This is a genomic window from Pseudomonas serbica (assembly GCF_028823535.1).
In the GTDB taxonomy this organism is placed as follows: Bacteria; Pseudomonadota; Gammaproteobacteria; order Pseudomonadales; family Pseudomonadaceae; genus Aquipseudomonas; species Aquipseudomonas serbica.
The window spans coordinates 815,176-1,031,101 of the sequence record NZ_JAQIYM010000090.1; the positions used below are offsets into that span (position 1 = coordinate 815,176).

A 215,926-nucleotide genomic window follows, 5' to 3' on the forward strand; every position below is an offset into this window, starting at 1 on the left:
GATCTACGGCGGCACCCGCTACGTCACCGACGCCCCTGTTGGCACCTTGTGGCATCGCCTGTCGCCTCTGCCGGGTTGATGACAGCGTAGCCAGACGCTTCGCGCTGGAGTGGCGACTTCTCTCTAGCCTTATCGTCTGGCGTGCCTCCATATGGCTGGATTGAAATCCACCATGCCATTACAATGCCAGCCATCACAGAAAGGTAGTCGTCATGAGTTTGTTGAATCGATTGAAAGACCTGTTTTACTGGGGAACCGTACCGGTGGAGCCAGCCAAAACACCTGCCGGGGCCTATGAGCCCTATGCAACGATCATTGAGTCGTCTCTTCGCGGCATCAAGGCCGACGACTTGCGCCATGATCCTGTCTACAAGGCGCCACATTACGTGGTTCGTATGTGCAATACGCTGGTCGAAAAGATCCATGAGGCCGGCAATTCGACCGTGACCCTGGAGTCGTTGGTGCGAGTTGAGCGCAGCGCCGCAGGCCATACCGATTACCATCGCCGGTTTTCGCTGTATTGCTCCGAACTGGCTGAGCAAGGCGCCGCTGAATCAGGTGCGGGCACGCTCGTCGCCCGGTAACCGCTGTACGACTGAGACCTACCAGCCGCTATTTGGCCCAGAGATAAAACCCCGTTAATTCGGGGTTTCTTCGTTTTAACGCTTGTAATTAATCTCTAGAGTGATACTATCTAACCCATAGAACTGACAGGGATCACCTCAGATGAGTGTCACAACCCAGATGCTGATCGACGCTGGCTTCGAAGTCATCGCCGGCGCCGATACAACCCTTCGCAAGCGTATGCAAGCGTGCGAAATGCCCTATTTCAACGAGCACGTAGTCGATGAGGTCAATATCGGGCCTCAGGATCTCGCGGTGCTGACGGTCAGCGCTGATCGCATGGTGGAGTTCTCGGTGTTCCAGAGTGGCAGCGACCATACCTCCAGCACCTCTGGGGTGCTGTATCACGAACCTCCTGTGTCCATCGATTCGGAGGAAGGCCTGGGCATGCTGGGCGACGCCGGCGTGCAGATCGGCCAAGTGCTTGAGGCCTTGGTTGATGGCTTTAATCTCGTTCAACTGCCAGATTTGGTTGACCGTTTTGAGGCTCCTGTCGATGTAAGTCGCTTGCCGGTATTCGGCGCCGTTCAACCATTTGGACTGAATCCTCATGAAAAAATCTGAAATCAAAAAAGGTGGCTTCTACAGCGATGGAAAGCTCGGCGTTCGCGAGGTGCTGGATGAAGGCGCCCAGTACAAGCTGTACGACGCTGTCACCGACACCGATTGCCTGCGCTATCGCGTCTTGAGCGGCCAAGCTGGTTCCCCCAATGAGCAGCATGGCAACATGACTCGTACGTCATTTGCGACCTGGGCCAAGGCTGAGATCCCCGCTGAGCAGGTGGAACGCTTCCTGATCGACCTGCAGGCTACAAAAATCCTGGGCAAGCTCACCGAGCCGCAGCGGGTCTTCCTGAAGGGTTTTGACTCGGATCTGACAACCACTGAATCAAGTGAGTGCGGGCGCTCAGAATTCCGAGCGGCGGTTGCCTGCCGTGACAAGGGACTCATCGCTGAGATGCCGGCCAGTTTGGCGCCAAATGAAAAGTACTTCGACGTCGTCTTCACTGAGCTTGGTCTGGCTGTGTTGGCCGGCGTGTTGAAGCCGGTGGCGGTGGAGTAGGTCTGATGGGACTGCCAGACTGGGTCAGGGCGGAGTGCCGCAAAGAAATAAGCAAGCCAACGCCGTCAATGAAAGACCGCGTTGATCGGGTGCACGCGGCGGCTCTCCGTTGTGGATACCTGCATGATCATGTAACGCGTTCATACGTCTGGGTCGGGGAAGGCCCTGAGCCATGGGAAGATCCCCGCCGTCGGAGTGGCACAAATGCTCAGTGCTAAGAAACAAATGGAAATTTCGCTGGTCTGCCACGCCACTGTCGGTAATTGGATGGCTTCCATGTGCAATCCAAAAAACCGTGGTTCCGCGTTCACCTGGGAAAAGTTTCCAGAAATGATGGAAAAGCAGTGTAGAGGTCAGGTTTCCTTGCAAGTCCCTATGTCCGACCTGATCCGAGAGCGGTGCCTGGGGCATGCCGAGCAGACAGGTCGGAAAATCGCCGAGAACTGGGTCAAGGAAATGACCGAATAAGCACCCAGACCGTGATAATGGCTCGCGGTAACCATACCAATCTGTGAAGGAACTACGATGACCGACGAAAAGCCAGAGAGCTTGCCAAGGCTTCCCCCGATATCGAAGGATGAAATCCACAAGCTCCTGAACGACCTTAAAACCTCGCAAGGTCAGTTCGCAAAAGATAGACCCCCTGTCGTGTTGGTGGGGAATTATGAAAGCACCCAGCAGGCGATCAAGCTTGCCGAGATGGCTGATCCATGGTTGAAAGACTCAATCTTGCGAGGGCCGGCTTTGCAGGCGGCAGCGTCACGTTACCGGAAGGTCTTCTATGAGGCGGGTGGCCCTAATTCATCCGTTGAGAAGGGCGAGGTAGCTATGGCCGCAGCCATTGGCCTTTACGTCACGCTGGTAGCTGATCTGCAATACCGTGATGACCAGGAGAATTCGAGAAAGCAGCCTTCACCAGCCGCCGAGGCTTCAAAGGGTCTACGGGTTGCTGCGGCGTACCATCGCCACCAGGCGCAGACGTTTTTGGAAGAAGAGGGGCGCCTTCTCCGGATTTATGAGTCGCATGGCGACATGGAAAGTCGCGAAATGGCGAAAGACGCCAGCGATAAGGCAAAGATGCATTTGGACGCTGGCGTCGACATGCTGCTGATGGCCATCGGTAATGCTCCAGAATGCCTCGATGATGCCTTCGGCGCATTTGAGAAAGCCAGGGCAAAAATCCTGGGTTGAGCCTTGTTAACCGTGAGGATTACATGGAAATGACTTCCAGCCTGATTGCGTACCACGGGACGAACTTCGAATTTGACCGGTTTGACAGCAAAATGCTCGGTGTGAGCTGCGACAACCCGACGACGCAGATGGGTTTCTTCTTCACTGATGTGGTTGCCGGTGCCTGGCGCTGGGCGAGCAACGGCTACGAAGCGGGCCGTGCTCCGAACACACCATCGGTTGTTGCCGCTGACCTCGGCGGCCTCAAGCTCAAGACCATCGCACCCAAGAAGTTTTTGTACTACCTGCGAACAGCGCGTGGGGAGACCATTTGGCGGCACCTGTGCAAGTGGAAGTCGACAGGTTACGACGGTTTGCGCATCAAGCTTGAAGACGAGGAGTGGTTCTGCGTGTTTGAGGCCAGCAAGATCAAGATTGTGGGCCGGGAACGTACACCGCCAGCCAAACCCGAAACAGTGCCCCTGAAGGATCTTCCACCACCGAAGATGCTGAACATCCCGCCAATGCCAAAGGCTGTTCAAGCTCAAGGTTAAGGCGCCATACGAGTTGTGCAGGCGGTGCTTGCACTTTTGAGTGCCTGGGGAGGGCGTGGTAAGGAGAGAATCGTCGTTTCCAGGCGCAGGAAATGATAAACCCACCATGATTTACGGTGGGTTTATCATTGTCGCCTGGCTCCAAACGTTTGCATCGTCGTCTGGAAAGAGGAGCTCCACTCGATCCAGCACTCTGGCAATGCAGCAGCCCTTGGAAATCACCAGATAGAACCTGGTGCCGCAGTAGCCCATCAAGGCCAGCACGTGGCCGGTCTTGATGCCGTACTTTGATGTTACTCGAAGCGGCGCCGAGGTACCAACAGCTGCGTCATAAGTTTCACCACCGGCGCGGCCCAGGTAGTCTGGCGCCACCCCAACACAACATTGCGAGGAAATTGTCATGAAGCGAGACACATTCGAAATCTGGTACCACATGCACGGCTCCGCCTGGGATGCTGAGGTGCACACCTGTGACAAGACCGAAATCACAGGTGATGACATGGAAAGCGTGCGCAAAAAGTTCCTGGATGAGAATCCGGGTGCGACGATCTACTCCATCGACGTTGTGTGAAGCCTATTTCACGCGTTTTCTGGAAAAATCGTAACGGCTACCGCAGGCCATCGAGCTTTACTTCATCATCGAAAAGCCTTGACGTGGCGAAAATTCACGCGGCAAAAACGACAATCAATTTGGTTGAATTTCTACAATTCAACCAAATTGAATACATCCTTCTTATTCGAGGTGGCCAATGAGCACCGCAGACTGCAAAGAACTCCTGGTCGAAGCCTATCCGGACACCAAGGCCAAAGAATGGAAGCGCACGGCGAAATACTTGAACGGCTTTGATGTCGAGATCCGCGTGTTCGCGCACCCCGTTGTCGGTACGGTGTTCGTCGACGAAGAGGAAGGGGAGGTCATCACTGATCCAACCTACTTCGAAACGCGTCAGAAGTCGGCGCTGAAGCCTTCGGACTTCTACTTTTCCATCGACAGCAGCCATGACTGTGACGACCAGCTTCAGGTCTACCTGGTGCTGAAGGACTTCTACGACAAGTACGGGCATGTCGAGTCGACGCACCTCCACAACGCAGTCAAAGGCTTCTTCCCGAAAGGCCTGGAGTGCGACGAGGAGATGGAGGCCTGCTTCGCCATTTACTCGATCACCGATCCTGAAGAGCTCAAGCAGATGTTCCTGGACAGTGGCTTCGCATATGCCACATTCATGGAATCCGAAAGCGCATGAGCACCGTCGACCTTGGAGCCATTGCGGTCGAACACTTGTAAGCCTATAGGCTTACAAAATCTGGCTTTCTGTACGCCTGTAGGCATACAGCAGAGCCGGCACGAGCCAGGTCGCTGGCTCGAGAGGATCCCGATCAGAAAAAGAAAAGGCGCCATGGGGGCGCCTTTTTTTGCTCGTGCTCGCACTCAAGCTGGAGGCAAATCTGCCTCTACATCAGCGATGGTGTAGACGATGACGTCGTCTTCGTTGGTCGGCGAATTTTCAACAGCAACCAAGATGTCATCCACCGTCAGCTCACCAATATGCTGGGCGAACTCGGCTTCTTGAATCCCACGCAGGCGCAAGGTGTAGTAGATCGCCTTCAGTTCATCAGCGTGCAAGATGATGTCGATGCTCTGGCGCTCTATCACAGCCTTACTTGCGACATCTGGCTTGCTCAGCAGCGAAGTGTTGGCCAGAGCTAACGCGGCAGTCAGACGCTCACGGGTGGTTTCAATGCGGAACGGTTCTACTTTGTGCATGAGGGGTTCCAATTCGGGGGAAAAAGGTCGCGGCAGTTATTCGCAAATATTGCCAATACTTCAGGTCAGTAAAGCACATCGGGATAGTTTCAGAAACCAAAAACTGGCCAAATTCGGTTGCACCGCGAGACAAAATTAATGATGGCAAATGTTGCATGTATTTGTGATTGAATGTTGCCATCGGGTGCCTATAGACTGATTGAAGAAACGGAATTATTGGAGCTGCAAATGACAACGCCAACACCAACGAACAATACGGCTCAGGTTTATGAAGGTCTGGACGTAACCCGTGATCACCCGGACGTCTTTGGTGACCCTGTTTTTGGTGTTTATCGCCGCCAACAATTAGAAACTCCATTCAAATTGATGGATCTGGACGGCTATTTCGACCGCTATCCGCGTGAACGGTTTGTGATAACCGGGACTTACAAGGATGTCCCCCACAATCCTCGCGCAAATGCTGATCCGGAACTGATCTTCAAGGGCACCATTCACAGACATCAGCTTGTCGAAATGCATGACGGCATCCTCAACCATGCTACTGGTTCTGCGGCTCCAGCCGGCATTGCGGCAATCATGAAATCGGAAACGGCTTTCAGCGAGGTTTCCAAAAAGGAATTCTCGGAGAGCTTTTTAAAAGCAATTCAGACTCCACAGGCCGTCCCATTTCTTGCGATACATGCATTGTCTCACGCCGTAAAGGCCGGGGAGTCGAGGTCGTCGGTATTGAGCATGGAGCAAGGATTTCTGGCAGATATGTTGTGGGATCTTGTGAATCATAATAGGGGCAGACACTTTCTCCTCTCGGGGAAGGAATTCACCACCGGTACTTGGGCATCTAGTCCATTGACGCCCGATGAACTGAAAGCTCTCCCGTATGTCGCCGGCCTGTATCGGGAGGTGTACGACGAGATGGGACAAAACCACGCAGCGCATGCTGCGCACGCTAAATCGCTGGTCGCGAAGGTGGCGGCAGCGGGATACCCAACAGCAGCTGCAAGCATCGCTGAGTTGAACGGCCTTGAATTTCCGACCAAGAAGCCGGCTCGCCGGGTCGATCTGGACGATGGGCCGAGCATGTAACCTCACTACTAATGAAAAAGGCGCCCCGGTGGCGCTTTTTTGTTCCTGATCGTAATCATGCTGGGCGAAGTTGGCGATTCTGGCCATTTCGGTTCCGCCGAAAGACAGACATTTGATGATGGCATATTGATGATGTACTTGTGGTTTTTCGAGTTGTATCTTGTCAGCAGCTGACTTTACACTGGATGAAGAAACTGAATTTTTGGAGCTGTAAATGACAACGCCAACAAACACTCTGACCACGATGTATGGAAACCTGGACGTTACCCGTGATCATCCGGACGTTTTCGGCGACCCTGTATTTGGCGTTTATCGTAAAAAGGATCTGGCTTCTCCTTTCAGATTTCACGAACTTGACGGGTTTTTCAATCGGTACCCTGTCGAGCCAGTCGCGTTCCGGGCCGACGGTACACAGCGGTTTTACGATGTGCCGTTCAACAAGAATAGGGGCGATACGGCAGAGGTCGTTTTCAAAGGCGAGTTAAAATTCGAGCAGCTTGATGAAATGCGCGAGGCGATCCTCAACCATACAGGGGGATCTACGGCCCCTTATGACGTTAAGGCAGTCATGAACTCCGAAACGGCGTTCAAAGAGGTTTCCAAAAAGCAATTTGCGGAATGCTTTATTGGTGCTATTCAGTCACCTCAGGCTGTGCCATTTCTGGCATTACTAGCGTTGTCGCATGCTGTGAAATCCACAAACGATGACGAAACATTGGGGCGGGAACAGGCCTCGCTAGGCGCCATGTTTTGGGCTGGTTATGGGGATCATCCACGGCGCTCTGAATTTCTGTTTTCTGGCAAGGAATTCACTGTCGGGAATTGGGCCTATAAACCACTGACTGCGGATGAATTGAGGGCTCTCCCGTATGTTGCCGGTGTGTTTCGCGAGGTGTATGACGAGGTCGGCCAAAACCACGCTTCCCACGCCAAGTCACTGGTTGCGAAGGTGGCGGCAGCAGGATACCCAACAGCTGCTCGTGTGCTGGCTGAGTTGAACGAGATCGAACTTCCGGCCAAGAAGCCGGCTCGTCAGGTTGACCTTGACGACGGCCCAAGCATGTAACCTCAGCACAATTGAAAAAGGCGCCCTGGTGGCGCCTTTTCTTTGTGTGTGCTTAAGCGTCCTGGCTCGGCCAACGGGCTTCAAGCTGCTTGACCAGGGGAATCCCCGACTTGATCGACAAAACGTCGCTATCGGCGTCTGCAGCCCTGTACAGGTCGGCCCATTCAGGCGGAACACGCTTTAACCGAGACGGTGACATCCTTGGCAGGATTTTTCGAGCCTGGCCTTTGTACAAGAGCATCTTCAAGGGATCGAAAATGGTCTTATGAAAGGTCTGCCCCTCGGGGAGAGGCTCGTTCCACAGCACCTCGCGGACGGCGTTGGCCAGTTCCCTGTGTGAGTCCTTCAGGCCGGTGTACTCAGCACCATGGTCGCGGAGAAGCTTTGCAGCTTCTTCCTCCGTGGCTACCCTGATTGCTTTGCCTTCAACCAACCACACCCACCAGGCGGACTGGATGCTGATTATTTCTCGTTTCGCCAAAGTGTGTTCCTCGAATTGGCCAGCCTTGCGCTGTGAATGGGCTGGGGAGCAGCTTACTGACCTCGTCAGCCACATCGCTTGGCGTCTTGCCATTGAGCAATTGGTAAAACGCGGCCTTTGAATCCTCGAGCGATTCGCCTTTGTACACCCGCTGCTGGAAGTGTTCATTGAGCCGGTCGATGTCTTGGCGGAGCTTTTCGCTCTCATTCGGCGGCAGGGTCTCGTAGAGCGTGTTCAGTGATGCCGTCAGGGCCTCATCAGAACTGGCATCGATTTTTGGTTGGGAGCAAGCGGCCAGAAGAGCGAAAACAGACAGCAGAAGTGCTTTACGCAGCGGATACATGAATCACCGGAATGAATGTGTTTTTGTTATCCTTGTCAATATATACGCAATATCAGCTTCAAAACAGAACCCGCTCAGTTTATTCGGAGAATTTAATGGCAACACTTAAAAGATCCACGCTGGTTTCGACGGTAGTCGTCCTTCTTGGCGTGTCTGCGGCTTGGTATGTAAGCAACAGTAACGTCTTGAAGGCCCCTGCTGCCCCACAAAAGGTCGAATCGCGCCATGACGACAAGATCATGGCCACGCTGAAGATCCTTCAGAATGACGTGAGTGTCACGTCGATCCAGAAGTCGGATATTGCCGGCCTGTACTCCGTAGAACTGGCCAGCGGTCGCCCGCTGTATGCCACCGAGGATGGGGCTTATATCTTCGCAGGAAACCTCTTCAAGAATGTCGACGGCGCCATCGTCAACGTCACCGATGAGGCCCAGAAGAAGGTTGCAGTGCAAAAGCTGAAAGGCCTGAAAGAGTCGGACATGGTGATCTACCCGGCTGCCAACCGCAAAGCCACCATCACGGTATTCACGGATGTTGATTGCCCGTATTGCGCGAAACTGCACGACGACGTGCCGGCGCTGAACGCTCAGGGCATTGAAGTCCGATACCTGGCGTTCCCGCGTATGGGGCTGGAGAGCGAGACCTACCAGAAGATGGTCAGCGTCTGGTGTGCGCCAGATGCCCGCAAGGCTATGGATGATGCCACTGGCGAGACCCCAATTGCGAAACTGACATGCGATAACCAAGTGGCGGCGCAGTATGAACTCGGCAAGTTGCTGGGTGTGCGCGGTACGCCGACCATTTACCTGGAGAGCGGTGAGATGATGGGTGGCTACAGCCCACCGGATCGTTTGGTTCCAAAAGCGCTGGCTGGCAAAGCACAGTAATCACCTCGAGGCTGCAGGATTTAGGGCCTGCAGCCGTTTGCCGCTCGCTTGAGGGTTTCCAATGTTGCTCGACTTTATAATGTCTGCCGGCGCTGTACTTTTCGCATTATTGGCCTGCGCAATTTTCTTCCCCAAGGTCTTTATCGGCATTGTGATGTTTTTTGCCGTGTCTATGGCCGTTGTTCACATCGGTGAGCGAATGGATAAGGACAAGGCAAAAAAGGTGCGCAAAGCTGTTAACAAGCGGTATCCAGAGGCTTCTGGAAAGCACCTGGAGGCAATAGCTGACAGGGTGATGTCCGGCGCAGACATAGATAGTTTTGCCGTGGAGAATGATGTTCTTTGGTCTGTTAAAGATCGAAAACGAAGCTACTGGCGGGCATCAGGCAACTGGAAAGATGAGTCGATGAGCACTGAGGCCGCGAAGCTGTACGAAGCAGAAAGGCTCGAAATTCAACAGCGTTACCCGGACTTCGGATTTACTGCTGCGGAAGTGCATGATCTCAGCATCCAGTTGTACTTCAACTGGCAGATTACCAATGTGGAAATGAAGGAAAAAAGCGTAGTTGTGGAGTTTCGGCGCCGAGGGGATCACCGGCGCGTGGTGTACGGTCGCTAGGGTTTACCGAACGATGCCTAATTTATGAAAAAAGCCCCGACGATCACTCGCCGGGGCTTTTGCGTTTCTGGCATCAACCGGAGTCGGCGGAACCCTTATCTGTGAGCGTAATGTCGGCTTAACCGACTCTTGAGTTCATCCGTCGAGCAATGTTTGCCTTGAGCGTACTGGCCTGAACTGGACGCTAGTATTTTCACCAGGGCGATTGTCTCTTCGCGGCGCTTGCGATCCGCGTAGGACTCGACCACATAGGCAGGAATGCCATTTTGCGTAATCACCAACGGCTCATCCAGGGGCAGCTTGGATGCGTGTTTTTTCAAAAAACTGACTGTCTCAATTCGCATGGGCAAACATTCTCGTGATGTTGGTCGGGTCAACTATAAGACTATCACGGTAGGCGGCGGTGCCGTAGCCGCTTCGCGGAGAAGTCGACTTGCTTCCTGCTTGCAGGACTGCCCTAGTTCGCCTGTAGTGGCAATTGACAACCATTGTTTGGTCGGTATAATTCGAGAACTTCACTGACACCGCCAACAAGGCTCTGGTTCAGTGCTTTCGGCCCAGGCTACCGACAGCTGGTGCTGGTCATGGATGCAACGGACTGGAACATTTCATGCAAATTGCGACGAAGGTTGTAACCCAGATTGTCATCACCGAAGCCAAGGGTAAAAAGTACGGTTTCAGCACCATCACTGTGATGTTGGAGGACACCGCGCACCACGCCGGCAAGATCTCCATCACTCATGACGGCAAGACCTGGAATGGCTACTGGGGCAGCATGGGGTCGACCATTGTGCCGTTTTTCATCGGCTGCGATTCCACCTACCTGGGCGGCAACCTCGGGGCCCCAGCCTCTAGTGAATACGACTTCAAAGCCACCGAGCGGGAAGCCAAGCGCTACCTCAAAGAGCGCCGCCGCGATAAGGAAATCGATCTAGAGGCATACCAGGAACTGCTTTCCAAGATTCCTGGCGGCATGCGTGACCCCCATCACGACGGCTCGCTTCTATCTGCGGTGTTCGGGCCTGACTGGCCGCACTGTCTGAAGTCCAAGACCACCGAACAGTATCTGCACTTCATCGAGATGGTTGAAGTTGTGCAGCAGGCCTTGCGTCAGATGACGAACACGCCGACAGAGCAGGGCGCTCAGGCGGCATAAACCACGTTCAACGATAATTCGCGGCAGCCGCACAATGGTGCCGCCTACAGGAAAACCTTGATGCACATCATCATGATTACCGGTGGCGCTGGCGCCGGCAAAACGCACTTGCTCCAGACAATCAAAGCCATAGGAAACGTGTTCCTGGTCGATCCTCTGTCGGTTGACGTGTTAAGCGCCAAGACCTGGCGCCAGCCCCCCAATGACACGGTCATTGTCGCCTTCGACCACATCAGCAAGCTGAAAAACGCGCCGGCGCAGATCAAGGAAGCGATTGATTGGTGCAGCGAGAACCACATCGCGCTATGCCTGTGTGACCAGAAGCGAGCGGACATCGAAGCTCTGGTAATCGACACAGCCCGCTCGACGGTTGAACTCAACCTCGACTCCGCCTACACCATGAAAGTGAATGGAAATTGCACGGAGCTGGGTGATCAGATGCTGGCGGCCAGCTGTGTGATCGACCTCGCTGCCAAAGGAATCTCCCAATGAGCCGCCTTGAGCTGTCGAGCGAAGGCTATCATCGGCTGCACATAGTCGCCGGCATGGTCTTCATGTCCAGCCTGTTTCTGACGGTGTATCTGGTGATCTTCAAGCTAGCTCCGGCGTTCTCTTGGAGCATGGGCACGCCTTCGGGTACCTGTCAGCATTACGGCATGATTGATGCGATCTTCGCCCTCAACGTCCTGGCGTCCTTTGTCAGCTATGTGCTGATGTCGATGGCGATGCACCGGAGCAACGAAAAGCGGTTCGAGGAGAATGCGCGGGCCTTGTGCAAAGAGAAAGTGAAAAAATAGGCTTGCAGGTATAACGCTAGGGGTTTATTATTCTCACAGTCAGAGAGGTTATCTGCCGCTAAGCAGCCAAAGGAATTCGAATGCGAACCGTACTGAGCACAACTTTCTTGCCCTCTCTGCTGGCTGACGTCAAATCAGGCCGGATGATGCCTGCAGCGATGCAGCGCCCCTATCAGTGGGACAGGAGCGACGTTGAGGCCTTGTGCGATTCGATTCTGTCAGGCTTCCCGGTGGGCGGCATGCTGATGTGGCAGCCAGAAGACAAGGCAGATCTGTCCAAGATCGCCAAAACCCGGTTGGGGCCAATTTCTCTGTCCAACGATGGCGAGAAATGGAAAACGGTGGCGCTGTTGCTCGATGGTCAGCACCGTCTGGCTACCTTGGCCTGGCTGATGCTGGAAGGGCCGGCGCCAGCGCTGGACTACTCTCCCTCGGAACATATGTTTCTAGGCAATCAGTGCCTGGTGCTGGATCTGGCTTCGCAGTCCATGAAGTTTGTCAGTCATAAGGTCGCAAAAAAGACGATGTGCCTGCCGGCCTGGACGGTCATGAGCAGCGTCTCTACGGAGATTTATCAGCGGGCCATGAAGCTGCTGCGGGAGATGGATGCTCAGGAAAGAGAAGGTGTCGAAGAGATGGCCGATCTTTTTGGCCGGGCCTCCGAGGCTTTCGGCAACGCCCGTGTCACTTTGACCGTGATTGTCGATGCGACCCCAGAGGAAGCCAAGCACGCCTTCCTGAGGATCTGCCGAACCGGTGTGCCGATGAGCGAAACTGACTTTGACCGGGCGATGGCCTGGGCAGCCGCTTAAATTCAAGAATAAAATGGAGCTGTTCGATGCCAACCATCAAATCCCTGCATACCTGGAAATTCACTGATTCCACGCGATTCGCCTGGCGTGAAGGCACCGACTGCGATCAGTTCGCCGGTGATTTCGTCAGGGAATACCCGTTCTTCCAGGCCAAAGACGTCAAACGCGGCTTCCTGCGCGAGCAGCCGGTGTATTCCCCGTACCGCAAGACTTACGTCAATTCGACGGTGATCAATGCCGAAGGCCCAGGCACCCCGGTGGTGTACGCCCGGATGAACATCAAGGCCACTGTCCCTCGGCAGGTGGCATAGGATGGTTAGCGATAAAGCACGCAAGAAGATCACTCGCTTGATGCACGCACACCAGGAATGGTTGAGCAAATGGCACAAGCGAAGCGGATTGTTCATGGAGTACACAAGCCCTAGGGGCAAGTCGATGACATTCTCGGCGTATTGCTTCGAGGTCAACAAGCACATGGACAAGACCATCGACAAAATCGCCAAAATTGTAAAAGAGGACAGCGGTATCCTCACCGAGCCTGCTGGCAAGGCGAAAGCTTGATCCTCGTCAAAACGTGTAGGGAGTAGCAATGGGAAGCAGGGGAACCTACTGCGAAATGCAGGGCGAACATGTGCCGCTGATGTATCGAGATCAGCGGAACCACATTTGCATCAACAAAGACCAGCGCAAGCATTTTCGTGGTGCGACAGCCGTACTGAAAATTGAAGCCTGCGTTGAGCTTTTTGGGACGTTCCGCGATGGGGGGACGTACGCTTCTTATCCGTCCCCCTATGATCTGGCAATGAAGTTCCAGGGTCGGGTAAACGCCTGGCTCAAAGACAGACTTACCCGAGAAGGTGAGCGGGTAAGGATCGTCTATAAGTACGAGCTTCATGTCGAGGAAGAAGAGCTTCAAGGCGATTTCTGCGGCGTTTACAAGAACAGTTCGGGTTGCAAGTCAGCGGTGATCCGCCGTATCCAACGGATGGTTGGCCCAGCCTTGATCATTGAGGACAACACCATCCGGAGCCGAAGAAAGCTCATCCGGAATTGGAAACGAGAGCAGTTCAAGGCTGCCTGGGCCTATTACCAGGAGCGGGTACGTGAATTCGAAGAGAAACAAAAGCAGCAAGAGCAGCCGGCGAGCCAATCGTAAGGCCTGTATCCAAGCGGCCTAGATGTTTCATAAGCAGTGCACTGAAGGATTAGGAGCGATCAAATGCCAAGAAAATTTGCCAACTCGGCGCCAGTGAAGGCCGCAGCCCGTACTGCTATGGATCAGCTTAAAGCCATGCCTGCAAGCGAACTGCTGGATTTCGGGGCGCAAACCACTGTCCCTGATGACGAGGCCACGCTTAGCCCGCAAGACGCTGAGTGCCTGGCGGCCTACGACCAGATGCACCGTGAAATGGCGGAGCAGCGTGAGCAGGAAAATGCGGTGCTGGAACAGGTTAAGGCGATGGTCTCGCCCAAGGTCTTCGACCAGATCAAGGACACGCTCAGTGATTCGAGCTATACGCACAGCTACCTGATCGCGGCGGCGCCTCTTGGCCAACCTCAGGACGAATCCTTTGACCTGGGGGATGTGTACGTTGATCAGACCACCAATGGCGGGATGTCTGGCGATGACTATGCCGGCACGATGAGCATGCCGTTGCCCGATGGTCGGTACTTTCAGTTCTGTTACGCCTGTTAAACGCTGAGCCCATTTGGCTTGTTGCGCACAAACCCTATTTTGAATGTGAGGCTCAGATGAGCAGTAAAATCGAAGCAATCAAGGCCGCTGTAGATCGTCTGGATACTACTGAATGTCGCGGCATCGTCGTGAACAAACAGGCCTTGGCTGAGCTGCGCTTCCTGGTTGCCGGCGCCGTGGCCGATGGTCAAGGCCATGTAGCTGCTGAGATCGTTGATTACATCGTGCCGAATCCCCATCAGCGCCTTTGGTACGGCCCGGAACTGGCCCGCTTGCCAGTCGGAACGCAGCTCTACCTGAATCCAGGGGAGCAGCCTGACGTGGTGGCCTTGCGAAAAGATTTGGCCAATACCGATCAGTTGCTGCAATCCGCCGAACGTTCTATCAAGAACCATCGTTCGGCGCTTGGCGCCGTACAGGAAAGTGATGCGGAAAAAACAAAGTTGTTGAATGCGCTGATCCGCCGCTTGGGCATCGACGGCGTGTCAGCGATCACCGGCTGCAGCTACACCCACCCGTCAAACGATCTTGAAGAAATGATCCGTAATGGGTTCTTGCTGCAAGAGCTGGCTGAGGAATTTGATATCACGCTCAAGCCTGCAGAAGCGGCGGTCGCGGAATGAGGAACCATCAGTTTCTAGCCCGTTGGCCGTCGGGCCGTGGGACTGGCTTCATAGGACTTTCGCGCAGCCTTAAAATGGCCCTTCACAGTACTGGCCCTCTAGCCCTTGCGGATCATAAGTTTGAGGCGGTTCCGGTCACAGTGGCGAACACCACCTCTCTGCGGGATGGATCTCTGGAAGCCTGGTCGACCTCCGGCAGCCTTATCGGGCCTATGTTTTTGCACGTCAGCCAGGTGTTCGACACCGAGGCTGAGGTAGAGGCGGACATCAACGCCGCGATTCAATGCGTAATCAACTCCAAGTTAAACGCAATCGACGCGCTAAAGCGCGAGATCGAAATTCTAGAAGCTAACAAAATTCAACTGGTGCAGCCATGACTCGTAAAATCGAATTCACGCCGGAGATGGTGGAGCGGATCCTGAGCGAGCTGGCCCAGCACCACAGCTCAGATGAGAGCGGAACTACGCGGCTCGATGACGAGATACGTGCGATTCTCGAAGCTCCTGTCGAAGTGCGCGAGCTGACCTGGGTCGAACTTGTCAATGCGGTTAGCGAAGTGCGCGGCAGTGAATTTACGCCAGATCCAGACTTTTTCATTGGCCATCAAATGACGGAAATCAACTTCAATTCGCTCAGGCGCATTGTCGAGAAATTTCGTGGTCAGACCGAGCAGTCAATCGCTGAGGTTCTGAAAAACAGCAAGCGCCTGGCCGAATTGGACGATTCGACCATTGCGAAACTGGGTGATCAGTTGAAAGCCTCCGTGCAGCTGAACACGGAACTGGTCGAGTTGCTGCGTGAGGTAAGCGGCAAGCTCCCACTGCTTTCAGACAAAGCGCTCTGGGCACGGATTGCAACAGTCGTTAATCCAGCGGTGAAGCCAGCTGGCCTGGCCGTCGAGCTTGAATCTCTTGTGATTCGTGATGAAATTGTGGGCGTTCCTCGCCGTCTTCTGGAAGCCATCAACAGCTACGAATGGCGCGGAGAGCTCGCTTCTTCAAATGCCATGTTCTTGAGGGGCATTCTTGAAGGGCGCATAACAGGGTACGAGATACAGCCAGCTGCTCCGGTACAAGGTGCAGCACCCGAACTCGCCGAATTTCAAGCCACCATCGCCCAGCAGAAAGACGATCAGGATTCTCTGCAGGAGGTGATCGACCTTACTGCCAAAGCAGTAGGGGACAATACTGGGCTCATGTGGATGAAAATCCAAACAGCGTTTTTGCGTGATATGCCAGAGATGCGAAAACGAATCGCCCAGCTGACGACGGAAAACGAGGGGCTGAAGTTTGGTCGGGGTGAGCCGGTGGCATGGGAATACAAGCGCAAAAATCAAAGCCACTTTGGTGAGCCTGATACCCATATCTCCTTTGCGAGCAAAACACTCAATGAATGTCGAGTCGGTTTAATCAGCGGCGAATACACACTCCTGTTTCCACGGGAGGACTATTTCGATTGGAAGCCACTATTTTACGGCTCGATGCCCTCGCCGGTGGCGATAGAAGCTGACGCCAAGATCAATGACTCGGGGACAAGCCAATGAACGCAAGCATTGAAATATCGAAGGAGCTGGCGCCGTGTCCGTTTTGTCAGTCGAGCAACGTGCATCTGACTCGCGACATGTACGACACAGAAGAGGGTCGCCGGGAAAGGGCACAGATCCGCTGCTGGGGCTGCCAATTGCTTACTAAAACCTTCAAGTCGAATTCTGAGGCTGTCGCGTACTGGAACACTCGCGCCGCCCCAGTCGTCGAGCGCCAAGAGCCTCTGCCAGGTGATTGTGAGCCTTTCCAGAAATGGGTGATGGCGACGAAACACCCTGTCTTCGGGTTTCTCGACGACCGATCTCTTGCTCGCAGCGATGACCTTCAAGGCTATGCTGATGAGTATGTCCAGGGTCTGTGGGTTGCGTACAAAGAGTTCGCCCTGCGGCCCGAGCCGGTATCGGTGGTTACCGAAAAGCTCAAGCAAGCCGTGCATGACAGTGCGCATGCTGAAACAGAAGAACAGCGAGTGACCGCCCTGGCGTATTGGCTTGATCAACAAGTTTTCGAAAGCGGGATGTTGAGCTGCGCCGCCGCAACACTTCTATCCTATCTCGACAGGTTCAAGGAGTTGCCTTGTCCAGTGCCGGTGGTGAAGCAAACCACTTGGGCGGACGTCCAGCCTTGGTATGAAGCGAACGAACAGATGCTGCGTGATGTGTGCCGCTTCGAGGGACTTAAAGGTGCAGCGCTTGAGGTATGGCGAGCAGCTGTAAGCCAGCCAGCGCCGCTTGCAGCGGGCCAAAACAAAACAGGGAATACCCATGAACAATAAGATCGAACTGGGGCGTGAAGTGCTGCAGCGCTGGGCCTATGATATGCGCCTCGTATCTCCCATCGGGCCTGAGTTGCGTGCGATCCTCGCTGCCCATCCAAACGCCTGGCCTTGCTGGAGCTGCAAGGTTCCAGTGACGATGGCGGGCAGGGCGGACGCGGACGGTGACTGCCCTCACTGCAAAGCGGAGTTGGACATTGAGCTTTGGCCTTTCCCGGAGAAGCCAGCCCAAGTCGTGGAGCGCCAGGGGCCGGTGGTATTTCAAATCGTTGGTCGGGAGTGCACACCTTCTGCGGAAATGGCAGCGGTCAAGGCTTACCGTAAAGTGCCTTGGGTAGATGACAAGATCCAGGAGCAGCCGAGCACCCCTGGCTTCTACAGCATCGAGCCCCTGATCCGGCTTAAGGATGCTCAGTCCGAGATAACAACGCTTCTGGAACAGCGCGACACTACTCAACAGTGTCTCGAGTTATCCATTGATCGTGAGGACGCGCTGCAGCAGCGTCTGGCCGCCGTCGAGCGGAGCAACGCGGCTCTTGCCAAATTGCTCGATGAAGCTCAAGTCATCGCAGGGCACTCTTTCTCAGAAGCATTCATAGCTGAAATTGAAGCGGCCCTGAAGTTCAACGAATCAGGATCAAGTGAATGAAATACGTAGTGACCCAAGATGAAGATGGAAAAGAAGAGATCTTCATCTTCCCGAAGCGCTACCACCATGACGATTTCGCCGACACCATAAATGGTCTCAAAACCTTCAAGAACGGCAACCCGGACGACTGGGAGCGGCAGTACAAGACGCCAATCGCGGCGGGCTTCACCGATGGCAAACACTGCAGCGGTCGCAGCGAAACCCTGAATCTCGATTCTCGTGGTCGCCTTGACGAGCTACTGATCGAGTAGAACCCTCAACCCTCAACCCTCAAGAATCTGGAGTAACGCATGAGCGAATCCATGGTGTCCGGCAAGACTTTGCAACGTGGCGACAAATTGTTTCATGTTGCCAATGAAAAAAACTGTGGCCGTGGCTGGGTTGAGTACCTGAATGACCAGGCGCCTGGATTTGTTCAAGTTCGCCATGCAAACGGCGCGGTGCCTACTGTTCGCATCCTCGATCTGCAATGGCAGGAGATGACGGACGAGCAGCAACTCCTGGAGTTTTACGCAGAGTTGGCGAACGGTAACAAGCTGGCGCAGCGAGCGTTGTGCCACATAAGAGCGCTTACGGCGGAAATCCACAAGCTGAAAGGTGTGGCACATCCATGACAGACAAACTCGAAGTCACACGGGTAATTGCGGAGTACGCGCTGAACAAAATGGAATGGGATGCCAGTCCAAAGTGGCGCGATATGGCCAAAGACCTGCGCAAGCTTCTTGCTGAACCTCCTGCCGTCAAGGCGGAGCCGCCTGAAATGGCAGCGTTGCGTGCAGAGCTGGAGCGTATCCGTGGCCTGAACCATTTTCAGATTCTCGCTGAGGCCGCTGGGCGTCACTTGGTGGACTCCGGCGCCGAAAACTACGTTGGCCATGTTTTCACCATTTCGCTCGATGATGGAACCGCGCAATTCGAGGTGGTCGTGACCACCCAGAAAGTCGGAGCGAAAAGCCCGCATGATCGGCTAGTAGCCTGTGAGCAGCGGAATGCGGAGCTGATCGAGGTACTCAAAGGCTTGCCTGAAGGATTCAAAGATCTGTCTGGCGGTGAACACTCTGCCGGCGTTACGGCGTGCATTGAGTACACCGAGCAATGTATTTTTAAAGCGCTCAAAACCTCTGAGCCTGAAGAAAATAACGAGTGCAGCAACTGTAACGGGTCGCAAGTGGCGACTACCTTTGACGGCGACGGTGTACCTCGCGATGGGGAATGCCTGGAGTGTAAAAATGACCATTAAGATCGAAATCACGCCTGAGCTTTTGAGCAGGGCTGCTCGTTTGCTTGAAATCCATGACGCTGGCGGTGGATCGAGTGAAGGTTTTACCGCTGAGGAGCTTCGGGCTCTCCTCGTCGCCCCGGTGGCCGAGCCCCAAGGTGAGTCGGTATGGGTCTTCACTGACGAAGACGGCCAGCTGGCGATCACTGACCGTTGGGACGTGGCCAAGCACCTTCCGTTTGAAACGACCCGGTATACGCGTGATCAGCCTGATCTGACTGCATTGCAGGAAGAAAACCGGATCCTGCGCGAAGGCATGAAGGGGGACTACGACCTCGATGCTTGGCTGGAATGGGCGGCGACGAGTGAAGCGTTGCGCAAAGACCTAGCCGAGTCCAAACAGGATTACCGCGAGCTGTCGTTGGAGAATGACCGCCTGCTGGATCGCGCCTCCGCGTTTGAACAGCGCCATACGGAATTGGTTGGGTTGCTGAACACCTGCTCTCGGGACTTCTCCGGTATTGCGCAGGCCCTGGGCAAGTTTCACGATCAAAACCGTGAGCAGTGGTGCGGTTACCTTGATGACAGCTTGGGGATCTGCCGTTTCCGCAAAGGTGAACTCGATGCTGCCATCGAGGCCGCCGAGGTGGAAGAGGGCGAAACCGGCAAAAAGTACGTTTTCGAGACTGAAGCATACGGCGTGGCGCTGAGCCAGGAACAGTGGTCGGCAGTTCACGGGGTTTTCGCCCGCCACAACGAGTCTGATTGCAAAGACGATGAGTTCAAGATCAGCGAAAGCGACATCAATGGGCTGGTCAGCGAAATTCTAGTCGAGCTTGATCTTGCCCGTGGCGAATAACGAGGGCGCTACCATCGAAATCCCCTTGGATCTGGCGAAGCGATTGGCAAGCGGCGCCGGTGTGGACAGCGTCCTGGCCTTGATGGAGCTGCGTGAGAGGCTTGCCGCCCCGGTCGCCGAGCGAGTCCCGGAGGCCTACCTGATCGTAGGGTTTCAGCACTCGTCTGATGCGTGCATGGGGTATGTGAACCGCAAGATCGTCGATGCCCACGCGGAAACAACGAGACCCCGCCACAAGGCCTACGAGATCATCACGATGGAGGATCGTCTGAAATGCAACCAGTTCGAAGCTGATCACGTTTGGCATGAAGCGACACTCTCCCCGTTGTTTAGATAGTTGCTCGCACCGGCGCCAACGTAGAGGGGGTGAGGGCCTTGAAGAGAGAAGTCGTGCCTCCGGCGCTCGCCGGCTGGATTTTTCAAGATCGTCTGTGAGAGCCTACGCGCCGTTTTGTCGACGAATCAGGACGCTGACCAACATGACACACTCTAAATCGCTGGGAGCGGCTTGCGGTCTGCTTCTTGGAACCTTTATGTGCTCGCTGGCCCACGCTGAGTACGACTTTGGGATCGTGACCACGCAGGCCGAGGCGGCTGGCGAGAAATGCGCGACTCGCCCGTACCTGTACGAAATCTCATCAAGAAAACTGACCGGAAACGGTGTTCAGGTGCAGAAGCAAAACTTCCTGGTGTGCACTGATCGTGAGTTGACGCTGGCGGACGCCGAATGGATGTCCAGCTTCAGGGGGCCGAACTCCCTGGGCTTGGAATACCACCTGTTGAGAAAGCCCGGTGATCAATGACTTTAAAAGTGGCAATACATAGCTAAAAAGTGATATTTACTGCCGAGTGAATATCAAAAATTGACGGAATTAAAATCGAATGAAAAAGGCAGCAATGGCGTTGGCGCTCCTGGCGCAACTTTCGACGCAGTCCCAGGCACTCGAATTACCGGCGACGGTGGTGTCTGGTCGACAGATGATCAAGTTGGACTTCAAGCTGACCTCAGCCGGTGAAACCATGGCCACCATGTCGGCCAGCGTGCCGGACGGCGGGGCGCTGTCCACTGAGTTGCTCGATTCATCGACGCCGTACCTGGCGAGCGCCGAGTACGGGCAGGGCAAGCCCAAAGAGGTGTACAAGCACCTGGATTTTGGGGACAACCTGATCCTATCACCGGCGTTCGACGAGCAGGGCAAGATCAAGGTGATGGTGAATTTCAACCGGTCGGCCCCATTGGGTAACGATGAGGTTGCGAGCGGGGGTGTGGCTGTCTCGCTGGTGGGTTCACAAAACAAGTACTTCATGCAAAAGCTGGTGCTCGACAGCGGAAAAAGCACTTCGGTCGCCGTGGCCAAGGGGAATGACGGCACCGACGCGGTCGTTCTTGAACTTACGGCCACCGCTTCGGAGCATGGCTGATGGGCATCGCCGAAGACTTTCCTCAGATTGTCTGTGTGATGCCTGAGGAAGAAAACAGGCGCTTCCCGGCCCAGGGTCGCAGTGGCGAAGCGTTGTTGCGTAAGCGCCAGCAGCAGGCCCATCGCCGGCGCCTGGCGTACCACTCCGATATTTCTGATCTAGGCCGATCCTGGTCAGCCAGTTGAATTAGAAGGATCTCCCCATGTTCGACAAGCCTGCGTGCAATCAGCCGGACATTGTCCTCGATGAGGATGGTGCCGCCGTTGTGAAGCGTCTGGTCAAGGAAGCCCAAGAGGCCTTGGCGACTCTTATCTTTTTCATGGACAGCCCTGAGCCGCTTGAGCACGAATCTGCCCGTAGCGTGTTGAGTGTGGCCGAGTACCGGATGGCCGACATCGGCAAGAAGCTTGGAGTCGAGACGATGAGCGGGGATGAGGTCGAGCGGCGGCATCTGGCTTTGCGTACCGCCAACGGGCGTGTGCGTGAGCTCGAAGCCCAACTTGGTAATGCTCAGTCGCCGCAGCTGATCCAGTTGGGTGTTCGCACCCTGGAAGAACGGATCAACGCCTGGTGGCGGCATGAAGGTTTCGGGCTTGTTTCCGAGATCACGTTCGGGCCGTACATCTGTAAGGTGAAGCTGTCTTGTGGTCTGTATGGCGATTACAGTTCGACCTTATCCGACACTCCGATATCGGACAAAGAACGCAAGCGGCTATGGCTTCAGAGCCTGCGCGAGCAGGGCTATGTGCTGTCCGATGAGAAACACGAAGTAGGGGTGCTGGACTGCGACGCCAGCCGAGAGACGCTGTGTGCGTTCATTAGCTCGCGGCTGCCGACAGCTCGGGTCGTTTCTTTCGAGAACCACGTTCGGAGGCAGGGCGGTTATGTGCTCCGTGGCGCCGAAGTGGTCATTCGCGATTGGGAAGAAATCATGTCCCTGCCGGTGGGTCAGCCGGAACAACCAGAATCAGAGGTTTCAATGAGCATTACAGAGTGTGGCGCCAAGGCGCTGGATAACAAGCAAGTCATCGACTTGTTCGAAGGGGTAATTGGAACTGATCCAGAGGCCTACCTAGAGAACTCAATCGTGTACCAGGTGACGCAGGACGAGCTGCTGAAGTTCGCTGCGGTGTTGGCAGAAAAGCAGGTCGAAGTCGTTTCTCAGCAGCGGCCAAAGGACAACGGCCTGGTGTCCGAAGAAGAGTTCTTGTTTGGCTGGCTGACGGAAATGTCTGAGTTGTTTACCGACGTAGAGGTCGAGGTCGAGGCTCTGGACAGAACCGACCTGGTGGCATTGCGAGCCGCTACAAGGAATGTTGTGAAAATGCTCGACGAGCACGAAAGGCTTCAATAAACACGGTACTCAACCGTGGGTGGTGCAGTAGCGGTTGGCTCCAGAAGGTTGGTTTTTACTCGATACTTCATACTCGACGCAGGACAAGCCCATAAATTGATGCCAAATGGCCTTTTCATACCTGAACAATTGATATAAATTGCACGCAGTCCACGGCTAAGCCGTGCTTTACCCACCTTCCTGCAATCAGGAGTACGGATCATGGAAACAACTCAACCGAGCATTGTGCTCGTTATGGAAAAACCTTCTCAAGCTCGCGCAGTGGCCCCCTTTGTGGCCGGGCGTTGGCCGGGCCGTCAAGTACTCGCTGTGTTCACGCTGTACCTGGGCCTCTACGAGTTTCGTTACCCTCGCGGTTTGGCCTATGGAGACTTTCCATACGTGGGTGAACCCGCCTGGAAAGTTCGTGACTTTGGCGATTCTGGTGACCCAGGCCCGCGACCATTGAGCTTTGCGTTTGATCTGACCGATGGGCAAATTAATCACACCAAACTCAGTCCCTTTGAGGTTGTTGCCAATGCTGGCGAGCTCTGGTTCGCCTGCGATCCGGATCATTCGGGTGCTAATGCCTTCGACGTGCTACTTGCCAAGTGTCTTGGGGCTGAGGCAACTGCCAAGGAGTACCCATCGCTGATCCTGCACGCTCTTGATGGCGGGAGTGTTGTCCGGGCGATGGAGACACCGTCGACGACTGCCGATCTGGCCTACCGTGAGTGGTCGAACCGTGGTTGGGCAAAGCGGTTTTTTGACTACAACTACAACGTCAACTCGCTGGGCTTGTTCGGCGACTGCCTGCGTAAAGTCGGGGTCGATACCTCAGATTTTGGTATGAGCAAGTACGGCTTGCAGCTCCTGTACTGGATGCGGGGCCAGGAACCACTCTCCGAGGGTCGCATCATGAAGTCGATGGATGATTGGACTGGTACGGGCCGCTACGAACCCTTTGGAATCGGCTCGCCAGCGTCCAGAGCCTCCATCATCACCCAATTGCGAAGGGCAGGATTAACGGCTTATCAAGACAAGCTGACCGTCATTACCGAGCGTGGGAATGACTTCCTGAACTTGCTGCACCCGGACTGTGAAGATCCTGACCTGTCGGCCCGGCTGGACGCCTGGCAATCTGATTGGCCGAACTCCAAGGCGCCAATGACCCGCTACCTGCGGACGTTCTTCGGCAAGCAGGCCCGGTTCAAGTCGGCTGCGCGATAACCAAACCACCTGGATTGAGGGAAAAACGATGAATGCGCGTGAATTGAAACAACTGCTGACAGCCGGCCCTTTGGTCATTGAGTTTGGCCCGAAGGTTGAGACCCTTGAGACCTACCCGGATGCCAAAATGCGGGCACACCTGGTGGCGGTGCATCTGAAGCACGATGATGTTGCCGTCTTGAGCGTCGATTACACCGCCTTTGACGAGCACAACAAAGCGCTCGAACAGTCGAACTACTACGACAAGCACGGCCAGCCGACGCTCACCGCCCGTGAGGCTGGGCAGTACAAGCCGCAAGAAGACTTGTACGTTACGGCTGACGATGATCTCGAGGCGGGGATTCTGAGCCTGGTTCCTTCCAGCTCGCTGGCGCTGTACAAGGAATTCCAAGGCTGTGGCCAGGCCTCCTATGTGGGTTGGCTGGAACAGCAGTTGCTGGCGGCCCGCGCACCGGCCTGATCGCCGAAATACCCAGCTTTACCGCCTCGAGGTTAAGTGATGAACCTGACGTTTGACGTTACCGCCGATAAGTGCGACGCCTGTGGCAATTTGACCTTGGGTCTCAGTGGCCACGGCAAATGGTGCACTTATTGCGGCGCCAAACTGACTGGTGATATCGCGATAGGGCGTGTTACCAGCACTACCTATTTGCCTTCGCGGTGTGAGGAGCGTAACGCCACCGGGCTGCTGACCAACTACGCCGTGGGCTGGAATGACTGCCTCGAAGCACACGCCAACAAACCTACAAATTGAACAAGGAAGGCCACATGCACCGCGATTGGGTTGGTATCAAAGTCCGCCACAGGCATGGTTATGAAGGTGTCGTCACCGAGTGCACCGTGAGGGCAGGTGTGACCGCGTTGAAGCTCCGTACTACGCGGGGTCATGAGGAAGTGGTAATGTTCAGCACGGTTCGCCAGGATATTGGTACCGACGGCTGGGAGTGGTTTAACCCGGACTTGCCGGCCCGCCCGTGGCAGTTGCTTGGAAGCCAGAATGACCTTGGCAGCGAGCACATTAAGCTCAGCCCAAGGGAAGAGACGCTGCTGGTGCAGATCGCCACGGCGCCCCGTAGAGAGTTGTCGAAAAACATCCATGATCCGTGCCCGCGTACCATCAACTCCTTGGTGCGCAAAGGCCTTGTTTCCCCGATGATGGGCGGCCTGATGTGGTGCATCACACCGTCCGGCGATGTCCGCGTTCGCTCGATTTACTGACCAACTATTTTGCGTAGGAGCCCGACGTGGCCGACGACACCGTGAACGTGCAACAAGAAGAATGCGCCGTGGTACATCTGGAGCGTCTGGCTCAGGCCGCTACCCAGGGTGAGTGGGTGCGGGACAAGCGTCGGTATGGCGGTGTTATTTACGGTGGCCCCATCCAGCACTGGGTGAATGGCAGCGGGCAAAGCCAGATAGCCATGACCACCGGCGCCGAGTGGATGCGGGCCGGCGAACATGAGGCCAATGCTGATTTTATCGCTGCCGCGAACCCTGCCGCGATCCTTGGCCTGATCGCCCGCGCCAGGCAATCCGAGCAGGACTTCAAGGATGTGGTCGGCACCATTGAGCTGCGAGACATCGAGATCCGCAGGCTCCAGGCCGAGAACGACCGGCTTTCTGAAATCGAGATGGAATATAACGGTTGCATGAACATTAAGGCTGAATTGGCTGAGATGTTCGATTGCGTCGATGAGCCGCGTTGGAAGTGGATCATGCTCGGTATCGGAAGTCTGAAGCGAGAGCACGACAAGCTGCAGGGCGAGGTCAAGGAACTACGCGCTGAGAACGTAAAACTTCGCGGCCCTGAGGAAACTGTAGTCGTCTGCGAGAAAGGAAAGCCATTCACCTTCATGTCCAAAGACCCGTGCCGGTATAGCCTGTGCGAGGTGACCTATGCGGTACCGGTTCGGGTTTTGATTGAAGAGCGCGACCAACTCAAGGTTGAAGTCGAGGCGCTGCGCGCAGTGGCGACTCTCTCGAAACTGCTCCCTGAGCTGGACGATGCCCTCGAGGATCTCGAGATCCACGGTCAACACAGTGACCAGGGGTATCGGAAGTTGAAGGACTGGTACCGCAAGGTGGGTCTGGCGTGCAAAGTGGCCCAGGCACCGATGTTCAGTGCGGAGCATGGCGAGCTTGTCTCTCAGAACGAGTGGCTGCGCCGGCAGATCGAGAGCATTGCCGGCCAGCACGCACCGCTTATGCCAATTCCGGACAAAGAAGGGTGGTCTTGCAGGCTGCCGGGTTACGACTTGGTCTCATTACTAAGGGATGCTGAGCGGTTCCGATGGCTCAACGACCAACGTGCCTCTGTGTGGCACATTCTGGCGGACATGCCGTTGAATCACACCGGGCCATACATCGACGACGCCAGGCGCCAGCTTGTGCTTGAAGTTCAACCCCGCCATGAACAAGAGGCACACTGATGTCCACCCCTAACACACTGCAAAAGCTCGTCGAAGCTCTGAATCTTGCCGTTGAACAGGCTGAACACAAACCGGGCGAGTGGGCCGGTACAGGGCAGAGCATGGGCGGCATCTGCTCCCCAATTGAGCCATTCCAGATCGGCCAGCCGTTTGTCCAGGAAGCCCCGTGGGCGCACTTCAGCTACAAGCGTGACTCCTGGCTGGCGGTGGCTGCCGTCAACGCACTCCCGCAGCTGCTGGCGCTGGTCGCGGAGAACGAGAAGCTGCGATCTGTGTCCACCATCCAGGAAGCGGTGGCCTGCGTGTTCGACATGCTCAAGTTTGCTGCCTGCAACACCAGTGGCGAGGAGTGGTCGGAGGAGCTAGAAGATCTTGCTGAAGAGGTGATCGAGTACTCACCGCAGTACAAGCGGCAATGGCTGGACATCTGCACCTTGACTACCGAACGCAACAGGCTCAAGGCCGAGGTCGATGCGCTGCGCAAGCTCCCGCTGGTGGTGGCGAACGAATACAGCCAGCTGTTGCTCACACCCGACCTGTCCAAAGCCAAGGCTGAGAAATTTCAGCAGCGCATGAATGCGGCAATGGAAGTGGATCGCCGGATGGCTGATGTTCCGGTGGCCGTGACCACAAAGTGATTGCAGGCCTGATTGATCTGCAGCCCATAATTTTTAAACATGAGCGACAACGCATGAAAAAAGCACTGAAACTGCTGGCTCTCGCATTCCCCCTGTTCACCGCCACTTCAGTAGTCGCTTACCCGGTTGATGGCGGGCCCGAGAAAGGGTTTTTCCTGGTAGAAATGCATTCCAGCGCACCTCTGCTGGTCAAGACAACTGGGTGGCACGGGGAGCTTCTTACGCCTCAAGAGTTCGTGGACAAACAATGTCCTGGCGCCAAGGTTAGCGACATCGCCATAGCCGGTGTGCCGACCTACCTGCATGAGAGCACCATGATTCAGATCGTTTTCCCGATGCCGATCAATGGATGTGTTCCCAAGTAGGGGGCACCTCACCAATCCAAGCCGGCCCGAGTCGGTTTTGTACGAAAATTCGAAAAAGTGAGCTATAAAATGGAAAAAAGTAACCAGGAACACGTAATGGCTGCCAGGGCTCAGCTAGAAAGTGAGCTTGCGACGATTTGTGGTGAGATCCGAGGCGAAAATTGCATTGAAGACTTGCACGTATATGGGCTTTACCACGTCATCACGTACACGCAGCTCGCCAGGATTGAGAAGTTGGTAGATTCGCACCAGAACAAAAGCAATGAATTGTCAGAGCAAATGTTCTCCACTGATCCTGGTATCATTCTCGCCGCCATCCGTACCGCGATTCCCGCCTATGAAGAGGGTGGAAAGGTACAACTTGGTTATGCAGTCCGCGACTCTATCCTCAAAGCGCTCAGTGACCTGTCGTACAAAGAGGTGCCCAAGAGAGAAGTCGAACCTTCGCTGCCTGCAGCGGCTGATCCTGCGGTGAAAGCTGAATTCGAGCAGTGGTACCGCGAAGAAATCAGCACAGATCCGTCTGATCTGGAGAAATGGAACAACGCTCTGTATTTGAGCGCATCAACGGATCAATATTTTACGGGCTTCATCGGCGGCCTTGGTCGTCGTACAGCCTTCGCTGAGGCCGCCCTCGCTGAGCAAGCTCAAAACGTCCAACCGCGCCTTGATGCGCTCATCAGCCAGGTGACTGCACAGCTGGAACGATCAAAGACCAACCTAGCCTCAAGGGGGTGAAACGGATGATGATTTTCAATGCCGCTGGGGCTGTAATCAATCAGCCAGGTGTCGAGCTGTATTTGACGGCAAACTCAGCCATCAAGGTGACAGAGGTACTGAACGACTATCCTGGTCTGAAGGATGAGTTGTTTAAGCGTCTTGACCCAACGCGGCCTGGTGGATCGTTGGTGCTGATCTCGGGCGGGGCCGGTAACGGTAAAACCACGACTGCAATGGCGATCATAGAGGATGTGGCGAGCCGGGTCGCCAGCAGTGATAATCCGCTGCGGTTGGCCCACATCGGCCTTGTGGAGCATCTGTATTCGCGGTCGATTTCCATCCTGACTGGCGATGGGGAAAGCTGCCTGGTGGGTGAAGCCGTTACCGCACCGGTGATTTTTTACGACCAATTTTATGGAAGGTCGGGGAAAATGGCCTTCGAGGCTCTATCCATGGCCATGGCTGGCAGAAAGGTCATCGGCGTTATTCATGGCAACTCTCCGCAGGATGGCTTTGATCGATTGCGTCAGCTCTTGGTTGGTTTCGGCGCGGGAGAATCATTCCTGAATGACCTGATTAATTCTGGCCGAGTATTTTCGGTCTACCAGACCCTGAAAATCGCTGATGCGCCACAAGTCCTTGTGGGCAACGAATCCAACACAACCACACGATGAGAAGGGAAGACGTAATGAAAGGCTTTAAATTGACGCTGGGCGCTTTGGCGGCCCTGGCCCTGGCTCTGTCCTCCGGTTGTCAGACTCAGACGCCTCAGGTTTCCAAGGCATCTGACAAGGCTGAACAGCCGGCTGATCGCCTGGATGCGCGTTATTACCGGGTTCAGTTGGCTGACCTGGATGCAAAGGACGTCAATTGGGCGCTCTTCAGAAAAGAACTTGGCGAGCAAGCGATCAAACCAGCCAAGGTTTCCGCTGGATTCGACGACCCTTATTCGTACAGCGTGATGTCGCCGGGTGGAAAACTCCGTGTTACCGGACTGTCGGAGTCGAAAACCATGTTCCAGCAATCTGGTGTTCTAGAATCCGAGGTGACCCCTGAAGCTTTCCTGGCTGCGCTGTCGAAGCAGGGGAAGGTTGAGAAAATCGAGGGCGGTCAATCCAACAACGTCTTGAAACCGACGGATGTGGATGGCCGGATTCACCAGCGAGCGCAGCAGCTGCGTGGCTTCCTGCCGCAAGTTCAATGCTCGCCAGAAGACTCTATTGTCGACCTTTCAGACGTTACCAGCTTTGGCGCAGGGTACTGGCTGACGGCGTTTAACGTGGACTTCACCCCCATGCAAAAGGCCAATGATCGAATCCGTTTTGACGTTCGCTGGACTGTTGTCTCTGAAGGGAAAGTCCCAGATTGTGATTACCTGACGGCGGAAAAAATGACCACTGAGCCAGGGAAGTCGAGCCGAACCTACGGTCATACTGCGGATTTCAAGCTGGGGCAGAGCTACTTCATGTCCGGCATGCGGGAACTTGGTATCGACCGCTCGCTGGAGTATGTAGATCCAAGGACGCAATCTGCTGGAGCTGAGAAGAAGCTCAACGAAGTGTTGGTTCTGGTGCTGACACCATCGATGCAATAACTGTCGATCCGTCGCAATTAAAAAACCCCAGGGAGATCCTCTGGGGTTTTTCTTTTTCGGTGACTGGTGAGGTGTTGTTGACAATGAGGCAACGTTGCCACATTATGATTTCAATGATTCAGGACTCCAGGATTAGACGATGACCCAACCCACTACCATGACCAGTCGCGAGTTCAACTCCGACACTGCTGGCGCTAAGCGAGCCGCGCTACAAGGCCCGGTCTTCATTACTGACCGTGGGCTGCCGGCGCACGTACTGCTGTGCATGGCCGACTACCAGCGCCTGGTAGGGGAGCAGACTATCGTCGAAATGCTCAGCATGCCTGAGGCTGCCGATATCGAGCTCGATCTTGATCGCGCTTTCAATCCTCTTGGGAGTAACTGAGCATGTACCTACTGGACACTCAAGTGGTTGAAGAAATGCGCCGCTTTGGGGGCAAATCCGCAGATCCAGTGCTGGAGGCTTGGGCTCGCGGCGTACCTGCAAGTCAGCTATTCATTTCGACGGTGACCATGATCGAGTTTGACTGCGCGGTGAACCAGCTGAAGTTGGAAGCCCTGCGGCTGGCGGACACGTACCCGCTGCTGTCTGAGACTAAGAGCGAGGAGGCTGAAATCTTGCGGACGTGGCTCTTGGAAAAACTGTCTCCGAGCTTCCAGAAACGCATTCTCTCGATTGATGAACAGGTGTCTCACCGGATGGCCGGGCTGAAGCGCTCTGTGGATGACATAGGCGCGTACACCGTGATCGCAGCAACCGCGCTGGTGCATCGGATCCCCGTGGTTACCCGACATCCTGAGCGTTATGCCTTTGCCGGCGTTAGCATCGTCAATCCATGGGCGTCGGTGGATAAGGGTCGAAGTGCTGATGAATCCGAATTCATGCAGCAGGAATCCACGATCTGAACGCCTTTCGGGAATAGCGCCGCCGTTTTGGCTAACCAGCATAGGTGGCGTAAGGTGTATGGAGAGATTCATTTCGAGATTGGACAAAGGACTGAAGCCAGATGGCTGACAATGAAGCACACCCGCTGACCCTGGCCGATGAAGTGGAGGCTTGCAGCAAGTTCGCCAAACACCTTCTCGCGACGCTGCCGATGATCTACCTGCATGTGCAATGGCACCTGAAGGCTGACACGCTGGCAGAGTTGGCGGCAGATCTGCGTTTTCGTTTCGAACACGGAGAAGGGCTTCGCTCCGAAGAGGAAGAGCGGGCGCATAGCAATGGCTGCACGTTGCTTGAAGAGACGATCCTGATCGCCGACCACGTGAAAAAGCTCTATGAAGAGGCCATTGAGTTGCCACCTGCGGTGAATCAGTACCTGCGAGACGTCCGCATGCTCATGCAGAGCGCTTCCATCGAGCTACATGCGATGATCTTCACCGGCAAGCCGACCAGTCGTTATGTTCGTCCGTATGCGGCCTGCGATAGCCCGTGGGCGTATCCACCAGAAGCTTATGACGCCGTTCCGCTGACGCCGGCGCCTTCCGTCCACGCAGGATGTGAGAAGTACCTGAATGCGTTTCCTGACTACCCAGAAGGGCAGGAGTACCTCCGTGGGTTCGATTGCGGAGAGAAGTCAGTCATCCAGCGCCAGCGGCTAGAATTGTTGTTCCGCAAGGAAGAGGTTCTGGCACGCCTTGAGCGTGAGTTAAGTAGTTTCTCTAAAGCTACCAAAGAGTCAGACTTGTACGGCTTCCTTGGGCAGCTGAGCGGCCTTGTAGAGGGTGGTCTCCTGGACAGGGGCAAGGCCGATGAGCTGAACCACCTGGCCAAAATGCAAGTTCTGGAATGGGGTAAAAAATGAGTATTCCTGTCGCAAACCGCTGGATCACGCCAAAAGGTGGCGACCTTAAGGTTGGTATCTGCTATCGCTGCGGCAAGCCGGTGAAGCTTGAAAAAGCGACGGTAATGGAGGAGGACTTGAGCGTCGCCCAATTCCACGACCTCGGTGTTCCGGAGGAAAACATCAATGCGCTCGTGGTGGTTGGTCTGGACTGCGCCAGGACACTTCGCCGCCTGGCGGTCGAGGAAGGCACCCCAAACACGCCTGAGCGCCGTCTGGAGGTGCTGGAGAGGGCGTTGGTGTTCAACGAGAAGCAACGGCAGGAAATGCTATCCTTGCAGCCTGGTGACGGCTTTTACACCGTAAGGGATGGGGTAGTCGCGTATTGTGACTTCATCGAACAGGTTGGCAAAGAGCAGCTGCGGCAAGCCGCGGTGAAGCGAAGCAAGTCGTGATTTCCCGGCAGGGACTGCCGTATTCATAAACGAGACGCCCAGGAGGGCAGTTGGATGGCAACAATACTCCGAAGGGATCACCCGAAAGGGAAGCCACTGCTGAAGAAGGTCGAAGGCCGCTGGGAAATGTTTGCGCAATACTTCACGCATCCCGAGTTGCAGGCGCAGGCCTACAACTGGTGCGCTGAAATGCACCACCCGGCCAGAGCGCTCTTCCGCCAGCCGCTGGCGAGCAACCCGGCATGAAGAAGTCCAAACTTGAGCTTGCGATTGAGGCGCACGTCCTGACGGGTGTGCGTGCCTCTTTTTGGTTCCGCACGGCGCCAGAAGACGTTCAAGGGACGTTGAAAATCCTGAGCACCGGTGTCGACACGCACGTTCGATCCTCTATCTACGGCGGCGATTCCGATGATTTGCCGGTGCTGGTCGCCGAAGTGGAGTGCGGGGAGGAAACGCGCAAGTTCGCTTTCTCTCTCGGCAATGCCAGGGATATGGGCTAAGGTTTGACCGCAAAGCTGCACGCTTTCCATTCACCGTGAACAAGGACGCCATAATCATGAGCTTGACCGTCAGCAACGAAGCTTTGACACACGAACTTGAACGGATCCGCGCCAAGACTGAACATCTGCGCAATGAGTCGCCAAGTGAGCGTCGCAATACGATTCGCACGCTCGTGGCCGTGATCTACTCGCTGAAACGCCTTGGCCTGATAAGCCAGGAATCCGCATCGGAACTGCACAATGCCGCACAGGCGGTTGATAGTGAGCTAACGTGCTCAGTTGCGAAGCCCGACTAGGGGCGCGACACCATTGACCAATAAAGGGGCGGAGCATGATTCCTGAGAACCTGAAGCATATTGATATAGCCGAGATCCTCAGTCGGCATACCATCAACTTTACGCCCCGTCAGGCCTTGATCGACCAGGTGGTAGCGCGTGCTGTTGAGCTCGGTCTTGCGCCAGAGGATCTGGCCGAAAAGCTGGTCGAGTACGGGGTTAGAACCTTCGACCGCATAATTGACACGCGTAACCCATCCGATGTCATTGCAGAGTGGGCAGGGAAGGCTGATGCGTATGCTGGCGCTCTGGTGCCGTGGTCGTATGTCTGCCAGCGTCGCCACATCAGCAAAGTCCGCCTCACGGCGGGAGAGTTTGAGGTCTCTACATCCGCGTTCACGAGCCTTCTGCTGGCTGAAGGTCTTGAGCAGCTGAATCGGGACAAAGAGCTTGGTGTGAACCCACAGACTGTCATTAACCACGTATTGTTCATCGGTGGTATGAAGCTGGGCTGGGGTATTCATCCTGATACGTTGTGCGTTTCAAAGGCGCGGGCATGGGCCAGGGGTGACTGCAAGGAAGAGGGGACGCTGGTGTTCATGCGTGCTTTCCGCGCTAGATATGCCTGGACGACCACAAATGATGGGATGCGCGGCGGGCCCGAATATCTGGCCATGCTGGACAAAGGCATCGCTGATTGGGAAGAGACGGGCCAGGCGCCCAAGGATCTGTTCCTACCTGGCTGGTTGTAGGTTATCGCTGGCTAGGGTGCTGCAGCCGGTTTGTCCTCAGAATCACGACTTCTGACATAAAAGCCGACTGCGGCAGCCAGGATTGCGCCAAAGAGGGGAGGAAACAGTGCCAATGTTGCGTAAAAAGGATCTGGAAGGTCTACAAAGATTTCAACAATGATGAGCGACGGTATCACTCCGAACCCCCATGTTATCCCAAAGGATGTGAACCAATACCAAATCTTCTTATGCCACTTTTCAGGAATGCTACCATCGATAACATCCTGTGCAATGGTGTGCAGAAACAGGATATAGAAGGGTGTAAAAATTAAAAAAGGGAGGGTGTTGTCGCCCATTTATTGGCCTATTCTTTTTTTAAAATTGTCTCTTTGAACCGATGTTACTACAACGGAGAAATCATATGAATCCAGACAGCGGCACCACCACGGAAGCTGATGTACCTGCCCAAGCCAGCAAGACCACCGACACAGACCCGGTCTACATCGTCAACGGTCGTGAACAGTCCGAGCGTCCTGTTTGTGTTATCCGAGACTGTGAGCGGTTTGCTGATTCCCCCTGGACAACCTGTCAGGAGCATTGGCGTTGAGTGACCGAGTGGATATCGACGTGCCCCACTTGCTCGCGAGCAATGCCGAGCTGGCCGAAGAGTGGCGCACCATCGTTGCTAAGATGCCACGCCTCGTGGAATGTGATGCTTGCCCTACAAGCGGTGGTTGCGTTGAAACATGCATGAAGGCCCCGGTCGAAAAGCCGCTGAGTCAGCGGTCGCATGGCAGGGGCGAGCAAATGGGTCTGAGGTATTGCTGATAACTGTTTTAAGCAGGTGCAGGGTCTTGGCCTGTCCCTGGCTGGAACTCAGAGAATCGTTCCATTAAGTATTTCGTTTTTTCTGTGGTGGTACTCATCGAAGTTCATGCTCCGACGATTCAGCGCTTCAAGCGCCAGCTCCTTGGTCTCTTCAGGCGTGTAGGGTCTTGCTTCCGGGGCGTGTGGGCTGGCGCAGCCGGCAAGAATCGACAAAAAAAGTGGTAGGAAAGGGAAAAATTTCATCCTGGTGTCCGGAACGGGGTTCATTCAATCCCTTTAGGCTACGGGGTGCGGTGCCCAGAAAGAAATTGATCTTTTCGATGATCGCCATCAAAGTTCTCAGTGCAAGTGAGAAACTGACAACTGCATCCATCCCCGGAATTCAAGAAAGCCACCGTTTCTGTCCGGGATTAGATCTTTCCGGCATTGTCAGTACGGAGGCAGCAGGCGTCGAAGGATGTGCCCCATGTCGATGAACACGACAACGATGTTCCTGAGCAGTTGAGGAATGTAGGCCGGTTCCTGGAGATCATTTGGATGGCGAAGACTCAGGGCCTTGGCGTGCGCTTGTAGGTAGGCGGGAGACACCGGCCAATCCAGAATGCGTGCCATAGGAACTTGAGAGCAGGGTAGGCCTGCCGCTGAGGCTATGGCCGCCGCGATGGCAGCGGTGCTGTCTGTATCACCGCCCACTGCCACAGCAAAGTGAATAGCCTCGTCGACGCTTGTTGAATGGCTGGCGATGTAGGCCGCCGCCAGGCCACTTCGGTAACAGTACCCATCGATGCCTTTACTGCCGCCGATGCCTTCCAGCGCGGTTAAGATCTGGAGGTTGTTGGCGTGGGCCTCATCCAGTGCTTCCAGCAGGCGAGAGAGCTCATCAAGGTGCGCGGCGTCACCCATTGTGGCGTGGTGGTTAGCGGCCACGCGAAACAGGCGACTCATCGCCGGCCAATCCAGTGGATCTTCAACCAAATGCGCGACGATGTCGGCAATCCCCGAAGCGATGAACAGCGCTCGAGGGTCACGGTGGGTCATGCGAGTGGATCGCGCCACAAACTCATTCCGGGTGACCTCATTGCTGGCGTGGTAGAAGCCAATGATCGGCGCACGCATCAGTGGGCCATTGCCTGCCGACCGATAACCAGCCTTCGCCGGCGCCACGAACCACATCTTCATGATGGAGAAGAGGGTGGCCTTGCCAACGCCTGGCGGAAAGGTTTGCAGCCAGCGCTTTAAGCGTCTGGACAATCCACGCTCAAAGATCTCGGCGTCATTGCCGGCGTTCAACAGCGCTCGTGCTGTGATCAGCGCATGCTCGGTGTCATCACTGATAACCCCATACCGCCCGAGTATAAACCGCTGGCGCAGTCCATCGCGGGTCAGGCGGCGCACGCGCTTACCGGCCATGTTTTCGTAAGGGAGCCCCAGGCTATCGCCCAGGGCAGTGGCTGAGAGCAGGTCGAGGTATCGCCGGCTATCGATCTGGCAAGGCATGTTCAGGCGCTCCGCAAGCGTCAGATGGACTGGACTTCTGACCACTCTTCGTCGGTCAGCATCCGGCTCAAGTCAACCAGGATCAGCAGCTTGCCGTTCTTGTTGCTAACGCCATGGATGAATGAGGTCGACTCTTCGTTGCCGACTTTCGGCGGCGACTCGATTTCAGATGCTCGCAGGTAGACCACTTCGGCCACGGCGTCGACCAGGATGCCGATCACCTGGCCATCAGCTTCGATGATCACGATGCGGGAGTCTTCGTTGACGTCAGCGGGTTTCAAGCCGAAACGCTGGCGAGTGTCCATGACGGTGACCACTTTGCCGCGCAGATTGATGATGCCGAGGACGTAGCTTGGAGCGCCGGGCACGCGGGCGATCTCGGTGTAGCGCAGGACTTCCTGAACGCCCATCACGTTGACGCCGTAGGTTTCGTTGTCGAGACAGAAGGTGACCCACTGAAGAACGGGATCTTCGGAGCCTTGAGCGGAGGACTTGATCATTGCGTAAACCTCTGACTGCTTCGCCGCACTTTGTGTGCGATCTCGTTATTATTTTTGGGCGCAAACAAAAAAGCCGCCCTTGGGCGGCTTTCTGGTGTTTCAGCGCGTACTGGCATCCAACTTCGCGGGTTGGAGGTGCGAGTGCATGTGTGACCCAGCCGCTTACGATTGCATTGTATTGACACGTTGATCAGATTGTCAAACTGTGCTTCTCGCTAGCGGCGCCGGCCCGACCAAGTGTTGTTAGATGCTCCAATCCAGGCTCTTCCAGAAGTTCAGAACTGAGTCCCAAATGCTTTTCAGATGACCTTTCGGCGTCAGATATGTTTTCTTCAGCCATTTCCGGTAACGGTCGCGGCTTTCGATCCAGAGACCTACAGGTGGTAGGCACAACAAGATCAAAAATCGAGTAGGTTTGCGCTGTTGAATTAGCCCGATGAGACCATCGAGCCAAAATATGAACACGCAAGCTGCAGCGAAAGCCACGAGCACAAAAAGAACGATTACTAAAGGGGTCAATAAATCATTCATAGGGTTTTAGCGCTTACTTTCGCGTAACGATGTTCATTCAGCAATTGAATGACGCCGACAATCATGCCGTACGGAGGAAATACAAAGCCGACAATGGCTTTCAAAGGCGAGCCATTAGAGATGAGGGAAATGCATCCAAGAAACCAGACTGCGACCAGCATAGCAACCAGCAACAGGGCGCCGAGGAGTCCAGTCATGGCTCCTACAAAATTGAACGCAGATTGCGCAAGATTCATCATTTTAATGTCGTCTTCTCGTAAGTTAGGTGGGTACTCTGCTTTATCTCTCCACCGCTTACAGATCAGATGAGCATCCAGGCCACCGGTAATCGGCTCGGACGGATATAGGGCAGGGGAGTGCCTGGATTATTAGGAAATTGGGACATCTTGTCAATTTAAGCAAGATGTTGTTGGCGCTAGACCCCAAAAACCACCGGCCTGGTGGTGAACACGATATGCAAACAGTTCTTTTCGAAACCACTGGTAAGGTGGTGGACGTGTGCAGTACTTACGGGCGCTTTTTTACTTCAAAACCGCCTGACAGCGGTGTACTCAAAGGTGTGCCGGCGACCTCTATCATGATCTTCAAAACCACCTACTGGGTGGTCAACAAAGGGTCAGGGGGCTCTTACCATTTTCGAAACCACTAAAGGGTGGAGAACTGCTGGGTGACCCTAGCATTCGTGCTGTTCATTTTCTAAACCACCAGAAAGGTGGCAACAGGGTTCTCGACTGATCCTGCTCGGCCTTTTCCCAAACCACCAGGGGTGGTTAACGATGCCGGTAGCCGTGAAGAGCTCCCCTTGATCTTTCAAAACCACCTACACAGTGGTTAACCCATCTGATACGCATTTCACTTCCAAAAACCACCTGCTCGGTGGTGCACTAATCACCGCGTGATCTTCCTCTTTACAAACCACCTGCGGGTGGAGGGCGACAACAGCGAATCACCAAAAGGCAGAAATTTCCAAACCACCAACGCGGTGGTGAACACCCCACTTGTTGCACCTGAATGCTATGTAGATTTGCAAACCACCTTTCGGTGGTGACCAGGCCGGCTTAAGGGGTTGATGGGATCGATTTTCAAAACCACCATCGGGTGGCGAACCCTTGTCGGGCACTATCGAGATCTGTCTGGCGTTTCCAAACCACCTCGCGGTGGCGAATTCAAAACCACCCTTAGGGTGGTTAATTTCCTGAAAAAACAGTAGTTCCAAAACCACCAGGGTGGTGAACAGCGCGATGACTGATGATCTCATTTTCATCAATTTCCAAACCACCTGTAAGGTGGGGAAGAAGACTCGGAATTTCGCGACCTGTGCTTCAGATTTCAAAACCACCCTCAGGGTGTGGAACAGCCATTCGCGGGATGGGGCGGCCTTGCTATCTTCAAAACCACCAGCATGGTGGTGAAGCATCGGCATCATCTGGCACTCGCGATTGCTTTCTCCAAACCACCCACAGGATGGTGAACGCATCTCGAACGCAATTTGCGCGTTCATTTTCTTTCGAAACCAACTATCTGATGGTGAACACTACACGTGAGGGAGAAGATCGCAGGCTCTTTTTCCAAACCACCTGCTCGGTGGCGAACTATCGGGGTGTCATTGGGGTGGTCTCGCCAGTTTTCAAAACCACCCGTAGGGTGGTGAAGCATCGCTATCATCTTGGCGCTTTCGATTGCTTTTTCCAAACCACCCTCAGGATGGTTAACGGTTACTGAGCCTGGAGCAGCAGAGCCACCTGTTTCAAAACCACCGGAGGGTGGTGAACATCTGGTTCGATCTTGCATTACCTGAACACATTTTCAAAACCACCAGCAGGGTGGTAAACCATAGCGTCCAGGGCGAAGCCAGCGCTGTGAATTTCAAAACCACATACACGATGGTGAACGGAGCTGCTCAACGTTCCGATCCAAAAGTACATTTTCAAACCACCCGCAGGGCGGTGAACATCCTGGTTGGCACCTGTAGTCGAGATCCCGATTTCAAAACCACCCGCAGGGTGGTGAACGTCGGTGGCGAGCGGTCGCTGTACTCTTGCCATTACGACTAGCATTTTAAAAACCACCCGCTTGGTAGTGAAGCGTCGTCAACGCGATCCTGTAGGCGATGCTTTTTTCAAAACCACCTACTCGGTGGTGAATACAAGCCAACCATGCTGGCTTTCAGATCTAAACTTCCAAACCACCCGCAGGGTGGTGTACCTGTTTTTGCTGAGGCTGCGTCGTGCGTCAGTTTCCAAACCACCTACTCGGTGGTGAACAGAATCCAATGACGTTCAACGGTGCCCGTCGTGTCTCGTTCGACTTTTAAAAACCACACGTGAGGTGGAGAACAGGCCGGAAGATTTTGCGCAAAACCTCCTCTTTTCAAAACCACCCATTGGGTGGTGCACGCACCGCTTAGCGGTGTTCGGTTCCGCTCCACTTACCAAACCACCCATGGGGTGGTGAACACAGCCAAAAAGGAACGCGCAAACGGCGTTCGTTTCAAAACCACCTGCTCGGTGGTGAACACCGGCCCCTTGCATAGAGGATACCCCATCGATTTAAAAACCACCTCTCGGTGGAATCGCTGATGTAGCGTTCGCTGAAGCGACCACTTTCTCCAAACCACCTAAATGGTGGTGACTAGGGAGCTACGATCCCGATGACGATACGTCGCTTCAAAACCACCCGCAGGATGGCGAACAAGGGGAATCACAAAATCAAGGAAAGTTTGGTCTTCGAAACCACCTACCGGGTGGTGAACAAAGCCGTGCAGCGCTCAAGAGCGGAGTATTCATTTTCAAAACCACCTGCTCGGTGGCGAACACCCCCAGCATCGCCGCTTTTGTGTTCAACATTTTCCAAACCACCTGCTCGGTGGTGTAACCAACGCATTGCGCGACTAAGTGCAACCCCGAATTTCCAAACCACCCATAAGGTGGGGAACAAAGCCGTGCAGCGCTCAAGAGCGGAGTATTCATTTTCCAAACCACCCTGAGGGTGGTGAAGCGTCCTGAAGTCGCTGGGCGTGATCAGATGCTTTTCAAAACCACCCAATGGGTGGTGAAGCGTCCTGAAGTCGCTGGGCGTGATCAGATGCTTTTCAAAACCACCCAATGGGTGGTGAAGCGTCCTGAAGTCGCTGGGCGTGATCAGTTGCCTTTCAAAACCACCCATAAGGTGGTGAACAAAGCCGTGCAGCGCTTAAGAGCGGAGTATTCATTTTCTAAACCACCTGCAAGGTGGTGAACTATCCAATTTCCACGCAACAACCCGAAATCGCTGGGCATTCGTGCTTTTGGCCACAAAAGCCTTCGCTCACAGGGGGCGCGCAGAAAAGCCTGATTTTTAAGGAGCAGAGGGGCGCCGGGAGACGGAGGTTCTGTGTTTCATGGCCGCGCCCAAGTATTTTCGACCAGGGATTATCCAGAACGTGTGACATTTAGTCAATTTATATGAATTGTCTGTAGATGCATCGATTCAGCCTGATTTCACGGGGAAAATCCGCGTCATTTCCTTGACATTAAAATGCCAATGTTTACCATATGGTTAATCGTGCCTAGGGGAATCCCCTATAGCAGGGTAGCCCATCCTTTTCAGCCGCCTTTCTGGTGGCTGATTGCATTGGGCCTGAAGTCTTAGCCAATCCACCCGGAGTCGACATCATCAACGTGTGCACCGAATCTGATCTTGCTTCTAACCGTGGCGATGCGAGAGCAACGCAGGTTGAGCAGTTGGCGCACAGAATCCTGTTGGCAAGCACCGAGGTCGAGCGGCTCACTCAGGTGAACCGTGACCTTCTGGCGAGCATCGAGCTTGGTCGGGCGGATGTGAAGACTTTGCGTCGAAAAAATGTAGCTCTAAATCAACAACTTGAGCTGTTGTCCTCAGTCCTTGAGGACTCGGTGGCGCAGCTTAACGTGGACACTTGCCGTGGTGAGTTGAGGATGCTGGCATGAGCATCGTTACTGCCAACTTGTTGGCCTGCCTGGGTCGTCTGACCCGAGTAGTCACCGCGCTAAATATCTTTCCAGCAAGCGTCCAGAACCAACAAATCAACTTTCATATCCACTTGCCAATTTTTAGGCTTCGTCATGCCATCGACCATCAAGAAACTTTCGTTTGTCATTACGCTTTTTGTCGCCCTTGGCGGTTGCCAAGGCGTTTACCTGCAGTCCCCTGACTCCAGGCCGGTTCAAAAGCCGAAGATTGATCCGGACGATCTCCCGGCGCTGATCGAAGACGCCTCTTACTTGGGTAAAGAGTGCGATAGCGACGAGCCGAGCAGGGTGGTTCAGCCGAAGGTCTGGTACGCCTCCTGCCAGATGGGTCTCTGGACGATGGTCGACAAGGCAGTACTGGAAAGCCGTGTTATCCAATATCGGACGCCTCGTGCGACGCTGTTGTCGATCTCGCCCTTGCCCCAGGGTAAAGAGGCTACAGACGGAAAATGCATTTACACGATTGAATACGCGACCGAATACATGGAGCGCGAGTTCATCGATAGCACCGTCAAAGTCGATTACACCTTTGAGTTGCATCTAACGGTCAACCAGGATAAGCCGGCGACCACAGCGTCGGACTGCAAGATTCAGGATGGCGATTCTGCTTATGCTGCCATCCAACAAAACTGGAATATTGACGAGACAACACATAAGATCCTGGGGGAAAAGCGCCCGGCTATTGGAGTCATGACTCCGCCACCCGCGCCACCACAGGCGACACCGCCTAAAGAGCAGGTGACTCATGCAAAAACCAACGTCAGCAGATCTGCCAGGCCTAGTCCTAGCAAACCTGATTTGGAGCGAGAAAGGCTCAAAAACAGCGCTCCCGGAATTTAACCAGGAGTTGGCCAACGCGTTGGCGCTGGCTCATGCAGCTATGGAGCGGGAGACACGTACCACCGCTCCGGTGGACTACCTAGCCGAAGAACCGGTGGTAGTGCCTTCCGAGCCGGATGACGTTCCAAAAGATTACGTGGTGGATCCGGCCATGCAAAAGTGGCTGGATTCGCGCTGGTCGTTGCCGTTCAAGTACTTCAAGAAATTCTGCGAGACCGATTTCGTCAAAGGCTTGATGAAAATCTACCCGGACTATCCTCCGCCCCTGCGCATCCTGTTGATTCTGGCTCAATTCGGTCTTGTTGGTATGGCCTTCTGGGCACTCTGCACCACGGGCTCATCCCACTGACGGTTGTTCGCAGTGGATTTTTTGTCGACAAAAGGAAGTCTCATGTTCAACCGATTAGGCTTTGTAGGTGTTGTACTCTTGGCCATGTCCGGGTGCGCTACCAAGCCAGAGCGAGTACAAACACGGGTGTACACCATGCACCTGAGCGAGCCTGCAGGCGCGAATGACTGCATTCATGTGCAAGAAATGGTCATGTTCACTGAGTATGGTTCTGACGATGGGGGTCACGCGCTAATACCGACGATCCGTCGAACCATGAAATCAGCCCCTTGCGGGGAGGGGGCGATCCCTCTTAATCCTGCTGTGATCAAAGGCTCTGTGTTTGAACTGGCGAAGGTGCTCAATGGGCGATCTTGAACCCCAAAATTCAAAAGTTACGCCTGCTGGTGCTTCAAATGCAGGGTGTCGCTGGTGTCCGGTGATGCTCTCCAACTTGTGGCAGAACACCAAACCAAAAATGCCCACTGCGATAAGGGTCATGTTCCTGCTCTTCCAAGTCTTATTGGTAGTTGTGGCGTGGTTTGCTGGAATGGATATTTACAGGCTTGAGGATCCATGGTCTGCGCCGCTCTTAAATTTTGCTTGCGTCGCCTTTGGGATTTCCGAGCTGATGAGTTTGCTTTTTGCGCTGCGCAAGCCGCCAGCAGACGTTTGATCCTGACTTGGATCTGCTGCGGTCAAAAGGCTTCAGCGGTTGTTCCGGTTATCATCTGGCGCTCACCATAAAAAGGTCTTTTGAATGACTCCTATGCCGAGCAAACAGGACGGTACTCTGTCCCGGTGCATCCCCTCAGCTCTCCGGAACATTTGGGCCAACACGAAGCCGGAAATGGAAACCTCTGATCGTGCGCGGGCCCTGGCGTTTAAATGCCTGGCGGTGTTCCTCGGCGTTGTCACCGTCAAGTTCACCTGCGAATTAGGCGACCCCTGGTCGGCACCGCTTCTAAACTACGCCATCATGGTCTGTGGCATCACCGAGCTGACCAGCTTGATCATGGCCATGCGCAAGCCTTCGGCAGGCGTGGAGTAGGGCGCCCAAGGTGCCTGTCGGGAAGTGTTAAGGCTGAGGCCTACCTCGGCGCCTCATTCCGCACGAAACCCTTCAAACGGCGTAGGCGAAGGCTCTGTTATCACTCGTGCAGGCACGAAGCTCGTTAATGTAGGCGTTCAGGTGATATTCCAACGTGAACCCTTCAGGAGGCTCGACACTCCACTGCGTGGCCTCGGCCTTGTCCAGGTTCCTGAAACCTTCCCGCAAGCTCTCGAAAGCGTCCGCGATTTCATTGCAGCGGGGTGCCGGCACCGGTTGTCCCTGGATGACCTGCAGGTGAAAGAATTCAACCGGATCGGCAGGATTCAGGACTTTCCCGATCCACAGGTTATGGGCCGCGAAAAGCTCCATCACTTCGTACCATTCTTTGCTCAGCACAGCAGGCTTCGCTTCCCATCCCTGGAAGATAAACCGTCCCTTGCCGGATAGGGCGATTGTCGCCCGCTCAAAGTCTGCGCACCGGGAAAGTTTGGTTCGGCCAACGTACGTGCTCATGAGTCGGTCTCAAGTTCTTCGAGTGGCGGATAGTCGATCAGCGCCTTCTGCTCGCATTTCGAGCACATCTTCATCGTCGGCGGCACGACAGCGTCCAGCCTCCAGAACATCCACTTTCCGCGCTGGCGCATGATATGGGCGGTGTTCTTGGGCTTGTGGCCGCACAGCGAGGTGTTGGTGGCCGGGATCACGATGTGTACCAGGTGACCGCCGTTGGCGTGCGCCAGCCGAGGCTGGGTCTCGGTGCTGATCGAGCCTGGAGCGGGGGTGACTGGTGCCGGGGGTGCGAGGGAAGGCGTCGTCTGAGCGGATGGCGGGCAGTGGCAATCCCAGTGTGCGCCGGTGGGGCCGTGCAGACCATCTTCAGGATTGGCCTTTTGGTCGCAAATGTAGCAAAGCCCAGCGTCGATGCACTGATCGATTTTGGCGTTTCGAGCATCGCGTTCTGCGATTTGTTCAGGTGTTCTACGACGTCCGGTCGTCAACATGGGGGATCCGTCTCTTCTGTAAGGATGATTTTCAGCGTAGCTACTACGGCGCCGGGCGCAGGCCCAGTTGAATTGTACAAAACGGGCAGTGCCAGCCGGTGCGGGTTTTGAGCCATCCGGCCTCTTTTGCGTCATCGGCCAGGCGACGGAGTGTCACCAGCACGTCACTCTGATTGTCGTCGGAGAGGGACGAGGGATTTTTGTTCTCCCATGACCAGCAGCTTCCTTGAGCCGTTCCGGACAGCTTGTAAGCCGAGTCTTGATGTTGGTTTTCGCAGCGCAACTCGAGCCAGGTGGCCATCGTGGTTGTCCTTATCGCTTCGCTTGTGCCGGCGCCGGGCTGGCCGAGTCAGCGACTAGGCAGAATTCAACCATGTCCGATTCGAATTTGCTGGCGTTCATTTGACCAAAGCAGATGCCCAGTTTGGTCTTGGGCGGTATCACCAACGGGCCGCCCTCTGGTGAGCTATCGGCGAAGCTGTGCTTGCGGCTGATCTTTGCACCGTCCGGCAGCCATACGGTCACCATGTGCTTGCCTACCAACGCGGGGCAGCTGACGATTTCATCGTTCACGGGATCCCAGACCAAACTGGAGGGATTGCGTGAAAACCATTGGCACTGGGCCGTCATCGAGACGCTTTTCAATTCCTGTCCTCGGATCGAACAAACATTTCCGTTAATTGCTATGCCTACCGGCTCCACGGTGCCGCTTGATGCCTTTAAAACAGCTTTATAGGGAATTATAGAGCGATTATAGAGTGATTATAGGACGGCCTGGGAATGTTCCAACAGCCGTCTTGATCCCAGGCGTTAATCGGTGATCGCGAATACGTTGTCGCGCTGAACAACGATGAAGTCTCCGGCAGCCAGGTTGTGCTTGGCCGTGTGTTTGAGCTGGTTCACGATCACGCCTAGCATCTGAATCTGCAAAGGACTGATGGCAACCAGCTCGACCCAGAATGCTTCACTGCCATTGCCGTGCTCGCCAACGCCGACCTTCACACACTGGCCCACTTCCAGCGCGTCCAATGCTGCGTCGTTTGGCAAAGATGAGGGATAGGGGGCGTTGCGCAATTCGAATTTTGCGTCGTGCAGATCAGCGGGTTTGATGTCAGCGGGATCGAAACTCATGGGGCTTTACTCGGGCAGCGTTGGCGGATGCGTTATGGGCGTCCTTCTACTGGCGCAGCCCCGCACAATGGCGAGGCTTTGTGGGCACCAGGGGACGCCTGAGGTCAGTGCATCAGCATGCTGGAGCGGTACAAGGATTCCCATGCTAGCAGGGTCGCACTCGGATGCTCCAGTGCGGCAAGAACCATTTCATCGGCAGTCTGCCCCGTAACGTCGTGCACCGATTGGCCAAGCTTCAACAGTTTCATAGGCACGCCGGCCTTGCTGGCTTTGGTGGCGAACTCATATTCCTGGGCTTGGCCGTAGACGACCGAGCCACCGAATTGCTCGCACAGCATGGCGATTGTTGCGGTCTCGGTTTCCGGCAGGAGGATGGTGTCGCCGTCGAAAAATGTCTTTCGAACACCGTCGTCCACAGCGGCAAGAGCGGCCATGTAACGCGAACCATCAATTGCCACCACGGCAGACGGCCAGACCGGGTAATCATTTCCGCAGGATTTGGGGAGGACGGTCTGGGCGCTCATGTTGTCGGGGAGCGGCTGAACGTGTTCTTCCTGGCAGGACTGGCAGAAATATGTGAAGCATTGTGGCTTGGAGCTCATCGGACTTCCCAGTTACAAGGACGGAGTGGTGGCAGGCGCCGGTGCATCGCGGTCAATCACTGAAAACAGCTCATAGCCTTCCGGCGTGTGCTCGCGAGCAGCCGCCAGTTTTTTTACAACTTCCAGGTCGTCAGTGCCCAGTACTTCGGAACTGATGGAGAAGATCCTTTTCCTGAACTTTGGATCCCGGTGCAAGGCGTCGGCGATTGTATAGCCGATGGCTCGGTATTCCATGATGAAAAATGCCATGTGCTTCTCCGATCAGTTTTGGCTGTGAGCGGTTGGCGGGTTTAGCTGGCCAACCGCGTCGCTGCGAATCACTTGACGATTTTGCCCTTCAGTCCTTTCAGGAAGGTGGCCAAGGCTTCTTCGTGCTCTTTTGGCAACTGGACAACCAGCGTTGCGTGGGTGAGCTTCTTTTGCCATTTTTTCATCACGCCGGCGAAATCTCGGTCGGTGTCGTTGAGCGGGTTGACGATAGCGCCCTCAACTACGACGACATCCTTGTCATCCAGTTTATCAACGTCCACATCGTCTTGTTCGACGCCATTCACCTGCCACCACATGCCGTCGACGTGGGAATCGCCTGGCCAAAACTCAGGATCTTCGTTGGCCCAGAATTGCTTCATTTCGGCGCCGGTGGTTTTGATGCGAGCCATGATGTGTCTCCGTGATCTTTGAATTTATTGGCTGAGTATCTGTTCATTTCGTCGCCCTGGGCAAGCCGCTCAGGGCGCTGTGTTCATTGTTTCGGTTCACGCCAATGCGTGGACTGCAGCCGACCGTGGAACGCGCCACAGGTGCAACGCTTGCCGTTGGGCAGCGACCAGACGAAAGCCTGAATAACCTCGTAACAGAAGGGGCACTCCAGGCCAATGCTGGTTTTCCCGTTCACCGAGTGGCGCCACTTTTCATACCAGCGGCGCGATTCGACCTGACGGGCCTCCGGATTTTGGGCCGCGAGACTGACGTCCTTGCCGGTCGGGCCACGCTCGGGCAGGCGAGGGGCTGGCCGATTAGGATCGGGCAACACTTCCGCATTCGTTGGCGCAGGTTTATCGACCACCCGAAAGAGCGGCTCAGGACGCTCGATAGTCACTATAGGGGAGCAATCCCAGTGAGAGCCCTTTAGGCCGTTGAAGGCCTGCCCAGGGAGCATCGGCCCGTCGCAGACGGTGCAGAGCCGGTGGTCTTGCTCAAGCATCTTGTTTTACCTCTGGAAGTACCTTCAGGCAATTGGGACAGGTGATCGGCGGCACAGGAGAGGCGGGCGCCAGGGTCATCCAGTCGCTCCAGCCGAGGCGTCCGCTTGGCGTATCGCCGCAAATTGCAGGCTGCTTCAAGCCAAAAACCGAGCACTCGCTGTCGACCGCATGAACGACAAGGCCCCCACCACGTTCGTTGTTATTGGCCGGCTGGCCCGCTTTAGTGACGTGTCGCATGGTCAATCTCCTGATTACTCAGCCCGTCGAACGATGTCGTTGAGCGTTTCGGAGGTAGCACGAATGCGACCGGTCTTGTGCCAGCGTTCAGCCGTCCCGCAATCCACGTAGGAACCAAAGCAGTTGAAGTCGTGGTGACTCGATACCTTGTCGATAACGACGCGCTCACCCCTGCGAGTGAGGTATTCGCCGGGCGCAGTAATGATGTCCCGGAGGGTAACCAGCGAGGCGAAATATCCACTGCTCATGAGGGCGTCCTGTTCAAGATGAAAGTGTCTCTGTGGGGTTTAGTGTATCACCCTAGGGGTTAATAGCAAGTAAATTGACAACAAAAAGCCCCGATTTCTCGGGGCTCATGATGCAAACGCTGATGGTGCGTTAAACCGAGAACGTCGCCACAATCGTGTTCAGATTGACGGCCAAGCGGGACAGCTCCTGGCTCGACGCGCTGGTCTGGTTTGCGCCCGCCGAGGTTTGTACCGCCAGGTCTCGGATATTGGTGAGGTTGCGATCCACTTCCCGTGCGACCTGAGCTTGTTCTTCAGACGCCGTGGCGATCACGATGTTACGTTCGGTGATCCGGCTCATGGCCTGGGCGATTTCTTCCAGGGCAAGACCGGCTGATCTGGCCACTTCGAGGGTGGTCGAGGCCTTGGCGTTACTCAGCTTCATCGAATCCACCGCTTCGTTGGTGCCTTGGTGGATGCCGGTGATCATTTGCTCGATTTCTTTCGTCGATTCCTGGGTGCGGTGGGCGAGGGCGCGAACCTCGTCGGCCACTACGGCGAATCCACGGCCAGCTTCGCCGGCGCGGGCGGCCTCGATGGCGGCGTTCAGCGCCAGCAGGTTGGTTTGCCCGGCGATGGCCCGGATGACTTCCAGTACCTTGCCGATGCCATTGATGCGTTTGGCCAGTTCACCCAGACGCTCGGCATTGAGGGTGACATCCCCGGACAGCGATTCAATCGACGCCACCGTTTTAACTACTTGCTCGCGGCCCTGCTGGGCGATGACGTCAGACTCTCTGGAGGCTTCTGAGGTGGCCACGGCATTGCGGGCAACTTCCTCAACTGCGCTCGTCATCTCATTCACCGCTGTGGCGGCCTGTTCGATTTCGGCGCCTTGTTGGATCAGGCCACGCGTGGCGTCGTTGGTCACCGAGCTGAGTTCTTCAGAAGCGGAGGCCAGCAAGCTGGAAGAGTCGGCGATACTGCGGATAGTTTCCCGCAGCTTCTGTTGCATGTCCTTCAGAGCGGCCTGCAACTGCGTGAGCTCATCGTTCCCGCTCACCTTGATCTCTTGGGTTAGATCACCGGAGGAAACGACCTGAGCGATGGACAGGGACTCTCTGAGGGGGCGAACGATACTGCGGGTGATCAGAACTGCGAGTAGCAGGGTGAGCAGCCCGGCGATCACCATTACGCCGATAACCAAGTGCTGGGAGCTTTGAAAAACATGCTCGGCATCAGCGGTAGCGCGTTCTGCACCGTCTTGATTGAACTTAGTCATTTCGGTCAGGGTGCTTGCAGCCTCGTCAGCCAGGGTACGCATTTCCTCGTTGGCAATCTTGGTTGCTTCAACGAGGTTGCCTTGTTGGGCGTGGGTGATCACCTGCGACTGATATTGTAGATATTCCTGCTGCTTTTTAGAGAATACCTTAAACAAATCCCGTTCTTTATCCAGCGTGATCATTTTGCTGTAGGCGTCCTGGGATTGGCTCAGGTGGGCCTTAAGTGATTGGATCTTGTCGATGACCTGCTGCAAAGAACGCGAATCCTGGGGGAGCAACAAGCGTATGTTCTGGGTGCGCAGCCTTAACATGTCCTGACTGGTTTCATTCAGCGCCACGATGCTCGGCAACCAGTTGCGATCCACCTCATTGGACGAGGCTCGCATAAGGGACATTTGCCACAGAGAAAAAAAGCCGAGGGCGAAAACCATCACTGCCAGCAAGCCGAACCCCACTGAAGCTCGGGTTGCAATACTCACGTTCCGAATATTCATAAAACTACCTCAATACGGGTTTGAATGGATTGCTCGTGTGCGTTGCGGAAGAAGGTCAAACCCTGTTTTGGGGCGGTGTCGTCAATATTCTTTATTTGTTGCCATCCGCCTGGATATAAAACCGCTGCACTTGCCTATCGTACCGCGCTACCGCTTCCAGCGCATCGGTTCCCCATCGGAATGGACTTTCTGACCCGGAAAGTGGCCTAAGTCGCCGCTTGTCGAAATATAACAATGTAAGTATATTGCCAGCCGATATTTGAATATTCGCCTGCAATAGCAGGGCGTTTCAGAACAATTGAACCAAGGAAACCCGCTGATGGAACTCGAACTGAATGATGTGACCCAAAAGGCCCCTGAACTGGTGCCGTTGATTGCCTCCAGCCGCCTGACGCTGAAGAAGCACAAGCTGGAAGATCACACTGCTCGCGTGGTGCTGGTACTGGACATCTCCGAATCGATGCGCCCGCTGTACGCCAACCGCCAGGTGCACGACCTCGTGGCCAAGACCATGGCCCTGGGCTTTCAGTTTGATGACAATGGCGAGATCGATGTGGTCGCTTTTGGTACCAAGGCCCACTACATCGGTGAGTACGGCATCAGCAACTACAAGCGTTGCGTCGATGACATCCTGAAGAGCCATACGCTCGAGTTCGGCACTCATTACGAGAAGCCGCTGGAAATGTTGCTGGAGAAGTACGGCGACAGCGATCTGCCCGTCTATGTCCAGTTCGTGACTGATGGTGACACCCAGCACCGTGAGGCCTCCGAGGCCATGCTGCGCAAGATGTCCAGCGCCCCAATTTTCGTGCAGTTCATGGGTTTGGGCCAGGCAATCATGCCTGCCGGCTTTGATAAAGCTGATGTTGCCGAGCCAACTCCTGCGGCTCAGCCGGCTGCCAAGCGTGGCCTTCTCAGCAGCTTGCTGGGCGCCGTGGGTATCGGTAAACCTGATCCAGTGGCACCGGCAAAGCCTGTAAAGAAATCCCGTCTGCCCGAGGGCTTCGAATTCCTGGTCAACCTGGACAACATGGAAGGGCGCAAGGTGGACAACGCGAATTTCTTTGCGATCAAAGACCCCGCTGCCTTTCCTGACGACAAGCTGTATTCCCTGTTGATGAACGAATACCCGCAGTGGCTGGTGGCGGCGCGTGAAGCCCGCATCCTGTAATATCGCAGTCATCAGTTGCTGAATCGAAGGCCAGAGGGGAAACGTTCGTGAAAAGTAAAACCAGTACCCTCGCGAGGCAGGCTACCAACAAAGTCTCCTTTCCAGCATGGTGGAAAACCCTGCTGGTCATGTTGGTGGCTGGTTCCACCTGCTGGGCGGCGATCTACTTCGAAAAAGCTGTTGGCGTTGCCCTGGTGATCGTGCCCTTCATCAGCTTCACCTACTGGTGTGATGAGGCCAACATCAATTGGAAAAACACACCGCTGCTGAAATCCGTGCTATTCCTCTTGATGGTGGCGCTCACTGTCACCTACGTGGTCGGCGCTTCAGAAGTGAGTCGCGTGATCCACCATAAAACACCGCTCTTCAATTCTGGCTGGATCTATGACCTGGCCTCGAAGGTCAACCGCCTCACAAGTTAAGTCCCGCTTGGGGATTCCCAAGCTGCAGATCGACAACAACTGGCTTGGAGCCAAGCGACATGCAAACCAAAGAAACCATCGTTGTGACTGTTTTCTACTGCGACGTCTGTGGTGCGAAATGTGGGAATGGTATGACCACCTACGAGCAAGATGGCAAAGAGGATCAACACGCTTGTGCTGGCGCGGACGAAAATCTGGTTCGCTGCAAGGATGTGCTCGAAAAGCGCATTGTCGCCGAGTGCCGCAAAAATCGGCAGGCAGACAAAGCGCTAAAGCAGTAAAGGGGTACAACGAATGGCTGGGGGAGGGGGAGTCGATTCCTCCGCCCTGGCGGCTCTCTTGGCTTGCTCGAAAATTTCTGGCACTACACCAAAACGACTTAACCTAATGGCTTGGAGTCGCCCGGCATGAAATCGCAACAAATGCGCAAAGCCGTTTTCTACTGCGATGTTTGCGGTGAACAATGCGGAACTGGCATGACCACGTTCGAGCGGCCAGACAAGGATTACCACGCCTGTAGGGGCTACCATGGTTCGGTGCCGTGTCGCGCCTTTCTCCTGCTCAAGCTGGAAGAGAAGCATGGTCAACAATCGAAATTAACCAAGAGCCGAGCACGATGAAGACAATCACTACAGACATGGCAACTGCCCTGAAGCATCTGGTCGACACCATCGATCTAAACGCCGAGCAGATTAAAGACGAGAACTGGATAGGTGCGGTCTGCGATGCTCGTGATGCCTTGCCTGAGAACACTGTTGAGGCCCTGACAAATCAGGGTAAGGGGAGGGTCGATGCCTTCGCCCTCGCTGCTGACAGTGCTTCGATCCTGGAACTGGCCGCCGATTGTGTGGAGCGCGGCTTGATGAACGAGGCGCTTCTTCACCTGGGCATGCTCAGCGTCAAGCTCCATGACCTGGCAGCCAAGGTCAAACCTAGCGGCCCGAAAAACTAACCTCGCCTACGATACGGATTGGAGATGACTATGCCCGGCACCGATCAACCTAAGTTGAACGTCGTTGATCAGTTGGTCAAGCAGGCCCTCCTGAGAGGCCCCTCAATGTACGGCAGCCGGCTTTCCGTGCTGAGTTCTGTCTTCTTTACGGGTGGTAATGGGTATTTCTGGAACAATGACGGTACCCTGGGTTCGCGCTACCCGGCGCCAACCTGCACCGAAATGAAATTCTCCGATCTGGACAGCCCTCCGGCGCCAGCTTCCGCACTGGATGTGGAGAGCGAGAAGTTCATTACGCCTTTTGAATTGGTTAAGCAGGCCAGGCATAAGCGCCTACGTGCCATCCGTACACTCATCGCCGAAGACATTGATTTGTATGCCCGGTATAACCTCATGGGCGACACGCTCGACGTCGAGTCATTAAGAAACTATTTCAGTATTTTTGAGCTTGATCGCGGCCTGATCGCGACGGCGCCCTATGAGGTGCTTGACCATGACTGGGCCAGGGCCATGATGGAGCTCTTGAATGAAGCGATACATACGTTGGGCGACGCTCTGCGCGTGAGAGATTCATCGTTCTCCCGAGAAACTGCTAACCCTCAGTTGCTGGGTTATTACGACAAGATTGAGGAATTGATTGGTAAGGTGGCCAAAGTGCCAGGACTGTACAACAAGTCAGCCATTCAAGGCATTATCGACCTTCTGGAGAAGGCCAAGGCCAAACGCGATTCAAATCCCAGCGCTGAAACTGGTCATTTAAACACCGACAATTGAACGAGAAAAACTCATGAAGACGTCGGCCACGCTCAAACATGTGAATGCGTACTATTCCTACGGGGAAAGGCGTGAATAAGATCGTATTTCTTGGCTTATCTCTTTGCGCGGTGGCCTTTCTGCTGTCTGGCTGCGCCACGCAAGATCCGTCCACCGTTGTCCCCCTAGGGCCAGGCTTTTTCGCCGGTGTGTGGCACGGGATGATCGCGCCCCTGGCCTTCATCGGCCACCTTTTCGATCAATCTATCGCTGTGTACGCGGTTCCTAACAATGGCGGCTGGTACACCTTTGGGTTTCTGCTCGGCCTGGGTGGTCTTTCCTCAGGCCCTATCGTGAAGATCGTCATCCGGAAACGGTGATGACGCGTCCTGGTAATCAACAATGAAGATTAATTGCCATAGCCCATATGGAATTCAGATAACCGGACGATGAAGCTTCCGATTCCGGCAGAAATCGCTGACCAGCTTAGCGTTCCAGGACTGCGTGCCGCGTCCTCTCCCTACACCGGCTTGCCAAAGGCCGAAGATAGCCTGCCCAACTACTTCAAAGCCGTCCTGGCGATTGCGCGACGTGAACAGTCAGTGCTGGCCAGTGAATCCATCGACGGAGAGATCTACCAACAGCGGTTGACCAGCCTCATCGATGACATGTTTGGTCATGTATTTTCGTTCGGATGGCTGTCGTCGAAAAATGATCACTTTGCTGGTTCAGCGCCCAACCTCAGGTTTGTGCGCCAGTTTCTGGCTGATTTGTTTTTACAGGGCGGGCCATTTCATGGCGGCGTGGCCAGCAAAATCCGATTTCGCCCCAATGAAATCCTCTGGGCGCCACTGGCCCACCTGATCTTGTCCAATCCTGAAGACACCCTGAACCTGAACGAAGCCATCTGGTTTCGCTTGGCCAGAGGCTATTTGGGCTGCACCGAGGACATGGGTACGGTTGGCCAGCAACGCTTCGAGCGTGACTTGAATTTGCTGTGCAACCGCATAGGCTTCGTTGAGCACCGTCCGTGGGTTCACGAAATCATGCAAAGTTTGCCTGGCCGAATGCATGGCTACGGCGAATTTAGCGAATTGTTGGAGTTGGGCGGGCTGGCCGGCCTGTTGCGGTGGGGCATCGACCTGGATGCCACCCTAAGGAGTGCGATGGAGGACATGGCTCAGTGCAGACTCGAGTTCTCCGGCTATGGCCGTCTGGTGGCAGGTGTCCTGAGTTTGGTCGAGCATTTGGAGAGGCAGGGAAGCATTGATGCGCCTATCGCTCAGCAACGCCGTGGAGTGCTTCTCCAAGCAGGCTTGGAGGCATGGCGGACGGCTGACAAGCGGCAGGAAGACAACTGGCTGCCTTCTCTTAATCGTGTCTTTGGGTGCGTGAATGCCGATATGACGCTAGCACAGTGGTTGGCATACAAGCATTTTGCGAATACGCAACTCGAGCGCTCACTGGCCCTTAAAGCCCTGAGAGCAGCCAAACCTGAGTTGGTCGTTGAAGCAATCTACGGTGCCGGCACTGCAGTTCAACAAGTGGGTCTGATTCGGGAAATTGGCGTGCAGCACGTGATACCTGAAAATGAGTGGTTGAGTCTGCTAGGATCAGCTTTCAGTACTGACCTTGGCCTATAGCCTTCATGGAGCATTAACGGTGAAAGTGTACTTGGATGATGAGCGCACCACGCCTGAAGGGTGGGTGAGGGTCTATTGGCCTGATGAGGCCATCCAGCTGCTTGAGGCTGGCGGTGTCGACGAGATCAGCCTCGATCACGACCTGGGTGACGATGATCGTGGTACCGGCTATGACGTGGTGCTCTGGATCGAAGAGGCGGTGGCTCTGCGGGATTTCACGCCGCCACAAATGTCTGTGCACTCGGCCAACAGTTCCGCCCGGCTCAAGATGGAATCGGGTATCCAGCAGATCCGGCGTTTGCACGAAGGGAAGCGGGCGGCACGTTGAGCCTGGTGACGCTCCTGTCGGATACTGGAGTATCGAAGAGTATTGAGGCGTGAGTGTCATGTCAGTTAACGATTTAGAGAACGCGCCTGATCGCTGGGTAGGCGTGAAGGCCTTCTATTCCGATCATCTCAGGAAGTCGCGAGAGCACCTGGCGGCGATTTCGAAGAGCAATCTGACAGCCGAACAGTTCGACACCTCTCTTACAGCAAAGGCTGTGACGGTAGTTAAGGATGCGCTGGCCGGTAAAGATGATGCAAAGACGCTCAGACCAGGGTTGCCCCTCGTACACAAACTGCTCAGCGACCTTTTTCTACCCGGTGGCCCTTTTCACGGGGTGCAAGTCGACACATTCGGCTTCATGCCCAACAATTCCCTGTGGGCTCCTTTGCTCCAGTTGTACCTGGAGCATCCTGGCGAGCTGCAAGGCCTGCAGGAGCCCCTGTTTAATTACCTGGCCTGGCTTCATATTGAGAGCCGAGAGGGCGTCCCAGCTAAGGATCGGTTGAGTTTTGTAGAGGACATGAGCTACTTGGCTGGACAGCTCGGCCCGGTTCATTACTGGCCGCTGGTGGCTGACGTGATGAGAAATTTCGGTAAGTTCGTTAGGAACTACACGGTACTCGATACGCTTCATGACGCGGGCGGCCTTGATACCCTGCTGAAATGGGACGCGGACATCCTGACGGTATGCGACAGAGGCCTCATCGACCTACCAACCTGTATGGCGCGTCCCCCGATGTACGCCAAGCTCGTGAGGATCATGTTTCAATTGACCGACCACCTTGAGGAGCAAGGAATTCTCTCTATTGAGGAGGTTGGCCGTCGTCGTGGAGTCTTGCTCCAAGCCGGGTTGGAAGCCAGCGGTAGGCTGAAAAGTAAGAATGAAGACGAGTGGAGGCCGCTGCTTGACCGCGTGGTTGGGTACAAAAATCTGCCCCTCACGCCGCGTCAGCTTTTGAGCTTCGTGAAGATTTATGAGGGCCGGGCCGGGTACGACGAGGCATTGGCCGAGCTAAAGGCCTTCGGATCGAAGGAAGTCGTGAAGGCAATTAAGACCGATTATGTGTCCGTCGAGCGTTCCGAGCGTATTCGCACGCTGGGCGTAGCGGATGGGATCAATCAAAACAAGCTGCTGCGGCTGACGGGCGAGGCTTTTTCCAGAGATCTTGGTCTCTAAAATCGCTCTAACGCGTAGGTGTGTGGTCGTTACCGGCATGGCCGCTCAGCAGTGAGCGGCCATTTCATTGAGCATAGGGTTCAGTCATGCTCTTCGAGGAAGATACGCCACATGCCGTGGTAGCTATCTTCTTTCCAGCTACCTTCGAGCATGCGCCCATCAGAAATGTGAAGGGTTCCCGTTGCTTGAAATCCTTTCCCAGTGATCAGGTAGTGACCTTTTCCATCGGCCACACCGACGTACTCCACTAGTTTGCCGTCCTGCATGTACTTGACTACCAGGGCTTCACCCGAGATTTCCACAATGCAATCTTCTTGAAGCCTTGTTTTGTCTTTTGGGTCTGGGTAGAACGAATCCATCTTGGATTTGCTATAGCGTTTCATAGTAACGGCAACCTTGTGTTTAGGGTTCGCAAAACGCTCGTCACACGGCCACAGTGGGCGGTTACGAGGGGGACATTGTTGCGCATCGGCAGGGCGGCGACTACCCAAAAACCATCTAAATTTCAAAACGTGAAGATGCAATGCTGCGCCTGCCCATGAGATCATGACTTAATGTGATTCAAACCAAAGATTTTAGGGACGGTCAACATGAGCAGCGAATGGCACTCGGCGTATAAAGACGCTTTTGGCGCACATTACTGGGCCGATCAAGATATTCCTACTCAGGACGGCTTCCATGAAGTCGTGCTTGACGCTGCAAATCGAATAAGCAATTCGATTAAGGAGCAGCCAAATTCAAACGAAGAAGCTCGACTGGAAAAACTGACAGAAGTTACACAAGAACTGTTAAAGCAGTTGACCGGAACACTGCATGGAGAACTCAATAAGTTCCATGAAGTTGAGAGTTTGGTAAAAGATCTGACATTATTGCGTAAGATTTTTTCTGAAGGCGGGCCATTCTCTGGCGTTCCTATTCTGATGCCGCCTGATTACCAGCCGTTCATTTTCCGAATCACACCTATTATTCACTTGTTGATTAAGGAGCCTGAAACGTTTGTTATATCGGGTTCTGGTGGCCTACCGCAGTTCCTGGCTGACCTCGAGCTTCTGCGTCCAGGTGAAATCGAAAAAGTCGGCAAGCTCCTTGGTGTGATCCAAGGGGTTGAACCGACCCTGAGCTTTGATGAGTTGATGGCGGATGTCCGATCCAACATACACGACCTCATTAGCAGTAATTCACGATTGGCGTCCGTTCAACGTCGCGGCGGTATTGAATACTTGCTGAAACACGATGCCGACGTGTCAGAGATCATTAAGAAATGCGATCACTCAATAGGTAATCATCTTTACATTGGAGAATCTATCGAACCGTTTACTCAGATTCACAGACTTACGGTTGACTGCTTGAACCATCTTGAAATAAAGAGTTTGATTACGCCCAGAAAAGCTGAAGCAATCCGGCAGCAACTACTATCAACAACTTTAACCAATGCAGCTCTCGCGACCGATAGACACGACTTTGATTGGGCCCCGATGATTAAGGCGGCTTACACCGAGGGTGCCGAAAAGAATCTGGAAGGCATCCTGTTTCTCACCTACATCCAATACACCCCGGCCAATGAACTGAATATGGCGATCATCAAAGAAAAAGTGGCTGACAAGGCGAATTATCTCAAGAGCGAACTCGAGGAGTTTTGCGATAAACGTGTTCGCAATGAGCTGGTTGGGAAGCTTGGCATCGAGCATTTGTACACCAGCAATGAACTGCTGATCATGCGGGGTGACCAATTCGCCGGAGATCTGGGTTTGTAGGCAAAGCCTGGCGAGCTAAGAGGGCGGGGCCCCTGATCTGCTCAGGAGCCCGCCAGCCATTACTTCACGGGCACCAGCTGCGCCCGAGCTTCTGGCGACAGCGAGTCAATCATCACCACCGGGAGGTCTTTCGAGGTTGGTGGCTGAGCGATGGGCGAGCCCATGTCCGCCGACACACCTTCAGGAAGCTTGTACATTGCGCCGGTCAGTGGATCCACGACCAACATGCCGATCACGCCGCCGAACAGAAGATTGCCCCAGTACCAGCCGCTGAGGCTCGAATTCAGGGTCACAACCTTGTCCGGGTAGCCCTCTTTCTTGAAGCGCAGGTTGTAGGTTTCACCTTTGAAGTAACCATGCCCAGATTTCAGGGTGATCGTACTTGGCGTGTTGCCCGAATGAACAACTTTTCCTTCCTTGTCGGTGATCTCGAAGGAGGCGCCGGTCGGGGCGCTGGATACCTGTACTGGGTATTTGCTGTCGCCGACAATGCTGGCGCAGCCAGAGGTCAGGATCGCTGCCATAGCGATAGCGGCGCCAAGCGTTTTACGAATGAACATGAACATATTCCTTTGTTGTAGGGCACTGCCGATGGGGCAGCTTTGCATGGGTCAATCTTCATCAGCGTATATGAAGTCCATAACGGAGCAAAAGCACGTGACGATAAACAAATACTGTATATTGCCAAACAGATGGCATGTCAAATTAGTGGCCCCTTTCATCGACAATGGCGCAGGAAATGAAGACACCTTTGAAATTCTTGGTAGCTGCGTTGGCCATGGCCACGGTTGCTACCGCTAATGCTTACCAAGTGGAAGATCAGCCGGAGAAAGGCTATTACCTGGTTTAGGTTAAGACGACAGCGCCACTCAGAGTGGCCGATAACTTTTGGGGCAACGAACTCGTGACCCCTCAACAGGTTCTTGATCGAAAATGTCCAGGCGCGAAGGTCTCTGAGATTAACGTCGCCACCTGGGAAAGATGTCACTGTGCGCAAATCGTCTTCGTCATGCCGCCCAATGGGTGCAAAGATGCCGGCGAATAAGCGTTGGCTGTACCGTGCGGGCAGTGGGCAAGAATGCCGGAGGCAGGTCGGTTGACCTGCCTGTCCGGTGGTGACGTTAGGCGTGCAGTGCAGCCCAGGCTTGTGAGGCTGCCATCGTCTTCGCATCCTTCTTGGTCGAAGCCCTGGCGCTGTGGGCAAATGCCCGACCGTTGACCTTGAAGGCCATCAGGCACTCAAAGATCGGTGGCGTCTCGCTGTGGCTGACGAAGTTGTAGTCCGGCATGGGCAGCGCCAGCTTCTGCATGAACTCCTGCACGGCGCCGACCGGGTTGGTTGTGGCCACGGTCGGAATGCTTTTCTTGGCCATGCTGACGGCCATGGTCAACTGTTCCAGGAGCAGGTGGGAGGCTTTTGCTTCGGCAGCCTTACGGGTGTCGCAGGGGCCGCTGCTCACTTTCATGGCCCTGCCATCAAATGCCATGCTGGCGCTGCACACGAAGGTTGGTTTGTGCGCTGGGCCCATGGTGGACACGGCAAAGGTCGGTGTTTTCAGGCGATGCTTAGTGCAGAACTCCAGCAGGGCACCCTTACTGTTCACGGGCACCGAAGTCAGTGTTTGAGCCGCTTGTGTGGCTGGCGTTGGGTCAGTGTCGACCTCAGTGGCAACCTCGGTGTGGCCGCCGTGGGGAAGGTTACAGGCCTTGGCGATCAGGATGGCGGTCGCGATCTGCTCCGCTTCCTTTTTGCGAGCCCCTTTGCCCTGGCTGGTGATGCGCTGATTGTTGGCCATCACCAACGACGCCTTGGCCCGAAAGCGGCCATTCACGGTGGTGCATTCGACGCTGTACTCACTGAACAGGTTAAGACTCGTGCCAAACAGGACGAGGTGCATGGCTTTGGTGGTGTATTTGAACAGCCACTCTGACATCGCCTGGGCGAGGTTGTCCGGGATCAGGGCCCTGTCTGTCTCCATGAACAGGCGGTCAATGACCCCGTCAGCGATGGCGCCGGTCTTGAGTCGACGGCAAATCTCGCCAGCCAGCGCGTCTCCAAAGAGATTGGACAAGCGAACGTTCCGCACGGCCATGCCCAACATGCTGTCGTCCATCTGCCGCAGCTTGCCGGCCTGCTCCATGACTTCAGCTTTGCGGGCAGCGGTTTCTTTGAACGACTCGCGGCGGGCTTCATGGCGCTCACGCAGGGTGTCGTTAATTTGGCTGGTGATGGCCCACAGCTCGTCCTGGGTGTACACGAAGTCGGTGCCGCTCAAGTGAGCCTTGAGCTGGCGCAGGTTGATCAGGTCAGGGTAGCGGCGTAGCGGCGAGGTGCCGTGGGTGTAGACCGGCAGGCTCAGCCCGTAGTGCCCTGCGGCAACCGGTTCGTACTTCGCTCGGCCCAGGAGGGTGTGCAGGCGGTCGCTGGCCACGGCCTTGTCTGCGTTGTTCGCAAACAGCAGGCTTTCGATGCTGGCCATCAATTCGCCGACTGGCGGTGCCGCCAGGGTGGCCTCGTGGTTGCGATACACCGCAGGAATGTTGTGTTTGACCAGGTAATCACCGAACAGGCGGTTACACAGGATCATCATTTCCTGCACCAGCACGTTGCCGACCGTGTCTTCCCGCGAGGTCAATTGTTGCAGATTGCCTTCCTCGTCAGTCATGAGGAACTGCTTGAGATCGTACAGGGCCAGTGCGCCGCGTTTGCGCCGGGTGGCCATCAGTGCCTGGGCCATGCGTACCGCGCAGGCAATCTGCTCGTGCAGCGGGTGTTCAGCGTCAGCGGCGATGCCTGGGATGTCTTCGTAGTGCAGTCGGTGCGCAACAGTGATGGTTTGCAAGGACGGGGTGAAGTCCAGCACCTGCAGCTCGCTGTCCAGGCGCATGGTGAACACGAAGGCGCTACGCGGCTTGCCGGCAGTCAGGCTGCACTTCTTTTCGCTGATGACGCTGGGCAGCATGCTGTCCCTGGCGTGATCGCGAACGTAGACAGTTGCGGCTTTCTCGCGAGCCTTGAGGTCGATAGGGGAGTTGGGTAAGACCAGGTCGGTCGGATCGGCAATGGCCACCACGACCTCGAAACCGTCATCGGTCTGTGAGATCTTGATGGCGTCATCCACGTCCTTCGTGGACGAAGAGTCGATGGTCACAAACACGGCTGTATCTTTCCCCATAATCGAATTAACTCCATTTCATTTCTGTGTGGTGCGAATTTTGTTGTGCAAACTATACCATTAAATTGACACCATGTAGCTACAAAAATCGACGCTCTTTACGCCGTATGTGCGCCGCCGACATACTGGAACAATAAGCTGGCGCTGTTGACGGGCTTCATTCACCACTGGGTGATGAGCGTGTCTGGCCTGGCGATCAGATACGTTGGAGTTTCACCTATGCGGCGCAATTACACTGATGAGCGGTTCCAGGAATCGTATAACGTGATGACGCCCGTTTTATCGACGGATGCGTACTACAAGCGATTGCTGGATATCGCCACTGAGGGCAAGGAAAAGCTCTTCGCCAGTGAGCCTGAGGGCGAGACAAGAACGGAACTGCACACGAAGGCTTTCAAGAACCTCTTTGGGCAGTACCTGGACGACAACCATACCGAAATTCAACAGGGCGAACCCGCCACCATCGTCAAGGGCCTTCAGTTCTTGCGCCGGCTGTTGTCGCCAGGTGGGCCTTACGCAGATCTGCCGCTCACGGGCGGTTACAGCTGTCTCGATTTTGATGAAATCCCCAGATATGCGCAGCTTGCTCACTTGGTCATCAAGGAGCCGGCAACCTTTGGGCATCTACGCGAAACTGTGTTCAAAGACCTGATTCACCATCAGTTGCAGTACCCAGGGCGCTTCCAATCCATGGTCAAGGCGATGGATAAGCTGAGCCAAATTGAGCCGACATTGTCGATCCATGAAGCGATTGCCGACATGGAAACCAACATTCACGACAATTTCCGCTCGTACGTGACGATGGCGGCCTTTCAAGAGAAGGGCGGTCTGGCTCGCCTGCTGGAGCGTGGTGCGGACATACCAAAAACCCTGCAGGCATGCTTGGAGATCGTGGAAGGGACGGAGGCGAACAACAAATCGTTCGCCAGCATGTTCCGCCTGACCTTGGATTGCATCCAACACCTGGAAGCGAAAGAGGGCATCTCCCTAGAGGACGCCCGTGCCAGCCGCAGTCAGCTGCTCCGAAACGCCCTGGAGGTGTCCGGGCGCCAAAAGAACAAAGACGCAAAGGTTTGGTCACCGATCATCCGCGAGCTGGCCGGCGCGGTCGACAGCTCGCTGCAACCCCGGCATCTACTCAGCTACCTGCACTACCTGACACTGGATGAGATCGATCCGAGCGCCCTCAAGCTCATCGCTGAAGTCGATCCGAAGTTGTTCAAGAAGTCCCTGAAGCGTGATTACCTGGAGCCTGTTCGCTTCGGGGTGATCCATAAGGCTGGATTCAAGCACCTTTTCTCCGAAAACGAACTGTTGGTCATGTGCGGGCACCAGTTCGCAGCTGACCTGGGGCTTTGAGATGACAGAACTTAAAGTGGCGAACAAGTACTACACAACATTATTGGAACGGGTCATCGATCAGAAGCAAAAAGTAGATCTGATTGAAACCGATCCTGCCAAAAGACTGGTGTTGCACAAAGGAGTCCTCCGTCAGTTCATTGAAGCATTTCTGCGTGCCAGTGAGAATGCTACGAATTCAACTCCGGTAAAGGCGAAAGGGCTGGCTTTCCTGCGCCAGATCTTTGCGCCGGAAGGGCCCTATCATGGTGTGACTATGGGGTCTTTCACCTTTCTTCAACCAGCTGAATGCCCAAAATTCGCCATGTTGGCGCATCTGGTTATCAGGGAGCCGGAAACCTTCGGGCATCTTCGCCAAGACGTGTTTTCTGACCTTGTGCACCACCAGTTGGTGTACCCGGCACGGTTTAGGGACATCAAAAAGTCGCTAAATGAGCTGGGATGGTTTGAGAACAACCTGCCCCTGGATGTGGTGATGGCCGATGCGGTGTCCCACCTGCACGAGCACCTGCGTGATTACACTACAATGGCTGCCTTCCAGGATCAGTGTGGTTTTGCCAGCCTGCTGGCGCATGGTTCCGATGTGAAAGCCACGTTGGATCGTTGCCTCGAGATCGTGGAGGGCACGCCGGCGAACAACAAATCCTTTTCCAGCATGTTTCGGTTGACGCAGGACTGCATCAATCACATCGAGCAGGAGGGGACTGATCCTGATCTGGTCGACGCGAGCCGCAAGCATTTACTCAGAAATGCGCTTGAGGTGTCAGGCCGGCAGAAAAGTAAGGATGCGGACGTTTGGGCGCCAATGATCCGCGAACTGGCGCACGCCCTGGATTACACGCTCGATACGCGCCACGTCCTCAGCTACCTGAATTACCTGCCCGCGCAGGAACAGGATCCGGCGATACGCCAGTACGTCGACAAGCTCGATGCTGCCGAGGTCAAGAAATGCATCAAACGCGATTATGTGAAGGATGAGCAGTACGCTTTCATCTGCCGTGCTGACCTTAAGCGGTTCTACACGGAAAACGAGTTGCTGATCCTGCTTGGCCACAAATTTTCTTCTGACTTGGGGCTTTGAGAATGAACATTACTGCCGACTTGATCGACCCAAGCGCAGATTTAACCCCAGAACAGGACAAACTGTTGGGTGACTTGCTCAATCGTGCGCTGAATGCAGGGAAGCGCCTTCAGTACGAACCCACCGCAGAACGGTTCGCTCAACGGTTTCTCGAAGAACTGAATGAAGATTTGGGGCAATTGAACCAAGTCTACCCAGCCGGTGGGAAGCAGTACGAAGAGAGCTACGCCAGCATGACCTTCAGTTGGAATTTGGCATTGATGTCATGCCCCGCGCCACTCCTGGACAGCCAGGTGATGGGTAGGACGTTGCGCACGGTGTTTAGCGAAGGCGGGCCGTTCGCACCTCTCATTGAGAGAACAACCTTCCGTTACCCGCCTGAGAAGGGGAAGCTGTACGCGGCGGTTTACCACCTGGTCATGAACGAGCCTGAACGGTACCAGCCGTGGCTCGCCAAGATTTCAGATCCGCTGGCGAAGATCGTGATGGGTCTTGGTGATGGATTTGATGCGTTCGCGAAGGAGCTGGAAGGCCTCAAGAAGACGTTTGGTGGCGAAACCCATATCGATGCTCTGGCGGATATCACCCGCAAGGCTCTGGAGGGTATGAACTACCACCCGAAGACCTTGAGGGAAGTCGGTGGTGTCCCGGCCCTGGCCGGCGCCGGCGTGGATATCTTCGGACTTGTCACCAAATTGTTGGAGACAATCAGGATCAGTGCACATGCGCCGCAGCTATTCAGTGAAAGTTACCACCTGATCATCGAGGCTATTGAGTTTCTGCATCAGACAGAGTTTTTAAACGACGAGGGGCGAGATTACAGGCTTCGTGATCTTGCCATGACCTGCTTTGACGAGCTCAACCGTACGCGCAATGAGAAGTGGCTCGACCGTGATTTCTGGGCCAAGGTCTTGCCTGATATGGCTAAAACCCTTCCACGTGAAAATTTTAACCTTCGCCGCATGTTGGATTTGATCAAGTACAGTGACCCGGATCCACAGTGGCTTGACGAGATCAAGCTGGCTGATAATTTCAAGCCTGAATACTTCAAGAAGCAGATGACCGACAACTTCAAGGCTGACGAGCTGTATAACGCGGTGACCAAACTGAGGACGCTGTACGTGTACTCGGAGAATGAGCGTCTGCAGATGCTGGCCGACCGCTTCTCCAACGACCTGGGGCTGTAAGATGAATACGACCGCCGTGGAAACACAGACCGAATTAAGCCAAGAGCAGAGCAAACGGCTGGACGAGCTGATCAATCGGGCACTTAACGTCTCGCAGCGCCTTCAGAATGAGCCAAGTGCCGAGATGTATGTACAACGGTTCCTCAAGGAAATGGACGAAGACCTGGAATCTCTTAAGCACATCTTTCCCGCTGGCGGAAAGGAATACGAAGACAACTTCGCCGGCAGCGTCGTTCTCTGGAATCGGGCGCTGTTGTCGTGCCCGGCCAAAATCTTAGATAGCCAGGTGATGGGCAGAACGTTGCGCACGCTGTTTGGCGAAGGTGGATTGTTTGCGCCCTACATTGAACTCACGACTTTCCAAACGCCCCCGGAAAAAGGGAAGTTGCTTGCAGCGCTGTACCACATGGCAATGAATGATCCTGCTAGATACCAACCGTGGCTCTGCAAAATTTCGACCCCGATTGCCTTGAACGTGATGGGAGTGGGCGATGGGCCCGAGGCCTTCGTCAAGGAGCTGGAAGGCCTGCAGAAGGCGTTTGGCGGTGAAACCCACATCGATGCCTTGCCCGAACTGACACGGAAGGCCCTCGAGGACATGGACAGGAGCCCAAGGTGGCTCCGGAAGATCGGCGGGATTCCTGCCTTGGCTGGCGCCGGCGTGGACATACCCACCATGTTGGACAAGTTGTTGAACACGGTCTGGAAAAATAACCATGCGCCTGCATGGTTTGGTGAGAGCTATAACCTCATCCGCGAGGCCATTGACCATCTCCATGAAACCGGGGAGTTGACCGACAAACAGCTTGAATCCAGGCGTCGCTACTTGGCCGTCACCTGCTTTGATGAGCTTCATCGCACGCGTGACGAGAAGTTTTTTGATAAGGTTTTTTGGGCCAAAGTGTTAAATGACATGGCGCCAGTCTTGCCGCGAGAGCGATTTGACGTTGGCAAAGTGCTGAATCTGATCAAGTACAGCGATCCTGATCCGCAGTGGCTTGAGAAGATCAAGCTGGCCGACCACATCGAGCCCGCCGTCCTGAAGGAAGCGCTAGGCAAGGCTTACCAGGCTGAGGATCTGTATGACGCTGTGGCCAAGCTGAGGGCGCTGCATGTGTACTCGGAGAACGAACGTCTGCATATACTGGGGAATCGTTTTCAGGCCGACCTGGGTCTTTGATAGCCCGCGACAAAGTGGTTAAATTGTCTGACAGGTAGACGTGTTCGAGGACTTGGTTTTAACACCAAGGGAGTTTACCCGCCGACCCGCAAGGGGCCCCAGAAACCACTGGGATAAAGAGCACTCGACAGCAACAAAAAAACCGCGCCCCGGCCAACGCCCCGGCGCGGTTTTTCATTTCCTGGGCTCCTTAAAGCACGCCGTGCTTCGAGAGCCAGTCGTACGCCAGAATCACGGCGATCACCGCCGAGCAGGTCACCATCGTCGGCGTTTCAGAAGCCATGTACCATTTGCCGAAGCGCTTGCCCATCGGCTTGATATCGTTGAACATTTGCAGCTCCTTTCTTGTTGTTTTAACCATTATGACAAGTTGTCTCTCGCCGACCAATGGTTAGTTTTGCTGGCGATTGGCCTTTGACAATCTGTCAATTGATGGGTATTGTCGCGACCACTATTTTTACGACTGAGATAACCCCGTGTCCCTCTGGTGTGAGTGCAAAGATTGCGGCGGTGTACAAGAGCATATCGTCTGCGAAAACAAGCTGATGGACATGCAGGTTGAAGTCTGGAAGTCGCAGCGCTGGGCCAACCGGCTGAAGATTGCGCTCATCGTGGGAGGCGCCGTGGCTCAGGCGTGGTGGCTACGGTAACGAGAGAATCGAATTTCCGGCACGACGGGCCGGCTAGCATCTTAGGGGATCGACTGTGAGATTGCGCAACCGATTTAACAGACTATGTTGCAACGCCTCCAAATTCCTGCGTGAGGGCAAAGGGGCCAACCAGAGCCGCCTGAAGGATGATCGCACGTGCACCCAATGTGGCTTGCCCACGGCGCTGTTGCTGGATGATGTCCTGAAAGGTGAACACACCTGTCCTTGTGGGGCCAGATACCGGGTTATTTCAGCGACATCCGATGCGTCCAGGCTTTGCAATAACGAATACGATGTACGGGCGATTTTGGCAAACTGCAACGTGAAGGTGATCCTGCCTTCAGCCATCCAATCTGAAAATCAAGAATAATTGGAACGTAGTGATGGATCTGGAACAGCAAATTCGAAAAATGGCGGCAAGTGGCACCAGCAAGGCTGCAGCGGCCCGCGTCATTGGTATTACCACGATCAAATTGAACATGATTTGCGAGTGTATCGAAGGCCTTCAGTGGAAGCCTAAAAAATCCAGCGCTAGCGGTGTTTGCCCCAATGAATCCAAGGACAAGTGGGGTTCTAACCTGGTTAAAGCCCGCGCCGCCCGCAAGGCCAACCTTACCCGTACGGTACGCGGTGTCACTGGCACCCTGAATGAGCTCTGCGCCCATTTCAACACCGCCGTGACCTACAGCACTGTTCAGCGACGCGTGAACGGGGGCATGGGTCTGGAAGAGGCGATGTTCTCAACCTCCAAGATGCCGGTAAAAGCGCCAAAACCGGTTGTGCATGGCTACGTGAGAGCCGGCTCTTCTGCGGTCGTTGAGCATCGTGCGTAAAGCGGCGGGCTGTGCGTCGACAAGTGTTAACGAAAGTGGTCAGCAAGTTTTTTGGCGAGCGCTCGATGTGGTTCTAACTTCAACCGAGCGTTCAGGGAATCAATAAAACCGAAGGTGTGCCATGGATCTGGAACAGCAAATTCGTCGATTGGTCGCGAGCGGATGCAACAAGACTGAGGTGGCCAACGTAATTGGCGTACCTCCTAAGAAAATCGCTCTGATGTGTGAGCATATCCAGGGTCTTGTCTGGAAGCCGAAACCGCGCCGTAAGCGGGCCAAGCAGTCAGTGCCTTATTTGGAGGCAAACCTGGTGAAGGCCCGTGCCGCCAGAAAGGCCGCATTGACGCATACCGTAAGGGGTGTCACCGGCACCGTCCTGGATCTCTGTGCGCACTTTAAAACACCCATCAGTTACAGCACCGTTAACCGGCGCGTGGCTGCCGGCATGGACTTGGAGGAAGCTATGTTCCTTCCCCGCCAAAGCAAAGGCGAAGTCCAAGCCAGAACCAAAACCAAGACATCGGCAAAATCGAAAAGACCTTGGATCAAGCTTGGCTACGTCCGAGGATCGGCTGGCGCGGTGATCGAGCATCGGGTCTGAGGCCTCCCTCAACATCAGATCAAAGCGATAGCCGCTTCGCGGAGAGGGCGACTTCTCTCCAAGCCTGGCCCCATCCCCATTTATTTTACTCCTGGAGACCCCGTGGATTTAGATCAGCAAATTCGTCAACTTGCCGCCAATGGTGTCTGCAGAAGAGAAGCAGCCCGTCATTTTGGACTGACTCCTGTTCAGTTTAGAAAAGCTTGCCTGGATCTTCCGGATTTACGCTGGGCACGAGCCATGCCCGATGCTGCCCATAGGGAGAAATTGAAGACCAATTTCGCCAAAGCACGTGACGCCAAATTGGAGAAATCCCGGCGCACCGTACGCGGTATCAAGGGAACTGTCGCTGAGCTGTGCGCTCATTTTGATGTAACCTCGAGCCCAAGAACCGTGCGCCAGCGCATGTTGGAGGGAATGACGTTGGAGCAGGCGCTCTTTCACTGCCAGCGTACTTCCAGGGTAAGGGACTGGTCGAATGTGGTTTTCCCCGAAACGCGAAAAATGGTGACCCAGCATGCTGGGTAAGCGCGTTCCAGGGGGTCAGAGCGGCATGACAAAGCTTGAATTGATCGAGGCCTTGGCCTCTTTCCCAGATGATACCAAGATCGTTTTGGATGGCTACGAGAGCGGATTTTGTGATGTTTTGGGGCTGGAGCTGGTTGATGTTGCGTACCAGCCCAATGGATCCTATTACGACGGCGCCTACCAGCGTGTTGATCCTGATTGCGAGGCCCCGTTAAAGGTGCTCAGCATTAAGGCAATCTACCAGACCGGTATGAAAGACTGAGCATCTGCGGCGCAAGCGCCACCCTATTGGATTGAGATCAAATGTCAATTTCGAAAGCCGACACCGTACCAACTTGGGGAGAGATCAACGCCACGATTCGTGAGCTATTCTTCAACGAGTTTCGCAACACCGTGTTCGGCGACTCCACACCCGTCGGGAAGGGCCTGCTGAGGCTGGTGGAGCATCTCAGGACGAAATCCTGCACCCGATTGACCTATGGGGAGCTGTGCGCGCTCCTGGGCGACGAGAGCGGCCCTGCCACGGATGATGCCCTGATCGGCAATGCCATCCAGTACGCCACCGGCTATCCGGGACTGCTAAAGCTGGCTTTTGAGCTGGATCCGGACGGTGAGCGCATCGAAGTGGCAAAAGAGCTGATCGGCGAGGCCCACCGCACCGGGGTCTTCAATCATCCAGCCGGTGGGCAACTGGCCGATTGGGAGAGCAAGGTCTACATCGTGTTCAAGCCTGGTGAGAAGCTGCCCAAGACCCTCGACGACAAATTGGAGATTCCCGCTTGAAAGAGCGTGTCTACCAGGTACTGCTGCCGGATGGCTCCCAGGTTTCCTGCCGATCCAACAGCGGCGATCAGGTGATCTGCCGGGCGCTGGTCGATACGGATTGCATGATCAGGGAATATGAGGAAGGGGAGTCGCACACCAATCGGTGGTTCGACTTCACCAATGACAATACCGGCGCCACGTCTTATGCCTTGTCCAATCTTGCCTTGAGAGCGCAGGTTCAGAAGCTCACCCTCGAACGTGATGCGATGACCAACCTGACCATTACACCTTACCAGGCCGAGAATTTGGCAAAAGTGCTTTCGCACAATTTCTCTAATGGCGCCTTGGCGGATCTGCACCTGGATCTGGTACTTAAGGAACTGGCCAAGCAGCTGAAATGCAATCCGCATCTCCTGAAGCCTGTGCCATTAACAGTGAAAATCTGGGACGACGAGCCGGATAACCCAGTCCTGCACACCAAGAAATAATCAGCGACTTAATGTCTGCTCAAAGGCCTAAGTCCTGGGAAAACAGCTTTCCTTGCTCCTGAAGTGACATTTTACGCACAATGTGTGGACAATCTGCCGCGTCAATGCCGGTTAGCTGCAGGTGTTCAGGCGTGACCCCCACCAATTTATCCAGGTAGCTGATCAGCTCTTTCTTCAAACCGGTGCTGGCCGCCGTGGCCGGTGCAAAGTAATCGGCCTGAAGCCTTTTGATCTCCTTGGCGGCGAAGTCATCGCTCCAGTGGCCACTCTGATCTACCGGCGCGTCTGAAAGCCTCACGCGATCAATCAGGGTGGCCAGAATCGTGGTAAGACTTGTCGGCAGATACGCCGCATGGCTTGCTGTTTCGTTGATTATGTTTAGTAGCGGTTCTGCAAGGCCTGGTGGTACAGCCCCGTCGGCCAGCATGATTTCGAGCGCTGGACTGTGACCACCCTGCAATTTCAGCAGTTCCAGTGCCCGAGTGTTGGTAAAACCGCTTTTCTCGATCAGCTTGTCAACGCAAAACTCAGGGATCAGAGCCTTGGTGTAGGTCAGAAGTCGATCCAGTCCGCTGGATTGACTCAAGTTCGATCCCTGGCGGCTGATGGAAAATAAAGCTAGCGGCCCGGTTAGAAGGTCTTTAACGCTCGGAAACAGGGCTCGCTCTGGCTGGAGGCCGATCACGTTGCGTAACCCCAGTCCGGCCCGCTTGAAGTGCTCGGGATGGGTGAAGAGGGCGCAAGTTATTAGTTGCTCGGCCAGGTCATCGTTGAACGAGTTGCTCGGTTCAAGTTTCTCTGCCCAGAAGCGGGCCTTGGCCGTCAGGACTTTGAGCACCAGCGCGGTGTCCTGAGTCTGCTCAAGCATCATGAATGCATCGGAAAGGAACAGGTGATCGAGTACATCGTACTGGAAGTAGCTTTCGCTGCTCGGCAGCAGGGTGTTCATCAGGTGCTCGTATTCGCCGAGGTCAAAGTCTTCCAAACTACGATTCAGGGTGTCCAGATTGCGCGTGTTGATCGATATCTCTAACCCGTGAGTGTGCAAGCTGCACTCACCGGTGATCTGCTCCATGTGCCGAAACCAGTGACGCATGTTCTGACCTTCGCCTTCGCGTCCCGCATGAAGTTCCTGCTCAAAGAGAGAGGAGTGCTTGGCGATCATCTGCTTCATAAAATCGAAAAAAATTTGCGTGGACTTAGGGCCGGCCAATAGCCCTGAGGTACAGATCAGCTGCTGTGGGCTCAGCCGGCTCAGCAGGTGCACCATGCTCTGGTAATTGAGGCCCCGTGAGCGGGTATCCGGCGCGACCATGCTCCAGATCTTTCCACCTTCATGGGCCAGGGCCATGATGACGGGCAGGTGTTCGTATGTGTCGTCGACGCGTTCGTAGCTGATGAGGTAGGCCTTTTTCTCTTCCCCGAGGTATTCGCCATCCTTATCCAGGATGATCGGCGGGAGGCTGTCCATGAAGCGGTGCAGCAACCCTTTCTGACTGACCTCTGCAAGATCCTTAGCGGTGGCGCAGTTGTCGGCCAGGAACGCCTCCAGTTGCGTCAGTACGGGGCCCAAGTGGCTTTGTGCAGCCGGAGATAGGGCCGCGAGGGTCTCGGGAGCGAACAGTTGCAGGGTAGCGGTCATAAATGGTTCCTATCAAAGACCAAGGTCGGCGGAGAAGAGTGAACCCTGGGCCGTCAGAGGCATCTTCCTGACGATCTGCGGCACCTCGGCACCGCTGACACCGATTAGCATCAGGTGATCCGGCGTGACGCCTTCCAGGTTCTCCAGCTGTGCTATCACAGCGGCCTTGAGTCCTGGCTTTTGGGCAAAGGCAGGCAGGATGTATTCCCCTCTGTCCCATTCAATTTGAGATTTGTTGTTTTTCGGCGTTTCTGGCGCCTTTGGCGACTCGTCATCCGGGTTCACCGGCGCGAAGCGTTGAAGCTTGTTGATGACCGGGCGTAGCAATGCAAGCAGACTGTCGAGCTGATAGGCCCCATACGCTTTTTTGCGCTTTACCATCAGCAGGACAGGCGACATCTGGTCGCTAGGAATTGATCCTTCAGTCAACGCCGCCTCGATGGCCGGGTGATGACCGCCCAGACTTCCTACGAGATCGATCAGTCGAGGGTGGGCAAAGCCGCGATGCTCGACCAGGGTTTCAATGGAAAACGAGGGATCTAAAGACTGAAGAAAACTACTCAATGGCGACAGGTCAAAAACAGTCTGGACTTTGAACCTGGATCTCGAGAATGTCGCTAGTGGGCCTGCGATGAGTTCGCGCTTCATGAGGGCGCTGGTTTTAGAGCCCGTTGGTTCACCGACTAAGCCGACAAGGTTGCGAATTCCGCAACCCGCGAACTTGAAGTGCTCAGGATGGGAGATGAGGGCGCACGCCAGTAACTGCTCCACCAGATTATCTTTGATTTCCTGGGGCTCATTGGTCTTGTCCGCCCAATACCTGGCTTTGGTAGTGATGACCTTGATGGTTTGTGCCTTGTTCTGACAGGTTTCCAACATGGCAAAAGCGTCGGGATAGAACAGTCGGTCGAGGTTGTCGTGTCCGAACTGGTTCTCGCCTGGGCACATGATTTCCATCAGGCGCTGGTATTGGGTGAGGTTAAACGCTTCCTGGCGCGTGTTCAGTGCGAACCGGCCATCTGGGGAGCATAAAATAGGGAATGGATTGTCGTGCGCAGGTTGGCCGGTAAGGGTTTCAACCGTTTGTAACCAGTGCGCCGAGTGTACATAAGAGCTCAGTGGGTCAGAGTTGAGCTGGTGAATCACGGTTTTCTCACGCTCTGACATCACGTTTTTCAGCAGATCGCGGTACATCTGGTTAGATTTTGGCCCTGGCAGCAACCCTGAAGTACTTATGAACTGTTGCGGGCTGAGGCGGCGTAGGCGGTCGATGAGGTTGTAGATATCAAGCCCAAGTTCGGGGGCCTCTGGCTTCTCAATATCGAAGACGTTGCCACCCTCATGCGCGATGGCCATGAGAATGGAGAAGTGGGGGTACTTATCGTCGATCTCACCCAGTTTGAGTAATGGGGTATTGGTGGTGAATTTCATTTCACCGGTCTTCGACAGCGATGTCCTGGTCGATTTAGCCAGGTATTCACGCAGCAACCCTCGCTGGCTGACCTCCGCCAGGTCGGAAGCTATTTCCCCCTGCTGGGTCAACCACTGATCAATTTCCTCACGCACCGGTCGCAGGTGCTGGCGCAGCTCATAGGGCAGGGCGGCTTCAGTGTCGTGGGAAAACAGCTTGAAATTGCTTCTCATGTGGTGATCTGCCTTTACGCGCCAATGTCAGATGAGAAAACGCTACCCTGGTCTCGCAGATCCATGGCTTTGAACACATTTGGTGCGCTTCGGTAGTCGAGCCCGGTCAAGATCAGGTGATCGTGCGTCCATCCGGTTTTAGACTCCATGTGGGCAATGAGGGTTTCTTTCATGCCGGGGCATTGGGTGAATAGCTCTCGGAAAATGTGCCTGCTGTTGTCGGCCTGGAATTGCCCTTTGCCCGGTAACGTCCCATCTGCCTGGCGAAGAGGAACTTGATACAGGTATTGGAAGTAAATCGGGGCCAGGGTTTCGAGTGCGTAATGATGGAAAGCATTGGCCTTGCTGATCTGGTAGGCCAAAGTCCCAAGGTCATCTCGCGATGTGTCTGGCTTCATCACGAAAGGTGCGATGGCCGCAACGTAAGCCTTTTCGGCCTCGATGACGTTTTCGATTCGTTCATGATTCAGCCCTTGGTGTTGGATCATGGCATCGGGGGTAAATTCCGGCTCAAGCGCGTGCAAGTAAGCCCGGAGGTGGGCGAAAGACTCACGGCTAGAGGCTGCATTGCTTTCTGAATAAACGGCCAGGGGCCCCGACAAAAGGTTGCGCACTTGGCGCGTCGGGCTGCGCTTAGGATCGATTCCGACCAGATTTTTGACCCCAAACCCTGCGCCTGCAAAATGCTCAGGATGCGCGGTAAAGGCACAGCAGACCATTTGCTCAACGGCATCATCGAACACGTCTGCCCCGACTTCGTCAGCGCCTGCTGCTGACAGCAAGCATTCCGCCTTCTGCCGCATGTCCATGAGGATGGTGGCGGTGTCGCTGGAGTTCTCCAGCTGCCGGTAGGCGTCGGCGTAGAATAGTGTGTTGAGCATCTTGTTGTGCAAGGGATCTCGGTAATGGCCTTCCATCCCTTCACCCTCGGCGAACTCGAACTCTTGCTCACCGTGATCATCGGCGAGGACGTGAATCATCAGATCATGATAGGCGCCGGCGTCGAACTCGTGAGCTTTGGCTGTCAGAGTTCGGCTGAATGTGTCGTCCAGGGGCCAATCATAGCGAGCAACTGTGCCGGCGAGGGAGGGCGCCTGTGCGATCTGGTGGAACAATGGGTGAGTGTACTGAACGGTTTTGTGCTCCCGCCCCGATGAGACGTGATCTTCGATCACCGGTGCATGCTGCTCGATCAGGTGGTGCACCATGCCGTTGTACAAGCGATTGGCGCCAGGCCCAGGGATCAGGCCTGCTGTGGCGATGAACTCCTGTGGGCTGCGTTTGCTCAGCTGGTCGATCAGATATTTTGGTTCGAACTCGTGGATGCAGTTGTGTATCAAGTCGTCAATGCGCCCGCCGTCGGCGATGAACGCCATCAGCAGGGCCTGGTCGTGGTTGTACGGATCCGCGATGTTGATATTGAAAAACAGGTCTTCGTAGTCATCGGATTTCAGGTATTCACTGAGGTGCCCTTGTGCTTGGAAGTCCACCAGGCTGTCAGCCTTCAAATGATGGAGCTGAAGGTAGGCATTGATGTCGGCCAGGATCTGGTCGGCACGGGCCTTTTGCAGGGGCTGAAACAGGGCTTCAATTGCACGGGGGAACAGTGAATGCACGGCAGATCTCCTTTTCCCGAGTATGGCATGGGCGGCAAGGCCGGTTCCAGGCAAGGCGTAGCAGAATCGCGTACTACAACGGCTGTGCCGGTGGCTGAGTTCGAGGCCAAAACAAGACCCCCGCCAGAAGGCGGGGGAGAAGGACAGCGCAAGGCTGATTAGAGGCTGGAGGACACAACACGAATCCCTGCCGAGTAGCTGTAAGCCCTGTTGTTCGTGACGTAGTAGCAGTAACTCCCGCCCGCAGGCACGATTCCACTGATGGGGAAGTCCATGCCAATGTCGGAGAATTCGCCACCCCAGCCCATGGTGGTGCCAACGGTCACGCCGTTGATGACCAAACTGGTGGCGCCAGGCCCAGTGGCGGTGATCAATGCAGTCTTTGGCGATGACCAGCAACCACTCCATGTAGTCCTTGTAGGCCCTACTGAAACAATGGTGACTGGCGCCTCTGCGCTCACCCCAGGGGATGCCCACAGACCATTGGTGCAGGAGAGCAGTCCACCCCAGGCATCGCGGCTGACTAAGCCGTTAGGTGAACAACCCCAACCTGCGGTAGAGATGCTGTCGAGTTGCAAGAACTCACCAATTTCCACGCGCCCGGCGTTGTAGATGCCATTCGCGATCAGGGTGTTCAGATGGCTACTTGAAGCAGGTTGAACGTAATACCCGGTGTTGTTGATGTCGTAGAAAATACTCGCGTATGCAACGTTTGCCATCACCGAGTTCATGCGGCTGGTCTGCGACGGCTGGACGTAATAGCCGGTATTGTTGATGTCGTAGTAGATGCCTGAGTATTCGACGTTTGATTGAACAGCGTTCAGCCGGCTGGTGCCGGACGGTTGGACGTAGTAGCCGCTGTTGTTGATGTCGTAGAACACAGAGGCATACGAGGTGTTCGCCATCACGACGTTTTGGCGGCTGGTACCGTTCGGGTCGATGTAATAGTTTCCATCGTTTACATCGATGAAATTTTGCCCGTAAACGCTGGTGCCAGCCCACATGTATTGGCTCGTAGACACCTGCCCGTTGGCGCCAATCGAGCCATTGACGCTCAGGTTGCCGGCGATGCCAGTTGAGCCACCCACGTTCAGGTTACCATTGACGGTTTGATATCCGTCGACTTGCGAGTTGCTTCTGATCCGGAAGTCACCCAGTACCTCGGCGCTTGAGCCAACGATGACTCCAGAGCTGGTAACTGCGCTAAGGCCTGAACCGTTACCAATGCGAATTGCCTGGCCAGCAAGGTTTTGAATGCTCGAGGCGCCAATGATCGCCCGGTTGCCCGGTGCAGGGCTGTCGAACTGCAATGGGGCATGCATCTGGTTAGAGCCGTCGGTGCGCAACCAGGTGTCGTTGTAGGCGTTGTTGCTGGCTACGAAAATCATCTTGCCGCTGATGGCATCGGCGCTGTAGCGAGCATCCGTGGTGGCGGAGTAGGGGGTTAGGCCACCGCCAGCCGCCGACTGGTAGCCTGAGTTCATTGCGGACGCAGCAGTGAGGACAGCCAATCCAGACAGGTCAGCACGCACTCTCAAGGTGCCGTCGGTGTCTTGGACTTTGAATGCAGAGGAACTCGTGGTGGCGGTGAACTTCAAGTTCGGTGCGGTACCCGAGATCACCACGTTGGTACTCAACACAATGCTGCCGAAGGGGATCGGGTTGATCGCCGTCGCATCTGGGAAGTCGCAGGGAAGGAGCTCATTGCCGGGGGCTTGTGAGCCTCCGGTGCCTGGACAGGTGTTGCTCTTCAACCAGATGGAGCCGTTGTAGGTGCCAGCTGTAATACTGGACAGATCTCTGGCCAAGGCCGAGCGAACGGCGTTGTTGTACTGGAAGATCAAGCCGCCAACGATACGAGCCCTGGCTTGCTCAAGATCAACCTGCTTTTCCAGGAAGGCCAGGATTGTGATGAACATCATGAGGCCGACGACCATGATGAGTTCTATCAGGGTTACACCGCGCTGGCTCTTCATGAAACCTCCAGGAGAGCATTTTCTTATAGTTGTTCCTATATATTAACAAACATTCATACGCGATGTATCAACAATGTGAATGAATTGACACATCTGTACATTTGCAGAATTACCATAAGATCGGTATATAGCCAGCCCTTTTATAACAGGCCGATTTTCTATATATAAAAGAGCACAAGGACAGATATAAAAAACCAAGCCCACCTGGATGGACTTGGTTTTTTCGCAACAGGTTGAATATGGGCGTCGCTAAAATTGACAGCAGAAGACGACGGCGTAGTCGTTTTGACCAATGATGGTGCCGTCTGAACCGGTACGCCAGTTTTCACCCGTTGAGTCCCAGCCCATTTTGGTCATGCCGGCAGGGCAGGCCCAGACAGTTACGTCGTAGGCGGCATAACCAGGAATGGTGTAGTGGTAACAGGTTGGTGCGCTGCCCCCTGCTTTCCGCCATATGCCGTTTACGCATGAGAGCGAAGAACCGTCGGCTGTCCGGCTGAGCATGCCGCTGGGTGCACAACCCCATCCTTCGTTTGACACCGCATCGAGCTGGATAAATTGGCCGACTTCGATACTGCCGTAGTTGATCAGGCCGTTTGACCAAATACCATTCAGGCGGTTGGCCCCCGACGGCTGCAGGTAGAAACCGGTGTTGTTGATGTCATAGAACACCCCTGAGTACTCAACGTTAGATTGCACCGCGTTTAACCGGCTGGTGTTCGCAGGTTGGACGTAGTACCCGGTGTTGTTGATGTCATAAAACACGGAGGCGTACGAGGTGTTCGCGAGCACCGCATTCTGGCGGCTTGTGCCGTTCGGATCTACGTAATAGTTTGGGTCGTTCCGATCCACATAAGTATTTGCATAGACCGTGTTCATTTGGCTGCCGCCATTAGGATCTACGTAATAGTTTCCGTCATTACCATCCGAAAAATATTGGCCGACAACGGCCCCTGCGGCAGTCACGTTAGCGCTTGACGCTACGTTGCCGGTTGCGCTGACAACACCACTTGTCCAGATGTTGCCAAGAACGCCAGTGTCGCCGTCCACCTGCACATTATTGCGGACTCGGAAGCTGCCCATGATCTCAGCGTTGCTATCTACCACGACTCCTGCTGCGGTCACCGCCGTCATGCCGCTGCCAGAGCCCAGGAAGAGGGCTTGTCCGGCCAGGTTTTGAATTCGTGAAGCACCCGTGATTTGTCGGTCTGCAAAGACCCCACTATCAAAGTTGAGGGTCTTGTGCATGCTGTTGCTGCCGTCCGTGCGGAGCCAGACGTCGTTTGAGGCATTGTTGCTGCTGACAAAGGTAATAACACCCGTCACGGGGCTAGAGGCGTAGCTTGAGTCGGAGGTTGCCGCAACTGGTGAGACTCCGCCCGCGCTGGCCTGAACGCCTGTTCCGATGGCAGAGGCAGCAGCTAAAACAGCGAGCCCGGACAAGTCGGCACGCACTTTCAATCCTGCTCCGGGTTCACCCACGGAAAAGGCCGATGTGCTTGTGGTCGCGGTGAATTTTCGATTCGGTGGGGTGCCTGAGACGGCCACTGTCGTCGTGAACGATAGCCTTCCGAAAGGCACCGGGTTGGCAGCGGTGGCCAGTGGGAAATCGCAGGGCAAATACTCTGTGCCTGGTGTGAGCATCCCGCCACAGGCGCTGCTTTTCAACCAACTGCTGCCCAAATAGGTGACCGAGGAGGCCGGAATATTTTGCGCTAAGGCGTTTCGCACTGCGTTGTTGTATTGGAAAATCAGACTGCCAACAATGCGGGCGCGGGCCTGCTCCAAGTCAGCCTGTTTCTCGTAAAAATTGAGAATAGTGATCATGGCCAGAAGACCGACCACCAAAATCAACTCAATTAACGTAACGCCTCGTTGAGCACGCATCTAACATCCCCACGACTCTTGGTTAGTGCCTCTAGCGGGCTGGTCGTTCAACAATGGAACCATTTAATACATGCTTAGTAGTATTGCACTTTGGTATGCCATTTCAAAGACAATTTAAGCCAATCATATTTGTCCAAGTTTGTATGAAAATCATAGACAATAGAGCCAGAGGCTTTCTGGCTTTTAATAGTTGAAGCTGGCACTATCATACCCTTGCGCAGTGATGACGGTCGGCGGGGATTTAGTTGATGAAAGTGATGATGATTACGGGCGCAGGTATCAGTACCGGCGCTGGTCTGAGCACCTACCGGGGCAAGGATGGTCGCTACACCGAGATCGAGGAACAAGTCGGTATGCCCATCGAGCGGCTGCTGACGCCGAGAACGCTAAAAAGCGACCCGGCACTGGTCTGGAAATACTGGTTAGAGTTCAGCGTCGCGTTGCAGTCAGCGCTCCCTTCGCCGGCGCACCACGCCATTGTTGAAATTTCCAAGGTGGCTGATGAATTCCTCGAAGCTACGCAGAACGTCGATGGCCTGTCGCATGACGCCGGCTTGCCCGCGAGCCAGTTAATCGAACTGCATGGCACCTATCACAAGCACCATTGCACCGAGTGCAGGGCTGAACATGGGCTGATCCTGACAGCTGACATGCCCATTCCTCCGCGTTGCTACCGCTGCCGCCCGAAAGACCTCGTGGATTTTTACGAGGCGCCAGTGATCAGGCCGAGCGTGGTCATGTTCGAGGAGCTTCTCAACGAGGACGCCCTGGGCCGCGCCATGTCCTACGCCCGTACCCGCCCTGATCTGCTGGTGATTTCTGGCACCACCCTGCAGTTCCCTTACCTGATCGAGATGGTCGGCAATGCGGCGGTGAGCGGCGCGGAAATCTTGTACATTGACCCAATGGCAGGGCAGTACAACCCGATGTTCCATCTGCTCAACCCGGATTTGCGCATCGAAGAGTGCATCATCAATATCCGCAGGAAGGCTGATGACGTGCTGCCGTCGTTGCTCGAGTTCCTCAAAGGTCAGAAGGCGCGGCCAGAACTCAATGGAAAGATAGACCCTGACGCCCTGGCCGAATGGGTCGTGTCGATCAGGCAGGAAGAATCCGCTGAGCCAATTGACCCCACTCCTGTTGCCGAAGATCGGGGGGATCTAGACATAGGCCAGGTTCTTGATGCTGTCCCGACAGGGCTCTTTGCAAAAGTGTTGAGTTACCTATTCCAGAGGTCTCCATGACGCAATTGCCGGCTGAATTCTTCGATTTCTGGTTGAACCAGGAGCACTTTTTCCTCGACTTCGAGGCCTCTGGCCTTTTGGGGGACAGCTATCCCATTGAAATCGGCATTGTCGGGTGCGACGGAAGCCGGTTCGAAACCCTGATCAAGCCTGCTACCGGCTGGACGTCGTGGAGTGCTGACGCCCAGGACGTTCACGGAATCATTCGCGAGCGTCTTGAGGACGGCATGGAGGCTGTTGAGGTGTTCAAACATCTCAATGAGCGTTATGCCGGGAAAGTCCTCTGGGCGGATTCCGCTTACGACAGGTTCTGGATGGCCGTCCTAAGCGTGGCTGCTGAAATTGATCCAAAGTTCACTGTGGGCGTTCTGTATGACCGAATCCCTGAGGATCATCATGTGATTTTCGGGCGGTTCAAAAAGCTGCCTGTGGCCCACCGCGCTCTGCAGGATGCGTTTGACATACGCACGGCTTGGTTCGATTACCTGAAAGCGATGTCTGAAAATAACCAACCTTGCGATTGAGATTCTGCGCATGAAGATCATGATGGTCACGGGTGCCGGGATCAACGAATCCTGTGGCCTGTCGGTGTACGACCCTGCGTTGGGCCGCTACACGTCTACGGAAATGCCCACTGGTGGGCGGATCGAGCAGGTAATCAACGCTAAGTTGCTCGAAAAGGATCCGGACGTGTTCTGGAGCTATTGGCGCGACTACTGCCGAAAACTGGATGCAGCACTACCGGGCCCGGCGCACGATGCGATTCGTGACATTGCCGAGCTGTGCACCGAGTTTGTGGAGGTGACGCAAAACCATGATGAGATCTCTTTTAAAGCACGACCTGGTGTGCACTGGCGCATCACCCTGCACGGGCGTGCCGATGATTACTACTGCGCTACGTGCAAGTCGACGTTCAGCCAGGATTATTCGGCGCAGATGACGCTACCTCCCCGACTGAAAGAGGGAAATGCGATTTACCGGTGTCTGAATCGACACAACGATATCCGCCCGGACGTGGACTGGATGAAGGAAGGCATATCCGTCTATGAATACGATAGGGCGTTGGCGCAGGCCGGGGTCAGTGATGTGTTGGTAATCTGCGGTGCGTCCATCAGCTACAGCTACATTTTGAACTTCGTTGAAGCGACGCTTTCTGCTGGCGGACAGGTGCTCTACATTGATCCGCAGGCCAGCGCGTTCAACTCGCGATTCATGAAATCCGACCTGGATCTGGAATCGATTACCAAGATTCAGTGCATCCAGGGCTCACCGGATAGCGTTCTGCCGGGGCTGGCAGTCTTCTTAAAGGCTCAGAAGTCGGGCGCCGAGGGGCATAAGAGCCTTCCTAATCCCTTTGATTCCGCATCGTTAGGCGCCTGGATAGCAGGAGAGGGCGTGGCCACCAAGCATGACAATTGATGGTCTTTAATCGTTGTCGGCGGATGGGCGTGACGATATGATCTCGCGCCACGGCGGGCCTGGCTCTACAGGCTCGTTATCGTTCCCCGGTCGACGAGGTTGCCTTGAAAAAAGTTCGCAAGTTTCGGTACGTCCAACGATTGATCCCGCTCAATCCCAAGGTCGAGTGCCTCGATACCTTGCGGTTCGGCGAGGTCTTCCGCATGCACTATATGGGAGCCGCCGAGTTTGAGCGCGGAGCGTTCGAGACATTCCTGACCCGCATGTGCGAACTCAACAACCCGGAAGACCATCGCAGCTTCTGGCAGCGTCGCGTGTTACGCAAGCCGGCGCCGGTCAGCCGCCTGCACTTCATCCGGGCGACTGTGGAGGGGACGCCTATCTACGCGGCCTTCGACACCACCCGTCATACCCAGGCCGAAGTGATCGAAGAGATCACCGCGATTGCTAAGGGTCGCGCCCACCTGAAGATGCCAGCGGGCTTCCCACCGACCGCAAGCGACCAGGCCCGAGGTGAATGCCCAACAGTCTGGGCCGAGATCCGCGAGAACGTGATCTGGAGTCTGTCTGACCTTAGTTATCTCGGAGATTGGCTAAGGAACACCATGCCGTACCTTCAGTCCGGAAGCACCAAAGCGGGATAACCGAGATGGAGTAGGGGCGGGCATAAGAGAGAAGTCGATACCTCTGCGCGTAAGCGCTGCTGGCCTTTAAATAAAGGCGAAAAGAACGAATGTAGTAAATTGACAGCATGGCAATACTAGGTATACTTAGCTCACCAAACAGTTCCTCAGCCCTCGTGGCCTGAGCCCAAGACGAGTGAAAATTATGACCGTTGCTGTGATGAACACCACCACGATTAACCCGGCGCGTAAGTACCTGGACAAAGCCATGGTCGTGTTGAACGACCTGGGCTTGAAATCGAACAAGGAAGATTTGCCGGTGTCGGCACTGATCGCCAAGATCGCCGAGTTCGGTGAAGATCAGGCGCTGACCATCTCGTCGGTGCTGGCGCGTCAGGGCACGTTCAACGAAATGGCCCGTAACCAGATCGCCGGCATGGAAATCGCTGAGCGTTATGAAGGCATCAGCACGAACTTCAACTCGATCCGTGTCGATTCCAAGCGCCAGCTGATGATCAGCGAGCGTGGCTCGATTTCCCTGATCGAGCGTTGCCAGAACGGCTGGATGAACGTGTCGCGTGGTTCGATCCCGAAACGCTTCGACAAGATCAAGTCGCTGTACATCGACGTGTCCCGCTCCATGGGTGATCAGATCGACCGCGAACGCCGTGTGATCGATGCCTACGGTGACTATCGCTTTGCGATGAAGGCCGCCGAAAGCGAAGCGCAGATCCTGCTGGCCAACGCCGCAATCAAACTTGAAGAAGCCAAGGCTGCCCTGGCTGCTGCGCAAGAAGCCGTGAACACTCCTGCTGAAGGTACGACTCCGGCACAACTTTCGTCCCTGGAACTGGCCCGCGACGAAAAAGTTCGTGAGCTCACTGCCGTGGATGATAAATACCAGGTGTCCAAGGACATGGCTGACCAGCTCAGCACCGGCTACAACGCCTCCGAGTTCGTGTTTGCTCGTCTGGCGCAGACCAACAAGGTCAAGAGCCGTCTGTACGATCAAACCGTTGCGTTTTTTGCTACCAACGAAATCGTCTTCACCGGTATCTCTGCCGCCACCACGGCCAACGCCGGCCTGGTTGAAGGTACTCGCACCATCAACGCGATGAACCAAGGCGTTAACGACAGCCTGCGCGACCTGGCAAGCCTGGGCAACAAATCACTGGAAGCCGGTATCAGGGCTGGTTACGGTTCGACCATCCAGGCCAGTGCAATGAAAGAATTGGTTGATGCGGTGGTGGGCTTCCAGGAGTCGAGCGTGCAGCTGATCAGCGACCTGCGTAAAGAAGCTACCGACAACGCGCAGGAAGTTGCTCGCATTGCCGAAGACGGCAAGCGTCGCTTCGCTGAATCCCTGTCCAAAGTCGCCTAAGCGAAGGAGCGGCCATGTCGATCTTGCAAACACGCGCAGCCCTGGATGCCACGGTACTGATCGATCAGTTCCGTCAGGACAACATGGCCATCCAGAGCTTTCTGAATGTCGACGCCAAGCGAAAGGAACTCGCTGGGCTGTTGACTGACTATTACGCACGGCAGGGCGTGACTGACGTCACCCCTGAAATGATCGAAGCGGGTGTGGCGTTGTTGGAACGCGACCGCTTCACCTACAAAGGTTTCTCGGGTGGAGCCCTGGCCAAATCTGTGGCCAAGGCTTACCTGACTGTTAACGACAACGCCCGGAGCATCGGGATCGGCCTTATCGCCGCTCTCGCGATTGGCTTGACTGTCTCGACAGCCACAAGCCGTCTGGAAGCGGGTCGTTACAGCAATCTGCTGACCAGCATCACTGAACAGCGTCAGCAGTACGGCAGCAATTCGGCGAAGATCAAACGCTTCATCGACGATCAAAATGCCTGGTTGGTTTCGGTCAAGAATGACCAGCCGACCTGGGCGGTGGACGTGACCCAGGCGACCCTGGCGCAGTTCCGTAATCAGTTGGAAAACGTCAGCACCAAGCTGTACAGCATGGTGGCGGTGATGGACGACGGTACTGAAAAGCCAACGCTCGACGCCGTGAAAAAGAACTATGACGTCTACCAGGCGCAGCTTAATGAGCTGTCGGTCAAGCTGGGCCCGCTGCAGGAATCGTTGCAGAAGGACATCAACGCACTGATCAAAAGTCGTCAAAGCCTTGAATCGCTGTGGGCAGCCGACAAGGCCCTGAGCGACCTGATGTCGACCCAGGCCTATCAGGCCTACGCAACCGACCCTCAGGTACAACTGCGCCAGGCAGCGGCGCGTTCGGCTTTGATTGCCGGCGAAGCGGCAGAATCGACCAAGTCGCTGGCTGAGCTGAAAGTTACATTGACCAAACGCTCCAAGGCCCAGGCACTGGTCAACGGTGTTTCGGCGCTCACCAGTGAATTCTCGAGTGGTTTCAAGGATTCGGAAGGGCAGCGCAAGTTTAACCTGTTGGCATCCCAGGCCCGCCAAGCCGCCGAAGACGGTAATGAAGGTAATTATCGCCAGGCCTCCACCGCGATGCGTGCCTTGTGGCAGTACGTGGGAATGGATCTGACCGTTCGTGTGGTCGACGGGAAAGGTAAGCAATCGGGCGTTGGTGATCGTTGCCAGAATGTGGCCGGAACCACCAATGTCTGTGCCGACGGCCCTAAGCGCAACTACGTGATCCTGGAATCGGTGGATGCGTCGGGACGTGTTGTGCCTCGCGAGGTGTACAACTGGGAAACCAAGACTTCGAGTGTTGTTGAGTCCTGGGCTCAGGAGGTCTCTCGTGAGACCTACGACGAGATCAAGAAAAGCAAAGTACAGAATGGATTCGTTGAGAAACGCGATTTCGGCCATAAGGCTCCAGGTGATTACGCCCTGACCTATGACCGCTCGGTTCTCAACGGCACGATCACCAGCTGGGGTGGCAAATGAGCAAAGTAAACGGAACGGTAGTCAAGGAACGCCTGGAGTCGCTGGTTGAACAAGCGGCGCTGGAAGAGCGGACGGCGAAGAACTCGCTCAAGAGCGGACAAACCCAGCTCGCCCAGACCGAAGAGAAAATGGCAGCCCAACTCGGCGTCATGGCTCGCGTTCACTTGCAGACCCTGATCGCTGGCAATACTCGCCTGCACCCGATCACCCAAGAAGTGGCCACCTTGCTGAGCGAGCGTAAAGCCGGGTTCGAGGCGGCTAAGGCTGAGGTTGGCACGGCGGAGGAGGCTGTAGAGCAGGCCGATGTAGCCTTGCGCACTGCCCACCAAACACTCGCATCGCGTGAGGCTCAACTCAGAAAAGATTTGGAGTCCCATGAGGGGCTGAAAGACCTGCGTGGTCAAATCGGTGAGTTGTCTAACGCGGTCAACGAAAAAGAAGAACTGCTCGAAAACATCACGAACGAATGCGTCGAGAAATCGAAAGCATATCGTGAAGACCGGTTCTTCATGCACCTGCACAATATCCAGTACGGTACCGAGAACAGCACAAGCAAGTGGCTGTTCCGTGGCTTCGACAACTGGCTGGCCCAGCGCATCAATTACACCCAGGCTCAGCAGAACTTCAAGTTCCTCTATGAGCTGCCAGTCAGGGCCAATGAAGCACTGACGCTCGCTCGGCAGCAGCTTGAAACTGTTCAGTACAAGATCCAGGAAATCGTTGATCAGATCGAAGAGTCATCCGGTCAAAATCAAGCTGAAGTTCGCCTGGAGTCGGCTGAAAAACGCCTGAAAGAGCGTCAGGACGCCCTCAAGGCCGTGCGTGAAGCTGTTGATTTGCACACAACCTGTGGTGATCAGGCGTACAAGCAGATCCTGGCTGTTATTGGCAAGGCGATGGACGGGATGAGCCTGCAGACTCTGGATCGATTGACCGGTGAGACGGACAATCGTGAAGACGAACTGGCACTGTCGTCGTACCGCTCTCTGTACGAAAGCGGAACCCGTCTGCGTGGTGAAATCGCCGCGATGCAGAATCGCCACGAGAACGCGGCGTATCGCTACAAGCGCGCTTCCAGCCTGCAGGAATACTGCGATGACCAGGGCCTGGACAGCTCCAAGCGGATCTACAACAGCAACTTCAACCTGCAAAGCCTGGTTGATGGCTACATGATCGGGCAAATCGAACAGTCGATGCTGGGCCGTCAGCTGGAAACCCAGTCCGAGGTGATCCGTGAACGTGCGCCGGAGCCGTCGTACACGCCGCCAACGAGCAGTGGCTACAGCAGCGGCTACGCTGCCAGTGGTGGCGATGATGACAATCGCCGCTACAGAAACAATGACAGCATCAGCAGTTCCGAGAGCACCTACAAGAACTCTGACTCCATCAGCGACAACAACAGCTCTTACAGCAACGGCGAGACGTTCTGATCGCTAGCGGCGTGTAGCTACAGGAGCCGGCCCCAGGGCCGGCTTTTTCACGTCTGTGACAATTTAATCACATTGTTTTAAGCTGGGATACCATTTCGGCAGTTGCGCTCTTGCCGAACCCAACGATTAGAAGAGGGCTCTATGTCAGGTATCTTCGCGCATTTCAACACCGCTGGCGCAACGGTGACCACGCCATGAGTGCCTCTCTCAACGACGTGAACCTGATCATCATTTCGCAAGGTCAAACGCAGTATTGGGCCGGGATGAAGAGTTGCGGGAATGTCTTTCTCGACATCCGCTTCGGTCTTTACAGCGGTGGCTCGCCAGACCTGTTATGGATCGAAGGGACGCCGTGGGATGAGATGCTGGAGCCGTTAGACGGGCGGATGGAAAGCCCTATCTACGGCGAACTCACCGTCGACTTTGACCGCCGTCTGATCCAGGAAAGTACCGGTTGGTCTCCGTTTGAGCTGTTCCCGCAATGGTTGCTCTTGACGTGGACTGACCCCGCCGACGCGCCTGTTTCCAAGCAATCGCTGAAGGAACATTTGGCCCTGCAGCGGGTAAGAGTGCTAAAACACCAAGAAATGGGGAGTGTGCGTGGCCCTGGAACCTTGCTAAAAAGCACGATGCTCACGGCTAAACCACAGTTGCAGCCCATCGATCCGGATGCCAGAAATTGGCCGAGCATGGTGAGTTTCGATCTTCCGGCTGGCTGGACGATGGAGTCCGTCGATTAAGTTGAAAAAAACTGATCACCTCTGGAGATTTAAATGCTGACACTCGAATACCACCAGGACGGGATCTGCGTTCCTGACGTAAAAACCATGGAAACGGCAGAGAGCTTCGTGCAGCGTGCGAACGAACAGGGGGTCATGCACGAGATCAAGTTTTCCCAAGCCATGATTCTGGACGCGTTCAGGGTGTTGATAAAGCGCGGGGTCGTTGACCATACGTTGGTCACCTTCAAGTTTCAGGGCAAGGTGTTTCATTCAAATGCCGATGGCCTGTTGAGTGATTGGCCGCGTGGGTTCTGTGATCTGACCGAAGACTATTTGCTTGAGATTCTGTGATAAATACACGCAATAGTTGGACTTGAAAACACGCCTCATGGCGTGTTTTTCTTTTCTGGCGGCCAGTAAACCCGGATAAAACAATGATCAAATATTGACTTGATATCAATATGCCTTAAAATGGTGTCATGACAGGGAGAATTTCGATGACCTACATCACGCCGAAAAATCTGGTGCACATCAACGACCGTCTGGCCTCGCTTGAGCTTTATCGAGAAGTGGCGATGGCCTCTTCGGGTGATGAAAGCATCCGGGCGTCGATCCTGGCTAAAATCCAGATGGAAGAGGACGCGATCCGCGCCTCGTATTTCGAAAGGGTTGAGCCAAACGGCAGCACCCGAGTACGCCATCCGACCATTGCCGTGATTGAAGTGCGCCACGACATTCTGACAGAACCGCGCCGGCTGTTCGCCAACAAGATCAACTCGCTGGTGACCTACACCCTGGCGGTGTCCCAGGCTGATGCAGTGATCGACCTCGATGGCGTCATCCGCTATGAGCCCTATGCCGAGGTTGGCCGTTTTACGGTGAGTGAGCAGTCCTTCAACAGCTTGCTGGCCAGCACCGGTGGTCAATCGCAGCCGATGAACATCGAATCACTGCAAGGATGGCTGATCGAGGCGGCGATCCCAGACTTTTTTGAGGCTTCTGCGCGTACCCTCGGTGACCAAGTAGACCGCGAGATCGAAGCCAGGAATCGCACACTCGTTGGCCTGATTGAATCCTTGCAAGAGCGGCAAACCAAGGGCGGGAAGCTGCCGGCCTCAGAGATCGAGAAGCTCAGTCGTATTCTCGACTTTCCCTCGACCTTCGTCTCCAACCTCTGTCATAGCGTAGGCGCGATTGCTGAGTACGCTGAGACGGTGACCAGTGCACAACGCCTTGAGATCGAGGCACTCATTCGCGCTCACCAATTGCAGGAGGTTAAATAATGCGCCACTCATCGTACGTCACTCGTAGACAACTGGGGCTCACGGATGAAGAAGTCGCCTTTCTGCAGCCGCAGGCGCAGGCTATGTTTGCGTCGTTTGCCAAGGCATCCAAATACGATCCTGAGAAAAAACAAGCATTCACCAGTTTCTTGGATGAGGCTCAGGTCGTCAGGCTGCTTCAGAGCGATCCGAGGAACGCGGTGAAGATCAAAGTGCTCCAGGGGCTTGCTCATCCATCGGCCAGCGCCGAGGGGAAAACCCGTACGCTGGAAACCGTGCTGGATAAAAAGACCGGCCTAGGGCTCAAACACAGTTCTTTCGGCGGTATCAAAGTTGGTTCACCCTCCGGCGCAGATGCTTTATTGGTCGGCTCTGCGAGCCTGGGTCACCACTGCAAATCCATTGGATTTACTTCTGGTCAAATTACCATTGATGTCGATTCGGAACCTTTCATGTCGGGTGGGAACATCAGCCTGATCGAGTTGATCATGTCGGTTGAGCAGTACTGCATGTTTATCCGTGGCAACAAAGGCATTTTCACGCCGTGCGGCATGTCCAGGACAGGTCAATGGGCGGATGACGCACCACAATTGACCCACGCAAAGTCCAATCAACGTGATCTGGCACAAGATATCAAGCAGGCAGCGAAGCCAATGAGCACCAAGCTAGCGGCTCTGGTTCAGCTGGTTAAGCAGGGGGCGTCGAAAAAGTCCGAGTACGCCGAGCTGGTCACTGCAGCTGAGCAGGCCCACAGCTTTTACCGGGAGGTTGCTGGTGAGATCGCTGCCATCGTAAAGGCTGCCGGGATGAAAGAGGGGCAGGTTGCCCAGCAGCAGTTCGAAGCGGATCTAAATGAGCGCCTCGGACAACTGAAGCTGGGCAGTCCTCTTCATGCGATTCTGCGCAGCCTGGGCCACGATACAAGCCCGAATGACGATCAGAGTGAGTGACGAGTAGCGGGGCACTTCGTCGCCCGTTCTGGTGGCTCACAGGGCCTGTCAGAAATCCAGGGGCGACCCCGGCCTTTTTGTTCCCAACCGATGGTGGAATCATATGCAGTTCAATCGCCCGAATCTGATTTACCGCAATGGGCTGCTGGCTGAGCAGCATCGCCATCGGGTTAGCTTTTCTTCCTCGCGTTACAAACGCTCTTGGACGGTAAGCCGCGTGGTTGAGCTTACTGATGCTGAGGTCGATCAGTATCCTCAGCATTGTGTCCGGGCCGATGATACGGGTGCGAGGGTCGTGTACAGTTGCACCGAACGGCTGGGTTTTGAGCTAAACAAGCGCCAGGCCCTCGCGTTGCTCGGGTAGTGGGCGATCTTCCCCCAGCTGCCCGGCACCTCTACCCTGCGCCATCATCTGGAGTGCGACATGTCTCGCCTGCAATTCATCGACAAAGATAAGGCCGCAAACTTCAACAACGGCATTGAGTACTTCGCCGTCGGCTTGATTGTGAGTTGTCACATGGAGAACGGAGTTCCCAATCCTTCCGGAAAGGACTACGCCGTCGAGTACATCGATCCGTTTGGAGATTATCAGTACTGCTGGCGGGGGCGTGATGACATCGAGACCAGCCCGATCAGCGACAAAGATTTCGATTATTTGAGGACGTGCTACGCATTACTCCAGAGTCCTGGCGACAAGCCAAGCCTGGAGGAGTAGGGCGTAGGAGTTTTGACGGTGCGGATAAAGATGCGGCCTGCGGCGGGGTGACTTGCCGCAGGCTGCTTTCTTTTGAGGGTTAAACGCGGAATTGATCCATCAATTTCATCTGGCTCGTGGTCAGCGTGTTGATCTTGCTGCTGATCTGCGCCGACTCGGTGGCCTGACCGGTCAGGGTCTCGGTTACGGTGCGGATGGCCGACACGTTGCGGTTGAGCTCTTCAGCCACTGCACTTTGTTCCTCAGCGGCGCTGGCGATTTGCAGGTTCATGTCGCTGATGACAGTCACCGCGTCACTGATCTTGGTCAAGGCCTGCACTGCTTGCTGGATCTGGCCGGCGTTACTGTGCGCCTGGGTCTGGCTCGAGTGCATGGTCGCCACCACGCCCCGTGTGCTGCTCTGGATCCGCTCAATCACCAGGCGAATTTCTTCCACTGAATCCTGTGTGCGTTTGGCCAGGCTGCGCACTTCATCGGCAACAACCGCAAATCCACGACCGCTTTCGCCGGCGCGGGCGGCCTCAATGGCTGCGTTGAGCGCCAGCAAGTTGGTTTGTTCGGCAATGCTACGGATCACCTCAAGCACCGAGCCGATCTGCTCACTGTTTACCGCTAGGGCTTCAACCTCGACCACAGCCTTACTGACTTCGTCGGCCAGCTGGTTGATGTCGCGGGTGCTGCGCTCGATGATCTGCATACCGTCGCGGGCAGATTGGTTGGCGCCCTTGGCGGCGGTGGCGGCGTTCGAAGCACTGTTGGCGACGTCGTGGGCAGTGGCGCTCATTTCGTTGGACGCGGTAGCGACCTGGTCGATTTCACGGAATTGCACCTGCATGCCTTCGCTTGTCCTGCGTGCAATTTCCGAAGACTGGTCGGCGGTGGTGCGGGAATCGGTGATGCTTTCTTTGATCTGCGCGATGGTGGGTTGGAGCTTGTCCAGGAAGCGGTTAAACCAGCTCACCAGTTCGCCCAGTTCATCCTTTTTGCTGTAGGTCAGGCGCTGTGTCAGGTCGCCGTCCCCACTGGCAATCGCCTTGAGCATCTGCGCCACACTGTTGATCGGACGGGTTACGCCCGAGGCGGTCAGCCAGATCAGCAGCAGACCAAAAACACCGGCAATCACCGCGACCAACAGTGTTTTGATCATGCCGCTCTGCTGGGCGTCGTCGAGCATGGTTTGCAGTTTCACCGAGTCTGCCAGCAGCACTTGCTTGGGCAGGTCGACTACCACGGCCCAGGCCCTGGCGTCGGCAATCGGGCTAACTGGGAAGATTGCTCGGATCAGATCGCCCTGGTGAAGCACTTTTGGGGCGCCGCCACCTACCAGTTCAAGGATGTCCTTGCCGTCGGTGCCCAAGGCATCGCCGATGCTCTTGCCGACTTTGCTGGCGTCGTTACTGTAAGCCGCCAGTACACCGGTACCAGAGACGATCAGCATGTGGCCGGCGTTGTCGAACAGCTTCTTCTGAGAGTCGACCGCCGCTGCTTGCAGGGTGTCGAGGGCGATGTCGATACCGACTACGCCAATGGATTTTCCATCAACCAGTAACGGCATGGAAATGGTGGTCATCAGAACCTCTTTGCCGCCGACCGTATCGGAGTACGGGTCGAGCAAGCAGATACGCTTGTTATCGCGAGGGCAGGTGTACCAGATGTTGTAGGGCGTGCCGCTGAGGTTCAGGGTGGTTTTGGTCATGTCGCTTTCGACCATTACCGTGTTCTGGCCTACGCCCCCAGCACGACTCCAGTAAGTGGCGAAACGCCCGGCTTCGTTGGATTGACGGGCTGCGTCATCGACGAATTCGCTGTCCTTGCCGTCCAGGCCGTTAGGCTCGAATGCCAGCCAGATCCCCAGCACCTTGCTGTTGCGCTCAAAGGCGGTTTTCAGGATCTTGTTCAGATCTTCACGCAGTGCGCCAGGCTCAAGCGAGTGGCTGGCGGCCATTTCGCGCATGTCTTTGACCTGGTCAGCCAGGCCGGTGACGGTTGCCGTGGTTCCAGCAAACGCTTTCTGCAAACGCATCGCTTGCTCGGCGGACTTGGCCTGGAGCAGGTTCTCCAAGCTGCTTGTGAGCATTTTGGTGCTGGAGTGACTGACCAGTTCATTGCTCTGGTGAGTCTGGTAGATATTCATTCCGACTATCGAGGCAACAACACCTAACAGGCACAGGCCGGACAGCAGGACGATTTTAAGACGAATAGACAATGAGTCGAACATAAACGAGCTCGCGAATGGATGAAGTTTTGGGCGCGAGCTATTGCGGCTCGTTACGCTAAATCCATTTAGGCCCATCCAATGCACATCGGCGTGGAAATGAGGTTACAAGAGGGCTCGCCGACGAACGGTAGGAGTAAATTGTTTGCGAGATATAATTCTGTCGAGACGCGGCTCGTCCCTAGACTGAAATGCCATGGGGATCTACCTTATTGGGAGACTTCGACAGTTTACCGGGTGGCGACAATGGACGAACGAATCAATGAATGGGCCAGGCAACAAGCCATCGAGCAGAACAAAGGAACCGTTTTCTGCGATTTGATGCTGAAAGCGGAGGAGGCCGTGGCCCTTGAGCGCTTGGTGATCGAACTTCGCGATAGCGGGCTGCACGAGGCTCTTGGGGGTGTTTTTGCCCAGATCCTCGAAGAGATCGAGCGAGACCGCGAGATTGAAGCCAATGGCGGCTCCCCCTGGACGAAGAAAAAGTCGTAACCAGCGGCGTCACACCGCTGGCAGCAAGCTACAGCACTCAGTGCTTGGCTTCTTCTTTAACCTTGTTGAAGGTGGCGATCACAACGGTGCCGTCCGACAGTTTGATCTTGGATGGAGCGCCCCACTTGTAGGTGTCGACCAGGCTCAGGCCGGCATTGTGCAGCTCGCCCACAGGGAGTTTGCAATCCGGGGATACAGTTGCCCATGTCAGGTCTTTGGACGATTGCTTGTCGAAGGACAGGTACGCCCTCACGCCGTCCTTGGTGACCTCCATCGGCAGGGCCATGGTGTTCAGCGCGGTGCCGGTATCAACACTGAAGGTTGTCTCCGACGGGTAATCTGGATTGGTGGATTTGAAGTTGCAGGTCGTTGCAAATTTGTCAGAGGTTTTGAAGGTGCCCATGATCGCATTCGGCTGACCCACCTGGATGGTGGATGAGGCCACGCCAGGACTGTTCTCCTCACTGATGGAGAGCTCGATCCATTTTTCGTCAGCCTGGACAGTGTTTGCGCACAACGCCACGGCAATGAGCATCAGCAGTTTTTTCAAGATACAGCTCCGGTAGTGAAGGGCACATCGCACCCGTTACGCACAAAGCCCGCACAGGGCGGGCTATGTAGAGACAATTCATGGGAATCGTTGAAACGATTATGCCGCACTGTCCTGTCGTGATAAAGCCTGGGCTGACTCAACCCTGCGAAAGGACACCACCCATACCCATGGATTCGCATCCCAGCCGTCTGGCCAGGTATCAGGCGCCTTTTGGAACGTCTTGCCTCGGTTGTGTCGCCAAAGCGTTTGAAAGGACTCACGAGGCGAACCGCAACAGAATGTGCCATCGCCGCTCAGGTGATAGTCGCGCCAAAACTGGTGTGCGTCTGCATCGTCCGGACGAACTTTCGGTACCGGAATAATCCCTTCAGCAATGCACTGCTCATCGGTGATGTCCTGCAGGCGCTCGATTCGAACCGACGTGATCTCCAGCAGAAGCCGGCTTTTCCAGCGCTGCATGCGGATGCTCGGGCGCGTTTGCTTGGAATAGTCCCACGGGGCGACGGTGCCGTCCGGGTTGAGCACGGGCGACTTGTCTGCCACGTATCGAGCCACTCTTGGGCCCATGATTTCGTCGTAGTTGACCTCCGTCGCTTCCTTGACCCACAGCAGGTCACCGGGCAGGCCGAAAGGGCACAAGTCGGCCAGGTACTGCTCGTCGTTGGGGTGCACGGCACCACTTTCTGGCAGACCTAGGGATTCACCGATTTGAACGGCGCCCTTAATGAGCGACAGGGAGCGCGAGTTGACGATCTGGCGGGTCACGGTCTTGGTGCCGTCCAGAACGCTGCGCACCATGTGGGCGCCGAACTGGATTGATTTCTCTTGAACGGTGGTCATGAACGCTCCTTCGTGGGTTAATTATTCAGCAGGTAGCATTGGCACCTGGGCGGGGGTCGATGGCGCACTCAGCAGAGACGGCCCACGGCCTTCAATGGCCGCGATCACGTTGGCCTCATCGCCGAAGAATCCCTTGAACCGCCGCCCGATTTCGCACATCGCCATCATGCTCTCGTAAAAGAACTTGGCGGCCTCCGGGCTATACGGCATTTGTTTGAGGTATTCAGGGGATCTTGGCGTGGCCAGGCCGCACAGGCCGGACAGCTTGTTCAGCCATTCATCTTCTGGGTTTCTCCCTTCGGCGTGGAGAACACGCTCCCAGGTGACGGTAACCCCGCTGCTACGGGTATGGGTTTTTCGCCTGAATATGTTGGCATAAACGCCCACGGAAAAGTGCTTGATCGTATCGGTAGCACTGATGCAGCCACCATCTTTACGCTTGTGGTCGGCCCATTCACCGCCTGTGTGATCATCCTTGCGCCGCACAGCATCAGGCATTGAGCCGTTTGCGGCCATGGTGCCGTCAGGGTTGAGCCAGTAGTTGACCTCGGCGAACCAGTCGTAGCAGATGATCAGATCTACGGTGACCACCGCTTTGTGGTGCTGCTCGTGAGCGTTATTAACAAAACTGAGCAACTCGGCCTTGGACGGCGCGTAGGCCCGGAAGTTGACCTTCAATTTGTCAGTTTTGAATTTCTTGCCGAAGGTATTCTGCGCCTTGGCAATGACGTCCAACGCCGGTATCAGGTAGTCGGGCACCGTGCAGCTGAATTCACCATCAGTGCTGACATGAATTTCACTGTCGAAATGATGCCGCTGCTTGTCTTCGGTGGTCACGGCGAAGATGTGGTTCGTTAATTTCGGCATGGTGCAGTCCTTTCGCAATTTAAAGTATTTGTTTGTCCGCCTGGTCGCCTTTATGGCTGCCTCAGGACTTGGACAGTCCCGCCTTGTGAAGATCAAAGGCTTCTGGGTAGGTCAACAGTCCGGCGCGGTCGATAGGGGTGCCGCATTCCGGGCAAAAAGTGAATTCGGTGATAAAACCAGGGTGATTGATCTGGTCTCGCTGGCCTCGAATGTTGAAGTCGAAAACCTTCTCCACAAATTGGGCCAGCTTTTTGTTCCAATCCTTGGCGTGCACCACCGTAGGTGGGATGTAACCGACCGGATGGGTGCATTTTCGGGCCATGGGCCTATTTCCTCATGTTTTGAAAAAAGGGCAGGCACTCAGGCCTGCCCTCGTCGATCTCGGTTCGTACTCCATGTTAGTTGCAGGTTGTACAACTTGCAACTATAGTGACCGAAATTTAGGAAGGAATTGCCATGAATTGTTCCCATCCGGGTTCGCTGCTGATTCGTCGTTACATGGGCCCGCTGGGTATTAAGGCCCAGGATCTGGCTGCTGCAATGGGGATTTCAAAATCGCAGCTGAGCCGAGTGCTAGCCGGGAAGTGCGGGATCACCGCCGATGTCGCATTGCGTCTTGAATATGTGTTGGGAAGCGAAGCCAAAACCTGGATGAGTCTGCAGGCTGAGTTCGATCTGGCCAAGGCCAGCGAAGGGTTTGACACAAGTAAACTCACTCAGTGGCCGATTCGCTATGTGCTTGTGCAGGATGACGACATCCAGAAAGGATGTCAGGACAAACCGGAGAAAGATCATGAGTGACCAACGAGAGTTCGATGTCTGGAAGTCCGACGACGGTCGCTGGAAGGCCACAGAGGCCGTTTCGCGCTTTGTTGACGATCATGACGCGCCTTACACCTTTTCGACGCATGTGCAACGCGTGGACGCGGTTTGCGCACGTGATGCGCTGAACACTGTCCGTAAAAATTACTGAGCCAGGTGGCGGCGCAGATCAGGAGGATCCAAATGGTTGGAACAGTCGAAGGTCAAGACGCAAAAGATGAAGCTGCAAGGTCTGTGGCTGACCTTTGCAGAAAATCGATGGACAAGGATATTTACTTGCAACTCGGCAATCACCAGTTCCTGTTCATTAAGGGAAAGGCTTACTCAGAAAAAGAGGGCCGTATCGTCCAGCTTCAAGCTTTGAACGAGGGTAGGGTGGATGTAGCCGGTGTGCCTCATTTCATTCTCTGGGCAAAGCCTGGTGAAGCGAACCCAATGTTCTATTCGTTTTGCCTATTGAAGGATGATGGATCAAGCGACACGCTGAATCTGCTCGTCCCTTATGCCACGGTGCGAAGGATGGTTGAGCGCAAAACCCCGGCGTTCATTCCTGATGTCGTTGATGATTTGCTGGAGCGCCTCAATGACATGCACGAGGATGCATTCGCCATCAACGGCAAGGATTACTACATTGCCGGGGAGGAGTGGACGCAGAGCACACCAGGCTGCCGAGACCTTATCCTGATCCCTGTCGGCAGAACTGATGGCCGGAACGTGACCATGGCGGTGCCGGAAGCACTGATTGAGGAAATGATCAGTACGAAGCGAACGAGCATCTGCTTTGATCAGCCCGATGGTGCCACGTTGGAGCCTTAATTCAGACCAAAGAAAAAGCCGACTGATGCCGGCTTTTTGAGGTTTTGTTCGCTATAGCAGCGGAGTTGCGACACGCTGCGAGCGCTCCTTGGCGTCCCTCAATGCGTTGCAAATATTTTTCCTGGTCGTGGCTCGATCTGTGCCACTGATCTTGGTGCCACCGACACCGCGACCAAGCTCCACCAGCGCAAAGATGGCGGGCTGGATAACTTCGGCGCTGTCATTCATCTCATCGGCCATCAAAGCAAATTGAGGATCACGTCATAGCCAGACGGCCACATCGGTACCGTCGACATCCGCGCTCTGATTTCAATCGGAGGCTCTTTCGAGACGATGCCATTTTTCAGCTGACGCGCAATTACAGCTTCCAGCGGCGGTTTATCGCGACTGTAACCCTGGTTGTTCTCGATCTCCTTGAACATCGCGGCCATGACCTGGTTGGCATAGTCCTCAGTCCAGGTGCAGTAGGTGGTCGTCCAGTCCTCGTGACTGAATTGAATGACCGCCTTCGGTTCGCGAACGCGGATCTGGATGTGCCGGGCGTCGGCCTCGCGGGCAGCCAAAAGCAGCGTATTCAGCGCCCTGTGGGCCTCATCTGGCGCGATGGAGTTCATGAATTTCACCAATTCTTATTTTGCTTTGGTGTAATTCTATCGCAGAAAAGGGACATGGTGAAAGCAAAAACGATGAACGTATATTGACAGGCTGTCAATCTTGGTTATGCTCCTCAGTCCTCCAGATGCCAGCCGCATTCTCGCGCTTGATCCAAAGGATGGCAGAAGAGAGGATTCGTTCTTGACGGCAACGCCGGGCTACAACGCTGCCCAACCCAAGATAAGTGCCAGAATTCTAGCATTTAAGGCGTCAAACGGCTGGAATACTGTCACTTAGGAACACGCAGCACCCGGACTGAACATCGACTTTCATCGGGAATTTGCATGAACTCTACCAGTGACGAAGCCATCGAAAAGATCGTTCGCGCCTACTTCATTGCCCGGCAAGCCATTGCTATGGGACGGCCTAGCGCGAAGGTGATGCAGCAATTCGATAAGACGGCAACCCGCGTGCTCGATCACCTCACGCGCCAGGGTGATGAGTATGGGTGGACGCCGGCACACATTGAGCACGATAAGCTGCGTTCCCTTCTGAGTACGTATAAACCAGACGACATAGACGAGAAGGCGAAATTCAGCTTTGCCTGGTTGAGGCCATTGTTTTATTGCCTCACCGGCAGTCTCTGCTGCGTCGCCCTGTTAATCGTGGCAAACCACGGTAGTTGAGGCTCGCCTAGGCGCTCAGTAGTTCATTCTGCTCCAGTAGGCCGGCGTACTGCGGCAAGAGTCGGATCTTGCCGTCGGAGTGCTCCTGGATGCCCTGGATGGGGCAGGCGCGGCGGTCGCACTCCACCAGATTGACGATCCGGCCATCCACCTTCAGTACGTTAACCTGGCTCATGCCGTTGCCGTGCACCGGGCACGCGCCTTTCAGAAGGCGCAGGCGCCGATCCTCAACAGATTGTCTTGCTCTGGACATTGATTAATTTCCGCATTGTTCATCGTGGGTGGCCATCCCCAGCCTGGATTTGGGGCTGATCAAAGCAGGTCAATTTCGAGATGATTTCTCGACATTGATGGTAAATTGACATACACTTTCAGCCATGTAAATAGGAGTTCCCTATGTTCGAAGGCAGAAAATACGTCCATCAAGGCGGTCACAAAGGCTCATCGATCCGGTTTGCGGACAATCTGTCCCCACCTGGGGTAGCGACGACGGCCTATAACCACGCGATGTCGGCTGAAGAGCGCTATGAGATGGCTCGGCGCATTACTGCGGCACTGAACCTCACAAGTCGTTTTACCGTCGAGGGACTCGAAGCCGCTTGTGCGAAGCTTGAGGCCCGCGAGGCAGCCGAGGGGAAGCGATCATGAGCAACCGACCGATTGGTGTAAACATCTACCTGTCCGTTGCCGAACTGGCGGCGCTGGAGCAAGCGCGCACCTTTCTGGCGAACCTTGCCGAGCGGCCTCTGACTGCACCCACTGAAGCCGACCAAGCCAATCATGGCATGAACGAGCTGTTTCAGAAGATAGATGCAGCCAGGCAGGCACAGAGTCGTAAAGCTGGGATAAGATCGGGTATTCGATTCAAGGGGCAAACGGACTCAGGCCTTGGACAAAACCAAGGTACAAACTGAAACGCTGGCCGGCGATGCCCTGAACTGGGCGGTGATGAATTCCGAAGGCCTCGAGCTCACGCCTGTGTTGATCCTGCTGTGGCCACTTGCCACTGAACAGTAACGGTAGTGCTGGGCGAATCGGTTGAAATTCCAACGTTCCTGGCTGAGAAAATGGCCGAGGATCGCCAAAAGACCTGAGCGACTACCAATCAGCCAATTATAAAATATCATGGAGTAATAGAATGAACGACGCACTTGGCGACCGGATGAAGGAATACGAAGGGCTCGAAGCTGCTCGTAAGTTTATGCCGGGCATTCCGATCATTGCCCGTGTAGACGGACGCGGGTTCAGTAAATTCACCAAAGGTATGGGCCGACCTTTTGATCAGCTAATGACCAATGCGATGATCGAAACCACCAAGTTTCTGGTCAAGGAAACCAATGCCTGCATCGGCTATACGCAGAGTGATGAAATCACCCTGGTGTTCAACCCGCACGCTACCAAAAGAGCGGTATGGTTCAACGCCCGCATTACCAAAATGATTTCTCAGCTGGCAGCTCAAGCCACCATTGGTTTCTACAACGAAATTCTGCGCACCATGCCGAAGTACGCCAGGCGACTGCCGACCTTCGACGCCCGTGTATGGCAGGTTCCAACTGCCATTGAAGCGGCCAACTCGGTACTGTGGCGTGAGTGGGATGCCACTAAGAACAGTATCACCATGGCTGCCTCCGTTTTCTATACGACGAGCCAGCTCAAGGGGAAGAATGGTGCAGAGAAACAGGAGCTACTGTTCCAGAACGGCATCAACTGGAACGACTACCCAGTCAGCTTCAAGCGCGGCACCTATGTGCAACGCACGTCGTTCTCGAAGCCCTTCACGGTCGAGGAACTGGATAAACTTCCTGCGAAACACATGGCCCGCAGCAATCCGGAATTGGCCATCATTCGTTCGAAGATCGATGTGATCGACATGCCGAAGTTCAGCTCCGTCGCCAATCCGGTGGAAGTCATCTTCAACGCAGCCAAGCCCGTGCTGAAAAAAGATGTATCGCTGGTGGATGCCGATGGATTCAAACCCGAGGAAGTGTTCGGGGAAATCGAAGTAGCTTAAAGTTGCCGGCAAAAAGATGAGGAGGGCGAAAGCCCTCTTTATGGCTCAGGGGCAATCATTGTGCTCTGTTGGGCCAGCTCAACCTCGCAAAGCTGGTATAAGATCCTCGATTCGATTCATGGGGAAGTACTGATTATGGACAAGACCAAGGTTCTAACAGAAACGCTGGCCGGCGAGGCACTGAACTGGGCCGTGATGAAGTCGGAAGGCGTCGAGCTCACACCTGTTTTCAAAGAGAGTGGGTTTCATGCCTGGTACATCGCTGATGCCGGCATGCCACGGGCCAGGGGTGAGCTGCAAGACTTTGCCGGGGACTGGAACCTGATGAAGGGCTTGGTGCTTAAACACGACATAGGCTTTGGAAAGATCAGGGGCAACCGGTGGGCAGCTCACCCGATGCGTTCCAATGAACCCACCAACTGGAGCTATGCGGATGACCCGGCTGTGGCGGTCTGCCGTGCTGCGGTGATCGAAACGCTGGGCACCTGGGTCGAAGTACCGACTTTCCTGGTTGAACAACCAGTTCAGGGCCTAAAAAGCGTTTAAGCAGCTGCCGGGGTGGGCCTCTGTGCCCGCTCTTTGGCGCGTCAGATACTCGATACAGATTGTCCGAACCGGAGGATAGCTACATGGCGGTGTATGTAGACGACATGAAGGCAGCTTTTTCCAAAATGGTTATGTGCCACATGATTGCCGACAGTGAAGAGGAGCTTCACCTGATGGCCGACCAGCTCGGCATCTCCCGCAGCCATCACCAGGCACCGCCAAAGCATCACAGCGACTACGACATCGCCCAGAGCAAACGCGCCCTTGCGGTCAAGCTAGGGGCTCTGGAGATCAGCCAGAGGACACTGGCCTGCATGTGCATGCATCGCAAGGAGTTCGGGCGCCTGGGCACCCCAGAAGAGGCCGTGCGCTGGCGCGTTGGTGATGAGGCAGCAGACGAAATGGTTCGCGGGCAAACGCAAGATCTGTTCAGTTAGCAGGCCTTTCGGCCATCGCCACAAGACCAGGCCTTAGAGGCCCAGGTCTTTGCTGAACGCTAGTGGTAGCATGATCTTCACGTGTTTCGCGATGTCCGTGTCCAGGCCGGCGTTGATCAGCTCCTGGGCCATGGTGACGTCCTTGACGTAATCCTCGAGGAACGATTTGACTCGAGTGAAAATCTCGGGACTGCGCGGGTAGCTTGAATTGCAACATTCGACCACGATGCCACTTCGTTTTTTCTCATCGATCTCCGTCAAAGGAGGGCAGTAGGTACCGCCTGCACACAGGTGGTAGATAAGCTGAGGAGCTGCAGTACCTGCGGATTCTTTCCTCTCGTTGAATTGTTCCGCATGCCAGGCATCGTCGAACACAATTCCATGCTCGGCCAGCTTCAGGAAGTGATCAGGCCTCATGAACAAGGCCCTTTTTGAGGACTCGAGGGTCGCTTCAGCCAATTTTAGCAGCCCGGCGCTCTTGTAATGATCAACCACCATCAGGGATTCAGAGCTGTTCATCAGTGATTTCATTACCTCACTTGTGAACCTATCCTCCTGCTCACGCAATAGATCCACCACGGGCGCCGGGATGGTTCTATTGAGTGTGCGTCTGAGAAGGGTGGTCAAGTGATCCCCTATGTCCCTGCCTACATACAGCGAAAAGCTGCACGAAATGTCATTGAGTCGGTCTTTGCGCATGGCTTCAGAGCAATGCCGCAAGTGGATGTCGTGGATATTCTCACTGTCCTGGGTCAGGTATTTGATCAGATCAAGGTAGTCGCCCCATGAAGCTTTAAGGGAAAAGTTTTTGCACTCCTGAGCGATGTAGCTGGTACTTGGCAGGTTGAGGTAGCTGGGGAATGACCGCTCAGCTTTTTTCAGTTTGCCATCAGGCGACATGGAGGCGCCCATGACCATCATTTCCAGGGCCGAGTCGAATTTCTTGTATGCGGCTGCGATCAGGCCATGTTCTCCGCCATGCTGTGCCCTGGGTTTGCTTTTCAGCTTTGCTTGCATGGCGCCGTAGTGGTCGATGTCACCGATGTGCAGCGTTTGCTGAAACATGTCTTGGATCTTTGAGATGCGCAGGACGGCGATCAAATCATCGTCCTTGCGGGTGCGCCGCAGAATCTCCAGGGCATCTTCGAGCTCAGAGAGTGAGGGGAGTGTGGTATCGGGTGCGGACATGCTGAGATCCTCAAAGGTCATGGGATCAGCGTATCAGGGGAGCAGGAGCGCAGGCGAGTGCGAGGGGAGTCGTTGTTTCGACGAAAGTCGGCTGGCTGTTCATCGCAAAGCGCCGTTCGTGTCGCGGCAGAGACGATCAGGCGCTCTCAGTTTGCTCGGCAGCGATTGCGGCAATCTTCACTGCATTGGCCGCATCAAGCGCCACTTCGCGCATAGCTCGGTAGTTGCTGTCGGCAAACTCATGGCCTTCCCAGGTCAGAATATGCGGCTGGAACAGCTCATTGTCGTTCAAACGGATCAGACCAGTTTCTGACATGAGCCAGGCGTGGTACTTAAAGAGATCAGGCTCGACGCCAGGCAGGCCCAGCAAAGGCTGCATATGGTCGGATTCCTGCAACCAATGAATAATGCGAAAGATGATGTTCAGGTCGCGTTTCACGGTGTTCTCCATTGGTTATTTGCAAATAACCTGTGGTCAAACTTTCTGTAGGCCTAAGTACAAATCGGCCCAGAACATCATTCTTTTAATGCTAATCAGTGTTTATTTTCTAAATTTATATCATGTATTGACAACGCATAATGCATTGAACAGCATAGGGTTTGCGGCATAACCCTCTCACGCAACCATAAAGAGAGGATCCGTCAATTTTCAGGATTGGGAAATACATGAGCACTGCGAACTCTATCGCATCTTTCGTCGAAGCACTCAAACTCTCTGGCATCGTCATTTCCGATGAAACTCGGTTGATCGAACGCCTCAACAAGGCCGGCGACGCTCCGGAAGCTGTTGAAATCGTCTTCAACAAGGTGATCAGCAACAGCAAGGCATCGGGCGTTTCGTTCTACGGCGACACGACCAAGTCGTCTGCCGGCATCACCAAGGCCTTCAAAGACATCAACTTTGATGGCTTTACCTGGCGCAGCTTCCAACAGTGCGTTAAGCCTCTGTAAATCAGACCGGCTTCACAGCAAACGCTGCCAACCCCCATACCCATTCGGAGAAATCCGAAAAGGGTCAGGGGGCTTTTTGCGTGGTCTACTGAGGCCAGGCAGCCTTGCACCCCGGTCGCTGGCAGCGGGACAGAGTTGAGATCAACTCAGCAGGCTGTGGGTCGCACATCATTGCATTCAGCCCGCATGCGGGATCGCCATTGGCCAACAAGACATGGGCCTTTTTCGGGGATCTGGTGTCCGGATTGACCAGCCAGCTGGCGTCACGAAAGGCGGCGTTAACGGTAGTCATGAGGCAGTCCCCTGAGTGTTTGTGCGTGAGTTTTTTGCCATTCGGTCGAATCGCACCTTGAGCACACTCAGCGGTTTACTGCTTGATGACGACCCGAACTCGCAATCGTACACCAGGGCGTGCTCCCGGTAATGGTTGAACGCGTAGATCCTGTTTGGCAGCAGTTGCCGGCGCTCGTCTTCAACCTGAAGGAAATGGAGATGGCTGGCCTGGTACGGAATCAATAAGACCGTGCTGTTGATCTGATCGTCTCGTTGATCCGTGTGAACAGGCATCTCGACCGAGGCCATGACCAGATGGTGCTGTCGACCCCCATAGAAGGCCGCCAGTTGTTTGGTCAGTCGTTGGCACACCAAGGGCTTAGCCACCTGAACGACCTCGCCATTCCTGAAGTGATGGGTTCGGGATATAAGGTGTTCATAGTCTTCATAGGAGGGGTCGGGCAGCAGCTCCTGGTCAAACTGAAGGTGACAGTCGAAGGCGTTCCTGCGTTTTAAGTGTGCAGCTTCCACTCGCATGTACTGGCGGTACGAAGAGGGGAGCCTGATCGGCCCCAAGCAGCGTATAAGTGGCATGCCGTCCTTTCCTGATCTTGGGGTGGCTGATGATCAGGAAACTTCTTCAGCAGGCTCTAAGGCGACGTTCATTGCCTCCAGGGCCAATGCATGGAAGCGCTCGAAGAACAGCGGTACCAGTTCCTCATAATCAGGCCGGCAATCCAGCGGAAAACCGATGGTGTCCAGGTTATCGGTCAGCTCCTGGGTTTTGGTGTGCACGGTCTGGTAATCAGCCTCGAAATCGTGACGCACCCGGTCAGGTTGATCGTGGCCACGCACGACTGCGACGTAAAAAGAACACATTTCAGCGTGGCACATCGCCTTTTCATGACCATCCATGCGGCCTTTTGAGTTACTCATCAGGTACCGGTGAATGCAGTGATCCAGATGGATCCGGCAAGCTTGTTTCAACATCGACATAAGTGGCGTCCTTGTTGTTCAGAGTGGCGTAGGGGCTTGGTTGGCGTCATTTTCAGGCGGGTCGCGGAACCAGACTTTACGAATTTTGCGGCGCTGTGTTCCAGACATGGCAGCCAGCTTCTCGGCCAATTCAATGGCCTGCGGATCGCCAAGTTCGCGAGCATCCTGCAATGCTGAGTTAGCAAAACACTGCTCCCATTTGCCATCGTCGAGCATCACATGGAATATTCCTCCGACGTCGTTACCGGGGAGGGCATACCAGGCCTTCACCAGCGGAATGACCTCCGGAATAGTTGGTTTTTTCTTTGGCTGATCGGTGTCCATACGATGATTCCTTGATTTTGCGATATGCAAGGAATGTATGACTCTAGGGGTAATTCGTCAAGCGTTTTTCTGCAAATAACCCAGAAACGAAAGGGCCACCCATAGGGTGGCCAGAGTGAAAAAGTATATACGAATGACGAATTACGAAAGACGTGTGAAGCGCGTCGGTTCGGGCATGACCGTTAAGCTCGCCAACTTAGGGGTCGATTGGTCGACTGCCATCGAAACTACGACTGCATCATTATCCGATTTTGGTCACTCTCTCGGGTTTCGTTGACCTGCGTGATTCCCGAAGAAATCAAGGCGCTGCTTATCCCAAGCTTGGCAGCGCTGCGCAGAGAAAAGGTTACTTGCCCAGGTACGCCCACTCGGTAGGGGTCAGATCCAGGGTCAACATGTTGCTGTGGTTCATCTGGCTGATCTGGTCATTAAGCGAATCCAGGCTGGCCGAGATGCCTTTTTGCTTGACGCCCAGCTCGGCGATCATGGTGTCTGACAGCACGTTGATGTTCACAGCAGCCGTCGAGTTGGCACTTTTCAGCCGCTCGAAATATTCCGGCACCTGATTGTACTCAATGGCGTCACTGCCATAGGATTTTTGCGTGCGTTGCACACTGTTGACCCAAGCCAGTTTTTTGGTCAGCAAGTTGCGCTCTTTGAGCAGGGAGTTCAAACCAATCAGATCATTAGCCTCCGAAATCCTCAGGGCCAGGGTGACAGCCATGTCGTGCATGCTATCCAATACTTCCAGTTCTTTTCTGAACTGGGTACGTTGCTCGACGACGCGGGCGGCATCAGTGGTGACACGTGCAGACAACGGACGCGCCAGCTGAGCAATCTCGGCCTGCTTTGCATCGATTTCACGCTGAAGACGCTCGGCAAGCTTATGGGCAGCAGCGATGGTGATCTGGGTCATCAAAATTCCCTGAAATCTTAGGAGATAAGCAATGGCGGCGACTATAGTCGAAAATTGCTGACTGTCAATACATTGCTATTGTTTCTTCATCACGCCGGACAAGGTCGCATAGCTGCCATTTTGGCGCTTCAACAAGAAGGCGCTATTTTTCGCAGGCCGCAGGACACTCCATGTCTCCCTGGAGGGCTCTCGAGTTTCCTGGCCCTCTACGGGTAGCCACGTGACGACCACGTCCACCTGGTCTCGATCCGGAGTGAATTTCACGCATTCAGGTAGGGAGCCTGAGCGACGGGATACCACGGTCATCGGAATCCAGATAACGCCTTCGGCAATGGCACCAGGACGCGGACATTCATCGAAGCCTTTGACCACCGCTTCATGCCCGCCGACCGTCATGGGAAGGTAGGGCTCGATGAAAACAGCGATAGGCGGCCCGAAGACAGAGCCTTGCTCGACTGTCTTTTGAGAAAAATCGCAGCCGGCTAACGCCGAAAGGGCGACTACACAGGACAAGAATCGTACCGACTTCTGCTTCATGGAGATGGTCTTCTTTGGTGAGGATCGACGACCTGACCGTCGAATCTGAGAAACGACCGAAAGGCTAACACCAGAGCATTCGTTTGACTATTCCCTTGGTCTTTTGGGGGCCCCATTCATAACAAAAACGCCCCGGAGCTAAGTCACGGGGCGCTTCAATTTACAGCTCGCGAAAGCCTGGGGTTATGGCTGTGGCCCATCGCTGTCCGGCACGTGCTGCTTCTTGGCGCCTTTGCTTGTGTGCTTGAAGAACTCGGCAACATGGCGTTCTACCTCTTGAACGCTCTGCTCATGTGATCTGCCGATATAGGCTGCGACATCGTGGCCAAGCTCATTGAAGATCTTGCCATCGGCGTGAATCAGCATTTCCGCGACGGAGCCGTGATCGTCCTGGATCTCATCGTCTGACACATAGTCATCGTCATCTTCGTCGAGGCCGTCTTCATCACGGCTGGCGATGGCATGCTTGATGTCTTCGTTGATGCTGGCCTGTGCCTGCTCGAGCGTATCGAACAGCAGAATACCTGAGTATTCAAAGCCGCCGTTCAGCTTGAAGCTGGTCAGGGCGTAATCGCGCATTTCGTGTTCAATGGCGAAACGTTTGATCGGGGTGGCAGGGGCGGTCATGCCGGTTCTCCTGGGTAATCGGGGTATCGTCATTCGATGGTACCCAGGGAGAAGGTTTGACATCCAGGGATTTTTAAACGACGACAGCCTGGCTAGATGGGTTCTGCCGCCTGGTCACGGCTAGAACAATGCCAATGAATTGTCAAATCAAAAGCCGCCGGTATACTGCCATAAAATACAGGTGAGTGCTCATGGCTAAATCGACTGGTAATGGTTCTGAAACGACTGGCAATGAATTTGAGGCGGAAAAGGCCGGTATTGATATCAAATCCGGATCTACAGAACTGGACGGCGAGGGCCAGGCCGCTGGGGGTGCGAAAATTTCATTGATTGATCACTTGAGGGAGGTGTCCTTCGACACGCACCCAGACGAAGTGATTTTCACCGAACCAAAGGCCTTGCTCGACTATCTTCATGAAAACAAGGGGACAGATCTCTCGAACGTACGGTTCAGTGTGCAGGCAGAAGGACTCGTTCAGGATTTCAGAGGTGTTCATCCTGATTTAGCGCTTGAGGCGCTGGTTTTCTGCAAGCGTCCGCAAGAAGATCACCTGACCAACGCAGTGAGCAATCTATATGCCAAACAACTGAATAGTATGCTCCCTGTTAATAACCAATGGTTAGAAGTAAATAACTTTATTGATAGCGTCTTGGATGCGCTAGCAACACTTAACCTAGCTTCTGTCATTAAATTTCACGAAGACAAGTTAAAACTTTCATTTCGTGATATCTCGCTAAAGAGTTACAACAAGACAGCTGAAGTTAGTCCATTTGTTTTTGAGTACATCTGCGATTCGTATTCGAAAAAGCTATCAGGTTTCGGTGAATCAGGCTATTCAATTATCTATAAAAATTTGTTGTCATTCTTTAGAGAAGTTGACATTAAAGATGGTGATAAGGTTGTCGGCCATCCGGTTACCACTGGGCTACTCAAAATAAAGGTTGATAATGGTGTTTTTGAAAGCGATCTTACCAACTATTTCACTACACAATTGTCGTTGTGCGAAACTTTATTTTTCAGAGTTATATTACCTCTGGTGATGCTTGACAATGGCGTGAAGAAGTCATTCCAATCAACATTGCTGTCGGAAGACGTTCTAGAAACGAAGCGTGAGATTATTCGAGCTGTTTATATCTGCTTTTTGTCAAAGATCGATTTCGTTAGAAGTGTTTTGAATGTTGCTTCAGCAAAATTAAGCGATATAGCGACGCTTGACTACAATCCAGACGCTGGCGCTAAGAAAAAAACATCTTCTGCCGTGAAAGTTGAGGTAGAGGGAAGGAATGAGTGGTTCTATCCGACAAAAAATGAGTATGAGAGCGAATTGGTCGGGTTGAATGGTAAAACTTCTTCGTCGAAGGACGTGGAGAAGCTCGACGCGCTTGGAAAGAAATACTCGAATCTCCAAAATGTCATTGATTACATCAAGCCCTATGTTCGTTACTCCTACCTGAAAAGCTTGCCTTTGAGCTTTCCGCCATTGCTCATCGCCGGCCCGCCTGGCATTGGTAAATCTAAGTTCATGCAGGAGCTGTTTGATGCTTTGGGGTTCACGCCCCAGACGCTTCATTCCTCGCAGTTTACCAGCGGTTGGTCATTGGTCGGGATGCAAACCGGCTGGAATTCTGCGCACCAAGGAATTGTAGCTAAGACCATGCAGGATCAGATGTTGTACAACCCGCTTATTTGTTTTGATGAAGTTGATAAAATTCAAAAAAATAACGAGCACGTCTCCGTTGAAAGTGCCTTGATGAGGCTGCTAGAGCCCATTGAGGCCAAGAATTTCAGGGATGCGCATTTTAACGCGCCACATGACGTGTCTGGCGTTAACTGGATTTTCAGCTGCAATCAGCCAAGAATGATGCAGTTTGCATTGCGGTCGCGCATGCACACTATTTTTGTCTATCCGCCAACCAAGCGCAAGGACATTGATAATATCCATATGAATATCTGGATGGATCTTATTAAACAAGAAAACGCCAGTGATGAAATTTACAGTTCGTTGAGCCCCGATATCCTGGATGACCTGGCTGAGGAGTATTACGACGAACTTCAGTTCAGGGCCTCAAGTCAGCGCCTGGAAAAGGCGATGAAGGTACTTATCTCAAGTCTTGAACCTGGGTTCAAAAAGGCATTGAGCCTGAATGACCTGCTCGACCCGAAAGGATCTACGGTTATTAAACCCATCGTTCTTCACTGATCAGTAATTGAAAAGGGAGCCCAGCGGCTCCCTCTTAAAATTACAGCACAAGCATTACATGCTGAATTCTTCTTCAAGCTCTTCTTCGTCTTCGAGAGCACCTGGTTCTTTTTCCAGTTTCAACTCAAATTCCATGATGAACTTCAGGATTTTTTCCGCGTCGGCGGCGGCCCGGAAGATTTCCAGCGGTTCGTCCCTTAGATTCTGAATCCAACTTGCGACATATGCCACGTGGTTACCAGGATCATGGCCAAGACCCAGTTCTTCACCAATGATCATACTTGCGATCTCGGCCCGCAATTCTTCTTTGGCATAGCTTTGAGTGCCAAATTGCCCAGACATTTCACGTTTTAGTCGAGAGGGGTGGCCCGACCAGTGACCGAGTTCATGGAACACGGTGGCGTAGTAACCGGACTGCTCAGGGAATTGAGCTTTCGGCGGCATGTGGATTCTGTCAGCCACGGTCATGTAAAACGCCTCATTCACTTGATCGTGGTGAATCTGCGCTCCTGACGCCTTGAGGATGGCTTCAGCTCGATCAATTTGAGCCCAACCGGCTTCGGGCTTGGGTTTGATCACAACTTCTGGCAGGCCATCGATCTGTTCGGCGTTGAACACGGTGGCAGTGGTCACCAGCGGCCTGGAGAACTTTTGGGTCTCCTTGACGTTTTTGCCGTCCGGCCCTTTGATCGGCTGGCCATCTTCACCTTTTTTCGAGGTGACTTTGCTGGTCGACCAAAACTGGATCTTCGTGCCTTTTGAGCCTTTTTTTACACAAGCGCCAATGGCCAGAGCCTGCTTGAAGGTCATCCAACGATTGTCTGTGAAACCGGTAGACATCAGCGCCAGGAGGTTAATCCCGTTGTAGCGCTTCTTGGTTGTTGGGTTGTAGGGCAGGAGACCACCGGCCTGGCTTGGATCCCCTGGTTTCCACGGGATTGTCCACGGCGCAGTGCCGGCTTCCAGTTGGGCGATCAGGCGCTCGGCGACAACATTCGCGAAGGGTTTTTCCTCTTCGGTGCTTTCGCGGCGCTTAAAAGCTTTCTTGGTTTTTGCCTTTTTTTCTTCGCTACTCATCGTCGTCGCTACCCTCAACATCCTCAAGTGTGAGCGCGTCCTCGACGAAGAACCCGGCATGTTTCGCTTCGCGTTGATCGAACTCGACGAAATTGCCGTGCTCAGCGTCGGCCAGTTTGGCGTGGACACGTTCGCGCAGGGTCATGTTGGCGTTAATCATGTTCTGTTACCCCTAATGGTTTAAGTATGGCTATGGAGCCTGAGGCTTTGCAAAAGCGCAGAGACGATTCCTGAATATAACGTAAGTTCAGGCTCCCGGCTTCCTAGCCGCGCTTAAAGGTTCAAGTCTTCCGTGAAGTGGCGGGTAATGCTGGAACGCAGGCCAAACTCAGTCTCAGCTCTGTAGAGGGTGGTCTGCAGCGTGGTTCTGGCGATAGGGCAGGCGGCAAAATTCAGTTGGTTGCGCAGGCCACCCATCCTCACTTCGGCGTCTTTGGCGGTAGGGCTTTCCTGGTCATTGGTTAAGAGCAGGCACTCGTACGAAAAGAGTTCTTTGGCGATCTGTTCAGCCTCGATTTTGCTTGGCGGAAGCTGCCAAAGGAGGCTGTCGGTCGTGAAAAATCGCCTACCCAGATCGTCGTTGAACGACTTTATGTCGGCGCTGGCCACGATTTGTTCACCCTGCCAAATGGTCATCCGGTGAGCTTCTTGATCTTTGGTGATCAGGCCTTCGATGCTGTCGACACAGGCATAGGCAATCTTGTAGGCGTTGAGGAGGGTGTCCTCACTGCCATAAGGGATTCCCGTGTAATCGAGAATGCCATCACCGATCACCGGGGCGTGCGAGTAAATGAACAGCTTCAGCTGAAACTGGTTGTAGTCTGGCATGTTGTTTCCTCAGCTAATTCATCTCATCAGTTTACCGATGGAGTCGACAGGAAATCTCAGGGTGGTGAGCCAATACATGCAATAAGTCACCAAGGACTGGCTTCGGGTTGCCCCTGCCTACGATCCCTGGGTACTCTGGGTTGATGACCATTCAGGAGTGAATCATGAGCAAAACGATGGTGGTATACGGGCTCGAAGCGGATACCTTGTGCGGCAGGGGGTTTTCACTCACTGAATACGATCTGGAGACGGGCAAAAATTACAATACGCTCGAGCTTTTCACCTCCAGGAAAGCTGCCGATAAAGATCTCAAAGACGAGATCAAGAGCGGCCATCTGGAAGTCGGTGATTTTGAGGTTTCCGAACTGATCCTTCATGCCGATGGTTCCCTGTTTGACGATGTAGGCCGGGAGGTGGTTTCTCACCTGGCTTCGCAGAACAATCAGACCGAAGCTGAAGTTAAGACCTGCCTCAGGGATTTTTATGAGGCCGAGCAGGCCAGGCTGCAGCGTAAACCTGAGGCGTCAAGCGAAGGGCCGAGCTTCTAGTCCGCTTCACCCAAGGCGCCCGGTGCGCCTTGTGGTCGCCGCTCAGCCTGAGCTATGTTGGGGTATCTCCGTTTGCCCGGTGTGCCCCTGATGCCAATGCCTTCCAGATCTCCCGTCTTCCAGAAAATCCTCTCTATCCTGGATAAGCGCGTTACAGAGGACAGCGTAAAAGCGCGTGTCGATTCGATGGACGCCATTGATCTGGACATTCCAAAACTAAAAATACTCATTGAGACACTGCCGGCCAATGACTCTGCCGGGGTGCTGCTGAGCGCGATCATCAGAGGCGACAACCTGATCGCAGAAATGGTGTGGGATGAGCGAGGCCCTTTTCCGGTCGACCTGAAGAAGCTGCCGTTGGATGAGACAATGAAGGACAGATACACCCTCAATGGAGAGCCCTTCAGCCTGGCCGGTATAAAAATCATCGGATCACTGCGTTCGGCGAGCACCAGGCCGGATCTCGTACGGCTGTTCCGGAACATTCGCGACATGAAGGTCAAGGGGCTAATCGGGCCCTCTGAGTCTGAGCGGTCACTCTTTGAAGCAAATCCCATTGATGAGGCCCTGGAGGTCGCTAGGTCAGTCAGCTTTGGTGGAGAGCTGCCGGTGTTCACCCAGGAGCGAGTAGAGCGCCCAGAGCTGCTGCTGGAGCTCCTGGATGCGAGCAGGTCGTCAATTGCAGGCACGGCCTACGATCCTCTGCTGTGCTGGGCGAATCCGGAGATGGTCAGCCGCTATTCTGGGCAGTTGTATCGCATTGAATCGGAGCAGGAGCTAAAGATTTTGGATTCAACACGCTCAACGCGTTTGACCTTTCCTGAATGGGCCAACCTGTTTGCGGAGACCGATGGGAAGAACCTGAGGAATGATGATTTCAAGTTGACCAGTCACTCGGTGCACCAGCCAAAATTGGCTCAGCAGCTCCTCAATGTGATGGGTACTCCCGCCCACCAACACGGATTTATTGAACGCGAGGGCTTGTTGCTCTGCCACACCACGGCGAAGTTCCTTGGCGAGTTTGAAGTCGCTGTGATTGACAGCGCCAATGCGGTCAAGGCTCAACAGTTCGTCGAAGAGTACCTGCCTCTGGATGGTGTGACGCACCTGGCGTTCCCGGACGGCTTTGGATCGCTTAAAAAAAATGGCCTTCATCCAATTTCCTATCGTACTGGCTCGGGCGTCAGGCCACGTTCTAGCGATAATCGAAAGGATTTCATGGATCTTATCGCCGACCCTGAACTCGGGAGCCAAGTGCTCAGCCTGATGAGCCCTAACCAATGGCGACATCTGGCCGGCCAGCAAACCTTGGTTTCCTCCAGCATGCTGGCGCTGCACAAAGGGCTGAACTTCGACAATGAAGGGCTGGCGGTCAGGTTGGACAGAAGAGGGCTTACGGCATTGCATGAAGCCGGGTTCCGTTTCTCAAAGCAGAGCCAGGTGATGATGTCAAAAAACCAGCCTGAGGAAACCTGGGTAGATGTGAGGTTGATCACGGTCGACCTGAAAGACGCTAAGGATATGGTTAAACAGCGTGCGCCGCTGGATCTAGCGTTTGAGCAAATGGCTTCGATGGGGTTGTGGCCAACCTCGACCCTACCAGCACCGACGGATTTGCGTTCTGCCTTGGCGTCGTGTGTAAAGCGCAAGGATGTCGCGGGCAAGTACGACGAGGTCTCCATCAGCCTCAGATCTTATGTCCGAAGTGCCGGCATCGAGGCCTGCGCTGAAGAAGCCAAAGACTCCAATAAACACTGGTCATTCCTGCTTCAAATCTTCGGTGTCGATGAGCTTCGACCCTACACGCCGAAAATGCCACTGAACGCTCGTGGTCAGGTGTTTGGGCAGGATCTTGGCTTGTAGAACACCGTGCCTGGCCTTTCTCCCTGAAAGGCCCTGACACGCGTTTCCGCTCATGCCTTTTTGCGTAACCCAGCCGAGCTGACGAGGAATTGCTGAAGCTCGGCAATGTGTGCTCGAGAACTTCCGCAGCCGGTGCAGAAAGCGTGGCCATCAGCCGGCGTGCCTCGTTCTGCGATTTTGACCAGCAGGGCCCTCGGTGAGGTCTGTTCGTCCTGGCTGTCGAGCAAGGCCTTAAGCAGCGCCTGCATCTCGACTGGCAGTTGCCTGGCCGCGACGGCGTCATCACCCTCGTCGCAGGGATGAACCTGGATGTTGTCCAGTGCTTCTCGCAGGACAAGCTTGGCGGCCAGTGCCAGAGGGCTGGCATCGGAACCGATATTCTTCAGTAAGTCATTTTTCATCTTCGTTTCCTTTCTGTTACGGTCGAAGGCCGACATCCCATCGATGAGTGTTCGGGCCGTATACACCAGCTTTTCGCTCGGCGACCCAGGCTTCGTACTCGGCGCCGCTCAATACTCGCACCATTCGATCAATCAACCACGCCTTGTGGTACGGTTCATCACACATACCAAATTGAGCGGCGAGACTTAGCGCTGCGTCCCTGCGCTGGATCGCATCCAGGGGCTCTGCGACGTTTGAAGGTTCTTCGGCTCGAGCAGGGGCGGTTTCAGTTTTTGGCTCCAGATCCTCGGAAAGGTCATGGCAGGCCAAGATTGTCCAATTCACCTGATCGCGCAGGACGACGTAGTAAGCCAGCAGACGCCGGCCTTTCCATACGCTACGAATTCCACCGTCGCGCTCGCACTTATGCAAATCGGCATAGTCCCCGCCACGGCGTTGAGCAAGTTCCACCAGCCAGGTTTCGCCGGCGCTGGCGGCATCGATTTCGTCCATGTGGCGCTGTACCATTTGCATGGCATTGTCTCCTGAAGTACTCACGTTTTTTGCCTTTTCATGAAGTCGGCGAACAGCGGGGCAGTGAAGGCGACAAACCCATATTCTGGGCTGTAGATCAGTCCTTTCTTGATCAAGGTGTCCCTGACTGGCCCGACGCTGGTGACCGTTCGTTTCATGGCTTTAGCTACGTCGGCGGAGCGTTGTGAGCCTGCTGGCATGTTAGCCAGGCTGCGCAGGTATTCCTGCTCCACCGGGGCGGTGCGCTCAAAATAGACCCGGTAGAAGGTTTGATCGAGTCGACGCAGGGTCAGGTCGATGGAGTCTTTAACGTCCTGCTCGGTGATGTCGTACGCTTTTGCGCTATTCCAGGTGTGATAAGCAATCGCTTGTAGCAGGTAGGGAATGCCACAGGACAAATCCTCGATGGCCCACAACGCCTCATCGCTGATGGTGCGGCCCAGTTGTCCGATAGGGTGCTTGATCGCAGTCCACACATCTGTTCGGCTGAGTGCTTCAAGGTGGTGTAGATCGATATTGCGAGCGTCTCTGTCTGCGGCCTCATCCACCAAGTTCGGGAGTTGTGGCAGGCCAGCGCCGATAATGATGACCGGTACTCTGATTTGTTGGAGCGCATGGATGGCGTAAAGGAGGGCGGTAAGGTGCTCTTTACGCAGGTGGTGCAGCTCATCAAACAAGATCACGACGGGAGTGCTCACTTCACGTGCGGCAGTACCGATGGCGATCATTAACTGCCTCACATCGAAATCCAACATACCTGAGTCGGCAACGCCATCCTCAGGTTCGATGCACAGGGATATGTCGATGCCCGATGGGGTTACGACGTCGTCGCCGATAAAGCTACGCAAGACGCGAAGAGCTTCATTGACCCTTTCAGAAGATGGGTGGCGCTGCTTGAGTTGCAGGAGAATGCTTCGTAGGACAGGGATCAGCAGTTGATCGAGGTCATCACCCTCCCGCAACTCTACCTGTTCGGCGATGTACCCGATATCGTTGGCCAGCCTACGAATACGGTTGAGCAGGGTTGTTTTACCAACTCCGCGCATGCCGACCAGCATCTGCGTATTGGCGTGCTTGCCGAGTTTGGTGCGGTGCAGGGCAACGTCAGCGGCATCAAGCACAGCGTCACGGCCAGCGAGCTTTGGCGGCTCCATGCCGGCGCCGGGAGTAAACGGGTTGGTATTAGGATTCATGGTTTTGGCTCAAGAGAACATGAGCAATGTTATAGGTCATAAAGCCTATAACTGTCAATTTTTCCCTATCGTTCCCTAGCAAACGTCCTATAGCCAATTTGTTTGACTACGTGCTCAGCCGCTATCCTTGAAAGATCAAGCCAGCTTCAGGAAGTAACAGATGTCCACCTCAACGACTCCAGAACCGAAACCCTTCAAGTTTGGCAAAACGCATGAAGGCCCGCACAAGCGCTTGCTGGAGATCTTGAGTCTGCGCGGTCAGTCCTGGGCGGTGGACAAGTTCCTATCGCCTGAAGACCGCAAAAAGGTGCCGCCACCGCCGTACACGGCTTCTGAGCTGGAATCTGTGCTGGCAGACATCCCTCTGAGTGATCAGGGCGAGGCACTGGCCCAGGCGGTCTTTTACGGTGACCTGCAGATCGCCAAGCGGCTGGTCGAATTGCATGGCCCGATTGCCACGCTGATAGAGAAGAATGCAACACAGACCTTCCTCAATGACGAGGTTCTCTACACCCACCATGTGAAGCACTTTTTTCGTAACGCGGCCTCCGCTGGCGAGATTGCCGAACTGATGGAATGGCTGCCGAGTGCCGGGCTGGGCTGGATGGCGGGGATCGAAAGTGAACACTGCGAATTGATGTGTTATGGGTCGCTGGAGAAAGTGAGCCAGTTTGTCCGTTCGACCTGGTTTGAGGGTGAGCTGCCGACCTTTGCGAATGGTGCGATCACAAACCCGGATCTGCTGCTGGCGCTGCACGAGAAGAAGGATCGAAGCGCTTACCCGGCCCTCTACGACAAGATCCTGTGCTGGGTGCCAGAGCACACCGTAGCCAAGTTCCCGCATGACCTGGTGCCTTATGAATCACGACACCAAGTTTTGGTCGAGAGTCTCAGCCATCGCCGTCCGGATCAAACCCGTTGGATACCCTTGAGCGCATGCGATACGGATCTCTTCAACTCGCTAGAAAACGAATGGGCCGCCAAAAACGATCCTGATCGAAAATACAAAGCGCTAAGCTTTCGTGACCTTGAGCTCAAAACAGCATCAACAACCAACAGCGGCGACGACCCAGAGGCTAATATGTTGCTGGGGCACATGGTGGATGAGTCGGTTCGTCATGGCTTTTGGGAGCGCCCTGGCATGGTGCTGTGCCAATCGACAGTGGGGTTTCTCAGCCAATTCGAGATAGGCGCCTCTCAGCCTGGCAACCAGCATCTAACTCAAGCCTTCATCAACAGCTATGCGCCGGTCGATCTGTTTGCCCTGAGTAACGCAGACGCTGACAAGCTCAACTGGATGTTGTTCAGGGTCAGTGTTGGGTTTAAGCGAGGTACTGAATCAGATCAGTATGCCGTTAATGACTTGCTGACCCGCCTGGAAGCGGCGCAGCCGCTGCGTTCACAAATCAAAGGCGCCATATCAAAAGAGCTGGTTACCTTCCTTTCGGAATATTTAGGTGACGGAAAGCTCAATGCAAGGTCACTTGGTACGCTCTACCGGGATTTTGGCATCGATAACTCAGGCATGTCTCTTAGGCTTTATCCTGAAGATATCGAGACGCTGCATCGTGCGGGATATCATTTCTCGGCTGAAACCAAAGTGAGTACCACGGTTGCTATTGATACAGATAAACAGCCGGGGAAAGCCCAGGTCGTTTTAAGCTTTGTGGGGGCGTTTTCATGGGATCAAGAACGCTATGAGGGGATGTTCGAGAAAGCGATCTCTATGGGAATCTGGCCTACCGATGAAACGCCTCAGCCAGAAACGGTCTCTGCTGCCTTGGTGAGCTTGGCCAAGCGTCGGCCACCCGCTAACTGGGTGCAGAACCCAGCGCTGGCTTCGCTTAGGGGCTATCTGCGTAACGCCGGGGCGGAGGAGTGCGCGAAGGCTGCCAAGTCCGATAAACAATGGCAGGTACTGGGCGAGGTGTTCGGCACTGATGTACTCCTGCCATGGATGCCCACCGCGTCGCTTAAGGCTGTGGGCGGATTGTTCATGAAAGACCTCGGTCTGTAATGGGGTCGCTGGCCAAGGCCGGTGGGGGGTTTGTTCGACTTCGCGCTCACCGGTTATCCTGAGAGAATAAGCCCCAGCTCCAGGATAAAAATATGACCGGCGCCGTTTCCCCCGACAAAGAGTCCAGCGAACGATTCAAGCGTTTTTTGGACATTCTGGTGCTGCGGTGCCAGCCGTGGGCCAAAGACAGAATCCCAGGCCGAGAGCAAATCCAGTGGCAGTCGATTGCGGCGCAGGGCCCCGATGAACTTGAATCGGTACTTCAAGGGCTGTCAGGCCCGCAGCTAGCGGTTGCTCTGGCTCAAGCCGGGCTCTGTGGCGACCGCGAAGTTGGCCAGCGCCTGATCGACATTCACGGGCCTATCGAGACCGTACTGGAAAATCGGGGTCACCAAACCTTCCTGAATGGGGAGCCATTTCACTACGCTTGGGCACTGCACTATTTGCGCAACGCCGAGTCGCCAGCCGCAATGGCCGAGGTGATGGAGTGGCTTCCAACTGCGGGTCTGGGCTGGATGGTGGGTGTCGGCAGTGAACATTGCGTCATGTTCGAGGAAAACACGACCATCGACCGTGCGCTCAAGCAAGTGATAAAGCCTGAATTCGAAGGGACGCTGCCGAGCCTGGTCAACGGGCGCATTGAACAGCCTGAGCTGCTGCTGGCGCTGCATGAGCGCAACACCAGTACTCTGTACCCGAAAGCCTATCAAAAGATCCTGGTATGGGTGCCAGAGCGCACGGTAGCGCAATTCCCGGATGATCTGACGGCCTACGAGTCTGTGCAAACAGCTTATTTCAGAGACTTGGAAAAACATGCTCGTCCCGACCAGTCCGTGACATTGTCACTAACCGAACTCGAGGCGCCTTTTCTGGAGCAGGTGGACAACTGGTGGGCGAGAACGAGCAATCCAGACCGCCCAGACAACGGACTGCAACTGCAGAACATTATCTTGCGCACCACCTCCACCCGAGCTTCGATGGATCTGGAAGGGGACATGCTGCTGGTGCACCAGGCGAATCAGGCCATTCAGCTGGGCTTCTGGGGTCGACCTGGAATGGTGCTATGTGAATCGACGGTGGACTTCCTGTCTCAGTTCGAGATCGGCCCGCAGGAACCTGGCAACGCGCTTAAAAGCCAGGCCTACGTGCAGGCGTACGCCCCCATCGACTTGATAATCCGGGCCTACGGGGATAGGGATCGTGAAAATGCCATGAACTACCTCAGACTTTACGGTTTTGAATTGTCAGGCGACACCCCGAGAACCACCTTCAACAGGCTGGTTCGCTTGCTGGATAGTCCAGAGCCGTTTGCCACCCAAATGCGTGGTGTGCTGAACAAGCCCTTGATGGCCTTTTTGACCAGCAATTACGGTGACAAGCACGCCTGGGCGAAGACCCTGGTAACCCTGCATCGGGAATACGGAATTAACAACGAGGGCATCGCCATTTCCATCGATGGTGATGATATTGAGACCCTGTACGACGGAGGTTTCCGCTTTGCGGACTCCACACTGGTCGACCTTGAAGACCTAGTCGGCAATAGATCTGACATACTGAATGGCGGCTCCAAATCAAAACCCGGCCAGGTCACGTTCAAGTACGATGGAATGGGTGGCTATGACGATGCCCGCATTCTGGAGGTTCAGGTCAAAGCCCAGCGCCTTGGTCTATGGCTGTCTGACGTCAAGAAGCCAGAGTCAGTGGCCGAGTCTTTAACATCCGTTGTAAAGCGCAAGATTGATAACAAAAAACCGAGGGGCACACAGCCTTGGTACCTGGCCAACTCTGGAATTTTTGCTCACAAGGCCTTCCTCTCCGAAGCGGGGCCGGAGGCGTGTGCGCAGGCGGCTAAGACCGAAAAGCACTGGCATGTGCTGAATGAGGTATTTGGCGTCCAGGCGCTTAAGCCGTACATGAAAGACACCTCCCTGCAGATCAAGGGTGCACTATTTTCGAAGGACTTGGGGCTATGAGTAAGGCAGAACCTGGGGCGCTCTTCCGTGAGGTTTTTGGAAATCCATGGCCTGGAGAGGCCGAGCTGTTTTTTAAAGCAGACTGGACTTCCGAGGAGAAGGGGATCGTTCAGGTTTATTTCAGGAGCGCCGACAACCAAGGCAAAAGCTTTTCGGAAATGTACCAGGCGCTCTGTGACCTTGATGTGGGGCTGGAACCATCCGTTCAAAGGCGGGCCGCAGCGAACTTTATCAATGCGATGCTACCCACCATGGCCCACCTCGAAACGCCTTCGTCTGTCATTACCGAATTGGTGAGGCATGTGGACATTTTACCGGGCCTCCCAGTTTTGGGCATTGTGGAAGTCGCTGAAATCCTATCCGATTGCCGAACAGGATGCTTCGTTCGGGGGATAGACACTTCGCTCAGATCTCACGCTGAACTGGAGCATTTCACGAAAACTCACGAGCAGGCGATGAGCTTTTACATCTCGGCTGTGCTGAGAGACGACATCAAGGCAATTGATCACCTCAATGCGCTGCCGGCGATGCGGGATCTCGTCAGTGATTCGGATATCCGGGGAATCTGTGCCTCGGTAGATCGATATCCTGACGTATTCCCGGCTGAAGCGTCATCCTATTTTGAAAAACTGCCACGGATTGTCCATGTCAGAGATCGCTATATCGCAGCGGCCCCTGTTTCGGTCTACCTGAAGAATCTCAAGACGGCCATTCGAAAAGGATCATCACAAGCGCTCGAGGATTGCTTCGATTCCTCACTGTCGTTGCGCTGCGGGCCGGCATTGATCACCGAAATTCTGAACATGTATGAGCAAGAAAATCGGACACAAACCCAGAAGCAAACGAATCAAATGGTCAAGGCCTGCGTGATCAAACTGATAGAGGCCGGCGTCGACGCTTATCCGGCCTATCTCGAGACGGTTCATGGACGTTTTGGCGCTCTGGATTTTATTGATTCGCCACCGAGCCGGGGTGAGATCATGGATCATTGCCTGGCGAAGCGTAAAGAGGGGGAGCAGGATCCGACCGTGTTTTTGCTGATGTTCACGCCGAAGGAATTGGCCGCGCATGAACGTGGGCAAGAGCTCCTTGAACGGTTGCATAAATACACTCAGGATCCCAAGCTGTTGCAGTTTATGACTTCACTGCAGTATGTCGGTAAAGCTTTTTCAAATGACCTTGGGTTATAGTTAGACTACTTTTACAGTTTTATATAGGGGTGTTTATGAGTTTTGATGGTGCTAGCTTCCTTAAGGAGCATTTCGACAAAGTTGAGGTCATTAAGGAGTCTTCTTTATATGAATGCTTTATTATTGATAGACCCCGTCAGGAAGTCATTGACTCCGTTGTTGAAGCGTATTTCAAGTTTGGTGACTTAATTACATTTTACAGCGCCCTCGCCGAGTATTTTGATAAGTTTAAAAGCGGGTCGCGTATCGCAAAAATGATAATCAATAGCGTTTTTGTCGATATTTGTGAAATCGATGGCGTTACAAAGCTTCTTAATGAAATTATCCAACACCCCACCGATCTTGTAGGTATCCCAAGTCTTAAGACCCCTGACATAGCCAGGCTGGCGCGTGAAGGGCGAAATCTGCTCAGGCAAAGGAGAGGCAGCCTGATCCCGGAAAGCGATCTTCGAGTATTCACTGAGGTCGCCCCGACATTCTATATTTCAGCTATTTTGAATGATGACCTGGACGCTATAGACCACCTAAATAATGTTCCTGGAATGCGCTCATCTTTTGATGTGGATGAAATAAGGAAAGAGTGCAGGCTGATTAAAGACTGGTCGAATAAATACCCGGAACACACGCATCGGTATTTTCTAAGCTTAAAAATCAACAAGGTGTATGATCGGTACCGCAAAGAGACGCCACTGGCTGATTATTTCGACAATGTCGACAATGGAATCAAAGAAAGAAAAGGTGTCGATAACTTTTTCGACGCAGGTCTTTCTTTGCGTTTCGGGCCGTCGATGATCGGTTTACTTTTGGAAAAGTATTCCAAGGCCGCATCGGATGGTCAACTCAAGGTGCGAGACATGTTCTTGGCCCTGCACATAAAGGCGGGAGTTGATGCGTACCCAGCGTACCTGGAGGCCCGGTACGGGCGGGTGAAAGCTCTGGATTTTCTTGACGATCCGCGAGACGCTGAGGAAATCATCGATTGGTGCATGGGATCAAGGTTGAGAGAGCGAAGCCAGGATCACTCCTTCTTCCTGGCCATTCTGGCGCCCAAGGAATTGCTCAAGCATGAGCGAGGTCAGGAGTGCCTCCAGCGTGTGCACGAGCTCACACGGGACGCGAAGCTACTCCCACTAATCACTTCGCTCCAGTATCGCGGGAAGGCCTTCGGAGAAGACCTTAGCCTGTAAGACGCCAACGCTTCACAGAAGTGGCCAGCCCGCTTAAACTCGGGGCTAGCCAATCAGCGAAGAGTTTGAGCATGGATTATCAGGGACAAGCGCCAAAGTACCTTAAGATATTTGGAGATCTGGAGCGCAGTGCCCTGGGTCAGATGAATGCAGAGGTCGCGTTCCCTTACGTCCACACGATGAAATTCCGGCTCCTGGAAAAAGCCCTGCACGAAGGGTATTCGATCCACGAGCTGTTCCTCGCGCTGAAGGAAATTGGTGAGCTGCATTTTGACGACCGTAAATCCGCCAATCATCGGCGATGCCTGTGTTTTCTGATTGCGCATGCTGCCATCACCCAACAGCAACTCGACGCAGCTGTGAATGACTGGCTAGCCTATCCGTCCGACCTGCTGGACAAAACCTACCCTTTGTTTAACGAGCTTTTTACCGTTGACATGGTTAAGCGCGGGCTCTCCCTGGTACGTGATGCCAAGGGCGCTTTAAGGCCCTTGGCGAATATTGAAGCCATTTCGAACGGAACCCAGCTGACGGAGGCGTTCTTCCTCTCAGCGTTGTATAGCGATGACCTGGATGCCCTCGAACACCTTCAACAGTCCCCCACGCTGCGCCGCGAGTTCACCACCAATGATTGCTCGAAAGCTGTTGATGACCTGATTCATTGGGAGCGTGATGCTCCACCGGGCTGGGCGTCCTACTATGAAGGTTACAAGCCACTCCCCAACGTGCAGGCCACGTATTATCGCCATCGGCCTCTGCGCGAATATTGGCTGCAGATAACCGCAGCGATCTCCGAAGGTTCAATGGCCACCCTTGAGCGGGTGTTTGACCCCAAATTCTCAGCGAAACTTGGAAGCGAAGCCGTTTTGGCCCTGGCGTCGGACAACACGCTGACTTCCGACGTACTTGAGGTGCCTAAGGCTTTTTTGGTGAAACACATCGAAGCCGGGGCTGACGTTAAGCTGGCGTTCCTGACTCTGGCGTATGGGCGAATTGAAGCCCTGGATTTTGTCGATGAGCCAATCAGTCTTGATGACGTTGTGCAAAAGACACTGAGTCGTGAAGAAAACCTGTCCTGGGTGTTCCCGTTGTTCCTCTTCATGTTCAGCAGAGAAGAGGTTCATGCCCACGAACGAGGCCAGGAGTGCCTGATGCTTCGTCACCAAATCACCAAGGATCCAAGCTACCTCCCGCTAATTGACTCGCTGCAGTATCGCGGCAAAGCATTCGCCGCCGACTTGGGTCTGTAGGACTGGGGCGAGCCAGCGCGGTCTGACCGGTACGTGTTTGACGATCTGTCAATTTATGCCATATGATTCCGGCCTGTACTTTATGGGCCCCTGCGGGGGCTCCACCGATGATTGCCTGGATTATTGCTATGTACATGACGTTCCATTCAGATCGCCAACACTTCTCGACCCAATTGCGTAATGCTGTGGGCAGCACACTGGTTATCTACAAAAAGGTTGCCAAGCCGGCTGCTGAATTCGATCTAACTCATACCGAATTCGAAAACCTGATCGACTTGCTGAGCCAGCGCGACAACCCAATCATCCAGTCGGCCAACGCCATTACCGAAGCTGAGTTTCAGCACACCCTCCAGCAGTTCGTTGACCGCTTTGCCGCCATCGAAGCTAAAGAGCTGGCTGAACTGGGTCTGTCTCCGGACTCCCCAGCAGGCCAGGCTGCTATGGCCAATGCCAAGCGCCAGGTGGACTTCGTCAAAGGCGTTCAAGCGCAGCCTATCGAAGAGATGCGCAAGCTGATCTCGTTGATTCGTATTGAAGTGCTGATCAATGGCTACATGCTGTATTTCGGGAACGTCGAGCATGAAGTGATGGGCATGGTGTGCTTCATGAGCCGGGATTTCCAACGTCCAACTCAGGAAGATCTGCGTAAATCGGGCCTGGTCGAAATGGACATGTCGAACGTCTCCGAGGGTGTGCAGGCAAGCCCTGCAGCAAACCTTGCCGGCAATGTTTCAGCCAGCGTTGCCAGTCGCGCCCCGACCGGTGCCACTCTGCACTGACCCTGGTCTTCGTCCTTGCGGGCGGTGAACCTGCTTTCACCACCGGATCAAATTTACTTTTCGAGAATTACTCTTATGGATATGACGTACTGCTCCGATCCTAGCCACTTTTTCACTTCCCACATCGTGGAAACCACCGGCGATGTTGTTGTCTTGACTCGTCCAGTCACCTATCCGGGGCTGGAGTTCGACTCCGCCCTGGAAAGTCTGAAGGGTTTGACCAAGATTCTTCAGCAGCCGCAGCACATCTTCGGCAAGGTGCTCTCGACCATCCCCAAGGATGGCTTGCGTGAGTCTTTGCAGCGTTACTTGGACAGCGAGCCTACGGTGTCCGCCTATGAGCAAAATGCCCTGACCTACGCCTCCGTTGAGGAAGCGACCGCTATGGCCGCTGCCCATGGCAGAAGGCTGGCGTTTGCCCAAAGAGCCGTGAATGCCGGTGATGATGAACTGGCTGGCATGGTCAGCATGATCCAGATCGACATTCAGGAAGAGGAATACGTCCTCTACGCTGGCAGCCCGCAGAACGAGTTCACCTTTATCGCGATTCCGATTCCGCTGGATACGCTCAACATGACCCCCGAGGAACTGGAGCGGATGCAGATCGCCACTGAGGGGGAGGAGGTATGTCCCTACTGCGCGGATGGCCGGCCTCATCCTGATGACGAGCGTCACGAGGGTGAAATCACCCCAGACATTCAGCCTGCCAAGCGGACACTGAACTGATCGGTTGAGCATGTTTCGATGCATTGATCTCTTCGTTAGCTGTTTTTGCTTGTTTAGCTGCCCAGCTAAACAAGCCCTTTTACATAATCAACAACGGTTCGCATCTCTGTCGGCGCCAGCCGTGTGTGCACGAAGGCAAGCCTGATGGCGTCTTTTTTTTCGCACTGGTTGAACCACGACTAATCCGTATTGGAAATTCAATGGAACTTAAAATCGTCAGAGTTGGGAACAGCGCTGGTCTCGTAATCCCTTTGGCCGTCATGAAAGCCCTAGGCGCCAAAAGAGGTGATTCGTTCGATCTTGAAATGACCGCTGATGGCTTATCGCTGAAACTCAAAACCATGCAACCAACCTACACTATCGAATTGATCGCGGCGATGTGCGATATGGAAGCGCCAGAGCCTGATGGGCTCGAAGCGTGGGAAAACCTCGGCATTAACGCCAGTCGGGATGGTGCGGCCATGACTCCATACGATCTGGGTGACATTGTGCGCTTCTCAAGCGGGCTAGGTTCCACCATCGAGGTTCTGGTACTGAGCGAAAAACAACACAACGTAATGGCGCTGCCGCTGGTGGCGCCTATCGTGGCAGGCCCGGTGGATCGATATGCCGGTATGGCGGTAGTACTGGAGGATACCGTCGCCGATGGCTTCGCGTTACTCAACATGGTGCGCAACCTGGATCTACAGGCCCGTGAAGGGAAGGTGATTGGTAGCACGCCTGGCGGCGTGATGAGCGAGGCTCGGGCAAGACTTCTCACCATCTTTGGTGCCTGAACGCTCATGACACCTCGACTGGCGCTGCCAGCCTTCTGGGCCTCGGACTACGCTGGATTACTTTTAGCTTAAGAGGGAGAGTGCAGTAATGATCGGAAAATTTGCGCAGCAATTCAGCACTGGCATTAAGCAAGGCTTTCGTACCCGCGACTTCGCGTTCTTGGGGATTTTGGCTATTGGCCTGAGCATTCCCCTTATTCTCCTGAGTTTTACCGCCTGGAATTTCGGGCAGGGCTTCTCCTGGCAATTGATCGTCGACATCGGTACGCCGTTTTGGTTTTCGGTGCTGTTCAGCTTCTACATCATTGGGATCAAGGTGCTACAGGTGTACCACCAGCACGATGGCAATCCTGAGGCCATTCCCAAGCTGGCCCGCCAGTTCGACGTCGTCGTGTTTTTTGTGCTGATCGTCCTGATCGCCGGCCTGATGATCAAGTAAAGATCCGCTGATCACCGGCGCATCGGCGCCGGTTCGGCATGCGTTTTTAATTTGCGGGAGTATAACCATGACAGTACGAACCAATGGCGCCGAATTGAAGGCGTTTTTTGCCGACAAATCGTTCTGGCCAGACGACCAGCCTGGTGGCAACAACATCTGGCACGACGAACTGACCCTGATCATCAACGACGAAGAAGACCTGGAGCCGGTGATCGACAACCTCCACAATTCCGACCGTGTGAAGATCACCTATGGCGACGTGTATTCGACCGCAAAACCGCACTTCACCAGCGTTGAAACCTACTTCAAGCGCTGGAAGAAGACCACAACCCACACCTCGGTGTTGGTCTCGGTACCCAATGAGAATCTGGAAGCGGTGAAGGCGGCGATTCTCGGCGCTGGTGGTGTCCTGGCTTAAGCCCAGATCAAAGGCCAAGATCCTGGCTGAAAACCTCAGCCAGGTCACTAAGGTTTAGAATGGTCTCCAGGCCACGAAGTTGATGCTTCATCACCAGGCGCCCAAGCTTATTGGTGTACGCGCTGGCGCGGAACAAGGACGCCAAGTCATTACGCTTGTGGAGGCACACCAGTAGGCGAATCGGCAAAGGGCCACTGACGTAAAGAATGTCCTTCTTGGGAATCTCAAAGCCCATTAAGTCGAACAGCAGGTTCTCATCCTTGCTCGCGGCGCAGGTCTCCAGAAGATGGTTGGCGAACTGGGTCAATACGCTCGGGTGTATGCCCTGCAGTGTATCCGCCTCTTCGCAGAGGAATTCGAACCACTCCTTATCGGTCATGGCCGTTCGCAGCTCGATGGCAATCTCAGCGACCAATTTGAGTTTGGCATCCAGAGTGGTGTTGGGCCTAAGCCACTGAACAGCGTTAAATACCATCTTCAACCAGTGTTTGGAGCCTGGCCTGGATCTGAGAAGGTTGGGGGTGGTGAGGATCGGCCACTGTATCGTACTCACGATGATTCCCATTATCTGGGCATTGGCGTCAGTCAGATAGTCGAACAGAGAATCAGTCGCGTAAGCCTCCGCCAACGCGAGATTGATCGCATCTGGAGTGGGGGCGGGAGCTGTGGCGGGGATTTTGGTTGTCATTGATCATCCGTGAAAAATCGTTTGGCCTCATGGCCATGAAGAGTGGTGCGTTAAGTAGTATTATGAGACTAAATGTGGCTAAATGCAATCAAAATATAGTGGTATATTGCCACCGGAAAGGTTAAAACTGAGTTTCTTGAGTGCCGGCAAAGCTGGACAGTCTGTCCCGATAGACCTCGCTTGGCGTACATTTGAAGAAAAGGAGAGCGTTGTGTCTGACCATTTGGCAAAAATTCGTCAATTGAAGAGCGACGTCGCAGACGAGTGGGATCTGGATAAATTCTCGGAGCGGCTGTATGCGCTGATCGACGGCCTGATCGAGGCCGAGGCATTTCTTCTGACGGCCACGCCCTCCCAGAGGACGGCGGTATTGAGTCATACGGTCAAGTGCGAAGTCACTTTTGTCCTCCAAGGCTACAGCTTGCTTTTGCACCGAAAGGGTCTGCTTGAGGTCTTTTTCCGCAAGAATCCTGATCCACTGTTTTTGTCTGGCGCTGTCCAGCGGCTGATGAACCAAATCGACGATCCTGAACACATGTCCCTGGCCCGTGAATCAATCCGCCTGGGCGCCATTTTCATCCCCGAAAAAACGGGGTACCTCGCCGAGATACTTCACACCAAAGATGGCCGGCTGCCCGTTGATGTCTGCAAAGGCCTGCTACAGAACTACCTTGAGTATTCTTGGGCGTATGACATAGGCCGACTCAACAATGGCGGGGCGCGTGATTTCACTATCGCGTTGTTAACTGTTTGCGCTGATGACGGCGAAGAGGATTTTGTCATTGATTTCCTGGCTCAGGCACATGAAAACCTGCTGCCAGACAGGAGCCTGAATAACGAAGGTCGTGCGACGCCCACCCACGCCTACTACGAGTTGCTTCTCCAACACTGCCGCCACGAACAACTGATGGTCAGGCTGTCGGAATCAAGCCCCGAACTGTACCAGGCATTGATGGTGGATAAAGGCTATCAGAAGGCACTGCACAAGAAGATCACTGAACCCACTCCCGGCGACGTCTTCGATATCTCAAGGCTGCCACCAAGCAGCGTGATGGATGAGGAGTTTCTTTCGCATGCACTGTGCTCCTTGTCCACCAGTGGAAAGTTGAATGTCGCCCGCTATGAGGTGATAGCTCGGACTTGGGTGAAGGCGGGTTTCCCAGGCAGCGTGCAGGCCTACGCCAAGGGGTTCGAGCCTCTAAGTCAGCAGCTTGCTGAGCTGCAGGCGTACCGGAGCACCATTTTCACCGAATCAACCCTGGAGCAGCTGTGGGGCCTCAGTAAGAGGCATGCCACTTTTCACCAGTCATTGCTGATGCTCGACTTCATCTACACAGCGCCAGCAAATCAGATCTTGAATGACGTCGAAACCCTGGATCGTCACCATGCGATGCACGTTCTCAAGCATGATGAGATACCAGATACGTTGAAGGTGGACGGAACCGTCATGGTGTCGCCGCTATTGCTTGCGGCCTGCCTCAAGCGAGTCAGACATATGTCGGACTATGACGAGAAAAATGCCGACATCGAAGCTGTGATCACTGATGCGTTTTCCAATTCATCCCTCCATGGAACACTCAGAAAGTTGTCGGAAAAGCGGCTCTACCAAGTCCGCCGCTACGCTCCTGGCATTACCGACGAGGTCATTCGTACCATCCATTGGGATGACCTAAAGATTCTGGCGGGGATTTTTTCTGAGGATCTGGGTCTATAGCAGCATCCGCGAGGCGGTGGGTGCAGACGAGAGAATCGCCTTTCCAGGAACTGGCTAGTCCTTTGTTCCTGATGCATGTGCCGTGTGCGGCAATGATTGAGCAGGTCGTGGCATTCATCGCCGGCTGGCTTTAAGATGCTGGACAAAGACACAGGAAGACATGGATGAGTATTGAATTCGACATCGACACCGCCTTCAAAGTGAAAAAGCCCTGCGCCGACTGCCCGTTTCGCAAGGTTGGCGCCATCGATCTGCGCCCTGGCCGGCTCGAGGGGATCATCAAGTTTTTGCTCGAAGATGATCACCATCTGTTCCCGTGCCACAAAACGGTCGAGAGAACTTCAGATGACATTGAAGTCGACGGTGTTTGTGAAACCAACGCCGAGGCATCAGCGTGTGCCGGCGCACTGTCGTACCTGGTCAAGCTCGGGAGAATCCCAGTTCCGATGCGAGTGATGCACAGTCTTCAGCTCATCAACATCGACGATTGGGATGCGCTTGCTGATCTAACCATCGAGCCAGATCAGGAAACCTTGCTACCGATGCGTTCAGAGACTACTGGGAAGTCCAGGTAACGCCTGCAGGGAGGCATTTCTCACGCCTTGATCCTATTTCTTGTTCGCGTTTGGATCGAAGTTAAATACAGTGCGCATAACGACGTTGTACATGCGATCCACCTGGCGTTGGTTGTCCTCAGGTTGACTCTTCGGCGATGGATCTTCTTCATAAAACTTGAGAAATTCGGCATACAACCGCAATGCAGCCTTGGCATTGGCCCGATATTCCGGCGAGTTATAAGCGGGCTTCTGTGCAGGATCAAGCATTTCTTGTGGAATGACGGGGCCTTTTATGTTCTTTTGACGGGCTTCCCAACGCAAAAGCCGCACCATCATAGGTTCTACCTCACCGCCTTCAGCCTTAACCTTTACCTCGGGCTTTACCTCAACCTCAGGCTTAGCTGCCTGAACAGGAGCAACCTTCACAGCATTGCAGGTTGTCGGGTGATTTGAAACCATCCGGTAGGTCTGGGCCTTAACCGCTACCTTGTACTTTGCGCGACACCCGGAACAGGTGCGCTCAAATACAAAATTGGAAAAATGCTCCGCTGCCACTTGGGCGAACCTCCGGTCTGACACCTGCTGACCGTAAGGCACCGGATACCTGAGCACAGAGTCCAGGAACGATACGTCACCCCGCACGCAAGCATCCGCCACCCGATTACCCAGCTCTTCGGCTAGTTCTGCATACATCGCCAGCCGATAGGCCTCGACCGAGGCCTTGCTTGTGGGGTTGTAGTCGTTATGAGGGCCTTCATCGAGAGAAAGTCGGTCGAAAAATGCCCGGCACTCCAACACAGAGGCATAAACTGCATCGTAATACCGTTCGCGCCGTCTCTGAGTACCTGGTACGGACTCTCGAATTCGAATCGCCACGATTCGGTCTGCGAGATAACCGGTGAATTCGTTGTAGTTCATCACACGTCCTTGAGAGTGAGCTTAGGTTACCGACCGCGTCAGCTTGGGTCTTCAGCGTTTTGTTCACCAGCGAATTAATTTAACTCTTTTTGGCGGTACTTGCGAGGACACTGTCCAGCAGGATCGAGCAGCTTGCAACGAGCGTTAGCAAGGTGTCACGACGCTGATAGTCCTTAGCTCGTTCAGCCACATCAGCCGCTGCCTGATACAGAGCGCCGGCTCGTTCCAGGTTGCGTTGGCGACTTTTAGGTTTCCACCATTTGGCGTCCCATGGCCATTGTTTAGGCTGAGGACTGTCTTCACCGACCGCGTCGCGGTAGGAGAGGGCTGCCAACTCCAACAATTCAGCTCCGTGCTGATAATCGTGCTCCAATGTCCAGCCTTCAATTTCCTTTTGGCGCTTGCGCTCGGCGGCGATGAGTTGAAGCCCGGTGATTTTCCGCATGAGTGTTTTCCTTGGCACTTGCTGGTTTGGCGCCAGGCCATCCCTCTAAGGCGGCGCAGACGTAACTAACTATAGGTATCCTAAAGATACCGGTCAATCATCGCGATATGAAACCCTTCAGTGTCACGATAGCCCTGAGGCTGGTGCTGATGTCGCACGGGCCATCGCACGACCCCTTGGGGATGCAGTCCCCGACATCACAAGCGTCTACCGCACCAAAGCCGCAAGGGCCCGAGCGGTCGCTGCCGGAGGCGGGCTTATCCTTTCGCTTCTTCCGCTCTTCCTCACGCTCCTTTGCAGCGCTCTCACAGCTGAGGAAGCGCTGTTTAATCAAACCCCATCCGCTGATGAGCCCCTTGTCCTCCAGAATCGAAAGTACCGCTCCAGAGCAGCCTGGCCCGCCATGGGTGTGCGAATAGGCGCAGCGAAAGCCTTTGTGTGGAGAGATCCGTCGCTGGTAAAGACGGATGGCAAGACGGTAAAGGGCTTTCATGAGCGCCTCCAAAAATGTGTCAATATATGGCATATATCACGATATGATGACATGGTCAAAATCGGCGCCGATCTGGGAAGCCACGTACCCCTTTGAGTCAGCAGGATAAGGGGCTACAGGCCGTTTTGAAGATAGTACATACCATACATACCATGCGTGGCACATAGCATAAATCAGAGGTTTTTTGTGAAAAGCTACTTCCAAGCTGACATTGGTAAATGCCGTGTGACCGGGATCAGCGGCCTCAAGGCCAGCACCGGGGCCCGCTGGTTCCTAGGTTATTCGACCAATCCATGCCTCAGTGATCAGGGTGATAAGCCCAACAAAGGTCGCAACCGCTTGGCTGATTGGTGCTGGCGACGGGTCGACGGGCCGTGGACTTTGTACGGTTGGGTGAGTCCTTCACGCAGCCGATTTTTCGGCTTCAGCCTGACGCTACCCGGCGAGGCCAAGGCCAGTCTTAAAGATTATTTGGTACGTTAATTGACAGGTATCTCTAGGATACCTATATTCCCCCCACATGAGCCATTTTGCGGCTCGATTCTCGGAGTGGCTCATGCTCAATATTTCTCTCTCGTCCCCGCCGTTGAAAGCAGACAAAGGCCTTAAAAATGGCAGCTGCAACCGAGGGTCTTGCCAGGAGCCTGGTGCCACCTTTTTCAATCGGTCGACGAAGATGTACTACTGCGAAGACTGTGCGGCGAAAATAAACTCCTACGCGGAAACCAAGGAATACTGCATGGAGACCTTCGGCTCTCCTGAGCTATGCGTCCATGACGATGGCCCGTATGACCTGCGGTTCAAGCCTCTGCCATATTTGTTGAAAGCCTCAGACAAAAGCTCGGCGGACTCCTGACCATGGATGTTGAGTCGTTCGAGCCAAGCGATGAGATGATGGCGCTGATCAATGAGCGCCTTGCACCCGGTCGGGCAGCAAATGCCGAGCGGCGGGATAGGCTTCAAGCCAAATACGGGGAGGGGGCGCCCATCCAGTTTTTCGCTGAGCCTGACTACCCCGGTGACATGGACACTGCCTATGCGCGAAACCTCAAGCATAAGTGCTTGCTCCGAGAGTTGCAGGTGCTTGGCTTGGAGGTCTGGGAGCGCACCGGAAAAAAGGCACAGTTTGACGCAATAACGGAGCTGGTGATCGGGATCTCTCGCGCACCCAGTGAGCGCATGAGCCTGAGTTTTAACAGTCGTCCGACACGCTTTTTGCCAGCGATACTTCATGACAGGCAATAGTGATAAGTACGTTGGAATTCATTTCCAGGATGGTAAGGCCGTTGGTCTGTACCGGTTCGAACTCGATCATGGTGCCCACAACTTCCACCAACAGGCCACCAGCCTCAATGCTTTCCGGCGCCGGGAGCAGAAGCGTGCGAGTGAAGCCATTCGCAAGGATTGGGAGAAGCAAATCACTCGCTGGCCGACCATTCGGTACACGGAAATTCGATTGGCTGAAGACTTTGACGCGCAGGAAGCCATCGTGCCTATGTACGACGATCTATCGGTCAATCACCCAACATCGCTCGCCGGCTTTTACCAAGTCATTGGATACGACACTGCAAAGCAGCGTTACAGCTAGGAGGCTACATGCCAACCAAAGTCGCCATAGTCTACAGCTTCGGTTACCCGCAATCGGTGCACAAGTTTGCATTCCCGGCAGCTTCCGACCCGCAATACGACAAGGACATCGCCATTCTTGAAGAGATTGGCACGCTGGAAGGCGAGCGCTTGACGGAGTACGTCCAGGCTCAAACCGTGGACAGTCACCTTCGATTGCGGCTCGGCTTTGAAGATCTGAAGGATTACGAGCGTCGACTTGAGGTTTTTGCCAAGCTCGTCGAAGAGCTGAACCTACAGGACGTGATGCCGGCGCGGAATGAAGTACCGATCACCGAGCACGAATCGATCTGGGCGATGTTTGATGCGGTGGGTTTTGATCCCCTGCGCAAAGCATTCACTCAGGCGCGTTGGCAGGCCATGGTGCCGCCTGTATTCAGCAAGAAGCGATACCCTGAGCACGTTGCTATCCATTATCAGAACGGTAAGGCCATCGGCATTTATCGCATCGACCTGATCACTTACGACGGCACGCTACATAAGCAGGCAACCAGCCTGAACTCGTTCAAGCGCCGTGAAGAAAAGCGCGAAAGTGAAGCAATTCGCAAGGACAGGAGAGCCCATGTTTCTCGCTGGCCGACCATCGAATACACCGCCGTGCACGTCGCTGCCGACTTTGACCGAAGCGAAGCGATTCACTCACTCTACGGCCATCTGCCCATCCACCGACCGGCCACTTTGTACCGTTTCTACAACGCCATTGGTTACAACAGCGCGAAGAAGCGCTATAGCGCTCATGAACCGGGACTCGCTACACTGAACAATCCAAATACCCCCGACGGCCTGTAAAAGGCCACGCAGGCCTGCGAGACACGACCTATGCCACGATCCGAGCTCAAAGATGCGAAAGCCCCCTGCAAATCGCAAGGTCAAGCGACCTATGCGAGAGGGGATACTCGCAATCTCCTGCGCGTAGCGCTGGCTCTGTCCAAGCTGGAGCACCCCACTCTGAATAACCTGGCTCGCGAAACGGGTCATGTGAAGTCGGGGATTCTGCGTGATATCGAGCGGCTCCAGGCCTATCTCGGCATCGTTATTGAAAAGCGGGGCTCCGAGTATCTGCTGCACAGCTGGGGGCCAGTCGTTAAGAGTGCAGAAGGCATTGAGCAATTTCTGAGTGCCTCCCTCGGTGAGGTCAAATCGTGAAGAAACGTACTGCGCTTGAGATTCTTCAAGATACGGAAGCCAATCATCCGTTGCGCGAAGGGGCTGTGATTGACCATGTCAAACTCGCGCTGTGCCCACCTGACCGACAAGATGCGATGACCGAGAAGTTGCTCGGCAAGGATTTTGGCTATACCGGTGCCAAGCGGCTGGATGACGGCACCTATGTTGTGGTGCAAAAGCTGTTTTCGACAGCGGCCATCGGCTTTGTCGATTCCATCGGAATGATGGACAAGCGCTACTGCTTCCGGGATCTTCTGGACTGCTTGTCCGCCTGGGAAGAACTCAAATCCTGCACGGACGAGCCAGAAGGGTGGATTGCTCGCCGCCCTGAAAGGCCCGAAGACAAGGAACGCGAGTTCCAGCGCACATTGGCTGAGTTCCGGGCCCGCGAAGCCGCTAAAGACTCTGGGTCGTCCTTCGAGCCTTAGTCAAGACGCCGAATTTTGAGCACAAAAAACGCCCCCAAGGGGGCGTTCTCGTTCAGCCCGGCTTAGATCCGGAAGCTGCCAACCAACTCTTTCAGTCGACCGGCTTGTAGCTCCAGATCTTTGCACGCCCGCAGGGTGGACTGCAGGTTCTCCACGCCTTCCTGGTTCAGCGTGTTGATCTCGGTGATGTCCATGTTGATGGTTTCAACCACGGAGGTCTGTTCCTCAGTGGCGGCGGCCACCGACTGGTTCATGCCGTCGATCTCGCCGATACGCAGGGTCACGCTGCCAAGGCGCTCGCCGGCCTGGTTGGCAATGCCTACGGTGTCCTGGCTGTGGCGTTGGCTCTGGGCCATGGTTTCCACCGAGGCTTGAGCGCCGTGTTGCAGCTCCTCGATCATCTTTTGCACTTGCTGCGCCGACTCTTGGGTGCGGTGGGCGAGGTTACGCACTTCGTCCGCTACCACGGCAAACCCGCGACCGGCTTCGCCGGCGCGTGCAGCCTCAATGGCGGCGTTCAGTGCCAGCAGGTTGGTCTGCTGGGAGATGCTCGTGATGACTTCCAGGATCTTGCCGATGTTCACCGTGTTGGTGTTGACCGTCTCGATATTGGTGCTCGAAGCACTGATCATCAGGGAAAGTTCATTCATCGCCTTGATGCTCTGTTCTACGACCTTCTGGCCTTCCTCAGCCAGTTGACGGGCGTCGCTCGCCTGGTGCGAAGCGTGGGCCGCGTTCCGGGCGATCTCCTGAGCAGCAGCGCCCAGTTCGTTGATGGCGGCGGCCACACTGCTGGTACGGTTGGATTGCTCGTCAGAGTTGGTCATCGAAGAGTTCGAGGCGCTGACCACACGCAAGGCGACTTCGTTGACCATCAACGTCGCAGAAGACACCTCAGTCATCGAGGTGTGGATGCGTTCGACAAAGTGGTTGAAGGACGTGCCGAGCATGCCGAATTCATCGTTGTTCTGGATGGTCAGACGCTTGGTCAGGTCACCTTCACCTTCGGCGATGTCTTTCATGGCGCCGATCATTACGTGCAGAGGGCGCAGCAAGCGGCGAATGAACATTCCCATCAGGCCGATAATTACCAGGATCGACAGGATGGAAGCGATCAGGGCTGATTTACGGAACTCGGCCAGGGTCGAATAGGATTTTTCCTTGTCGAGGGAGATCGCTACGTACCAATGGACAGAAGGCAGACCCTTGATTGGGATGAAGGACACCAGACGCGTTTTGCCATTCAGAACCGCTTCTTGCACACCTGGTGTCATGTTGTGACTCCAGGTGGTGTAGACGTCATTCAGCTTCTTGTTGATCAGGTCTTTGTTGTGGTGTACCAGGATCGTGCCATCGCCATCGACCAGGTAGGCATAACCCCTGCCGCTGAAGTCCAGGCTGTTGATGTTTTTAACCAGCGTTTCCAGGGTTAAGTCGCCGCCGATCACACCCACCAGGTTGCCATCTTTGTGCACTGGGGTTGCGATACTGATAACCAGCCCACCGGTGCTGGCGTCAATGTAAGGAGCGGTGAGGGTGGTGCTGCCGGTTTTCACAGCATCTTGGTACCAAGGCCTGACGCGAGGGTCGTAACCGGCTGGCAAGGGTGTGAATGGGCGTTGAGTAAAGATGCCTTGTGTGTCCCCCATGTAGGTGGTTAAAAACGTGTTGGTCATCGACTTCTGTTCCAGCAAGAGGCCGACGAAGTTGAGATCTGGATCCAGCGCCACACTCTGGGCCAGGTTCTCAATCAGTGTCACCTTGCCCGACAACCAGTTGTCGATGTTGGTAGCCGACAGTTCACCCATCTGGCTGAGGTAGCTGTCCAGATCCTTCTGGATCGTCTCCTTCTGCTGAAAGTCATTGGAGGTGGTGAAAGCGGCGAACGTTGTCAGGACGATCAACGATGCGGCAATCAGGATTTTGCTGCTGAACTTCAAGTTTTTGATCATTGACGTTTTCCGAAATTCCTAAGGCATTGCGTCGCCACCTGGGGATCCAGGCGGGCTTAATACGTGTGCCAGAGCCTGCTGTGAAGCGCGCCAATTAACCGACGGACTTAAAACGGGCTATCGCTGATTGCCTATCGACAGTTTTCAGTAAAACTTTCAGTCTCAGGGTGTGAAATTCCCAAAATTTACACTACCGGGGACGAGCGGTAGGCGTAGGCGATGAGCAAAGATAGTGCGATAATTGACACTTTCCCGTTCTACAGCCCTGAGGCACTCTTCATGTCGCGCATCATGCAGTTCGCTTTTCCGGTTCCTTCGAATGAAATCGACTTCACAGTCCCCTGTATTGTGGAGACGCTGTGCCACCCGCTGTATCGGCCAAGGGAGATGATGCAGGCAGTCAACCAGGGCGGAAAAATCAAAATCCACATGCTGGTTGATGAGTCCAAGCCGCAGAGAACGGAGCGGTTCCTGATCATTGGCACGGGAAAAGAAGTTGCCGGCCACTTGCTGAACTCGATTCGTTCCGTGGGCCACCTGCTGATGAACGACGGCCAGTATGGTGTCCACGTTTATCACATCGAAACCCATCCTGAAGCCGGTCAGGAAGTGCCGAAGAAGACCAAACTGACGGTAGAGTTCCAGCTCGCAGATTATGGAAACGCGGGTGATGTCAGTGACTTGGCGCGATATCTTAATCTCTTTTGTGTTCATCATGCGGGCGATGTGAAGTCTGACCTCACCAGCAGTGGCAGCGGCAGCGCCGGCCCGCACAAGATCCACGTGCTCAGCAACAAATTCCTGGACAGTCATGAGTTCGCGGGATTCAAAGAACGTATGTACCAAGATCCGTTGGTCAGGGCCCTCAAGTTCATCAAATTGTCGTGAGGGCTGCAGCGTGACCATGCAATTTTCTGAAATGTATGTGAAGACGGAAGTCAATCTTAACTCCAACAAATTCTGGAAAGTGGAACGCGATTCCAATTTCACGGTGCATGTCGTGAATGGTCGGATTGGCGGGGCTGGCCAGGTTCAGAAACCTAAGCCATTCCCTAACCAAGCCCAGGCCGACCGCTACATCCAAACGAAGATTCGCGAGAAGCTGCGCGATGACTACGTGAAATTCGAGAGCCTGACGGCTGCGGTGAAGAGTCCTGCCAGCCTGGGCCGCATGGCGCTTGAGATGGCGGCATCGGAGCAAATCCGTACCCAGCACCCGCAAGTGGTGTCCGATCTGGTCAAACGCCTGGTGCAGGCCAACGTCCACGCTATTCTCGACAACACCGAGCTGAAGTACGATGAGCACACCGGTGTGTTCCAGACCCCACTGGGTGTCGTGACCCAGGAATCGATCCACAAGGCGCGGGATTTGCTGATGAGGATCAGCAAGCACGTGGCCGGCGAGGACTTTGAAAGCGATGAGGTCAAGGCCCTGTTGGGCAAGTACCTCATGCTGATCCCGCAGAAGGTTGGGCGCAAACTGGCCGTCAAGCAGGTGATTCCTGATGACGAGGCGGTGGCTAAACAAAGCGGCCTGCTCGATGACCTGGAAGCTTCGATTGCCCAGGTGGCCGAGTTGCGTAAGCAGCAAGTGGCCGGCGATGGTGCAGCCGCACCCTCGGTGCCGAACATCTTCAATTGCGCCATCGATGTGGTTGAGGATCGACAGATCCTGGCCGAGATCGAGCGGTTCTACAACGCTACCCGTCAGCGCATGCACGCGTCTTATGACCTTGGCATCAAGCGGGTATTCGCAGTCTCGGTTGACCATATGGACGCTGCCTTTGAAGGGGGCGGCAAGAGCGTTGGTAACGTCCAGCGGCTTTGGCACGGCACTCGCCCAGGAAACGTCCTGTCGATCCTTAAAAATGGCCTGGTGATCCCTCCAGAGTCTGCGGGGCACAGTTGCGGTCGTGCCTATGGCGATGGGGTCTATTTCTCGGATCAATCAACGAAATCGTTGAATTACGCCCTGGGCCTGCAGCACAGAACGCGTGAGCATCAGGTGTTCATGTTCCTGGCGGACGTGGCGATGGGTAAGAGCTTTATCCCACGGCATTCGGACTCTCGGCTGCATTTGGCCGGGCATGATTCGGTGTTCGCCAAGGGCGGCCAAAGCGGCGTGATCAACAACGAAATGATCATTTTCAAAACAGAGAAATCCGCAATTCGATTTCTCGTAGAATTCCATTAAAGGGACATGATGAACAGGATGAACAAGATTTACACCTTCGCGGCTGTGTTGCTTCTTGGCTACTTGGCAGTGGATACGAGTGTGAGCTACATCGGCGACTACAACGACTACATGGACAAACAGAAGGCGATCCGGTCTCCCGTTGGTCGTTATAGTGAAGATGCCTTGAAGAACCTTGATAGCGACGGCTTCAAATGGATGGCAGAGAAGGGCATTACCTACCCTGATGCGGCCCGTACAACGATGTCCGCGCTGGAAGCGAACGGAAAATACGCGGAGCGCGATGCGTATTTGGTGAAGGTGTTGGCTCAGTACCAGGATCATCAAAAATGGGACATCTTTGACTGGAAGGAACCGCTGTTAGATTCCCTCTGGAAATTCGACAACGGTGTGACGCCGAAAACCAAAAACGACCCGACCGGCGAGAAAAATACCCTGGCATCGCTGGCGCCAGAGCAAGTCGAGAAGCTCAAACGCTGCTATGTGTTTCTGAAGAACCGCTACACCGTCGAATCCCCATCCTTTGGGCCAATGATCGACATTCACGACAAGACCCGGTCGCCGGAGTGTGACCTTTAACGGCGCCTTAGCACGACGAAAAAAATAACCAAAGCGCCGGTCTCTGACCGGCGTTTTCTTTGGTTTTCTGACTGATTACTGGTCACCCGAATGCCAACTTTTTTGTGTGGGCCTTCGTCCAGTTTCAGCCGCCATGCTGGCGGAGAGGGCGACTCTCTCTGAACACCTATTGCAGAGAGCTACGCAGCCGCTCGAAGTCGCGAATGTAACTTTCAGCACGGAGGAAACGCTGCCGGTCGTCCTCGGAAAATCGGGCCAAGGCCTCCTCGCGAGGGAGCGTGTCGAACTCCGGCCCCTTCATGGCGTCCAGGTAGCCTTCACGGTCGCGAATGGCGCATTCCAGCGCGTAGTGCAGGGCTCTGGACTTGCCGTTCTCGTATTGGCTCATACGCCTCGTCTCCTGCGTCGCTGGCTCTGGTACTCCGTCCAGTACCCACCATGATCGCTTTCCTGCAACCGGTCGCGCAGCAACATGGCGCAGGCATGGATGCGTTTTTTGGAAATCGTCGGGTAGCACTCTTCGGTCGCGGCCAGCCACTGAGGCAAGGTTGTGTAGGCTTCAGACCTGGCCAGGCGCAGCAGGGTCGCCTCGATTTCCACGTCAGAGATTTCATCAGTTGGGGTGGTGTCGGTCATATCAGTCATCCATGTATGTGGAGTGTGCAGCGACGAAGAGAGCAATCGGAACTTCGCCGCAGGCGCCTGTCTTTAATCAATCCGAAAATCTGGGTGCAATGCTTTCCAGTGTAGGCGCAAGGCCTCTTGCTGGTAGTCCGGCATCGGGCTTTCCGCCAGCGCTTGGGGCCACAGGGTGCGGGCCTTGTCCAAGGCAGCCTTCAGGTTCAGATGGATGATGCGCCACGGTACGTCAACGTCCTTGGCCCAAGCTTTGAAGTGTTCGAAGCTGACGTCGTACCAGGCCTTGGTCTTGGCCATGTTCAGCGCATACTGGACTTCATCTTTCATGTAGATCTTGGTCGAGACAATGTCGTAAGCCGGGGAGAGCTCGGCGTCCATACGGTTGCTGTATAGCAAGCTCCAGTTCTTCAGGTGGGCGTCACCGTTGGCCAGCAGGATGTTCACGAGCAACCGAATGGCCATTTGCACGATGTCGCGCTGCCCATGCAGCGTCTTGTGGTAGATCAGCTTGCCGATTTGCTCGTAGTTGGCGACGCGGTACTTGTCGTGGGCGTAGGCAAAGAAGATCTGCGCGAAGTCTTCCGAGTTAACCCGCTCATGGCCCGGCAGTCGGTCGTAGCGGCGAATGCCATACGCCAATGTCTCATTGGGCAGGTTGATGGCCGGCAGGTTCTCGATCTGATCCATCTCGATCAACCTGATTTCCGGGATGTTCACGCCGGCCAAACCGGCCAGTGTCATGCTGGTGTACTCGTTGAGCGGTACATGCGCATGAACAGTGGAGGGCGTTTTGACGATCCAGTCACCGGGCGCCTGGGGATCACCGGTGATATACCGGCCATCCTGATCATGCATTGAGAATTTCATCTGTACGCCGGCCAGGGAGAAGTAGGCCCGGCGATCTGGCATGTCGATGGTGGTCGGTTCGATCTTTCCATGGTGTTCCAGGACATATCCTGGAATGTGTTCAGCTTCCATTGGCTCGGCGAGCAGCGCCCCCGGCAAATCCTTACCCAGCCAGCCCAGCAGCGGGAACTCGTTGTCGCGATGAGTCTTCATCATCTGGGAGAGCAAGTCCCGCAGTGAGCCCTCTGGAAGCAAGTTGCTCAACACCGGGTGAAGCCGTTGGGTGGTCATGTACGGGTGTTTCTTCTCCAGCTGCCGCTGAAAATTGTCGGGATCCTTGTGAGACAGGGTCAACGGGTACCGGTCAGAATTGGCGATGTACTCCGGCGCCAGCGAAAAGACGTTCTTGCCGTTTGAATAGCCAGCGACATAACCCACGAGCTGTCCGTGGAGGCTTAGGCGTAAGACCGAGACTGTTTCATTGCTCATGAGAGATCACCCCAAGGGTTATCAATATCGTTGTTTTCTTCTGACTTTGCTGGCACCGGGGCCGCGTCGTTCGTCAGGAGTTTCTGGATCTGATTGAGTTTTTCCTTGGGGATCAGCATCACGACGGAATCCAGTCCTTCCGCGATTTGGTCGAGCGTACTCAGGCGTGGGTTGCCACCGGCTTCGATCTTTCCGTACATCTGACGTGAAAGGCCTGCCCGCAGCACCATGTCCTGGATTTTGAGCCCAAGTTCAAGGCGGCGCTTTTGGATTTGCTCGAGGATTTTGGTTTTCATGATGGCTGCTCGGGTTGGTAGCTTGAGGGTATGTCAACTATATGGCTCTCGTCAAACGAAATGAGCCATATAGTTAACATGCAGGCAGTAAGAGCCATATGTGGCTCGTAAAGCAGCCAAAGAGCCATATAGTTTACGTAGAACGTGTTTTCCTCTCTAGAATCGTGCGATGTTTGCTTTTTTTCCTCAGGATCTCCCAAAATGGGAGATATACTGACGAAAGCACTAACCAGCCAAAGCCATCAGGAGGCGCCATGGCCTACGTGAAAGTAATACGAAGCTCCGAGGATCATGCTGAGGCGTTAAAGCGCGTGGAGACGCTGTGGGGCGCCGCAGAGGGAAGCGAGGATGGTGATGAGTTGGTCGCTCTGACGCTTCTGGTCGAGCACTACGAAAACCAGCACTATCCCATCGACAAACCCGATCCCGTCGAGGCGATCAAATTTCGCATGGATCAGATGGGCCTCACGCCGAGAGATCTGGAGGTGTATATCGGCGCGAGCGGGCGCGTATCGGAGGTTCTCAATCGCAAGCGTAAGCTCAGCCTGGCAATGATCCGGCGACTGAACAAAGGCCTGAAAATTCCCTACGAAACCCTTCTGCCGGCTTTGGATTGACCTAATCTGGACAGGCGTCGAAGCGCGCACGAAAGACCGCGAATACGCCCAAGCGGACATCAGCGGACATGGCCGGACATTCGCCGGTTCAATTGATCATGACGCGAATGCAGCGTTAAGTAGCTGAATAATATGAAGAAAACTATTGTTTTGGCGTTTTTCAAAATGTTGAAAATACGGTGATAGGACATGACCGGACATTCCCGGACATTTTGAGGACGTGTTTCAGTTGAACAGGAAGCGCCGATCAAAACAAAAATGGTCAGCAGCTTGCTGACCATTTTGGTGTACGGAAGACTTAAACAGTCTCTCGAACGATTGGCGTCGCGCAGGCGCCATCAATCCGATATTCCGGGGGATCTTCAAGAGTGTGTGAGTTCTCTTGGGTCGACTGCAGGTATTCGATCAGCTTGCTGAAATCGGGCTCTTCTTTGACCGGATCCACAAAACCGGTTTCAGCTTTCCAGTCTTCCCAGTCCTGCTTGGTGAAACCGTGGCGCATAAGTCCGCCTGAGCAGTTCGCGCCACCCAGGCAAGCACAAGCGCTACCACCGCACCAGCGGTGGCGCCATTGCTCCGGCATGGCCTCCATAACCTCGTGAATCGTCAGTTTCGTATCGCTCATGCAGCCCCCAAGTGTGAAAGTGATCAAGTTTTCCCTGACCACCAATGTCATTTGATTTCGAAGCGTGCCCCACGGGCCATGCGGCCTTCTTCGTAGGCCTCGAGCTCTTCTTTGGTCAGGCTGTCCTGCCAGGCAAAAAACTGCTCAGCGGTTTGTATCTCGGAGCCTTCGGATGATTCGGTCAGGTGAGGCGTGTAGTACGTCATGACCGGCTTGTCGACGGGGGTGGGTTCCGGGTGCCTGGATTTCCAGTCTTCCCAGTCCTTTTGGTTAAAACCGGCCTTGGCCGCGCCGCCCGCACAATTCGCGGCACCGATGCATTCGCAAGCAACGCCTTTGGTGCACCAGTTGTACCGCCAGCTGGCCGGCATCTGTCGCATGATGCGATCAATATGGATGGACATGAGCGCTATACCCTTAGCTTGTTAGAATTGAGGTGACAATTCATCATCTTTCTTGATGGTTTTGAAGCCAAGCACGTTGCGATAGCTCATCCGAGCCTCGGCCATATCGATCAACCACCATTTGCCATGGCGATCCTGGAGGAAGTCGACACTCCAGTCACCGTCCAGATGCCGGGTAATGGCCTTGGCCATCTTCTCCAACTGGTTGAAATCCTTGTCATCCAGGGCGCTGATGGCTTCAAGTTTTTGCTCCCAATCCTTGGCGGTCGGGGCGTGACCCTTAATCGCCTCCTTGGGCCAGTACGGTTGGTAGCCCTCGACCTGCCCATGCCCGGCGAAGAATCGAAACTCTTTGGTCACCGGCATATTGCCAAAGGCGTGGAACGCCGCTTCGGTTTCCAGCATTTGGCGAATCAATAGCGAACTGGAGAACGGGTAGGGGCTCATACCCTGGTAAAAGACAATTTCACCGATATGTTTGATGACGGTCTCGCGGTCGGCACTGGCCAGGCAGCAGGATTCTTCCCAGTAGTGTTTATTACTGGTGAAGCTGGTTTTGATGAAGAGAGGGAAGCCGTGAAGCTTACCCATTTCCTCGACGGCCTGGACGATCTGGTCAAGGTTGTCCGTCATTTCCTGGGTCTCTGGGTAACCATCCAGGAACGAGAGCTGCAACGCGGTCGTGAGCGGTACCACACGGGTGGCAGGCGAGCTGACCCCGGCTTTTTCGACCGCTGGTGCCCAATTCTCATAGGCGGTAGGGGCGGCTTGGCAACGCTCCATAATGCGCTTGAGGGCGCTCTCTTCAGATTGTGGTTCCGGTTCCGGTACGAACATCGGTGAAGCTCCAGTTTTTCAATATCAGAAAGGGTATGGTGGGGGCGCGTCTAGGCTTTTTCCAGGTTAGTTTTCACTTTCTTGTCGAAACTGTCCAATTACCTCAAGCAACCGCGTGGTGATCGCGTTGAGGCTCTTTGACAGCTGGCGGGTGCATGACCGTTTTATGCCTCTCCTCGTTGAGGAATCGATTGACCAGCTTGGCTGTCGCTTCTGCTGCCGTCACGATGAAGAGGTGACCATCGTCGAACACGTGTAGCTCAGCGCCTGGAATCTGGTTGGCAATAAACTTCATGTTGATCAGCGGGATGAGCGGGTCGTCGTTCCCAGCCAGCACCATCGTCGGCTGCGTCAGTTCGTGCAACCAGAGCATGCTCGACCAGAAGTACACCGCTGTCGTCTGGTAGTAATAGCCGAGGGCACTGCTTTTAGCCTTCATCTTGCTGGCGTAGGCCGTGCACAGCTCCTTGTTACGACGGAAAACGCCGCCGTAAATGTCGGGAGCGATTTTGGCCATGTGGTTGGGATTGGTGTACCTGAGAGGGCTCGCCATCAACGCTAGAACCTTGGGCGAAGGTGTGACCATGCCGATCCCACAGCTTGTAGCGGCGAGGATCAGTTTCTTGCAGCGATCAGGGTAGTCGCGGGCGAACTGCTGTGCGAGAAACCCGCCCCACGACACACCGATCACACAGACCTTTTCGTAATCCAGGGCATCAAGCATCTCGGCGACTGTTCGGGCCATCCCTTCAAACCGGTAGGGGAACTTAGGGGAGGGTGAACCGCCCACCCCAGGTACGTCGAAGGCAATCACCTCCAGATCCGGGTGCAGGTGCTCAACGAAGGGAAACACCAGCTCCATGCTAGCCCCGATGCCATTGAAGATCAGCAGCGGCGTCAAGTGTGGTTTACCAGGCCGGATACCCGTTCGAATCTTTTGGCCGTTGACATTGATTGTGCTGATGTTGAACTGCTGACTCATGGAACTCGTCATGCTGATGCTCCCTACGGTCACGCACCGTAATTGGGCATAGATTCCCACCTGACCGGGGTAATCATGCCTCTGAAAAACATTGCAAAAAGCCATCAAGTCAATATTGACTCTATGTTGGCCGTTGGATAATCTTGTACTCACATCTTGAATGCAACCGGGCTTCAGGAAAAAAATCTGATTACAAGGAATGAAGGATGAAAAAGCTTCTGGCCCTGGCCGCTATCGCAATCGCACTGCAGGGCTGTACGACTAGCCTGATCGAAGGCCAAAAGCAGGAACTCGAGACCTATAAGCAAAAAGGTCTGGCCGTTGAAGAGCGCAATCCTAAGCTCGCAGCTGCCCTGGGTATTCTGCCAATGGCTGGCTACCTGTACGACGGAAATTACGTTTTAGCATTCACTACTTTGCCGCTGTATCCGTTTCTCGGCCCTCTGTGGATGCCGTTCGATACCTACAACTCGGCCCAGGCTCGTAACTACTACGCGACCAAGCCGCACGTTGAGCGTGAACGCGCCAAGGCCATGCAGTTCAACGACCGCGAGATGGACGATAAGCACATCGACGACGTGACCTACCGTCGCAATCGCCGCGAGATCGAAGATAAGTTCTCGGCTTACTGAGTCGAGACACCGAGTCTTCCAACAAACCCCGCCTTTGCGGGGTTTTGTCTTTTTAGGGGCTATCCGAAGACCGGAATCTCCATAAAATATAAGCTTTCCATATGCGATAGCGAGTTGACATCCTGTCAATACATGGTAATTATCGAGGAAAGGAGTGCAGCCGTCCGGACTCAGGTTTCGGGAGGTAAGCATTGAGGCATAGCAGAAATAGAAAGGAGAGCACCGTGACCGTTCCAGGCTTGAATGTTGCACTATTTATCGATGCAGACAACGCACCAAGCCGCAAACTGGCCGGCGTGCTGAAAATATTGGAAAAGATCGGTACCGTTTCGATTCGCCGGGCCTACGGTAACTGGGCAAGCGCCAATCTTTGCCCGTGGCGCAAGGTGTTGCATGAGCATGCCATCCAGCCGATCCAGCAGTTCGACCTGACTAAAGGGAAGAACGCAACGGACATGGCGATGACCATCGATGTCATGGATGTGCTCTACAACAAGTCCGTGGATGTCTTCTGCCTGATGTCCTCCGATAGCGACTTCACGCCGCTGATCATGCGTCTACGGGGCGATGGTAAGCAGGTCTATGGCTTCGGTGGGCCCCAGTCACCCGCGCCCTTTATCAGCGCCTGCTCCCAATTTCATTATCTTGAAGGTTACACAAAACCTCAGGCACAGCCTTTACCTGCGCCTGCCGCGTTTGTGACAGCTGCTGTTGCGACTTCCGATCCTGCTCTGCCAGAGAACAGCGATATCACTCCTGTCGAGCCTGGCGCGGTATCGGTCGCTTTGCCAAAACCCTATGTGAAGCACACACCGGACGAACTAAACGCCGTTCCAGGCCTAAAAACGTTGCTGATCGATAGTGTCTGCAAAGTGGGCGCACCCGGTGAATGGGTCACCTTGAGTTCTGTTGGCGCTCATCTGCCAAAGCTGAACGTAAAACTCTACGGATACCCAAAACTTGTTCAATTGATGGAGCAGTTCTCAGTCTTCGAAATAAAGCGAGAGAATACACACCCGCTTATACGCATGAAGGCCAAGGCCATCCATGGGGCGCATGCGGTATTGGCCTAGAGGGGCCGGGGCGGCAGGGGACTGACGTGACTTCCCGAGCGTCGCCGGGGCTTCAGTGCGGTTTGTGATGCCGTACTGGCATAGGGCAGAATAGGGGATAGCCCTTTTGCGAGACACTGCCATGAACAACCGTTGGACGTATTGGGCGTGCTTTCATCTCTTGAGGGAGACCCTGGACGACGGTGGGATCAAACAACATCTGGACTACAACGTCCCAAATGCTCCCATCATGGAGTATCCAGTATCTGGGGGCCGTCTCAACCTAGTTGATCCGGCCTTGCGCATATTCCTGAGCCTGTGCGGCTTGCCATCGGTTATCTCACCTCAGACCCAGCTGTACGACGTTTTGGCGGGCGTCGATCAATGGTTTGCACGGGAGTTTATTGCAAAGGGGATTGAGGGCTATGACTGCGCGGGTTTTGAGGCCCTGTATGCCTTGAAGGATGTGGGTAAGGGATGGGCTGAAATAGACCGCCTGACCAACCTGCTTTGTGGCTCATCATTAACTAGATTGGCCGATTATTCAAAAGGCTGGATCTGGCTGAGTGACAGCGATCCTGCGCCGGGTTCTACCGGGCTGGTAACGGCACAGATCTACACCGCTGCCTACGCACGCCAGGAGCAGAATATGGATGACATCCAGCGCGTCAGAATTGGTGCAGTTGGCTCCAATTATGAGCATCTGTTGTTGGCCATCACCCAGAAGATCGATGAAATTAACGATCAAGCGACTGAATTTGGGCTTCGGAGCGATTGCCCTGAGCATTTTTCTATCCAAAAGCGCAGTAAAGACATTTGCAGCGTTTACCTGAAGACCAGCGTGGTGGATGGCAGGCATAAGGCTGAAATCAACTACGACCGTTTGTATTGGCATCAACACGATCATGCTTTGCTGCACGCCATGTTGAAGGTGCTTCCGAAGCAGCAGAGATACAAAATCCAGGCCGGGATCTTTTCTTCAGAGCTCGGTTTGTGAAAGGCTAATATTAATAGTTGTGTTGTCGCTCAAGCCGGCGACGTACCGAATTGATTGAACAGGTGAGCGATGCAAAATAACAAGACAGGTAGTCAACCAGCCTCCGAGCAGATCATGACGCTCAATTTCTTGGTGATGAAACACATCTGCGAAACCCTGTTGCCAGCGCATCCATTGCCAAAAGAAGTAGCGGGTCTATCCCTGTTGTCTGCTATTGGCGAGGAAGAAGAACTGGGGGACGATGAAGCGTATTTCATCCGGCCATTCTTGAAGACCATCGGTTATAAAACTGAAGAGTATAGTGGTGAGGATGACTGCATTACTTACCTCAATTTGCCGAATCCAGAGTTGGCCGAGGTTGTTGATCGACTCAACACCTGGTGGCTTGGTTATTCAGCTGCTTGCAAAGAACGCTCTATTGTCCCAGCCGCCATTGATCAAGTGTTTGCAAACTATGGGTTTAAATCAGAAGGTCTGTATTCAACGTACGATTCGGCCTATGAGCAGCTTGATAAATTAATGACCATGGTCTGTGGTGAGTCATTTACCTCGGTCTATGACAAGATTTCTAACAATCCATTCATTGATTATGTTGCTAAAGGTAAACGTCCGACCAGCTATAGCGTATCTGTTTCACTTTATAAGATCGGTACTTACTGCGGAATTACAGACTCCAGTAGCCCGCCTGAAACTTACCATATCCCAATGCAGTTAGTGACAGGCAATCCAGCCGTTATTGGGAAAAACCTATTCCGTGTGGTTGGGTTGATGGCGAATTCATTAATTGATGGTGGGTTTTCTTCCACGCATAACGTTTCAAGCTTGACCATCTGCAAAAATGGTCAAAAATTCGTAGATATTCCTCTTAAGTTTAGCCGTGAAGAAGATGATGACGAAAAATCTGTAACTGATACATACCAGGAAGCCAATAAGAAATGGGATCTCAGCTATTCCCTGTATTACAGCGGCCTTGAAGTCATTCGAAGTGACCGTTTGTTACTCAAAAGCATTTCTGACGCCATGCCTGAAAAGGATAAGTTTGCCTTCCTGGCCGCACATTTTTCGCAAGACCTTGGTCTCTAGTTTAAGCCCTAGGTTTTAGGGATTAAGCGATTGAAAAGCCCCCAAGTCCGTATGGGGGCAAAGTAATTAGCCCAGCGACAGACTGTGTTCGGCCCAGGCATTGAGTCGTTTGTTGGACGGGTAGGTGGGTTCATCTGGTTTGACGAATCCTACTTCCGGCATCATCACCGACCATTTCTGCGGATCGCCGTAAATTTCCTTGATCTTCCCAGCATCCTTCGGATTTTGCAGGTCATACACGACTTGCTCCTCGCAACCAGTGAAGTGGGAGATCCAGAGGTCGACGATGTAGCGGCCCCTGACGACCGCAAAGTCATGGCCATCGCTACTGCTGATTTCGGGGTGGGTGACGGGGTTGTCTTCGTTCGCAAACCCATACACATCGCCCTGCTTCAGGTCGTCGACGACAAACTTGGCGGAGTTGGTGCAGATGAAGAACTGCTCGCCATTGGGCAGAACCGAAATGCAGTCGGTGGTTTCAGTGATATCTGCATCCTGCAGAACCTTGCCGGTGCGTGGGCATTCGTTGCGGATCCCAATTTTATCTTCGTCGCCGTAGCGAGATTCGAGCTCTCGGCGGGTAATTTTCAGCATTGCGGGTTTCCTCAAAGGGGTGCCATTCCCTTATGCTATGCCACGCCGTCAATTCTATTCAATTGTTGGGTCGAATTGAGTACTTGCTCAACCTCTATCCACCGCCGTCAAGCGAGCCCTCCATGCCTGAGATATTTGTCCACTACCCGGCCCTGCTTTACCTCACCCTGGGCGTGTGCAGCCTAGTGGCGGTCGCACTCATTGCGATTGTCTCGGCTTGGCTTCCACGCTGGTTGATGACCTCCTGGGACGCCGAGGCGCGTGAATTGCTGGATCTGAAATCCCAGTTCAAGATGGTCAACCCCTGGGTAAGTTTCTGGCGGTATTCGTTGGTGTGGGATGATAAAGAGGTCGTACCCTTTCTGAGCTTGCGTACGTTACTGATCAGCCTGGCTGGGCTTGCGCTCATCGGCATAACGGTGTGGCAGACAGGACTTACCCCATACGCCGGCCTGCTGTGCTTGTGGATGCTGGCGCTGCTGATGCTGTCGGTCATCGACCTGGAGACCTACCTGCTCCCGGACGCCATTGTGTTGCCGTTTCTGTGGATGGGTTTGATCGCAAACGCCTTGTACGGCGCCGTGGGGCTTCAAGAAGCGCTGTGGGGCGTAGTGCTCGGTTATCTGATGCTTTGGCTGCCGGCGTCACTGTTCAGGCTCGCCAGAGGGTTTGATGGCATGGGGCGGGGTGACTTCAAGTTGCTGGCCATGCTTGGCGCCTGGATGGGCTGGCAGCAGTTGCCATTGTTGTTGCTGGTGGCGTGCGTCCTGGGTGTAGTGGGCGGCATCGCACAGATGGCGCTGAAGTCCAAGCTCAAGCGCGTACGCACCGATTACGTGGCGTTCGGGCCTTACCTGGCCTTGGCGGCGGTCGTGGTGCAGTGGACTTGATTGACCGCCTACGGTACTGTTTTTATTGAGTGCGCCCCAAAGAGGGCGTGCGGGCTTTTGCCATAACAATAAAAATAAAGGCTCAGCATGTCCTATCAGATCGAAATCACGCGCAAGATCGCAGCCACTGACGGTCATTTACCCAGTCAGTTTTTTGGGGGCACTGGTTGTGACCGGGGCCTCATCCTCGTTACCGGTGACCGGCGCCCCTCGTTCGAGGAGGTTTCTAAATACCTCGAAGACGAAATTGTCGACTTTATGCTGGTCAACTATGACCAAGAGACCGGAGAGGGTGACTTTCTGGTAGTTGACGGTGATGCGCCGGAATCCGGCACCGTATACATCTTCGACGACATTTGATGGGTTATGCCGGCCAGGCTATCAAGTCGAGGCCGGCAGCAGATCAATTCAATAAATTCCCCCAGAAACCACGATCCAGGCTTCCCTTGCAGCCCTGATACTGTGCCGCGTAGGTGTTGGAGCGGGCGCCAACTTTTCTGGCGACAGGAACTAGCCATGTTTTTTTGAGGTAGCTGCGCCGTTTATAGCCAGTCCATCCTTCGTGATAGTTCAGATAGACATCGGTGGCATTCGAGACTGGAACACCATTTATCTTGTTCGTCCGGCGAACATACCACCCCATAAAGTCGATGGCGTCGGAAAAGTCCGTTCTGTCTGCGAAAGTGTGCCCGGTGGATTTCTTGTATTCGGCCCACGTGCCGTCCAACGCCTGGCTATAGCCATAGGCTGAGCTAACCCGCCCCCAGGGGATGAACCCCATGATGTACTTCTTTGGCGGCCTTGCGTCGTGCCTGAAACTGGATTCTTGGTACATCATCGCCATGGGCACCTGTACTGGCACGTTCCAGCGTTTCTGCATGGCCAGGGCGTCTTTGTGCCACTCCTTCTTCTCCTGAAAGATGGCGCAGAGGTTTTCCGGATTTCGCGGCGGAGCCGTACTGCTACAGCCGGCTAACGCCGTAGCCAGGGCTGCCAGCAGCCCTAAGGTTCGAATTCTCCGCCAAGGCGGGCAGGCCAGGGCCACGGGAGTGGAGGTGGCGATTCGGCGCAGCTGGGGGCAATGCACAATGAGGTACCATCACTTTTTTGTTATTCTTTGGGGATGATCGCGGTTACGTTATCGTGCGGCGACGCCAGACTTTATCAAGGCCTGCGCGGATGGGCAATTCTCGCTAAACATGCGAGAGAAACCCGACAAGTGGGCAATTCACTATATTAATTGTTCTGTGTGACTAATTTTTTGGTGCAGCCGTCAGAGCTAGCTGTTAAGGTTTACCCTTTATTGACAGGCAGGACTGCATTCCCTCGGGAAAGGAACAGGACTCCAAAAAATTTAGGGCTCTTTTAATATGAACAAAATGACGAGATTCGGGCTGTTCGCCCTGGTCAGCCTTCTCGCCGGTTGCTCGAGCGCTCCGCATCAGAGCAATGATTATTCTGCACCAACAGCCGTGAGCACCGCCCCGGCACCGGTCAAATCCAAAATTTCCAGCACCACCGTCGCCGCCAATGAAGTGCTGATCCAGGCCATGGGCCTTGTTGGCACGCCTTACCTGTGGGGCGGTGAAGACCCTCGAATCGGGTTTGACTGCTCAGGTCTGATCCAGCATGTGTTCTCCGAGGCCATTGACCTCAACCTGCCGCGCACGTCGGTGGCGATGAGCACCCTGAACGCCCCGGTGGTCGGTCGCGAAAAACTGAAAACAGGCGACCTGCTGTTCTTCGCTACAGAGCGCACCAAGCGGATCACCCACGTTGCCATCTATGTGGGAGAGAATCGCTTCATCCATGCGCCACGGGCTGGTAAGAACGTGAGCATGGCTCGCCTGGACAATCAGTATTGGTCAAAACACTTCGTCTCAGCCAAGCGCGTCATTACGCCAACACGGCTGAATCAGGTGACCAAGCAGACCGGTGAGAGCTCAATGGCCTCGCTCTGATGCACTGAAACACAAAGAGGCGGCCCACGGGTCGCCTTTTTTGCGACTGGTGTTTAAGGTCAGCGGCACCGGTATGATGGTTGGACAAGCATTCGGAAGCCAGCCATGACCAACTTCGAGATGAATCTCAGTCTTTTTAAGATTGCAGCCTACACCGCTATCGGCGGGACAGATCCTGAACGACAACTTGCGATCTTTGGTGAGGCTCCTGAGAATGTCGCCAGCGTCTCTTTGGGAGAGATGTTCCAGGCTGGGCCTATCCTTGATCATGGGAAGGTTCACCCCATGGACAAGCTGCTTAAGAGTTTCGGCCTGGGTGACAATCTGGATGATTGGGTCAAGGCGGGCGGGTCGCCGTTACTCGCGACTCGGCATGACGGCTTTCCTGCTTACAAATACCCGCCGATCCTCGGCTATCTGAAATGTCTCCTGCAAGTCCCTAATGGCTTCGGACTTCTTCGCGCAAAGCATTTCAAAACAATGTCGCTGGATCAGTGGCGCCTTGGGACTGATGACGAGATGGTCGCATCAAGCTTGCTCAGGGGATTGTGCACCGGCGTGATCAATAGCTTTAACCTGGACAATGGAATCCCCGTAGCGCTGTTCGATGCCTTTAAAAATCCGGTCATCGAGGCGCAAGTGATCGAGTTGCTTAAAGCTTCGACACCGACGCCTGAGGGGAATGGGATCTTCGAAAATGCAGAGTACGCACTCATGACGGCGTATGTCTTCAACCGCCTGGGTCTCTACACACTGCGCCAAGCGGTTCTAGAGTCGCCGGCGTACACGGAGCTCGAGCAACCTGTCCACAAGCTGGTCGAACACATGATGTGGGCCACGTTGTCTGAGAGCAATCATTCATGCATGACCAAAGCGCAGCAGTTTTTGCTGCACGCCTTGGACATTGAGCCTGGTGATCCGGTCATTGATCAAGCGTTGAAGCTGAGGTTCGAACTCAGTCACACCGCCGCCAATCGCGAATTCGTGTTTGAGAGCGCAACGCGGCGCATGGAGTACCTGATTGAAGCAGGAGCTTTATCTCAGGTTGGGATCTGGATGACAGAAGCCTTGCCTTATATGGATCGATTCCCGGTGATCCCTGACGAGCAGAAGGGCGATTTCATAGCTGCGTGCAAAATCGGCGATCCCCTGTCGGTGATGGAGGGTTTGGCCATTTATGGCAATCCAGGCGAAAGCCAAAGCCTGGACTTCATGATTCGAGTATTGGGCCCCGAAGGTTTTGTAGAGGCCTTTAGGAAAACCTGTGAGCGTGCAGTTTCATCGGAAGCCCATTGGGTTAAGGGTGAGTCTTTCAACCTCAATTCCTTGGTCGGCCTCAACGTTAATCAGCTCAAACAACATGGTCTGTTGCACGAAGTGTTGGACTGCGTCATGGCGGTTTACGAGCCGCTGTGGGCGAAAAAAGGAGCTTCGATCCAAAATGGCGAGAAAAATTTCGCTGTAGAAATCCAGTTCCAGAGAATTACCAAGTGGGTGGGCAAAGTCCTAACGGCTGCGCCGTGTAATGAGCGCGCTGTCGCCTGGTTCAAGCGCCTTGAACATCCCTTTGCTCAGGAACAGTTTGTAGCCGCGATCCCGGCCAGCCAGGCGATTTTTCGCCGGATGAGCTTCCAACAGCGGGCCGCTCAATTCAGCAGAGACCTCGGGCTTTAACCACTCAGCCAATTGTTGGACATCGATCTGACAATTGACGCTTAACCAATAACGGCGACCCTTCAGTCGCCGTTGTCTTACCTGGTGATTTGGGATTGGCGCCACAGGTATGATGGATGAATAGACCTTTGGAACCAGCCCATGTCCGACATCGCCCTAAAACTGAAAATGTTCATCATCCGCGCAGAGTCGGCGCTTAGCCATGCCGATCCCGAACGGCATGAAGCTGTCTTCGGCGACGCCGGCGACAATATGCTTGGGGTGCCGCTAGAGTCCATCATGCAGGCTGGGCCAATTCCTGATCACGGGAACGATCTTCCCTATGATTACCTGCTGAAGAACATGGCCATCAGTTCCGACCTGGATAATTGGTTGAAGGTTGGCGGCTCGCCCTTGATCGCGACTCGTCACGACACCCCTGAGGGGTACAAATTGCCGGCGATTCTTGGTTACCGGAAATGCCTGCTTGAGGATTCGAGCGCAAAGGTTCTTTTACTCAGTAAGAAAGTCAAAGACCTGTCGGTTGAACAATGGCGCCTCGGGACTGACGAAGAGATGGTCGCCTCGGGTTTGTTAAGAGGATTGAGCACGGGCTTAATCCAGTCGCATTCCATCGGCAGTGAGATTCCAGAAGTCCTCTTTGATGCCTTCAAGAATCCAGCTGTTGAGGTACAGCTCGTTGAGCTACTTCGAAGTATGCCCATTCAAATTGGATTGGAGCGGGTAGAGAGCATCTATGAGCGACGAGAGCATGTGCTGATGACTGCATATGTCTTTGATCGCCTTGGGCTGACCGCGCTTCGCCAGGCAGTGTTGGACTCCCCGGCTTTCAGGGATGGCGTTCGACCCACCGCCATTCTTGTCGAGCATCTGCTATGGGCGACGCTGTGCGAAGACAAGCATCAGAGCATGAGGCATGCCCATCAGTTTCTGCACAATTGCCTCGGGGTTGATCCTACTGATGAGGTCATAGACGAGGCACTGAAAAGGCCATTCGATCTCTGCGGAAACACAACAAACCGCGAGTTTGTCTACGAGCGGGCAACACGTCGTATGGAGTTTCTGATTGAGAATGGTCGCCTTCCTCAAGCGCGTTTTTGGTTAAAGGATGCGTTGCCACACATGGATCGCTTCCCGGTGATTCCGAATGAATTGAAGTCAGATTTGCTGGAGGCATGTCAGATCGGTCAGCCCGGTTCGATATTTGAGGGACTGTCGAAGACGAAACCTGAGGCTCTGAAGTTTTTGATTCCAACCCTGGGCCCGGATGCTTTTATCGAGGGGTTCCGACAAGCCTGTGACCGGTCGATCTCCAACGCCTTGGTGCGGGATGGTGACTTCAGCTTCAAGCCGGTTGACTTGCTCGGCATCAACGTAAAAACGCTGCACGAGCAAGGGGTTTTGCATGAAACGCTGGATGCAATCATGGAGGTTTACCCGATGCTCTGGGCGGGTACCGCGCAGATAATTCACTTTCGCAAACAGAAATGGGGCGATGAGCGTCGGTTTGAGGATGTCACCCGATGGGTTGGCGAGGCCCTAACTGAGGCACCGTCCACTGAGCGCGCAGTCGCCTGGTTCAAACTCTTTGAGTACCCATTCGCCCAGGAAGCGTTTGTAGCTGCAATACCGCCAACTCAGGCAGTGTTCAACCTGATGAGTCTCAAGCAGCGTGGCGTGCAGTTTGGCCATGATCTCGGCTTGTAATCCAGTGATTCCTGTTGACCTTTAGGCACCATGACCCTGAGAAACTGCCATGTCTGATCCGTTCTTCACCTTCAAAGCCTCCATCTTTGACACTCTGGAAAAACAAAGCCCGGAGGCTTTCCATGAACTGGTGCACGAGTTTGGCGATGCCAACACTTATCAATACTTGCACAAAGTTCCGTTAGCAGATCTGTTCTCGAAGAGCGGCCTGCTGGATGAACCTCAGACGAGCATCCCGCTGGCCAAGATGATTCATGCTCTGGATGGCAGCCCCACTTATACCCAAGAATGGATTCGAGGGGGAGGGTCGCCATTGATGGCGAGTCAACGAAAATCGACTGTGTTGAGGGCAGTGCCGATCTTGGGCTATCGCTGTTCAATGATCCACTCGGTTAGCCACAACGAGTTTCCGGACGTGACTCCAGCGCAATGGCTCCTTGGCGTTAACCCGGCCATGGCCGCGTCTTCGCTTTTGCGTGGTTTTGCTGATGGGCAACTGCGCGTCTGGCACTTCCGGAAAGGTACGGTTCCGAAGGATCTGATGGAGGCCTTCAGAGATCCCACGGTCGAATACGACATGGCTGATCTCCTGGCTAAGCAGGCGTCTACGGATTGGAGAACCGGTACAGTGTTTAATAATCCTCATTGGTTTGGAGAGGCCCTTTATGCCTTCGTGCACTTCGATCTGACGGGTATGGTCGACGCAATGTGCCGTTCGCAAGCCTTTAGGCAGCTGAAAGAACACCCAATGGGTGTGATGGAAGCCTTTCTTTGGAATGAACTGCAAGAAGTTGAGCCAAAACTGAGCCGGCTTGTCGAGTTTTTCGGCAAGCACCTGGGTGTTGGCGAGCATGACGTACATTTGGACAGAGCCTTGGCCAAGATGTTTAAGGACAAGGACAAGCCCGTGAAAGCGGCCATGAGCACGTTTTTAAAAGATCGCTTCTCTGCTTTGCGCCAGGCCGGCTGTATTGGGTCGTCAGCACCGTGGTTGATGCACGTTTTACCCACAGTCGTGGGTGAGTTGCAGCTGACGCCAGACGAACGTAGCAAGATGAGCAGCGCACTGGCGGAGGATGCCACCGCTGGCCGGCGACTGATGAGTTCTCTACATGCAGAAGGGGGCAAAGCGATTCCCTTTCTGACTGACCTGATGAGCATTAAAGGCCTAACGGCGCTGATGAAAGACGCGTGTTTCACCAGCTACCAGGAAGATCTGGAAGAGCATCGTCATCAACTGTACTACGCCGGCGTAGCCGACCCGCTGTTGCTGAAAATGGATATCGGGACATTGAAAGGGGCAGGGGCGCTCCACGCGATCCTGGACGGCTTCTATGAGGCCTACCCGAAGGTGTGGGGGAAAACGTTGGCGAAACTGGAGAAGGCCAGTGACTACGATTCGTCAGACCTGGCTGTCATTGCCCAGGTCACGGAGCTAGCCACCTGGGCAGGGCAAGCCCTAGCGGCGGAGCCCTGCAGTCAACGTGCTTCGCGTTGGTTTGACCGCCTTAAATCACCAGAAGCGCAGGATGCGTTGCTTCGGCAATTGCCCCCAGACAAGCAGCTTTTCCAGAGACTCGACTCTGACATGCTCGCCCGTAAGTTTTCGAGCGACCTGGGCCTTTGATCGGACAATACTCCGTTATCGTTGACTGAGAAAAATGGGTAGGACTACATTAATTATATGTAGCGTAGTTGGATCCTGATCAATAAAGTGTCGACACATTTATAGTTGTTACTTAAATACACACTGCTGGTGCACTAATTAAAGTGTCGACACTTTTTGGTGGGGCAACATTAGATTAGAGATATTGCGCATCTTTCAAATAAGACTTATAAATTCGGTTGATAATTAAAGAGTGGAGGGTTGAGGTCGATCATTTAATAAAGCATGGCTGTGTTATGTGGTGAAGTTTTCGGCACGTCAAATTATTGAATTCCGTTAATCACAAGGTTGTACAGAGGGTCGACTCATGTTTGACTTCCATCGCAAATCCGATTTAATCGAGATCGACCGCTGTACGACCGCCCTAAGCGTATGCGACGCAAAGTGGTTGGCGATCAGTCGCTCCATGGCCATGATCGAATTCACCCCTGAAGGCGTCATCCTCAACGCCAATGAAAACTTCTGTGCAGCCACGGGCTACTCGCTGGCGGAGATCCAGGGCAAGCATCACCGCATCTTTTGCGAGCAAGACTACATCCGCAGCGTTGAGTACACACGCTTCTGGAAAGATCTGGCACGCGGAGAGCCCGCCAGCGGTACCTTTCTGCGGCTGGACAAAGCGGGTCGGGAAATCTGGCTGGAAGCCAGTTACATGCCGGTCATCGGGAGCAACCAGAAAGTCACCAGAGTCATCAAAATTGCTTCCGATATTTCCCAGAGGGTGGTTAAGGAATACGAAAGCCAAAGTTTCCTGAATGCCATCAGTCGCTCAATGGCCATGATTGAATTTACCCCGCAGGGGAAAGTGATTACCGCTAATGAAAACTTTCTTGCGACGATGGGCTATCAGATCAATGAAATAGTTGGCCAGCACCACAGTATGTTCTGTCGGCGTGGTGAAGGGGAGTCGCCGGAATACAGGGCATTTTGGGCATCCCTGAACCGTGGAGAGTTTCATTCTCGCCGGTTTGAGCGGGTTAACAAGATGGGCCAGGTAGTTTTTCTGGAGGCCTCTTACAACCCGATATTTGATACCAAAGGCCGGCTGTGCAAAGTGGTCAAGTTTGCCAGCGATATCACTAATCAGGTTATCACTCAGCAGACTGCTGCCGAGTCGGCTCATGCGACCTCGGTGCAGAACGATGCATGTGCGAAAAAAGGCTCAAGTGTGGTGCAACAGACGGTGCAGGTTATCGAGGACATTTCAAAGGATCTCAACGAAGCCGCACGCAGTATCGACGCCGTGAGCAAGCAGTCGGATCTGATCGCTAAAATCGTCCAGACCATTCGCGGCATCGCTGACCAGACCAACCTGCTGGCGCTCAATGCCGCCATCGAGGCCGCACGCGCCGGTGAGCACGGGCGCGGATTTGCGGTGGTCGCGGACGAGGTGAGAAGCCTGGCGGCGCGTACCAGCCAGGCGACGGTTGAGATCGTCGACGTGGTGCGTCAAAACCATGAACTGTCGCTCAGTGCGGTCGCCAGCATGAAGGCCAGCTTGAGTCGAACGGGGCAGGGGGTCGAACTGGCCAATGAGGCCGGTGAGGTGATCCTGGAGATCCAGATGGGCTCGCGGCATGTGGTCGATGCCATCAGCCAGATCAATGCGACCTTGCAGCTGAACTGACGTCGCCCTTCACCCATCTGCGCGGGAAGCCTCGTCACTCATGGCGGGGAGGGATAGCGCACACCGAGAAGCGGTGATATGCTCAACCCTGTATAAATAAACAGTACTCACGATGAAGCGCCAACAAGCCTACAAATTCCGACTGGAACCGACTTACGCACAGCAAATCCTGCTCAGGAAATTTGCTGGATGTGTTCGCGTGACTTGGAACAAAGGCCTGTCGCTTCAACAAGCACTGCACGCCGAAGGCCAGAAAAAGCTTGGCTATGCCGGGCTCTGTAGGGAATTGACCGCCTGGCGCAACAGCCCAGAAATGCCCTGGTTAGCCGAGGCGTCCGTCGACATCGAGCAACAGATCCTCAAGGATCTGGAACGTGCCTTCACCAATTTCTTCGAAAAGCGGGCGGACTTTCCTCGTTTCAAGAAGAAAGGCGCTCGCGACAGCTTCAGGTTTCCTCAGCCAAAATCCATCAAACTTGACCAGTCAGGCGAGAGGATTCTGCTACCGAAACTGGGCTGGCTGAGCTATCGCAAAAGCCAGAAGGTTCAGGGACTGGTCAAAAACTGCACCGTGAGCCTCAAGGCGGGCCAATGGTACGTCTCGATCCAGACCGAACGCACGGTGGCGCAAGTGCGCCACCCCGCCGCGTCAGCGGTGGGGATCGACGCCGGCATTGTGCGTTTTGCCACCCTATGGGACGGTCAAGCTGAGCAAGTGATCGAGCCGATCAACAGCTTCAAAAACACGAACATCGACTGGCCAAGGCCCAGCGGCAGATGAGTCGCAAGGTGAAGTACAGCAGCAACTGGAAGCGTGCAAAATTGCGTGTCCAGAAGATCCAAAGCCAGATTGCCAACGTACGAAACGACTTCCTGCACAAAACATCCCACAGCATCAGCAAAAACCACGCGCTGTTGTGTGTTGAAGACCTGCGGATCAGCAACATGAGTCGTTCTGCCAGCGGCACCCTGGAAGAACCAGGTCGAAACGTGCGGGCCAAATCAGGCTTGAATAAGGCGATTCTGGATCAAGGCTGGGGCGAATGGCGCCGACAGCTGGACTACAAGTCGGGCTGGCAAGGCGGTTGGATGGTGGCGGTGCCACCGGCGAATACTAGCCGGGAATGTCCCATCTGTGGCTATATCAGCGCACAAAACCGGAAAAGCCAGAGCGTATTTCTCTGCGTGGCCTGCGGCCACACCGAGAATGCGGATCTGGTCGCCGCAAAAAACATCCGTGGGCGCGGATTAAAGCTGCCCAAAGGTCAGGACATTGGCCGGATAGTCTGTGAAGTGAACGGTGCTGTCAGGCCGTCAGCAGCAGGAACCCGTAGAAGCGATCAGAAAGCACACGCTGCCTGACGCCGCATGGAATCCCCTTCCTTTCCGCCTTCGGCGGCGACCAACAGGTCGAGGTGGGGGAGGATGTCAAATCTACCGAAACAGCGCCCGGTAACACCCAAAAGGCCTAATACAGGAGTCGGGAAGCTTGGGTGACGCCAGCTTCCGGGCCGATACCACCCTAAAGCATGTAGCCGCCGTAGTCCTGCATGTTAATAATCTGCTCGTCGTCCGGGTGCGATTTCACACCAAGCGTATCCGACTTACCGGTAACGCCAAGGCCTTTACCAACCGAGGTCAGCTCGCCGGCGCTGCGCACCTCGAAGCTTTCCAGTGGGCCAGCTATCAAAGCTTCAGCCACCTCCTGATGCACCAGGTTGTTTGGGAACAACACCGGGTAGGCGATGGGGAAGTCGCCGTCCTTGTCCTTGATGAACATCACGTATTTCATTCCGTTACTCTCCGGTTACTCGAACTCGACGCCGAGTTCTTCGCAGCACTGTTCGCACAGGCCCCCGCCGTGGGTTTCGCTGTACTGCAAGGCTGAGGGCTCATGCCACCAGTCGCACTGCACGCAGATCTCGGTATCCACCTCGAGCAGGTCGACCTGCAATTGAGTTTCGTCCATGCCCTCGTCAAGATCCAAGGCTTGGACGGCGTCGCCGACGCTCTTGCAGGTGCCGCGCAGGTACTCACCAATTTCCTCGAGTTTTTCCCGTTCGAGCGTCACTGGCAATTCTCCTGTAGTGCTTCTGGAACTGGGGTGAGCATCAACATGCTGCACGCCGACCTGTACAGCGCTTCGCTGACGTCGCCGGCGTGTAGGCCTTTCCGTGGGAAAGGAAATTGGGCGAACTTACCGCCGCTGTGCTTGACGTGGAGCACGCGCACCGACCCGGCGCCGATTCGACTGCCCTTGATCGATTCTACCACCAGGTCGGGGTGATGCTTCTGCAGCGTGGCAAGAAGATGCCGGGCAAAGTACGCTTCGCTGTTTGTGGTCATGGTCGTTTATCCAATTTCAGATGGAAGTGGATCGAGTCGGTAAAAGGCGAAGCCCTGCAGTTCAAAGAACAGCTCCCCTGAGGTTCCATTCGGTTCAGTGAATGCGGTTGGCCAGAAGGTGGACTGCTCCCGCACATAAGTGCACAGATCCTGAATGAGCGGGCAGTGCTGTCGCAGCTCTTCCAATTCATGCTGACGCAGCGCTGGGCTGAACAACAGCGCCAAAGCCTGTCGCTCGGCCAGCGGTATCTCGGTGAATTCCTGACTGTGACTACTGATCCAGCGAGAAATCATCCGGACGTCTTCATGATGGCGGGCATCGCTCATGTGAAGTTGGGCCACGCGAATTTCATTCGGGTCGACGATAACCCGGCATGCAACGTAGTAGTCACCGTCGGCAAGCGGGGCGCTGGCGTTCTCCAGGGCCAATTCAGGGGTCGCACTGGCATAAATGGCGTGCCGGCGCGATGGCATCGAATCCGGGCGCAGCCACTCCCACAGGTTATCGACCACGAAAGGTACGTTACTGGGAATTCGCAAGGTACTCTGGCGGCGGTAGCCTTCGGCGGATTTGGCCAGCTTGCTTTTCGGGACGGCGCGGAACAATTCAATAGTCATTGGTGGTTATCCTGCCTGAGTTTCGGTGGGACGCGCTTCGACAGAGGGGTTTCTCAGCAAGCTGGAAGGGCAATCTGTCGATGGACGCCAGTTTTTGGCACCTGGGAAGCGCCAGAAGGCCTCGCGTGGGCCATCGATCTTGATCCAGGCCACTCGATCACTGCCGGGGGAGCGCATCACGTGTGTGGTGCCCTCAGGAGCCTGTGACCAATCAGCCTCGGGGCGCCGTTTTTTGGCTTCGTCCTTGGCAATCCATTCGTGACCAGCCGCAGTCAGTTCGTAGCGATGATCAATCAGACCGCGTTGAGCCAATCCGGTGAGGGTGCCATTGCGACCCCCGTACTCGCTGCGGCCATTGCAACCATGATAACCGCCGCGACCTGCGGCAATGTCCAACATGACCTGTTTCATTAACTCGGACAAAGGCCGTGCTTTTTGTGTAATGCTCATCGCAAAATCCTTCCTTGCTAAATTTTGTCGCTGACCAAATTAATTGAGGTTAATTGTCTCGATTAACTGGAGCGTTGAGCGCCCACCTCGGAAAATTCGGCGAGGTTCAATCGGCGCTTTGATATCCGCGTAGTTTGCTTCCAGATAGGTCGGGAAGTCGTACCACTGTGGGTTTCGCTCCAGGTTGATCGCATGCTTCTTGTCGCTTTTTTGCCAGCACCACAAGCAGTTACCTTCTTCCTCGCCGGCCAGCTGCAGGTCAAAGGGTTGATCCGCCCACCAGTCCAGGACTTCCTGCTTAGTCGTTGGCCACCAGTGGGCCATCGGGTAGACGATGTTGGAATCTTTGCCGAGACGCTTTGGTTCGTCCCCACGGATACCCACTGCAGACTTCCCTTCGAACCCGATGCTGCGGATGTAGCTGTACATTGGGTTGATTTTCAGCTCGCGAGTGCAGTGCGGGTACATCTTGCTCGGAAGGCCGTACTTCTTCACCACATCTTCGAACGGGCCGCCCATGCCGCTGCGCTTGGCGGTGGCGTAGTCGACGATCTTGTGAGTACAGGCCCGGCGCTCACCGTGATGAACCTCAGCCTCGACCCACACGATTGGCATGTCCCAATGTTCCTGGCAATCCTTGACGAACTCCAGGGTGGCCGGGTGCTCCTCACCAGTGTTCGAAAACACGAAAGGAATGTTGACGCCGGGAAACGCCAGTTGGATCAGACGGGCCATCATCATGGAGGTGCGGCCACCTGAAGCGGACACCCAGAATGGAGTCGTGATAGGGGGCAGCGGGTAAGCACTAGCCATGGGTAAGTCCTTTCATCGTTGATGGCATTTTATAGTCAAAGTTTAGAGCACCTGATGTGGCGTGACAATTTTTATTTGATGTTGACAGATATTGGTTGCAGGCCTATAGTGGCTGATTGCTTAAATTAAGAACAAGGAATAGTGCCATGATGGCCCTGAACGTAGAAAACACCCAAGTTACACCTCATCACCCATCCTCCGCCCAGGTAATCTGCCGTGGCTGCGATGAGCTGGTTAAACCAGTGCTGATGGCCCGGACGTCCGTGTCGACCCGCAGCAACATCCCAGGCGTGTTCGGCCAAACCAAGCAGATCCCATGCTGCCCAAAATGCAGCCAGCGCAACCCATGATTCACCTGACCGGGATGGTGCGCAAAAGAACGCCTTACCCGCCTGGCCAGGGGGCGGTTTTCGAAAACAGGGCGACCTCAACCTCGCCCTTTTTTGTGCCTCCTGTTTTTGCCGCCTAACGGCCATAAACAATTATCATATATTGTCGTTTGTGACAGTTTTAACTATACTTCCTGTCACAGTGAAACCTGGCATCGGGTTTCTGGTAACTGCGCAGGGAAAAGCGATGTCCTACAACGTCGAAAAAATACATGGTTGCACCATGATCAGTGGGCCGGTGCCCGTTACTGACATGGTCAAGTTGATGGCGCCGCCGTCCGACGAGCACTGGATCCTTGATCCAAATCTGGCATTGAAGTTGGGCGCCACGCTGATTTTTGGCCCTAAAGACAACCTCAAGCGGATGGCCGCTTCTGCCGAAGTCAAAGCCCGTATCCACGAGCATCAGTCAAAGCTGCTCGATGGCGTGCACGTGTCCGATCAGGCCTTTGCCTGGCTAGTTGGCGGGGAGAGGGGCAAGAGCTCGGACAGCATGTTCGGCTTTCTGACTGGCGTTAAGGTCATGCAGCACGGCGCTCACCCTGTGGATGCCGCCGATTTCCGTCGTTGCCGGCTGTTGCTCGAGCAGGTACCGGAGTTCAATGACAGAAGGCAGGCCCTGACTGAACTGAGTGACGTGTGGGGCGGCCTGGTCGCAAAATGGGATGACCTCTGCGCCATGATGGATGCCGAGGCTCCTGCGTGGCGAGAGAAGCTGGGATGTGCGTCCAGCACCAACCAGGCGATAAAACAAATCTCCACGAGCAGGGGGCAATGATGGAAGCTGTAACACCTTTTGGCCAGGAACTGCGTCTGCAGCGTAACCGCAGGGGCCTGCTGCTCAAAGACCTTGCGGAAAAGATGGACATCTCTGCCGCCTACCTTTCGACCATCGAAACAGGGGTCAAGGTGCTGACGGAGAAGTTCGCGATGCAGTGCATCGATGCCATGGAGGTCTTGATGGATTCGACATTTGACCGCGATAAGCTGTTGATCGCGGCCTACGCTTCGCTGCAAAGCTTTGATGTCCGCACCCTGTCGGCGCCCGATAAGGCCCGTATCGGCATGGAGATCAATCGACTGAGGAAAGGCCTGACTTCCTCGTGAGATTGACGACCTGAAACGGACGTTGCAACAATCAATCCCCAGCCTTTGCTGGGGATTTTCGTTTGTGAGGGCCTTTTGCTTGGGTGATCAGAATCGGCATGCAGGCTTGTACAGAGCGGCAGATCAGACATTTATAATGAATTGCCGTGATGGGCGTGTTCCGTCGACGATTATTCGGTACATTGAAGGGAGGGTCGAGTCCTGATCGGCAGGCTATTGTCGTGACGTGCGTATGACCTTTCAGTCTGCAACCGTCCCTCAAGGTCGCCCTATGATGAGCAACAAAGAACAGCAAAGTGGAACCACCAAGGTGTTGAGTCACACCAGCCCGGATATGCCCCGTGTCGAGCGTGTCGAGGACGCCGGTGCCCCCAAAGTGCTTCGTGCCGCACAATTGGATCGAGATGCTCGTTTCTTCCTGCGCCTGAACCACCTGATCCCGAAATCGGTGACGGCCAGCACCTCGATCAAACACATGCGCAAGAGTTGGAGTCTGGCCGCTCAGGCACTCGGCAGCCGTCCGGACGTTGCCACGGTGACCAACATTGAGATCCAAGGGCCCAATGGGCCGATTGCGCTCCGCCTGTTCACCCCGACGATGACCGATCAACTATTGCCCGCGTTTGCCTGGTGCTTTGGCGGTGGTTTCATCATCGGTGATCTTGAGACCGCCGAGTCGGTTTGTCGCAACATTGCCATAGCCGCCAACTGCATCACCGTCGGCATCAACTACCGGCTGGCGCCGGAGTACGAAATCACCGCCAGCCGCCAGGATGTGCTGGCCGCGATGGAGTGGCTGGTTGCGCACGGCAAGCAGTATGGCATCGACACCTCGCGCCTGGCCCTCGGCGGTGACTCTGCCGGTGGCAACCTCACTGCGGTGGTGAGCCAGGAACTGCGCCAGCGGGGCGGCCTGGAACTGAAGCTGCAGGTGTTGGTGTATCCGGCGACCGAGTTGGCGGCCAAGTTCCCTTCGTTTGACGAAAACATCCACGGCGATTACATGCTCAACGCGGACGCGTTCGCGAACATTGAGATGCACCTCATTCCGGCGATGATCAATGCCGACCCTGAATTACCCTGGTTCTCACCGCGTCGTTGTGAAGATATGTCCGGACTGCCACCGGCGATGGTCATCACTGCAGGCTTCGATCCTATCCGCGACCATGGTATCGATTATGCCGCACGCTTGCGGCGGGCTAATGTGCCTGTCGAGCTGGTGCATTACGCCGGCCTGTTCCATGGGTTCATCAACCTGGACAACCTGATCATGGGGAGCCGGGACGCTTTGACCAGAATCAGTGAGTCTTTGGTGAATGCCTTCCGCCTTGAGCGCATGGCGAACCGCACCATTGAAGTGTCCGATGCCGAAAATCAGACCAACCTCGTGGGGGCTCTGGTAGGGGAGCTGGCGGAGTCTTCTGCGGCTGTGCTGGAGATGGCCGCAGGCTGGCGCGAAAGGGCTCTGGATGCGATGCCACGTCGCTTCAGCCGCTACTTGCGCCTGATCCTGGCGCCGACACTGGGCGCCAGCGATCTGATGCACCAGCTCGGCGAGAAGGCTCTGTGCAACTTGGCCTGCGTGCTGACTTATTCAGATGGCGATGACGGTGTTTCGTCTTCCTCGACGACGTCGTAGCGAATCGAGCCGCTGATGTCGCCACTGCTGAAGCCACCGGTTGCTGGGTGGCCGGGGCCGAACTTTGAACGAAAGCCCTGGCGTGATTCTTCCGCGATCCATTCTTCCCTTGTGACCTTTTTGGTTCCAAAGGCAGGATGGGTGAGGTAATAGGTCGGTTTTCTGGTGTCGGTGCTGTTTGGGCTCATTATTTTTTCTCCGGTGGATAGCTGTGCAAGAATAGCTGCTCGTTGTTTTTCAGTTCATGCAGGATGAAAAAGCGGTATTCACTGGTCATTCCGCTCATGAAAGACAACAGATTGCGCTCGTGCACGGTCACAAACGTTTGTGCCATGTGGCCGCCGAGTCGTTCCCCGAACAGATAAGTCAGCAGGTGAATGTTGATGTGGCTGTTTAGCTTCTGCAGTTGAATGACCTGGTCGCAGAACTGGAAAGTTCCGTCGCCTTTCAGGCGATCACGGTAGGCCTTGATGTCTGTCTTGGCGGCGGCTGAGAACAGTTCGTATCGGCTCATCTCAGACATCGTTATTCCCCCGTGGGTGCTTGAGGGACGGCAACCGCTTCAACGAGGACTTCCCATGCCTTGGTGTTCACCAGCACTTTCCAGGCTTCGTTGGTCGGTTCAATGAGGGTCATATTGTTCAAGTGAACGACAAATGCCCGTACGGTCTTGGCCTGATCCTGGAGGCGTTCCACGAGCTGGTAAGCCCGCACTCGCTCAACTGGGAGGTCGCGGCGATCAAACAGCAGCCGGGTCTTCTCAACTTGGCAATCATGGTTTGCCTGCCAATGTTGAGTCGCGGCTTTTTGCTCCAAGAACTGATCTTTGAACGACTCTGCCAGTTTGCAGGCTTCGAGCCCTTTGACCTGCTGCTCAAGCAACGCGTCTTGCGATTGAGCGAGTTGTAGCTCGAGTTCTCTTACTCGATGCTCCAGGCGCTCTTTTTCGATCTCGTCCATAGCCATCGTGTTTCCTTAATCGTGTCAGCCAACTGATGGCGGTATAGCTGGAGTATATCGAGATAACGAATGATGTCAATTGATAGTCATTGGTTAGCATAGCCAATCGAACCGTAGGGGGAATGTGTACATGATCTTATTTTGATGGCAGAATATGAGCCAATATCCACACGAAAAGACTGAAAACTCATGGAAGATTCGGCGACCATCAACAACGTTTTCTTTGCTAAGCGGTTTGGTGAGAGATTCACCCAAAACTATGCTGACATCTATGCTGACGTGCCTGGGACAACTGTCATCTTTGAGTTCGGCAACCTTTCGGACGATCAGGTTTTAGAGCTTTTTTCCAGCCTCAAGGAAATTGTGTGCCCTGCGGGCACGCTTTGCATGCTTAATATTGCTTTTGTGTTGCCAACGAATGAGCTGATCGAGAAATGGGCGCCGACCCTACTGCCAATCGTGGAGGCGCATAAGATTGATGGTCACCGGCTCCCGCTGGGTACTGTCATCGCCACGTTCTTCCGACAGGCAGAAGAAACATGGTCTTCCCCAGGCTATAAACTGCTGAGGTCTGGAGAGGACGTCATTAGCGTTCGAACAGACTACCAAGCCTCACAGGTCGTTTCGAGGTGGAGTCACTTACTTCGGGTCTCGCTTTATGACCACCTGGTGTTACGGTCGTCCAATCCCATTTACGCTGCATCTAGCAAAAAATCTGACGTGAGATTGGCGCAGTATAGGGAACAACGCTCCCGGTGATATGCAATAAAAACCGCCCGGAGGCGGCTTTTTGTATGATGCATCTCAGGGAGCGGGGGAGAATTCCTCGTCCGTGATTGTTCGAATGGCCTGCGCCGACAACTGTTCAACGTGCTTGATCTGTTCCTGGCTCTGCCAAGGCAGCAGATCACCGCCCAGCTTGGTGAAGGTACGCAGGTAGCGAACGTACTCACTGTCAACGCGGCCCTCGACTTCCGGCCCGTTCTTGCCGTGATCAATCAAGTGTTGGCGGTTGCGCCGGTATTTATCGTATTCGTTGATGGTCATCAGCGAGGTCATGCCGTACTTGGTCTCACCAAAGCCCCACAGCGGTTGATGCATCACTTGCAGGATATGGTTGCCCATTTTGTGCTTTGCCTCGATGCCCGTATCGTGGCTGAGGCCTGTGTGCATGGCATGATGGTCGAGAGGGCCGGGCTCTTGCAGTTGGGCTTCGAACACGCGATTGCAGATCAGTTGGAGGTCGTGATCGGTGCCTTTGACAAAGCCGAACAGGGCGTAGCTGCACTGACCTTCCGGAGTGTCCGGGAGAGGTGTCTTGACCAGGGCAATTTCGCCGGCTGGGATGTTCAGTTGCGGAATGCTGAACACTTGGCGTGTGAGCACTTCGTTGAAAGTCAGCGCGGACAGTGGGGAGGGGCGGTAGGCCTCCCAAGAGCCCTCATCCACCTCGCGGGCAGCCAAGGTGTTCTTCAGGTCGATCAACCGCACCAGGCCACCTTCAACGGCTGGGTCGATGATGATTTGGTGGGCACTGAAGTCAGGCAGGTCGCGATCCATCGTCACCACGCCGGCAACAGTCGTCATGCCTGGCTCTGAACACATCTTTGGATCAACTACAGCAAATTGAATTTTCAATGGGAAATTCCTCGTCATTGTTTCCAGTGTAGAGGTGCCGACATTGGCCATTCAACAGATGCGCTCTGGAAGTACAGGGGAATGCCAAAGTAGTTGCGCCAACAAAAGAAACTACTGAGAATGGCTCCAGTTGCACCATCACCTGCGCTTAAAGCGAGGATCTCCCCATGTCCAAAGAAATGACCGAAGTTGTCGCAACTGCAGAACAGCCCAAGTCGTGGTTCGGCCACGACAGCGTTTTGGTTCCAGTGGTAACTGCTGCCTACATGGGGGCTGTCACCCAGTTGGGCCTGTTGATTGAACACCCGACGCTGGAAGCCAAGGTTTGTCTGATCATTGCCATACTTGCACCACTGGTTTTCCCTGTCGGTGCTATGTGTGAGGAGCTCTCGGAAAAATGGAAAAAGCGAAAAGCGTGACCATGGAATATGCGGAGAAGGTCAAAGCCCTTCGGGACTGGAGTGGGGAAGTTGTGTCTGAGGTTCGCAGGGCGCTGAAAACCTGCGATGAAGACCTCTTTGTGGCTGCCGGGCTCCTGCGCTATGAAGGCTGCCTGGTTAGCTCACCGAACCCAAACTGGGCGCTCGACAAGGCCAAAGCCAACGCTGCTGACTTTGTTCTGAGCGATGAAGGTAAGTTGGTGTACAAGCCAAAACCAGTTTCGTCCCCGCGATTGAGTGTTTCCAGGCCGGTGGTAGAAGACTCAAAATTCCCTGGCGAACGCTAGAAGGCTCCCTGCTCGATGACGGCCAGCCATGTTCCTCACGCGGATGTGGCTGGCCTCAGAGGTTCAGGTCTTGGCTAAAAAGCTGGCCCAACTCAGGCAGCGAAAGGCCTTTCATGTCTTTGACATTGATCCCGCCGTCGATCAACAGACGCTTTTCCGCCAGGCTTCGATCAGCGAACTGGTTGCAATCAAGCGTGTGGCTTAGCGTGAGCATCTGCACCAGGCTCTTCAATCCATTTTGTGCGTCTCTGTCCAGGCCAGGCTTATTGGATTGGCCAGCGACATGGTTGGGCGTGCAGTAGCTGGCCAGCCCATCGAGAACGTGGTTAACCAGGACTTCTGGGGTGAATCCTTGGATTTGCTGTACCGGAAACTGAAAGCAACTCATCTTCCTGAAGGCACTGAGTTGCGAGAAGCCTAGATCGCCAGCAGGAATCTCCATGATCTCCTTGGCGATTTTGGCCAGGATCAGCTCAGGGTTGATCAAAAGCTTTTGATAGCTCGGAAGATGGTGGACAGAGGCGAGCATGGATTCAGCATCGTCTTCAGGCACTATGTTCAGAAGTAAAATGGCACTTTCATGCACGGGTGCGAAATCTTTGCCGGTGAATTTCTTTTGAAGAAAGGGGAGCAGTACCTCGGGCTCGGGTAGCATGACCCAAGGGTTCTCGGTGAGAGACAGTAGGGCTCGTTTAACCGTCGCCCGTGTGGCTGGGTTTGGATGGACGGCGCAGTAATCCACCAGGGCTTCAGGTACTTTTTCGCCATGGATAGAGCGTTCTAATAACAACTCCCACATGGCGTAAAGCACTGTGTCTTTTTTGGCGACGTGCGAGGTAAGCATCCCCGAGCGCTGCAAGAAATCCATCATATTATTGTTTGGTAAGTGTGATGGTTTTTCTAACCTATATAAGATCGAGCTAAAGTCATGCTCCGGTAAAGTGATGCTTCCATCATATTGCTTGCTTGCTAACTTTCCCTGCCTCTCAATTTTATTGCAAGGCCAATGGTGTGAAAGCTCTGTATGGATCAACGCCATCGTGTAGCGACTAGTGACGTCCTTGAAGTCCTCAAGCTCTTCATGGCGTGAATTAAGCTTAGAAAAAATCTGGAACAACTTAATGTTGAAATCTGTCTCGTTAACGGATTCACCAGTTGCCGTTGTCAATGCTACAGGATAGCTATCGTCAGTTGAGCCGAGATCTGGCGCAAGGATATCTTGAAGTTGAACTTCATGATGGCCCATTATTTTAAAGAGTGCATTGTCAGAAAGGCCGAGTTTTACGCCCACCATGAATGGAATCAAGCGGCCTGGCACATTGGTCATCTGATGCCCGCCATAAGTCAATCTGTAACCTACGGTACTTTCAAATAGCAGCGGAAAAAGTTTCTGCTGATCCTGGCTCAGCTCGTAGTAATTGGTGTCCGGATGCTCAGGGATTTCTGAGGTTCCATTTTCCACGTACCACGCTTCCGTGATAGCTAATAGATCAAGTGCTTCATTATCATCATCGAGGTCGTAGGACATGGGAAACCTTTGCTAAATTATAAAAGTTTATTGGTTTATTTTTAGATCACAAGCCCATATCATGAGAAAAAACATCACCCAGATCCTGCAAAGTCAGCCCCGGCAGTTTCTTCACGTCGAGACCCATCATGATCAGGTCTTTTTTGTGGGGCGAGCTTAAGTCATGGAAGTAGGAGTAATCGAAGTCATGGTGGCAGGCCAGGACTTGCACCAGGTCTTTCAGACCAGCACGTGCATTCCGGTCGACCTCGATCTTCTCTTCAGTTCCGTTGTCAGGATAGGTGAATTGATCAAATGCTCTCAGCATGTGCGTTACCAATGATTCAGCAGTGCCTGGTCGTAAACGCTGTGGCATAAGAGTGAGTAAAGGTAGTCGACGCCAGCAGCTGAAGTGGGAATATCCCATTTGATGAAGCGGGACGTTCAAGACTTCTTTGGCCAAGCGACTGATGAGCTCGCTGTTTTGATTGCAAATCAGCTTGTACGCAGCAGCGTCTCCATCCTCGGCACTCATACCTAGAAAGTCTTCAGTACGGTCGAGACTCATGAGGTTCAGCTTGAAGACGTCGCTGTTGAAAATATCATCAATAGCACAGTCGACAAGTACATCCTTCAGGCGCTGAATGGCATAGGCCGGATTAATGGTAGAGTCGTAGCTATCTATGCTAATTGATTTGAGCGCCCTTCGAATAACCGCTTGATCATTTCGGTCGGTGGCGTTTCCGCACGCCAGGAACAACTGCAACGCCATAGGACGGTCAATTAGCAGACGTTTGAGTGTGGTTTCCCACATACCGTAACTGGCGGATCTCTTACGAATCAGATCTTCATTGAACATGCCTGATCTGCGCAAAAACTCTAGTGCGCTATTTTCTGGAAAGCAACTCGTGGAAGATACTTGTTCGATAAATTCGTTGAACGCGGTGTAATGTGGAACCGTATATCCACCGTTTTCAGCAATGATATTGGCCACCTTTTGTAGTCTTGTGCTGTTCCAATATGATGAATCATCACTTTGAAGAAAGGCTATAGTCATTTCTTCATTGTAGTTATTGGATTCGTAAGCATTATTCAGTAATGAACGACCCTTCGGCTTACTATTTAAGGCTTTTATCAATGAGTTATAGAGGTCTTGAAGATTAAAATCCTTGCCTGAATGCGCTTTAAACAGTGGTTCAGTTTCATCGCACGTCATACTACGAAAGTGATCGGGTTCAACCTTGTGATGCAGCATCAGATCAAGAATTTTACTATCTGAAAAGCCATGTTGGATTGCCGCAATAATCGGCGTCATTTGGATTGAGATATATTTCAGTGTCGACTTACTACTGAACCTTATCGACTGGTTGTTTTTGCCATTTTCTGCTCGCTCTTGAAATAATACGGAGTAGTCTTTCAGACCTTGGTCTGCGTACTGCGATTCAGTCAAATTAGGGATCGGTACAGGGCCGTTGCCGTGATACCACTCAGAGGCTAATTCATAGGCTTCGCGACCATAGTCGGTCACATTAAGATTTATTTGGCTCATGGACGCCCCTCTTTTGAAAGAGTATGAGGTATGCGTCCAATTTGCAGCAAGCCAGTGGCACTGGCGGCAGATCCGCCAAGTCGCATGCCTGGCGGCTTTCCCTTAGGGTCTGAAGCTTGGGGATTAGCTCGGGATCTTGGGTATGTCGGCGCAGGTGAGGCCCGGTAGTAGCGTCTCCCAGTAAACCAGTTTGAGATCAATATCGGTGATCGACATACCGCTGTAGTTGGTGATTTCCCAGCGCCCATTTTTCAATTGATACAGAAAAGTCACGTTCGTGATTTTTTGCCACTCTTTGACATTGAGGCCACCCAGGGTTTTCTCATGGAACACGCGGGCTGACTGACCAAGGTTTACCTCGAATGCGCCTGACCAGGTGACCCCATTCAAACGTTGATGCTCTTCGATTTCCCTTGGGAACATGAACTCAGTTTCTTTGAACTGGCCGCTGAACTCGATGAACTCAGAATTCCTGGTCTTCGCATAGGTCTTGCCATTGCATTGGGCAATGTAGGTGTTGAACGTCGATGTTGCCTGCCTGATCGCTTCGGCGTCGACATTCTCGGCAGCAGGAAGGTGTTGTGTCATAAAGGCCGCAGAAACAGCGACCAAAGCGGCAAAAAGCGAACTGCATTTCATCCGTGTCATTCCGTGTGTGAGATTCAGAGCGTTGCGCTCGTTTGGTGGCGCCATTCTGCCAGCAACGTCATTGCTCGCCAAGGCAATTCATGGCTAATGTTTGGCGCGTTCCCTACAATGTCGAATCTCAAAAAACACTAAAGGGGCGACCTCCGTGAAACACAGCGAATTCCACATCGGCCTTGATTTCTACTCGAACGGTGGGTTCCCTTACCGCTGCACCGACGTTGGCCAGCGCACAATCACCGCAATCTGCCTGGATAAAACCAGTGGCCAGTGGTACGCCGGGCCGCCGTACCCGGTGAAAGAGGAGATTTTTGACGAGCTCAAGATCAAGGGGTGCTTTCTCAACGAAGTCGATGCCATCAGGGAAGCTATCGAGGAGAGCGAGAAGGGGATCATGCCGTCGTACCCCAGCAGCGCCATGAGGCGTTTCATGAGCGCCCGGACAGACGCGGATTATCTCGCCTATCCGGACAAGCCGTTACTGCGCCTGAACAAGGTCATGGACGGTGAGATAATCCATCCTTATAGCGTGATCAAGCGGGGCGAGTTTTGGGGCGTGCTGTGCTACCTGCCGTTCGAAGATGAGTATCAGGAGCTGGACGAGTACTTCTTCCTGACGCTGCCCCTCGCCACGGAAGAAGACTACCGGCTGCGCAAGGCCATCAAGGGCTAGATCGTACTTCCCCGAAGGGGCTGGGTTTACTGTCAGCCTCAACACGAAGATATTAAATTGACATCAACCTGTTTCTGGTTAAACTAACCCCACTTAACCAGAACAGGGTTGCCAACATGCAGATTTCCCTTGAGACCGTCGCCAAGACCCAGCACCTGATCGGTAGCGAATTCGGGCGCCAGACGTATCACACCCTTTACGACCTGTTGTCTGAACAGCCGCTGGAGAAGCTGGTGGCCATCTCGGCAGCCAACATCAAGCGTATGGACGCTACCTTTGCCCGCGAGTCACTGGTAGCCCTGGCAAAGCGTTTCCAAGGGCAGCGGGTGTTGTGCCTAATCGACTTCGATGATCGTGACCACCTGGACAACTGCAGCTATGCCGCGCAAAAGGAAGAAGTCACTTTTCTGGCCTGGCAGGGCTCTGAATATCAGGTCGTCGGGCAGCCGATTTCTAAGTCCTGGCTGCGGATTCTAGACTTTGTGCAAGCGAATGGTAGCTCGACCACCAACGACGTAGTGAAGGCTCTAAGCATCAGCGTCCAGAATGCGGGAGGGACTATGAAGAAAATGGTTGATCAGGGTCTGTTGGTTCGCAGGGACGGTGTCTCCCTCACCGGTGGTAGTGAATACCACTATCAGACCGTAAAACCGCCTCGGTAGCTGAGCAAGGGAAGCTTGCCTGGGCAGGTGCGCACCTCGCAGAATGAAGGTTACCGCACTATAAAGCCGGAGCTTACCCATGGATTACAACAAAGAAAAAGCCCTCAAAGTTCTCACGAACGTCATCGAGAAGGCTTTTGCAGCCGGCCATTCGGTAGCCTTCGGTGATGCTCAGTACGTTCAGCGCCGCCGTGGTGAAGAGATCGAAACGGAGAACCAAGTCTTCGAGGCATTGGAATCCGGCATTTTCAAGCTCTGCAAAGTGAGTTACGGCGGTGGGCGAACCGGCGCAGTCGAAGACAGCGAGGTTTACGTCAAGGCCTTTGATCACGGCGACGTCGATCTGCTTGTCGGTTTCCACCAGGGCGCCATGTCCGTCAGGGACATCGATGAAATGATGGTCGGTTTGACTGCAAAAACAGTCCTGACCCAAATGGTTCGTGAAAAACGCGGTTCAGTAGGGAGGGAGGTCGAGCAGGCCGAACTCGATCCTCGTGAGAAAGCATTGAAGGTTCTCACCCACGTCGTGACCAGCGCATTCAAAGCCGGGCACTCTGTAGCCTTTGGTGATAATGAATACGTACAGAAGCGCCGTGGGCAGGAGATCGAAACCGACACTGAGATCCTTGAAACGACGGACTCCGGCATTTTCAAGAAATGCGTTAGGGAGAGAGGCGGTGTTAAGTCTGACACCTACCTTAAATTCTTCGATCACGGCGACATTGATGGCCTGGTCGCTCGCGAAACTGCCAAGCTGTCGATCAAAGAGATCGATGAGATCATGATCGGTGTCTCCGCCAAGACGGTGCTGACGGCCTTGGCCCGCGAGAAACGCCGCCCAGCGGTCGAATCCGACAACGATGTCGGTGGGTTCACGCGTTGAATACCGGCCTGCCACGCCCAGCATCGCCGGCTGACCTGACGGTGGCTCATGGACTTGCACGTTACAACGCAGTCTTTGAGCAGATTGAGACCCTGGTCAAGCTGAGCCCCGAATCGGATGTTGATCTGAGCAGTTTTCGTACCGACCTGGATAATCTTTTGACCGAATTGGGCACGGTGCGCAATTACTGGGTCGCCAAAGGCAACATTCGCTTTATTGAGGATCTCTCAGGTTTGGATGAACGATTGACTGCCCTCATCGGCAGTTGCGCCCACCAGGCTGCGAATGTTCCATTGATGGAGGCCCTCTCAGAGCACTACGAAATCACGTCAGGCATGCTCAAGGAAGCCTGGGACTTGCCTGAAGATTTGTTCGCCAACCTGTATCGAAAAGTGCTCCAGGGCGCTGCAGAACCAGCTTCCACGGCTGCCACTTTCTGGGCATCCAGGCGTAACAAGCCTGAGTTCTTCGATCTGCAGCTAAAATGCCTGATCATTACGCTTCATACCGTCCCAGCTCCCACTACAGCGGTGGCTACAGCTCGCATGGCATCTTGTGTCGAGCCAATTATGTCGACGCTGGCAGATCGAACGAAAATTTCTGCAGTCGTCGAAGCCTTCGCGGCAAACATGACCGTAGTGGCACCTCTATTTCAAGAGTTCGCCAAGGTCTACAAACTCAACCGGGACGCAAAGTCAGCCGCCCAAAAATTGGCAGATTTTGAGAAGGTCGTCCGGATGCCGGCTGAATTTCTCGCGGCGATATACGCTGAGACGCGGGAACCGTCGGTCAGGGCCTTGGCAAAATGCCTTATCAATGACCCTCGGGGGCACATGCCCTATACCTACTTTGAGACGATGGGGCTCCGTTTACCTCAGGAAATGGTTGGTAAGTTGATGGCTACGGAAACGGGCCACACGATGGTTAAGCTGATCGAGCACGCCATCATGGTGCCTGGGTGCAAGTTTTTCCTGAATAACGAGGGAATCAAGCGCCTGGAGCCAGCTGATCGCGCTGAATTGATTGCCGTGGTGGCTCGTGCCGGCCTGGCCGGAAAAGAGTATTGGGGTAGGGCGCAGGAGGTTATGCAGGCTTTGTTGACCCAGGCGGCACATTGGGGCCTGGAGGAAACGGTCAAGCGAGAGCTCTTCGCCAGTGCGATCCCCCCTGAATTCTTTGCAGCGAATCCAAAGTTGCTGACAGCCAAATTCGGCACTGACCTGGGGCTATAAATTTATGAGTAATGCAGTGTCCTCCAAGATCAAGGCCTATGAGGATGCGCTGAAGGCGCTTCTGGATACGGCCCGAAACATGTCGCCTGAAGACACGGCTGACGAACTAAGCAAGCAATTCGGGGCCTTGAAGGCCCAGGGTACTGAGTTGGTCGCCACAGGCCATCTAAAGGCCATGGAAGTAGTCGGCGAGACGCGGGATACGTTCTGCGCCATCATCGAACTGGATGTTCCGAGGTCGATTAAGAATGAAATCGTCCTGGCTCTGATGGCTCACTACACCATTGATGAAAACCTGTATCGCCGTGTGGAGGGGAAAGAAATCTCACCCAAAACCATGCTGGCATTGCATTTACAGCTTTCTCAAATGGATCCTACCAGTGATGAGGTCACGAGTCGTTTAACAGGCCTGCACATCAGCTGTTTTGTTGAAGGGTTTATCGAAACGTTCGTCCTGCGGACGGGACTGGACATGGCGCCTGTCGAATTCCTCAAGACAATTGATTGCCTGAAGCAGTACATCCAATACTCAACGACGCTGTGCTCGGATATAGAGGCAATTGCTGCCCACCTTGAGCAACTGCGACCTGGGCTTGAGCAGGTAATGAGGTTGTTCAACCATGATCCAGGGCCTCATGGTTACAAGGGCCGGGTTGCCGATGCTGTAGCGATGTGGGCTGAATTCTGGGTTGGATTGTATGAAACAACCCAAGATCCGCTGATCAAGGAGCTGGCCACCGTGGCATTCAGGCGGCCAGCAGGGCCATTGGCTTGGCAATCCTATGAACGCATAGGGCTTGTTCGTACGCCCAAATGGCACATGAATGCTCAAACCCAAGCGAAAGGTATTGCGCTGATCTCGTTACACGAGCACGCGATCATTACACCCGATATCGACATCATCTCTCTTGAGCGACCTGATTTTGAGCTCAATCCAGCGCTATTTAATCAGTACGTGAAGATGTTGGCCCGCGTGCCATTGACCAGCCCAGGGGCTCGCCAAAAGACCCAGTTACTGGTCGATAAGCTCATCTCGTACTACCAGAGAAACCCAATAGACAAAATCAAAAGCTTGTTGGTCGGCAGCACCATAGACCCAAGCTTCTTTGCTCGCCACCATCAAATTCTCGGCAGTCGCTTTGCTGCTGACTTAGGCCTATGACCATCATGACGCTATCCGCATGGTGGAAGAAGACCATGGCCAGGGCTGAATCTCATGTCGTCTAATATCGTCGTTCGTGCAAAAACCTATCGAGAGGATCTGGACTTCGAGGATTGCGAGGGTATAGGTAAATACCTTCGTAAACTAGAAATTACGGCCACTCGCAACGGTTCCCAGATGGGGTACCTGCATGGTCATATCTTGCTGCTGGGTGAGGCGCAAAAAGACCTGCAGGTGAGGCGCCTGCTGGAATGTAATGACGAATTTGAGGACATGCTCATCACCTTGTTCAAAGGGCGAATTACGCAAGGCTCCCAAGGTAATTTGATCCTTAATGGGTTTTCTGCGGGTGCCTGTGAAGCGTTTACAGAAGCCCGCATTGACGTGGATAAGCAGCAGGTAACGATTCAAGGTGTGGGAGCGAAAGCTGACATTCTGATAGTGGAAGCGGTGAGGGTGTATGAGGCGTTTCAGTCTCAGGGAATAGGCACCATGTTGATGGATAAGCTCGCAAGCTGCAGAAAGGTGGCTTCGACGATCTATCTCAAAGCGTCACCATTTCGTTTGGAGATTGCTGGAAGCACCGATGAGCAAGTCAAAGAAAAAGTGGAAAAACTCCAACGCTTTTATGAGCGTTTTGGCTTCAGCAGAATTCCGGGTACAGAGAAAGAAATGCTCACAACACCAGGCAGGATGTGGGCGATAGTCAATGAACGTCATGCTGCGCTAGGGGCATGCAACATTTCCACTCCATCAATGGCAGGCCCATAAATGACGACTTCAGCCAGCATCCCATCCAAACTGCCACGGCAGTTGGTCACCGAGTATTACCAGCACTTCAACTCGCTGAAGGCAGCGGTGTTGACGCCAGAAGGCGATCATTTTGACCCCAACGTCTATCGACAGTCGGTTGCCGATCCACTCGAAATGCTGAGAGGCTGTACCCTTGAGATGGCGCTTAGTGGCCATCAGGACTGCTTTGCTAGGTTGGGTATCCACAGCGCTGAACTGATTGTCGCGCTTACGCCTATCTCGTCCAATGAAGCGCTGGCCATCGCACTTGACGAAGTTTCCAAGGCTTTCCCAGTCAGTAGCGATTTTCTGCTCGCGCTGAGAACCTCACCACTCAAGGCTGTTTTGCCAGAAAGGCTTCCAGTTGGATTGATCAAGCAGGCGGTACGCGGCCATGACAAGCCGTTTGAGATGCTCGACAATTACTTGTCTAAGGCCGTGGATGAAGATGTACTACCAATCCTTTTGACTGGCATTGATGCCGTCTTACCGCTGGAGAGCCATGAAGATTTGCTAGGAATGGGGAGGCTATTTAATAACCTCAAGCGGCTGCTAAAAACCAGGTCGAATATTCCGGATGCCATCGAGTGGTTTGGAGCCAATCAAACAGCGCTTTTCCCGATCATTGCCGATGTCCTGGAAGAAGCTAAGCGCCTGCACGACGACGTTACGAGTACAGCTAAAGACAAAGGCGTGTTGCTTTATTTTGCTTTTCCACCTGAGTTTCTCTGCGGTCTACAGGCATCGATCAATCATCCTGTAATTACTGATCTGGCATCGCTGGCGTTGGAGCACCCACGCGGGTATATGGCGTACGCTTACCTTGACAGCATGGGGTTTGCCCAAACGAAGGAATGGCATGCTCAGGCGCAAGCCGATGCGAATTGGAGCAAGCTCGCCAAGCTGCACGAGTATGCGATGGTTACTCCGGGACTCGAGCTTGACCTCAGTCACTTTGACGAACTCGGGGGAGTAGTCTCTATGCATGCTGCTCGTCTGTACACCGAGCTTCTGGCCGAGACGCCGGCCCTCAGTGATGATGCTAAACGTAAGCAGGCATTGATCTTCGATGCCTTGGTCAGACACTGCGCAGATCAAGATTTTGGAGACAGAATCCGAGCCCTAATCATCAACGGCAATATCCCGAAAGAGTTGTTCAAGAAGCACTTGAATCTCCTGGGTGATCGCTTTCATCAAGATCTTGGACTTTAAGGGAGCGGTGACCGTGACAAAAACACTCAATGAATGGATCAAGCAGAAAGCCTTCAACCAGATCAGCGATCACTTCAGTGCTTGCCTGGAGTCAGTAAAAAAGGTCGCTGAAAGCGGCAACGATGAAGATGTCAAGCTGAGGGAGTTTCGTAAAGACCTTGGCCCTGTCCTGGATGACCTGAAAGCGGCTGCAGAGGCCATTGCTAAGGCCGGCTACATGGAAGGCTACAGCCAGCTGGCGGATCTCCAAAATGAATTGGTCAGTATTGCCGTTTTGGTTGAAAATGAATCTGCAAAAGACGTCCTGATTGGCGAGATTAGTCGTCGCTTTGCCATCAGTGAAGCGTTTAACAGGCAATGCCGGGCCAAGGGGCATGCCACACGCTTGGCTGTGTTCCGGGATATGCTCTTGCAAGAAAGTAACCCAGAGGATCTTGCAAGACGTGAAATCGGCCCGATGCCCGAGCCGATATTCCTCCCAGCGTTATTAGTGGGTTTCGAGTGCTCGATGCCGCCATTTAAGAGCATGGAACCAGAGAAATTCACTTCACTGTTGGTTGAGCTGGAGCGATTTCTTTGCACGGACACCGAGACTCGGGTTCAACTTGCTGTCGAGTACCTGGCGGCGCACATGAAAGCGTTTCGTTCAGGACTTGAAGCGCTCCTTGAGGGGACGGCGGCTATGAAGAGTCCGGCTTCGCAAGCGGTGGTTGAGGATCAAACCGCTCTCAGGCCCCATTTGCTGGCGGGACTGTACGCATTAACCCAAGATCCAGTGTTGCTGCGCGTGGCCGAGTTGGCGGTCAAATCACCGTCAGGGGAGCTTCCCTACGCCTACCTGGAAAGGATGGGCGTAACGCGGTCTGCCGAATGGCACTTTGAAGCTCAAGGCAAGGCTAAGGATGACAAGCGAATCGCATTGTACGAATTTGCCCTGATGACGCCAGGTTACGAAATCAATCCGGACATCAAGCTACCCTTGCAGCCGTTCGAGGTAAAAGAGTTCATCACGCTGTTGAAAAGCGAGGCGGGAGAGGGGCCTGAGGGTGTCCGCAAGCGCCAGGAGCTCTTTGATCTGATGGCCAACCTGTGTGGTAAAAATGATCCTGGTCAACAAATCAGGTCACTGCTCGTCAAGAGTGATTTACCGAAGGAGCTCTTTAAAGGTCACCTGAATCTGTTGGGTGATTCCTTTGGCCGCGATCTGGGTATTTGAGGAAATGAGCATGTCGGATACCCCCAAGGTCATCACCGGGCGCCAGCTCAAGGCAGACTACATCGATTGTTTGTCGACGTTACGCACCAAGGCGACGACCTTTGACAATCACAATTTCGACTCGGAGAGCTACAGGGTCGAGATTGAGGCGGCACTGCTGAGGCTTAAGGCGAGTATTGCAGCGATTGGCCAATCGGGGTTCATGGATGCGATCTCCTTGCTCGGTAAATTCAACAAAGAACTGGTTTCTGTTGTTAATTCGGTTACGTTCCCAAAAGCCGGCACACTGCTGGTGGAAGCGCTAACGTCTCAGTTCGAAGTAGGACAAGACATCCTGGACAGTTTTGGGCCTCGAGACCCTCAGCTGCGACGCAAGATGCTGCGTAGTGCCTGGTCTCAATCGGATGAGCCCGAGCAACTGGCCAGGCGAGAAGTCAGCAAAATGTTGGATGGACATGCTCCAGTTCCGGAAATATTGACCACCTTCATGACAGGACTTGAGTGCTGCAGTCCACCTTACAAGGATTTTGACGCACCTGAGCTGGTAGTCCTTTTCAACGAACTATATCTTCTCCTGTTGGACGACTATGAAAAACGTCTTCCGTTAGCCATCGAGTCTATCGCCGCCAACATGCGCATTTTTGCCACGGTGGTCAGGCATCTCCTAGACTTTGTTGCAACCGTACAGGACGATATCAAAAGGCGATTTGTTTCATACAGGCTTGGGTTCGATGCACAGTTTCTGGTTGGCGTGTATGAGCTTACGCAGGATCCGGTGATCAAGGCGTTGGCAGAGTTCACCATGGACAGACCCAAGGGGTCGATGGCCTACACCTACTTTGATCGCATCGGGGTGAGCCGTTCCCAGGAATGGCATTTTCAGGAGCAGGAGCGCACTACTAATGCGATTCAGCGTGCCTGCCTGTATGAATACGCGGTGACTACGCCTGGATTTGAGGTAAATCCATCAGTCATAGAGCCGATGAATGAGACTGTTGTACAGACTTGCCTGACTTCGCTGGAGACAGTACCGCTGAACAGCTTAGAAGCGCCCAGGAAACGGCAACTGGTTTTTGATGTGCTGGTCAACGAGTCAAAGATTGACGCAACGGGCAAGATCAAACGCCTGCTGGCCGGCGCCGACTTACCCATCGAATTGTACAAACCGCACCTGAACCTCCTCGGCGAGCGTTTCGGTAGCGACATGAATCTTTAAGGGGAACGGGATGACTCGATGGAAAGGGGTGGATACGGTTGAGCCCAACCAAATGGCTGGGGCGTTCGATCAACTGCTGAATGACCTGCGGGATCTTGTCGAAGAGCAAAATGCAATTTGGTATGACGATCCAGACGATGAGGCCCACGACGCCATTGAAGAAAAATTCAGAGCAGATCTGGAGATGGGGATGTCGACCATCAGCCAGGGCGTTCGGTACATTGCCCAATCCGGGAATCTCGATGCGCTGGCCAGTGTAGGGCTACTGAAAAACGCTTTGGATGATGTGGCATATCCCATCAATTCCTTCCGTGTTGCACCGGTGTTTTTTGACGTCCTGTCTGATCATTTTCAGATGACTGAGGACTTGTATGGGTATGCCAATAGCTGCGGCGGCATTGATGGCCCTCTGAATTTCAAACTGCTTCGCTCGGCCATCCAGAATGAAAGGCGCCCCTTTAAAACCATTCAAACGGCGCTGACCGATAATCTTCCCTTTGGTTATTTCAAGTTACTGAGCGTGAGCCTGCAGGAACTCAAGCCGGTGGAAACCGCAGAACATGCCACTCTCGTGAGCCGATTCTTTCGGCCCCTTGCGAAATATCTGGATGAAAAGCTGAGTGTTGAGGACGCGGTCGGGGAGATGGTCAAGCTCATGCCAGTACTCGAGCCCCATCTGGCCGCTTTGATGAACTATTCACCAAAATTGCCAACCGACATCGAGGAGTGGCAAAGCACCAAGCCAGTCAACATGAACCTCCTGTTGCCCATCGACTTTTGGGCGTCGTTGTTTGAAAAGACGGGCAGTGTGATTGTGCACCAGGCCATCGAGGAAGCGATGTTCTACCCTTCGCCCGACCGTGCATTCGAGGAATGGGCCAAATACGGGTTTACCAGACCACAGGCTTGGCATGATGAGATGCAGTCTGTGGCGCTCTCCCAACACCAGAAGCAGTTTTGGTTGTACGCCATAGAATCTGAAGGAGTTGAGTTGTCCGAGGCCTCGATCTGCCTGGATTCAGACCTCCAGATCAAGATAGCAATCGACACGCTCAGTGAGGCTCGCGCCGAGAAAGGTGAAAGTTACCGGAAGGCCATGCTGTTGATGAATGGTCTGGTCGCCAAGATCCCTCAGGTTAAAACGCTGCGCGAGACTCTGTTGAAGAGCTCTATCCCACCGGTTCTGTTCAAGGAATTTGACAGCTTGTTGTTGGATCGTTTTGCCGACGACTTGGGCTTGTAGCCAGGCAGGGTTTGGCGGCGATGGCTGATGGGTGCTTAAGCCTCCCTACGGGAGGAGTGGGCGACCTCTCTCTTCGACGCCTTCCTAGTTCCCCCTTAGGATGGTAAGCGCCGCGATCAGAAGGTTCGTATTTCCGCTTTGGCGCATCTGAGCAGCCAGGTTCTGTATGTCGGCGGCTTTCTGCTGAAGACTTTCGGCCAATTGTTCCAGGGCCAAGATCGCTGAGGCATTTGTCGACGAGTCTTGTTGTTGAGCGGCGAAGTTGTCCTGGCGTACAGGATGGGATTCGAATAGTGCCTGAAGTCGCATCCGCACACCTTTTCGAGGCATAGCTTCCCCGTTTTCGTAGCGAGATATCTGCGACCAGGAGACCCCCACGTGATCCCCGACATCACGTTGAGTCATGTCTGTGAGCGCACGCTTCACGGAAAGCCACTCGCCGAAGGCCTTGAGTTCATTTTTGCGTGCGGAGGGAGTCATCGCGGTCTCGACGTGGGAAGGTGGCTGACACCATACCTTGCGTTGGTCGTCAGGAAAAGTTTCGACAGTAGCTGCATGATTTGCCTGTAGCTGGGTAGGGCTGCTGGTACCGGCCTAGATGCTTCAGACCCTTTTGGAGAAGTGGGCGACTTCCTTCAGCTTGTGCTCATCTGCAACACTGGTACATCCACATTTGTTTGAGGTTCAGGCTTTGAGAACAATCACCACCGAAGAAGCCATGAAATTTCTGATTGATGAGTATTCCGGTCGGAACGGGCTCAACGGTTGGGACGAGATCGTTATTTCCCAGGACACGTCCGGGCTCTCCAATTGCATTGGCTTGAGCAGTACTTTTCAACGTGTGATGAACAGGTCTGGCGACAGTCGCCGTTTGATCGTGCCGTTGTGCGCCGTCTTCAAAAATCTGTTTTCTACTACGCCTGGGGACGAGGAAAACGGTCTCGGCAACTTCTTCATCCAGGCTGGCACCAGGTTTATCGGTGCTTATGCGAAAAATTCAGAAAAACTCGGCCATTTTGAGGAAGTGGCTGAGATCTTTCGCCTCCTCAATGAGCAGCTTTCCAGGCATAACCCGAGTCCGGAGCACACCTACAGTGTGAAGGATCTGACTGAATTTGTTGTTTCGAACCTTGAACGCCTGGATGCCAGGGATCTTCAGTCATTTCTGGCCTACGGCTCCATGCTCACGCACCTGCACCAGGAGGATCACCATCAGATTCTGTTGAAAAAGATTGTCGTCTACAACCATGACGAGGACGGCGAATTCCCGAGCCTGCCGATGAACCAGGCGTTGACCAGTGTTTTCATTGGTGCGATGGGAAGGGCAGCTCATCGAATCGACGATATGGTGCTGGAGCCGGAACAACCATTCGCCGAGGCGCTGCTGAGATTGAGCGACCAGTTGTTCAAGTTGGATAGCGGCGGCTGCCATATTCCAGGTTGCCAGTTGATGGATCTTCAGGTCGTGTCTCAGACGGTTACTGCTCTGAGCAAGGCCTACGTCCTGACAGAGGATCCTGCGCTGCGTAAACGCTATGAGCAGGGGCTCGGGGCCCTCGTGAACCTGACAATCAAGGCTCCAGGGAGCAAACTTACGGTCGTCGGTTCTGTCTATGCTCAAAGCGCCCATACGAAAAAAGAGCTGGTCTCTCGTTACACCCACGGGATCATTGATCGGCTGATCAAAGAAGCCCAGGAGCGTCCACCCACGGGTTCCCTGATCATCGAGGCGGCGGCACTTCGTTTCAACCGTCAGATCTACCTGGAGTTAGCCTTTCGCGCACCACAAGTACTGAAATTCGACCTGGCTGCTAGCGAGCGAAAGCTTCAACTGCTGGCGCTGGCGGACGTGGCCCGAGACGGTCTCAAGACAAAGGAAGATTTCAGTTCCTTGGGGAAAACGCAGAAGCTTTGGCTTACCAGGGAGTCTGGGGACGAGCTGACCAAAATGGCACTCCTCAAAACGCATCCTGAGCTTCTCAAGGACACGTTCACCCATGACCTGGGATTGTGATCGATGAAAACCAGCGAAGCCATGAAGCTGCTGATCGAAGCCTATTCTGGTCGTGCCGATGATACTGATTGGTCTGGCGTGATCATCGAGCCCGTCGATAAAAGGCCGACGTCAGTTGACCCGACTAATTGCCGGTACTGGGACGAGCGCCTTGGTAGGTTGATGTACGGTTCGACCATCTTATCCAAGCCACACCTCATCAAGCCGCTGTGTGCTGTCTTTAAAAACCTGTTGGACACCACGCCTACCGAGTTCCAAAAAGACCTTGCCAAGCCTTTTGTCACAATGGGCACTCGCCTGGTCGGCATTCTCGCCAGAAATGGTGCTGAGCTCGGCTGCTACGAAGACGCTGTCGAGGTTTTTAAGCTAGTTCAGGCCCAGGTTGAGCAATACCTTCCGGATGCCCATGAGTACAACGTCAAGGACATGACGAGCTTCGTGGCAAACAACATCGAACGGATCGATGTGATAGATATCAAGGCATTCTTGGCTTATGGCGCGATGTATACCCATACCCATCACAAAGATGCCCCATCGAGAAATCTTCAGCATTTTCTGTTCGCTAGAGACATTCACGCCGTGGAACTGCCGACGATTCCCATGAACCAAGGGCTGGTCAGCCTGTTCAATGGGACATTCAAAGAGGACTGCGTTTTCATCCAAGATCTGGACTATGAGCCTGATCGTGCATTCGCCCAGGATCTGCTCAAGCTCAGCGATTTGTTCAGCAGGATTGAATTCGAAGGTGGGCATATTCCACGGTGTCAGTTCAGCGACCTGCTACTCGTCTCACAGACGCTTACAGCAATGTCTAAGGCCTACACGCGGGCAGATGATCCGATTGCGCTGGAAGCGTACGAGAGAGGTGCTGCAGCCCTGGTCGACCTGACCCTAAAGCCGGCGACTCAGAAGCTTGCCGCTTTCGAATCACCTTTCGCGACGACAGGCCACTCCAAGGATTTTCTGAGCCCTAACCAGGCGAAGCAAGTGCTCCACCTGATGATTCAGGAAGCTCAGGATCGACCAATCACCAGCTCTTCTGCGATTGAGGCTGCGATGCTTCGCTTTAACCGTCAGGTTTATCTCGAATTGGCGTTCAGAGGCGCGACTGCTGCTCATTTCGGGACAGAGGTCGGCAAGGGCCAGCTCCTGGCTTTGGCCGAGTTGGCCAGAGACGGACTGCAAACCAAGGAGGATTTCAGTATTTTAAGGAAAGAGCAGAAGCTCTGGATTACCAAATATTCCGGGGACGAGAAAACCAAGATGGCGCTCCTCAAGACGCACCCTGGGTTGCGCAAAGACTCGTTTATCCACGACCTTGGTATGTAGTACGAAGCGTTTGATGGAAAAAACCACGCCGGCATCTAGCCGGCGTAGTTCTACCATGACTCAGCGAAGTTCAGGATCGTAAAACCCAGGGTGCTGCGGGGTCAGCTTGCCGGCGTAGTAGTCCTCGGCAGCGATAAGCAGCGGCGCCCATTCTAGGTATTGCGCACGCGTCCGTGGATCCCGAAAGAACTGCAGGTAATCACCCGGCGCGTAGGCGCTGATATTGAACAGATTCTCAAAGGGAACGCTGATGCTTCTTGGCGTTATGCCATCCCCGCGACGGGCACACCGTAACCAACTGAACACCGCTTTTTTTCGAGAAACGCGTTCCGGCACGGCAATGAAGCCAGGGCCAGGATCACCCCATGGTTTCGTGTGGGTTGGTCTGTGGATTTTCTCTGAACTGCTGCGTCGACGTTTCTCGTTGTACTCGATTTCCTGACGGGCCTCGTCTCGCTGCCAGAAGTCATCCTGGCCGACCAGAACCGAGTTATCGGTGATTTTGGCGTTGCAGGAGGCCCTGTAGGCCTCAAAATCGGGTGTGTCACCGTGCAGCAGGGCAAACCCATCGTAAACCAGCTCCACAGCGCTGGCGAAGCTTGCAGGGTTCCAGGACTGCATGGGCCTGACTGGCTCCAGGATGTCTTTGCGGTCAAACAGGCCCTGGATGATCATGGCGATACGGTTGTACTGCTTGATCCGGTCGGCGATGTCCTTTATAGCCTCGTCGTAGTATACGCTCGACTGGTCGAACGGATGCCAATCGGAAGCCGGCCAATAATCAACGTTGATGGGGTTGGCGAAATCCCAACTCCCTCTGTTCTTCGCTTTCCACTCGACCTCTGGGTTGTCGATGAACCACTGTTCACGCTTTTTCTTCTGCTCGGCTATCAGGCGCACCCGATCATCAAAGTCGCGTTTGGTGATCATTTCTTCGACGGTGTTGTTCCTCATCTTCACCATGGTTGGTTCAGATGCCTCGAACATGGCCTTTTCCGGGAAGATTAATTCGCCGAAGTCAAGGTCGCAGGTTAGTTGATAAAGGTTTTCGCCGTTACGAATAATGAGGTAGGTGTATTTATCACTTTCCGCATATTGGGCGTTTTCGTGCAGGAGAATCAAACAGCCTTTCCAGTCACGATATTTGATTTTTCGCCGGATCTGCATGGACACGATGCAACGGGGGAAGGGCAGGATGCGGTCACGGTTGACGGGCTTAGCCAACCAGGTGCGGAAACCTGCCATGTTTTTGATGTCCATGCCGCCCTCGGCATAGCCCAACAGGCATTCCTCGTCCATGTATAGACGACGCTGCATTAGGTGCAGCTTGTCATCCAGTGTGGCCGGCTGTCCTTCGGAAAACTGAACGGTCGATTCCGAAAACCCGGCGTACAGGTTGATGTTGAACAGGCGGTCGTCAACTGCGCCCAAGGTCGCCTTCATCTGTTCCTGCAGACCTTCCAGGGGCAAGGATTCGGCACTCATCCATTTCCCCCAGTCGGCCATGAGTTCTTCGATTTCTTTTTTCTGCAGAGGCTGACGGTCTTTGAAGGCCTGCAATGCGGATTTGTAGCCTTCAATATTCGCTTGGCTGGAAATTACGGCAACGGAAGTCGAGGCCTCTTGCACTAGGCCACTGCCCTGAGGACTGTGGCCGATGCCAATAGCGGTTTTCTCCTGCTCGATGCGGGCGAGGGCGCTATCCAGTTCGGATTTGTAGTGGTTGATACGTTCGCGGATCACCTGACTTGGGTTCGGCTCAAAGCGAAGGATGGCTGAAACTTCGTCGAGGTGCACCCGAATGGCATGCTGACCGTAACCTTGCTTGCGGGGGCTCTTCACCTCTACCGCATTGGACATTTCTCTGGTAACGCAGCCGAACCACTCCGCCCCTTCGTCGTTTTTCACCCAAAACCATTGACCCTGCTTGGGCTTATTTTCTTCGCGGTGTATCGAAGTGACTTCGCCTGCTTCGAAAACGGTTGGGGTTTGCTTGTCGGTCATGAGCTAGTTCGTCCAGTTGATCTGCCTGAAGGGTATCGGCTTCTTCGGGCATAGTGCAACGCCCGGCTAATGATTGAACGGAGTGATCGCTATTGGAGGAGTCGTGAGAAAACACCGCACATCCGTCTTTCTTTGCGTGAGTATAGTAGAGCTTTACCGGCATATCAATTAGCCATGGCTAGATAATGCCAATAAATTGCCTGCCTCTGGATTTAAAAGACCGCCACGCGGGCGGTCTTCATGAAGTGTATCGCGGCCCAGCTTGGTCACGGGCGCTTTGGTGCTGTCAGCGGTCGAATCCAGCGCTTAACTCAGTCTAGACTCAGCATTTCGATGTAGGCTCCCATGATCTTGAACGCAGTGTCGCCGTACCAACCGGAGGAATGGAAGTTGTTGAACTCGAGGAATTTGAAGCCGTCCGGGGTCTTAGCCATGTCCAGCACCACCGCATTCGAGGGGACGTACACATCCGCGATGCGTTGGGCGGCGGCGTAAATAGCGTGCTCGTCGACCGGGAACACTTCAACCTTGCCATTGATCATGTAGCCTCGGATCTCAATGACTTTGCCGTCGATCACCCAGCAGCGGTATTCGCGCTCGATAACCTTGGGTTTGGACACAAACACATCCAGATCATCCGGGATATGACGCTCACCGCAATGGGTCAGCCAGCTCTCGAGAGTGAACAGCCGGGCAATGATGGCTTTGTCCACTGACGTCGGTCGAACGTGTGCCGGGCCCTGGGCCTTGAGGTGCTCAAGCACCTCACAGGCTTTCATTTCCAGGCCGCCATGGTTCAGAGCGATGTCGCCGAGCTTCTCCATCCACAAGTCGGCGGAATAGCCGTTTTCGTCGCTCGGGATGTAAGCGCCGAGGGGACTGTCCTTGAACCGCTGGAGGAAATCAATCGACCCGTAGGGAATCACCAGGTCGTATTGCGCCCAATCCACACCGCAATTCATGACGTCAAAATCCTGGGTAAAGGTGCGATCAATGACGTCGTAGCCAGCATATTGGGCGTAATAGCCGACCGGCGCAGTAACACGCTCGATGTGGTTGGTTTGCAGAAAGAAGGCGATGGATCGTTTCATCGAGATGCGCCATGCAGGAAGGTTTAAGACGTGACGCGCCGGTGGCTAAGGGTGGAGAAACGCGTATTCGGTTGTCGTGGTGCGAGTTTAGCAACGGCAAAGAATCATATCAATCAGCCACACATCAATAATGTCAATAAATTGCCAGGCTGGCGGCTAAACAACCCTGAGTGATCAGGTTCTGGCTCAGATCAGAGGAAGGAGAAGCTACTTGTGCACACTTTAAATTATAAGCGTTATTACTAAAATGGAGGGCCGTCCGCTTCTGGCCTACTTTACTAATAGTAACTAGCTAAAATTAACCATCAGGGAGAATAAGTTCTCTATCTAGTTGATTTTCGTAAATAAAATTTGAATTAGCAAAAGCTGTTTATAATAATGCGAGTGTGTCCAAGGTTAAGGGAGCACTTATGAGTGATAAAGGACGTATTTTGCCTGAGCAGGAAGGGTCGCTGATTGGGAGGGTGTCCGAAAGGATGGCCGTTGTCACCCAGGCTTTCCCGCTCGATAAGATTGAAACACTCAAAATCATTGGTAAGCCAATGGTCGACAGCTGGAATCACCCTCTGGTCGGTTTGAGTCAGCGGTTGCTTCAGCATCATGGCTTGAATTATGAGTCGGAACACGCAAGCGCGTCGGCGGAGCAGGGGAATGGAGCCCCAAGAAAATCTGCGTCATTGAGCTTCACGGACTATGGCATCTTCGTCTACAGCGACGATAAGCCAAGCTTTGAGATCGACGGCTCCTTCGACAACCTGATTGGCTTTTACCAATACCCCAGCTTCCTGGTCGATAAAATGCCCAGGCTGATGGAATTGGCCGAATATTGGGGGAATCAGCCACCCCACCGTTTGGAAAAGCCGCTGTACCCCCTCAAGCGTGAGAGGAATGTGGACAACGACTTCGGCCTCGGCTTGTAAAGTTGCCCGGCCATGGAGGCTGCGTGTGCGTTAGTGCACGAGTCGCAACTTGCGGACTTTAACGACGCCGGTTGCTGGCCATTCTTTCTCTGTTTCATCTGCCCGTCAGCCCAGCCTGGCGTACGCTAGCTCCGCTAAGATCGGCCATGCCATACTTGATGGACAGCCATTTTGAGCCATCAATCATGTCGACTGCACCCAACGAATTGCTCCTGGCGGCGCAAGCCATCAAAGACCAAATTCGGGCCCTGAATTTCTCTGCCTTGCCTGCGCTAAGTCAGCATTACCGTCGCGTAGTGCAACAAGGAGCGCTCGATGAGACTTTCTGGAGCGTGAGCAGTGATGATGTTTCGATGAAGTCGCTGATGGAATTACTGGTCAGCACTGTTCGAGACTCGAAATTGAGTGGCGAAGATTTCATCCACATTATTCAAAGCTTTCCCATCTCACCGGTGGCGGCAATGGTTCTGATCAACAAGGACGCCTGCCCGGTCGAGCTGATCACCAAGCGTATGATTGAGAGCACGCCGGTGAGCAAATGGGATCACACCGCCCAATGGTTACTGGCAACAATTCACGACAAAAGTCTGGCCAGTGGCGATCTCTACCTGACCCACCTGCTTAAATCTCGGCCTGCTGCGTCCGGCTTTTCCAAGTCGAATCTGGATTACATGTTTTCCGCGCTGGAAGCCATTCAGACTCCATCGCCGGCATTGCGCCGCGAGTTGCGCTCGTCAGACCGCGAAATTTTAGATCGCCTGCAAATGGAAGTTGATGACCCAGACAAGATTTCCTTGGGCGCTCTTACAGCGCTGCACCGTGGCGGATGTAAAGGCGTTGTTCGCTTCGCTTTGCTGAAAAATCGTATTAACTGGCAGCATGATCCAAAGGATTCCGCGACGGCCCCGCGAAGAGCGGCGGCTTGGCAGGGGATCATGGACGCCAAGGTGCCGCTGCCCCAGGCGTTTATCAAAGATGCCCTGAACGGTTGCGGTTATGGCCAAACCCAGGACAACGAAGCCCCGGCGTTCGTCTATTTCCTGAATCTCGTAGGCCTGGACGTGGATGTCAAACACACGCCATCGCCGGCATCTCTCAATCATCAACTCAGCAGCCTGATGTCCTCGCTGGCGAAGGCCGTGACGGTGTGCGACGTGCTGAAAGTCGATTATGAAAGTCGACTTGTCGACGTGCTGCAGTTTCTGTCAGACGGCATTGAGTCTGATGCGCGATTTTCGAAAGCGGTGCTGGACTCGGGCCTTTCAGGTCGATTTTTCGAAAAATTCCCACGTATGAAACCGCATATGGGGCAACTCTTTAGTCAGGACATGGGGCTCTGATATGCATGATATCGCTGGGCGATGTGCCCAACTACGTGATTCCCTAGTAGCCAAGAAAGAGGCAGGGGACGATTCAGTGACCATTAGCCTGTGTGTCGACATTCACACTGAATTTCTGCGGGTCGTGAGTAATCGAGACTTCAAGATTGATCATGCGGCATTCTCGCAACTTGTGGATCTGTTGAAGGCTATGGAGAGCTTGATGGGGCTAAATGGGGTACTGTCCCTTGGCAGCAGGTTGATGACACGACGCCCGCAGAGACCGCCCGAGGACGAAACCAATTGGCCTGCTCAAGCCAACGACAGCACCCCTAAAGTCATTGATCTGTTTGCGCTGCTAGCCCGGCACGCCAAAGCTGGATCGTCGAGCTTTTCCAACCAAAATGTGCTGCATTTGATGCGTGAGGTGCTCGCGCAGCATGCGAGCCACATGACTGTTGAAGAGATGAAGCCGTTCCTTGATCAATCGAGGGATCTTACCTGGGCTTGTAAGGTCGCCACGTCTGTTAATGGTGAGGACACAAGGCCAGCCTGCGTGTATTTCGACAAACAAAACGCCCTGCAGGAAATCGCTACTACTGAGTCGCTGCCAAACCAGGCTTGGACAGGTCTTTTGCAGCATTATTTCCCCTTTGGGATGGGGGACATGACGCCTGAATCGATTCTTGCCGGAGGCCTAGGCCGTGGGTTGCCAAGGGATTTTGATCGCTTTGCGCTTAAGGTCATAGAAATCGGTCAGGCCGGCATCAAGATTCCTATGCACCGGACTGACGTGGTTCTGGTTTCTCAGATGCTGGAGCGCATGACGCTCGTTGTGTCGAAAGAGGCCAACACGCCAAGGGCGCAGCATTACGTGGAGGCGATTACGGCGCTGGTCGCCATTACCGTGCCGGTGCTCGACAAGATCAACGACAAGACATCGCTGTTCGCCGTGACGGGGAAGAACAACCCGATGGCCAAGTCGACGTTCTACAACCATTGCACGTTGGACGCGCTGAAAGATACCGCCATTCCATTGGCTTATCCCGAGGCCACCCAGGCGTTGGAACATTTCAGATTCCAGGTTCTTCTACACACCGTGGCCGTCAGCGATACGTTTCACAAGAAAAACGAATATTACAGGGACAAGGAGCACCTTCAAGAGTTATCCGATCTCTGTGCGCAATCGCTGATTGAGCCAAAACCGCTCGCTGCGATAACACCCGCCGCACGTTTAATCCTCGTTCGCGAGATGAGCGAAGGCCCGGCCCGCCGTAAGTTGATGACTGACGACATGAAGATTCGCAAAGTGCTCTTCATCGAAGACCTGGGGATGTAAATGATGACCGCCAAGGCTGAATTACCCACCACACGCCCAGCCCCATGGAGCCGGATCGAGCTTCTGACAAAGGATTGGCTTAAGGAGCTCAGAGAGCGCAAAGCTTACGGCACGCTCGAAGAGTGCCAAAACCTTGCACTTTTGACCCGCAAATCCGCATCCGATGCTATGCACTCTACGAATCTTCAGCATGACCTTGAAGGGTTCGTTGGATTGGTGGAGTTGCTGAAGGAAATTGAGGGGTTGGTGTCAGCAACAGAGTTACTGACCCTAGGCACTGTCATCATGATTTCTCGCCCCAACCGGCCTTACGATTGGGCGAGTAACAAGCCGGTCGAGGCCAACGACAGCACGCCCACGGTCATCGAGCTGTTTGGTTTGCTGTCAAAACACGCCGTTGATGGGTTCGACTCGGTGAACTGTGTTAACGCAACGCACGTGCTCCGCCAGGTATTGGCCCAGCATGCTCATCTCATGAGCGTCGAGCAGATGAAGCCGTTTCTGGAAGCGTCACCAACGCTCACATGGAAGTGTAAGGAGACTGTGAATATACAGGCTACTCGTTACAGCCCTGAGTCGGCTTACTTCCGGAGTCAGGAATTGTTGTCGACCCGGCGAGAGTGGACGTTGCCGAATCAGGCCCTAGTCGCCTTGCTGCACAACAGCTTCCCAGAAGGCCCTGAAGGTTGTGATCCTGCGGACGTATTGGTTGGAGGCTCCGGTGCAGAGAGTTTCGACAAGCTGACGTCTAAACTCCTTTACATCGCCAATGCCGGTATCAAGATCGGGATGAAGCGAACGGATGTGGTGCTTATTTCGCAGATCCTTGAACGAATGACGCACATTGTCACCGTAGAAGCGGGCACGGATAGGGCGAAGCATTACGCGACGGCTTTGGTGTCGTTGATCGACATGGTGTTGCCGCAAGCACCGAAGATCAATTCCAAAAACTGCATCTACGCTGCAGTTGGTATCAAGAAAAACCCGATGTGCGACGATGGCTTCTTCAATACTTGTACGTTACGAGCCCTGAAGGTGGCGACTGTTCCGGAAGGTTACCCGGAGGCCGTGGAGGCCCTGGAGAATTTCCGCTACCAGGTGCTACTACATACCGTGCACATCAGTCCCACGCTGCGAAAATTCGACGACTTTAACGACGACGATCACATCGCTGAGCTGGCGGATCTGTGTTCTGCGTCATTGGCTAGGAAGACCGGCCTACAGCCACTGAGCGGGGTGGATAAGCTAAACCTGGTGCGTTGGATGCATGACGGCCCGGTACGGCGTCAATTGATGACCGATAATATGAAGGTGCGTAAAGAGATCTTCATGGAAGACCTGGGGCTGTAAAACATGCCAAACAACTGGAGTGCATCATGACCGAAATCCAAGAACGTTGTGCAACCTGGCAGCAGGATTTGCAGCGAATGCTGGCAGCTGATGACAATGATGCGGCGAAAGCTTTGGCCATTCAGATCTACAGCCATTTCGTCAAAAACATTCCCGGTAATGGGACGTTTTATGAGCATGCTGATTTTGCTGCAGTGGTTGGCATCATCAAGGATATCGAGCCTTTGATTCCCCCGGCTGGAATATTGGCCGTAGGCGCTTACGTCCTGATGAAGCGGCCAGGCTGCCCTTACGACGAAAACCGCAATGAACGGGTCGAGGCAAACGACAGTACGGCGGATGTCATCAGGTTGTTTGGGTTGTTGGCAAAGCATGCCATGAAGGGTTATACGGAGGCGCATGTAAGCACAAAGGTGATGCACCTGCTGCGCCAGGTCTTATCGCAAAATGCCCATTCGATGACCATTGAAGAAATGAAGCCTTTTCTTGAGATCTCTCCAGAGATCAGCTGGCTTGGAAGGGATGGAATGACATTGCTCAATGTCTTTCAGGGCCCAGAAACCCCCTATTTTGAACACGAAACGTCGTTATCTAATCAAGGGGTCAATACGGTCACCAACCAAGCGTTGGTCGCACTGCTGTACAACAACTTCGATGGCGGGCCAGACGGCGGTGAGCTTGACGATGTCCTGACCGGTCAGCCGTTGGCAGGCAGCTTCGACGAGCTGACGCTTCGACTGCTGCAAATCTGCGAGGCGGGCATCAAGATGGACATGCGCCGCACCGACGTAATCCTGGTCAGTCAGATCCTGGAGCGAATGGCGCACATCGCCAAGGTTGAAGCCGGGACGGAGAGGGCGCAGCACTACGCTACGGCTATCCAAGCCGTGGTTCAGATCACCTTGCCGATCACCCCCAACATCCTCGACAAAAATTGCATCTACAGGGCTCAGGGCAACAAGCGAAACCCTATGGCTGATGACGGGTTTTACAACTTTTGCACCGTGAAGGCCCTGACCAACACGGCAGTGGTGCTGGAATCACCCGAAGCGATGGCTGCGTTGGAGCAATTCAGGTACAACGTCTTGCTTCACCTTACCCACATGAGTCCCACGTTTCACAAGCATGGCAAAGAATATCCCTACGTGGATCAACAGCACATCGCAGCCCTGGCAGACCTATGCACGGATGCGCTGAGCGCTGAGGGCGCACTGCAGCCATTGAATCGTAAAGGTCGCCTGTACCTGCTGCAGTCTATGAATCACGGCCCCTTGCGGAACAAATTATTGAGTGGTGACCTGAAAATGAGCAAAGAAGTGTTCGGTCACGATTTAGGATTATGAGAAAAATGAAAATTGATACCGACCTTCTTGTCGATGGTTTGCACGCATTAAGCGGGGCCCGGTCGAAGGGCTCCCAACAGCTGGAAACGACGGCAAACCTAGTCTTGACGAAGACGCTCGAAGCGTTCAAAGACGTCCGTAGTCTCAGCCCTTTGGATTTTTCCCTGCTGGCCAACCTGCACGGGGAGCTGCGCTCACAGGTTCATCCCAAGAAGGCACTATTATTCGGGGTCAATGTCCTTGACGCCCGGCCTGACAGCAAAGATGACTTGCCGGCTGACCACTTTCAGAAACTCGGGGCTTTGTTCAGTGCGGTTGTGAGTGACGCGGTAAAACACAGGATCGTTACTGATGCGGCTGCGCATGCTTTTTCCGAGGTTTTCAAAACAAGTTTTTCTAAGATTTCCCTCGAACATCAGCGACCCTATCTTGTGGAATCTCGCCGAATTTCCTGGGCCGGTCGCAGTGCTCTTACCACTCCTAGGGGCGTTAAGCTGGTATTGAAAGGCTTCATGGGGAATGCGCGTCTGACGCGACACAGCTCTGACCTTTCACAGAATCAGGCCCTGCTAGCAGTTGTGGAAAATATCTTCAGCAAGGGGATCCGCAATCTTGACGCAGAAAAATGTATGAAAGGTGGTGAGTCTCAGGCTGAATTTGACCATTTTGTTTCGATACTCATTGGTTGGTCTAAGGCCGGTATAACTTTCAGGATGGCGCCACTGGATATCCTCTCTGTTAGTCAATTACTTGAATTGATGGCCACGGTGATTGAGAAGGAGCAGGGCACAAAACGCGCCGCGAAAGTTGAGGCGGCCTTGCACGGTTTAGTCACGATGGTCATCCCTAAAACAGGCAAGGTCACGGCCCAGACCAGTGACTATGTCGTGAAGCTTGAAGACCACCCACTTGCTGAGGATGGGAATGAACTGACATCGACCCAGAATTACCTCCTGGAATCGCTGAAGACATCCAAGGCTATGAAGTTGCCAGACGCCTGCGAAAAAGCCTTGGCGAGTTACCGGATGCATGTGCTGCTGCACGCCGCTGCCATTACTCCTGTGCTCAGGGACAGCAACCCGAAGTACGAGGGCCAGGCGTTCATCAAAGAGTTGATCAAGCTGTCAGAGCAGACCTTAGGCTCGGCCTCGGTACTCAATCGCTTGAGTGAAGAGGGGCGTTCCGTGGTCGCTATGGCGGTTGAAGATCCGACACTGCGCATGCAGTTGGCCAAGAAGTACCTGTCCGTGCGCCGAGACATGTTCGTCAAGGATCTGGGTCTCTGATGATCAGTCATGTTGAGGTGTGCGCGTGGATCGAACGCTACGAGCAGCGTGACGCGCTGGGTACGTTGTGCTCGGACATTGCCGAAGCCTTGAATTGGAGGTCGCCTGGGGTAGATCCCATCGTTTACGAAGAGCTTTGCGAACTGGTCTTGAGTATCGTGAACGAGGTTCCGGTTAACCGGTGGATGGCCGGCAGGTTCAGCGCGACTGTTGATGACTCCGTTCGGGTCGCCCTGGAAGTCCTCAAAGCATTTGACTCCAAAACGATGGAACCCTGCAGGGCCTTTTCCCAGTTGTTCGGAAGAACCGAACAGCTACTCAGGCTTGCCCACGAAAAGAAGTGGGGTACTCACTGGGTTATGGAGCTTCGTAACCAGCTGCAGCGGAACTTGCAGATTTTGGAAATTGAGGCGATCAAGCCGTTCCTGGCGCAGTCCATCGACTACGATCACATCTACACCAGTGGCGAATCTACGCTCTACACCAAGGATCTTTTTGCCGGCGTGGATCAATTCGAGTCCACCGATAAGGTCACCTACGGGCAAGGCCTCCACGGTGTCCTGGGGCATTGTTTCCAGGGCCCCCTCAAGGATGTTGATCAAAACCCCGAACGCTTGCGAGAGGGCTGCTTGAAGCTGGCGCAGGTCATGCTCCAGTTTGATCAGGCGCAAGTGAAGATCCCAACCTTGCAGCTGGACGTGCTGGTGGTGTTTCAGGCGCTTGAGCGCATGGGGGCGCAACTTGAGTCAGCCCCCAGCCAGGATCAGAAAGCCTTGTTGGCCGAAGGTATGCAGGCGTTGACCAATGTGACCCTGAATGCCCCCGGCTCGCCGCTGCGCAAAGCCTCCAATTTCCTTAGACCACACGGTAAACGGCAGTCTTGGGGTTACTGGATGCCCAGTTATCTGATGAACCCATTTTTGGCGCTGCTCGAGCAATCGCTTACGCGCTGGAATGACCTGGCCCAGGATCCAACCCATCAAGCGCTGGCGCAAAGCCTACGGCTGCGCTTGCTGCAAGAAGCTGCGGATGCCTGCCGGCCCACTGTGAAGTTCAACAGCTTTGGTCGTCCTCGCCGGGAGATTTTTGATCCCAAAGCGGGTTTTGATTTGAGTGCCCCTATCACCGGCATTCAGTCCTTCATTCACCGGTTAGGGCATCAGGAGCGAGCCTCCCTATGGGAGGAGGTGACGACTTCTCTCTTGAGCGCCCCTGGCAAGATGGCTTTGGCCAACGTGATGGACGATGTGCCTGGTTACAGGTTGTATGTGCTCGAAAAGTACAAAGAAATCCGGGTCAAAATGTTCACTGAGGATCTTGGTTTATGAAAACAGTTCTCACGACGGCGGAGGCCATGGACACGTTATGCCAGTCGCTCCAGGGCCGTCTGGTGGTCGATTGGTCTCAGGTCGAGGTTGAGCCGATGAACCTCGCGGAGAACGCTTCGGATGTGGGTGCGGTTAGAGCAGAGGTGAAGCTTCTCACCAGACAGATTACGCGAGAGAACCTGAGTGCGAAGCCTGAATTGATCGAGCCATTGTGCCGGGTGTTGGAAAATGTGTTTGCGGCGACAGCGTGTGGGCTCGATATTGATTTAGACCGCCGTTTGCTGGGACTAGGTGAAACATTCTTTGAAACCGGTTATCGGGATTCTTCCAAGCTCGGGTCTTTTGAAGCAGTCTGCAGGTTGTTTGGATACTTTGAGTCCAAGGCTCATTCGTTGGTCATGGCGTCGCCGGCCAATAATCTCGTGGGAAATTCGGTGGCGAGATTTATCCAACGGAACCTGATGGACATGGACTTAACCCATGCCTATGGCTTCTTTTCGCACGGCGCTGTGTATACGCATGAATTGGGGAAATTTCCTGAATTCGGTGTTCAGTTCTTGTTCGACAAAAACGGTATGAGTCGCCATAAAGACCTGGCCATGAATCAAGCGGTGGCCAGTCTTTACCTGGCGGCTTTTGACCAGGATCGTCGGTACATCGATAAAGAGAATTACTCGCCGGGCAGCCCATTCGTGAAGCGCCTTCTGAGTTTTTCCTCAATGATCTCCACAATTGCCGTTGAAGGTAGTCTTCCAAACTGGCAGCACCTGGACTTGGTATTGGCTGCGCAGACCCTTGCGGCCCTCAGCAGGGCCCATGTGGCTTCTGACTCTGAGGCAGATAGGGCAACCCTTGAATCGGGTGCTGAAGCGCTTGTTGCAATCAGTGTGAAGCCTGAGAGCGCCAAGTTGAGCCTAGCGCAGAGTCCTTTCAAGCGTTATAGCGAAGGGACGGCACTGTGCTCAGATGATCAGATGGCTGAGGTCATCAAGGCGCTTTCAGAAGCCTTTAAGCTGGCGCCCTTTATCGAATCTGCCCGGATTCAAGCCGCCGTGTCGAGATTCCAGCGGCAGATTGTCTGTGAGCTGGCGACCACTTCGATCAAAAGCGAGTACTTGAAGAGCCGGGAGGGCATGTTTTATTTGAATGAATTTGTTGGCCTGGCCAAAGTAGGCCTCTTGCACAAAGGTGACTTCAGCCAATTGAGCGAAAAGGCACGCTTGAGACTGGCCTTGAGCCTCAGTCATGATGAGGTGAAGCGCGTTTTGTTGGAAGGTTATCCATCCCTGCGCGGGCCTACCTTTTCAAGTGACCTGGGTTTGTGATGCCGACGGCCCCTAGAGGAACTCAGTGTGAGTAAAAATGTTGCGCCAATTGATGCCATAAATCTTTTGATCTCGGCCTTTCAGGACTACCGCAAGGCTCCTTGGCAGGCGATAGAAGTGGGGGCCTTGGATACTGGATTCTTCACCGACCTGCCTGTCGCAGAACGGGATGGCCTTCAGCAGCTTTCTCGGTTTTTTACTGTTGAGGACATTTCCAATAGGCCGGATTTGATCAAACCAGTGGTTGATGTCCTGGCACAACTCCTTGACCCTGAGGCCGGCGAGAAGGATCGTGACTTTGCTAAAGAATTTTTGAAGATTGGCTACAAGTTTCTCGGCGCCGTATCGCCCCTTGCCAAAGAGTTCGACTGTGTGGAGCCGATCAGTCGTGTTTTCGATCTGATCCAGCAGCGGGCGTTGTTTCACACGTTCGATACGCAGGGGTTCAACCCCTTGCCAAGCCTTCGACTGTGCCTGGCGCATAACCTGGCGGAAATGCCGGCGCCCATTGTCTCGAAATTTATGACTGACGGCGCCGGATACACCTATGGCTACCGGTACACAAAAACGCAACTGAAGCTCTTCCTGTTTGAGCACGCAGATACGTTCTGCCTTGTCACTGACTTGCACATGAATCAGGGCCTGTTGGCCGTGTATGCGCATGCCTTTGGTGCGGCATCGGGCCTGACGCTGAGTGACGAAGACTTTCTTCCTGAAAGTCAGTTTTCCAGGAAAATGTTGAGTTTTTGCGAGCGTGTAAGGTTTTTGATGGAAGAGGGCGTGTTCATCCCAGGCGCACAACACGTAGACCTGCTTCTCGTGGCGCAAACCCTGTCCGCTATCAGCAAGGTCTATGCTCAAACGGAAACGCCGGCGCACAAGGCTGTCTTGGAGCAAGGGGCGGCGAGCCTGATGGAGTTGACGGTGAATCGTCACAAGCCCATGAGCGAAGACATCAGTGCCTTCAACAAGTTTGGCGGTCTTCGAACCGGGGTCGACGTTTGTATTGAGAACTCGGAAATGACGTACCTTATCGAGCGTATGGTTCAGTCGTTTACAGGGCGAACTGAAACCGCCTCGTTGTTGATTGAGACGGCTGTTGGCGACTTGAAGCATCGCCTGGTGTGTGAAATGGCCGTTCAGATGAAAGGCAAGTACGCCAAGAGCCAAAATGGCCCGGAGATGTTCAATAAGCTGGTTAACCTCGCGCCCGAGCGCTTTCAGTCCAAGGCCGATTTCAGATCAATGAACAACGCCACCCTGGCGGCCTTTGCGGCGGCTGTGGATTTTGGCCCGATTAAAAACAATCTGCTGTCGCATCACCCGAAGCTGATCAAGGACACCTTCATGAAGGACTTGGGATTATGACCGCGACCACCATCGGGGTGCGTCAAGCTGTTGAACGCCTGGTTGGCTATCTCGACGATAGAGTACGTGATAGCTGGGATGGCGTTGTGATTCTCCCCCTGGCTGCCGGAGAGGTGATGGATGAATCCATTCATGAAGTTGATGGCGCCCGCCTGCGTGACGAAATGCTGCCTTACCGGCTCTACCCGAATCTGATTCCGCCGCTTTGTCAGGTGTTCAGCCTGGTACTTGGTGAAGCCGGCCATCGCACCTCCGAGGCCATGGCCAAGGGTTACCTGGCAGCGGGCATCAATTTCCTGTGGGCCTGCTCCCAGCAAACCGGGAGCCTCGGACATTTTGAAGCCCTCTGCGAAGTATTCGATCACGTTCAGTGGAGTATCACCGAATACAAACCCAAGCCAACCATGGTCGCCACGATGAACCCGATGGGGTTATTCCTGGGTAACAACCTGGAGGAGATGCCGCCCCACACGACAAGTCGCTTCTTCGCCCATGGGGCGGCTTACACCCACATGCATCGAGATTACCCAGATCTGACTAGACGGTTCCTCTTTCATGACGAGGAGGTATTTCGCAAGTCAAGCAGACTGAGGATGAACCAAGGGCTGGTAATGTTTTACATCGCGACAGTGGGGGATGGAACGATACGGGCGCAGCCTAAAGATCTTGTGCCCGGCGCTTTTATGGTGAGGAGGGTGCTCGACCTGTGCCAGGCTTGTATCCGTCACCAAGACGCCACAGAGTTCCCTGGTCTGGTGCATCTCGACATTCTGCTGCTGGCGCAGACGATTAATGTAGTGAGTCATGTGTTCAAAACCGCGCCGTCAGGCGAAGACCGGAAAACCCTGGAGGCAGGCGTCGAAGCCTTGCTCCGGATGACCTTGGTACCGCTTGAGAAAAAGCCAACGGCAGCCGATTCGATTTTCAGGAACTATGCCATGGATCGCGGGGGTTTCTGTAGCGACACTGAATGCGCTCTGTTTATGGGGCGTTTACTGGCCTGTTTTAGAAACACCCCAAAAACTAACTCTGCAATCCTCACGGCAAGCGCACTGCGGGTACAGCGGGTTGTAATCAACGACCTGGTGCAAAGCGGCACCCGGTTGACGTACTTCCGCGATCATGGCGGGCGCTGGTTGACTCCGCTGGTGAAGGTGGCCAAAGCCGGTTATCGCTGTGAAGATGATTTCGAGGAGATGGGGAATGCAGCGCGGTTATTCTTTGTTCGAAACTTAGCGGACGGCCCGGCCCGCACCGTCCTGCTTAAAAACGACCTGAAAGCGCGTGTGGCTGGTTTTAACCAGGATTTAGGACTATGACGGCTTACAGAGTGCAAGACCTGCTTCAAGGCATTTTCAGAGGCTTTGAGAGCGATCCGGATAATCGCTGGCGAGATGTCGAGATTCTGCCGACAAATTCCGCTGATGCTGAGAGCAATCTGCAGGCTAGCATGGAGTCATATCCCAGGTTCCACGCTGCTATTGACGTGAACGCCTTGAGAAGTTCGCCTCATGCCATGCGGCCATTGGCGCTGGCGTTGACGCACCTGGCGAGAATTCCATTGTTGCTGGAATCACCACGCGGTAAGCCAGCATTGGCACTGGCCTCCATGGTTTGCCGCGTAATCGATGCGTATGAGCACTCCGTGCATGACTGTATCGAAGAGGTTGGCGAACTGATGGAGATCGTTCGCGCCCACTATCTGCCAATCAAGTTGGGTTATCAGCTGGATGTGATGACCACCTTTTACAACAACAATCTTGGGCATTTGCCGGATGGTCTGCGTCTCCCTTTTCTTAAGGCCGGCGACCAGTACGTGAAGCAGCTTTCGAAAACCCGCCTGGACGAGCGGGCGGTGGGCGTCCATCGGCCATTGCTGACGATCCTCGATGTTTCGAGTTTTAGCGACTGGCATGGCCAACTTTTCACCCACCCGGCTCTGACGGCCATGTTTAGCTGTACGTTCGGTACAATGTTCCAGTACAACAATCCCGTTTGGGTTCGACCGGAAGGGGACGTAGAAGCCCGGTTGCTATGGTTCGTTGATCTTCTTGAGCAGGTTCAGCCCCACAATTTGAAGTTGGCGAGCTTCAGCGTGGATTTTGTTCTGGTGTGTCAGTTACTGGATGGCATGCGTATCGCGGCGGCCAGCGCTATAGAGCACACGCCACGCTTGACCATGGCCGCCCAGGCCTTGACGGCCATGGTGCTTCCGGAACCGAACAACCAGCACAAAGTTGCGACCAATTTGCTCAAACCGTGTTTCGGCTCCAAGGGCTGGTTGTCTGATAAGGAGCGGGCCGGATTAATACAAGCCCTGTGTGAGACGATGGAAGCCTGGTCTGATCCCTCGGATATTTCGCCGGCGCTGAGTGCTGTGCGGCGCCACTTTCTCTTTTCCTTTTTTCAGGAAGCGGGCGCCACCCAGAAGGTGAATAATCGTTCGGACTTCAATGAATTGGTGAAGGTTTCGGCTCCCGAATTGCTCGACCCGTCGTTTCAGGACGCAGTAGGCAAGAAGGGAAGGTCGGTGCTGGCTGATTTTGCGATTCACACTTCGAATGACGAGTTGAAGAAAATGCTGGCCAGAACATCGGATCTGCAGGTGCGCGGCAGAATCTTCACTGATGATCTGAACCTTTGAGACCAGATCTGTTGTTGAACCTGGGACATGGCATCGGGCATGCTGATGGGATGCGAAACTTAAATTCGGTGTCCCTTGGTTAAAAAAACCTTTCTACAAAGAGTTATCGACACCGTCAACAAATCCGGTTTTCTGACGATAGAGGTCAGGGATGTTGAGTTCGGGCGCAAGGTTCATACCATCGAGGCCGAGTTTCAGGAAAAGGCTAAGCCTGCATCCAATTGGCCGAGAAAGCCTGGTGATCCAGTACTATTGATTGACGAGATCACGTCCGTTTCGATGGACGATCTTTTTTGGCAGGCTCGCGTGAAAGACGTTTCGCCAAAGCTCGACTTTGATGAGATTGCTAAAGGCCGCCCGGTATCGGTAATGGGTGCGTTGTCGAAAAAAGATGGAGTTGATCCGATTTCTATTTCTTCGCCAGAGGGGGGCAAGCCTAAAAGCCTGGTGTTCCTTGATGATGTCATCGCAACCCCGGTTGATGCTCAGGCATTGCAGGACGTCGTCGACTACCTCAAGGCGGACAAATTTGAACTCTTTGAAGACGATCAACCTGGCCTGTACCCGGTTCCCCGAACCTACCGACTGATTGAATCAACGGCGGAACGGGTGAGCTCGACCGATGTTCCATCGAGTGATGCGTCGATCCAGAGACTGCTGGAAAAACCCGTTCCGGATGACGACCCAAGGCCTTAACACCAGCGAATCTGCCCAGCAGGCGGATTTTTTGCGCGTAAATTGACGAATTTCCTGGGTTCCATTGCGCCGGATGGACTGCGTTCGGCAGAATAAACAAAAGGCCCCCAGTAGATCGTTCTCATGCCTCCAGCTAACCACTTCCTAGCCACTTTGGCTCAGCCACCGGCAACGGAGGGAGTGTCTCGTGCCATTCTGGCTCTGGTCGACGGGCTCCCGGTGGAGCCAGATAAGCATGCGGATCGACATGGGGTTACCCGGCTATACAACTGGTTGAGTCCCAGTACGATCCAGGAGGTGGTGGAGCGGACGCTAACGGTGCGGTTTCTCGAGGATGTTGCCGAGCAACTGCTCACTGAACGACCTCTAACCAGCCTGTACGTCATGACGTGCATCAGTGAGTATCGAGCAACGCAGGACATCGAAAGTTACACTCACCGAGTGCTCGGCTTGTTCCTGGATCGCCCTGTCACTGGAGCTGAAATAGATTCAATTCAGCGCTACGTAAAGTGCGCTTTGAATCGCTATATGTTTCGGCCACTCGCTGATGACTCAACAGATTTGTGTTACCTGCTGGCCATCACCGGTGAAAGTATTGAGGCACTGAGCGCCGCTGGTAAGGACATCTTACTATCGCTGCGGGAGCAGCAGACTGGACTGCTTGGCATCTTTGAGCTGGTTTGTGGCAACGACATGATTGGGCACCTCAGACCTATGGCAGAGGCGCCTCAGCGCATGCTTGAGAGTGGGGAGATCTCGGCGGAACATGCCATGCGGCGGGTGACCCTGGGCAACCAATTCTTTCAGGGACTTCAAGAGTCCTGCCAGAATGTGTTGGGCAATAGTCGATCCGTGTTGCTCAATGCGGTTAGGTTGATGGATGACCAGCCAAACGCATCAACCCGAATTACTAGCTTAGGATCGAGGTATGACTCGCCGGCCTATCGCATCGATCTGGCGTTGAGGGGGCTGTCGAACAAATCCTTGCCTATGTTTATTGATTTGGAGCCGTTTCTCACACAAGGGCAGGAATTGCCGGACTTCGAAAACCTCGCTGATAAGGTGTCGTTGCTGATGGCCAAATTGCGGACGGTTGAAGACAACCCCAACGGGCGTCAGTCCGCCTGCTCCAATCTGCTCATGGCGGTCGCCAACGCGACTGTGTTGCGGGATCTGCCTCAAGCCAAGGTCGATGTCTGTCTGCAAGAGATCGCCCCGTACGCCTCGCTACAGGCGGCCCATGAGCTTGCCTCTCCGAATGCCCGGCGTGTGCTGACCGACTTTATCATTCGTCATCACCTTGATGAGGCGAGATTCCTGAGCCTGGAAGACCGTAAAGAACAATTCATTCAGGACTTGGGGATTTAACGTGTCTGACGATCAGATCAACGAGGTGGTTCTGTCCGAAGCCTTGAACGCCAAATTGGTGGACTTCATCGAGAGCCGGATTATGGATCCTGACCCGATTCTTGAAGCGCAATTCGAGTCGGCTCCTGAGGTGGTCAACTTCATGGGCGAATTGGCTGGTGCGCTCGATCAGGGTGATGACGCCTGCTATGCCTTGGTCAACCTTGCTGCGGACGCTGAGCATCTTGGGTTCGCATGTCGGTCAACGACGCATGCAGATTTCAATCTTCTTCGAGGTGTCTCAGAAGTGTTGGTGCAGTCGCACCCGAAAACTGGACTCCTCTTATTGGCCCTGTCGCCGCCGCATAAGTATTCTGACCGTAACGAAGGCAGACTGAAGGGGGCGGCGAAGGATTTGGTTGAATTGGTTGAACAGGTCGATCTGCCTGGTTTGACCGAACTAAATGCGCTGTTGAGCTTCTCAGAAGGGCTTGATCTAGCTTTACCAGCAGCTAAAACGAGCCGCGAGCAGATTCCGCTGCTTTGCATGGCCGAGGCAATTCTGACCCGACTGGAAGAGGAAGGGCAGACGCTACCCATAGAGCGCGCTCAATTGCGCTATGTGGGTCAGAATTATTTCAACTTTGGTATTAAGGCGTTGCCGGACTATCTCAGTTTCTACAACAGAGCCAGTCAAACAGACTATGGTCAAGAACCCGAAGATTACCAATGCCTGGCCCGCGAACGGTTAAACCCACTGTTCAAATTCATACTCGACAGTAGTCGTGCACGGAATCAGATCGGGGACACGCTTGATGATGTCCTTTCCAGGCTGTTGAAGCTGTTAAATCCAACTGAGGGAAACCCTGATCCAAAACCTACGCCTTGGATCACGGAGGGGACGAACGCCTTGTTGAGCAGGCAGCCGGAAAACGTGCTCAAGCTAGCGTTAAACACGTTTCAGGTGCCTGTGAATACATTCATCAATTCAGTGAAGCGCAGCCCGAACAACACGAACCTCAACTGGTACTTTGACAACAAAAAGCTTGCGGAGACGGGTCGGATCGAGAAATTGAACGCGTATCTCGGTACAACAGCCCATGACCCCGCCGAGCGACGTACCGCATTTACCAACCTTTTGATCGTCACTCTCAAGCTGGCGCAGGAAGACCTCGTCAAAATACATGATCAGGAGATCGCCAAAGGGGGGTTGGATGACCTGTTTCAGCTACTGGCACCCCACGCGGATCTCGCGTCCATTTCGCCGGCGTTGAATGAAGCTGAGAACGACCTGTGGGCCGGATACATCCTGCGTCACCATCGCCACCTGCACAACCTGGTGCCGTTGAAGTCCATCGGCAACAACTTTAGCCATGATCTTGGGGTCTAGGAGAGGATTAAAGAGTGAGCACGTCAATTTCGCCACCGCTGGCACTGAGCGTAGTTACGGTTTTCATCCGCTTAATTGGTGGCACCTTGACGCCAGAGATGTTTGATAGCTTTGTCGAGAGCATGCGACAAAATCCGGTTTACATGGAAATAATTGAGGCCGATCTGCAGAAGATTTTCATTGACGCCGACCTCGAGGAAGACGCCACGATGGCTGATTACGAAGAAAGGAATCGTGAGTACATCGACGAAATTGGCCTGGAGACCATCAAAACCCTGGAGTATCAGCAGTTCTCTCTGGAAGTACTTCGCTGGTTTGAGGTCAACACCAGGCAGTTTGAGGTAAATTTTGTGGCCGGTATCAAACGACTGCCGCCAACATTGGTTTTGGGACATATGACGAAGAACGAGCAGTTGCTGGCTCTGACTGAGTTTCCTCTGAAGACAATGCCGAATCTACCAACGTGTAGGCTCATCTCGATGTTTCTGCAATCCCGGCCTGAAGGCTATTTCAAGGACGCTGACCTGGATTACCACCGGGTGGTGCGCCTGAAACATGTCCTGGGAGACCGTCTGCTGGCGGAAAGCAAAAAGAACCTGCCCATGGCCGGTCACATTTTCGCCCAGGAGCTTGGGGTCTGACGGCTGTGACCATCAAAATTGAGCCCAAAACATCAGCGCTACCCATTTTAGAGAAGACACGAAAATGAGCACGCAAGCCGTTGAAAATAAGAAAGATGCACTTTACATCTACAAGCTCTTTGAGGATTTGTTGCATGGCGATCTGACCAGGGCTCAATTCGATAGTTTCGTTGAGGACATGCGTGAGCAGCCTGACCAACTGGACGTTCTGGACATGGAAGTAAATAGCTTCCTGGTCGAAGTCTACAAAAATAGGAACATGGACAATTACGACATAGCGCAGGATAACGAGGATATGTTTTCTGCTAGGGGTCAGGCCAATTCGAGCACGCCAGAGTACCAGGCCATGGCAGTCGATATTTTTCGCTGGCTGGACGCCAATACCAGAAATTTCGAGACCAATTTTGTCAGCGCGTTGTGGGAACACTCCTACAGCTCGGTGCACCTGAAATTTAGTAAGACATCGAAGGTCAGCACGCTGCTTGCCGACAGTACGATGAAGTACCCCAATACGGAGACGTCACAGCTGGCCCGGATGTTCCTCAAAAGCCGGCCAGAAGGGTACTTTGCCGACATCGGTCTGAACCACAAGAATCTAGCCCGCCTGGGGGAAATCATTGGCGACCGACTATTACAGGAAAATGCCCACAACCTGATCGTTCGGGGTAAGATCTTTTCCAACGATTTATCCCTTTAAATTAACGCCATCATCCATTACGCCTGGGCAGGTTCATGACGAAGTCCTACGAAATTCAATGGAGCGGTGAGGTCATCAGCCGGGATCCAGCCAATTACCCGTATCTGTTGCAGCTGCTGGGTAGCGAGTTCCTGAGCCGGGTGAACAAAACCTCGCAAAGCGCGTTACATGCCTTGGAGGGGATCGCTTCGCTCGCCGGCCAGCCGGAGTCCGTGTTGCGTGGGGCGCTTGAGAGCGCGTTGGAGCAGAATGAACTTGGCAGCGGCTCAACGCCTCATACTCACGACTACAGCCTTATCTGCGTCCTGGCAGAGGCCTTGAAGGCGGAGTATCAAGACTTTCCCTTCATCCTGAAGGTCAAAGGGTTCTACCGTTCGCTGACGGACACCAACCGCGAGGGGTTGATGCACCTAGATACTGAGTTCAAGACGCTGACTCAGCCAGAGCCTGAAGTCGTCTCATCTCTGCTCAAATTGCTTGAGGGTGAGGGGCAATTCTTGCAGTTGCTTTCTCACGGCTTCTCCATGCTGACGCATGCACAACACGTAATCGATCTGGCATCCCATAATGGGGATACGCGCTACGAGCATTTCCGGGATCAAATGGATTCGCTGACTGTTTCAGCCATAGACAATGACTCCAATGGCAAATGTCTCATCAAGTTGCAGAACGTGGCCAACGCGTATTTGGCCCGCTTTCATGTACTTGAACAGAGTGAGGAAGAGGTTGCGCAAGATAGTCAGGTAGCCCACAACACGAGTTTCCATTTGCTGGCCCGCCAGGCACGGCAGCGCAACGTGTTTGCGCAGTCGTTGACGGAAACCTTGACTCTGATGTGCAACAGCTTGAAGAAAGCGGTCACACTGTCTGCCGGCCAGCTGTCCACCCAGGATCTTCAGATATTCGATCCGGTTAAATTGGCGGCCCTGGTGTTGGACACGTTACAGATGGACAGCCATCAGCTCCTCAGTTCATTTAAGCTGGCGCCGCTTGGGGCTTCCCAACATTTTACTGCTTACCCCTTGGAAGAAACCGCCTTGGTGCGGGAGCTCAATGAATTGCTTAACACCATCGAGCATGATCAAGTGGCCCGCCACGCAGGCTTTACCCAGCTGATGGTAGCCTTGGCCACCGTGCGCGTCGTGTACCCAGGGATCCTGAAATCGTCGCCCGAGCATTTTGATGACTTGCTCGATCAGCTGTTGCCGTATGCGGACATCAAGACAGCGATGGGGCAGGTGAGTGAGCAGGTCACGCCGGTGCTGGAGGACTTCATCATGCGGCGTCACCAGGAGCTCCAGGCCCTGGTGTCATTGAAGGGCAAGGGCAGGGCCTTCTCGGCAGACCTTGGCCTTTAATTTGGCTAAATTGCCGGAAAAAGCGCAGGCCTTGCAGCCTGCGTTGAATTCCAGACCTACTTGCTGACCCGGTCGAACCGGGCCACCAGCTCATGCAAGCCGATGGAGGACTTCTCCAACTCGTCACCGCATATCGCGGCGGTTTTTGCATCTTCAGATGATTGCTCGACTGTAAGTGCTACGTTATTGATTTGTTGTGAGATATCCTCCGCCACCTGGGCCTGCTGATCCGATGCCGAGGCCATCTGCTGACTCATCTGCGTGATCTGCTCGACCGCCGCAGAAATACCTTGCAAGGCCAGCTGGGCGGCAATGACCTGCTGGACGCCCTGATCCGCTTCGCTGATCCCCACCTTGGCAATGCTGACGGCCTCATCGGCACCGCGTTTGAGCACCTCAATCACCTCCTGGATCTGCTGAGTAGATTGCTGGGTCTTTTTCGCCAGTGCTCGCACTTCGTCGGCGACCACCGCAAAGCCGCGACCCTGTTCGCCGGCGCGGGCGGCTTCGATTGCTGCGTTCAAAGCCAAAAGGTTAGTTTGGTCAGCGATGGATTCAATTACCCCGGCAGCAACCATAATCTGCTGGGTTTCCTTGGCCAGGGTGTCCACCGCTTCACTGATGTTCGTTACGGTTGTCGCCAGAACCTTGATGGCGTTGAGCGTCTGGTTGGCCACGGCTTGGCCTTGATCGGTCAACGTGTTGGCGGTGCCGGCCTGCTCAGCGGTAAGTTTGATGTTTTGCGCGACTTCCATGATCGATGCTGCCATTTCAGTCATGGCAGTGGCCGTCAGGTCAGTCTCCGCTCGCTGCCTGGTGAGAGACATTTCAGTTTTCGCGGCCAAGCCTGAGGATTCCCTGGCGGCGGTGGTGACCTGCTTAGCCAAGTCAGTGACGCGAGTCAGGACAGTGCGTAAATGCGCTTCTTCGCTGATCAGGAGCATTTCCAGCACCCCGGCAGCGCCATATTGAGTGCCGTAGACCAGGCTGCTGATTGGGTCGCAGAACGCGTCTGGAGCGGAGTTTTTCATACGCGCCAAGTGAGATTCCAGGCGACTGGCCGACCACGCGCCCAGTCCGACGATCAGGGTCACTACAGCTGCTTGGGCCGGCCACTGTGAAAGCCACGTCATGCTTGCCAAGGCCGCTGATGCGGCCACGAGCGGGGCAGCCATGCGTGCGCCAATGGCGTAGAGATGATCCTTTGGGGCTACCGGGCGCTTGCCCTGGAGGATTCGTGCATACAGCGCGTCAGCGCGGTCTATCTGCTCTCGTGTCGGCTTTACCCGAACGGACTCATAGCCGATGACCTTACCGTTTTCCTTGATCGCTGTGACGTAGGCACTCACCCAGTAGAAGTCACCGTTCTTGCAGCGGTTTTTTACTACCCCCATCCAGCTCTTGCCGGCCTTGAGGTATGACCACATGACGCCGAATACGGCGGGTGGCATATCGGGATGGCGCACGATGTTGTGGGGGCTGCCCAGCAGTTCATCTTGTGAGTAGCCGCTGATGGCAGTGAAGGCATCGTTGCAGTAGGTGATATTGCCGTGTGTATCGGTGGTCGAGATCAAGCGCTGTTCAGGGGAAAAGGTACGCTCAACAGCAGAGGTAGTACGGAGGGGTAGCACTTTCAAATCTCCTAAAGCCACACAGTCTATCTGGGCATAGTCTAACTTGAAGGTGATTAAGCCGGTAAATTAATTGCAGAAAAACAAAAACGCAGGCTTTTGCCTGCGTCTTGGGAAGGTTGCCTTATCGAATAATTGTCGATAATTGCCAGTGCTTATACCAGCGGGTCGAGAAAGGCTGCCAATTGGGTTCTGGTCAACGCACCGATTTTTGTGCCTTGCACCAGGCCATCACGGAACAGCAGAAGGGCAGGAATGCCGCGCACCTGGAACCGCTGGGTCAGTTCAGGGCATTTCTCGATATCGACTTTGACGATTTTCAGGCGATCCTTGTACGTGGTGGCAAACTCGTCAAGCACGGGCGCCAGCATCTTGCACGGGCCGCACCATTCCGCCCAGAAATCCACCAGCACCGGCGTTTTCGAGGTGAGGACGTCGGCGTCAAAGGTGTCGGTGGTGGTGGCGGTGATCAGTTCGTTCATGGAAATTCGTTACTCAGTGTCGGGGAGAATGGCGTTCAAGCGAACCAAGAGGCCTTGGCGTTCATCAAGGCCGACAGATTTGCCGTAGACGATCTCATCGACCGCCTGCTTCATTTGTGTCATGAAGGCTTTCTGTACGAGGGTAGTGTGGTCATTCGTCGATTTCTCGATGAATTTGCGCACCATGATCAGGGTGTTGTTGTGCAGATTGGCGTCACCTGTACGCCCGAAGCCCACGGCATCGTTGATGACCTTTTCCGTCTCGCGCAGCATATCCAGGCTGATTTCCAGCCACTCGGAATCATCATCCACAGGGGATTCGCCGGCGACGAACAAGGCCAACTGCTCGATGAGTTCGTAACTGTCGGAGTTGAATTTTTCCTTGAGCAATTGACCCACACGTTTGTAGGCCCGACCGACGTCGTCATCTTTGTGGAATTGCTTGAGCAATACCGCCGCTTGCTGGCGCAGAGTCTCGTCGGGGGCCGGGATCATGTCGCCATAAGCGCGCATGCGCATGATCTCGGAGGCCATCAAGTGAATGATCCTCAGCGGGGGAATATCGCTTTCCTGGCAGTCTACCAGTTGCTCAAGGAGCCGTTGAGTAAGCTCGGTCATCGTTATGCTCGTTCAGTTAGGTGACATTTTTGTTTTAGGCCTTGGCAGAAACTCCGCCAATGGCGTTTCGGGCGGATTTGCCGTCCGGCCCGTAGAGTGCTGAGCCGGACAGCTTCTGCAGCAGTGCCGACATTTGTTTGGTAGGCTGCCACCGCATTTGCAGCAGGGTGCCGTTCACTTCGTTCTGTACTTTGGCCTTCATCGCCAAGTCGACAATTTCATCCCACAACGGCAGGCAGTTGCTCTCTTCAGCAAGGCGCTGTGCACCTTCACGTCCGGTGGGGTACTGGAGCTTGATCAGGCCCAGGTTCGTTTCTTTGCTCAACTGTTCAGCTTTGAGGGCCAAGGCATTCTTGCGTTCCGCCATTTCGATCATGGCATCACCCAGCAGGATCACAGTGCTGTAAAGGGCCTGTTCTTCCTTCAGTAGTGCAACAAATTCTTTGAGATTGCTCTTCCGTGCTTCAAGGTGTTGGATAAAGCTCATGTTCTAGCTCCAGTTGATGCGTACGGACTCAGGCCAGCTCACGCAGGCTCTGGATCATTTTATCGGCGATACGCGACGGATCGAAGGTCAGAGTGCCGTTGGCGAGAGCGGCCCGGATCTGGTTGACCTTCACCATATCAACGTCAGCTGCCGAAGACGACTGATCGAATTGTAGGTCGGTGATTACTGATGGTTGCGCGGCTGGGCGCTCGTTGTCAATTTTCTTGGCTTTATAGCCGGACTCGGCCACCACGGCGACGGATACAGGCGAGCGTTCAATTTTCACGTGTCGTTCTCAGTTTTGGATTGTTTCATGTCTATCGGCATGTCGTCCCTGAAACTTGATCGTCGAAGCCGATGAAACGGTTAAATATCGGTGTTGGGCATTAAAGTGGAAGGCCGACGGTGTTTTTGTCCACAACGACGGCCTTGACGATGCCGCCTCCGAGCAGACGGACACGAATTTCCGCGTCTTTAGCCCCGGCATCGAGTGCGGTGCCGTCATGACGTACCGCAAACCCAGCACCTGCGGCGACTACGGTCACACGGGCGTTTCGAGCAACCAACACCTGGGGTTTCACGCTGCTGGCCTGCACAAACCCACCGGCCTTGATGTGGCGGGTGGCTTGTTGACCAATCGCTGCAGCCGGATCAATCAGAACAGTTGCCGGCAGGGAAGCGCGGTCGCCCTTGGCCAGACGCAACATGGAGGCGGTAATCACTTGGCCCTGCGCGATGTCCGTGGTGCTCGCCACGTATTGGGTGATGATGCCCACCGTGACCTGGATGTAGCGGGGCGCCTGGCCGTCGCATTGGACGCTGACACTGATCCGGCCACCACGTTCCGGCACAGGGTAGGGCAATGAGGCACTTGGTGCGTCGCAATCATTGAGTCCGCTGGCCCGCTCAATGCTGACTTTGACCTCTTCATCGGGCCGATTGATGGCCTGCAGGATGGTACTGCGTACCGTGTCGTCCAAATCACTGGCTTGAACGTGACCGGCGCCGGTCAGCAGTGAATAGGCAAAAATGGCTTTCCAGGGGAGTTTTATGTTCATCGGTAAATTGTATTCAGGCCATATATAGAAGGTGTGAACAGGATTTCGAAGATATCTGAAAGATTAGCAGTAAATTGCCAGCACGTCATCTGTAATTACGGATATGTGCTAAATAAAACCCTCAATACCCCCGAAAATGCTCGGCTGTTTTGACAATTGATATGCAATGTTGCACTCTATCCTGCGTTTTGATTTTCAATGTTCAGAGGCTTTTTGCGGATGGTTGATAAGCTCGATAACGCCCTCAGGTTCAACCAAGAGGCGTTGAACCTGCGCAACGAACGGCAAAAGGTGCTGGCGAACAACATCGCCAACGCCGATACCCCGAACTTCAAGGCCCGCGATTTTGATTTCGCGAGCGAACTGCGCACCGCCGTTGGACAAGGACGCGCCCGCCAGGGCCTGGAGCTGACCGCTACCTCACCTAACCACCTGCACGGTCATTCGACCGCTAGCAGTGTGCGTGACCTTAAATACCGCGTACCAGATCAGCCTAGCCTGGATGGCAACACCGTCGATATGGACAGGGAGCGGGCAGCCTTCGCTGATAACAGCGTTCGTTATCAGGCCGGCTTGACCTTTATCAAAAGCAACATCAGTGGCCTTAAGGCCGCCATGCAGCCGGAGTAAGCCTTCGCATGACGAACAGCGTACAGATGTTTAACATTTTCGACACATCAGGGTCGGCATTGAGTGCGCAATCCAAGCGCATGAACGTCGCGGCCAGCAACATGGCCAACGCTGACAGCGTTTCGGGCCCGGACGGCCAGCCGTACCGCGCCAAGCAAGTGATTTTTGAAGCCGCTGATCAGGGTCATGGCATCGGCGGTGTTCGCGTGACCGGTGTTATCGACGATCCGGCGCCCATGAAAATGGAATACCGGCCCAGCGATCCGAACGCCAACGCTGACGGTTACGTCACCATGCCAAACGTGGATCCGGTGCACGAGATGGTCAACATGATTTCCGCCTCGCGCTCCTACCAGGCGAACGTGGAAGTGATGAACACAGCCAAACAGATGATGGCCGACACACTCAAGATTGCTGAGGCCTGATCTCGATGAGCACGATGGACGTCACGACCCTTAACAATGTGAACCAGACCGCTGCTGCGACTTCTGGGGGCAAGAACACCGCCGCCGATCTGCAGAACAATTTCATGACGCTGCTGGTCACGCAGTTGAAGAACCAGGATCCGCTCAAGCCGATGGAAAACGCCGAACTGACGTCTCAATTGGCGCAGATCAACACGGTGCAGGGCATCCAGGATCTGAACAAGACCATGGCCAACATCACCACCCAGATCAACACGAGCCAGCAACTACAAGCCACCGCCTTGATTGGTCACGGCGTGCTGGTGCCGGGTGATCGTGTGCTGGTGGGTACCGACGCGACAACCAAGATCACCCAGACCACACCATTTGGGATCGATTTGCCGAAAGATGCCGACAACGTGACGGTATCGATTGTTGATGCCTCCGGTGTTGAAGCGCGCTCGTTCAAGTTGGGCGCAATGAAGGCGGGCACCGAGTCCTTTACCTGGGATGGCAAACTCACCGATGGCACGGTCGCTCCGGATGGCGCCTACAAGGTGAAGATTACCGCGAGCACGGGCGGTGCCGCTCAGGACGTTACCGCATTGACCTACGGACTCGTCAGCGGCGTTTCCAAGACTGCCGACGGCGGTGCATTGCTCGACCTCGGCGGCACGCTGGGCCGTGTCAGCCTGACCGACGTGCGCCAGGTGTTGTAACCACATCATTTTTTTAATGCAGACGAATAAACCGTTCGTTCGCGCAATTTATTGAGGGTAAAAAACATGAGCATGAACTCCGGGTTGTCCGGCCTGAACGCCGCCAGCAAGAATCTTGACGTGATCGGCAACAACATCGCCAACTCCCAAACCGTGGGCTTCAAGTCCTCCAAAGTCCAGTTCGCCGACGTCTACGCGAACAAGGTCGGCATGGGCGTGGGTGTGGCTGGCGTTATCCAGAACTTCAACAACGGCAACCTGGAAGCCACCGGGCGTAACCTTGACCTGGCCATCGGCGGTGACGGTTTCTTCCAGTTCAGCCAGAATGGCGAAACGGTGTATTCTCGCAACGGCCAGGTCAAAATGACCCCGGAAGGCTTTCTCGAAAACGCCCAGGGCGCCCGTCTGATCGGCCCGAACGGCCCGATCCAGATTTCCAACGCCGGTATGCTGTCGAACGCGACTACCAAAGTGGCCTCGGCGGTCAACGTCGACTCCCGCGAGCCGATCATCACAGCCGCGTTCAACATGGCTGACCCGGACACGTACAGCTACGCCAACACCGCGAACACCTACGACTCGTTGGGCAACCAGCACACCGTCACCCTGTACTACACCAAAACTGGTGTAAACCAGTGGTCAGTGCGAGCGGGTATGGACGGTGCTATGAGCGCAAGCGCTCCGCAGCCGTTGAACTTCACCACAAACGGCAGCCTGAACGCCTATGCGCCGACGAACTTCCAGTTCCCGATGACCAACGGTGCGAACAACATCGACTTCACCATGGACTTCAAGGGTTCGACTCAGTTCGGTAGCGATAACTACCAGAACACCCTGGTGCAGGACGGCTACACCAATGGTCAGATGATCGGGGTCA

Annotated in this window: 271 protein-coding genes and 5 pseudogenes (2 of these 276 running past the window's edge); 183 read left to right on the forward strand and 93 right to left on the reverse strand. The window is 54.3% G+C overall.

All coding sequences use genetic code 11. The annotated features are described in order from the left end of the window. From NQL71_RS35115 to NQL71_RS35145, 7 genes are all read left to right on the forward strand, one after another. On the forward strand, nt 1-79 hold the final stretch of the coding sequence (locus NQL71_RS35115; protein WP_274644212.1) for a hypothetical protein. 257 nt of this gene lie to the left of the window's left edge; the window shows 79 of its 336 coding nt (coding positions 258-336); its start codon lies beyond the left edge, outside the window; the stop codon is at nt 77-79. A gap of 133 nt (nt 80-212) precedes the next feature. Continuing rightward, on the forward strand, nt 213-584 hold the full coding sequence (locus NQL71_RS35120) for a hypothetical protein (protein WP_274644213.1): 372 nt from the start codon (nt 213-215) through the stop codon (nt 582-584). Nucleotides 585-726: 142 nt separating this feature from the next. Then, nucleotides 727-1,188, forward strand: a complete 462-nt coding sequence (locus NQL71_RS35125; RefSeq protein WP_274644214.1) for a hypothetical protein — start codon at nt 727-729, stop codon at nt 1,186-1,188. Continuing rightward, nucleotides 1,175-1,687 (forward strand): hypothetical protein, encoded by a 513-nt coding sequence (locus NQL71_RS35130; protein ID WP_274644215.1) that lies wholly within the window; start codon nt 1,175-1,177, stop codon nt 1,685-1,687. The genes NQL71_RS35125 and NQL71_RS35130 overlap by 14 nt, the downstream gene beginning before the upstream one ends. Before the next feature lie 276 nt (nt 1,688-1,963). Further along, a complete protein-coding gene (locus tag NQL71_RS35135) occupies nt 1,964-2,155 on the forward strand; it encodes a hypothetical protein (RefSeq protein ID WP_274644216.1) in 192 nt (63 codons plus the stop codon). A gap of 57 nt (nt 2,156-2,212) precedes the next feature. Beyond that, nucleotides 2,213-2,878 carry a hypothetical protein gene (locus tag NQL71_RS35140; protein WP_274644217.1) on the forward strand — a complete coding sequence of 222 codons (666 nt, stop codon included), beginning with the start codon at nt 2,213-2,215 and terminating at the stop codon, nt 2,876-2,878. 23 nt (nt 2,879-2,901) lie between these two features. Further along, on the forward strand, nt 2,902-3,411 hold the full coding sequence (locus NQL71_RS35145; protein ID WP_274644218.1) for a hypothetical protein: 510 nt from the start codon (nt 2,902-2,904) through the stop codon (nt 3,409-3,411). Nucleotides 3,412-3,522: 111 nt separating this feature from the next. Here the strand turns inward: NQL71_RS35145 and NQL71_RS35150 are convergent, their stop codons facing one another. Further along, nucleotides 3,523-3,813: a hypothetical protein gene (locus NQL71_RS35150; protein WP_274644219.1), complete on the reverse strand. Its 291-nt coding sequence runs from the start codon at nt 3,811-3,813 to the stop codon at nt 3,523-3,525. Between NQL71_RS35150 and NQL71_RS35155 the strand changes: the two genes are divergently transcribed. Further along, nucleotides 3,812-3,982, forward strand: a complete 171-nt coding sequence (locus NQL71_RS35155; RefSeq protein ID WP_274644220.1) for a hypothetical protein — start codon at nt 3,812-3,814, stop codon at nt 3,980-3,982. The two genes, NQL71_RS35150 and NQL71_RS35155, sit on opposite strands and share 2 nt — an antisense overlap. A gap of 178 nt (nt 3,983-4,160) precedes the next feature. Beyond that, nucleotides 4,161-4,655 (forward strand): hypothetical protein, encoded by a 495-nt coding sequence (locus tag NQL71_RS35160; RefSeq protein WP_274644221.1) that lies wholly within the window; start codon nt 4,161-4,163, stop codon nt 4,653-4,655. A 185-nt stretch (nt 4,656-4,840) separates the two neighbouring features. On the opposite strand, the gene NQL71_RS35165 is transcribed toward NQL71_RS35160, so the two are convergent. Further along, a complete protein-coding gene (locus NQL71_RS35165) occupies nt 4,841-5,176 on the reverse strand; it encodes a hypothetical protein (RefSeq protein ID WP_274644222.1) in 336 nt (111 codons plus the stop codon). Between the two features lie 228 nt (nt 5,177-5,404). Here NQL71_RS35165 and NQL71_RS35170 point away from each other — a divergent pair, with 228 nt between their 5' ends. Together NQL71_RS35170 and NQL71_RS35175 are read left to right on the forward strand one after the other, a co-directional pair. After that, nucleotides 5,405-6,259: a hypothetical protein gene (locus NQL71_RS35170; RefSeq protein WP_274644223.1), complete on the forward strand. Its 855-nt coding sequence runs from the start codon at nt 5,405-5,407 to the stop codon at nt 6,257-6,259. A 214-nt stretch (nt 6,260-6,473) separates the two neighbouring features. Then, on the forward strand, nt 6,474-7,325 hold the full coding sequence (locus NQL71_RS35175) for a hypothetical protein (RefSeq protein ID WP_274644224.1): 852 nt from the start codon (nt 6,474-6,476) through the stop codon (nt 7,323-7,325). Between the two features lie 52 nt (nt 7,326-7,377). On the opposite strand, the gene NQL71_RS35180 is transcribed toward NQL71_RS35175, so the two are convergent. Together NQL71_RS35180 and NQL71_RS35185 are read right to left on the reverse strand one after the other, a co-directional pair. Further along, the gene (locus NQL71_RS35180; RefSeq protein WP_274644225.1) at nt 7,378-7,758 is read right to left on the reverse strand and encodes a hypothetical protein; all 381 of its coding nucleotides are present in this window, start codon (nt 7,756-7,758) and stop codon (nt 7,378-7,380) included. After that, nucleotides 7,751-8,149 carry a hypothetical protein gene (locus tag NQL71_RS35185; RefSeq protein ID WP_274644226.1) on the reverse strand — a complete coding sequence of 133 codons (399 nt, stop codon included), beginning with the start codon at nt 8,147-8,149 and terminating at the stop codon, nt 7,751-7,753. The genes NQL71_RS35180 and NQL71_RS35185 overlap by 8 nt, the downstream gene beginning before the upstream one ends. Nucleotides 8,150-8,244: 95 nt before the next feature. On the opposite strand from NQL71_RS35185, the gene NQL71_RS35190 reads away from it, so the two are divergent. Together NQL71_RS35190 and NQL71_RS35195 are read left to right on the forward strand one after the other, a co-directional pair. After that, nucleotides 8,245-9,036, forward strand: a complete 792-nt coding sequence (locus NQL71_RS35190) for a DsbC family protein (RefSeq protein ID WP_274644227.1) — start codon at nt 8,245-8,247, stop codon at nt 9,034-9,036. 61 nt (nt 9,037-9,097) lie between these two features. Next, a complete protein-coding gene (locus NQL71_RS35195) occupies nt 9,098-9,655 on the forward strand; it encodes a hypothetical protein (protein WP_274644228.1) in 558 nt (185 codons plus the stop codon). Nucleotides 9,656-9,750: 95 nt separating this feature from the next. Here NQL71_RS35195 and NQL71_RS35200 read toward each other — a convergent pair whose 3' ends face one another. Beyond that, a complete protein-coding gene (locus tag NQL71_RS35200; RefSeq protein ID WP_274644229.1) occupies nt 9,751-9,999 on the reverse strand; it encodes a type II toxin-antitoxin system prevent-host-death family antitoxin in 249 nt (82 codons plus the stop codon). Between the two features lie 266 nt (nt 10,000-10,265). Here NQL71_RS35200 and NQL71_RS35205 point away from each other — a divergent pair, with 266 nt between their 5' ends. From NQL71_RS35205 to NQL71_RS35400, 40 genes are all read left to right on the forward strand, one after another. After that, a complete protein-coding gene (locus NQL71_RS35205; RefSeq protein ID WP_274644230.1) occupies nt 10,266-10,811 on the forward strand; it encodes a phiTE_072 family protein in 546 nt (181 codons plus the stop codon). Nucleotides 10,812-10,871: 60 nt separating this feature from the next. Further along, on the forward strand, nt 10,872-11,303 hold the full coding sequence (locus NQL71_RS35210) for a hypothetical protein (RefSeq protein WP_274644231.1): 432 nt from the start codon (nt 10,872-10,874) through the stop codon (nt 11,301-11,303). Beyond that, nucleotides 11,300-11,608 carry a hypothetical protein gene (locus tag NQL71_RS35215; protein WP_274644232.1) on the forward strand — a complete coding sequence of 103 codons (309 nt, stop codon included), beginning with the start codon at nt 11,300-11,302 and terminating at the stop codon, nt 11,606-11,608. Before NQL71_RS35210 ends, NQL71_RS35215 begins: the two co-directional genes overlap by 4 nt. Nucleotides 11,609-11,688: 80 nt before the next feature. Continuing rightward, nucleotides 11,689-12,420, forward strand: a complete 732-nt coding sequence (locus NQL71_RS35220) for a DUF262 domain-containing protein (RefSeq protein ID WP_274644233.1) — start codon at nt 11,689-11,691, stop codon at nt 12,418-12,420. Between the two features lie 26 nt (nt 12,421-12,446). Continuing rightward, on the forward strand, nt 12,447-12,731 hold the full coding sequence (locus tag NQL71_RS35225) for a hypothetical protein (RefSeq protein ID WP_274644234.1): 285 nt from the start codon (nt 12,447-12,449) through the stop codon (nt 12,729-12,731). A 1-nt stretch (nt 12,732) separates the two neighbouring features. Then, nucleotides 12,733-12,981 carry a hypothetical protein gene (locus NQL71_RS35230; RefSeq protein WP_274644235.1) on the forward strand — a complete coding sequence of 83 codons (249 nt, stop codon included), beginning with the start codon at nt 12,733-12,735 and terminating at the stop codon, nt 12,979-12,981. A gap of 28 nt (nt 12,982-13,009) precedes the next feature. Continuing rightward, on the forward strand, nt 13,010-13,576 hold the full coding sequence (locus NQL71_RS35235) for a hypothetical protein (RefSeq protein WP_274644236.1): 567 nt from the start codon (nt 13,010-13,012) through the stop codon (nt 13,574-13,576). Nucleotides 13,577-13,639: 63 nt separating this feature from the next. After that, a complete protein-coding gene (locus tag NQL71_RS35240; protein ID WP_274644237.1) occupies nt 13,640-14,116 on the forward strand; it encodes a hypothetical protein in 477 nt (158 codons plus the stop codon). 128 nt (nt 14,117-14,244) lie between these two features. Beyond that, the gene (locus tag NQL71_RS35245) at nt 14,245-14,739 is read left to right on the forward strand and encodes a hypothetical protein (protein ID WP_274644238.1); all 495 of its coding nucleotides are present in this window, start codon (nt 14,245-14,247) and stop codon (nt 14,737-14,739) included. A gap of 140 nt (nt 14,740-14,879) precedes the next feature. Continuing rightward, complete coding sequence (locus tag NQL71_RS35250; RefSeq protein WP_274644239.1) at nt 14,880-15,116, forward strand: hypothetical protein; 237 nt, start codon at nt 14,880-14,882, stop codon at nt 15,114-15,116. Beyond that, nucleotides 15,113-16,282, forward strand: a complete 1,170-nt coding sequence (locus NQL71_RS35255) for a hypothetical protein (RefSeq protein ID WP_274644240.1) — start codon at nt 15,113-15,115, stop codon at nt 16,280-16,282. The genes NQL71_RS35250 and NQL71_RS35255 overlap by 4 nt, the downstream gene beginning before the upstream one ends. Further along, on the forward strand, nt 16,279-17,058 hold the full coding sequence (locus NQL71_RS35260; protein ID WP_274644241.1) for a Lar family restriction alleviation protein: 780 nt from the start codon (nt 16,279-16,281) through the stop codon (nt 17,056-17,058). Before NQL71_RS35255 ends, NQL71_RS35260 begins: the two co-directional genes overlap by 4 nt. Then, complete coding sequence (locus NQL71_RS35265) at nt 17,048-17,707, forward strand: hypothetical protein (RefSeq protein ID WP_274644242.1); 660 nt, start codon at nt 17,048-17,050, stop codon at nt 17,705-17,707. The genes NQL71_RS35260 and NQL71_RS35265 overlap by 11 nt, the downstream gene beginning before the upstream one ends. Then, a complete protein-coding gene (locus NQL71_RS35270; RefSeq protein ID WP_274644243.1) occupies nt 17,704-17,958 on the forward strand; it encodes a hypothetical protein in 255 nt (84 codons plus the stop codon). Before NQL71_RS35265 ends, NQL71_RS35270 begins: the two co-directional genes overlap by 4 nt. 39 nt (nt 17,959-17,997) lie before the next feature. After that, nucleotides 17,998-18,321: a hypothetical protein gene (locus NQL71_RS35275; RefSeq protein WP_274644244.1), complete on the forward strand. Its 324-nt coding sequence runs from the start codon at nt 17,998-18,000 to the stop codon at nt 18,319-18,321. Then, nucleotides 18,318-18,947, forward strand: a complete 630-nt coding sequence (locus NQL71_RS35280) for a hypothetical protein (RefSeq protein ID WP_274644245.1) — start codon at nt 18,318-18,320, stop codon at nt 18,945-18,947. The genes NQL71_RS35275 and NQL71_RS35280 overlap by 4 nt, the downstream gene beginning before the upstream one ends. Continuing rightward, nucleotides 18,937-19,785: a hypothetical protein gene (locus NQL71_RS35285; RefSeq protein WP_274644246.1), complete on the forward strand. Its 849-nt coding sequence runs from the start codon at nt 18,937-18,939 to the stop codon at nt 19,783-19,785. The genes NQL71_RS35280 and NQL71_RS35285 overlap by 11 nt, the downstream gene beginning before the upstream one ends. Then, entirely contained in the window at nt 19,775-20,122 is a 348-nt protein-coding gene (locus NQL71_RS35290; protein WP_274644247.1) for a hypothetical protein, read from the forward strand. The genes NQL71_RS35285 and NQL71_RS35290 overlap by 11 nt, the downstream gene beginning before the upstream one ends. A 142-nt stretch (nt 20,123-20,264) precedes the next feature. After that, complete coding sequence (locus NQL71_RS35295) at nt 20,265-20,588, forward strand: hypothetical protein (RefSeq protein ID WP_274644248.1); 324 nt, start codon at nt 20,265-20,267, stop codon at nt 20,586-20,588. Between the two features lie 79 nt (nt 20,589-20,667). Next, nucleotides 20,668-21,207 carry a hypothetical protein gene (locus tag NQL71_RS35300; protein WP_274644249.1) on the forward strand — a complete coding sequence of 180 codons (540 nt, stop codon included), beginning with the start codon at nt 20,668-20,670 and terminating at the stop codon, nt 21,205-21,207. Next, nucleotides 21,207-21,392 carry a hypothetical protein gene (locus NQL71_RS35305; protein WP_274644250.1) on the forward strand — a complete coding sequence of 62 codons (186 nt, stop codon included), beginning with the start codon at nt 21,207-21,209 and terminating at the stop codon, nt 21,390-21,392. Before NQL71_RS35300 ends, NQL71_RS35305 begins: the two co-directional genes overlap by 1 nt. 17 nt (nt 21,393-21,409) lie before the next feature. Next, entirely contained in the window at nt 21,410-22,561 is a 1,152-nt protein-coding gene (locus NQL71_RS35310; protein WP_274644251.1) for a hypothetical protein, read from the forward strand. Nucleotides 22,562-22,762: 201 nt separating this feature from the next. Next, nucleotides 22,763-23,770 carry a hypothetical protein gene (locus NQL71_RS35315; RefSeq protein WP_274644252.1) on the forward strand — a complete coding sequence of 336 codons (1,008 nt, stop codon included), beginning with the start codon at nt 22,763-22,765 and terminating at the stop codon, nt 23,768-23,770. 28 nt (nt 23,771-23,798) lie between these two features. Further along, nucleotides 23,799-24,230 carry a hypothetical protein gene (locus NQL71_RS35320; RefSeq protein ID WP_274644253.1) on the forward strand — a complete coding sequence of 144 codons (432 nt, stop codon included), beginning with the start codon at nt 23,799-23,801 and terminating at the stop codon, nt 24,228-24,230. 39 nt (nt 24,231-24,269) lie between these two features. Then, nucleotides 24,270-24,524 carry a hypothetical protein gene (locus NQL71_RS35325; protein WP_274644254.1) on the forward strand — a complete coding sequence of 85 codons (255 nt, stop codon included), beginning with the start codon at nt 24,270-24,272 and terminating at the stop codon, nt 24,522-24,524. Between the two features lie 14 nt (nt 24,525-24,538). Beyond that, nucleotides 24,539-24,988 carry a hypothetical protein gene (locus NQL71_RS35330; RefSeq protein WP_274644255.1) on the forward strand — a complete coding sequence of 150 codons (450 nt, stop codon included), beginning with the start codon at nt 24,539-24,541 and terminating at the stop codon, nt 24,986-24,988. 26 nt (nt 24,989-25,014) lie between these two features. Beyond that, a complete protein-coding gene (locus tag NQL71_RS35335) occupies nt 25,015-26,199 on the forward strand; it encodes a hypothetical protein (RefSeq protein WP_274644256.1) in 1,185 nt (394 codons plus the stop codon). Continuing rightward, a complete protein-coding gene (locus NQL71_RS35340) occupies nt 26,199-26,837 on the forward strand; it encodes a hypothetical protein (protein ID WP_274644257.1) in 639 nt (212 codons plus the stop codon). Before NQL71_RS35335 ends, NQL71_RS35340 begins: the two co-directional genes overlap by 1 nt. A 53-nt stretch (nt 26,838-26,890) precedes the next feature. Continuing rightward, nucleotides 26,891-27,202: a hypothetical protein gene (locus tag NQL71_RS35345; RefSeq protein WP_274644258.1), complete on the forward strand. Its 312-nt coding sequence runs from the start codon at nt 26,891-26,893 to the stop codon at nt 27,200-27,202. A 69-nt stretch (nt 27,203-27,271) separates the two neighbouring features. Next, nucleotides 27,272-27,940, forward strand: coding sequence for a hypothetical protein (locus tag NQL71_RS35350; RefSeq protein ID WP_274644259.1), 669 nt, complete (start codon nt 27,272-27,274; stop codon nt 27,938-27,940). Nucleotides 27,941-27,945: 5 nt separating this feature from the next. Further along, the gene (locus NQL71_RS35355; RefSeq protein ID WP_274644260.1) at nt 27,946-28,596 is read left to right on the forward strand and encodes a P-loop NTPase family protein; all 651 of its coding nucleotides are present in this window, start codon (nt 27,946-27,948) and stop codon (nt 28,594-28,596) included. Nucleotides 28,597-28,610: 14 nt separating this feature from the next. Next, complete coding sequence (locus tag NQL71_RS35360) at nt 28,611-29,516, forward strand: hypothetical protein (protein ID WP_274644261.1); 906 nt, start codon at nt 28,611-28,613, stop codon at nt 29,514-29,516. A 139-nt stretch (nt 29,517-29,655) separates the two neighbouring features. Continuing rightward, nucleotides 29,656-29,901, forward strand: a complete 246-nt coding sequence (locus tag NQL71_RS35365; protein ID WP_274644262.1) for a type II toxin-antitoxin system Phd/YefM family antitoxin — start codon at nt 29,656-29,658, stop codon at nt 29,899-29,901. A gap of 2 nt (nt 29,902-29,903) precedes the next feature. Next, a complete protein-coding gene (locus NQL71_RS35370; RefSeq protein WP_274644263.1) occupies nt 29,904-30,422 on the forward strand; it encodes a PIN domain-containing protein in 519 nt (172 codons plus the stop codon). 101 nt (nt 30,423-30,523) lie between these two features. Then, a complete protein-coding gene (locus NQL71_RS35375) occupies nt 30,524-31,324 on the forward strand; it encodes a hypothetical protein (RefSeq protein WP_274644264.1) in 801 nt (266 codons plus the stop codon). Next, nucleotides 31,321-31,758: a hypothetical protein gene (locus tag NQL71_RS35380; RefSeq protein WP_274644265.1), complete on the forward strand. Its 438-nt coding sequence runs from the start codon at nt 31,321-31,323 to the stop codon at nt 31,756-31,758. The genes NQL71_RS35375 and NQL71_RS35380 overlap by 4 nt, the downstream gene beginning before the upstream one ends. Before the next feature lie 54 nt (nt 31,759-31,812). Continuing rightward, on the forward strand, nt 31,813-32,004 hold the full coding sequence (locus tag NQL71_RS35385) for a hypothetical protein (RefSeq protein WP_274644266.1): 192 nt from the start codon (nt 31,813-31,815) through the stop codon (nt 32,002-32,004). Beyond that, nucleotides 32,001-32,258, forward strand: coding sequence for a hypothetical protein (locus tag NQL71_RS35390; RefSeq protein ID WP_274644267.1), 258 nt, complete (start codon nt 32,001-32,003; stop codon nt 32,256-32,258). Before NQL71_RS35385 ends, NQL71_RS35390 begins: the two co-directional genes overlap by 4 nt. A 56-nt stretch (nt 32,259-32,314) precedes the next feature. Then, nucleotides 32,315-32,554 (forward strand): hypothetical protein, encoded by a 240-nt coding sequence (locus NQL71_RS35395; protein WP_274644268.1) that lies wholly within the window; start codon nt 32,315-32,317, stop codon nt 32,552-32,554. A 35-nt stretch (nt 32,555-32,589) separates the two neighbouring features. Next, nucleotides 32,590-33,285, forward strand: a complete 696-nt coding sequence (locus NQL71_RS35400; protein ID WP_274644269.1) for a hypothetical protein — start codon at nt 32,590-32,592, stop codon at nt 33,283-33,285. Between the two features lie 11 nt (nt 33,286-33,296). Here NQL71_RS35400 and NQL71_RS35405 read toward each other — a convergent pair whose 3' ends face one another. Then, nucleotides 33,297-33,620 carry a hypothetical protein gene (locus NQL71_RS35405; RefSeq protein WP_274644270.1) on the reverse strand — a complete coding sequence of 108 codons (324 nt, stop codon included), beginning with the start codon at nt 33,618-33,620 and terminating at the stop codon, nt 33,297-33,299. Between the two features lie 65 nt (nt 33,621-33,685). Here NQL71_RS35405 and NQL71_RS35410 point away from each other — a divergent pair, with 65 nt between their 5' ends. Continuing rightward, the gene (locus NQL71_RS35410; protein WP_274644271.1) at nt 33,686-33,871 is read left to right on the forward strand and encodes a hypothetical protein; all 186 of its coding nucleotides are present in this window, start codon (nt 33,686-33,688) and stop codon (nt 33,869-33,871) included. 269 nt (nt 33,872-34,140) lie between these two features. On the opposite strand, the gene NQL71_RS35415 is transcribed toward NQL71_RS35410, so the two are convergent. The 5 genes from NQL71_RS35415 to NQL71_RS35435 form a co-directional block, all read right to left on the reverse strand. Next, complete coding sequence (locus NQL71_RS35415; RefSeq protein WP_274645084.1) at nt 34,141-34,335, reverse strand: hypothetical protein; 195 nt, start codon at nt 34,333-34,335, stop codon at nt 34,141-34,143. A 186-nt stretch (nt 34,336-34,521) separates the two neighbouring features. Further along, nucleotides 34,522-35,589, reverse strand: a complete 1,068-nt coding sequence (locus tag NQL71_RS35420; RefSeq protein ID WP_274644272.1) for an ADP-ribosylglycohydrolase family protein — start codon at nt 35,587-35,589, stop codon at nt 34,522-34,524. Between the two features lie 20 nt (nt 35,590-35,609). Next, complete coding sequence (locus tag NQL71_RS35425) at nt 35,610-36,089, reverse strand: chemotaxis protein CheW (RefSeq protein ID WP_274644273.1); 480 nt, start codon at nt 36,087-36,089, stop codon at nt 35,610-35,612. A gap of 527 nt (nt 36,090-36,616) precedes the next feature. Beyond that, entirely contained in the window at nt 36,617-36,859 is a 243-nt protein-coding gene (locus tag NQL71_RS35430; protein WP_274644274.1) for a hypothetical protein, read from the reverse strand. A 707-nt stretch (nt 36,860-37,566) separates the two neighbouring features. Then, on the reverse strand, nt 37,567-38,121 hold the full coding sequence (locus NQL71_RS35435) for a hypothetical protein (protein WP_274644275.1): 555 nt from the start codon (nt 38,119-38,121) through the stop codon (nt 37,567-37,569). A gap of 265 nt (nt 38,122-38,386) precedes the next feature. On the opposite strand from NQL71_RS35435, the gene NQL71_RS35440 reads away from it, so the two are divergent. After that, the gene (locus NQL71_RS35440; protein ID WP_274644276.1) at nt 38,387-38,674 is read left to right on the forward strand and encodes a hypothetical protein; all 288 of its coding nucleotides are present in this window, start codon (nt 38,387-38,389) and stop codon (nt 38,672-38,674) included. Between the two features lie 682 nt (nt 38,675-39,356). On the opposite strand, the gene NQL71_RS35445 is transcribed toward NQL71_RS35440, so the two are convergent. Beyond that, on the reverse strand, nt 39,357-39,785 hold the full coding sequence (locus NQL71_RS35445; RefSeq protein ID WP_274644277.1) for a hypothetical protein: 429 nt from the start codon (nt 39,783-39,785) through the stop codon (nt 39,357-39,359). 917 nt (nt 39,786-40,702) lie between these two features. Between NQL71_RS35445 and NQL71_RS35450 the strand changes: the two genes are divergently transcribed. From NQL71_RS35450 to NQL71_RS35465, 4 genes are all read left to right on the forward strand, one after another. After that, on the forward strand, nt 40,703-41,449 hold the full coding sequence (locus NQL71_RS35450) for a hypothetical protein (protein WP_274644278.1): 747 nt from the start codon (nt 40,703-40,705) through the stop codon (nt 41,447-41,449). Nucleotides 41,450-41,456: 7 nt separating this feature from the next. Then, nucleotides 41,457-41,798, forward strand: coding sequence for a hypothetical protein (locus NQL71_RS35455; RefSeq protein ID WP_274644279.1), 342 nt, complete (start codon nt 41,457-41,459; stop codon nt 41,796-41,798). A 343-nt stretch (nt 41,799-42,141) separates the two neighbouring features. Then, a complete protein-coding gene (locus NQL71_RS35460; RefSeq protein WP_274644280.1) occupies nt 42,142-42,453 on the forward strand; it encodes a hypothetical protein in 312 nt (103 codons plus the stop codon). Nucleotides 42,454-42,627: 174 nt separating this feature from the next. Further along, entirely contained in the window at nt 42,628-42,828 is a 201-nt protein-coding gene (locus tag NQL71_RS35465) for a hypothetical protein (RefSeq protein ID WP_274644281.1), read from the forward strand. Nucleotides 42,829-42,900: 72 nt separating this feature from the next. Here the strand turns inward: NQL71_RS35465 and NQL71_RS35470 are convergent, their stop codons facing one another. The 12 genes from NQL71_RS35470 to NQL71_RS35525 form a co-directional block, all read right to left on the reverse strand. Then, entirely contained in the window at nt 42,901-43,344 is a 444-nt protein-coding gene (locus NQL71_RS35470) for a hypothetical protein (RefSeq protein ID WP_274644282.1), read from the reverse strand. Beyond that, nucleotides 43,341-43,832: a hypothetical protein gene (locus NQL71_RS35475; protein ID WP_274644283.1), complete on the reverse strand. Its 492-nt coding sequence runs from the start codon at nt 43,830-43,832 to the stop codon at nt 43,341-43,343. The genes NQL71_RS35470 and NQL71_RS35475 overlap by 4 nt, the downstream gene beginning before the upstream one ends. A 43-nt stretch (nt 43,833-43,875) precedes the next feature. Continuing rightward, a complete protein-coding gene (locus NQL71_RS35480) occupies nt 43,876-44,133 on the reverse strand; it encodes a hypothetical protein (RefSeq protein ID WP_274644284.1) in 258 nt (85 codons plus the stop codon). 11 nt (nt 44,134-44,144) lie between these two features. Continuing rightward, complete coding sequence (locus NQL71_RS35485; protein ID WP_274644285.1) at nt 44,145-44,405, reverse strand: hypothetical protein; 261 nt, start codon at nt 44,403-44,405, stop codon at nt 44,145-44,147. 237 nt (nt 44,406-44,642) lie between these two features. Beyond that, nucleotides 44,643-44,963, reverse strand: a complete 321-nt coding sequence (locus NQL71_RS35490; RefSeq protein ID WP_274644286.1) for a hypothetical protein — start codon at nt 44,961-44,963, stop codon at nt 44,643-44,645. A gap of 104 nt (nt 44,964-45,067) precedes the next feature. Then, nucleotides 45,068-45,565 carry a hypothetical protein gene (locus NQL71_RS35495; RefSeq protein WP_274644287.1) on the reverse strand — a complete coding sequence of 166 codons (498 nt, stop codon included), beginning with the start codon at nt 45,563-45,565 and terminating at the stop codon, nt 45,068-45,070. Between the two features lie 12 nt (nt 45,566-45,577). Continuing rightward, nucleotides 45,578-45,814 (reverse strand): hypothetical protein, encoded by a 237-nt coding sequence (locus NQL71_RS35500; RefSeq protein WP_274644288.1) that lies wholly within the window; start codon nt 45,812-45,814, stop codon nt 45,578-45,580. A gap of 68 nt (nt 45,815-45,882) precedes the next feature. Further along, nucleotides 45,883-46,224, reverse strand: coding sequence for a hypothetical protein (locus NQL71_RS35505; RefSeq protein ID WP_274644289.1), 342 nt, complete (start codon nt 46,222-46,224; stop codon nt 45,883-45,885). 83 nt (nt 46,225-46,307) lie between these two features. Then, nucleotides 46,308-46,769, reverse strand: a complete 462-nt coding sequence (locus NQL71_RS35510; protein WP_274644290.1) for a hypothetical protein — start codon at nt 46,767-46,769, stop codon at nt 46,308-46,310. Beyond that, complete coding sequence (locus tag NQL71_RS35515; protein WP_274644291.1) at nt 46,762-47,007, reverse strand: hypothetical protein; 246 nt, start codon at nt 47,005-47,007, stop codon at nt 46,762-46,764. The genes NQL71_RS35510 and NQL71_RS35515 overlap by 8 nt, the downstream gene beginning before the upstream one ends. A 14-nt stretch (nt 47,008-47,021) precedes the next feature. Beyond that, on the reverse strand, nt 47,022-47,255 hold the full coding sequence (locus NQL71_RS35520) for a hypothetical protein (RefSeq protein ID WP_274644292.1): 234 nt from the start codon (nt 47,253-47,255) through the stop codon (nt 47,022-47,024). A gap of 130 nt (nt 47,256-47,385) precedes the next feature. After that, a complete protein-coding gene (locus tag NQL71_RS35525; RefSeq protein ID WP_274644293.1) occupies nt 47,386-49,011 on the reverse strand; it encodes a methyl-accepting chemotaxis protein in 1,626 nt (541 codons plus the stop codon). Nucleotides 49,012-49,330: 319 nt separating this feature from the next. Here NQL71_RS35525 and NQL71_RS35530 point away from each other — a divergent pair, with 319 nt between their 5' ends. From NQL71_RS35530 to NQL71_RS35575, 10 genes are all read left to right on the forward strand, one after another. Continuing rightward, complete coding sequence (locus tag NQL71_RS35530) at nt 49,331-50,182, forward strand: VWA domain-containing protein (protein ID WP_274644294.1); 852 nt, start codon at nt 49,331-49,333, stop codon at nt 50,180-50,182. 47 nt (nt 50,183-50,229) lie between these two features. After that, nucleotides 50,230-50,604 carry a hypothetical protein gene (locus tag NQL71_RS35535; RefSeq protein WP_274644295.1) on the forward strand — a complete coding sequence of 125 codons (375 nt, stop codon included), beginning with the start codon at nt 50,230-50,232 and terminating at the stop codon, nt 50,602-50,604. A 59-nt stretch (nt 50,605-50,663) separates the two neighbouring features. Next, a complete protein-coding gene (locus tag NQL71_RS35540) occupies nt 50,664-50,885 on the forward strand; it encodes a hypothetical protein (protein WP_274644296.1) in 222 nt (73 codons plus the stop codon). A gap of 126 nt (nt 50,886-51,011) precedes the next feature. Next, entirely contained in the window at nt 51,012-51,224 is a 213-nt protein-coding gene (locus NQL71_RS35545) for a hypothetical protein (protein WP_274644297.1), read from the forward strand. Beyond that, complete coding sequence (locus tag NQL71_RS35550) at nt 51,221-51,556, forward strand: hypothetical protein (RefSeq protein WP_274644298.1); 336 nt, start codon at nt 51,221-51,223, stop codon at nt 51,554-51,556. Before NQL71_RS35545 ends, NQL71_RS35550 begins: the two co-directional genes overlap by 4 nt. A 30-nt stretch (nt 51,557-51,586) precedes the next feature. After that, nucleotides 51,587-52,330 carry a hypothetical protein gene (locus tag NQL71_RS35555; protein WP_274644299.1) on the forward strand — a complete coding sequence of 248 codons (744 nt, stop codon included), beginning with the start codon at nt 51,587-51,589 and terminating at the stop codon, nt 52,328-52,330. 71 nt (nt 52,331-52,401) lie between these two features. After that, nucleotides 52,402-52,689 carry a hypothetical protein gene (locus NQL71_RS35560; protein ID WP_274644300.1) on the forward strand — a complete coding sequence of 96 codons (288 nt, stop codon included), beginning with the start codon at nt 52,402-52,404 and terminating at the stop codon, nt 52,687-52,689. 69 nt (nt 52,690-52,758) lie between these two features. Then, a complete protein-coding gene (locus tag NQL71_RS35565) occupies nt 52,759-53,952 on the forward strand; it encodes a hypothetical protein (RefSeq protein ID WP_274644301.1) in 1,194 nt (397 codons plus the stop codon). Nucleotides 53,953-53,971: 19 nt separating this feature from the next. Beyond that, complete coding sequence (locus NQL71_RS35570) at nt 53,972-54,280, forward strand: cyclic-phosphate processing receiver domain-containing protein (RefSeq protein WP_274644302.1); 309 nt, start codon at nt 53,972-53,974, stop codon at nt 54,278-54,280. 58 nt (nt 54,281-54,338) lie between these two features. Continuing rightward, nucleotides 54,339-55,457: a hypothetical protein gene (locus NQL71_RS35575; RefSeq protein ID WP_274644303.1), complete on the forward strand. Its 1,119-nt coding sequence runs from the start codon at nt 54,339-54,341 to the stop codon at nt 55,455-55,457. 80 nt (nt 55,458-55,537) lie between these two features. On the opposite strand, the gene NQL71_RS35580 is transcribed toward NQL71_RS35575, so the two are convergent. Beyond that, the gene (locus tag NQL71_RS35580; RefSeq protein WP_274644304.1) at nt 55,538-55,840 is read right to left on the reverse strand and encodes a hypothetical protein; all 303 of its coding nucleotides are present in this window, start codon (nt 55,838-55,840) and stop codon (nt 55,538-55,540) included. A gap of 207 nt (nt 55,841-56,047) precedes the next feature. Between NQL71_RS35580 and NQL71_RS35585 the strand changes: the two genes are divergently transcribed. Next, entirely contained in the window at nt 56,048-57,211 is a 1,164-nt protein-coding gene (locus NQL71_RS35585) for a hypothetical protein (protein ID WP_274644305.1), read from the forward strand. A 59-nt stretch (nt 57,212-57,270) separates the two neighbouring features. Here NQL71_RS35585 and NQL71_RS35590 read toward each other — a convergent pair whose 3' ends face one another. Both NQL71_RS35590 and NQL71_RS35595 read right to left on the reverse strand, forming a co-directional pair. Beyond that, nucleotides 57,271-57,771: a hypothetical protein gene (locus NQL71_RS35590; RefSeq protein WP_274644306.1), complete on the reverse strand. Its 501-nt coding sequence runs from the start codon at nt 57,769-57,771 to the stop codon at nt 57,271-57,273. Between the two features lie 561 nt (nt 57,772-58,332). Next, nucleotides 58,333-60,387 (reverse strand): RNB domain-containing ribonuclease, encoded by a 2,055-nt coding sequence (locus NQL71_RS35595; protein WP_274644307.1) that lies wholly within the window; start codon nt 60,385-60,387, stop codon nt 58,333-58,335. A gap of 219 nt (nt 60,388-60,606) precedes the next feature. On the opposite strand from NQL71_RS35595, the gene NQL71_RS35600 reads away from it, so the two are divergent. Genes NQL71_RS35600 through NQL71_RS35615 form a run of 4 tightly spaced genes read left to right on the forward strand, consistent with a single transcriptional unit; the run spans nt 60,607 to nt 65,194 of the window. Next, nucleotides 60,607-61,746: a hypothetical protein gene (locus NQL71_RS35600; protein WP_274644308.1), complete on the forward strand. Its 1,140-nt coding sequence runs from the start codon at nt 60,607-60,609 to the stop codon at nt 61,744-61,746. 1 nt (nt 61,747) lies between these two features. Next, on the forward strand, nt 61,748-62,827 hold the full coding sequence (locus tag NQL71_RS35605) for a hypothetical protein (protein WP_274644309.1): 1,080 nt from the start codon (nt 61,748-61,750) through the stop codon (nt 62,825-62,827). A 2-nt stretch (nt 62,828-62,829) separates the two neighbouring features. After that, nucleotides 62,830-64,014 carry a hypothetical protein gene (locus NQL71_RS35610; protein WP_274644310.1) on the forward strand — a complete coding sequence of 395 codons (1,185 nt, stop codon included), beginning with the start codon at nt 62,830-62,832 and terminating at the stop codon, nt 64,012-64,014. A 1-nt stretch (nt 64,015) separates the two neighbouring features. After that, the gene (locus NQL71_RS35615; RefSeq protein WP_274644311.1) at nt 64,016-65,194 is read left to right on the forward strand and encodes a hypothetical protein; all 1,179 of its coding nucleotides are present in this window, start codon (nt 64,016-64,018) and stop codon (nt 65,192-65,194) included. A 190-nt stretch (nt 65,195-65,384) separates the two neighbouring features. Here the strand turns inward: NQL71_RS35615 and NQL71_RS35620 are convergent, their stop codons facing one another. Beyond that, entirely contained in the window at nt 65,385-65,525 is a 141-nt protein-coding gene (locus NQL71_RS35620; protein WP_274644312.1) for a hypothetical protein, read from the reverse strand. 145 nt (nt 65,526-65,670) lie between these two features. Between NQL71_RS35620 and NQL71_RS35625 the strand changes: the two genes are divergently transcribed. From NQL71_RS35625 to NQL71_RS35655, 7 genes are all read left to right on the forward strand, one after another. Further along, nucleotides 65,671-65,844, forward strand: coding sequence for a hypothetical protein (locus NQL71_RS35625; RefSeq protein ID WP_274644313.1), 174 nt, complete (start codon nt 65,671-65,673; stop codon nt 65,842-65,844). Nucleotides 65,845-66,227: 383 nt separating this feature from the next. After that, nucleotides 66,228-66,677: a hypothetical protein gene (locus tag NQL71_RS35630; protein WP_274644314.1), complete on the forward strand. Its 450-nt coding sequence runs from the start codon at nt 66,228-66,230 to the stop codon at nt 66,675-66,677. A 121-nt stretch (nt 66,678-66,798) separates the two neighbouring features. Next, a complete protein-coding gene (locus tag NQL71_RS35635; protein WP_274644315.1) occupies nt 66,799-67,278 on the forward strand; it encodes a hypothetical protein in 480 nt (159 codons plus the stop codon). Between the two features lie 102 nt (nt 67,279-67,380). Beyond that, nucleotides 67,381-67,806 (forward strand): hypothetical protein, encoded by a 426-nt coding sequence (locus tag NQL71_RS35640; protein WP_274644316.1) that lies wholly within the window; start codon nt 67,381-67,383, stop codon nt 67,804-67,806. Further along, nucleotides 67,796-68,068, forward strand: coding sequence for a hypothetical protein (locus NQL71_RS35645; RefSeq protein ID WP_274644317.1), 273 nt, complete (start codon nt 67,796-67,798; stop codon nt 68,066-68,068). The genes NQL71_RS35640 and NQL71_RS35645 overlap by 11 nt, the downstream gene beginning before the upstream one ends. Nucleotides 68,069-68,109: 41 nt before the next feature. Continuing rightward, nucleotides 68,110-68,589 carry a hypothetical protein gene (locus tag NQL71_RS35650; RefSeq protein WP_274644318.1) on the forward strand — a complete coding sequence of 160 codons (480 nt, stop codon included), beginning with the start codon at nt 68,110-68,112 and terminating at the stop codon, nt 68,587-68,589. Continuing rightward, nucleotides 68,586-69,059: a hypothetical protein gene (locus NQL71_RS35655; protein ID WP_274644319.1), complete on the forward strand. Its 474-nt coding sequence runs from the start codon at nt 68,586-68,588 to the stop codon at nt 69,057-69,059. The genes NQL71_RS35650 and NQL71_RS35655 overlap by 4 nt, the downstream gene beginning before the upstream one ends. A gap of 19 nt (nt 69,060-69,078) precedes the next feature. On the opposite strand, the gene NQL71_RS35660 is transcribed toward NQL71_RS35655, so the two are convergent. The 5 genes from NQL71_RS35660 to NQL71_RS35680 form a co-directional block, all read right to left on the reverse strand. Further along, nucleotides 69,079-70,701 carry a hypothetical protein gene (locus NQL71_RS35660; protein WP_274644320.1) on the reverse strand — a complete coding sequence of 541 codons (1,623 nt, stop codon included), beginning with the start codon at nt 70,699-70,701 and terminating at the stop codon, nt 69,079-69,081. Between the two features lie 12 nt (nt 70,702-70,713). Beyond that, on the reverse strand, nt 70,714-72,345 hold the full coding sequence (locus tag NQL71_RS35665; protein ID WP_274644321.1) for a hypothetical protein: 1,632 nt from the start codon (nt 72,343-72,345) through the stop codon (nt 70,714-70,716). A 14-nt stretch (nt 72,346-72,359) separates the two neighbouring features. Next, a complete protein-coding gene (locus NQL71_RS35670; protein WP_274644322.1) occupies nt 72,360-73,961 on the reverse strand; it encodes a hypothetical protein in 1,602 nt (533 codons plus the stop codon). Nucleotides 73,962-74,119: 158 nt separating this feature from the next. Beyond that, nucleotides 74,120-75,937: a shufflon system plasmid conjugative transfer pilus tip adhesin PilV gene (gene pilV / locus NQL71_RS35675; RefSeq protein ID WP_274644323.1), complete on the reverse strand. Its 1,818-nt coding sequence runs from the start codon at nt 75,935-75,937 to the stop codon at nt 74,120-74,122. A gap of 249 nt (nt 75,938-76,186) precedes the next feature. Beyond that, on the reverse strand, nt 76,187-77,824 hold the full coding sequence (locus tag NQL71_RS35680; RefSeq protein ID WP_274644324.1) for a pilus assembly FimT family protein: 1,638 nt from the start codon (nt 77,822-77,824) through the stop codon (nt 76,187-76,189). Nucleotides 77,825-78,072: 248 nt separating this feature from the next. Between NQL71_RS35680 and NQL71_RS35685 the strand changes: the two genes are divergently transcribed. The 12 genes from NQL71_RS35685 to NQL71_RS35740 all read left to right on the forward strand — a co-directional run bounded on the left by NQL71_RS35685 (nt 78,073) and on the right by NQL71_RS35740 (nt 89,102). Then, nucleotides 78,073-79,068: an SIR2 family NAD-dependent protein deacylase gene (locus tag NQL71_RS35685; RefSeq protein WP_274644325.1), complete on the forward strand. Its 996-nt coding sequence runs from the start codon at nt 78,073-78,075 to the stop codon at nt 79,066-79,068. After that, a complete protein-coding gene (locus NQL71_RS35690; RefSeq protein WP_274644326.1) occupies nt 79,065-79,592 on the forward strand; it encodes an exonuclease domain-containing protein in 528 nt (175 codons plus the stop codon). The genes NQL71_RS35685 and NQL71_RS35690 overlap by 4 nt, the downstream gene beginning before the upstream one ends. Before the next feature lie 10 nt (nt 79,593-79,602). After that, complete coding sequence (locus NQL71_RS35695; RefSeq protein WP_274644327.1) at nt 79,603-80,487, forward strand: Sir2 family NAD-dependent protein deacetylase; 885 nt, start codon at nt 79,603-79,605, stop codon at nt 80,485-80,487. 203 nt (nt 80,488-80,690) lie between these two features. Then, the gene (locus NQL71_RS35700; RefSeq protein ID WP_274644328.1) at nt 80,691-81,131 is read left to right on the forward strand and encodes a hypothetical protein; all 441 of its coding nucleotides are present in this window, start codon (nt 80,691-80,693) and stop codon (nt 81,129-81,131) included. 184 nt (nt 81,132-81,315) lie between these two features. Continuing rightward, nucleotides 81,316-82,491 carry a hypothetical protein gene (locus tag NQL71_RS35705; protein WP_274644329.1) on the forward strand — a complete coding sequence of 392 codons (1,176 nt, stop codon included), beginning with the start codon at nt 81,316-81,318 and terminating at the stop codon, nt 82,489-82,491. 14 nt (nt 82,492-82,505) lie between these two features. Beyond that, the gene (locus NQL71_RS35710) at nt 82,506-84,002 is read left to right on the forward strand and encodes a DUF6384 family protein (RefSeq protein ID WP_274644330.1); all 1,497 of its coding nucleotides are present in this window, start codon (nt 82,506-82,508) and stop codon (nt 84,000-84,002) included. Beyond that, nucleotides 83,999-85,432, forward strand: a complete 1,434-nt coding sequence (locus NQL71_RS35715; protein ID WP_274644331.1) for a hypothetical protein — start codon at nt 83,999-84,001, stop codon at nt 85,430-85,432. The genes NQL71_RS35710 and NQL71_RS35715 overlap by 4 nt, the downstream gene beginning before the upstream one ends. A gap of 194 nt (nt 85,433-85,626) precedes the next feature. Further along, nucleotides 85,627-86,172, forward strand: coding sequence for a hypothetical protein (locus NQL71_RS35720; protein ID WP_274644332.1), 546 nt, complete (start codon nt 85,627-85,629; stop codon nt 86,170-86,172). A gap of 33 nt (nt 86,173-86,205) precedes the next feature. Beyond that, nucleotides 86,206-86,505: a hypothetical protein gene (locus NQL71_RS35725; RefSeq protein ID WP_274644333.1), complete on the forward strand. Its 300-nt coding sequence runs from the start codon at nt 86,206-86,208 to the stop codon at nt 86,503-86,505. Between the two features lie 146 nt (nt 86,506-86,651). Next, nucleotides 86,652-87,437 (forward strand): hypothetical protein, encoded by a 786-nt coding sequence (locus NQL71_RS35730; RefSeq protein WP_274644334.1) that lies wholly within the window; start codon nt 86,652-86,654, stop codon nt 87,435-87,437. Further along, entirely contained in the window at nt 87,437-88,387 is a 951-nt protein-coding gene (locus tag NQL71_RS35735) for a hypothetical protein (RefSeq protein ID WP_274644335.1), read from the forward strand. Before NQL71_RS35730 ends, NQL71_RS35735 begins: the two co-directional genes overlap by 1 nt. A 424-nt stretch (nt 88,388-88,811) precedes the next feature. After that, the gene (locus tag NQL71_RS35740; protein WP_274644336.1) at nt 88,812-89,102 is read left to right on the forward strand and encodes a hypothetical protein; all 291 of its coding nucleotides are present in this window, start codon (nt 88,812-88,814) and stop codon (nt 89,100-89,102) included. 79 nt (nt 89,103-89,181) lie between these two features. On the opposite strand, the gene NQL71_RS36955 is transcribed toward NQL71_RS35740, so the two are convergent. Together NQL71_RS36955 and NQL71_RS36960 are read right to left on the reverse strand one after the other, a co-directional pair. After that, nucleotides 89,182-89,937, reverse strand: a complete 756-nt coding sequence (locus NQL71_RS36955; RefSeq protein ID WP_425520712.1) for a methyl-accepting chemotaxis protein — start codon at nt 89,935-89,937, stop codon at nt 89,182-89,184. Between the two features lie 102 nt (nt 89,938-90,039). Continuing rightward, nucleotides 90,040-91,395, reverse strand: a pseudogene (locus NQL71_RS36960) (methyl-accepting chemotaxis protein); the annotation flags it as partial. A gap of 168 nt (nt 91,396-91,563) precedes the next feature. On the opposite strand from NQL71_RS36960, the gene NQL71_RS35750 reads away from it, so the two are divergent. Then, a complete protein-coding gene (locus NQL71_RS35750; protein ID WP_274644338.1) occupies nt 91,564-91,809 on the forward strand; it encodes a hypothetical protein in 246 nt (81 codons plus the stop codon). A gap of 37 nt (nt 91,810-91,846) precedes the next feature. Here NQL71_RS35750 and NQL71_RS35755 read toward each other — a convergent pair whose 3' ends face one another. From NQL71_RS35755 to NQL71_RS35770, 4 genes are all read right to left on the reverse strand, one after another. Next, complete coding sequence (locus NQL71_RS35755; RefSeq protein WP_274644339.1) at nt 91,847-92,359, reverse strand: hypothetical protein; 513 nt, start codon at nt 92,357-92,359, stop codon at nt 91,847-91,849. Nucleotides 92,360-92,458: 99 nt separating this feature from the next. Then, entirely contained in the window at nt 92,459-93,202 is a 744-nt protein-coding gene (locus NQL71_RS35760) for a hypothetical protein (protein WP_274644340.1), read from the reverse strand. 21 nt (nt 93,203-93,223) lie between these two features. Then, nucleotides 93,224-94,069, reverse strand: coding sequence for a hypothetical protein (locus tag NQL71_RS35765; RefSeq protein ID WP_274644341.1), 846 nt, complete (start codon nt 94,067-94,069; stop codon nt 93,224-93,226). A gap of 61 nt (nt 94,070-94,130) precedes the next feature. Further along, a complete protein-coding gene (locus NQL71_RS35770) occupies nt 94,131-94,391 on the reverse strand; it encodes a hypothetical protein (protein ID WP_274644342.1) in 261 nt (86 codons plus the stop codon). 134 nt (nt 94,392-94,525) lie between these two features. Between NQL71_RS35770 and NQL71_RS35775 the strand changes: the two genes are divergently transcribed. Genes NQL71_RS35775 through NQL71_RS35785 form a run of 3 tightly spaced genes read left to right on the forward strand, consistent with a single transcriptional unit; the run spans nt 94,526 to nt 95,707 of the window. Further along, nucleotides 94,526-94,870 (forward strand): HigA family addiction module antitoxin, encoded by a 345-nt coding sequence (locus NQL71_RS35775; RefSeq protein WP_274644343.1) that lies wholly within the window; start codon nt 94,526-94,528, stop codon nt 94,868-94,870. Beyond that, the gene (locus NQL71_RS35780; RefSeq protein WP_274644344.1) at nt 94,863-95,042 is read left to right on the forward strand and encodes a hypothetical protein; all 180 of its coding nucleotides are present in this window, start codon (nt 94,863-94,865) and stop codon (nt 95,040-95,042) included. Before NQL71_RS35775 ends, NQL71_RS35780 begins: the two co-directional genes overlap by 8 nt. Nucleotides 95,043-95,074: 32 nt before the next feature. Beyond that, complete coding sequence (locus NQL71_RS35785) at nt 95,075-95,707, forward strand: hypothetical protein (RefSeq protein WP_274644345.1); 633 nt, start codon at nt 95,075-95,077, stop codon at nt 95,705-95,707. Between the two features lie 239 nt (nt 95,708-95,946). On the opposite strand, the gene NQL71_RS35790 is transcribed toward NQL71_RS35785, so the two are convergent. Further along, entirely contained in the window at nt 95,947-96,321 is a 375-nt protein-coding gene (locus tag NQL71_RS35790) for a hypothetical protein (protein ID WP_274644346.1), read from the reverse strand. Between the two features lie 324 nt (nt 96,322-96,645). Between NQL71_RS35790 and NQL71_RS35795 the strand changes: the two genes are divergently transcribed. After that, complete coding sequence (locus tag NQL71_RS35795; RefSeq protein ID WP_274644347.1) at nt 96,646-96,987, forward strand: hypothetical protein; 342 nt, start codon at nt 96,646-96,648, stop codon at nt 96,985-96,987. Nucleotides 96,988-96,994: 7 nt separating this feature from the next. On the opposite strand, the gene NQL71_RS35800 is transcribed toward NQL71_RS35795, so the two are convergent. Next, the gene (locus tag NQL71_RS35800) at nt 96,995-97,240 is read right to left on the reverse strand and encodes a hypothetical protein (RefSeq protein ID WP_274644348.1); all 246 of its coding nucleotides are present in this window, start codon (nt 97,238-97,240) and stop codon (nt 96,995-96,997) included. 143 nt (nt 97,241-97,383) lie between these two features. Between NQL71_RS35800 and NQL71_RS35805 the strand changes: the two genes are divergently transcribed. From NQL71_RS35805 to NQL71_RS35830, 6 genes are all read left to right on the forward strand, one after another. After that, nucleotides 97,384-97,635, forward strand: coding sequence for a hypothetical protein (locus NQL71_RS35805; protein ID WP_274644349.1), 252 nt, complete (start codon nt 97,384-97,386; stop codon nt 97,633-97,635). Further along, nucleotides 97,632-97,901 (forward strand): hypothetical protein, encoded by a 270-nt coding sequence (locus tag NQL71_RS35810; protein ID WP_274644350.1) that lies wholly within the window; start codon nt 97,632-97,634, stop codon nt 97,899-97,901. Before NQL71_RS35805 ends, NQL71_RS35810 begins: the two co-directional genes overlap by 4 nt. Next, nucleotides 97,876-98,004 carry a hypothetical protein gene (locus NQL71_RS35815; RefSeq protein ID WP_274644351.1) on the forward strand — a complete coding sequence of 43 codons (129 nt, stop codon included), beginning with the start codon at nt 97,876-97,878 and terminating at the stop codon, nt 98,002-98,004. The genes NQL71_RS35810 and NQL71_RS35815 overlap by 26 nt, the downstream gene beginning before the upstream one ends. A 121-nt stretch (nt 98,005-98,125) precedes the next feature. Then, a complete protein-coding gene (locus NQL71_RS35820; protein WP_274644352.1) occupies nt 98,126-98,998 on the forward strand; it encodes a tRNA(His) guanylyltransferase Thg1 family protein in 873 nt (290 codons plus the stop codon). Nucleotides 98,999-99,133: 135 nt separating this feature from the next. After that, a complete protein-coding gene (locus NQL71_RS35825; protein WP_274644353.1) occupies nt 99,134-99,544 on the forward strand; it encodes a hypothetical protein in 411 nt (136 codons plus the stop codon). Nucleotides 99,545-99,627: 83 nt separating this feature from the next. After that, on the forward strand, nt 99,628-99,981 hold the full coding sequence (locus NQL71_RS35830; protein WP_274644354.1) for a DUF4031 domain-containing protein: 354 nt from the start codon (nt 99,628-99,630) through the stop codon (nt 99,979-99,981). 33 nt (nt 99,982-100,014) lie between these two features. Here the strand turns inward: NQL71_RS35830 and NQL71_RS35835 are convergent, their stop codons facing one another. Further along, on the reverse strand, nt 100,015-101,169 hold the full coding sequence (locus NQL71_RS35835; protein WP_274644355.1) for a hypothetical protein: 1,155 nt from the start codon (nt 101,167-101,169) through the stop codon (nt 100,015-100,017). Nucleotides 101,170-101,305: 136 nt separating this feature from the next. Further along, nucleotides 101,306-101,608 (reverse strand): DUF2513 domain-containing protein, encoded by a 303-nt coding sequence (locus tag NQL71_RS35840; protein ID WP_274644356.1) that lies wholly within the window; start codon nt 101,606-101,608, stop codon nt 101,306-101,308. A 227-nt stretch (nt 101,609-101,835) separates the two neighbouring features. On the opposite strand from NQL71_RS35840, the gene NQL71_RS35845 reads away from it, so the two are divergent. Further along, nucleotides 101,836-102,120, forward strand: a complete 285-nt coding sequence (locus tag NQL71_RS35845; RefSeq protein ID WP_274644357.1) for a hypothetical protein — start codon at nt 101,836-101,838, stop codon at nt 102,118-102,120. 288 nt (nt 102,121-102,408) lie between these two features. On the opposite strand, the gene NQL71_RS35850 is transcribed toward NQL71_RS35845, so the two are convergent. The 6 genes from NQL71_RS35850 to NQL71_RS35875 all read right to left on the reverse strand — a co-directional run bounded on the left by NQL71_RS35850 (nt 102,409) and on the right by NQL71_RS35875 (nt 105,793). Continuing rightward, nucleotides 102,409-102,987, reverse strand: a complete 579-nt coding sequence (locus NQL71_RS35850; protein WP_274644358.1) for a hypothetical protein — start codon at nt 102,985-102,987, stop codon at nt 102,409-102,411. 33 nt (nt 102,988-103,020) lie between these two features. Then, complete coding sequence (locus tag NQL71_RS35855; RefSeq protein WP_274644359.1) at nt 103,021-103,389, reverse strand: hypothetical protein; 369 nt, start codon at nt 103,387-103,389, stop codon at nt 103,021-103,023. A gap of 18 nt (nt 103,390-103,407) precedes the next feature. Beyond that, nucleotides 103,408-103,713, reverse strand: coding sequence for a hypothetical protein (locus tag NQL71_RS35860; protein WP_274644360.1), 306 nt, complete (start codon nt 103,711-103,713; stop codon nt 103,408-103,410). A 346-nt stretch (nt 103,714-104,059) separates the two neighbouring features. After that, the gene (locus tag NQL71_RS35865) at nt 104,060-104,629 is read right to left on the reverse strand and encodes a hypothetical protein (RefSeq protein WP_274644361.1); all 570 of its coding nucleotides are present in this window, start codon (nt 104,627-104,629) and stop codon (nt 104,060-104,062) included. A gap of 75 nt (nt 104,630-104,704) precedes the next feature. Next, a complete protein-coding gene (locus NQL71_RS35870) occupies nt 104,705-105,166 on the reverse strand; it encodes a hypothetical protein (protein WP_274644362.1) in 462 nt (153 codons plus the stop codon). 183 nt (nt 105,167-105,349) lie between these two features. Beyond that, on the reverse strand, nt 105,350-105,793 hold the full coding sequence (locus NQL71_RS35875; RefSeq protein ID WP_274644363.1) for a hypothetical protein: 444 nt from the start codon (nt 105,791-105,793) through the stop codon (nt 105,350-105,352). A 191-nt stretch (nt 105,794-105,984) separates the two neighbouring features. On the opposite strand from NQL71_RS35875, the gene NQL71_RS35880 reads away from it, so the two are divergent. Then, the gene (locus NQL71_RS35880) at nt 105,985-107,994 is read left to right on the forward strand and encodes an AAA family ATPase (protein WP_274644364.1); all 2,010 of its coding nucleotides are present in this window, start codon (nt 105,985-105,987) and stop codon (nt 107,992-107,994) included. A gap of 54 nt (nt 107,995-108,048) precedes the next feature. On the opposite strand, the gene NQL71_RS35885 is transcribed toward NQL71_RS35880, so the two are convergent. From NQL71_RS35885 to NQL71_RS35895, 3 genes are all read right to left on the reverse strand, one after another. Then, nucleotides 108,049-109,071 carry an ArdC family protein gene (locus NQL71_RS35885; protein ID WP_274644365.1) on the reverse strand — a complete coding sequence of 341 codons (1,023 nt, stop codon included), beginning with the start codon at nt 109,069-109,071 and terminating at the stop codon, nt 108,049-108,051. Next, the gene (locus NQL71_RS35890; RefSeq protein WP_274644366.1) at nt 109,064-109,231 is read right to left on the reverse strand and encodes a hypothetical protein; all 168 of its coding nucleotides are present in this window, start codon (nt 109,229-109,231) and stop codon (nt 109,064-109,066) included. The genes NQL71_RS35885 and NQL71_RS35890 overlap by 8 nt, the downstream gene beginning before the upstream one ends. 113 nt (nt 109,232-109,344) lie before the next feature. After that, nucleotides 109,345-109,899, reverse strand: a complete 555-nt coding sequence (locus tag NQL71_RS35895; RefSeq protein WP_274644367.1) for a hypothetical protein — start codon at nt 109,897-109,899, stop codon at nt 109,345-109,347. A gap of 164 nt (nt 109,900-110,063) precedes the next feature. Here NQL71_RS35895 and NQL71_RS35900 point away from each other — a divergent pair, with 164 nt between their 5' ends. Both NQL71_RS35900 and NQL71_RS35905 read left to right on the forward strand, forming a co-directional pair. Further along, nucleotides 110,064-110,447: a hypothetical protein gene (locus tag NQL71_RS35900; RefSeq protein WP_274644368.1), complete on the forward strand. Its 384-nt coding sequence runs from the start codon at nt 110,064-110,066 to the stop codon at nt 110,445-110,447. Nucleotides 110,448-110,537: 90 nt separating this feature from the next. Next, nucleotides 110,538-112,310: a hypothetical protein gene (locus tag NQL71_RS35905; RefSeq protein WP_274644369.1), complete on the forward strand. Its 1,773-nt coding sequence runs from the start codon at nt 110,538-110,540 to the stop codon at nt 112,308-112,310. A 50-nt stretch (nt 112,311-112,360) separates the two neighbouring features. Here the strand turns inward: NQL71_RS35905 and NQL71_RS35910 are convergent, their stop codons facing one another. The 3 genes from NQL71_RS35910 to NQL71_RS35920 are packed head-to-tail and all read right to left on the reverse strand — an operon-like array spanning nt 112,361 to nt 114,418. After that, a complete protein-coding gene (locus NQL71_RS35910; protein ID WP_274644370.1) occupies nt 112,361-112,711 on the reverse strand; it encodes a hypothetical protein in 351 nt (116 codons plus the stop codon). Nucleotides 112,712-112,727: 16 nt separating this feature from the next. Beyond that, nucleotides 112,728-113,225 (reverse strand): hypothetical protein, encoded by a 498-nt coding sequence (locus NQL71_RS35915; RefSeq protein WP_274644371.1) that lies wholly within the window; start codon nt 113,223-113,225, stop codon nt 112,728-112,730. Between the two features lie 20 nt (nt 113,226-113,245). Beyond that, nucleotides 113,246-114,418 carry an ATP-binding protein gene (locus NQL71_RS35920; RefSeq protein WP_274644372.1) on the reverse strand — a complete coding sequence of 391 codons (1,173 nt, stop codon included), beginning with the start codon at nt 114,416-114,418 and terminating at the stop codon, nt 113,246-113,248. Nucleotides 114,419-114,578: 160 nt separating this feature from the next. Between NQL71_RS35920 and NQL71_RS35925 the strand changes: the two genes are divergently transcribed. The 10 genes from NQL71_RS35925 (at nt 114,579) to NQL71_RS35970 (ending at nt 125,173) form a co-directional block, all read left to right on the forward strand. Continuing rightward, nucleotides 114,579-116,435 carry a hypothetical protein gene (locus NQL71_RS35925; RefSeq protein ID WP_274644373.1) on the forward strand — a complete coding sequence of 619 codons (1,857 nt, stop codon included), beginning with the start codon at nt 114,579-114,581 and terminating at the stop codon, nt 116,433-116,435. Nucleotides 116,436-116,527: 92 nt separating this feature from the next. After that, a complete protein-coding gene (locus NQL71_RS35930; protein WP_274644374.1) occupies nt 116,528-118,408 on the forward strand; it encodes a hypothetical protein in 1,881 nt (626 codons plus the stop codon). Further along, nucleotides 118,405-119,598, forward strand: a complete 1,194-nt coding sequence (locus tag NQL71_RS35935; RefSeq protein ID WP_274644375.1) for a hypothetical protein — start codon at nt 118,405-118,407, stop codon at nt 119,596-119,598. The genes NQL71_RS35930 and NQL71_RS35935 overlap by 4 nt, the downstream gene beginning before the upstream one ends. A 35-nt stretch (nt 119,599-119,633) precedes the next feature. Then, a complete protein-coding gene (locus tag NQL71_RS35940) occupies nt 119,634-120,785 on the forward strand; it encodes a hypothetical protein (protein WP_274644376.1) in 1,152 nt (383 codons plus the stop codon). Nucleotides 120,786-120,856: 71 nt separating this feature from the next. Further along, nucleotides 120,857-122,035, forward strand: a complete 1,179-nt coding sequence (locus NQL71_RS35945; protein ID WP_274644377.1) for a hypothetical protein — start codon at nt 120,857-120,859, stop codon at nt 122,033-122,035. 128 nt (nt 122,036-122,163) lie between these two features. Next, nucleotides 122,164-122,814, forward strand: coding sequence for a hypothetical protein (locus NQL71_RS35950; RefSeq protein ID WP_274644378.1), 651 nt, complete (start codon nt 122,164-122,166; stop codon nt 122,812-122,814). 75 nt (nt 122,815-122,889) lie between these two features. Next, entirely contained in the window at nt 122,890-123,540 is a 651-nt protein-coding gene (locus tag NQL71_RS35955; RefSeq protein WP_274644379.1) for a hypothetical protein, read from the forward strand. A gap of 200 nt (nt 123,541-123,740) precedes the next feature. Beyond that, nucleotides 123,741-124,316 carry a type II toxin-antitoxin system PemK/MazF family toxin gene (locus NQL71_RS35960; protein ID WP_274644380.1) on the forward strand — a complete coding sequence of 192 codons (576 nt, stop codon included), beginning with the start codon at nt 123,741-123,743 and terminating at the stop codon, nt 124,314-124,316. Nucleotides 124,317-124,404: 88 nt separating this feature from the next. Beyond that, nucleotides 124,405-124,755: a hypothetical protein gene (locus tag NQL71_RS35965; RefSeq protein WP_274644381.1), complete on the forward strand. Its 351-nt coding sequence runs from the start codon at nt 124,405-124,407 to the stop codon at nt 124,753-124,755. Nucleotides 124,756-124,822: 67 nt separating this feature from the next. Continuing rightward, nucleotides 124,823-125,173: a hypothetical protein gene (locus NQL71_RS35970; RefSeq protein ID WP_274644382.1), complete on the forward strand. Its 351-nt coding sequence runs from the start codon at nt 124,823-124,825 to the stop codon at nt 125,171-125,173. A gap of 7 nt (nt 125,174-125,180) precedes the next feature. On the opposite strand, the gene NQL71_RS35975 is transcribed toward NQL71_RS35970, so the two are convergent. Then, nucleotides 125,181-125,861 carry a hypothetical protein gene (locus NQL71_RS35975; protein ID WP_274644383.1) on the reverse strand — a complete coding sequence of 227 codons (681 nt, stop codon included), beginning with the start codon at nt 125,859-125,861 and terminating at the stop codon, nt 125,181-125,183. Between the two features lie 211 nt (nt 125,862-126,072). Between NQL71_RS35975 and NQL71_RS35980 the strand changes: the two genes are divergently transcribed. Continuing rightward, nucleotides 126,073-127,575 (forward strand): hypothetical protein, encoded by a 1,503-nt coding sequence (locus NQL71_RS35980; protein WP_274644384.1) that lies wholly within the window; start codon nt 126,073-126,075, stop codon nt 127,573-127,575. A 164-nt stretch (nt 127,576-127,739) separates the two neighbouring features. Continuing rightward, the gene (locus NQL71_RS35985; protein ID WP_274644385.1) at nt 127,740-128,150 is read left to right on the forward strand and encodes a hypothetical protein; all 411 of its coding nucleotides are present in this window, start codon (nt 127,740-127,742) and stop codon (nt 128,148-128,150) included. 33 nt (nt 128,151-128,183) lie between these two features. Here NQL71_RS35985 and NQL71_RS35990 read toward each other — a convergent pair whose 3' ends face one another. The 3 genes from NQL71_RS35990 to yidD all read right to left on the reverse strand — a co-directional run bounded on the left by NQL71_RS35990 (nt 128,184) and on the right by yidD (nt 129,988). Further along, nucleotides 128,184-129,050, reverse strand: coding sequence for a hypothetical protein (locus NQL71_RS35990; RefSeq protein WP_274644386.1), 867 nt, complete (start codon nt 129,048-129,050; stop codon nt 128,184-128,186). A gap of 79 nt (nt 129,051-129,129) precedes the next feature. After that, entirely contained in the window at nt 129,130-129,495 is a 366-nt protein-coding gene (locus NQL71_RS35995; RefSeq protein WP_274644387.1) for a hypothetical protein, read from the reverse strand. A 97-nt stretch (nt 129,496-129,592) separates the two neighbouring features. After that, entirely contained in the window at nt 129,593-129,988 is a 396-nt protein-coding gene (yidD, locus tag NQL71_RS36000; protein WP_274644388.1) for a membrane protein insertion efficiency factor YidD, read from the reverse strand. 186 nt (nt 129,989-130,174) lie between these two features. Here yidD and NQL71_RS36005 point away from each other — a divergent pair, with 186 nt between their 5' ends. From NQL71_RS36005 to NQL71_RS36030, 6 genes are all read left to right on the forward strand, one after another. Next, entirely contained in the window at nt 130,175-130,471 is a 297-nt protein-coding gene (locus NQL71_RS36005) for a hypothetical protein (RefSeq protein ID WP_274644389.1), read from the forward strand. A gap of 375 nt (nt 130,472-130,846) precedes the next feature. Further along, a complete protein-coding gene (locus tag NQL71_RS36010; protein WP_274644390.1) occupies nt 130,847-131,233 on the forward strand; it encodes a hypothetical protein in 387 nt (128 codons plus the stop codon). Further along, complete coding sequence (locus NQL71_RS36015; RefSeq protein WP_274644391.1) at nt 131,220-131,576, forward strand: hypothetical protein; 357 nt, start codon at nt 131,220-131,222, stop codon at nt 131,574-131,576. The genes NQL71_RS36010 and NQL71_RS36015 overlap by 14 nt, the downstream gene beginning before the upstream one ends. Nucleotides 131,577-131,584: 8 nt before the next feature. After that, the gene (locus NQL71_RS36020) at nt 131,585-132,403 is read left to right on the forward strand and encodes a hypothetical protein (protein ID WP_274644392.1); all 819 of its coding nucleotides are present in this window, start codon (nt 131,585-131,587) and stop codon (nt 132,401-132,403) included. Nucleotides 132,404-132,433: 30 nt separating this feature from the next. Further along, nucleotides 132,434-132,760, forward strand: a complete 327-nt coding sequence (locus NQL71_RS36025) for a hypothetical protein (protein WP_274644393.1) — start codon at nt 132,434-132,436, stop codon at nt 132,758-132,760. Next, nucleotides 132,757-133,209 carry a hypothetical protein gene (locus NQL71_RS36030; RefSeq protein WP_274644394.1) on the forward strand — a complete coding sequence of 151 codons (453 nt, stop codon included), beginning with the start codon at nt 132,757-132,759 and terminating at the stop codon, nt 133,207-133,209. Before NQL71_RS36025 ends, NQL71_RS36030 begins: the two co-directional genes overlap by 4 nt. A 62-nt stretch (nt 133,210-133,271) precedes the next feature. On the opposite strand, the gene NQL71_RS36965 is transcribed toward NQL71_RS36030, so the two are convergent. Both NQL71_RS36965 and NQL71_RS36970 read right to left on the reverse strand, forming a co-directional pair. Beyond that, entirely contained in the window at nt 133,272-134,159 is an 888-nt protein-coding gene (locus tag NQL71_RS36965; protein WP_425520713.1) for a methyl-accepting chemotaxis protein, read from the reverse strand. 18 nt (nt 134,160-134,177) lie between these two features. Next, nucleotides 134,178-135,161, reverse strand: a pseudogene (locus tag NQL71_RS36970) (cache domain-containing protein); the annotation flags it as partial. 219 nt (nt 135,162-135,380) lie between these two features. Between NQL71_RS36970 and NQL71_RS36040 the strand changes: the two are divergent. The 3 genes from NQL71_RS36040 to NQL71_RS36050 are packed head-to-tail and all read left to right on the forward strand — an operon-like array spanning nt 135,381 to nt 137,934. Continuing rightward, nucleotides 135,381-136,049, forward strand: a complete 669-nt coding sequence (locus NQL71_RS36040) for a hypothetical protein (RefSeq protein ID WP_274644396.1) — start codon at nt 135,381-135,383, stop codon at nt 136,047-136,049. 16 nt (nt 136,050-136,065) lie between these two features. Beyond that, nucleotides 136,066-137,355 carry a WGR domain-containing protein gene (locus NQL71_RS36045; protein ID WP_274644397.1) on the forward strand — a complete coding sequence of 430 codons (1,290 nt, stop codon included), beginning with the start codon at nt 136,066-136,068 and terminating at the stop codon, nt 137,353-137,355. An 18-nt stretch (nt 137,356-137,373) separates the two neighbouring features. Continuing rightward, nucleotides 137,374-137,934: a hypothetical protein gene (locus tag NQL71_RS36050; RefSeq protein WP_274644398.1), complete on the forward strand. Its 561-nt coding sequence runs from the start codon at nt 137,374-137,376 to the stop codon at nt 137,932-137,934. Nucleotides 137,935-138,100: 166 nt separating this feature from the next. Here NQL71_RS36050 and NQL71_RS36055 read toward each other — a convergent pair whose 3' ends face one another. The 4 genes from NQL71_RS36055 to NQL71_RS36070 form a co-directional block, all read right to left on the reverse strand. Beyond that, on the reverse strand, nt 138,101-138,322 hold the full coding sequence (locus NQL71_RS36055; RefSeq protein ID WP_274644399.1) for a hypothetical protein: 222 nt from the start codon (nt 138,320-138,322) through the stop codon (nt 138,101-138,103). Beyond that, the gene (locus NQL71_RS36060; protein WP_274644400.1) at nt 138,319-138,570 is read right to left on the reverse strand and encodes a hypothetical protein; all 252 of its coding nucleotides are present in this window, start codon (nt 138,568-138,570) and stop codon (nt 138,319-138,321) included. Before NQL71_RS36060 ends, NQL71_RS36055 begins: the two co-directional genes overlap by 4 nt. 72 nt (nt 138,571-138,642) lie before the next feature. Next, nucleotides 138,643-139,908: a type II toxin-antitoxin system HipA family toxin gene (locus NQL71_RS36065; protein ID WP_274644401.1), complete on the reverse strand. Its 1,266-nt coding sequence runs from the start codon at nt 139,906-139,908 to the stop codon at nt 138,643-138,645. Further along, nucleotides 139,905-140,204: a helix-turn-helix transcriptional regulator gene (locus NQL71_RS36070; protein WP_274644402.1), complete on the reverse strand. Its 300-nt coding sequence runs from the start codon at nt 140,202-140,204 to the stop codon at nt 139,905-139,907. The genes NQL71_RS36065 and NQL71_RS36070 overlap by 4 nt, the downstream gene beginning before the upstream one ends. A 254-nt stretch (nt 140,205-140,458) precedes the next feature. On the opposite strand from NQL71_RS36070, the gene NQL71_RS36075 reads away from it, so the two are divergent. Further along, nucleotides 140,459-140,821: a helix-turn-helix domain-containing protein gene (locus NQL71_RS36075; RefSeq protein WP_274644403.1), complete on the forward strand. Its 363-nt coding sequence runs from the start codon at nt 140,459-140,461 to the stop codon at nt 140,819-140,821. Between the two features lie 298 nt (nt 140,822-141,119). Here the strand turns inward: NQL71_RS36075 and NQL71_RS36080 are convergent, their stop codons facing one another. The 4 genes from NQL71_RS36080 to phaZ form a co-directional block, all read right to left on the reverse strand. After that, complete coding sequence (locus NQL71_RS36080; RefSeq protein ID WP_274644404.1) at nt 141,120-141,446, reverse strand: P-loop NTPase family protein; 327 nt, start codon at nt 141,444-141,446, stop codon at nt 141,120-141,122. 47 nt (nt 141,447-141,493) lie between these two features. Beyond that, nucleotides 141,494-141,850, reverse strand: coding sequence for a hypothetical protein (locus tag NQL71_RS36085; protein WP_274644405.1), 357 nt, complete (start codon nt 141,848-141,850; stop codon nt 141,494-141,496). Between the two features lie 21 nt (nt 141,851-141,871). Beyond that, nucleotides 141,872-142,687 (reverse strand): ATP-grasp domain-containing protein, encoded by an 816-nt coding sequence (locus NQL71_RS36090; protein WP_274644406.1) that lies wholly within the window; start codon nt 142,685-142,687, stop codon nt 141,872-141,874. Nucleotides 142,688-142,790: 103 nt separating this feature from the next. Then, nucleotides 142,791-143,669, reverse strand: a complete 879-nt coding sequence (gene phaZ / locus NQL71_RS36095) for a poly(3-hydroxyalkanoate) depolymerase (RefSeq protein ID WP_425520714.1) — start codon at nt 143,667-143,669, stop codon at nt 142,791-142,793. 206 nt (nt 143,670-143,875) lie between these two features. On the opposite strand from phaZ, the gene NQL71_RS36100 reads away from it, so the two are divergent. From NQL71_RS36100 to NQL71_RS36115, 4 genes are all read left to right on the forward strand, one after another. Beyond that, entirely contained in the window at nt 143,876-144,301 is a 426-nt protein-coding gene (locus tag NQL71_RS36100; RefSeq protein WP_274644408.1) for a hypothetical protein, read from the forward strand. A gap of 224 nt (nt 144,302-144,525) precedes the next feature. Further along, a complete protein-coding gene (locus NQL71_RS36105; RefSeq protein WP_274644409.1) occupies nt 144,526-145,374 on the forward strand; it encodes an NYN domain-containing protein in 849 nt (282 codons plus the stop codon). 121 nt (nt 145,375-145,495) lie between these two features. Beyond that, on the forward strand, nt 145,496-146,350 hold the full coding sequence (locus tag NQL71_RS36110; protein ID WP_274644410.1) for a hypothetical protein: 855 nt from the start codon (nt 145,496-145,498) through the stop codon (nt 146,348-146,350). Between the two features lie 69 nt (nt 146,351-146,419). After that, nucleotides 146,420-147,433, forward strand: a complete 1,014-nt coding sequence (locus tag NQL71_RS36115; RefSeq protein WP_274644411.1) for a hypothetical protein — start codon at nt 146,420-146,422, stop codon at nt 147,431-147,433. Between the two features lie 66 nt (nt 147,434-147,499). Here the strand turns inward: NQL71_RS36115 and NQL71_RS36120 are convergent, their stop codons facing one another. After that, on the reverse strand, nt 147,500-148,027 hold the full coding sequence (locus tag NQL71_RS36120) for a hypothetical protein (RefSeq protein WP_274644412.1): 528 nt from the start codon (nt 148,025-148,027) through the stop codon (nt 147,500-147,502). Nucleotides 148,028-148,149: 122 nt separating this feature from the next. Here NQL71_RS36120 and NQL71_RS36125 point away from each other — a divergent pair, with 122 nt between their 5' ends. Together NQL71_RS36125 and NQL71_RS36130 are read left to right on the forward strand one after the other, a co-directional pair. Next, nucleotides 148,150-148,917, forward strand: coding sequence for a prepilin peptidase (locus NQL71_RS36125; RefSeq protein ID WP_274644413.1), 768 nt, complete (start codon nt 148,150-148,152; stop codon nt 148,915-148,917). Between the two features lie 87 nt (nt 148,918-149,004). Further along, the gene (locus tag NQL71_RS36130; RefSeq protein WP_274644414.1) at nt 149,005-149,277 is read left to right on the forward strand and encodes a hypothetical protein; all 273 of its coding nucleotides are present in this window, start codon (nt 149,005-149,007) and stop codon (nt 149,275-149,277) included. Nucleotides 149,278-149,320: 43 nt separating this feature from the next. Here NQL71_RS36130 and NQL71_RS36135 read toward each other — a convergent pair whose 3' ends face one another. Next, nucleotides 149,321-149,932, reverse strand: coding sequence for a transglycosylase SLT domain-containing protein (locus tag NQL71_RS36135; protein ID WP_274645070.1), 612 nt, complete (start codon nt 149,930-149,932; stop codon nt 149,321-149,323). Nucleotides 149,933-150,287: 355 nt separating this feature from the next. Here NQL71_RS36135 and NQL71_RS36140 point away from each other — a divergent pair, with 355 nt between their 5' ends. From NQL71_RS36140 to NQL71_RS36165, 7 genes and pseudogenes are all read left to right on the forward strand, one after another. Then, nucleotides 150,288-150,878 carry a C40 family peptidase gene (locus NQL71_RS36140; RefSeq protein WP_274644415.1) on the forward strand — a complete coding sequence of 197 codons (591 nt, stop codon included), beginning with the start codon at nt 150,288-150,290 and terminating at the stop codon, nt 150,876-150,878. Between the two features lie 105 nt (nt 150,879-150,983). Further along, entirely contained in the window at nt 150,984-152,552 is a 1,569-nt protein-coding gene (locus NQL71_RS36145) for a hypothetical protein (protein ID WP_274644416.1), read from the forward strand. A 141-nt stretch (nt 152,553-152,693) separates the two neighbouring features. After that, nucleotides 152,694-154,259, forward strand: coding sequence for a hypothetical protein (locus NQL71_RS36150; RefSeq protein ID WP_274644417.1), 1,566 nt, complete (start codon nt 152,694-152,696; stop codon nt 154,257-154,259). 49 nt (nt 154,260-154,308) lie between these two features. Then, a complete protein-coding gene (locus NQL71_RS36155) occupies nt 154,309-155,886 on the forward strand; it encodes a hypothetical protein (protein ID WP_274644418.1) in 1,578 nt (525 codons plus the stop codon). Nucleotides 155,887-156,337: 451 nt separating this feature from the next. Further along, nucleotides 156,338-156,967, forward strand: a pseudogene (locus NQL71_RS36975) (PAS domain-containing protein); the annotation flags it as partial. Between the two features lie 168 nt (nt 156,968-157,135). Beyond that, nucleotides 157,136-157,552, forward strand: a pseudogene (locus tag NQL71_RS36980) (methyl-accepting chemotaxis protein); the annotation flags it as partial. A gap of 112 nt (nt 157,553-157,664) precedes the next feature. Beyond that, nucleotides 157,665-158,914, forward strand: a pseudogene (locus NQL71_RS36165) (RNA-guided endonuclease InsQ/TnpB family protein). A 160-nt stretch (nt 158,915-159,074) separates the two neighbouring features. On the opposite strand, the gene NQL71_RS36170 reads toward NQL71_RS36165, so the two are convergent. Genes NQL71_RS36170 through NQL71_RS36195 form a run of 6 tightly spaced genes read right to left on the reverse strand, consistent with a single transcriptional unit; the run spans nt 159,075 to nt 161,779 of the window. Next, complete coding sequence (locus NQL71_RS36170) at nt 159,075-159,344, reverse strand: hypothetical protein (RefSeq protein WP_274644420.1); 270 nt, start codon at nt 159,342-159,344, stop codon at nt 159,075-159,077. Nucleotides 159,345-159,359: 15 nt separating this feature from the next. Next, nucleotides 159,360-159,623: a hypothetical protein gene (locus tag NQL71_RS36175; protein ID WP_274644421.1), complete on the reverse strand. Its 264-nt coding sequence runs from the start codon at nt 159,621-159,623 to the stop codon at nt 159,360-159,362. Then, the gene (locus tag NQL71_RS36180) at nt 159,620-159,898 is read right to left on the reverse strand and encodes a hypothetical protein (protein WP_274644422.1); all 279 of its coding nucleotides are present in this window, start codon (nt 159,896-159,898) and stop codon (nt 159,620-159,622) included. The genes NQL71_RS36175 and NQL71_RS36180 overlap by 4 nt, the downstream gene beginning before the upstream one ends. Nucleotides 159,899-159,904: 6 nt before the next feature. Continuing rightward, nucleotides 159,905-160,516 carry a hypothetical protein gene (locus tag NQL71_RS36185; protein WP_274644423.1) on the reverse strand — a complete coding sequence of 204 codons (612 nt, stop codon included), beginning with the start codon at nt 160,514-160,516 and terminating at the stop codon, nt 159,905-159,907. A gap of 6 nt (nt 160,517-160,522) precedes the next feature. After that, on the reverse strand, nt 160,523-160,966 hold the full coding sequence (locus tag NQL71_RS36190) for a hypothetical protein (protein ID WP_274644424.1): 444 nt from the start codon (nt 160,964-160,966) through the stop codon (nt 160,523-160,525). 39 nt (nt 160,967-161,005) lie between these two features. Next, complete coding sequence (locus NQL71_RS36195) at nt 161,006-161,779, reverse strand: phosphoadenosine phosphosulfate reductase domain-containing protein (protein ID WP_274644425.1); 774 nt, start codon at nt 161,777-161,779, stop codon at nt 161,006-161,008. 146 nt (nt 161,780-161,925) lie between these two features. On the opposite strand from NQL71_RS36195, the gene NQL71_RS36200 reads away from it, so the two are divergent. From NQL71_RS36200 to NQL71_RS36215, 4 genes are all read left to right on the forward strand, one after another. Continuing rightward, nucleotides 161,926-162,129, forward strand: coding sequence for a hypothetical protein (locus NQL71_RS36200; protein WP_274644426.1), 204 nt, complete (start codon nt 161,926-161,928; stop codon nt 162,127-162,129). A 226-nt stretch (nt 162,130-162,355) separates the two neighbouring features. Then, nucleotides 162,356-162,946, forward strand: a complete 591-nt coding sequence (locus tag NQL71_RS36205) for a hypothetical protein (protein ID WP_274644427.1) — start codon at nt 162,356-162,358, stop codon at nt 162,944-162,946. Continuing rightward, nucleotides 162,943-163,275, forward strand: a complete 333-nt coding sequence (locus NQL71_RS36210; protein WP_274644428.1) for a helix-turn-helix domain-containing protein — start codon at nt 162,943-162,945, stop codon at nt 163,273-163,275. Before NQL71_RS36205 ends, NQL71_RS36210 begins: the two co-directional genes overlap by 4 nt. Before the next feature lie 274 nt (nt 163,276-163,549). Next, nucleotides 163,550-164,914 carry an alpha/beta hydrolase gene (locus NQL71_RS36215; protein WP_274644429.1) on the forward strand — a complete coding sequence of 455 codons (1,365 nt, stop codon included), beginning with the start codon at nt 163,550-163,552 and terminating at the stop codon, nt 164,912-164,914. Here NQL71_RS36215 and NQL71_RS36220 read toward each other — a convergent pair. The 3 genes from NQL71_RS36220 to NQL71_RS36230 are packed head-to-tail and all read right to left on the reverse strand — an operon-like array spanning nt 164,866 to nt 165,874. Continuing rightward, on the reverse strand, nt 164,866-165,102 hold the full coding sequence (locus NQL71_RS36220; RefSeq protein ID WP_274644430.1) for a hypothetical protein: 237 nt from the start codon (nt 165,100-165,102) through the stop codon (nt 164,866-164,868). The genes NQL71_RS36215 and NQL71_RS36220 overlap by 49 nt on opposite strands. Continuing rightward, on the reverse strand, nt 165,102-165,428 hold the full coding sequence (locus tag NQL71_RS36225; protein WP_274644431.1) for a hypothetical protein: 327 nt from the start codon (nt 165,426-165,428) through the stop codon (nt 165,102-165,104). Before NQL71_RS36225 ends, NQL71_RS36220 begins: the two co-directional genes overlap by 1 nt. Before the next feature lie 11 nt (nt 165,429-165,439). Further along, nucleotides 165,440-165,874, reverse strand: coding sequence for a hypothetical protein (locus tag NQL71_RS36230; RefSeq protein ID WP_274644432.1), 435 nt, complete (start codon nt 165,872-165,874; stop codon nt 165,440-165,442). Between the two features lie 189 nt (nt 165,875-166,063). Between NQL71_RS36230 and NQL71_RS36235 the strand changes: the two genes are divergently transcribed. Further along, entirely contained in the window at nt 166,064-166,633 is a 570-nt protein-coding gene (locus NQL71_RS36235; protein WP_274644433.1) for a hypothetical protein, read from the forward strand. Between the two features lie 45 nt (nt 166,634-166,678). On the opposite strand, the gene NQL71_RS36240 is transcribed toward NQL71_RS36235, so the two are convergent. After that, on the reverse strand, nt 166,679-167,461 hold the full coding sequence (locus NQL71_RS36240; RefSeq protein WP_274644434.1) for a hypothetical protein: 783 nt from the start codon (nt 167,459-167,461) through the stop codon (nt 166,679-166,681). A 218-nt stretch (nt 167,462-167,679) separates the two neighbouring features. Here NQL71_RS36240 and NQL71_RS36245 point away from each other — a divergent pair, with 218 nt between their 5' ends. Both NQL71_RS36245 and NQL71_RS36250 read left to right on the forward strand, forming a co-directional pair. After that, nucleotides 167,680-167,931, forward strand: coding sequence for a hypothetical protein (locus NQL71_RS36245; RefSeq protein WP_274644435.1), 252 nt, complete (start codon nt 167,680-167,682; stop codon nt 167,929-167,931). Then, a complete protein-coding gene (locus NQL71_RS36250; RefSeq protein ID WP_274644436.1) occupies nt 167,910-168,239 on the forward strand; it encodes a hypothetical protein in 330 nt (109 codons plus the stop codon). Before NQL71_RS36245 ends, NQL71_RS36250 begins: the two co-directional genes overlap by 22 nt. Nucleotides 168,240-168,294: 55 nt before the next feature. Here NQL71_RS36250 and NQL71_RS36255 read toward each other — a convergent pair whose 3' ends face one another. From NQL71_RS36255 to NQL71_RS36265, 3 genes are all read right to left on the reverse strand, one after another. After that, nucleotides 168,295-169,767 carry a hypothetical protein gene (locus NQL71_RS36255; RefSeq protein ID WP_274644437.1) on the reverse strand — a complete coding sequence of 491 codons (1,473 nt, stop codon included), beginning with the start codon at nt 169,765-169,767 and terminating at the stop codon, nt 168,295-168,297. A gap of 46 nt (nt 169,768-169,813) precedes the next feature. Next, nucleotides 169,814-171,295 (reverse strand): hypothetical protein, encoded by a 1,482-nt coding sequence (locus NQL71_RS36260; protein WP_274644438.1) that lies wholly within the window; start codon nt 171,293-171,295, stop codon nt 169,814-169,816. A 123-nt stretch (nt 171,296-171,418) separates the two neighbouring features. Then, a complete protein-coding gene (locus NQL71_RS36265; RefSeq protein ID WP_274644439.1) occupies nt 171,419-172,015 on the reverse strand; it encodes a hypothetical protein in 597 nt (198 codons plus the stop codon). Between the two features lie 73 nt (nt 172,016-172,088). Here NQL71_RS36265 and NQL71_RS36270 point away from each other — a divergent pair, with 73 nt between their 5' ends. From NQL71_RS36270 to NQL71_RS36315, 10 genes are all read left to right on the forward strand, one after another. Next, entirely contained in the window at nt 172,089-172,613 is a 525-nt protein-coding gene (locus NQL71_RS36270) for a hypothetical protein (RefSeq protein WP_274644440.1), read from the forward strand. A gap of 116 nt (nt 172,614-172,729) precedes the next feature. Further along, nucleotides 172,730-173,275, forward strand: a complete 546-nt coding sequence (locus NQL71_RS36275; protein WP_274644441.1) for a MarR family transcriptional regulator — start codon at nt 172,730-172,732, stop codon at nt 173,273-173,275. Between the two features lie 79 nt (nt 173,276-173,354). After that, complete coding sequence (locus NQL71_RS36280; protein ID WP_274644442.1) at nt 173,355-174,158, forward strand: hypothetical protein; 804 nt, start codon at nt 173,355-173,357, stop codon at nt 174,156-174,158. Then, a complete protein-coding gene (locus NQL71_RS36285) occupies nt 174,155-175,390 on the forward strand; it encodes a hypothetical protein (protein ID WP_274644443.1) in 1,236 nt (411 codons plus the stop codon). The genes NQL71_RS36280 and NQL71_RS36285 overlap by 4 nt, the downstream gene beginning before the upstream one ends. Before the next feature lie 16 nt (nt 175,391-175,406). After that, nucleotides 175,407-176,552, forward strand: a complete 1,146-nt coding sequence (locus NQL71_RS36290) for a hypothetical protein (protein WP_274644444.1) — start codon at nt 175,407-175,409, stop codon at nt 176,550-176,552. A 54-nt stretch (nt 176,553-176,606) separates the two neighbouring features. Further along, on the forward strand, nt 176,607-177,323 hold the full coding sequence (locus NQL71_RS36295; protein ID WP_274644445.1) for a GNAT family N-acetyltransferase: 717 nt from the start codon (nt 176,607-176,609) through the stop codon (nt 177,321-177,323). After that, nucleotides 177,324-178,556, forward strand: a complete 1,233-nt coding sequence (locus NQL71_RS36300) for a hypothetical protein (RefSeq protein WP_274644446.1) — start codon at nt 177,324-177,326, stop codon at nt 178,554-178,556. After that, nucleotides 178,525-179,772 carry a hypothetical protein gene (locus NQL71_RS36305; RefSeq protein ID WP_274644447.1) on the forward strand — a complete coding sequence of 416 codons (1,248 nt, stop codon included), beginning with the start codon at nt 178,525-178,527 and terminating at the stop codon, nt 179,770-179,772. The genes NQL71_RS36300 and NQL71_RS36305 overlap by 32 nt, the downstream gene beginning before the upstream one ends. Nucleotides 179,773-179,782: 10 nt before the next feature. Beyond that, nucleotides 179,783-180,988, forward strand: coding sequence for a hypothetical protein (locus tag NQL71_RS36310; RefSeq protein ID WP_274644448.1), 1,206 nt, complete (start codon nt 179,783-179,785; stop codon nt 180,986-180,988). Nucleotides 180,989-180,998: 10 nt separating this feature from the next. Beyond that, complete coding sequence (locus tag NQL71_RS36315) at nt 180,999-182,231, forward strand: hypothetical protein (RefSeq protein WP_274644449.1); 1,233 nt, start codon at nt 180,999-181,001, stop codon at nt 182,229-182,231. Nucleotides 182,232-182,315: 84 nt separating this feature from the next. On the opposite strand, the gene NQL71_RS36320 is transcribed toward NQL71_RS36315, so the two are convergent. Next, on the reverse strand, nt 182,316-182,711 hold the full coding sequence (locus NQL71_RS36320; RefSeq protein ID WP_274644450.1) for a helix-turn-helix domain-containing protein: 396 nt from the start codon (nt 182,709-182,711) through the stop codon (nt 182,316-182,318). Between the two features lie 118 nt (nt 182,712-182,829). Between NQL71_RS36320 and NQL71_RS36325 the strand changes: the two genes are divergently transcribed. Both NQL71_RS36325 and NQL71_RS36330 read left to right on the forward strand, forming a co-directional pair. After that, a complete protein-coding gene (locus NQL71_RS36325) occupies nt 182,830-184,245 on the forward strand; it encodes a hypothetical protein (protein ID WP_274644451.1) in 1,416 nt (471 codons plus the stop codon). Nucleotides 184,246-184,248: 3 nt separating this feature from the next. Continuing rightward, nucleotides 184,249-185,574, forward strand: a complete 1,326-nt coding sequence (locus NQL71_RS36330; RefSeq protein ID WP_274644452.1) for a hypothetical protein — start codon at nt 184,249-184,251, stop codon at nt 185,572-185,574. A gap of 60 nt (nt 185,575-185,634) precedes the next feature. Here NQL71_RS36330 and NQL71_RS36335 read toward each other — a convergent pair whose 3' ends face one another. Continuing rightward, the gene (locus NQL71_RS36335) at nt 185,635-187,578 is read right to left on the reverse strand and encodes a hypothetical protein (RefSeq protein WP_274644453.1); all 1,944 of its coding nucleotides are present in this window, start codon (nt 187,576-187,578) and stop codon (nt 185,635-185,637) included. A 311-nt stretch (nt 187,579-187,889) separates the two neighbouring features. After that, a complete protein-coding gene (locus NQL71_RS36340) occupies nt 187,890-188,669 on the reverse strand; it encodes an ATP-grasp domain-containing protein (protein WP_274644454.1) in 780 nt (259 codons plus the stop codon). Between the two features lie 410 nt (nt 188,670-189,079). Here NQL71_RS36340 and NQL71_RS36345 point away from each other — a divergent pair, with 410 nt between their 5' ends. From NQL71_RS36345 to NQL71_RS36425, 17 genes are all read left to right on the forward strand, one after another. Next, nucleotides 189,080-189,589: a hypothetical protein gene (locus NQL71_RS36345; RefSeq protein WP_274644455.1), complete on the forward strand. Its 510-nt coding sequence runs from the start codon at nt 189,080-189,082 to the stop codon at nt 189,587-189,589. Nucleotides 189,590-189,774: 185 nt separating this feature from the next. Continuing rightward, nucleotides 189,775-190,929, forward strand: coding sequence for a hypothetical protein (locus tag NQL71_RS36350; RefSeq protein WP_274644456.1), 1,155 nt, complete (start codon nt 189,775-189,777; stop codon nt 190,927-190,929). A gap of 76 nt (nt 190,930-191,005) precedes the next feature. After that, nucleotides 191,006-192,247 (forward strand): hypothetical protein, encoded by a 1,242-nt coding sequence (locus NQL71_RS36355; RefSeq protein WP_274644457.1) that lies wholly within the window; start codon nt 191,006-191,008, stop codon nt 192,245-192,247. Continuing rightward, nucleotides 192,248-193,597, forward strand: a complete 1,350-nt coding sequence (locus NQL71_RS36360; protein WP_274644458.1) for a hypothetical protein — start codon at nt 192,248-192,250, stop codon at nt 193,595-193,597. It begins immediately after the preceding gene. Between the two features lie 26 nt (nt 193,598-193,623). Then, nucleotides 193,624-194,940, forward strand: coding sequence for a hypothetical protein (locus tag NQL71_RS36365; RefSeq protein WP_274644459.1), 1,317 nt, complete (start codon nt 193,624-193,626; stop codon nt 194,938-194,940). A 5-nt stretch (nt 194,941-194,945) separates the two neighbouring features. Then, nucleotides 194,946-196,226: a hypothetical protein gene (locus NQL71_RS36370; protein WP_274644460.1), complete on the forward strand. Its 1,281-nt coding sequence runs from the start codon at nt 194,946-194,948 to the stop codon at nt 196,224-196,226. Next, a complete protein-coding gene (locus NQL71_RS36375; RefSeq protein ID WP_274644461.1) occupies nt 196,226-197,554 on the forward strand; it encodes a hypothetical protein in 1,329 nt (442 codons plus the stop codon). Before NQL71_RS36370 ends, NQL71_RS36375 begins: the two co-directional genes overlap by 1 nt. Then, on the forward strand, nt 197,551-198,879 hold the full coding sequence (locus NQL71_RS36380) for a hypothetical protein (protein WP_274644462.1): 1,329 nt from the start codon (nt 197,551-197,553) through the stop codon (nt 198,877-198,879). The genes NQL71_RS36375 and NQL71_RS36380 overlap by 4 nt, the downstream gene beginning before the upstream one ends. Nucleotides 198,880-198,906: 27 nt before the next feature. Continuing rightward, complete coding sequence (locus NQL71_RS36385) at nt 198,907-200,247, forward strand: hypothetical protein (RefSeq protein ID WP_274644463.1); 1,341 nt, start codon at nt 198,907-198,909, stop codon at nt 200,245-200,247. Continuing rightward, the gene (locus tag NQL71_RS36390; RefSeq protein ID WP_274644464.1) at nt 200,244-201,566 is read left to right on the forward strand and encodes a hypothetical protein; all 1,323 of its coding nucleotides are present in this window, start codon (nt 200,244-200,246) and stop codon (nt 201,564-201,566) included. Before NQL71_RS36385 ends, NQL71_RS36390 begins: the two co-directional genes overlap by 4 nt. Further along, nucleotides 201,563-202,891: a hypothetical protein gene (locus NQL71_RS36395; protein WP_274644465.1), complete on the forward strand. Its 1,329-nt coding sequence runs from the start codon at nt 201,563-201,565 to the stop codon at nt 202,889-202,891. Before NQL71_RS36390 ends, NQL71_RS36395 begins: the two co-directional genes overlap by 4 nt. Before the next feature lie 75 nt (nt 202,892-202,966). After that, nucleotides 202,967-203,587 (forward strand): hypothetical protein, encoded by a 621-nt coding sequence (locus tag NQL71_RS36400; RefSeq protein WP_274644466.1) that lies wholly within the window; start codon nt 202,967-202,969, stop codon nt 203,585-203,587. Between the two features lie 180 nt (nt 203,588-203,767). Then, nucleotides 203,768-204,955 (forward strand): hypothetical protein, encoded by a 1,188-nt coding sequence (locus tag NQL71_RS36405; protein ID WP_274644467.1) that lies wholly within the window; start codon nt 203,768-203,770, stop codon nt 204,953-204,955. Between the two features lies 1 nt (nt 204,956). Continuing rightward, complete coding sequence (locus NQL71_RS36410) at nt 204,957-206,324, forward strand: hypothetical protein (protein WP_274644468.1); 1,368 nt, start codon at nt 204,957-204,959, stop codon at nt 206,322-206,324. A gap of 14 nt (nt 206,325-206,338) precedes the next feature. Then, a complete protein-coding gene (locus tag NQL71_RS36415; RefSeq protein WP_274644469.1) occupies nt 206,339-206,965 on the forward strand; it encodes a hypothetical protein in 627 nt (208 codons plus the stop codon). A gap of 64 nt (nt 206,966-207,029) precedes the next feature. Continuing rightward, entirely contained in the window at nt 207,030-207,662 is a 633-nt protein-coding gene (locus NQL71_RS36420) for a hypothetical protein (RefSeq protein ID WP_274644470.1), read from the forward strand. 35 nt (nt 207,663-207,697) lie between these two features. Further along, complete coding sequence (locus NQL71_RS36425) at nt 207,698-209,020, forward strand: hypothetical protein (RefSeq protein WP_274644471.1); 1,323 nt, start codon at nt 207,698-207,700, stop codon at nt 209,018-209,020. A 56-nt stretch (nt 209,021-209,076) separates the two neighbouring features. On the opposite strand, the gene NQL71_RS36430 is transcribed toward NQL71_RS36425, so the two are convergent. From NQL71_RS36430 to flgA, 6 genes are all read right to left on the reverse strand, one after another. Continuing rightward, nucleotides 209,077-210,651, reverse strand: a complete 1,575-nt coding sequence (locus tag NQL71_RS36430) for a methyl-accepting chemotaxis protein (RefSeq protein ID WP_274644472.1) — start codon at nt 210,649-210,651, stop codon at nt 209,077-209,079. Between the two features lie 155 nt (nt 210,652-210,806). Then, a complete protein-coding gene (gene trxA, locus NQL71_RS36435) occupies nt 210,807-211,133 on the reverse strand; it encodes a thioredoxin (protein ID WP_274644473.1) in 327 nt (108 codons plus the stop codon). 9 nt (nt 211,134-211,142) lie between these two features. After that, nucleotides 211,143-211,751: a hypothetical protein gene (locus NQL71_RS36440; protein ID WP_274644474.1), complete on the reverse strand. Its 609-nt coding sequence runs from the start codon at nt 211,749-211,751 to the stop codon at nt 211,143-211,145. A gap of 34 nt (nt 211,752-211,785) precedes the next feature. Further along, nucleotides 211,786-212,238 (reverse strand): flagella synthesis protein FlgN, encoded by a 453-nt coding sequence (locus NQL71_RS36445; protein ID WP_274644475.1) that lies wholly within the window; start codon nt 212,236-212,238, stop codon nt 211,786-211,788. Between the two features lie 28 nt (nt 212,239-212,266). Then, complete coding sequence (gene flgM, locus NQL71_RS36450; protein ID WP_274644476.1) at nt 212,267-212,524, reverse strand: flagellar biosynthesis anti-sigma factor FlgM; 258 nt, start codon at nt 212,522-212,524, stop codon at nt 212,267-212,269. Between the two features lie 100 nt (nt 212,525-212,624). Beyond that, nucleotides 212,625-213,296, reverse strand: a complete 672-nt coding sequence (gene flgA / locus NQL71_RS36455) for a flagellar basal body P-ring formation chaperone FlgA (RefSeq protein WP_274644477.1) — start codon at nt 213,294-213,296, stop codon at nt 212,625-212,627. Nucleotides 213,297-213,515: 219 nt separating this feature from the next. Between flgA and flgB the strand changes: the two genes are divergently transcribed. The 4 genes from flgB to flgE form a co-directional block, all read left to right on the forward strand. Continuing rightward, nucleotides 213,516-213,926 carry a flagellar basal body rod protein FlgB gene (gene flgB, locus NQL71_RS36460; protein ID WP_274644478.1) on the forward strand — a complete coding sequence of 137 codons (411 nt, stop codon included), beginning with the start codon at nt 213,516-213,518 and terminating at the stop codon, nt 213,924-213,926. 8 nt (nt 213,927-213,934) lie between these two features. Continuing rightward, the gene (gene flgC / locus NQL71_RS36465; protein WP_274644479.1) at nt 213,935-214,351 is read left to right on the forward strand and encodes a flagellar basal body rod protein FlgC; all 417 of its coding nucleotides are present in this window, start codon (nt 213,935-213,937) and stop codon (nt 214,349-214,351) included. A gap of 5 nt (nt 214,352-214,356) precedes the next feature. After that, nucleotides 214,357-215,049 (forward strand): flagellar hook assembly protein FlgD, encoded by a 693-nt coding sequence (gene flgD, locus NQL71_RS36470; RefSeq protein ID WP_274644480.1) that lies wholly within the window; start codon nt 214,357-214,359, stop codon nt 215,047-215,049. Between the two features lie 66 nt (nt 215,050-215,115). Next, nucleotides 215,116-215,926 carry the 5' portion of a flagellar hook protein FlgE gene (gene flgE, locus NQL71_RS36475; RefSeq protein WP_274644481.1) on the forward strand. Its footprint extends 335 nt past the window's final position, so 811 of the gene's 1,146 nt are visible here — the first part of the coding sequence; it begins with the start codon at nt 215,116-215,118; the stop codon falls past the right edge of the window.

Excerpts from the sequence above, each read along its gene's own strand:
- NQL71_RS35525 (WP_274644293.1), bottom strand. The coding sequence starts at position 49,011 with ATGAATATTCGGAACGTGAGTATTGCAACCCGAGCTTCAGTGGGGTTC.
- NQL71_RS35920 (WP_274644372.1), bottom strand. The coding sequence starts at position 114,418 with ATGAATCCTAATACCAACCCGTTTACTCCCGGCGCCGGCATGGAGCCG.
- NQL71_RS36260 (WP_274644438.1), bottom strand. The coding sequence starts at position 171,295 with ATGAGCCAAATAAATCTTAATGTGACCGACTATGGTCGCGAAGCCTAT.
- NQL71_RS35850 (WP_274644358.1), bottom strand. The coding sequence starts at position 102,987 with ATGCCACTTATACGCTGCTTGGGGCCGATCAGGCTCCCCTCTTCGTAC.
- NQL71_RS36230 (WP_274644432.1), bottom strand. The coding sequence starts at position 165,874 with ATGGACGAGATCGAAAAAGAGCGCCTGGAGCATCGAGTAAGAGAACTC.
- NQL71_RS35990 (WP_274644386.1), bottom strand. The coding sequence starts at position 129,050 with ATGAACTACAACGAATTCACCGGTTATCTCGCAGACCGAATCGTGGCG.
- NQL71_RS35305 (WP_274644250.1), top strand. The coding sequence starts at position 21,207 with ATGGGCATCGCCGAAGACTTTCCTCAGATTGTCTGTGTGATGCCTGAG.
- NQL71_RS36325 (WP_274644451.1), top strand. The coding sequence starts at position 182,830 with ATGCTTCAGACCCTTTTGGAGAAGTGGGCGACTTCCTTCAGCTTGTGC.
- NQL71_RS35595 (WP_274644307.1), bottom strand. The coding sequence starts at position 60,387 with ATGGGGAAAGATACAGCCGTGTTTGTGACCATCGACTCTTCGTCCACG.
- NQL71_RS36075 (WP_274644403.1), top strand. The coding sequence starts at position 140,459 with ATGGCCTACGTGAAAGTAATACGAAGCTCCGAGGATCATGCTGAGGCG.
- NQL71_RS35580 (WP_274644304.1), bottom strand. The coding sequence starts at position 55,840 with ATGAAACGCTATAGCAAATCCAAGATGGATTCGTTCTACCCAGACCCA.
- NQL71_RS35955 (WP_274644379.1), top strand. The coding sequence starts at position 122,890 with ATGGATATGACGTACTGCTCCGATCCTAGCCACTTTTTCACTTCCCAC.
- NQL71_RS35965 (WP_274644381.1), top strand. The coding sequence starts at position 124,405 with ATGATCGGAAAATTTGCGCAGCAATTCAGCACTGGCATTAAGCAAGGC.
- NQL71_RS35695 (WP_274644327.1), top strand. The coding sequence starts at position 79,603 with ATGAAGATCATGATGGTCACGGGTGCCGGGATCAACGAATCCTGTGGC.
- NQL71_RS36375 (WP_274644461.1), top strand. The coding sequence starts at position 196,226 with ATGATCAGTCATGTTGAGGTGTGCGCGTGGATCGAACGCTACGAGCAG.
- NQL71_RS36150 (WP_274644417.1), top strand. The coding sequence starts at position 152,694 with ATGTCCGACATCGCCCTAAAACTGAAAATGTTCATCATCCGCGCAGAG.
- NQL71_RS35160 (WP_274644221.1), top strand. The coding sequence starts at position 4,161 with ATGAGCACCGCAGACTGCAAAGAACTCCTGGTCGAAGCCTATCCGGAC.
- trxA (WP_274644473.1), bottom strand. The coding sequence starts at position 211,133 with ATGAACGAACTGATCACCGCCACCACCACCGACACCTTTGACGCCGAC.
- pilV (WP_274644323.1), bottom strand. The coding sequence starts at position 75,937 with ATGAAGAGCCAGCGCGGTGTAACCCTGATAGAACTCATCATGGTCGTC.
- NQL71_RS36280 (WP_274644442.1), top strand. The coding sequence starts at position 173,355 with ATGGATTACAACAAAGAAAAAGCCCTCAAAGTTCTCACGAACGTCATC.
- NQL71_RS36170 (WP_274644420.1), bottom strand. The coding sequence starts at position 159,344 with ATGAAATACGTGATGTTCATCAAGGACAAGGACGGCGACTTCCCCATC.
- NQL71_RS35740 (WP_274644336.1), top strand. The coding sequence starts at position 88,812 with ATGTCTCGCCTGCAATTCATCGACAAAGATAAGGCCGCAAACTTCAAC.
- NQL71_RS35395 (WP_274644268.1), top strand. The coding sequence starts at position 32,315 with ATGAGCTTGACCGTCAGCAACGAAGCTTTGACACACGAACTTGAACGG.
- NQL71_RS35340 (WP_274644257.1), top strand. The coding sequence starts at position 26,199 with ATGTCCACCCCTAACACACTGCAAAAGCTCGTCGAAGCTCTGAATCTT.
- NQL71_RS35545 (WP_274644297.1), top strand. The coding sequence starts at position 51,012 with ATGAAATCGCAACAAATGCGCAAAGCCGTTTTCTACTGCGATGTTTGC.
- NQL71_RS36425 (WP_274644471.1), top strand. The coding sequence starts at position 207,698 with ATGACGAAGTCCTACGAAATTCAATGGAGCGGTGAGGTCATCAGCCGG.
- NQL71_RS35450 (WP_274644278.1), top strand. The coding sequence starts at position 40,703 with ATGCCATCGACCATCAAGAAACTTTCGTTTGTCATTACGCTTTTTGTC.
- NQL71_RS36315 (WP_274644449.1), top strand. The coding sequence starts at position 180,999 with ATGACTCGATGGAAAGGGGTGGATACGGTTGAGCCCAACCAAATGGCT.
- NQL71_RS35930 (WP_274644374.1), top strand. The coding sequence starts at position 116,528 with ATGACCGGCGCCGTTTCCCCCGACAAAGAGTCCAGCGAACGATTCAAG.
- NQL71_RS35860 (WP_274644360.1), bottom strand. The coding sequence starts at position 103,713 with ATGGACACCGATCAGCCAAAGAAAAAACCAACTATTCCGGAGGTCATT.
- NQL71_RS35940 (WP_274644376.1), top strand. The coding sequence starts at position 119,634 with ATGAGTTTTGATGGTGCTAGCTTCCTTAAGGAGCATTTCGACAAAGTT.
- NQL71_RS36275 (WP_274644441.1), top strand. The coding sequence starts at position 172,730 with ATGCAGATTTCCCTTGAGACCGTCGCCAAGACCCAGCACCTGATCGGT.
- NQL71_RS36080 (WP_274644404.1), bottom strand. The coding sequence starts at position 141,446 with ATGAGCGATACGAAACTGACGATTCACGAGGTTATGGAGGCCATGCCG.
- NQL71_RS35210 (WP_274644231.1), top strand. The coding sequence starts at position 10,872 with ATGCACATCATCATGATTACCGGTGGCGCTGGCGCCGGCAAAACGCAC.
- NQL71_RS35800 (WP_274644348.1), bottom strand. The coding sequence starts at position 97,240 with ATGTCCAGAGCAAGACAATCTGTTGAGGATCGGCGCCTGCGCCTTCTG.
- NQL71_RS36295 (WP_274644445.1), top strand. The coding sequence starts at position 176,607 with ATGTCGTCTAATATCGTCGTTCGTGCAAAAACCTATCGAGAGGATCTG.
- NQL71_RS35345 (WP_274644258.1), top strand. The coding sequence starts at position 26,891 with ATGAAAAAAGCACTGAAACTGCTGGCTCTCGCATTCCCCCTGTTCACC.
- NQL71_RS35145 (WP_274644218.1), top strand. The coding sequence starts at position 2,902 with ATGGAAATGACTTCCAGCCTGATTGCGTACCACGGGACGAACTTCGAA.
- NQL71_RS35445 (WP_274644277.1), bottom strand. The coding sequence starts at position 39,785 with ATGGGTGGTTTTGAAAGGCAACTGATCACGCCCAGCGACTTCAGGACG.
- NQL71_RS35685 (WP_274644325.1), top strand. The coding sequence starts at position 78,073 with ATGAAAGTGATGATGATTACGGGCGCAGGTATCAGTACCGGCGCTGGT.
- flgA (WP_274644477.1), bottom strand. The coding sequence starts at position 213,296 with ATGAACATAAAACTCCCCTGGAAAGCCATTTTTGCCTATTCACTGCTG.
- NQL71_RS35220 (WP_274644233.1), top strand. The coding sequence starts at position 11,689 with ATGCGAACCGTACTGAGCACAACTTTCTTGCCCTCTCTGCTGGCTGAC.
- NQL71_RS35280 (WP_274644245.1), top strand. The coding sequence starts at position 18,318 with ATGACAGACAAACTCGAAGTCACACGGGTAATTGCGGAGTACGCGCTG.
- flgD (WP_274644480.1), top strand. The coding sequence starts at position 214,357 with ATGAGCACGATGGACGTCACGACCCTTAACAATGTGAACCAGACCGCT.
- NQL71_RS36065 (WP_274644401.1), bottom strand. The coding sequence starts at position 139,908 with ATGAGCAATGAAACAGTCTCGGTCTTACGCCTAAGCCTCCACGGACAG.
- NQL71_RS35295 (WP_274644248.1), top strand. The coding sequence starts at position 20,265 with ATGACACACTCTAAATCGCTGGGAGCGGCTTGCGGTCTGCTTCTTGGA.
- NQL71_RS35215 (WP_274644232.1), top strand. The coding sequence starts at position 11,300 with ATGAGCCGCCTTGAGCTGTCGAGCGAAGGCTATCATCGGCTGCACATA.
- NQL71_RS36395 (WP_274644465.1), top strand. The coding sequence starts at position 201,563 with ATGACGGCTTACAGAGTGCAAGACCTGCTTCAAGGCATTTTCAGAGGC.
- NQL71_RS36365 (WP_274644459.1), top strand. The coding sequence starts at position 193,624 with ATGACCGAAATCCAAGAACGTTGTGCAACCTGGCAGCAGGATTTGCAG.
- NQL71_RS35515 (WP_274644291.1), bottom strand. The coding sequence starts at position 47,007 with ATGCGACACGTCACTAAAGCGGGCCAGCCGGCCAATAACAACGAACGT.
- NQL71_RS36380 (WP_274644462.1), top strand. The coding sequence starts at position 197,551 with ATGAAAACAGTTCTCACGACGGCGGAGGCCATGGACACGTTATGCCAG.
- NQL71_RS35805 (WP_274644349.1), top strand. The coding sequence starts at position 97,384 with ATGTTCGAAGGCAGAAAATACGTCCATCAAGGCGGTCACAAAGGCTCA.
- NQL71_RS35410 (WP_274644271.1), top strand. The coding sequence starts at position 33,686 with ATGAATCCAGACAGCGGCACCACCACGGAAGCTGATGTACCTGCCCAA.
- NQL71_RS36130 (WP_274644414.1), top strand. The coding sequence starts at position 149,005 with ATGTCCTATCAGATCGAAATCACGCGCAAGATCGCAGCCACTGACGGT.
- NQL71_RS35495 (WP_274644287.1), bottom strand. The coding sequence starts at position 45,565 with ATGAGCTCCAAGCCACAATGCTTCACATATTTCTGCCAGTCCTGCCAG.
- NQL71_RS35915 (WP_274644371.1), bottom strand. The coding sequence starts at position 113,225 with ATGCAAATGGTACAGCGCCACATGGACGAAATCGATGCCGCCAGCGCC.
- NQL71_RS35235 (WP_274644236.1), top strand. The coding sequence starts at position 13,010 with ATGGGAAGCAGGGGAACCTACTGCGAAATGCAGGGCGAACATGTGCCG.
- NQL71_RS35635 (WP_274644315.1), top strand. The coding sequence starts at position 66,799 with ATGGATCTGGAACAGCAAATTCGTCGATTGGTCGCGAGCGGATGCAAC.
- NQL71_RS35530 (WP_274644294.1), top strand. The coding sequence starts at position 49,331 with ATGGAACTCGAACTGAATGATGTGACCCAAAAGGCCCCTGAACTGGTG.
- NQL71_RS35490 (WP_274644286.1), bottom strand. The coding sequence starts at position 44,963 with ATGAGTTTCGATCCCGCTGACATCAAACCCGCTGATCTGCACGACGCA.
- NQL71_RS36250 (WP_274644436.1), top strand. The coding sequence starts at position 167,910 with ATGGAAAAAGCGAAAAGCGTGACCATGGAATATGCGGAGAAGGTCAAA.
- NQL71_RS35995 (WP_274644387.1), bottom strand. The coding sequence starts at position 129,495 with ATGCGGAAAATCACCGGGCTTCAACTCATCGCCGCCGAGCGCAAGCGC.
- NQL71_RS36340 (WP_274644454.1), bottom strand. The coding sequence starts at position 188,669 with ATGAAACGATCCATCGCCTTCTTTCTGCAAACCAACCACATCGAGCGT.
- NQL71_RS36155 (WP_274644418.1), top strand. The coding sequence starts at position 154,309 with ATGTCTGATCCGTTCTTCACCTTCAAAGCCTCCATCTTTGACACTCTG.
- NQL71_RS35770 (WP_274644342.1), bottom strand. The coding sequence starts at position 94,391 with ATGGCCCGAAAATGCACCCATCCGGTCGGTTACATCCCACCTACGGTG.
- NQL71_RS35720 (WP_274644332.1), top strand. The coding sequence starts at position 85,627 with ATGAGTGCCTCTCTCAACGACGTGAACCTGATCATCATTTCGCAAGGT.
- NQL71_RS35925 (WP_274644373.1), top strand. The coding sequence starts at position 114,579 with ATGTCCACCTCAACGACTCCAGAACCGAAACCCTTCAAGTTTGGCAAA.
- NQL71_RS36040 (WP_274644396.1), top strand. The coding sequence starts at position 135,381 with ATGAGCAAAGATAGTGCGATAATTGACACTTTCCCGTTCTACAGCCCT.
- NQL71_RS35825 (WP_274644353.1), top strand. The coding sequence starts at position 99,134 with ATGGACAAGACCAAGGTTCTAACAGAAACGCTGGCCGGCGAGGCACTG.
- NQL71_RS36350 (WP_274644456.1), top strand. The coding sequence starts at position 189,775 with ATGTCGACTGCACCCAACGAATTGCTCCTGGCGGCGCAAGCCATCAAA.
- NQL71_RS35730 (WP_274644334.1), top strand. The coding sequence starts at position 86,652 with ATGACCTACATCACGCCGAAAAATCTGGTGCACATCAACGACCGTCTG.
- NQL71_RS36090 (WP_274644406.1), bottom strand. The coding sequence starts at position 142,687 with ATGTTCGTACCGGAACCGGAACCACAATCTGAAGAGAGCGCCCTCAAG.
- NQL71_RS35710 (WP_274644330.1), top strand. The coding sequence starts at position 82,506 with ATGTCGATCTTGCAAACACGCGCAGCCCTGGATGCCACGGTACTGATC.
- NQL71_RS35950 (WP_274644378.1), top strand. The coding sequence starts at position 122,164 with ATGTACATGACGTTCCATTCAGATCGCCAACACTTCTCGACCCAATTG.
- NQL71_RS36360 (WP_274644458.1), top strand. The coding sequence starts at position 192,248 with ATGATGACCGCCAAGGCTGAATTACCCACCACACGCCCAGCCCCATGG.
- NQL71_RS35430 (WP_274644274.1), bottom strand. The coding sequence starts at position 36,859 with ATGATGAATCTTGCGCAATCTGCGTTCAATTTTGTAGGAGCCATGACT.
- NQL71_RS35910 (WP_274644370.1), bottom strand. The coding sequence starts at position 112,711 with ATGAAAAATGACTTACTGAAGAATATCGGTTCCGATGCCAGCCCTCTG.
- NQL71_RS35780 (WP_274644344.1), top strand. The coding sequence starts at position 94,863 with ATGAGTGACCAACGAGAGTTCGATGTCTGGAAGTCCGACGACGGTCGC.
- NQL71_RS35830 (WP_274644354.1), top strand. The coding sequence starts at position 99,628 with ATGGCGGTGTATGTAGACGACATGAAGGCAGCTTTTTCCAAAATGGTT.
- NQL71_RS35255 (WP_274644240.1), top strand. The coding sequence starts at position 15,113 with ATGACTCGTAAAATCGAATTCACGCCGGAGATGGTGGAGCGGATCCTG.
- NQL71_RS35855 (WP_274644359.1), bottom strand. The coding sequence starts at position 103,389 with ATGTCGATGTTGAAACAAGCTTGCCGGATCCATCTGGATCACTGCATT.
- NQL71_RS35400 (WP_274644269.1), top strand. The coding sequence starts at position 32,590 with ATGATTCCTGAGAACCTGAAGCATATTGATATAGCCGAGATCCTCAGT.
- phaZ (WP_425520714.1), bottom strand. The coding sequence starts at position 143,669 with ATGAGTCAGCAGTTCAACATCAGCACAATCAATGTCAACGGCCAAAAG.
- NQL71_RS36245 (WP_274644435.1), top strand. The coding sequence starts at position 167,680 with ATGTCCAAAGAAATGACCGAAGTTGTCGCAACTGCAGAACAGCCCAAG.
- NQL71_RS35390 (WP_274644267.1), top strand. The coding sequence starts at position 32,001 with ATGAAGAAGTCCAAACTTGAGCTTGCGATTGAGGCGCACGTCCTGACG.
- NQL71_RS35875 (WP_274644363.1), bottom strand. The coding sequence starts at position 105,793 with ATGACCGCCCCTGCCACCCCGATCAAACGTTTCGCCATTGAACACGAA.
- NQL71_RS35975 (WP_274644383.1), bottom strand. The coding sequence starts at position 125,861 with ATGACAACCAAAATCCCCGCCACAGCTCCCGCCCCCACTCCAGATGCG.
- NQL71_RS35130 (WP_274644215.1), top strand. The coding sequence starts at position 1,175 with ATGAAAAAATCTGAAATCAAAAAAGGTGGCTTCTACAGCGATGGAAAG.
- NQL71_RS36085 (WP_274644405.1), bottom strand. The coding sequence starts at position 141,850 with ATGTCCATCCATATTGATCGCATCATGCGACAGATGCCGGCCAGCTGG.
- NQL71_RS35205 (WP_274644230.1), top strand. The coding sequence starts at position 10,266 with ATGCAAATTGCGACGAAGGTTGTAACCCAGATTGTCATCACCGAAGCC.
- NQL71_RS35795 (WP_274644347.1), top strand. The coding sequence starts at position 96,646 with ATGAACTCTACCAGTGACGAAGCCATCGAAAAGATCGTTCGCGCCTAC.
- NQL71_RS35750 (WP_274644338.1), top strand. The coding sequence starts at position 91,564 with ATGGACGAACGAATCAATGAATGGGCCAGGCAACAAGCCATCGAGCAG.
- NQL71_RS36195 (WP_274644425.1), bottom strand. The coding sequence starts at position 161,779 with ATGGCTAGTGCTTACCCGCTGCCCCCTATCACGACTCCATTCTGGGTG.
- NQL71_RS36440 (WP_274644474.1), bottom strand. The coding sequence starts at position 211,751 with ATGACCGAGCTTACTCAACGGCTCCTTGAGCAACTGGTAGACTGCCAG.
- NQL71_RS35735 (WP_274644335.1), top strand. The coding sequence starts at position 87,437 with ATGCGCCACTCATCGTACGTCACTCGTAGACAACTGGGGCTCACGGAT.
- flgC (WP_274644479.1), top strand. The coding sequence starts at position 213,935 with ATGACGAACAGCGTACAGATGTTTAACATTTTCGACACATCAGGGTCG.
- NQL71_RS35405 (WP_274644270.1), bottom strand. The coding sequence starts at position 33,620 with ATGGGCGACAACACCCTCCCTTTTTTAATTTTTACACCCTTCTATATC.
- NQL71_RS36300 (WP_274644446.1), top strand. The coding sequence starts at position 177,324 with ATGACGACTTCAGCCAGCATCCCATCCAAACTGCCACGGCAGTTGGTC.
- NQL71_RS35300 (WP_274644249.1), top strand. The coding sequence starts at position 20,668 with ATGAAAAAGGCAGCAATGGCGTTGGCGCTCCTGGCGCAACTTTCGACG.
- NQL71_RS35225 (WP_274644234.1), top strand. The coding sequence starts at position 12,447 with ATGCCAACCATCAAATCCCTGCATACCTGGAAATTCACTGATTCCACG.
- NQL71_RS36015 (WP_274644391.1), top strand. The coding sequence starts at position 131,220 with ATGACAGGCAATAGTGATAAGTACGTTGGAATTCATTTCCAGGATGGT.
- NQL71_RS36050 (WP_274644398.1), top strand. The coding sequence starts at position 137,374 with ATGAACAAGATTTACACCTTCGCGGCTGTGTTGCTTCTTGGCTACTTG.
- NQL71_RS35260 (WP_274644241.1), top strand. The coding sequence starts at position 16,279 with ATGAACGCAAGCATTGAAATATCGAAGGAGCTGGCGCCGTGTCCGTTT.
- NQL71_RS35175 (WP_274644224.1), top strand. The coding sequence starts at position 6,474 with ATGACAACGCCAACAAACACTCTGACCACGATGTATGGAAACCTGGAC.
- NQL71_RS36140 (WP_274644415.1), top strand. The coding sequence starts at position 150,288 with ATGAACAAAATGACGAGATTCGGGCTGTTCGCCCTGGTCAGCCTTCTC.
- NQL71_RS35315 (WP_274644252.1), top strand. The coding sequence starts at position 22,763 with ATGGAAACAACTCAACCGAGCATTGTGCTCGTTATGGAAAAACCTTCT.
- NQL71_RS35510 (WP_274644290.1), bottom strand. The coding sequence starts at position 46,769 with ATGCTTGAGCAAGACCACCGGCTCTGCACCGTCTGCGACGGGCCGATG.
- NQL71_RS35715 (WP_274644331.1), top strand. The coding sequence starts at position 83,999 with ATGAGCAAAGTAAACGGAACGGTAGTCAAGGAACGCCTGGAGTCGCTG.
- NQL71_RS35275 (WP_274644244.1), top strand. The coding sequence starts at position 17,998 with ATGAGCGAATCCATGGTGTCCGGCAAGACTTTGCAACGTGGCGACAAA.
- NQL71_RS35150 (WP_274644219.1), bottom strand. The coding sequence starts at position 3,813 with ATGACAATTTCCTCGCAATGTTGTGTTGGGGTGGCGCCAGACTACCTG.
- NQL71_RS36215 (WP_274644429.1), top strand. The coding sequence starts at position 163,550 with ATGAGCAACAAAGAACAGCAAAGTGGAACCACCAAGGTGTTGAGTCAC.
- NQL71_RS36110 (WP_274644410.1), top strand. The coding sequence starts at position 145,496 with ATGAACAACCGTTGGACGTATTGGGCGTGCTTTCATCTCTTGAGGGAG.
- NQL71_RS35200 (WP_274644229.1), bottom strand. The coding sequence starts at position 9,999 with ATGCGAATTGAGACAGTCAGTTTTTTGAAAAAACACGCATCCAAGCTG.
- NQL71_RS35185 (WP_274644226.1), bottom strand. The coding sequence starts at position 8,149 with ATGTATCCGCTGCGTAAAGCACTTCTGCTGTCTGTTTTCGCTCTTCTG.
- NQL71_RS35190 (WP_274644227.1), top strand. The coding sequence starts at position 8,245 with ATGGCAACACTTAAAAGATCCACGCTGGTTTCGACGGTAGTCGTCCTT.
- NQL71_RS35905 (WP_274644369.1), top strand. The coding sequence starts at position 110,538 with ATGCCAATGCCTTCCAGATCTCCCGTCTTCCAGAAAATCCTCTCTATC.
- NQL71_RS36240 (WP_274644434.1), bottom strand. The coding sequence starts at position 167,461 with ATGACGACTGTTGCCGGCGTGGTGACGATGGATCGCGACCTGCCTGAC.
- NQL71_RS36070 (WP_274644402.1), bottom strand. The coding sequence starts at position 140,204 with ATGAAAACCAAAATCCTCGAGCAAATCCAAAAGCGCCGCCTTGAACTT.
- NQL71_RS36190 (WP_274644424.1), bottom strand. The coding sequence starts at position 160,966 with ATGAGCATTACACAAAAAGCACGGCCTTTGTCCGAGTTAATGAAACAG.
- NQL71_RS35520 (WP_274644292.1), bottom strand. The coding sequence starts at position 47,255 with ATGAGCAGTGGATATTTCGCCTCGCTGGTTACCCTCCGGGACATCATT.
- NQL71_RS35835 (WP_274644355.1), bottom strand. The coding sequence starts at position 101,169 with ATGTCCGCACCCGATACCACACTCCCCTCACTCTCTGAGCTCGAAGAT.
- NQL71_RS35765 (WP_274644341.1), bottom strand. The coding sequence starts at position 94,069 with ATGCCGAAATTAACGAACCACATCTTCGCCGTGACCACCGAAGACAAG.
- NQL71_RS35660 (WP_274644320.1), bottom strand. The coding sequence starts at position 70,701 with ATGACCGCTACCCTGCAACTGTTCGCTCCCGAGACCCTCGCGGCCCTA.
- NQL71_RS36010 (WP_274644390.1), top strand. The coding sequence starts at position 130,847 with ATGGATGTTGAGTCGTTCGAGCCAAGCGATGAGATGATGGCGCTGATC.
- NQL71_RS36185 (WP_274644423.1), bottom strand. The coding sequence starts at position 160,516 with ATGACTATTGAATTGTTCCGCGCCGTCCCGAAAAGCAAGCTGGCCAAA.
- NQL71_RS35310 (WP_274644251.1), top strand. The coding sequence starts at position 21,410 with ATGTTCGACAAGCCTGCGTGCAATCAGCCGGACATTGTCCTCGATGAG.
- NQL71_RS35380 (WP_274644265.1), top strand. The coding sequence starts at position 31,321 with ATGAGTATTCCTGTCGCAAACCGCTGGATCACGCCAAAAGGTGGCGAC.
- NQL71_RS35350 (WP_274644259.1), top strand. The coding sequence starts at position 27,272 with ATGGAAAAAAGTAACCAGGAACACGTAATGGCTGCCAGGGCTCAGCTA.
- NQL71_RS36345 (WP_274644455.1), top strand. The coding sequence starts at position 189,080 with ATGAGTGATAAAGGACGTATTTTGCCTGAGCAGGAAGGGTCGCTGATT.
- NQL71_RS35165 (WP_274644222.1), bottom strand. The coding sequence starts at position 5,176 with ATGCACAAAGTAGAACCGTTCCGCATTGAAACCACCCGTGAGCGTCTG.
- NQL71_RS36115 (WP_274644411.1), top strand. The coding sequence starts at position 146,420 with ATGCAAAATAACAAGACAGGTAGTCAACCAGCCTCCGAGCAGATCATG.
- NQL71_RS36200 (WP_274644426.1), top strand. The coding sequence starts at position 161,926 with ATGATGGCCCTGAACGTAGAAAACACCCAAGTTACACCTCATCACCCA.
- NQL71_RS35820 (WP_274644352.1), top strand. The coding sequence starts at position 98,126 with ATGAACGACGCACTTGGCGACCGGATGAAGGAATACGAAGGGCTCGAA.
- NQL71_RS35690 (WP_274644326.1), top strand. The coding sequence starts at position 79,065 with ATGACGCAATTGCCGGCTGAATTCTTCGATTTCTGGTTGAACCAGGAG.
- NQL71_RS35325 (WP_274644254.1), top strand. The coding sequence starts at position 24,270 with ATGAACCTGACGTTTGACGTTACCGCCGATAAGTGCGACGCCTGTGGC.
- NQL71_RS35970 (WP_274644382.1), top strand. The coding sequence starts at position 124,823 with ATGACAGTACGAACCAATGGCGCCGAATTGAAGGCGTTTTTTGCCGAC.
- NQL71_RS35590 (WP_274644306.1), bottom strand. The coding sequence starts at position 57,771 with ATGTTCATTCGTAAAACGCTTGGCGCCGCTATCGCTATGGCAGCGATC.
- NQL71_RS35610 (WP_274644310.1), top strand. The coding sequence starts at position 62,830 with ATGAACATTACTGCCGACTTGATCGACCCAAGCGCAGATTTAACCCCA.
- NQL71_RS35705 (WP_274644329.1), top strand. The coding sequence starts at position 81,316 with ATGACCGTTGCTGTGATGAACACCACCACGATTAACCCGGCGCGTAAG.
- NQL71_RS35785 (WP_274644345.1), top strand. The coding sequence starts at position 95,075 with ATGGTTGGAACAGTCGAAGGTCAAGACGCAAAAGATGAAGCTGCAAGG.
- NQL71_RS35615 (WP_274644311.1), top strand. The coding sequence starts at position 64,016 with ATGAATACGACCGCCGTGGAAACACAGACCGAATTAAGCCAAGAGCAG.
- NQL71_RS36125 (WP_274644413.1), top strand. The coding sequence starts at position 148,150 with ATGCCTGAGATATTTGTCCACTACCCGGCCCTGCTTTACCTCACCCTG.
- NQL71_RS35895 (WP_274644367.1), bottom strand. The coding sequence starts at position 109,899 with ATGCCAGACTACAACCAGTTTCAGCTGAAGCTGTTCATTTACTCGCAC.
- NQL71_RS35435 (WP_274644275.1), bottom strand. The coding sequence starts at position 38,121 with ATGAACGCGCAAATTGCGTTCGAGATGCGTTCACCATCCTGTGGGTGG.
- NQL71_RS35650 (WP_274644318.1), top strand. The coding sequence starts at position 68,110 with ATGTCAATTTCGAAAGCCGACACCGTACCAACTTGGGGAGAGATCAAC.
- NQL71_RS35540 (WP_274644296.1), top strand. The coding sequence starts at position 50,664 with ATGCAAACCAAAGAAACCATCGTTGTGACTGTTTTCTACTGCGACGTC.
- NQL71_RS35125 (WP_274644214.1), top strand. The coding sequence starts at position 727 with ATGAGTGTCACAACCCAGATGCTGATCGACGCTGGCTTCGAAGTCATC.
- NQL71_RS35230 (WP_274644235.1), top strand. The coding sequence starts at position 12,733 with ATGGTTAGCGATAAAGCACGCAAGAAGATCACTCGCTTGATGCACGCA.
- NQL71_RS36120 (WP_274644412.1), bottom strand. The coding sequence starts at position 148,027 with ATGCTGAAAATTACCCGCCGAGAGCTCGAATCTCGCTACGGCGACGAA.
- NQL71_RS36055 (WP_274644399.1), bottom strand. The coding sequence starts at position 138,322 with ATGAGCCAATACGAGAACGGCAAGTCCAGAGCCCTGCACTACGCGCTG.
- NQL71_RS35500 (WP_274644288.1), bottom strand. The coding sequence starts at position 45,814 with ATGGCATTTTTCATCATGGAATACCGAGCCATCGGCTATACAATCGCC.
- NQL71_RS35900 (WP_274644368.1), top strand. The coding sequence starts at position 110,064 with ATGAGCAAAACGATGGTGGTATACGGGCTCGAAGCGGATACCTTGTGC.
- NQL71_RS35935 (WP_274644375.1), top strand. The coding sequence starts at position 118,405 with ATGAGTAAGGCAGAACCTGGGGCGCTCTTCCGTGAGGTTTTTGGAAAT.
- NQL71_RS35425 (WP_274644273.1), bottom strand. The coding sequence starts at position 36,089 with ATGATCAAGTCCTCCGCTCAAGGCTCCGAAGATCCCGTTCTTCAGTGG.
- NQL71_RS35465 (WP_274644281.1), top strand. The coding sequence starts at position 42,628 with ATGGAAACCTCTGATCGTGCGCGGGCCCTGGCGTTTAAATGCCTGGCG.
- NQL71_RS35565 (WP_274644301.1), top strand. The coding sequence starts at position 52,759 with ATGAAGCTTCCGATTCCGGCAGAAATCGCTGACCAGCTTAGCGTTCCA.
- NQL71_RS35415 (WP_274645084.1), bottom strand. The coding sequence starts at position 34,335 with ATGAAATTTTTCCCTTTCCTACCACTTTTTTTGTCGATTCTTGCCGGC.
- NQL71_RS36220 (WP_274644430.1), bottom strand. The coding sequence starts at position 165,102 with ATGAGCCCAAACAGCACCGACACCAGAAAACCGACCTATTACCTCACC.
- NQL71_RS35420 (WP_274644272.1), bottom strand. The coding sequence starts at position 35,589 with ATGCCTTGCCAGATCGATAGCCGGCGATACCTCGACCTGCTCTCAGCC.
- NQL71_RS35385 (WP_274644266.1), top strand. The coding sequence starts at position 31,813 with ATGGCAACAATACTCCGAAGGGATCACCCGAAAGGGAAGCCACTGCTG.
- NQL71_RS36225 (WP_274644431.1), bottom strand. The coding sequence starts at position 165,428 with ATGAGCCGATACGAACTGTTCTCAGCCGCCGCCAAGACAGACATCAAG.
- NQL71_RS35460 (WP_274644280.1), top strand. The coding sequence starts at position 42,142 with ATGGGCGATCTTGAACCCCAAAATTCAAAAGTTACGCCTGCTGGTGCT.
- NQL71_RS35370 (WP_274644263.1), top strand. The coding sequence starts at position 29,904 with ATGTACCTACTGGACACTCAAGTGGTTGAAGAAATGCGCCGCTTTGGG.
- NQL71_RS35775 (WP_274644343.1), top strand. The coding sequence starts at position 94,526 with ATGAATTGTTCCCATCCGGGTTCGCTGCTGATTCGTCGTTACATGGGC.
- NQL71_RS36205 (WP_274644427.1), top strand. The coding sequence starts at position 162,356 with ATGTCCTACAACGTCGAAAAAATACATGGTTGCACCATGATCAGTGGG.
- flgB (WP_274644478.1), top strand. The coding sequence starts at position 213,516 with ATGGTTGATAAGCTCGATAACGCCCTCAGGTTCAACCAAGAGGCGTTG.
- NQL71_RS35120 (WP_274644213.1), top strand. The coding sequence starts at position 213 with ATGAGTTTGTTGAATCGATTGAAAGACCTGTTTTACTGGGGAACCGTA.
- NQL71_RS36020 (WP_274644392.1), top strand. The coding sequence starts at position 131,585 with ATGCCAACCAAAGTCGCCATAGTCTACAGCTTCGGTTACCCGCAATCG.
- NQL71_RS35355 (WP_274644260.1), top strand. The coding sequence starts at position 27,946 with ATGATGATTTTCAATGCCGCTGGGGCTGTAATCAATCAGCCAGGTGTC.
- NQL71_RS35665 (WP_274644321.1), bottom strand. The coding sequence starts at position 72,345 with ATGAGAAGCAATTTCAAGCTGTTTTCCCACGACACTGAAGCCGCCCTG.
- NQL71_RS35760 (WP_274644340.1), bottom strand. The coding sequence starts at position 93,202 with ATGACCACCGTTCAAGAGAAATCAATCCAGTTCGGCGCCCACATGGTG.
- NQL71_RS35600 (WP_274644308.1), top strand. The coding sequence starts at position 60,607 with ATGCGGCGCAATTACACTGATGAGCGGTTCCAGGAATCGTATAACGTG.
- NQL71_RS35585 (WP_274644305.1), top strand. The coding sequence starts at position 56,048 with ATGAGCAGCGAATGGCACTCGGCGTATAAAGACGCTTTTGGCGCACAT.
- NQL71_RS35865 (WP_274644361.1), bottom strand. The coding sequence starts at position 104,629 with ATGACCCAGATCACCATCGCTGCTGCCCATAAGCTTGCCGAGCGTCTT.
- NQL71_RS36100 (WP_274644408.1), top strand. The coding sequence starts at position 143,876 with ATGAAAAAGCTTCTGGCCCTGGCCGCTATCGCAATCGCACTGCAGGGC.
- NQL71_RS35155 (WP_274644220.1), top strand. The coding sequence starts at position 3,812 with ATGAAGCGAGACACATTCGAAATCTGGTACCACATGCACGGCTCCGCC.
- NQL71_RS36210 (WP_274644428.1), top strand. The coding sequence starts at position 162,943 with ATGATGGAAGCTGTAACACCTTTTGGCCAGGAACTGCGTCTGCAGCGT.
- NQL71_RS35135 (WP_274644216.1), top strand. The coding sequence starts at position 1,964 with ATGTGCAATCCAAAAAACCGTGGTTCCGCGTTCACCTGGGAAAAGTTT.
- NQL71_RS35195 (WP_274644228.1), top strand. The coding sequence starts at position 9,098 with ATGTTGCTCGACTTTATAATGTCTGCCGGCGCTGTACTTTTCGCATTA.
- NQL71_RS35700 (WP_274644328.1), top strand. The coding sequence starts at position 80,691 with ATGCACTATATGGGAGCCGCCGAGTTTGAGCGCGGAGCGTTCGAGACA.
- NQL71_RS35170 (WP_274644223.1), top strand. The coding sequence starts at position 5,405 with ATGACAACGCCAACACCAACGAACAATACGGCTCAGGTTTATGAAGGT.
- NQL71_RS35605 (WP_274644309.1), top strand. The coding sequence starts at position 61,748 with ATGACAGAACTTAAAGTGGCGAACAAGTACTACACAACATTATTGGAA.
- NQL71_RS35790 (WP_274644346.1), bottom strand. The coding sequence starts at position 96,321 with ATGAACTCCATCGCGCCAGATGAGGCCCACAGGGCGCTGAATACGCTG.
- NQL71_RS36370 (WP_274644460.1), top strand. The coding sequence starts at position 194,946 with ATGAAAATTGATACCGACCTTCTTGTCGATGGTTTGCACGCATTAAGC.
- NQL71_RS36235 (WP_274644433.1), top strand. The coding sequence starts at position 166,064 with ATGGAAGATTCGGCGACCATCAACAACGTTTTCTTTGCTAAGCGGTTT.
- NQL71_RS35285 (WP_274644246.1), top strand. The coding sequence starts at position 18,937 with ATGACCATTAAGATCGAAATCACGCCTGAGCTTTTGAGCAGGGCTGCT.
- NQL71_RS35330 (WP_274644255.1), top strand. The coding sequence starts at position 24,539 with ATGCACCGCGATTGGGTTGGTATCAAAGTCCGCCACAGGCATGGTTAT.
- NQL71_RS35575 (WP_274644303.1), top strand. The coding sequence starts at position 54,339 with ATGTCAGTTAACGATTTAGAGAACGCGCCTGATCGCTGGGTAGGCGTG.
- NQL71_RS36180 (WP_274644422.1), bottom strand. The coding sequence starts at position 159,898 with ATGACCACAAACAGCGAAGCGTACTTTGCCCGGCATCTTCTTGCCACG.
- NQL71_RS35630 (WP_274644314.1), top strand. The coding sequence starts at position 66,228 with ATGGATCTGGAACAGCAAATTCGAAAAATGGCGGCAAGTGGCACCAGC.
- NQL71_RS35945 (WP_274644377.1), top strand. The coding sequence starts at position 120,857 with ATGGATTATCAGGGACAAGCGCCAAAGTACCTTAAGATATTTGGAGAT.
- NQL71_RS35360 (WP_274644261.1), top strand. The coding sequence starts at position 28,611 with ATGAAAGGCTTTAAATTGACGCTGGGCGCTTTGGCGGCCCTGGCCCTG.
- NQL71_RS35320 (WP_274644253.1), top strand. The coding sequence starts at position 23,799 with ATGAATGCGCGTGAATTGAAACAACTGCTGACAGCCGGCCCTTTGGTC.
- NQL71_RS36965 (WP_425520713.1), bottom strand. The coding sequence starts at position 134,159 with ATGCTCGGCACGTCCTTCAACCACTTTGTCGAACGCATCCACACCTCG.
- NQL71_RS36310 (WP_274644448.1), top strand. The coding sequence starts at position 179,783 with ATGTCGGATACCCCCAAGGTCATCACCGGGCGCCAGCTCAAGGCAGAC.
- NQL71_RS36445 (WP_274644475.1), bottom strand. The coding sequence starts at position 212,238 with ATGAGCTTTATCCAACACCTTGAAGCACGGAAGAGCAATCTCAAAGAA.
- NQL71_RS35890 (WP_274644366.1), bottom strand. The coding sequence starts at position 109,231 with ATGATTAACGCCAACATGACCCTGCGCGAACGTGTCCACGCCAAACTG.
- NQL71_RS36390 (WP_274644464.1), top strand. The coding sequence starts at position 200,244 with ATGACCGCGACCACCATCGGGGTGCGTCAAGCTGTTGAACGCCTGGTT.
- NQL71_RS35845 (WP_274644357.1), top strand. The coding sequence starts at position 101,836 with ATGAGCACTGCGAACTCTATCGCATCTTTCGTCGAAGCACTCAAACTC.
- NQL71_RS36045 (WP_274644397.1), top strand. The coding sequence starts at position 136,066 with ATGCAATTTTCTGAAATGTATGTGAAGACGGAAGTCAATCTTAACTCC.
- NQL71_RS35505 (WP_274644289.1), bottom strand. The coding sequence starts at position 46,224 with ATGGCTCGCATCAAAACCACCGGCGCCGAAATGAAGCAATTCTGGGCC.
- NQL71_RS35680 (WP_274644324.1), bottom strand. The coding sequence starts at position 77,824 with ATGCGTGCTCAACGAGGCGTTACGTTAATTGAGTTGATTTTGGTGGTC.
- NQL71_RS35265 (WP_274644242.1), top strand. The coding sequence starts at position 17,048 with ATGAACAATAAGATCGAACTGGGGCGTGAAGTGCTGCAGCGCTGGGCC.
- NQL71_RS35240 (WP_274644237.1), top strand. The coding sequence starts at position 13,640 with ATGCCAAGAAAATTTGCCAACTCGGCGCCAGTGAAGGCCGCAGCCCGT.
- NQL71_RS35960 (WP_274644380.1), top strand. The coding sequence starts at position 123,741 with ATGGAACTTAAAATCGTCAGAGTTGGGAACAGCGCTGGTCTCGTAATC.
- NQL71_RS35480 (WP_274644284.1), bottom strand. The coding sequence starts at position 44,133 with ATGGCCACCTGGCTCGAGTTGCGCTGCGAAAACCAACATCAAGACTCG.
- NQL71_RS35550 (WP_274644298.1), top strand. The coding sequence starts at position 51,221 with ATGAAGACAATCACTACAGACATGGCAACTGCCCTGAAGCATCTGGTC.
- NQL71_RS36335 (WP_274644453.1), bottom strand. The coding sequence starts at position 187,578 with ATGACCGACAAGCAAACCCCAACCGTTTTCGAAGCAGGCGAAGTCACT.
- NQL71_RS36420 (WP_274644470.1), top strand. The coding sequence starts at position 207,030 with ATGAGCACGCAAGCCGTTGAAAATAAGAAAGATGCACTTTACATCTAC.
- NQL71_RS36955 (WP_425520712.1), bottom strand. The coding sequence starts at position 89,937 with ATGCAGGTGCAATTCCGTGAAATCGACCAGGTCGCTACCGCGTCCAAC.
- NQL71_RS35475 (WP_274644283.1), bottom strand. The coding sequence starts at position 43,832 with ATGTTGACGACCGGACGTCGTAGAACACCTGAACAAATCGCAGAACGC.
- NQL71_RS35375 (WP_274644264.1), top strand. The coding sequence starts at position 30,524 with ATGGCTGACAATGAAGCACACCCGCTGACCCTGGCCGATGAAGTGGAG.
- NQL71_RS35985 (WP_274644385.1), top strand. The coding sequence starts at position 127,740 with ATGAGTATTGAATTCGACATCGACACCGCCTTCAAAGTGAAAAAGCCC.
- NQL71_RS36145 (WP_274644416.1), top strand. The coding sequence starts at position 150,984 with ATGACCAACTTCGAGATGAATCTCAGTCTTTTTAAGATTGCAGCCTAC.
- NQL71_RS36330 (WP_274644452.1), top strand. The coding sequence starts at position 184,249 with ATGAAAACCAGCGAAGCCATGAAGCTGCTGATCGAAGCCTATTCTGGT.
- NQL71_RS35365 (WP_274644262.1), top strand. The coding sequence starts at position 29,656 with ATGACCCAACCCACTACCATGACCAGTCGCGAGTTCAACTCCGACACT.
- NQL71_RS35645 (WP_274644317.1), top strand. The coding sequence starts at position 67,796 with ATGCTGGGTAAGCGCGTTCCAGGGGGTCAGAGCGGCATGACAAAGCTT.
- NQL71_RS35270 (WP_274644243.1), top strand. The coding sequence starts at position 17,704 with ATGAAATACGTAGTGACCCAAGATGAAGATGGAAAAGAAGAGATCTTC.
- NQL71_RS36255 (WP_274644437.1), bottom strand. The coding sequence starts at position 169,767 with ATGTCCTACGACCTCGATGATGATAATGAAGCACTTGATCTATTAGCT.
- NQL71_RS35880 (WP_274644364.1), top strand. The coding sequence starts at position 105,985 with ATGGCTAAATCGACTGGTAATGGTTCTGAAACGACTGGCAATGAATTT.
- NQL71_RS35810 (WP_274644350.1), top strand. The coding sequence starts at position 97,632 with ATGAGCAACCGACCGATTGGTGTAAACATCTACCTGTCCGTTGCCGAA.
- yidD (WP_274644388.1), bottom strand. The coding sequence starts at position 129,988 with ATGAAAGCCCTTTACCGTCTTGCCATCCGTCTTTACCAGCGACGGATC.
- NQL71_RS35140 (WP_274644217.1), top strand. The coding sequence starts at position 2,213 with ATGACCGACGAAAAGCCAGAGAGCTTGCCAAGGCTTCCCCCGATATCG.
- NQL71_RS35470 (WP_274644282.1), bottom strand. The coding sequence starts at position 43,344 with ATGAGCACGTACGTTGGCCGAACCAAACTTTCCCGGTGCGCAGACTTT.
- NQL71_RS35620 (WP_274644312.1), bottom strand. The coding sequence starts at position 65,525 with ATGTTCAACGATATCAAGCCGATGGGCAAGCGCTTCGGCAAATGGTAC.
- NQL71_RS35725 (WP_274644333.1), top strand. The coding sequence starts at position 86,206 with ATGCTGACACTCGAATACCACCAGGACGGGATCTGCGTTCCTGACGTA.
- NQL71_RS36025 (WP_274644393.1), top strand. The coding sequence starts at position 132,434 with ATGCCACGATCCGAGCTCAAAGATGCGAAAGCCCCCTGCAAATCGCAA.
- NQL71_RS35885 (WP_274644365.1), bottom strand. The coding sequence starts at position 109,071 with ATGAGTAGCGAAGAAAAAAAGGCAAAAACCAAGAAAGCTTTTAAGCGC.
- NQL71_RS36060 (WP_274644400.1), bottom strand. The coding sequence starts at position 138,570 with ATGACCGACACCACCCCAACTGATGAAATCTCTGACGTGGAAATCGAG.
- NQL71_RS35555 (WP_274644299.1), top strand. The coding sequence starts at position 51,587 with ATGCCCGGCACCGATCAACCTAAGTTGAACGTCGTTGATCAGTTGGTC.
- NQL71_RS36320 (WP_274644450.1), bottom strand. The coding sequence starts at position 182,711 with ATGACTCCCTCCGCACGCAAAAATGAACTCAAGGCCTTCGGCGAGTGG.
- NQL71_RS35870 (WP_274644362.1), bottom strand. The coding sequence starts at position 105,166 with ATGAAGCAGAAGTCGGTACGATTCTTGTCCTGTGTAGTCGCCCTTTCG.